General features: G+C 35.8%; 225 protein-coding genes, 1 tRNA gene and 1 pseudogene (2 of these 227 running past the window's edge). 139 read left to right on the top strand and 88 right to left on the bottom strand.

What is annotated here, in order from left to right; genetic code table 11:
• Positions 1-140 carry the start of a DUF4197 family protein gene (locus tag CHRYMOREF3P_RS05195; protein WP_077416375.1) on the bottom strand. The gene continues 532 nt to the left of window position 1, outside the view, so only the first 140 of its 672 coding nucleotides appear in the window; its start codon is at positions 138-140; its stop codon lies beyond the left edge, outside the window.
• Positions 141-506: 366 nt separating this feature from the next.
• On the opposite strand from CHRYMOREF3P_RS05195, the gene CHRYMOREF3P_RS05190 reads away from it, so the two are divergent.
• The 17 genes from CHRYMOREF3P_RS05190 to CHRYMOREF3P_RS05110 all read left to right on the top strand — a co-directional run bounded on the left by CHRYMOREF3P_RS05190 (position 507) and on the right by CHRYMOREF3P_RS05110 (position 22,225).
• Complete coding sequence (locus CHRYMOREF3P_RS05190; protein ID WP_180564020.1) at positions 507-3,335, top strand: SusC/RagA family TonB-linked outer membrane protein; 2,829 nt, start codon at positions 507-509, stop codon at positions 3,333-3,335.
• Positions 3,336-3,344: 9 nt separating this feature from the next.
• A complete protein-coding gene (locus CHRYMOREF3P_RS05185) occupies positions 3,345-4,769 on the top strand; it encodes a RagB/SusD family nutrient uptake outer membrane protein (RefSeq protein ID WP_180564019.1) in 1,425 nt (474 codons plus the stop codon).
• Between the two features lie 68 nt (positions 4,770-4,837).
• The gene (locus CHRYMOREF3P_RS05180; RefSeq protein ID WP_180564018.1) at positions 4,838-6,232 is read left to right on the top strand and encodes a glucoamylase family protein; all 1,395 of its coding nucleotides are present in this window, start codon (positions 4,838-4,840) and stop codon (positions 6,230-6,232) included.
• 76 nt (positions 6,233-6,308) lie between these two features.
• The gene (locus tag CHRYMOREF3P_RS05175) at positions 6,309-7,016 is read left to right on the top strand and encodes a prolyl oligopeptidase family serine peptidase (RefSeq protein ID WP_077416382.1); all 708 of its coding nucleotides are present in this window, start codon (positions 6,309-6,311) and stop codon (positions 7,014-7,016) included.
• 78 nt (positions 7,017-7,094) lie between these two features.
• On the top strand, positions 7,095-9,422 hold the full coding sequence (gene bglX / locus CHRYMOREF3P_RS05170) for a beta-glucosidase BglX (protein WP_180564017.1): 2,328 nt from the start codon (positions 7,095-7,097) through the stop codon (positions 9,420-9,422).
• Positions 9,423-9,514: 92 nt separating this feature from the next.
• Positions 9,515-9,913: a hypothetical protein gene (locus CHRYMOREF3P_RS05165; protein WP_047388733.1), complete on the top strand. Its 399-nt coding sequence runs from the start codon at positions 9,515-9,517 to the stop codon at positions 9,911-9,913.
• 119 nt (positions 9,914-10,032) lie between these two features.
• Positions 10,033-10,443 carry a hypothetical protein gene (locus CHRYMOREF3P_RS05160; RefSeq protein WP_077418012.1) on the top strand — a complete coding sequence of 137 codons (411 nt, stop codon included), beginning with the start codon at positions 10,033-10,035 and terminating at the stop codon, positions 10,441-10,443.
• 236 nt (positions 10,444-10,679) lie between these two features.
• Positions 10,680-11,015, top strand: a complete 336-nt coding sequence (locus CHRYMOREF3P_RS05155; RefSeq protein WP_180564016.1) for a hypothetical protein — start codon at positions 10,680-10,682, stop codon at positions 11,013-11,015.
• A 429-nt stretch (positions 11,016-11,444) separates the two neighbouring features.
• Positions 11,445-11,585, top strand: coding sequence for a bacteriocin-like protein (locus CHRYMOREF3P_RS05150; RefSeq protein WP_153816321.1), 141 nt, complete (start codon positions 11,445-11,447; stop codon positions 11,583-11,585).
• 939 nt (positions 11,586-12,524) lie between these two features.
• Positions 12,525-13,952 (top strand): adenylosuccinate lyase, encoded by a 1,428-nt coding sequence (purB, locus tag CHRYMOREF3P_RS05145; RefSeq protein WP_047377647.1) that lies wholly within the window; start codon positions 12,525-12,527, stop codon positions 13,950-13,952.
• A 51-nt stretch (positions 13,953-14,003) separates the two neighbouring features.
• Positions 14,004-14,975, top strand: coding sequence for a WG repeat-containing protein (locus CHRYMOREF3P_RS05140; protein WP_232538972.1), 972 nt, complete (start codon positions 14,004-14,006; stop codon positions 14,973-14,975).
• A 198-nt stretch (positions 14,976-15,173) separates the two neighbouring features.
• Positions 15,174-16,205, top strand: coding sequence for a YhcG family protein (locus CHRYMOREF3P_RS05135; RefSeq protein WP_077416394.1), 1,032 nt, complete (start codon positions 15,174-15,176; stop codon positions 16,203-16,205).
• A gap of 26 nt (positions 16,206-16,231) precedes the next feature.
• Positions 16,232-19,927, top strand: a complete 3,696-nt coding sequence (locus CHRYMOREF3P_RS05130) for a phosphoribosylformylglycinamidine synthase (RefSeq protein WP_180564014.1) — start codon at positions 16,232-16,234, stop codon at positions 19,925-19,927.
• The gene (locus tag CHRYMOREF3P_RS05125) at positions 19,908-20,321 is read left to right on the top strand and encodes a ribonuclease inhibitor (protein WP_180564013.1); all 414 of its coding nucleotides are present in this window, start codon (positions 19,908-19,910) and stop codon (positions 20,319-20,321) included. Before CHRYMOREF3P_RS05130 ends, CHRYMOREF3P_RS05125 begins: the two co-directional genes overlap by 20 nt.
• A 270-nt stretch (positions 20,322-20,591) precedes the next feature.
• Positions 20,592-21,221: an SGNH/GDSL hydrolase family protein gene (locus CHRYMOREF3P_RS05120; protein WP_180564012.1), complete on the top strand. Its 630-nt coding sequence runs from the start codon at positions 20,592-20,594 to the stop codon at positions 21,219-21,221.
• Positions 21,221-21,553: a gamma-glutamylcyclotransferase family protein gene (locus tag CHRYMOREF3P_RS05115; RefSeq protein ID WP_077416403.1), complete on the top strand. Its 333-nt coding sequence runs from the start codon at positions 21,221-21,223 to the stop codon at positions 21,551-21,553. Before CHRYMOREF3P_RS05120 ends, CHRYMOREF3P_RS05115 begins: the two co-directional genes overlap by 1 nt.
• 213 nt (positions 21,554-21,766) lie before the next feature.
• Positions 21,767-22,225, top strand: coding sequence for a GyrI-like domain-containing protein (locus CHRYMOREF3P_RS05110; protein WP_077416405.1), 459 nt, complete (start codon positions 21,767-21,769; stop codon positions 22,223-22,225).
• An 81-nt stretch (positions 22,226-22,306) separates the two neighbouring features.
• Here the strand turns inward: CHRYMOREF3P_RS05110 and CHRYMOREF3P_RS05105 are convergent, their stop codons facing one another.
• Together CHRYMOREF3P_RS05105 and CHRYMOREF3P_RS05100 are read right to left on the bottom strand one after the other, a co-directional pair.
• The gene (locus CHRYMOREF3P_RS05105; protein ID WP_077416407.1) at positions 22,307-22,762 is read right to left on the bottom strand and encodes a lipocalin family protein; all 456 of its coding nucleotides are present in this window, start codon (positions 22,760-22,762) and stop codon (positions 22,307-22,309) included.
• A gap of 50 nt (positions 22,763-22,812) precedes the next feature.
• Positions 22,813-23,199, bottom strand: a complete 387-nt coding sequence (locus CHRYMOREF3P_RS05100; protein WP_180564011.1) for a diacylglycerol kinase family protein — start codon at positions 23,197-23,199, stop codon at positions 22,813-22,815.
• 334 nt (positions 23,200-23,533) lie between these two features.
• Here CHRYMOREF3P_RS05100 and dnaN point away from each other — a divergent pair, with 334 nt between their 5' ends.
• The 7 genes and pseudogenes from dnaN to CHRYMOREF3P_RS05070 all read left to right on the top strand — a co-directional run bounded on the left by dnaN (position 23,534) and on the right by CHRYMOREF3P_RS05070 (position 30,726).
• Entirely contained in the window at positions 23,534-24,664 is a 1,131-nt protein-coding gene (gene dnaN / locus CHRYMOREF3P_RS05095; RefSeq protein ID WP_077416411.1) for a DNA polymerase III subunit beta, read from the top strand.
• A gap of 105 nt (positions 24,665-24,769) precedes the next feature.
• Positions 24,770-25,360, top strand: coding sequence for a M23 family peptidase (locus CHRYMOREF3P_RS05090; protein ID WP_232538971.1), 591 nt, complete (start codon positions 24,770-24,772; stop codon positions 25,358-25,360).
• A gap of 12 nt (positions 25,361-25,372) precedes the next feature.
• Positions 25,373-25,603, top strand: a pseudogene (locus CHRYMOREF3P_RS24300) (M23 family metallopeptidase); the annotation flags it as partial.
• 60 nt (positions 25,604-25,663) lie between these two features.
• Positions 25,664-26,494, top strand: coding sequence for an AraC family transcriptional regulator (locus CHRYMOREF3P_RS05085; protein ID WP_180564010.1), 831 nt, complete (start codon positions 25,664-25,666; stop codon positions 26,492-26,494).
• Between the two features lie 63 nt (positions 26,495-26,557).
• Positions 26,558-27,175, top strand: coding sequence for a DUF417 family protein (locus CHRYMOREF3P_RS05080; protein WP_077416417.1), 618 nt, complete (start codon positions 26,558-26,560; stop codon positions 27,173-27,175).
• A gap of 207 nt (positions 27,176-27,382) precedes the next feature.
• Complete coding sequence (gene pheT / locus CHRYMOREF3P_RS05075; protein ID WP_180564009.1) at positions 27,383-29,785, top strand: phenylalanine--tRNA ligase subunit beta; 2,403 nt, start codon at positions 27,383-27,385, stop codon at positions 29,783-29,785.
• A gap of 530 nt (positions 29,786-30,315) precedes the next feature.
• Positions 30,316-30,726, top strand: a complete 411-nt coding sequence (locus CHRYMOREF3P_RS05070; protein WP_180564008.1) for an META domain-containing protein — start codon at positions 30,316-30,318, stop codon at positions 30,724-30,726.
• Between the two features lie 48 nt (positions 30,727-30,774).
• On the opposite strand, the gene CHRYMOREF3P_RS05065 is transcribed toward CHRYMOREF3P_RS05070, so the two are convergent.
• From CHRYMOREF3P_RS05065 to CHRYMOREF3P_RS05040, 6 genes are all read right to left on the bottom strand, one after another.
• Positions 30,775-31,014: a hypothetical protein gene (locus tag CHRYMOREF3P_RS05065; protein WP_002977986.1), complete on the bottom strand. Its 240-nt coding sequence runs from the start codon at positions 31,012-31,014 to the stop codon at positions 30,775-30,777.
• 52 nt (positions 31,015-31,066) lie between these two features.
• On the bottom strand, positions 31,067-31,957 hold the full coding sequence (locus tag CHRYMOREF3P_RS05060) for a 3-hydroxybutyryl-CoA dehydrogenase (RefSeq protein ID WP_180565750.1): 891 nt from the start codon (positions 31,955-31,957) through the stop codon (positions 31,067-31,069).
• A gap of 10 nt (positions 31,958-31,967) precedes the next feature.
• A complete protein-coding gene (locus CHRYMOREF3P_RS05055; protein ID WP_077416421.1) occupies positions 31,968-32,378 on the bottom strand; it encodes a hypothetical protein in 411 nt (136 codons plus the stop codon).
• A gap of 33 nt (positions 32,379-32,411) precedes the next feature.
• Positions 32,412-33,290, bottom strand: coding sequence for a CGA/CIA family class A beta-lactamase (bla-A, locus tag CHRYMOREF3P_RS05050; RefSeq protein WP_180564007.1), 879 nt, complete (start codon positions 33,288-33,290; stop codon positions 32,412-32,414).
• Between the two features lie 65 nt (positions 33,291-33,355).
• Positions 33,356-35,086: a cellulase family glycosylhydrolase gene (locus tag CHRYMOREF3P_RS05045; protein WP_180564006.1), complete on the bottom strand. Its 1,731-nt coding sequence runs from the start codon at positions 35,084-35,086 to the stop codon at positions 33,356-33,358.
• Positions 35,087-35,427: 341 nt separating this feature from the next.
• Complete coding sequence (locus tag CHRYMOREF3P_RS05040) at positions 35,428-36,390, bottom strand: Gfo/Idh/MocA family protein (protein WP_180564005.1); 963 nt, start codon at positions 36,388-36,390, stop codon at positions 35,428-35,430.
• A 134-nt stretch (positions 36,391-36,524) separates the two neighbouring features.
• Between CHRYMOREF3P_RS05040 and CHRYMOREF3P_RS05035 the strand changes: the two genes are divergently transcribed.
• The 5 genes from CHRYMOREF3P_RS05035 to CHRYMOREF3P_RS05015 all read left to right on the top strand — a co-directional run bounded on the left by CHRYMOREF3P_RS05035 (position 36,525) and on the right by CHRYMOREF3P_RS05015 (position 39,808).
• Positions 36,525-37,172, top strand: a complete 648-nt coding sequence (locus CHRYMOREF3P_RS05035) for a hypothetical protein (RefSeq protein WP_180564004.1) — start codon at positions 36,525-36,527, stop codon at positions 37,170-37,172.
• Between the two features lie 102 nt (positions 37,173-37,274).
• Complete coding sequence (locus CHRYMOREF3P_RS05030) at positions 37,275-37,925, top strand: protein-L-isoaspartate(D-aspartate) O-methyltransferase (RefSeq protein WP_180564003.1); 651 nt, start codon at positions 37,275-37,277, stop codon at positions 37,923-37,925.
• Between the two features lie 215 nt (positions 37,926-38,140).
• Complete coding sequence (locus CHRYMOREF3P_RS05025; RefSeq protein WP_077418015.1) at positions 38,141-38,404, top strand: prevent-host-death protein; 264 nt, start codon at positions 38,141-38,143, stop codon at positions 38,402-38,404.
• 74 nt (positions 38,405-38,478) lie between these two features.
• Positions 38,479-39,465, top strand: a complete 987-nt coding sequence (locus CHRYMOREF3P_RS05020; RefSeq protein WP_180564002.1) for a 2-hydroxyacid dehydrogenase — start codon at positions 38,479-38,481, stop codon at positions 39,463-39,465.
• 49 nt (positions 39,466-39,514) lie between these two features.
• A complete protein-coding gene (locus CHRYMOREF3P_RS05015) occupies positions 39,515-39,808 on the top strand; it encodes a hypothetical protein (protein WP_077416437.1) in 294 nt (97 codons plus the stop codon).
• A gap of 111 nt (positions 39,809-39,919) precedes the next feature.
• Here CHRYMOREF3P_RS05015 and CHRYMOREF3P_RS05010 read toward each other — a convergent pair whose 3' ends face one another.
• On the bottom strand, positions 39,920-40,357 hold the full coding sequence (locus tag CHRYMOREF3P_RS05010) for an endonuclease domain-containing protein (protein WP_077416438.1): 438 nt from the start codon (positions 40,355-40,357) through the stop codon (positions 39,920-39,922).
• A gap of 249 nt (positions 40,358-40,606) precedes the next feature.
• Between CHRYMOREF3P_RS05010 and CHRYMOREF3P_RS05005 the strand changes: the two genes are divergently transcribed.
• Together CHRYMOREF3P_RS05005 and CHRYMOREF3P_RS05000 are read left to right on the top strand one after the other, a co-directional pair.
• Positions 40,607-42,592 (top strand): urocanate hydratase, encoded by a 1,986-nt coding sequence (locus tag CHRYMOREF3P_RS05005; protein ID WP_077416440.1) that lies wholly within the window; start codon positions 40,607-40,609, stop codon positions 42,590-42,592.
• Between the two features lie 412 nt (positions 42,593-43,004).
• On the top strand, positions 43,005-43,709 hold the full coding sequence (locus tag CHRYMOREF3P_RS05000; RefSeq protein ID WP_180564001.1) for a TonB-dependent receptor plug domain-containing protein: 705 nt from the start codon (positions 43,005-43,007) through the stop codon (positions 43,707-43,709).
• A gap of 55 nt (positions 43,710-43,764) precedes the next feature.
• Here CHRYMOREF3P_RS05000 and tpx (CHRYMOREF3P_RS04995) read toward each other — a convergent pair whose 3' ends face one another.
• Positions 43,765-44,334: a thiol peroxidase gene (gene tpx, locus CHRYMOREF3P_RS04995; protein WP_180564000.1), complete on the bottom strand. Its 570-nt coding sequence runs from the start codon at positions 44,332-44,334 to the stop codon at positions 43,765-43,767.
• 174 nt (positions 44,335-44,508) lie between these two features.
• Here tpx (CHRYMOREF3P_RS04995) and CHRYMOREF3P_RS04990 point away from each other — a divergent pair, with 174 nt between their 5' ends.
• The 6 genes from CHRYMOREF3P_RS04990 (at position 44,509) to CHRYMOREF3P_RS04965 (ending at position 49,435) form a co-directional block, all read left to right on the top strand.
• A complete protein-coding gene (locus CHRYMOREF3P_RS04990; protein ID WP_180563999.1) occupies positions 44,509-46,137 on the top strand; it encodes an NADP-dependent glyceraldehyde-3-phosphate dehydrogenase in 1,629 nt (542 codons plus the stop codon).
• A gap of 147 nt (positions 46,138-46,284) precedes the next feature.
• Positions 46,285-46,794, top strand: coding sequence for an RNA polymerase sigma factor (locus CHRYMOREF3P_RS04985; RefSeq protein WP_047385529.1), 510 nt, complete (start codon positions 46,285-46,287; stop codon positions 46,792-46,794).
• A gap of 11 nt (positions 46,795-46,805) precedes the next feature.
• Positions 46,806-47,621 (top strand): hypothetical protein, encoded by an 816-nt coding sequence (locus CHRYMOREF3P_RS04980; RefSeq protein WP_180563998.1) that lies wholly within the window; start codon positions 46,806-46,808, stop codon positions 47,619-47,621.
• A gap of 61 nt (positions 47,622-47,682) precedes the next feature.
• Positions 47,683-48,042, top strand: a complete 360-nt coding sequence (locus tag CHRYMOREF3P_RS04975; protein WP_149386197.1) for a hypothetical protein — start codon at positions 47,683-47,685, stop codon at positions 48,040-48,042.
• 279 nt (positions 48,043-48,321) lie between these two features.
• Positions 48,322-48,831, top strand: coding sequence for an RNA polymerase sigma factor (locus CHRYMOREF3P_RS04970; RefSeq protein WP_077416452.1), 510 nt, complete (start codon positions 48,322-48,324; stop codon positions 48,829-48,831).
• 13 nt (positions 48,832-48,844) lie between these two features.
• On the top strand, positions 48,845-49,435 hold the full coding sequence (locus tag CHRYMOREF3P_RS04965) for a hypothetical protein (protein ID WP_047385521.1): 591 nt from the start codon (positions 48,845-48,847) through the stop codon (positions 49,433-49,435).
• Between the two features lie 42 nt (positions 49,436-49,477).
• On the opposite strand, the gene CHRYMOREF3P_RS04960 is transcribed toward CHRYMOREF3P_RS04965, so the two are convergent.
• Positions 49,478-50,872: a S41 family peptidase gene (locus CHRYMOREF3P_RS04960; RefSeq protein WP_228408792.1), complete on the bottom strand. Its 1,395-nt coding sequence runs from the start codon at positions 50,870-50,872 to the stop codon at positions 49,478-49,480.
• Between the two features lie 315 nt (positions 50,873-51,187).
• Here CHRYMOREF3P_RS04960 and CHRYMOREF3P_RS04955 point away from each other — a divergent pair, with 315 nt between their 5' ends.
• On the top strand, positions 51,188-52,285 hold the full coding sequence (locus CHRYMOREF3P_RS04955) for an MBL fold metallo-hydrolase (protein WP_180563997.1): 1,098 nt from the start codon (positions 51,188-51,190) through the stop codon (positions 52,283-52,285).
• On the opposite strand, the gene CHRYMOREF3P_RS04950 is transcribed toward CHRYMOREF3P_RS04955, so the two are convergent.
• Positions 52,286-52,573, bottom strand: a complete 288-nt coding sequence (locus CHRYMOREF3P_RS04950; RefSeq protein WP_047385514.1) for a GNAT family N-acetyltransferase — start codon at positions 52,571-52,573, stop codon at positions 52,286-52,288.
• 560 nt (positions 52,574-53,133) lie between these two features.
• Here CHRYMOREF3P_RS04950 and CHRYMOREF3P_RS04945 point away from each other — a divergent pair.
• The 4 genes from CHRYMOREF3P_RS04945 to CHRYMOREF3P_RS04930 all read left to right on the top strand — a co-directional run bounded on the left by CHRYMOREF3P_RS04945 (position 53,134) and on the right by CHRYMOREF3P_RS04930 (position 56,802).
• Complete coding sequence (locus tag CHRYMOREF3P_RS04945; protein WP_180563996.1) at positions 53,134-53,601, top strand: hypothetical protein; 468 nt, start codon at positions 53,134-53,136, stop codon at positions 53,599-53,601.
• Positions 53,602-53,718: 117 nt separating this feature from the next.
• Entirely contained in the window at positions 53,719-54,624 is a 906-nt protein-coding gene (locus CHRYMOREF3P_RS04940; protein WP_077416462.1) for a helix-turn-helix domain-containing protein, read from the top strand.
• An 86-nt stretch (positions 54,625-54,710) separates the two neighbouring features.
• Positions 54,711-55,712, top strand: a complete 1,002-nt coding sequence (locus tag CHRYMOREF3P_RS04935) for an aldo/keto reductase (RefSeq protein WP_077416464.1) — start codon at positions 54,711-54,713, stop codon at positions 55,710-55,712.
• 97 nt (positions 55,713-55,809) lie between these two features.
• Complete coding sequence (locus CHRYMOREF3P_RS04930) at positions 55,810-56,802, top strand: MBL fold metallo-hydrolase (protein ID WP_180563995.1); 993 nt, start codon at positions 55,810-55,812, stop codon at positions 56,800-56,802.
• Positions 56,803-57,132: 330 nt separating this feature from the next.
• Here the strand turns inward: CHRYMOREF3P_RS04930 and CHRYMOREF3P_RS04925 are convergent, their stop codons facing one another.
• The 7 genes from CHRYMOREF3P_RS04925 to CHRYMOREF3P_RS04895 form a co-directional block, all read right to left on the bottom strand.
• Positions 57,133-57,525 (bottom strand): DoxX family protein, encoded by a 393-nt coding sequence (locus CHRYMOREF3P_RS04925; protein ID WP_077416468.1) that lies wholly within the window; start codon positions 57,523-57,525, stop codon positions 57,133-57,135.
• Between the two features lie 45 nt (positions 57,526-57,570).
• Positions 57,571-58,344, bottom strand: a complete 774-nt coding sequence (locus CHRYMOREF3P_RS04920) for a DUF1223 domain-containing protein (protein ID WP_180563994.1) — start codon at positions 58,342-58,344, stop codon at positions 57,571-57,573.
• Positions 58,345-58,697: 353 nt separating this feature from the next.
• The gene (locus CHRYMOREF3P_RS04915; RefSeq protein WP_077416472.1) at positions 58,698-59,462 is read right to left on the bottom strand and encodes a LytR/AlgR family response regulator transcription factor; all 765 of its coding nucleotides are present in this window, start codon (positions 59,460-59,462) and stop codon (positions 58,698-58,700) included.
• On the bottom strand, positions 59,443-60,456 hold the full coding sequence (locus CHRYMOREF3P_RS04910; RefSeq protein ID WP_077416474.1) for a sensor histidine kinase: 1,014 nt from the start codon (positions 60,454-60,456) through the stop codon (positions 59,443-59,445). The genes CHRYMOREF3P_RS04915 and CHRYMOREF3P_RS04910 overlap by 20 nt, the downstream gene beginning before the upstream one ends.
• 75 nt (positions 60,457-60,531) lie before the next feature.
• Complete coding sequence (locus CHRYMOREF3P_RS04905) at positions 60,532-60,975, bottom strand: hypothetical protein (RefSeq protein ID WP_180563993.1); 444 nt, start codon at positions 60,973-60,975, stop codon at positions 60,532-60,534.
• A complete protein-coding gene (locus CHRYMOREF3P_RS04900) occupies positions 60,972-61,952 on the bottom strand; it encodes a heme-binding domain-containing protein (RefSeq protein ID WP_180563992.1) in 981 nt (326 codons plus the stop codon). Before CHRYMOREF3P_RS04900 ends, CHRYMOREF3P_RS04905 begins: the two co-directional genes overlap by 4 nt.
• Positions 61,953-62,123: 171 nt before the next feature.
• The gene (locus CHRYMOREF3P_RS04895) at positions 62,124-62,870 is read right to left on the bottom strand and encodes an SDR family oxidoreductase (protein ID WP_180563991.1); all 747 of its coding nucleotides are present in this window, start codon (positions 62,868-62,870) and stop codon (positions 62,124-62,126) included.
• Between the two features lie 100 nt (positions 62,871-62,970).
• Between CHRYMOREF3P_RS04895 and CHRYMOREF3P_RS04890 the strand changes: the two genes are divergently transcribed.
• Complete coding sequence (locus CHRYMOREF3P_RS04890) at positions 62,971-63,306, top strand: winged helix-turn-helix transcriptional regulator (RefSeq protein ID WP_180563990.1); 336 nt, start codon at positions 62,971-62,973, stop codon at positions 63,304-63,306.
• A 235-nt stretch (positions 63,307-63,541) separates the two neighbouring features.
• Here the strand turns inward: CHRYMOREF3P_RS04890 and CHRYMOREF3P_RS04885 are convergent, their stop codons facing one another.
• A complete protein-coding gene (locus CHRYMOREF3P_RS04885) occupies positions 63,542-65,761 on the bottom strand; it encodes an NADP-dependent isocitrate dehydrogenase (protein WP_180563989.1) in 2,220 nt (739 codons plus the stop codon).
• A gap of 357 nt (positions 65,762-66,118) precedes the next feature.
• Between CHRYMOREF3P_RS04885 and tpx (CHRYMOREF3P_RS04880) the strand changes: the two genes are divergently transcribed.
• The 28 genes from tpx (CHRYMOREF3P_RS04880) (at position 66,119) to CHRYMOREF3P_RS04745 (ending at position 86,742) form a co-directional block, all read left to right on the top strand.
• Positions 66,119-66,619 carry a thiol peroxidase gene (gene tpx / locus CHRYMOREF3P_RS04880; RefSeq protein WP_077416481.1) on the top strand — a complete coding sequence of 167 codons (501 nt, stop codon included), beginning with the start codon at positions 66,119-66,121 and terminating at the stop codon, positions 66,617-66,619.
• A gap of 84 nt (positions 66,620-66,703) precedes the next feature.
• On the top strand, positions 66,704-67,279 hold the full coding sequence (locus CHRYMOREF3P_RS04875; RefSeq protein WP_077416483.1) for a Crp/Fnr family transcriptional regulator: 576 nt from the start codon (positions 66,704-66,706) through the stop codon (positions 67,277-67,279).
• A 67-nt stretch (positions 67,280-67,346) separates the two neighbouring features.
• Complete coding sequence (locus CHRYMOREF3P_RS04870; protein ID WP_077416484.1) at positions 67,347-68,036, top strand: alpha/beta hydrolase; 690 nt, start codon at positions 67,347-67,349, stop codon at positions 68,034-68,036.
• Positions 68,037-68,122: 86 nt separating this feature from the next.
• The gene (locus CHRYMOREF3P_RS04865) at positions 68,123-68,470 is read left to right on the top strand and encodes a VOC family protein (protein ID WP_180563988.1); all 348 of its coding nucleotides are present in this window, start codon (positions 68,123-68,125) and stop codon (positions 68,468-68,470) included.
• 9 nt (positions 68,471-68,479) lie between these two features.
• Positions 68,480-68,884: a glyoxalase superfamily protein gene (locus CHRYMOREF3P_RS04860; RefSeq protein ID WP_180563987.1), complete on the top strand. Its 405-nt coding sequence runs from the start codon at positions 68,480-68,482 to the stop codon at positions 68,882-68,884.
• A 7-nt stretch (positions 68,885-68,891) separates the two neighbouring features.
• Positions 68,892-69,725 carry a helix-turn-helix domain-containing protein gene (locus CHRYMOREF3P_RS04855; protein ID WP_180563986.1) on the top strand — a complete coding sequence of 278 codons (834 nt, stop codon included), beginning with the start codon at positions 68,892-68,894 and terminating at the stop codon, positions 69,723-69,725.
• A gap of 48 nt (positions 69,726-69,773) precedes the next feature.
• Positions 69,774-70,904, top strand: a complete 1,131-nt coding sequence (locus CHRYMOREF3P_RS04850; RefSeq protein WP_180563985.1) for an FAD-dependent oxidoreductase — start codon at positions 69,774-69,776, stop codon at positions 70,902-70,904.
• Positions 70,905-70,982: 78 nt separating this feature from the next.
• Positions 70,983-72,194, top strand: a complete 1,212-nt coding sequence (locus tag CHRYMOREF3P_RS04845) for a DUF763 domain-containing protein (RefSeq protein ID WP_180563984.1) — start codon at positions 70,983-70,985, stop codon at positions 72,192-72,194.
• 270 nt (positions 72,195-72,464) lie between these two features.
• The gene (locus tag CHRYMOREF3P_RS04840; RefSeq protein WP_077416495.1) at positions 72,465-73,055 is read left to right on the top strand and encodes a Crp/Fnr family transcriptional regulator; all 591 of its coding nucleotides are present in this window, start codon (positions 72,465-72,467) and stop codon (positions 73,053-73,055) included.
• A 77-nt stretch (positions 73,056-73,132) separates the two neighbouring features.
• A complete protein-coding gene (locus CHRYMOREF3P_RS04835; RefSeq protein ID WP_077416497.1) occupies positions 73,133-73,540 on the top strand; it encodes a VOC family protein in 408 nt (135 codons plus the stop codon).
• Positions 73,541-73,636: 96 nt separating this feature from the next.
• A complete protein-coding gene (locus CHRYMOREF3P_RS04830) occupies positions 73,637-74,047 on the top strand; it encodes a VOC family protein (protein WP_077416499.1) in 411 nt (136 codons plus the stop codon).
• 35 nt (positions 74,048-74,082) lie between these two features.
• Entirely contained in the window at positions 74,083-74,544 is a 462-nt protein-coding gene (locus tag CHRYMOREF3P_RS04825; protein ID WP_180563983.1) for a hypothetical protein, read from the top strand.
• A 209-nt stretch (positions 74,545-74,753) separates the two neighbouring features.
• On the top strand, positions 74,754-75,254 hold the full coding sequence (locus tag CHRYMOREF3P_RS04820; protein ID WP_232538969.1) for a DinB family protein: 501 nt from the start codon (positions 74,754-74,756) through the stop codon (positions 75,252-75,254).
• Positions 75,255-75,256: 2 nt separating this feature from the next.
• Positions 75,257-76,033: an alpha/beta fold hydrolase gene (locus CHRYMOREF3P_RS04815; protein WP_180563981.1), complete on the top strand. Its 777-nt coding sequence runs from the start codon at positions 75,257-75,259 to the stop codon at positions 76,031-76,033.
• 148 nt (positions 76,034-76,181) lie between these two features.
• Positions 76,182-76,613, top strand: a complete 432-nt coding sequence (locus CHRYMOREF3P_RS04810; protein WP_077416506.1) for a VOC family protein — start codon at positions 76,182-76,184, stop codon at positions 76,611-76,613.
• Between the two features lie 195 nt (positions 76,614-76,808).
• Entirely contained in the window at positions 76,809-77,222 is a 414-nt protein-coding gene (locus CHRYMOREF3P_RS04805) for an SRPBCC family protein (RefSeq protein WP_047421660.1), read from the top strand.
• Positions 77,223-77,257: 35 nt separating this feature from the next.
• Complete coding sequence (locus CHRYMOREF3P_RS04800; protein ID WP_228408796.1) at positions 77,258-77,497, top strand: hypothetical protein; 240 nt, start codon at positions 77,258-77,260, stop codon at positions 77,495-77,497.
• A gap of 163 nt (positions 77,498-77,660) precedes the next feature.
• The gene (locus CHRYMOREF3P_RS04795) at positions 77,661-78,527 is read left to right on the top strand and encodes a VOC family protein (protein WP_180563980.1); all 867 of its coding nucleotides are present in this window, start codon (positions 77,661-77,663) and stop codon (positions 78,525-78,527) included.
• Between the two features lie 47 nt (positions 78,528-78,574).
• Positions 78,575-79,408: an SDR family oxidoreductase gene (locus CHRYMOREF3P_RS04790; RefSeq protein ID WP_180563979.1), complete on the top strand. Its 834-nt coding sequence runs from the start codon at positions 78,575-78,577 to the stop codon at positions 79,406-79,408.
• Positions 79,409-79,521: 113 nt separating this feature from the next.
• Positions 79,522-79,950: an ATPase gene (locus tag CHRYMOREF3P_RS04785; RefSeq protein ID WP_077416511.1), complete on the top strand. Its 429-nt coding sequence runs from the start codon at positions 79,522-79,524 to the stop codon at positions 79,948-79,950.
• A 69-nt stretch (positions 79,951-80,019) separates the two neighbouring features.
• Positions 80,020-80,478 carry an SRPBCC family protein gene (locus CHRYMOREF3P_RS04780; protein ID WP_077416513.1) on the top strand — a complete coding sequence of 153 codons (459 nt, stop codon included), beginning with the start codon at positions 80,020-80,022 and terminating at the stop codon, positions 80,476-80,478.
• Between the two features lie 140 nt (positions 80,479-80,618).
• Positions 80,619-81,077 carry a DoxX family protein gene (locus tag CHRYMOREF3P_RS04775; RefSeq protein ID WP_077416514.1) on the top strand — a complete coding sequence of 153 codons (459 nt, stop codon included), beginning with the start codon at positions 80,619-80,621 and terminating at the stop codon, positions 81,075-81,077.
• Between the two features lie 176 nt (positions 81,078-81,253).
• Positions 81,254-83,257, top strand: a complete 2,004-nt coding sequence (locus CHRYMOREF3P_RS04770; protein WP_077416516.1) for a S9 family peptidase — start codon at positions 81,254-81,256, stop codon at positions 83,255-83,257.
• A 433-nt stretch (positions 83,258-83,690) separates the two neighbouring features.
• On the top strand, positions 83,691-84,245 hold the full coding sequence (locus CHRYMOREF3P_RS04765) for an RNA polymerase sigma factor (RefSeq protein WP_174774444.1): 555 nt from the start codon (positions 83,691-83,693) through the stop codon (positions 84,243-84,245).
• 11 nt (positions 84,246-84,256) lie between these two features.
• A complete protein-coding gene (locus tag CHRYMOREF3P_RS04760; protein WP_047385469.1) occupies positions 84,257-84,589 on the top strand; it encodes a hypothetical protein in 333 nt (110 codons plus the stop codon).
• A gap of 92 nt (positions 84,590-84,681) precedes the next feature.
• Positions 84,682-84,939 (top strand): hypothetical protein, encoded by a 258-nt coding sequence (locus tag CHRYMOREF3P_RS04755; protein WP_047385468.1) that lies wholly within the window; start codon positions 84,682-84,684, stop codon positions 84,937-84,939.
• Positions 84,940-85,187: 248 nt separating this feature from the next.
• Complete coding sequence (locus CHRYMOREF3P_RS04750; RefSeq protein WP_180563978.1) at positions 85,188-85,730, top strand: alpha/beta hydrolase; 543 nt, start codon at positions 85,188-85,190, stop codon at positions 85,728-85,730.
• Between the two features lie 364 nt (positions 85,731-86,094).
• A complete protein-coding gene (locus CHRYMOREF3P_RS04745) occupies positions 86,095-86,742 on the top strand; it encodes a J domain-containing protein (RefSeq protein WP_077416519.1) in 648 nt (215 codons plus the stop codon).
• Between the two features lies 1 nt (position 86,743).
• On the opposite strand, the gene CHRYMOREF3P_RS04740 is transcribed toward CHRYMOREF3P_RS04745, so the two are convergent.
• Complete coding sequence (locus tag CHRYMOREF3P_RS04740; RefSeq protein ID WP_164723264.1) at positions 86,744-86,893, bottom strand: hypothetical protein; 150 nt, start codon at positions 86,891-86,893, stop codon at positions 86,744-86,746.
• 486 nt (positions 86,894-87,379) lie between these two features.
• Here CHRYMOREF3P_RS04740 and gcvP point away from each other — a divergent pair, with 486 nt between their 5' ends.
• On the top strand, positions 87,380-90,238 hold the full coding sequence (gene gcvP / locus CHRYMOREF3P_RS04735) for an aminomethyl-transferring glycine dehydrogenase (RefSeq protein WP_180563977.1): 2,859 nt from the start codon (positions 87,380-87,382) through the stop codon (positions 90,236-90,238).
• Positions 90,239-91,291: 1,053 nt separating this feature from the next.
• Here gcvP and CHRYMOREF3P_RS04730 read toward each other — a convergent pair.
• From CHRYMOREF3P_RS04730 to CHRYMOREF3P_RS04720, 3 genes are all read right to left on the bottom strand, one after another.
• Entirely contained in the window at positions 91,292-92,032 is a 741-nt protein-coding gene (locus CHRYMOREF3P_RS04730) for a YggS family pyridoxal phosphate-dependent enzyme (RefSeq protein WP_180563976.1), read from the bottom strand.
• A 158-nt stretch (positions 92,033-92,190) separates the two neighbouring features.
• Entirely contained in the window at positions 92,191-92,598 is a 408-nt protein-coding gene (locus CHRYMOREF3P_RS04725; protein ID WP_077416528.1) for a hypothetical protein, read from the bottom strand.
• 151 nt (positions 92,599-92,749) lie between these two features.
• The gene (locus tag CHRYMOREF3P_RS04720) at positions 92,750-93,466 is read right to left on the bottom strand and encodes an AAA family ATPase (RefSeq protein ID WP_077416530.1); all 717 of its coding nucleotides are present in this window, start codon (positions 93,464-93,466) and stop codon (positions 92,750-92,752) included.
• Between the two features lie 1,208 nt (positions 93,467-94,674).
• Here CHRYMOREF3P_RS04720 and CHRYMOREF3P_RS04715 point away from each other — a divergent pair.
• Entirely contained in the window at positions 94,675-95,010 is a 336-nt protein-coding gene (locus CHRYMOREF3P_RS04715; protein ID WP_077416531.1) for a DMT family transporter, read from the top strand.
• Here the strand turns inward: CHRYMOREF3P_RS04715 and CHRYMOREF3P_RS04710 are convergent.
• From CHRYMOREF3P_RS04710 to CHRYMOREF3P_RS04700, 3 genes are all read right to left on the bottom strand, one after another.
• Positions 95,007-95,663, bottom strand: a complete 657-nt coding sequence (locus CHRYMOREF3P_RS04710) for a glycosyltransferase family 32 protein (RefSeq protein ID WP_180563975.1) — start codon at positions 95,661-95,663, stop codon at positions 95,007-95,009. The two genes, CHRYMOREF3P_RS04715 and CHRYMOREF3P_RS04710, sit on opposite strands and share 4 nt — an antisense overlap.
• A 250-nt stretch (positions 95,664-95,913) precedes the next feature.
• Positions 95,914-96,885: a hypothetical protein gene (locus CHRYMOREF3P_RS04705; protein ID WP_180563974.1), complete on the bottom strand. Its 972-nt coding sequence runs from the start codon at positions 96,883-96,885 to the stop codon at positions 95,914-95,916.
• Positions 96,886-96,892: 7 nt separating this feature from the next.
• A complete protein-coding gene (locus tag CHRYMOREF3P_RS04700) occupies positions 96,893-97,321 on the bottom strand; it encodes a hypothetical protein (RefSeq protein ID WP_077416538.1) in 429 nt (142 codons plus the stop codon).
• Positions 97,322-97,513: 192 nt separating this feature from the next.
• Between CHRYMOREF3P_RS04700 and CHRYMOREF3P_RS04695 the strand changes: the two genes are divergently transcribed.
• Both CHRYMOREF3P_RS04695 and CHRYMOREF3P_RS04690 read left to right on the top strand, forming a co-directional pair.
• Positions 97,514-98,590 carry a sensor histidine kinase gene (locus tag CHRYMOREF3P_RS04695; protein ID WP_077416540.1) on the top strand — a complete coding sequence of 359 codons (1,077 nt, stop codon included), beginning with the start codon at positions 97,514-97,516 and terminating at the stop codon, positions 98,588-98,590.
• Positions 98,590-99,312 (top strand): LytR/AlgR family response regulator transcription factor, encoded by a 723-nt coding sequence (locus CHRYMOREF3P_RS04690; RefSeq protein ID WP_180563973.1) that lies wholly within the window; start codon positions 98,590-98,592, stop codon positions 99,310-99,312. The genes CHRYMOREF3P_RS04695 and CHRYMOREF3P_RS04690 overlap by 1 nt, the downstream gene beginning before the upstream one ends.
• Positions 99,313-99,542: 230 nt before the next feature.
• Here CHRYMOREF3P_RS04690 and CHRYMOREF3P_RS04685 read toward each other — a convergent pair whose 3' ends face one another.
• Positions 99,543-100,277, bottom strand: coding sequence for a DNA-formamidopyrimidine glycosylase family protein (locus CHRYMOREF3P_RS04685; protein ID WP_180563972.1), 735 nt, complete (start codon positions 100,275-100,277; stop codon positions 99,543-99,545).
• A 90-nt stretch (positions 100,278-100,367) separates the two neighbouring features.
• Positions 100,368-100,997 carry a class I SAM-dependent methyltransferase gene (locus tag CHRYMOREF3P_RS04680; RefSeq protein WP_077416545.1) on the bottom strand — a complete coding sequence of 210 codons (630 nt, stop codon included), beginning with the start codon at positions 100,995-100,997 and terminating at the stop codon, positions 100,368-100,370.
• Positions 100,998-101,202: 205 nt separating this feature from the next.
• Between CHRYMOREF3P_RS04680 and CHRYMOREF3P_RS04675 the strand changes: the two genes are divergently transcribed.
• Entirely contained in the window at positions 101,203-102,558 is a 1,356-nt protein-coding gene (locus CHRYMOREF3P_RS04675) for a deoxyguanosinetriphosphate triphosphohydrolase (protein ID WP_077418023.1), read from the top strand.
• Positions 102,559-102,561: 3 nt separating this feature from the next.
• Here CHRYMOREF3P_RS04675 and CHRYMOREF3P_RS04670 read toward each other — a convergent pair whose 3' ends face one another.
• The 6 genes from CHRYMOREF3P_RS04670 to CHRYMOREF3P_RS04645 all read right to left on the bottom strand — a co-directional run bounded on the left by CHRYMOREF3P_RS04670 (position 102,562) and on the right by CHRYMOREF3P_RS04645 (position 106,333).
• Positions 102,562-103,638 (bottom strand): NAD(P)H-dependent flavin oxidoreductase, encoded by a 1,077-nt coding sequence (locus tag CHRYMOREF3P_RS04670; protein ID WP_180563971.1) that lies wholly within the window; start codon positions 103,636-103,638, stop codon positions 102,562-102,564.
• A 32-nt stretch (positions 103,639-103,670) separates the two neighbouring features.
• Complete coding sequence (locus CHRYMOREF3P_RS04665; RefSeq protein ID WP_077416549.1) at positions 103,671-104,123, bottom strand: nuclear transport factor 2 family protein; 453 nt, start codon at positions 104,121-104,123, stop codon at positions 103,671-103,673.
• Positions 104,120-104,854 (bottom strand): SDR family NAD(P)-dependent oxidoreductase, encoded by a 735-nt coding sequence (locus CHRYMOREF3P_RS04660; RefSeq protein WP_180563970.1) that lies wholly within the window; start codon positions 104,852-104,854, stop codon positions 104,120-104,122. Before CHRYMOREF3P_RS04660 ends, CHRYMOREF3P_RS04665 begins: the two co-directional genes overlap by 4 nt.
• A 7-nt stretch (positions 104,855-104,861) precedes the next feature.
• On the bottom strand, positions 104,862-105,080 hold the full coding sequence (locus CHRYMOREF3P_RS04655; protein ID WP_047377560.1) for a tautomerase family protein: 219 nt from the start codon (positions 105,078-105,080) through the stop codon (positions 104,862-104,864).
• Positions 105,081-105,119: 39 nt separating this feature from the next.
• The gene (locus CHRYMOREF3P_RS04650) at positions 105,120-105,653 is read right to left on the bottom strand and encodes a YceI family protein (protein ID WP_180563969.1); all 534 of its coding nucleotides are present in this window, start codon (positions 105,651-105,653) and stop codon (positions 105,120-105,122) included.
• A 107-nt stretch (positions 105,654-105,760) separates the two neighbouring features.
• The gene (locus tag CHRYMOREF3P_RS04645; RefSeq protein ID WP_047385450.1) at positions 105,761-106,333 is read right to left on the bottom strand and encodes a Crp/Fnr family transcriptional regulator; all 573 of its coding nucleotides are present in this window, start codon (positions 106,331-106,333) and stop codon (positions 105,761-105,763) included.
• 195 nt (positions 106,334-106,528) lie between these two features.
• Here CHRYMOREF3P_RS04645 and CHRYMOREF3P_RS04640 point away from each other — a divergent pair, with 195 nt between their 5' ends.
• Entirely contained in the window at positions 106,529-107,467 is a 939-nt protein-coding gene (locus tag CHRYMOREF3P_RS04640) for an SPFH domain-containing protein (protein WP_077416554.1), read from the top strand.
• Between the two features lie 132 nt (positions 107,468-107,599).
• Here the strand turns inward: CHRYMOREF3P_RS04640 and CHRYMOREF3P_RS24130 are convergent, their stop codons facing one another.
• Positions 107,600-108,214, bottom strand: a complete 615-nt coding sequence (locus CHRYMOREF3P_RS24130; RefSeq protein ID WP_077416556.1) for a DUF4377 domain-containing protein — start codon at positions 108,212-108,214, stop codon at positions 107,600-107,602.
• Positions 108,215-108,363: 149 nt separating this feature from the next.
• Here CHRYMOREF3P_RS24130 and CHRYMOREF3P_RS04625 point away from each other — a divergent pair, with 149 nt between their 5' ends.
• From CHRYMOREF3P_RS04625 to CHRYMOREF3P_RS04615, 3 genes are all read left to right on the top strand, one after another.
• Entirely contained in the window at positions 108,364-110,385 is a 2,022-nt protein-coding gene (locus CHRYMOREF3P_RS04625) for a hypothetical protein (RefSeq protein WP_180563968.1), read from the top strand.
• A 133-nt stretch (positions 110,386-110,518) separates the two neighbouring features.
• Positions 110,519-110,974: a lipocalin family protein gene (locus CHRYMOREF3P_RS04620; RefSeq protein ID WP_077416560.1), complete on the top strand. Its 456-nt coding sequence runs from the start codon at positions 110,519-110,521 to the stop codon at positions 110,972-110,974.
• A gap of 25 nt (positions 110,975-110,999) precedes the next feature.
• Positions 111,000-111,464: a hypothetical protein gene (locus tag CHRYMOREF3P_RS04615; RefSeq protein WP_180563967.1), complete on the top strand. Its 465-nt coding sequence runs from the start codon at positions 111,000-111,002 to the stop codon at positions 111,462-111,464.
• 360 nt (positions 111,465-111,824) lie between these two features.
• Here CHRYMOREF3P_RS04615 and CHRYMOREF3P_RS04610 read toward each other — a convergent pair whose 3' ends face one another.
• From CHRYMOREF3P_RS04610 to CHRYMOREF3P_RS04600, 3 genes are all read right to left on the bottom strand, one after another.
• Entirely contained in the window at positions 111,825-112,169 is a 345-nt protein-coding gene (locus tag CHRYMOREF3P_RS04610; protein WP_077416564.1) for a DUF962 domain-containing protein, read from the bottom strand.
• Between the two features lie 154 nt (positions 112,170-112,323).
• Positions 112,324-114,006: an APC family permease gene (locus CHRYMOREF3P_RS04605; RefSeq protein WP_077416566.1), complete on the bottom strand. Its 1,683-nt coding sequence runs from the start codon at positions 114,004-114,006 to the stop codon at positions 112,324-112,326.
• A gap of 104 nt (positions 114,007-114,110) precedes the next feature.
• Positions 114,111-116,351, bottom strand: a complete 2,241-nt coding sequence (locus CHRYMOREF3P_RS04600) for a CocE/NonD family hydrolase (RefSeq protein WP_180563966.1) — start codon at positions 116,349-116,351, stop codon at positions 114,111-114,113.
• A gap of 257 nt (positions 116,352-116,608) precedes the next feature.
• Between CHRYMOREF3P_RS04600 and CHRYMOREF3P_RS04595 the strand changes: the two genes are divergently transcribed.
• The 3 genes from CHRYMOREF3P_RS04595 to CHRYMOREF3P_RS04585 are packed head-to-tail and all read left to right on the top strand — an operon-like array spanning position 116,609 to position 121,862.
• Positions 116,609-119,572, top strand: coding sequence for a tetratricopeptide repeat protein (locus CHRYMOREF3P_RS04595; RefSeq protein ID WP_180563965.1), 2,964 nt, complete (start codon positions 116,609-116,611; stop codon positions 119,570-119,572).
• 3 nt (positions 119,573-119,575) lie between these two features.
• Positions 119,576-120,067, top strand: a complete 492-nt coding sequence (locus CHRYMOREF3P_RS04590) for a hypothetical protein (protein ID WP_077416572.1) — start codon at positions 119,576-119,578, stop codon at positions 120,065-120,067.
• A gap of 34 nt (positions 120,068-120,101) precedes the next feature.
• Positions 120,102-121,862 (top strand): TonB-dependent receptor, encoded by a 1,761-nt coding sequence (locus CHRYMOREF3P_RS04585; RefSeq protein WP_077418026.1) that lies wholly within the window; start codon positions 120,102-120,104, stop codon positions 121,860-121,862.
• A 58-nt stretch (positions 121,863-121,920) separates the two neighbouring features.
• Here the strand turns inward: CHRYMOREF3P_RS04585 and CHRYMOREF3P_RS04580 are convergent, their stop codons facing one another.
• Positions 121,921-123,015 carry an alpha/beta hydrolase gene (locus CHRYMOREF3P_RS04580; protein ID WP_077416574.1) on the bottom strand — a complete coding sequence of 365 codons (1,095 nt, stop codon included), beginning with the start codon at positions 123,013-123,015 and terminating at the stop codon, positions 121,921-121,923.
• Between the two features lie 283 nt (positions 123,016-123,298).
• Between CHRYMOREF3P_RS04580 and CHRYMOREF3P_RS04575 the strand changes: the two genes are divergently transcribed.
• A tRNA-Arg gene (locus CHRYMOREF3P_RS04575) sits at positions 123,299-123,370 on the top strand.
• Positions 123,371-123,613: 243 nt separating this feature from the next.
• On the opposite strand, the gene CHRYMOREF3P_RS04570 is transcribed toward CHRYMOREF3P_RS04575, so the two are convergent.
• The 8 genes from CHRYMOREF3P_RS04570 to CHRYMOREF3P_RS04535 all read right to left on the bottom strand — a co-directional run bounded on the left by CHRYMOREF3P_RS04570 (position 123,614) and on the right by CHRYMOREF3P_RS04535 (position 131,279).
• A complete protein-coding gene (locus tag CHRYMOREF3P_RS04570) occupies positions 123,614-123,775 on the bottom strand; it encodes a hypothetical protein (protein WP_156118919.1) in 162 nt (53 codons plus the stop codon).
• 119 nt (positions 123,776-123,894) lie between these two features.
• A complete protein-coding gene (locus tag CHRYMOREF3P_RS04565) occupies positions 123,895-126,693 on the bottom strand; it encodes a hypothetical protein (RefSeq protein WP_180563964.1) in 2,799 nt (932 codons plus the stop codon).
• 6 nt (positions 126,694-126,699) lie between these two features.
• Positions 126,700-127,725, bottom strand: a complete 1,026-nt coding sequence (locus tag CHRYMOREF3P_RS04560) for a hypothetical protein (protein ID WP_180563963.1) — start codon at positions 127,723-127,725, stop codon at positions 126,700-126,702.
• The gene (locus CHRYMOREF3P_RS04555; RefSeq protein WP_180563962.1) at positions 127,718-128,521 is read right to left on the bottom strand and encodes a molecular chaperone; all 804 of its coding nucleotides are present in this window, start codon (positions 128,519-128,521) and stop codon (positions 127,718-127,720) included. Before CHRYMOREF3P_RS04555 ends, CHRYMOREF3P_RS04560 begins: the two co-directional genes overlap by 8 nt.
• Positions 128,522-128,605: 84 nt before the next feature.
• The gene (locus CHRYMOREF3P_RS04550) at positions 128,606-129,130 is read right to left on the bottom strand and encodes a hypothetical protein (RefSeq protein WP_180563961.1); all 525 of its coding nucleotides are present in this window, start codon (positions 129,128-129,130) and stop codon (positions 128,606-128,608) included.
• A gap of 299 nt (positions 129,131-129,429) precedes the next feature.
• Entirely contained in the window at positions 129,430-129,795 is a 366-nt protein-coding gene (locus tag CHRYMOREF3P_RS04545; protein ID WP_180563960.1) for a hypothetical protein, read from the bottom strand.
• A gap of 55 nt (positions 129,796-129,850) precedes the next feature.
• Positions 129,851-130,681, bottom strand: coding sequence for a helix-turn-helix domain-containing protein (locus CHRYMOREF3P_RS04540; RefSeq protein WP_077416586.1), 831 nt, complete (start codon positions 130,679-130,681; stop codon positions 129,851-129,853).
• A 421-nt stretch (positions 130,682-131,102) separates the two neighbouring features.
• A complete protein-coding gene (locus CHRYMOREF3P_RS04535) occupies positions 131,103-131,279 on the bottom strand; it encodes a bacteriocin-like protein (protein WP_175627242.1) in 177 nt (58 codons plus the stop codon).
• Positions 131,280-131,777: 498 nt separating this feature from the next.
• On the opposite strand from CHRYMOREF3P_RS04535, the gene CHRYMOREF3P_RS04530 reads away from it, so the two are divergent.
• The 7 genes from CHRYMOREF3P_RS04530 (at position 131,778) to CHRYMOREF3P_RS04500 (ending at position 139,121) form a co-directional block, all read left to right on the top strand.
• Positions 131,778-132,254 (top strand): DUF5675 family protein, encoded by a 477-nt coding sequence (locus tag CHRYMOREF3P_RS04530; protein ID WP_180563959.1) that lies wholly within the window; start codon positions 131,778-131,780, stop codon positions 132,252-132,254.
• 7 nt (positions 132,255-132,261) lie between these two features.
• On the top strand, positions 132,262-133,971 hold the full coding sequence (locus tag CHRYMOREF3P_RS04525) for a hypothetical protein (protein WP_077416592.1): 1,710 nt from the start codon (positions 132,262-132,264) through the stop codon (positions 133,969-133,971).
• Between the two features lie 495 nt (positions 133,972-134,466).
• Positions 134,467-135,480, top strand: a complete 1,014-nt coding sequence (locus CHRYMOREF3P_RS04520) for a terpene synthase family protein (protein ID WP_149386117.1) — start codon at positions 134,467-134,469, stop codon at positions 135,478-135,480.
• 100 nt (positions 135,481-135,580) lie between these two features.
• On the top strand, positions 135,581-136,597 hold the full coding sequence (locus CHRYMOREF3P_RS04515) for a terpene synthase family protein (RefSeq protein ID WP_077416596.1): 1,017 nt from the start codon (positions 135,581-135,583) through the stop codon (positions 136,595-136,597).
• A gap of 38 nt (positions 136,598-136,635) precedes the next feature.
• Positions 136,636-136,869: a hypothetical protein gene (locus CHRYMOREF3P_RS04510; protein ID WP_139348523.1), complete on the top strand. Its 234-nt coding sequence runs from the start codon at positions 136,636-136,638 to the stop codon at positions 136,867-136,869.
• A gap of 229 nt (positions 136,870-137,098) precedes the next feature.
• Positions 137,099-138,103 (top strand): terpene synthase family protein, encoded by a 1,005-nt coding sequence (locus tag CHRYMOREF3P_RS04505; RefSeq protein WP_077416600.1) that lies wholly within the window; start codon positions 137,099-137,101, stop codon positions 138,101-138,103.
• A 34-nt stretch (positions 138,104-138,137) separates the two neighbouring features.
• The gene (locus CHRYMOREF3P_RS04500; RefSeq protein ID WP_180563958.1) at positions 138,138-139,121 is read left to right on the top strand and encodes a terpene synthase family protein; all 984 of its coding nucleotides are present in this window, start codon (positions 138,138-138,140) and stop codon (positions 139,119-139,121) included.
• 255 nt (positions 139,122-139,376) lie between these two features.
• Here CHRYMOREF3P_RS04500 and CHRYMOREF3P_RS04495 read toward each other — a convergent pair whose 3' ends face one another.
• On the bottom strand, positions 139,377-139,862 hold the full coding sequence (locus CHRYMOREF3P_RS04495; RefSeq protein WP_077416604.1) for a hypothetical protein: 486 nt from the start codon (positions 139,860-139,862) through the stop codon (positions 139,377-139,379).
• A 796-nt stretch (positions 139,863-140,658) separates the two neighbouring features.
• On the opposite strand from CHRYMOREF3P_RS04495, the gene CHRYMOREF3P_RS04490 reads away from it, so the two are divergent.
• The gene (locus tag CHRYMOREF3P_RS04490; RefSeq protein WP_180563957.1) at positions 140,659-142,458 is read left to right on the top strand and encodes a hypothetical protein; all 1,800 of its coding nucleotides are present in this window, start codon (positions 140,659-140,661) and stop codon (positions 142,456-142,458) included.
• Between the two features lie 12 nt (positions 142,459-142,470).
• On the opposite strand, the gene CHRYMOREF3P_RS04485 is transcribed toward CHRYMOREF3P_RS04490, so the two are convergent.
• Positions 142,471-143,292 carry an anti-sigma factor domain-containing protein gene (locus tag CHRYMOREF3P_RS04485; RefSeq protein WP_180563956.1) on the bottom strand — a complete coding sequence of 274 codons (822 nt, stop codon included), beginning with the start codon at positions 143,290-143,292 and terminating at the stop codon, positions 142,471-142,473.
• 1 nt (position 143,293) lies between these two features.
• Positions 143,294-143,863, bottom strand: coding sequence for an RNA polymerase sigma factor (locus tag CHRYMOREF3P_RS04480; protein ID WP_228408798.1), 570 nt, complete (start codon positions 143,861-143,863; stop codon positions 143,294-143,296).
• Positions 143,864-144,119: 256 nt separating this feature from the next.
• Here CHRYMOREF3P_RS04480 and CHRYMOREF3P_RS04475 point away from each other — a divergent pair, with 256 nt between their 5' ends.
• The 3 genes from CHRYMOREF3P_RS04475 (at position 144,120) to CHRYMOREF3P_RS04465 (ending at position 146,318) form a co-directional block, all read left to right on the top strand.
• On the top strand, positions 144,120-144,689 hold the full coding sequence (locus tag CHRYMOREF3P_RS04475) for a fasciclin domain-containing protein (protein ID WP_180563955.1): 570 nt from the start codon (positions 144,120-144,122) through the stop codon (positions 144,687-144,689).
• 78 nt (positions 144,690-144,767) lie between these two features.
• A complete protein-coding gene (locus CHRYMOREF3P_RS04470; protein WP_180563954.1) occupies positions 144,768-145,478 on the top strand; it encodes a ferritin-like domain-containing protein in 711 nt (236 codons plus the stop codon).
• Positions 145,479-145,502: 24 nt separating this feature from the next.
• Positions 145,503-146,318 (top strand): ferritin-like domain-containing protein, encoded by an 816-nt coding sequence (locus tag CHRYMOREF3P_RS04465; protein WP_077416617.1) that lies wholly within the window; start codon positions 145,503-145,505, stop codon positions 146,316-146,318.
• 493 nt (positions 146,319-146,811) lie between these two features.
• Here CHRYMOREF3P_RS04465 and CHRYMOREF3P_RS04460 read toward each other — a convergent pair whose 3' ends face one another.
• Positions 146,812-147,333 (bottom strand): TlpA family protein disulfide reductase, encoded by a 522-nt coding sequence (locus CHRYMOREF3P_RS04460; protein ID WP_077416619.1) that lies wholly within the window; start codon positions 147,331-147,333, stop codon positions 146,812-146,814.
• A gap of 262 nt (positions 147,334-147,595) precedes the next feature.
• Between CHRYMOREF3P_RS04460 and CHRYMOREF3P_RS04455 the strand changes: the two genes are divergently transcribed.
• Both CHRYMOREF3P_RS04455 and CHRYMOREF3P_RS04450 read left to right on the top strand, forming a co-directional pair.
• A complete protein-coding gene (locus tag CHRYMOREF3P_RS04455) occupies positions 147,596-149,119 on the top strand; it encodes a catalase (protein WP_175627243.1) in 1,524 nt (507 codons plus the stop codon).
• Between the two features lie 5 nt (positions 149,120-149,124).
• Positions 149,125-149,646 (top strand): ankyrin repeat domain-containing protein, encoded by a 522-nt coding sequence (locus CHRYMOREF3P_RS04450; RefSeq protein WP_180563953.1) that lies wholly within the window; start codon positions 149,125-149,127, stop codon positions 149,644-149,646.
• A gap of 98 nt (positions 149,647-149,744) precedes the next feature.
• Here the strand turns inward: CHRYMOREF3P_RS04450 and CHRYMOREF3P_RS04445 are convergent, their stop codons facing one another.
• Positions 149,745-150,383, bottom strand: coding sequence for a response regulator transcription factor (locus CHRYMOREF3P_RS04445; protein ID WP_077416623.1), 639 nt, complete (start codon positions 150,381-150,383; stop codon positions 149,745-149,747).
• Positions 150,376-153,366: a two-component regulator propeller domain-containing protein gene (locus CHRYMOREF3P_RS04440; RefSeq protein ID WP_180563952.1), complete on the bottom strand. Its 2,991-nt coding sequence runs from the start codon at positions 153,364-153,366 to the stop codon at positions 150,376-150,378. Before CHRYMOREF3P_RS04440 ends, CHRYMOREF3P_RS04445 begins: the two co-directional genes overlap by 8 nt.
• 360 nt (positions 153,367-153,726) lie before the next feature.
• Between CHRYMOREF3P_RS04440 and CHRYMOREF3P_RS04435 the strand changes: the two genes are divergently transcribed.
• The 4 genes from CHRYMOREF3P_RS04435 (at position 153,727) to CHRYMOREF3P_RS04420 (ending at position 155,959) form a co-directional block, all read left to right on the top strand.
• On the top strand, positions 153,727-154,614 hold the full coding sequence (locus CHRYMOREF3P_RS04435; protein ID WP_139348525.1) for a hypothetical protein: 888 nt from the start codon (positions 153,727-153,729) through the stop codon (positions 154,612-154,614).
• Between the two features lie 115 nt (positions 154,615-154,729).
• Positions 154,730-155,221: a hypothetical protein gene (locus CHRYMOREF3P_RS04430; RefSeq protein ID WP_077416629.1), complete on the top strand. Its 492-nt coding sequence runs from the start codon at positions 154,730-154,732 to the stop codon at positions 155,219-155,221.
• Positions 155,222-155,231: 10 nt separating this feature from the next.
• Positions 155,232-155,651: a transposase gene (locus CHRYMOREF3P_RS04425; RefSeq protein ID WP_077416631.1), complete on the top strand. Its 420-nt coding sequence runs from the start codon at positions 155,232-155,234 to the stop codon at positions 155,649-155,651.
• Positions 155,627-155,959, top strand: coding sequence for a transposase (locus CHRYMOREF3P_RS04420; RefSeq protein WP_077416633.1), 333 nt, complete (start codon positions 155,627-155,629; stop codon positions 155,957-155,959). The genes CHRYMOREF3P_RS04425 and CHRYMOREF3P_RS04420 overlap by 25 nt, the downstream gene beginning before the upstream one ends.
• A gap of 423 nt (positions 155,960-156,382) precedes the next feature.
• Here CHRYMOREF3P_RS04420 and CHRYMOREF3P_RS04415 read toward each other — a convergent pair whose 3' ends face one another.
• Both CHRYMOREF3P_RS04415 and CHRYMOREF3P_RS04410 read right to left on the bottom strand, forming a co-directional pair.
• Positions 156,383-156,841, bottom strand: a complete 459-nt coding sequence (locus CHRYMOREF3P_RS04415; protein ID WP_180563951.1) for an organic hydroperoxide resistance protein — start codon at positions 156,839-156,841, stop codon at positions 156,383-156,385.
• Positions 156,842-156,885: 44 nt separating this feature from the next.
• The gene (locus tag CHRYMOREF3P_RS04410; protein WP_180563950.1) at positions 156,886-158,184 is read right to left on the bottom strand and encodes an epoxide hydrolase family protein; all 1,299 of its coding nucleotides are present in this window, start codon (positions 158,182-158,184) and stop codon (positions 156,886-156,888) included.
• Between the two features lie 263 nt (positions 158,185-158,447).
• On the opposite strand from CHRYMOREF3P_RS04410, the gene CHRYMOREF3P_RS04405 reads away from it, so the two are divergent.
• Positions 158,448-159,305 carry a DUF4240 domain-containing protein gene (locus CHRYMOREF3P_RS04405; protein WP_180563949.1) on the top strand — a complete coding sequence of 286 codons (858 nt, stop codon included), beginning with the start codon at positions 158,448-158,450 and terminating at the stop codon, positions 159,303-159,305.
• Between the two features lie 83 nt (positions 159,306-159,388).
• Here the strand turns inward: CHRYMOREF3P_RS04405 and CHRYMOREF3P_RS04400 are convergent, their stop codons facing one another.
• Both CHRYMOREF3P_RS04400 and CHRYMOREF3P_RS04395 read right to left on the bottom strand, forming a co-directional pair.
• A complete protein-coding gene (locus tag CHRYMOREF3P_RS04400) occupies positions 159,389-160,195 on the bottom strand; it encodes an SDR family NAD(P)-dependent oxidoreductase (RefSeq protein WP_180563948.1) in 807 nt (268 codons plus the stop codon).
• A gap of 93 nt (positions 160,196-160,288) precedes the next feature.
• Entirely contained in the window at positions 160,289-160,876 is a 588-nt protein-coding gene (locus CHRYMOREF3P_RS04395; protein WP_077416643.1) for a TetR/AcrR family transcriptional regulator, read from the bottom strand.
• Positions 160,877-161,185: 309 nt separating this feature from the next.
• Between CHRYMOREF3P_RS04395 and CHRYMOREF3P_RS04390 the strand changes: the two genes are divergently transcribed.
• The 4 genes from CHRYMOREF3P_RS04390 (at position 161,186) to CHRYMOREF3P_RS04375 (ending at position 164,251) form a co-directional block, all read left to right on the top strand.
• Positions 161,186-162,118, top strand: a complete 933-nt coding sequence (locus tag CHRYMOREF3P_RS04390) for a helix-turn-helix domain-containing protein (protein WP_077416645.1) — start codon at positions 161,186-161,188, stop codon at positions 162,116-162,118.
• Between the two features lie 96 nt (positions 162,119-162,214).
• Entirely contained in the window at positions 162,215-162,955 is a 741-nt protein-coding gene (locus CHRYMOREF3P_RS04385; protein ID WP_077416647.1) for an SDR family oxidoreductase, read from the top strand.
• Between the two features lie 9 nt (positions 162,956-162,964).
• Positions 162,965-163,450 (top strand): DUF1097 domain-containing protein, encoded by a 486-nt coding sequence (locus CHRYMOREF3P_RS04380; RefSeq protein ID WP_077416649.1) that lies wholly within the window; start codon positions 162,965-162,967, stop codon positions 163,448-163,450.
• 48 nt (positions 163,451-163,498) lie between these two features.
• Positions 163,499-164,251 (top strand): SDR family oxidoreductase, encoded by a 753-nt coding sequence (locus CHRYMOREF3P_RS04375; protein WP_077416651.1) that lies wholly within the window; start codon positions 163,499-163,501, stop codon positions 164,249-164,251.
• Between the two features lie 517 nt (positions 164,252-164,768).
• On the opposite strand, the gene CHRYMOREF3P_RS04370 is transcribed toward CHRYMOREF3P_RS04375, so the two are convergent.
• Both CHRYMOREF3P_RS04370 and CHRYMOREF3P_RS04365 read right to left on the bottom strand, forming a co-directional pair.
• Positions 164,769-165,191, bottom strand: coding sequence for a transposase (locus tag CHRYMOREF3P_RS04370; RefSeq protein ID WP_077416653.1), 423 nt, complete (start codon positions 165,189-165,191; stop codon positions 164,769-164,771).
• A 92-nt stretch (positions 165,192-165,283) separates the two neighbouring features.
• A complete protein-coding gene (locus tag CHRYMOREF3P_RS04365) occupies positions 165,284-165,982 on the bottom strand; it encodes a hypothetical protein (RefSeq protein ID WP_077416655.1) in 699 nt (232 codons plus the stop codon).
• A gap of 664 nt (positions 165,983-166,646) precedes the next feature.
• On the opposite strand from CHRYMOREF3P_RS04365, the gene CHRYMOREF3P_RS04360 reads away from it, so the two are divergent.
• Entirely contained in the window at positions 166,647-168,074 is a 1,428-nt protein-coding gene (locus tag CHRYMOREF3P_RS04360; protein ID WP_180563947.1) for a helix-turn-helix transcriptional regulator, read from the top strand.
• A 262-nt stretch (positions 168,075-168,336) separates the two neighbouring features.
• Positions 168,337-168,666, top strand: a complete 330-nt coding sequence (locus tag CHRYMOREF3P_RS04355; RefSeq protein ID WP_077418031.1) for a transposase — start codon at positions 168,337-168,339, stop codon at positions 168,664-168,666.
• A gap of 237 nt (positions 168,667-168,903) precedes the next feature.
• Here the strand turns inward: CHRYMOREF3P_RS04355 and CHRYMOREF3P_RS04350 are convergent, their stop codons facing one another.
• Genes CHRYMOREF3P_RS04350 through CHRYMOREF3P_RS24235 form a run of 6 tightly spaced genes read right to left on the bottom strand, consistent with a single transcriptional unit; the run spans position 168,904 to position 173,521 of the window.
• Positions 168,904-169,341 (bottom strand): hypothetical protein, encoded by a 438-nt coding sequence (locus CHRYMOREF3P_RS04350; protein WP_077416660.1) that lies wholly within the window; start codon positions 169,339-169,341, stop codon positions 168,904-168,906.
• Positions 169,342-169,388: 47 nt separating this feature from the next.
• Positions 169,389-172,211, bottom strand: coding sequence for a T9SS type B sorting domain-containing protein (locus tag CHRYMOREF3P_RS04345; protein ID WP_180563946.1), 2,823 nt, complete (start codon positions 172,209-172,211; stop codon positions 169,389-169,391).
• 51 nt (positions 172,212-172,262) lie between these two features.
• Positions 172,263-172,880: a GEVED domain-containing protein gene (locus CHRYMOREF3P_RS04340; protein WP_180563945.1), complete on the bottom strand. Its 618-nt coding sequence runs from the start codon at positions 172,878-172,880 to the stop codon at positions 172,263-172,265.
• Between the two features lie 10 nt (positions 172,881-172,890).
• A complete protein-coding gene (locus tag CHRYMOREF3P_RS04335) occupies positions 172,891-173,148 on the bottom strand; it encodes a fibronectin type III domain-containing protein (RefSeq protein WP_077416666.1) in 258 nt (85 codons plus the stop codon).
• Entirely contained in the window at positions 173,145-173,342 is a 198-nt protein-coding gene (locus CHRYMOREF3P_RS04330; protein WP_077416668.1) for a hypothetical protein, read from the bottom strand. Before CHRYMOREF3P_RS04330 ends, CHRYMOREF3P_RS04335 begins: the two co-directional genes overlap by 4 nt.
• A 44-nt stretch (positions 173,343-173,386) precedes the next feature.
• Entirely contained in the window at positions 173,387-173,521 is a 135-nt protein-coding gene (locus CHRYMOREF3P_RS24235) for a hypothetical protein (RefSeq protein WP_257468943.1), read from the bottom strand.
• A 40-nt stretch (positions 173,522-173,561) separates the two neighbouring features.
• On the opposite strand from CHRYMOREF3P_RS24235, the gene CHRYMOREF3P_RS04325 reads away from it, so the two are divergent.
• Positions 173,562-173,936 carry a response regulator transcription factor gene (locus CHRYMOREF3P_RS04325; RefSeq protein ID WP_180563944.1) on the top strand — a complete coding sequence of 125 codons (375 nt, stop codon included), beginning with the start codon at positions 173,562-173,564 and terminating at the stop codon, positions 173,934-173,936.
• Between the two features lie 162 nt (positions 173,937-174,098).
• Here the strand turns inward: CHRYMOREF3P_RS04325 and CHRYMOREF3P_RS04320 are convergent, their stop codons facing one another.
• Positions 174,099-174,458 carry a prevent-host-death protein gene (locus CHRYMOREF3P_RS04320; protein WP_077416671.1) on the bottom strand — a complete coding sequence of 120 codons (360 nt, stop codon included), beginning with the start codon at positions 174,456-174,458 and terminating at the stop codon, positions 174,099-174,101.
• Positions 174,459-174,707: 249 nt separating this feature from the next.
• Here CHRYMOREF3P_RS04320 and gndA point away from each other — a divergent pair, with 249 nt between their 5' ends.
• The 5 genes from gndA (at position 174,708) to CHRYMOREF3P_RS04295 (ending at position 181,023) form a co-directional block, all read left to right on the top strand.
• Positions 174,708-176,126, top strand: coding sequence for an NADP-dependent phosphogluconate dehydrogenase (gene gndA / locus CHRYMOREF3P_RS04315; protein ID WP_180563943.1), 1,419 nt, complete (start codon positions 174,708-174,710; stop codon positions 176,124-176,126).
• Positions 176,127-176,139: 13 nt separating this feature from the next.
• On the top strand, positions 176,140-177,621 hold the full coding sequence (gene zwf / locus CHRYMOREF3P_RS04310; RefSeq protein WP_180563942.1) for a glucose-6-phosphate dehydrogenase: 1,482 nt from the start codon (positions 176,140-176,142) through the stop codon (positions 177,619-177,621).
• A gap of 27 nt (positions 177,622-177,648) precedes the next feature.
• Entirely contained in the window at positions 177,649-178,359 is a 711-nt protein-coding gene (gene pgl / locus CHRYMOREF3P_RS04305; protein WP_180563941.1) for a 6-phosphogluconolactonase, read from the top strand.
• 664 nt (positions 178,360-179,023) lie between these two features.
• Complete coding sequence (locus tag CHRYMOREF3P_RS04300; RefSeq protein ID WP_077418037.1) at positions 179,024-179,662, top strand: TetR/AcrR family transcriptional regulator; 639 nt, start codon at positions 179,024-179,026, stop codon at positions 179,660-179,662.
• Between the two features lie 722 nt (positions 179,663-180,384).
• Positions 180,385-181,023, top strand: a complete 639-nt coding sequence (locus CHRYMOREF3P_RS04295; protein ID WP_077416677.1) for a TetR/AcrR family transcriptional regulator — start codon at positions 180,385-180,387, stop codon at positions 181,021-181,023.
• 67 nt (positions 181,024-181,090) lie between these two features.
• Here CHRYMOREF3P_RS04295 and CHRYMOREF3P_RS04290 read toward each other — a convergent pair whose 3' ends face one another.
• The 4 genes from CHRYMOREF3P_RS04290 to CHRYMOREF3P_RS04275 are packed head-to-tail and all read right to left on the bottom strand — an operon-like array spanning position 181,091 to position 186,613.
• Positions 181,091-182,617, bottom strand: a complete 1,527-nt coding sequence (locus tag CHRYMOREF3P_RS04290) for a peroxidase, FMP-type (protein ID WP_180563940.1) — start codon at positions 182,615-182,617, stop codon at positions 181,091-181,093.
• An 18-nt stretch (positions 182,618-182,635) separates the two neighbouring features.
• A complete protein-coding gene (locus CHRYMOREF3P_RS04285; protein WP_180563939.1) occupies positions 182,636-184,087 on the bottom strand; it encodes a ferritin-like domain-containing protein in 1,452 nt (483 codons plus the stop codon).
• 4 nt (positions 184,088-184,091) lie between these two features.
• The gene (locus CHRYMOREF3P_RS04280) at positions 184,092-186,170 is read right to left on the bottom strand and encodes a GMC oxidoreductase (RefSeq protein ID WP_077416683.1); all 2,079 of its coding nucleotides are present in this window, start codon (positions 186,168-186,170) and stop codon (positions 184,092-184,094) included.
• Positions 186,167-186,613 (bottom strand): hypothetical protein, encoded by a 447-nt coding sequence (locus tag CHRYMOREF3P_RS04275; protein WP_180563938.1) that lies wholly within the window; start codon positions 186,611-186,613, stop codon positions 186,167-186,169. Before CHRYMOREF3P_RS04275 ends, CHRYMOREF3P_RS04280 begins: the two co-directional genes overlap by 4 nt.
• A 516-nt stretch (positions 186,614-187,129) precedes the next feature.
• On the opposite strand from CHRYMOREF3P_RS04275, the gene CHRYMOREF3P_RS04270 reads away from it, so the two are divergent.
• Positions 187,130-188,434 (top strand): M20 family metallopeptidase, encoded by a 1,305-nt coding sequence (locus CHRYMOREF3P_RS04270; protein WP_180563937.1) that lies wholly within the window; start codon positions 187,130-187,132, stop codon positions 188,432-188,434.
• On the opposite strand, the gene CHRYMOREF3P_RS04265 is transcribed toward CHRYMOREF3P_RS04270, so the two are convergent.
• Positions 188,431-188,847, bottom strand: a complete 417-nt coding sequence (locus CHRYMOREF3P_RS04265; protein WP_180563936.1) for a RidA family protein — start codon at positions 188,845-188,847, stop codon at positions 188,431-188,433. The genes CHRYMOREF3P_RS04270 and CHRYMOREF3P_RS04265 overlap by 4 nt on opposite strands.
• 263 nt (positions 188,848-189,110) lie before the next feature.
• The gene (locus tag CHRYMOREF3P_RS04260) at positions 189,111-189,713 is read right to left on the bottom strand and encodes an FMN-dependent NADH-azoreductase (RefSeq protein ID WP_180563935.1); all 603 of its coding nucleotides are present in this window, start codon (positions 189,711-189,713) and stop codon (positions 189,111-189,113) included.
• A 117-nt stretch (positions 189,714-189,830) separates the two neighbouring features.
• Here CHRYMOREF3P_RS04260 and CHRYMOREF3P_RS04255 point away from each other — a divergent pair, with 117 nt between their 5' ends.
• On the top strand, positions 189,831-190,187 hold the full coding sequence (locus tag CHRYMOREF3P_RS04255; protein ID WP_077416692.1) for a winged helix-turn-helix transcriptional regulator: 357 nt from the start codon (positions 189,831-189,833) through the stop codon (positions 190,185-190,187).
• Positions 190,188-190,293: 106 nt separating this feature from the next.
• Positions 190,294-190,890: a Crp/Fnr family transcriptional regulator gene (locus CHRYMOREF3P_RS04250; RefSeq protein WP_077416694.1), complete on the top strand. Its 597-nt coding sequence runs from the start codon at positions 190,294-190,296 to the stop codon at positions 190,888-190,890.
• A gap of 29 nt (positions 190,891-190,919) precedes the next feature.
• Here CHRYMOREF3P_RS04250 and CHRYMOREF3P_RS04245 read toward each other — a convergent pair whose 3' ends face one another.
• Both CHRYMOREF3P_RS04245 and CHRYMOREF3P_RS04240 read right to left on the bottom strand, forming a co-directional pair.
• Entirely contained in the window at positions 190,920-191,762 is an 843-nt protein-coding gene (locus tag CHRYMOREF3P_RS04245; protein ID WP_077416696.1) for a universal stress protein, read from the bottom strand.
• Complete coding sequence (locus tag CHRYMOREF3P_RS04240; RefSeq protein WP_228408871.1) at positions 191,759-192,286, bottom strand: MarR family winged helix-turn-helix transcriptional regulator; 528 nt, start codon at positions 192,284-192,286, stop codon at positions 191,759-191,761. Before CHRYMOREF3P_RS04240 ends, CHRYMOREF3P_RS04245 begins: the two co-directional genes overlap by 4 nt.
• Positions 192,287-192,440: 154 nt before the next feature.
• On the opposite strand from CHRYMOREF3P_RS04240, the gene CHRYMOREF3P_RS04235 reads away from it, so the two are divergent.
• Entirely contained in the window at positions 192,441-192,794 is a 354-nt protein-coding gene (locus CHRYMOREF3P_RS04235; protein WP_180563934.1) for a DUF488 domain-containing protein, read from the top strand.
• Between the two features lie 17 nt (positions 192,795-192,811).
• Here the strand turns inward: CHRYMOREF3P_RS04235 and CHRYMOREF3P_RS04230 are convergent, their stop codons facing one another.
• The 3 genes from CHRYMOREF3P_RS04230 to CHRYMOREF3P_RS04220 all read right to left on the bottom strand — a co-directional run bounded on the left by CHRYMOREF3P_RS04230 (position 192,812) and on the right by CHRYMOREF3P_RS04220 (position 195,731).
• Positions 192,812-194,017: an MFS transporter gene (locus tag CHRYMOREF3P_RS04230; RefSeq protein ID WP_077416700.1), complete on the bottom strand. Its 1,206-nt coding sequence runs from the start codon at positions 194,015-194,017 to the stop codon at positions 192,812-192,814.
• 88 nt (positions 194,018-194,105) lie between these two features.
• Positions 194,106-195,020, bottom strand: coding sequence for a helix-turn-helix domain-containing protein (locus CHRYMOREF3P_RS04225; protein ID WP_180565749.1), 915 nt, complete (start codon positions 195,018-195,020; stop codon positions 194,106-194,108).
• A gap of 195 nt (positions 195,021-195,215) precedes the next feature.
• Positions 195,216-195,731: a hypothetical protein gene (locus CHRYMOREF3P_RS04220; RefSeq protein ID WP_180563933.1), complete on the bottom strand. Its 516-nt coding sequence runs from the start codon at positions 195,729-195,731 to the stop codon at positions 195,216-195,218.
• Positions 195,732-195,848: 117 nt separating this feature from the next.
• On the opposite strand from CHRYMOREF3P_RS04220, the gene CHRYMOREF3P_RS04215 reads away from it, so the two are divergent.
• From CHRYMOREF3P_RS04215 to CHRYMOREF3P_RS04205, 3 genes are all read left to right on the top strand, one after another.
• Positions 195,849-197,270: a PLP-dependent aminotransferase family protein gene (locus tag CHRYMOREF3P_RS04215; RefSeq protein ID WP_180563932.1), complete on the top strand. Its 1,422-nt coding sequence runs from the start codon at positions 195,849-195,851 to the stop codon at positions 197,268-197,270.
• A gap of 265 nt (positions 197,271-197,535) precedes the next feature.
• The gene (locus CHRYMOREF3P_RS04210) at positions 197,536-197,712 is read left to right on the top strand and encodes a histone H1 (protein ID WP_047377485.1); all 177 of its coding nucleotides are present in this window, start codon (positions 197,536-197,538) and stop codon (positions 197,710-197,712) included.
• A gap of 374 nt (positions 197,713-198,086) precedes the next feature.
• Positions 198,087-199,658 (top strand): M20/M25/M40 family metallo-hydrolase, encoded by a 1,572-nt coding sequence (locus CHRYMOREF3P_RS04205; RefSeq protein WP_180563931.1) that lies wholly within the window; start codon positions 198,087-198,089, stop codon positions 199,656-199,658.
• A gap of 68 nt (positions 199,659-199,726) precedes the next feature.
• Here CHRYMOREF3P_RS04205 and CHRYMOREF3P_RS04200 read toward each other — a convergent pair whose 3' ends face one another.
• Positions 199,727-200,377, bottom strand: coding sequence for an HAD family hydrolase (locus CHRYMOREF3P_RS04200; protein ID WP_180563930.1), 651 nt, complete (start codon positions 200,375-200,377; stop codon positions 199,727-199,729).
• A 42-nt stretch (positions 200,378-200,419) separates the two neighbouring features.
• Positions 200,420-202,543: a Tex family protein gene (locus tag CHRYMOREF3P_RS04195; RefSeq protein WP_180563929.1), complete on the bottom strand. Its 2,124-nt coding sequence runs from the start codon at positions 202,541-202,543 to the stop codon at positions 200,420-200,422.
• 439 nt (positions 202,544-202,982) lie between these two features.
• On the opposite strand from CHRYMOREF3P_RS04195, the gene CHRYMOREF3P_RS04190 reads away from it, so the two are divergent.
• Both CHRYMOREF3P_RS04190 and CHRYMOREF3P_RS04185 read left to right on the top strand, forming a co-directional pair.
• The gene (locus tag CHRYMOREF3P_RS04190) at positions 202,983-203,294 is read left to right on the top strand and encodes a hypothetical protein (protein ID WP_180563928.1); all 312 of its coding nucleotides are present in this window, start codon (positions 202,983-202,985) and stop codon (positions 203,292-203,294) included.
• A gap of 110 nt (positions 203,295-203,404) precedes the next feature.
• Complete coding sequence (locus CHRYMOREF3P_RS04185) at positions 203,405-204,082, top strand: YceI family protein (protein ID WP_180563927.1); 678 nt, start codon at positions 203,405-203,407, stop codon at positions 204,080-204,082.
• A 90-nt stretch (positions 204,083-204,172) separates the two neighbouring features.
• Here the strand turns inward: CHRYMOREF3P_RS04185 and CHRYMOREF3P_RS04180 are convergent, their stop codons facing one another.
• Complete coding sequence (locus tag CHRYMOREF3P_RS04180) at positions 204,173-204,529, bottom strand: hypothetical protein (RefSeq protein ID WP_180563926.1); 357 nt, start codon at positions 204,527-204,529, stop codon at positions 204,173-204,175.
• A gap of 118 nt (positions 204,530-204,647) precedes the next feature.
• On the opposite strand from CHRYMOREF3P_RS04180, the gene CHRYMOREF3P_RS04175 reads away from it, so the two are divergent.
• From CHRYMOREF3P_RS04175 to CHRYMOREF3P_RS04150, 6 genes are all read left to right on the top strand, one after another.
• A complete protein-coding gene (locus tag CHRYMOREF3P_RS04175) occupies positions 204,648-204,899 on the top strand; it encodes a DUF1294 domain-containing protein (RefSeq protein ID WP_077416719.1) in 252 nt (83 codons plus the stop codon).
• A 453-nt stretch (positions 204,900-205,352) separates the two neighbouring features.
• Positions 205,353-207,158, top strand: a complete 1,806-nt coding sequence (typA, locus tag CHRYMOREF3P_RS04170; RefSeq protein WP_077416721.1) for a translational GTPase TypA — start codon at positions 205,353-205,355, stop codon at positions 207,156-207,158.
• Between the two features lie 129 nt (positions 207,159-207,287).
• A complete protein-coding gene (locus CHRYMOREF3P_RS04165; RefSeq protein WP_180563925.1) occupies positions 207,288-208,901 on the top strand; it encodes a glycoside hydrolase family 10 protein in 1,614 nt (537 codons plus the stop codon).
• Between the two features lie 270 nt (positions 208,902-209,171).
• A complete protein-coding gene (locus tag CHRYMOREF3P_RS04160; RefSeq protein WP_077416724.1) occupies positions 209,172-209,723 on the top strand; it encodes a ferritin in 552 nt (183 codons plus the stop codon).
• A gap of 178 nt (positions 209,724-209,901) precedes the next feature.
• Positions 209,902-210,993, top strand: coding sequence for a redox-regulated ATPase YchF (gene ychF / locus CHRYMOREF3P_RS04155; RefSeq protein ID WP_077416726.1), 1,092 nt, complete (start codon positions 209,902-209,904; stop codon positions 210,991-210,993).
• A gap of 83 nt (positions 210,994-211,076) precedes the next feature.
• A complete protein-coding gene (locus CHRYMOREF3P_RS04150) occupies positions 211,077-212,156 on the top strand; it encodes a hypothetical protein (RefSeq protein WP_077416728.1) in 1,080 nt (359 codons plus the stop codon).
• 96 nt (positions 212,157-212,252) lie between these two features.
• On the opposite strand, the gene CHRYMOREF3P_RS04145 is transcribed toward CHRYMOREF3P_RS04150, so the two are convergent.
• Complete coding sequence (locus tag CHRYMOREF3P_RS04145; protein ID WP_175627246.1) at positions 212,253-212,411, bottom strand: hypothetical protein; 159 nt, start codon at positions 212,409-212,411, stop codon at positions 212,253-212,255.
• 248 nt (positions 212,412-212,659) lie between these two features.
• Here CHRYMOREF3P_RS04145 and CHRYMOREF3P_RS04140 point away from each other — a divergent pair, with 248 nt between their 5' ends.
• Together CHRYMOREF3P_RS04140 and CHRYMOREF3P_RS04135 are read left to right on the top strand one after the other, a co-directional pair.
• Positions 212,660-213,598: a helix-turn-helix domain-containing protein gene (locus tag CHRYMOREF3P_RS04140; RefSeq protein WP_180563924.1), complete on the top strand. Its 939-nt coding sequence runs from the start codon at positions 212,660-212,662 to the stop codon at positions 213,596-213,598.
• An 89-nt stretch (positions 213,599-213,687) separates the two neighbouring features.
• On the top strand, positions 213,688-214,452 hold the full coding sequence (locus CHRYMOREF3P_RS04135) for an SDR family NAD(P)-dependent oxidoreductase (protein ID WP_180563923.1): 765 nt from the start codon (positions 213,688-213,690) through the stop codon (positions 214,450-214,452).
• An 83-nt stretch (positions 214,453-214,535) separates the two neighbouring features.
• Here CHRYMOREF3P_RS04135 and CHRYMOREF3P_RS04130 read toward each other — a convergent pair whose 3' ends face one another.
• Positions 214,536-214,712 carry a bacteriocin gene (locus tag CHRYMOREF3P_RS04130; protein ID WP_077416734.1) on the bottom strand — a complete coding sequence of 59 codons (177 nt, stop codon included), beginning with the start codon at positions 214,710-214,712 and terminating at the stop codon, positions 214,536-214,538.
• 304 nt (positions 214,713-215,016) lie between these two features.
• Positions 215,017-216,171 carry a methionine aminotransferase gene (locus CHRYMOREF3P_RS04125; RefSeq protein WP_077416736.1) on the bottom strand — a complete coding sequence of 385 codons (1,155 nt, stop codon included), beginning with the start codon at positions 216,169-216,171 and terminating at the stop codon, positions 215,017-215,019.
• Between the two features lie 228 nt (positions 216,172-216,399).
• Between CHRYMOREF3P_RS04125 and CHRYMOREF3P_RS04120 the strand changes: the two genes are divergently transcribed.
• Complete coding sequence (locus tag CHRYMOREF3P_RS04120) at positions 216,400-216,933, top strand: DUF2867 domain-containing protein (protein WP_180563922.1); 534 nt, start codon at positions 216,400-216,402, stop codon at positions 216,931-216,933.
• A 103-nt stretch (positions 216,934-217,036) separates the two neighbouring features.
• Here the strand turns inward: CHRYMOREF3P_RS04120 and CHRYMOREF3P_RS04115 are convergent, their stop codons facing one another.
• The 3 genes from CHRYMOREF3P_RS04115 to CHRYMOREF3P_RS04105 all read right to left on the bottom strand — a co-directional run bounded on the left by CHRYMOREF3P_RS04115 (position 217,037) and on the right by CHRYMOREF3P_RS04105 (position 222,099).
• The gene (locus CHRYMOREF3P_RS04115; protein WP_180563921.1) at positions 217,037-218,260 is read right to left on the bottom strand and encodes a T9SS type A sorting domain-containing protein; all 1,224 of its coding nucleotides are present in this window, start codon (positions 218,258-218,260) and stop codon (positions 217,037-217,039) included.
• A gap of 208 nt (positions 218,261-218,468) precedes the next feature.
• Complete coding sequence (locus CHRYMOREF3P_RS04110) at positions 218,469-219,194, bottom strand: LytR/AlgR family response regulator transcription factor (RefSeq protein WP_077416742.1); 726 nt, start codon at positions 219,192-219,194, stop codon at positions 218,469-218,471.
• Positions 219,163-222,099: a histidine kinase gene (locus CHRYMOREF3P_RS04105; RefSeq protein WP_180563920.1), complete on the bottom strand. Its 2,937-nt coding sequence runs from the start codon at positions 222,097-222,099 to the stop codon at positions 219,163-219,165. The genes CHRYMOREF3P_RS04110 and CHRYMOREF3P_RS04105 overlap by 32 nt, the downstream gene beginning before the upstream one ends.
• Before the next feature lie 140 nt (positions 222,100-222,239).
• On the opposite strand from CHRYMOREF3P_RS04105, the gene CHRYMOREF3P_RS04100 reads away from it, so the two are divergent.
• The 7 genes from CHRYMOREF3P_RS04100 to CHRYMOREF3P_RS04070 form a co-directional block, all read left to right on the top strand.
• Positions 222,240-224,135, top strand: a complete 1,896-nt coding sequence (locus CHRYMOREF3P_RS04100; protein ID WP_077418042.1) for a DNA topoisomerase IV subunit B — start codon at positions 222,240-222,242, stop codon at positions 224,133-224,135.
• 91 nt (positions 224,136-224,226) lie between these two features.
• A complete protein-coding gene (locus CHRYMOREF3P_RS04095) occupies positions 224,227-224,736 on the top strand; it encodes a hypothetical protein (RefSeq protein WP_077416746.1) in 510 nt (169 codons plus the stop codon).
• Positions 224,711-227,302 carry a DNA gyrase/topoisomerase IV subunit A gene (locus CHRYMOREF3P_RS04090; RefSeq protein ID WP_180563919.1) on the top strand — a complete coding sequence of 864 codons (2,592 nt, stop codon included), beginning with the start codon at positions 224,711-224,713 and terminating at the stop codon, positions 227,300-227,302. The genes CHRYMOREF3P_RS04095 and CHRYMOREF3P_RS04090 overlap by 26 nt, the downstream gene beginning before the upstream one ends.
• Before the next feature lie 41 nt (positions 227,303-227,343).
• Entirely contained in the window at positions 227,344-227,985 is a 642-nt protein-coding gene (locus tag CHRYMOREF3P_RS04085; protein WP_180563918.1) for a rhomboid family intramembrane serine protease, read from the top strand.
• A 31-nt stretch (positions 227,986-228,016) separates the two neighbouring features.
• Positions 228,017-229,105, top strand: coding sequence for a helix-turn-helix domain-containing protein (locus CHRYMOREF3P_RS04080; RefSeq protein WP_180563917.1), 1,089 nt, complete (start codon positions 228,017-228,019; stop codon positions 229,103-229,105).
• Positions 229,106-229,264: 159 nt separating this feature from the next.
• A complete protein-coding gene (locus CHRYMOREF3P_RS04075) occupies positions 229,265-230,050 on the top strand; it encodes an SDR family NAD(P)-dependent oxidoreductase (RefSeq protein ID WP_180563916.1) in 786 nt (261 codons plus the stop codon).
• Positions 229,996-230,686, top strand: partial view of an NAD-dependent epimerase/dehydratase family protein gene (locus tag CHRYMOREF3P_RS04070; protein WP_232538967.1) — the 5' portion only. 338 nt of this gene lie beyond the right edge of the window; only the first 691 of its 1,029 coding nucleotides appear in the window; it begins with the start codon at positions 229,996-229,998; its stop codon lies off the right edge, out of view. Before CHRYMOREF3P_RS04075 ends, CHRYMOREF3P_RS04070 begins: the two co-directional genes overlap by 55 nt.

Raw genomic sequence — 230,686 nt, 5'->3', positions numbered from 1 at the left:
TCAATACCATTAAGCAGAATTCTTTTAATAATAGAAAGCCCCATGTCTGATGTGGCCAATGTTGTACATGATTGTACACTGGTGGTAATAACAGCACCGGTTCCTATGATAAGAGCGGCTGCAATGATATATTTTTTCATTGATCTTTTTATTATTGATTTCTAAATGCTTTTTTCTCAAAAACTGCACCAAAGGTAATTACTATTCTCTATTTAACAAAATATTAAGCTCGCAACAGGATTTGGTGATTTTTTGTATTGAAAATGTTAATTTATAATTAATAAAATGATTGATAATTAATAATTATTTTAAATATAAAATTATAAAATTTAGAACTTTGTCAATTTTAATACAGTAAAACTTTATAATTTTTAAATATTTAAGATAGTTTAACATTGTTCAATATTTTTTCTATTTTTGGCTAATGTCTTTTTTTGAGATTTTAAATAACTCCACTATTTAGAGACAGGTACAAAATTGAATTTATTGAATAAAATTGAAACTATATGAAACAAAGTAATTTAAAGTATTCATGTCTCATTGCTGCTTTATACTTCGGTATGAACGTCAATGCTCAGACTACTCCAAAAGATACTACTGCCAAAGAGCAGAAGATCGAGGAGGTAGTTTTGATCGGATATGGATCTCAGAAAAAAGAAAACGTTACCGGAAGTATCGGAATGGTTTCTGCAAAGGACCTTGCTGATAAACCGAACGCTAACCCGATAAGTTCAATACAAGGTAGGCTTGCTGGTGTAAATATTACGAATACAGGGACTCCGGGAGCATCTCCACGAGTAGACATCAGAGGAGTTGGTTCCTTAACGGGAAATACTGTTTTTATTGTAGATGGTATGATAACAACAGATATTTCTTATCTGAATTCGCAGGATATTGAATCAATGAGTGTTCTGAAAGATCCATCGAGTTTAGCGATTTTTGGAGCTCAGGCTGCAAATGGTGCTATTATTATAAAAACGAAAACAGGAAAAGGGAAGCCTGTTTTTAACGTAAATTCATATATAGGGATTAAAAAGGTAACTAACATTCCTAAAATGGTCAATTCTGATCAGTACATTCAGTTGTATAATGAAAAGCTATTGAATGATAACAACGGAGATCCTACAGGATCAATCTCCAGAGCTAATTTTCCTGCGGATACAAACTGGTATAATGAGATTTTCCGTACCAGTATCATTAATGCCAATGACTTTTCAGCAACAGGAAGTTTAGGAAAATTAAACTATTATGGTAGTATAGGATATCTGCAGGATGAAGGTAACTTGGCTGCAGGTCAGGGAATTAATTCCGGTAGTGGTTTTAACAGATTTAATACAAAATTAAATCTTAGTTATAAAATTACAGACAATATTACCATTGGAGATAATTTCAGTTTTTCCAAAATGCGTACCGATGTGGCTCAGAACCCTCTTTTAGATGCGTATAATGCACCTCCCATATTTTCGGTGATGAATGGCAGTACAGGCAATTACCAATTTTTTAATGGATATTCTATACCAAATCCGAGAGCTAAACTGGATTTGTATCGTTCTCAGGTAAGACAGGAGAGACTGCTTAATAATATATGGGGAGAATTGAAGTTTCTAAAAGATTTCACGTTTAGAATCAGCTATTCTAGTGATAATTATAATCCTAGTCAATATGAATATACACCAACACTTACTTATTTTCCCGTTGATAGCCAGGTGAAATCTACATTGATTACAAGGAATTTTAGAAATAGTAATTATGTCTGGGATAACACAATCAATTGGAAAAAGAAATTTGGTAATCATAATTTTGATGTACTTGCAGGTTTTTCAAGAACGAGAACTACTTTATCACAAGATTATTGGTCTGCCAGAAGTGTTAACTATGACGGAACTAATGGTTCTTTAAATATAGCAAACGGAACAGATATCGTTCATGTGGAAGGTATTGATAGGGATGATGCCGTTGTTTCGGGTGTTTTCCAGGACCAGCAAAGAATTGAATCTTTCTTTGGAAGATTAAATTATGATTACAAAGGAAAGTACTTATTAAATGCCTCTTTACGTAGAGATGCCAGTTCACAAATTAGTGTTGATAGAGCCAGAACTTTTCCTGCAGTTAGTGTTGGGTGGGTAATATCTAAGGAAGACTTTATGAGTGAGCAGAATGTATTCAACTTACTAAAACTGAGAGCAAGTTATGGGGAATTAGGAAATCCGAATGTACAAAGGAAATTTAATGCAAATACGACTATTATTGGTGGTGGTGCTTATTTTGGTAATTCAGGTTATCCGGCTCAGACTATTGACAAGTTTGTAAATCCAAATATCGGTTGGGAAACAACAGTAGGAAAAGATGTTGGTTTGGAGATGGCATTATTTAATAATAAACTTAAAATAGATGCTGCTTATTATGATAAGGACTCCAAAGATGTGGTTTATGCCATAACGCAAGGAACAGTTTCTGGTGCAAGTAACTGGAAAGATTTTTATACTAATGCTTACTCTTTTAACAATAGAGGTTTTGAAGTTTCTGTTAATTATAATACTAAACTTAGTGATAATGTTACTTTTGGAATATATGGAAACTTTACTTCTCTTAAAAATGAAATTACATCAGTTTATGGTGGATCTTATTTAGAAACTGGAGCTAGTTTATTCGGAAATTCTATTGTAAGATTACAGACTGGTCAGGCAGTAGGTTCTTATTATGGTTATCAGGTTGCGGGTGTTTTCCAGACAGATGCAGAAGCTGCGGCTTCAGGACAACCTGGAGCAAAAGCAGGATGGTTCAAATTTGCAGATCAGGATGGTAACGGTACCATTGATACCAGAGATAAAACATTCTTAGGAAGTCCAATTCCTAAAGGAACTTATGGTTTTGGAGTTAATTTTAATATCTATGATTTTGATATTGCTGTTGATTTCCAAGGTGTATTTGGAAACAAAATATACAACTATAACCGTGAACAGCGTTTTGGAAACGAAACATGGGATTTGGATATGTATAATAACAGATGGCATGGAGCGGGTACTTCTAATACGAATGCAATGATTACCTCCAACCAGTCTATCATTTTACCAAATAGTTTTTATGTAGAAGATGGTAGCTATATCAGATTAAGAAATGTTCAGATTGGATATAATTTACCAAAAGCATTTGCAAAAGCACTTTCAATCACAAAATTAAGACTATATGTAAGCGCACAGAATCCATGGACTAGTTTTAAATATCACGGTTTCTCACCAGAGATTACAAATACAGATAGAGTACAGATGGGAATTGATAATAATATTTACCCAATCTCTGCTATTTATACAATGGGTATGAATTTAACATTTTAATTAAAGATCATGAAAAAAATATTTTTAACACTCTCCATACTTTCTTTAATCATAAGTTGTAATAATGATTTTGTGGATATTAAAGATGAAGGACAAACGGATGCAAGTAATTTCTTCACAACTCAAGATGATGCCATGCAGGCTACCAGTGCTATTTATAGCTTTTTAAGAAGTTGGGAGAACTCAGGCTTTCCTGCACAATTTGTATTTGGAGTTACTGGTGATGATGTAGAAAAAGGATCTAATCCTGGGGATGCATCTTTTATCAATGCATATGACAACTTTACCTTCACTGTGAGTGATGATGGAGTAAGAGGCTATTGGATTGGACAATGGCAGGCTGTAAATAGAACAAACCAGGTTATTACAAACGTTCCGAAAATAAATATGGATGCCACGCTTAAAAATAGATTGGTAGCTGAAGCCAGAATGCTGAGAGCTTATTTCTATTTTAATTTGGTAAGAATCTATGGTGGTGTTCCGATTTATGATGGATTACCTGCAGATGGTAACTATCTGAAAACTAGAAATTCTACAGCAGAAGTTTATAATTTTATTGTATCAGATCTTCTTGCAGCTTCTGAAGTTTTACCTCAGACTTATTCTGCCGCAGATCGTGGAAGAGTAACAAAAGGAGCAGCTTTAGGGTTACTTTCTAAAGTATATCTTTATATGAAAGATTATCAAAAAGCTTATGATACTTCTAATCAGGTTATTGGTATGGGATATTCATTAGATCCGGATTTTAATCATTTGTTCAGACCGGCTGGAGAATTTGGATCAGAATCTGTTTTTGAGGTTAACTGTGAATGTTCTGCAGCATTTGGCGGTAGTCAGTATGCAGAAGTTCAAGGGGTAAGAAATCAGTTCGGATGGGGCTTCTTTACACCTACTCAGGCGTTAGAAAATGCATTTGAACCAGGAGATATCAGAAAAGAATTGAGCATCTTAAGAGAAGGTGAAACCACTCTTGAAGGAGATTTGATTAAGAAAGGTGACCCTCAGGCAGGTAATATGTGGAACCAAAAAGTATATGTACCAACATCTTTAAATAATAATGCATGTGGTTACGGTTCTATTCAGAATATAAGAATTCTAAGATTTGCTGATATTCTTTTAATCAATGCAGAAGCTGCAAATGAATTAGGTAATACGGCTGCTGCAACTACTAATATTAATAAAGTAAGAAACAGAGCTCAGCTTGGTAATACGACAGCTTCCAGTCAAGGAGCACTTAGAACTGCAATTTGGCAGGAGAGAAGAGTAGAACTCGCTATGGAAATGGATAGATTCCCGGACTTGGTAAGAACGGGTCAGGCGGCTACTTATTTAGGCGCTAAAGGATTTAAAACAGGGAAAAATGAAGTTTTCCCAATTCCATTAGATGCAATGAATCAGAGTAACGGACTTTTCGTTCAAAACCCTGGATATTAAATAAATCATAAACATTAGAGGAGAATGAAAGTTCTCCTCTTCTTTTAGAACCTATAACAAGAGATCTCATGAAAAGGAACGTATTATCAATTGCTGTCACCTCTTTATTTTTTGTGTATTCCTGTAAAAATGCTCCTGCAGCAAAACAGGAAGTTGGAAAAATTGAAGCTGTAAAAAGTAATATTACTGATGAACAGCTTATGGATAGAGTACAAAAAGATGCTCTGAAATATTTCTGGGATTATGCAGAACCTAATTCAATGTTAGGAAGAGAGCGTTATCACGAAGATAATATCTATCCGGATAATGATAAACATGTTATCACTACAGGAGGTTCAGGCTTTGGGCTGGCAACTATTCTTGTGGGAACAGAAAGAGGATTTGTTCCGAGAAAAGAAGCGGTAAAAAGGCTTACTCATATCATGGATTTCCTGGCCAAGGCAGACCGTCACAAAGGAGCCTGGCCACACTGGATCAATGGGGAAACCGGAAAGACGGTTCCTTTTGGCAAAAAAGATAATGGCGGAGATCTTGTGGAAACCGCATTCCTTACTTCGGGAATACTGATGGTCCGTGAATACTTTAAAAACGGAAATGCAGAAGAAAAAGCACTGGCTGCAAAATGTGATGAACTATGGAAAGGAATTCAGTGGAACTGGTATACCAAAGGAGGCGAAAAAGTTCTTTACTGGCACTGGTCACCGGAATACCAATGGGAAATGAATTTTCCTCTGGAAGGATATAATGAATGTCTTATTACCTATATTCTGGCCGCATCTTCACCTACATATTCCATTGATGCAGAAACGTATTATAAAGGCTGGACGAGAAACGGAACCTACCTTACAGACAAAACAAAATACGGATTACCTTTGTATGTAAAACACAACTACGCTGAAGAATATGGTGGACCTCTTTTCTGGGCTCAATATTCATATATCGGACTAGATCCTACAGGCTTATCTGATAAGCTTGTAAAAAACTACTTTGACATCAATAAAAATCAAACCCTTATCGACTACAAATACTGTGTTGAAAACCCAAAACAATGGAAAGGTTATGGACCTAACTACTGGGGACTTACAGCCGGTTATACCAGAAATGAGGATGGAAGCACTGGTTATACAGCTCATATGCCGGGTAATAATGACAACGGTGTGATAACACCTACAGCCGCATTGAGTAGTTTTCCCTACACTCCGAAAGAATCAATGGCTTTCCTGAGATTCATTTATACCCAAAAACCTGAATTCATAGGATCTGCGGGACCTTATGATGCTACTTCAGTCAATTACGACAACTGGTTTACACCAAGATATCTGGCGATAGATCAGGGAACAATAGCTCCAATGATCGAAAACTACAGATCAGGATTCCTTTGGAAGCTGTTTATGAATGCTCCTGAAATTCAGCAGGGATTGAAAAAATTAAGTTTCCAGTCAGCTAAATATGGAATTAAGTAAATTCAATAGAAACGGGCTTTAGCCCGTTTAAAAATAAAAAGATTCAAATCCATGGCTTTAGCCAAAACTTAATAATATGAAACTAAAACTGAAATATATTCCTCTTTTACTGCTGCCGTTCTCATTACAGCTGAGCGGACAGGAAATAAAAGCAGAACTGAATCAAGAAATTAAAAGGCAGGAAAAAATATCCTACATTCTGGACTATCCTCAGAATGCGAAAGGGAATGTGCCTTTGATTGTTTTTCTTCACGGTTCAGGAGAGCGCGGAAATAATCTTGATCTGGTAAAGGCACACAGCCCGTTTACCTATAAAAACCTGATCAAAGAACCCGTTGCTATTCTGGCACCTCAATGTCCGGAGGGATCATGGTGGGATACCGTTACCGTTTATAATCTGATCAAGGAAATTCAGAAAAAATATAAAATTGATGCTTCCCGTATTTACCTTACAGGACTTTCTATGGGAGGATGGGGAACTTTGAAGCTGGCCATGGAGCATCCTGAAATGTTTGCAGCGGTAGCTTCAGTCTGCGCTCCTACAGATCAGGTAATGACGGCCAATATTAATCAGTTTAAGGATTTGAATATGAAAATATTTCATGGCGGAATGGATGATATTGTTCTGCCTGCCAATGCTTTTAATTTTTATCAAAAACTGCATCCCGTAAATCCATCTGCGGAATTGGTTATTTTCCCGAATGATAATCATAACTCGTGGGATTCTGCCTATTCAAATCCGCTGCTTTATGAATGGATGCTGTCTAAAAAGAAGCAAAAATGACCTGACACACAATGATCGAAAGATAAACCCATCGAATTAAAACTAAAAATATAAACAATAATTTAAGAAGATAGATTTATGAAAAAGTTAATTGTAATCGCCACTTTAGCATTGGCACCTGTGTTTTCCGCACAGGAAATGGTAACGAAGCCCGTTCAGTCCTATCAGACGGCTCAGTATCAGGCTAAAAAGAAAGCATTTGTAGACAATCTTTTGTCAAAAATGACATTAGATGAAAAGATCGGCCAGCTTAACTTACCAAGTTCAGGTGATTTTACGACAGGTCTTGCTAAAAGCTCAGACATCGGTAAAAAAGTTGAACAAGGTTTAGTGGGTGGACTATTCAATATAAAAGGAGCAGAAAAAATCAGAGCAGTTCAGAAAGTAGCCGTGGAAAACAGCCGTCTGAAAATTCCTTTGATCTTCGGGATGGATGTTATTCATGGTTATGAAACAACATTCCCGATTCCATTAGGTTTAGCTGCTTCATGGGATATGAATCTGATTCAGCAGTCAGCAAGAGTAGCGGCAAAAGAAGCCTCTTCTGATGGTATCAACTGGACGTTTTCTCCGATGGTAGATATTTCCCGCGAACCAAGATGGGGGAGAGTATCGGAAGGTTCTGGTGAAGATCCTTATTTAGGAAGTGAAATTGCAAAAAACATGGTGTATGGTTATCAGGGTAAAGATTTGTCTGTTGGAAATACCATTCTGGCTTGTGTAAAGCACTTTGCATTATACGGAGCAGGTGAATCAGGAAGAGATTACAATACGGTTGATATGAGCCATGTGAGAATGTTCAACGAATATTTCCCACCTTACAAAGCAGCGGTAGATGCTGGTGTAGCTTCTGTGATGGCCTCATTCAATGAAGTGGACGGAGTTCCTGCAACCGGAAACAGATGGCTTCAAACTGAGGTTTTAAGAAATCAGTGGAAGTTTAAAGGTTTTGTGGTAACGGATTACACCGGGATCAATGAAATGGTTGACCATGGTATGGGAGATCTCCAGCAGGTTTCTGCACTAGCTCTGAAAGCAGGTGTTGATATGGATATGGTAGGGGAAGGCTTTTTAACAACATTAAAAAAATCTTTATCTGAAGGGAAAGTAACACAAGCTGAAATTGATTTGGCAGCAAAAAGAGTTCTTGAATCAAAATATGACTTAGGATTATTTACAGATCCGTATAAATATGGTGATGCAAAACTGGCGGCAAAAGAAGTTTACAGCATGGAAAACAGAAATATTGCAAGAAGTGCTGCAGCTCAGTCTATGGTTTTGATGAAAAACGAAAACCAGGTGCTTCCTTTGAAAAATTCAGGAACTGTTGCAGTAATAGGACCATTGGTGAACAATTCATTAAACATGGCTGGAACATGGAGTGTTGCTGCAAAACATGATAAAGCAGTAAACCTTATGCAGGGGCTTCAGGCTAACTACGGTAAAGAGGTGAAATTCCTTTCTGCTAAAGGTGCTAATATTGATTATGATGCTAAGCTGGAGGACATCTATGCAGCTCATGGTAAAAAAACAGATAGGGATAACCGTTCAAAAGAAGAATTGTTAAAAGAAGCGGTAGATATTGCAAACAAAGCCGACGTGATTGTTCTGGCAATCGGAGAATCTGCGGAAATGAGCGGTGAATCTTCTTCAAGAACAGAAATTACCATTCCTCAGTCTCAGGTTGATCTTTTAAATGAGTTAAAGAAAACCGGGAAGCCTATTGCAATGGTACTTTTCACAGGCCGTCCATTGGCTTTAACCAATGTAAAAGATGCTCCTGATGCCATCCTTAATGCATGGTTTGCAGGATCTGAAGCTGGAAATGCGATTGCTGATGTTTTATTCGGAAAAGTAAACCCATCAGGAAAGCTGCCGATGACTTTCCCAAGAAGTCTGGGACAGGTTCCTATTTACTATAATGCTAAAAATACAGGACGTCCGCTAAGCCAGGAATTAACTGATAAATGTGAATATCAAAGATTCCGTTCCAACTATATGGATGAGTGTAATACACCATTGTATCCGTTTGGATTTGGTTTAAGTTATACAAAATTCGGGTATTCTGATATTGCAGTATCCAGTACCAATCCGAAAGGAAATCAGACTGTTCAGGCATCCATTACCATAACTAATAATGGAAACTTTGATGGTGCTGAGGTAGTTCAGTTGTATATCAGAGATATGGTGGGAAGCATTACAAGACCGGTAAAAGAATTGAAAGGGTTCCAGAAGGTATTTCTGAAAAAAGGTGAAACTAAAAAAGTAACCTTCGACATTACTCCTGAAAATCTGAAGTTCTACAACGGAGATTTGAAATACGACTGGGAATCAGGTGAGTTTGATATCATGATTGGAACCAGTTCTGATAATGTTCAACACTCAAAAATTAACTGGACTAAATAATTTAAAAAAGTTACTCACAGAAATGTGTATTATGTCTTTTTTGGCATGATTTTTAATAATACCTCGGTAATTACTATTATATGCAAATCGACATGAAAAAAACAATTTTATTGAGTACTATGTTCCTGGGTTCTTTAGCATTCGCTCAAAAAACACCTGTAGTAGGTGGAGACAGGGATGCACACGGATGTATTGGTTCTGCAGGATATACCTATTCTCAAATCAAGAAAGACTGTGTAAGAACTTTTGAACAGAAAATTAAGTTGACGGAAGTAGCTCCAAAAGAAAGTTATACTTCAATAGCTGCAGTTATTTTCAGCAAAGACATGAAAAAAGCTGAGGTTTTTGTGAAAGATAGCGGTGCAGAAAGCATCATTCTTACCAGAGCAGGAGGTAAAGCTAAGGCCTGGAAAAAAGATGGTTATGTATTGGTACCTTATAAAAAAAGCGGATACCAGCTTAAAAAGGATAATATTGTGATCTATCAGTAAGATCAGATTTCAAAATGAAAAACCACTCGGAAGAGTGGTTTTTTTTGTACCTTAGAAGAATTAACTAATACCCTATTTTGGGATATAGTTCTACCAACCAGAAAACAAAAATTTTACATATGAAAAAAACAATTTTATTCAGTGCAATGTTCCTTGCTACTTTAGTTTTTGCACAAAAACAGGCTCCTGTTCTAGGAGGTGATAGAGATGTTCACGGTTGTATCGGTTCTGCAGGATATACTTATTCACAGTTAAAAAATAATTGTATAAAAACATTTAATCAGAAAATAAAACTCAAAGAAGTAAATTCAGATAAAAGTTATACCTCAATGACAGCCATAATTTTCACGAAAGACATGAAAAAAGCTGAAGTTTTTATTCCGGATGGAGCAGCGAAAAGTATTATCCTGAATAAAGAGGGAAAAGGGAAAATATGGAAAAGTGGAGATTATATTAAAGACAGCTATGTTTTAACTCCCTATAAAAAAAGCTACCAGATCAAAAAGAATGATGAAATAATCTATCAGTAAGATCAGATTTTAAGAATAGGCAAACCACTCGGAAGAGTGGTTTTTTTGTTGTGAGCTTTGTTGATATAATTCTGTTTTATAATATAAGTTTTATTACTTTTAAGCTTTGGATACAAATCAATTTGGTTCGATCTATAATTGAGTATTGAACATGGAAATATATAAGATTGAGATATGGAAATGAGCGGGACTTGTATTCCATAAGGAGTCTTTTATAAATGATCTAAAACATCTGTATGGGATTTTTAAAAAGAAATATTAACAAAATTATTTTATTATTCTTCGGAATTGTGCTTTGTGGGAAAATTATAAAAAAAATATTTGATCCCAACCTATCTAAATATAAATATTTTAATCAGCACTGTAATGGACAAGTTATTTCAAACTCATATGATCTTATGACTCATTTTAATATTGTCAAATCATCAGATGGTAATAAAGTTTATTTGGAAGATTTAAAAATAATTTCATTAATTAAAATAGGAGATTCTATAGCGAAGAATAAGGACGTTACTTACTTTACTGTTTATAAAAAAAACAATACTAAAGTAATTTATGATATGTATGAATAGTAGAATTATTATAAGAGCAATTATATATTTAGTGATGTTTTGTGGAATAATCATAGTAATTGATATTATATATAATATTATAGTTTCTCATCAATTAAAATCAGCTAACATAATATTTGATATTATTTTTGGTTTTCTATATTGGATATTATTTATTTTTTCTGGGAGACTTCAAAAATAGTATTTTGGCTTTGATAATATTCTACGATAAAATCATTAAAATTTAAGATGCATCCGGGCATTTTTTATTGATGTTGTTGAATCTTTAAATTCAAAATAAAGTATAATATTGATAAATGATTTATTTGTAAACTATATAAAATGAGTGGTTTATATTTTTGTATCTGAAAAAAATGTATATTGGTGTTACCAAATTAAAGCGTAATCCGAAAAGCATATAGAGTAGGAAAAAATCAGAAAAATAAGACTATGAAAAATCTAAGAAAACTTTCAAAAAGAGAATTAAAAACTGTTCAGGGAGGCATCCCAATGTGTCTGCCGGGATATTTTTGGTGTTCATTTGTAAAAAAATGTATTTCTGTGGGATCACCATGCGGACTTATTGATTAATTTGATTCATGAAAATAATGTAAAACAGGCTGCTTCAGAAATGTGGCAGCCTTTTTTATGTACTTTTATCAATAGACTTAGGAATCAGGAGCGTTAAGAAAATTTGAATGGAATCCGTTAAAAAATTTCCACTGTTTGAGCATGGGTTATAAGATAAAACCGAAGCAAAACCGTATGATCTATGCGAGTTTGGGAATTTTAGGAGTACAATCAAATTTTTAGCGGATGACTCCCGTTTTGAACTTTTGTATACTTTTGCTTCAAGGTAAAAGTATGAGTGAAAAAAATGTTATTTTGTAGTCCTAATTACAGAACTTTCGTGCGATCAAGAATAAATTATATACTAGCTATTAGTATCATTATCTTAAATATACTGACACTGTCAGCCAATATATACATTATTAAAAAAGGATTTTCTCCGCTTGAAGGAGGATTTAATTTTTCAATAATGCTAATGATTTCAAATACTTTTATCATTCCTGCAGTCGCAACATTTTTTAAAAATTTAAGTTATAAATTCATAATATTATTATTGAATATATTAGGAATGTTTATAGCTGTTTTAGGAATTTTTCTGGCTTTTATGATGATAACAATTCAATGCTAGGGTTGGAATAAGGTTGAATGTGATGTGTTGTTTATTAATCGACTCAGGAATCAGGAGCGTTAGGAAAATTTGAATGTAATCCGTTAAAAAATTTCCACTGTCTGAGCATGGGTTATAAGATAGAACCGAAGCAGAACCATATGATCCATGCGAGTTTGGAAATTTTAGGAGTACAATCAAATTTTTAGCGGATGATTCCCGTCTTGAACTTTTGTATACTTTTGTTTCAAGACAAAAGTATAAGTAAAATCATGAATGAAAATCATCAAAACAGGATTTTTATCTCTCACTGAAAAACCGTATTTTTGTACATCTAAAAAGTAAAAGAACGAATGAATTCCTACAAAAATCCATTGGAAGAGCGCTACTCCAGTGAAGAAATGTTATTTAACTTCTCACACAATAACAAATTCCAGAATTGGAGAAAACTTTGGATAGCTCTTGCTGAAATCGAAAAAGACCTTGGACTTGAAATTACAGACGAGCAGATCGCTGAGTTAAAAGCTAATGCTGAAAATATCGATTATGAGAAAGCAGCAGAGTATGAAAAGAAATTCCGTCATGATGTAATGGCCCACGTTCACGCTTATGGGGATGTGGCGCCTTCGGCAAAAGGGATTATCCACCTGGGAGCAACTTCGGCTTTTGTAGGAGACAATACAGACTTAATTCAGATTCGTGACGGACTTTTAATCTTAAAGAAAAAGTTGGTTAACGTAATGAAGAATTTAGCAGACTTTGCTATTCAGTATAAAGATCTTCCTACTTTAGGATTCACACACTTTCAGCCAGCTCAGTTGACAACCGTTGGAAAAAGAGCGACACTTTGGTTACAGAGTTTGGTTCTTGATATCGAAGAATTGGATTTCTTCCTTGAAACCCTTCGTTTCAGAGGAGTAAAAGGAACTACAGGAACTGCTGCAAGTTTCCTTGAACTTTTCAACGGTGATTATTCTAAAGTAAAACACTTAGATAAAGAACTTTCAAAAAGATTCGGTTTCGATAAAGTTTTCGGAGTTTCCGGACAGACTTACGATAGAAAAATTGATGCGAAAGTAGTTGCTTTATTAGGAAATATTGCACAGTCTGCACACAAATTTACAAACGACTTACGTTTACTTCAAAACCTTAAGGAAATTGAAGAACCATTCGAGAAAAACCAGATTGGTTCCTCTGCAATGGCGTACAAACGTAATCCAATGAGAAGTGAAAGAATCGGAGCGTTGGCAAAATACGTGATGTCTCTGACAACAAGTTCTGCAATGGTAGCTTCTACACAATGGTTTGAAAGAACTTTGGATGACTCTGCGAACAAGAGATTAACAATTCCTCAGGCGTTTTTAGCGGTGGATGCAATTCTATTGATCTGGAACAACATCATGAACGGAATTGTAGTATATCCGAACAGAATCAACAAGCACATTATGGAAGAACTTCCTTTCATGGCAACAGAATATATCATCATGGAAGAAGTGAAAGCTGGGGGTGACCGCCAGGAAATCCACGAGGTGATCAGAGTTCACTCTATGGAAGCTTCCAAAAAAGTGAAAGAAGAAGGAAAAGAAAATGACCTTATCGAAAGAATCCTGAATGATGATTCTTTAAAACTAGACAAATCAAAATTAAAAGAAGTTTTAGATCCTAAGAACTTTATTGGTTTCGCGCCGATTCAGACGGAAGAATTCGTCAAGAACGAGGTACAGCCGATTATTGACCAAAACAAAGACTTAATAGGATTGGAAGCTGATCTTAAAGTATAAAACAATATGCAGTCTTTTCGGCTGCATATTTTATTTCCAACCCCAATTAATATGAAAAAACTACTGGTAACCATTTTATTGACACCAATCATATCCTTTTCTCAGGGTAAAGACGATCTGCATTATTTTAAATCCAAAGACTCTCTGGTTGGAGTAAAAAATAAAGCGGGAAAAATAATTGTTCCCGCGCAGTTCAAAGTCTTTTCATACCTTAAAGATGGAGATCCTGTAGAAGGAGAAACCATTCTTTTTGATGGGGATAAGGAAGGGGAAAAACCGGAAAAAAATGCCTGGGGAAATGTATATGATAGAAAAGGTACATTCCTTTACAAGCCTTTCCTGTATGATAATGGACCGGATTATTTCTCTGAAGGACTGAGAAGACTGGTTAAAAATGGTAAAGTAGGATTTGCAGACCGAAACGGAAAGATTGTGATTCCGGCTGAGCATGATTTTGCTTCACCTTTTAATTATGGATACGCCGCATTTTGTGATGGCTGCGATTGGGAGAAAACAAATGACGAGCACAGATCCATTGTAGGTGGAAAATGGGGAGTCATGAATACCAAAGGACAAACCGTTCAGCCTGTTGCAAAACGATCCGGTAATGAAGTTGAAATTGATGGCAAATATTATCTGAATCCATTTCAGTATAATGAAAAAGAAAAAAACATCCTTCAGTTCTTTGAAAAGCAGAAGAAAAAACTTTCAGATCTTTATTATGTAAACTTTTACAATAAGTTATCTGAAAATGAAAAGAATCTGTTTTTTGAAATTGTAGAAAGACCAAAAGAGAATTTCCCGTATTATCAGGTAAATACCTATAATCACAGAAAGAAGGACCTGGATATGCTTTACCGTTTTAAGTTCCTGGTTTCAGAAGATGGCAAAATATTTTATGCAATAGGGGATTTTAATGAAAAGAAGATTTCTTTTGAAAACTGGCTGAAAGAAGAAATAAAAAATGCGGAGGACTATCAGAAAGAACATAAGGATAATCCGAATAAATTTAGAAACAAATAAATAAAATTGGAAATTCCAGGACTCAAATTTGAAGAAGATAGACTTATTCCTTTAAATTTGTACGGAATAATGGTTGAAGGGAAAATCTCTTTCAAAATTTTCCAATAGAGACGGATTTAAAGAAAGAAACTTTAAGTTCAGAAAAGTAAAAAGAAAAATAAATTTAATATTAAAAATCTGATATTTAATTTTTAAGTGATGTTACAAAATCAGAACCATCAACAATTAATTACCGATCTGAAAGAGCTGGTTGATAAGACTAAGTATCAGGTTGCGGCTCAGGTAAACTCGGCAATGGTGGTTTTGTACTGGAAAATCGGACAAAGAATAAATGAAGATGTTTTAGGAAATAAAAGAGCGGAGTATGGTAAAGAGATTATTTTTCAAATTTCTCAACAACTTACTTTAGAGTTTGGAAATTCCTTTTCTGAAAAAAATATCCGAAAAATGATGCAGTTTGCGTCTGTTTTTGATGATTTTGAAATTGTCGCATCAGCGATGCGACAATTATCATGGACTCATTTCCTGCTCCTAATCCCCATTTCTGAAGATACTAAAAGAAAATTTTATCTTGAAGTTTGTAAGATTGAAAATTGGAGTGTGAGAACTTTAAGAGACAAAATTAATTCTCTGCTTTTTGAGCGTACTGCCATAAGCAAAAAGCCCGAAGAAGTAATAGATAAAGAACTGAAAAACTGGTCTGAAAATAATATTTTAAACCCTGATCTGGTGTTTAAAGATCCCTATTTTCTTGACTTTTTAGAATTGAAAGATACCTTTTCTGAAAAAGATTTAGAAGAAGCTATTATTGTGGAACTGCAAAAATTCATTTCTGAGTTGGGAACTGATTTTGCATTTCTTTCAAGACAAAAAAGAATCACAATAGATAACAGAGATTATTACCTGGATTTACTTTTCTATCACAGAAAACTAAAATCTTTAGTGGTTATCGAACTGAAATTAGGTGAATTTGAAGCCAGTCATAAAGGACAAATGGAGCTTTATCTCTCCTATCTTAATAAATATGAAAAAGTAGAAGGGGAAAACCCACCCATTGGTTTAATCCTTTGTTCAGGAAAAAATTCCGAACATATTGAACTTATGAATCTGGAAGGGGATAATATAAAAGTAGCAGAATATTTACTTATCTTACCTTCTGAAAAAGTTTTGCTTGAAAAATTGCATCGTTCAATAGAGATAGCAAGAAATAAATTTGACAATAAAAAATAAATCTAATATTAAAAATCTGACATCTAATGTCTAATAACAAAAGAATTTTCGTAGAAAAAAGAGGAATTTTCGATGTTGAAAGTCCAAAAATTTTTGATGAAGTAAAAGCGGTTGTTCCGGCAGTTCAAAGCGTGAAAGTATACAATGTGTATGATATTTTCAATTTGAATGACGGAGAATTTGAAAAAGTGGTAAACAATACCTTCGTAGACCCTGTTACTGATATTTTACATACAGAAAACCCATCAAAAGCTGTTCATTTCGGAATGGAGTTTTTGCCTGGCCAGTATGATCAGAGAGCAGATTCTGCGCAGCAGTGTATTGCATTGCTTACAGAAAATGAAAAATCAAAAGTAAGAAGTGGAAAATTAATCGAATTTGAAGGAGTTTCTGAAGCAGATTTGGTTAAAATCAAAGACCTTCTGATCAACAAAGTGGAATCTCAGGAAAAAGACTTATCAATTTTGGATATTCCTGCAGATGAAACCCCATCAAAAGTAATCATTCACGAAAATTTCATCAGTTTCAATGATGCGGAACTAGAGAATTTCTATAACAATCATGGTTTTGCATTAGGGTTGGATGACCTGAAATTTATTCAGGAATACTTCAAAACTGAGCAAAGAAATCCTACGGAAACAGAATTAAAAGTATTAGACACGTATTGGAGTGACCACTGTCGTCACACTACGTTTGAAACAGAATTGTCAGACATTCAGTTTGAAGGTCAGTTCAAACATACATTGGAAACGATCTTCAATGACTATATTGAAAAAAGAAAATTCTTAGGCCGTGAATTAAAGCCAATTTCCCTAATGGATCTGGCAACAGTATGCGGTAAATATTTCCATAAAACGGGGAATCTTGATAACCTTGTCATTTCTGATGAGATCAATGCATGTACTATCCAGATCGAAGCCGAATATGATGGTAAAAAAGAGCCTTGGTATTTATTATTCAAAAACGAAACCCACAATCACCCAACGGAAATTGAACCTTTTGGTGGAGCATCTACTTGTTTAGGAGGAGCGATCAGAGACCCATTATCCGGAAGATCTTTCGTTTTCCAGGCAATGAGATTAACGGGTGCTGCGGACGTTTTGGAGCCGGTTGACAAAACATTACCAGGCAAATTACCTCAGAAAACCATTACAAAACAGGCTGCCAACGGATATTCATCTTATGGTAACCAGATCGGTCTTGCGACGACAATGGTTTCCGAAATCTATGACGAAGGGTACAAAGCGAAGAGAATGGAAGTTGGTTTCGTTACCGGAGCTGTTCCTGTAGACTGGGTAAGACGTGAAAAACCTGAAAATGGTGATTCAATTATTATTTTAGGAGGCGCAACAGGTCGTGACGGAGTTGGAGGTGCAAGCGGAAGTTCAAAAGAACAGGACGAGACTTCAATCCACACCATGAGTTCTGAAGTTCAGAAAGGAAATGCAGTAGAAGAACGTAAAATTCAGAGACTATTCAGAAATCCTGAAGTGACGAAGCTGATCAAAAAATCAAACGACTTTGGAGCAGGAGGTGTTTCTGTGGCAATCGGCGAAATTGCAGATTCTTTAGAAGTAAGCCTTGATGTATTACCCTTAAAATATGAAGGATTAAACGGAACTGAACTGGCTATTTCTGAATCTCAGGAAAGAATGGCAGTGGTCGTAGATCCTCAGGATAAAGAAAAATTCATTAAATTCTGTGAAGCTGAAAACATTGTTGCTGTAGAAGTAGCAAAAGTAACAGATTCAGGAAGAATGCAGATGTTCTGGAAAGGAGACAAAATTGTAGACCTTTCAAGAGCTTTCTTAGATACCAACGGATGTTCAAAATCTCAGGAAGTGAAAATCACTCACCTTGAAGACGTAAAAGAAGAAACCAAAGCTTTCACAGCAGAAAACTTCCTGACCATTTTAAAAGATAAAAATGTAGCTTCCCAAAAAGGACTGCTTGAAATGTTCGACTCTTCAGTAGGAGGAACTACAGTAGCAATGCCTTTAGGAGGAAAATACCAGCAGACCCTGATGGAAGGAAGTGTGCAGACATTACCTGTTTTAGGAGCAAAAGATATTAAAACAGTTTCTTTGGCGAGCTGGGGATTTGATGCTGAAATTTCAAAACAAAATTCACTGTTAGGATCATCTTACGCTGTAGTAGAGAGTGTGGCGAAGATTGTAGCGATGGGAGGTGATTACAAAAACATCAGATTAAGTTTCCAGGAATACTTCGAGAAACTAGGACAAAACCCGGAAAAATGGGGTAAACCTTTAGCTTCACTTTTAGGAGCTTATGATGCACAGATCAATTTGGGTCTTGCGGCTATCGGAGGGAAAGATTCCATGAGTGGAACTTATCAGGATCTTAATGTTCCGCCAACCTTGATTTCTTTTGCATGTGCCAACGGAGATAAAGAAAATATCATCTCTCCTGAATTAAAAAATGCTGGAAATAAATTGTATTTCTTTAATCATATTGCTCAGGAAAGCGGACTTCCGAATTATAATGCTTTAAAAGAAGTTTTTGAATTCATTTTCGAAAATATTAAAGCTGGGAAAATTGTTTCTGTGAAAACAGTGAAAGAAGGAGGTCTTGCAGTAGCTTTAGCAAAAATGAGTTTCGGAAACAGATTAGGTGCTGAGATCAATGCTGATGAAAACGTTTTATTGGCTAAAAATATCGGAAGCTTAATCATTGAAGCAAAAGAAGAATTAAGCTCAGCTGCTCTTCAGCTTATTGGGGAAGTAAAAGATTCAGGGATTGTAAAAATCAATGGTCTTGAATCCAATATCGTAGACCTTGTATCTGCCAATACAAATACATTCGAGAACCTTTTCCCGACAGTAGAAAAAGAAAAGATCACGGTTGAAATTGATGAAAAATCAAACTCAATCCATCCAAGAAATATCATCATTAAAAAACACGGAATCGCACAGCCGAAAGTGTTTGCTCCGGTATTCCCGGGAACCAACTGTGAATATGACACGCTGAATGCATTCCAGAAAGAAGGAGCTGTAGTTAGCAGTCTGCCTTTGATCAATATCAACCACCAGTTATTGGAGGAAAGCATTGATACATGGGTAGAAGAGATCAGAACCTCTCAGATTCTGGCATTCTCAGGAGGTTTTTCCGCAGGTGACGAGCCGGACGGTTCTGCAAAATTCATTGTTAACGTTCTGAAAAACGAGAAGATGAAAAATGCAGTTCATGAATTATTAGACAGAGACGGTATGATCATCGGTATCTGTAACGGATTCCAGGCTCTTGTTAAATCAGGATTGCTGCCTTACGGAAGAATCAAAGATTTGGATGAAAACTCTCCGACGTTAGCTCACAATGCCATCAGAAGACACATCTCTCAGATGGTAACGGTAAGAGTGGTGAATGATGAAAGCCCTTGGTTAAAAGGAATGAAAGGTCAGACTTTCACCATTCCGATTTCTCACGGAGAAGGACGTTTCATGGCTTCAGAAGAAGAAATCAAAAAGTTATATGAAAACGGACAGATTGCGACTCAGTACATCGATTTCGATGGAAACATCGCTCACGGAATGCCGTTCAACCCGAATAACTCATTATTCGGAATCGAAGGTGTCACCAGCCCATGTGGAAAAATCTACGGAAGAATGGGACACCCGGAACGATTTGCTGAAGGCCTCATGAAAAATATACCAACCGCGAATTATCACAATATATTCAAAAACGGTGTTGAATACTTCAAATAATAATACAAGAAAAATGATCGTCATCCATGGCGGTCATTTTTCGTCTTTAGCTGGTTTCTACAAAGAAATTTCCAATGTTCTGATGAAGGATGTGGATTGGAAAGTAGGAACGCTGGATGGCTTTGATGATATTCTCTACGGTGGTTTCGGAGTATTTGAAAACAAAGAAGAAATTGAAATCATCTGGAAAGAATCACAGAAATCAAAAGAAGATCTTGGCTTTACAACCACTCGTGAATTCTACGAAAACAAAATCAGGCAGGGAAAACCATTCAATATAGAATTAATTCAGCAGAAATTAGATGATTTGACTGAAGGAAAAGGGCAGACTCTTTTTGAAATCCTGGTGGAAATTATCGAGTCACATAGGAATATTGCTCTGAAGCTGGAATGATGAATAATGAATAATGAGTAATTAGAAAAATCTTAAACCATTAAGAACAGTAAAGATTTTAAGATAAGTTAAGATTCATCAACGATGAATAAAGCAGTCTGCTTACTAATAGCTTCAGCTGTTCCCTTAACTATTCTTCACTCCTTACAAAATCTTAATGGTTCAAATAAAAATTCAGCATAGATTCCTATAAATTCAACGGTTGATGATCATTAAATAATTTTTTCTTAATATTTTTACTTAAACAAAATAGGAAACAATAAGAATTGAATGAAGAAAATTATTTACGGGCTGTTCTTCGGTGACAGCATTACCTATGGGGAATATGATGGCGTTTTTGGAGGTTGGGTAGATATTTTGAAAAGATATGCCTTACAGCAATTTCACGAAGGAAATGGAGATGAACTGATTCTATTCAATCTTGGAATAGGAGGAGAAACTACGGAAGGTTTACTGAAAAGGATTCCTCACGAACTCAGTGCAAGAAATTCTGCAGACGGAAACATTGTTTTTTTAAGCCATGGAGCCAATGATCTTGCCGTAAAAGAAGGAGTACAGATCGTAGATCCTGAAAAATTTAAAAGCAATATGAGTGCTGCCATCGCATATGCCAAAGAATATTCCAACGAAATTTATCTTGTGAGCATTCTCCCTTTCTCTGAAAAAATTGATGGAGTGGTAGTAAGTTCCGGTAAAAAAAGAATCAACGAAGATGTTGTTGTATATAATAAAATACTTAAAGATCTTGCGGCAGAACATTCACTGGGATATATTGATTTTTATGCTGCTTTTCTGGAAGATAAAGAAATTTTATTATCTGCAGACGGAGTACATCCCAACGAAAAAGGCTATGGAATGATGGCTGAGGTTGCCATCCCAATCATTGAAAAATATTTATAATGGCAAATTTATTTTCTTACGGAACTCTGCAGAAAGAACAGGTACAGCTTGAAACCTTCGGAAGACTTTTGCAAGGTGAGAAAGATGTTTTAACAGGATATAAACTGAACAGTCTAGAAATTACAGACCCTGAAGTACTGCGGAAAAGCGGTCAGAAATACCATCCTGTCCTAGAGTTTTCAGGAAACGATGACGATCAGATAGAAGGAGTGCTTTTTGAGGTAACAGAAGCGGAAATCCTACAGGCAGATGAATATGAAGTGGATGACTATAAAAGAATTGAAACTGTTTTTAAATCCGGGAAGAAAGGATTTATTTACGTCGGAAAATAGTCATTGCGAGCAAAGCGAAGCAATCTCAATAAAAAGTTAGTAATTAAATATTCAATAGGAGTGGGTTATTATCCTGAGCGTAGCCGAAGGGAGCCCACCCTTTCCATAAAACACAAATCCACGGCTTTAGCCAAAACTTAAAATACACCCATACTCCTGACATACCCTTGTCACAACCTGTCCTTATATTTGTCCTACAACAAAAATCAAGAAATGAATAACGTGAAAGTGGAACCTTTTAAGGTCATCGGAATCTCAGTAAGAACAACCAATGAAAATGAGCAGGCAGCAAAGGATATCCCTGTATTATGGGAAAAAATGATCAATGAGGATATTCTCAATTCAATTCCGAATAGGATAGATAAGACCATTTATTCCATTTATACGGATTACGAAAAAGACCATACAAAGCCTTATACAACAGTTTTGGGATGTAAAGTGGAAAACCTTGACAATATCCCTGAAGGAATGGTTGGGTATTCTTTTGACGGTGGAGATTACGTAAAATTTACCACAAAAGGAGACCTTTCAAAAGGGTTGGTAATCAATGAATGGTTGAAAATATGGGAAATGGACCTGGGAAGAATATTTACAGCTGATTTTGAAATCTATGGAGAAAAAGCACAGAATCCGTCAGATGCGGAAGTTGATATCTTAATCGCGGTGAAATAAAATCAGAAAGAAAATATAGACTGGTCAATAATAAAAGCCTGCCACATTCATATGGGCAGGCTTTTATTATTTCACTATTGATTACTTATATAAAATATATTTTGTATAATCATTAATTCCATCGTTGTTATGATCTTCATTATCAGTCACAAGGAAAATGAATTTGTTAGCAGAAAGTTCAAGTACTTTTGCCGTATTATTTCCTATTGTAATGTCCATATTCGCAGAAGAATAGGTATAACTAAGAGTAGCTTCAGCCTTTTGACATTCGGAATTCACACTGTTATAGTCTGTCATATAATATTTCCCATCATTTTTGAATTCATAAGTGCTCTTCTTCTTGCAGTCATCGGGAGCATATTCTTTTATAACCGTTGTTTTATCAGTGCCGGAAACGGTATATTCAGTTTGTATTTTCCATGTTCCGATAACATTACTTGTAGTATTTCCATTGTTGTCAACAGGTAAAGTATCGCTGTCGTTACTACATGATGAAAGAAGTACCAAGCCCAGAACTCCTGTCAAAATCTTTTTCATAAGTTAATTTTTCGCGAACATAATAAAAAATATTCAGAAGTATCTTGAATTTATAAAAACAGGTGTTTTATTGTTCTTATCAATCTTAAAATATATTTTCCATACACCAGAATCCCAACAATCACTGAGGCAGTGGCTGTTAGCACAACGGCTCCTGCAGCAATATCTTTAATAAAGCCAATTCTTTTGTCGTAATCAGGCTGGATGATATCACAGATCTTTTCAATAGCCGTATTGAAAATTTCAGCACTTAAAACAGCAAAAGAAGCAATAAGAACCAATGCAGCATCTGTACTGCTTAATTTGAAATAAAAAATAAAGAAGAGATTGACGAAGAATGCCAGCAGCTCAATCTGGAAATTTCTTTCCGTTTTTATCATCATGAAAACACCCCGGAAAGCATTGAGAAAACTTTTATGAATGGGAGGTTTTTGCATGATTCTGAAACTTTTCAGACAAAGATAGGATTTGTATTTTGATTGGTATGAATTATCTTTTATATTCGAAACAGGATATTATCAAAGAAAATAATCAATATTTACCCTCTTTTGCCTCCAATACCGATGTTTTAAATACGTTTTGAAGAAAAAAAGTACAAATAGAAATTCGGATAAGGTGAATATTTTAATGAATATTACAAGATCAAAAGAATTTTAAGCATAATATCAAGGCTCAAAACAGATTAAGGATATTTGTGAAAAACTCCTCCATATTATTCTTTTCTTTATTGTATCTATTTATTATATTTGTAGAAACTTATTTTATAAATCTATGAAATTTATTATTTCAAGTGGTGAACTGCAGAAGGCGTTGCAAACTGTAAGTGGCGTAATATCAAGCTCTCAATCGAGACCGATTTTAGAAAACTATCTTTTTGAATTAGACGGAAATAATGTTACCATTACAGCATCTGACGGCGAGACAACTCTTGTTACTTCTCTGGAAGTAAAGTCTGATGATACAGGTAAATTTGCTGTTCCTGCTAAAATTTTTCAGGATTTTATCAAGACATATGGCGAACAGCCTCTGACATTTGTTGTAAAAGACAATGCCGAAGGTACGGGAAGCCAGCTTGAGATTTTAGATGAAAAAGATAATTTCGCAGTAGCATTAGACAATGCTGATGATTATCCTGAATTGCCGGAATTTGACGCTTCACAAAGTGTTACAATGCCAGCTGGAGTTTTGTCTGAAGCTTTGACGAATACCCTATTTGCTACAAGTAATGATTCTCTTCGTCCGGTAATGACAGGAGTTCTTTTCCAGTTTGGAGAAAACGAAACCAATTTCGTATCTACAGACTCCCACAGATTGGTGGTATACAAAAGAGCTGATCTGATGAATGCTGAGCCGATGGAGTTTATCATGCCTAAAAAGCCTCTTAACATTTTCAAAAATATCCTGGCAAGTTCCAACGAAGACGTTACGATTGACTTCAATGAGAATATGGCCAAGTTTACTTTTGATAAACATATCTGGATCTGTAGACTGATCGATGGTAAATATCCAAACTATACAGCGGTAATTCCAAAGGAAAATCCAAATGTATTGACGATCAACAGAAACCTTTTATTAGGAGCGATCAAAAGAGCATCTATCATGTCCAACAAATCTACCAATCAGGTAAGATTCAAGCTTTCCGGAAATATTCTTCACCTTCATGCAGAAGATACTGAATATGCAAACAAAGCAGACATGCAGATTCCTTGTGACTACAACGGAGAAGATATCAATATCGGATTCAGCTCTAAATTTTTAACTGAAATGCTGACGATTTTAGGATCTGACGATATCACTATGAAAATGTCTCAACCTAACAGACCAGGGATCATTGAACCACTTGACGGTCTTGAAGAAAATGAAAATATCCTAATGTTATCAATGCCGGTTATCGGGTTGTAATAGTAAGATAACAAATAATAGAAAGCCGGATTTTTCCGGCTTTTTTTGTAATCCCGTATTCCTTTCCTACACATAGTTGTAGTAAGAAAAAACATTTTAATAAACATGAAAAAAATAACAATTCTTATTGTACTACTACCATCTATTGCTTTATTTTCACAAAATACTATTAAGGTTTATCATGAAAAAAAAGGGGATACTTTAAGCCTTTATGCGGATAATCAGGCAATTTATCCAATGTCCTTAGTGTTTGCAGGAGTTCCGGAAGTAGAGAATATGAAAATTCCTAAACCTTTTAAAACAACTCAGGTGATTCCTGCAAAATCGGTGAAAAATAAGATAGGCTTTTTTGTTGTTGCAGACAAAATGAAAAGCTGGAAGGTGAAAAATATCCCAGGTTATATGATGTATATCGGAGATGTTACATTAAAAAATTACGATAAAGATTATCACTATGATTTACCTTTTAAAAAGGGCAGATCATTTAATATTTATCAAGGATATAATGGAACTTTCTCGCATCAGAATGAAAATTCTTTAGATTTTACAATGCCCGAGGGAACCGAAGTCGTTGCTGCGAGAGACGGACTTGTAACAGATCTGGTAAGTACCAGTAATATTGGATGTCCAACAAGAAGTTGTGTAGATAAAGCAAATTATATCACTATTTTACATCCGGACGGAACCTTTGCATAATATTACCATTTAAAGCAAAACGGAGTCAAAATACACATTGGGGATCAGGTGAAAAAAGGAGATGTTATTGGGCTAAGCGGAAATACAGGTTGGAGTAAAGGCCCTCATTTACATTTTGTATGCTATCTTCCAAGAGTAGAAAATGAAAAATATAGGGAAACTCTCAAAACTCTTTTCAGAACAGGGAATGGCAGTAAAGGCGAGTATTTGACAGAGAAGAAAACCTATTCAAAAGAATATTAGATAGTGTCAAATCATTTCATTTATAAATTATTTGATTGATTCGTGTTTAAACAGTATATCATGGAAATAAAAATACAGTCTTACCACACCTCAAATCTTCCGTCAGAATTTACCACTGAAAATTACAGTGTTGTTCTATGGAAAGGTTCCGGTGTTTTCTCCGTGGATGATATTAATTATTCTTACAGCGGATACAATATACTGTTTCTTTCCCCTTACCAGAAGGCTAAATTGGTTTCAGAATCTGATGAGACTATTCATGTCCTTTTCTTCCATGGTGATTATTACTGTATAGAATATCATAAAGAAGAAGTGGCCTGCAACGGGTTTCTTTTCAATAATATTTACCTGAACCCGGGGGTTGAACTGTCAGAAGAAAACTATAACTATATTCTCGAACTTTTTAATCATATCAAAAAAGAAGAATCCGAAAAGCATCAGTTTTCAGAATCCATTATCAAAACTTATATACAGCTTATCCTTGCCATTGGAAGCAAACAGAAAAGCAGTATTGAGAATAGTATGCTTTCTCAGGATAAATTACCCAATAAAAATGCTGCTGAATTTCAGAAACTGCTGGAGGCCCATTTTAAAAATGAAAAGGAGCTGTCATTTTACAGTGATAAACTTAGCATAACCAATAATACATTAAGCAAGGCTGTAAAGAAAGAATTTTCGAAAACGCCTACTCAGCTTATCAATGAAAGAATCATCCTGGAATCCAAAAAATTGCTGCATTTAACCTATAGGTCTGTAAAGGAAATTGCTTCAGAGCTGGGATTTACCGACGAATTTTATTTCAGCAGGTATTTTAAAAAATCGGTAGGATGTTCCCCCAAAAAATATAGAGGGCAAGTAGGAATCTCTGTGGTGGCGAAAATGTCCATGTAATGTCCTCAAATATCTATGTTAGGGCTGTAAGCGCGTGAATACCTTTGTTAAAAAATAAATCACATGCAAGACAACAGACTTTACCACCGCTTATTACAATTGGATACGTACTTTTTCAATTTTCTCAGAATTTCAGTTTTTATCGTTATGGCCTGGATTGGAGGCTTGAAAGCATTTCATTATGAAGCTGAAGGAATTGTCCCTTTCGTTGCCAATAGCCCTTTGATGAGTTTTTTCTACAAAAATGCCGGGAATAAAGTTCTTAATGAAGACAAAAAGCTTGTTGCAGAATATACCCTGTACAAAAATCCGGAAGGGAAGGTTATCCGGAAAAATATTGATTGGCATAAAGAAAATAGAACATATACATTTTCTTATGGTTTGGGGGCAATGATCGTAATAATCGGACTTTTGGTGCTGCTGGGGATCTGGTTTCCTAAAATCGGAGCAGTGGGAGGTGCTTTAACGTTTTTGATGTCATTGGTTACCCTGTCATTTTTGGGAACCACTCCCGAAGTGTACGTGCCGAATCTGGGTGGAGATTATCCGACTCCTCAGTTTGGATTTCCCTATTTGTCCGGAGCAGGACGTTTGGTCTTGAAAGATATTATCATGATGGCCGGAGGGCTGGTACTATTTTCTGATAGCCTGAAGAAAGTAATGAGACCATCTGACCAATAGATTCATCAATCAGAAGCGGAACTATTAATGAAAATTAATTATCTTAAAGTCGCTTCTAAATTTCTCTATTTCTCAAAAAAACACGACATTTGTAGCTCGAAAAATCACACCGGAATTAGGGGTGGAATTTCAAATAAAAGTTTCAAAATAGAGCAGATGAAACCTTAAGGCTCATTTGACGAATTAAATAAGTAGATAGATAAACAAATGAAAATATCAAACAACTGGCTGAAGGACTTTGTAAAAACGGAATCAAAAACTGAAAGAATCGGTGAATTCCTTACAGATATAGGTCTTGAGGTTGAAGGGATAGATAAATTTGAAAGCGTAAGAGGCAGCCTTGAAGGAATTGTTGTAGGTAAAGTATTAACCTGCGAAAAGCATCCGAATGCTGACAAACTGAAGAAGACAACAGTAGACGTAGGAAACGGAAAAATATTGAATATTGTTTGCGGAGCTCCTAACGTGGAAGCAGGGCAAACCGTTCCTGTAGCCGTTGTCGGAACAAAAATCTATGACAAAACCGGAAACTTTTTTGAAATTAAAGAAGCAAAAATCAGAAGTGAGGTTTCTCAGGGAATGATCTGTGCAGAAGATGAATTAGGTCTGAGCGATGATCACGGAGGAATTATGGTGCTGGATGAAACCAAATATGAAGTAGGTAAAAACTTCGCTGACTATTTTGAGCTAACTAATGATGAGGTGTTTGAAATTGGGTTAACTCCAAACAGAACAGATGCTATGTCTCACTATGGGGTTGCAAGAGATTTACATGCCTATCTTTCTACAAACCAACTGAAGTCTCAATTCAATAAAGTAGCTTCCGAAGTTTTGAATAATGAGGGAACTCATGATTTCAAACTGGAAATTGAAGATGCTGAATTGTGTCCAAGATACATTGGAGCCGTTATTGAAGACGTAAAAGTAGCAGAATCTCCATCTTGGTTAAAAGACAGACTAAAAGCGATCGGGCTAAGCCCGATTAACAACGTTGTAGATATTACCAACTATATTCTTCATGGGTACGGACAGCCGCTTCACGCATTTGATGCAGATAAAATTGCAGACAAGAAAGTGAAAGTAGGTGTCGTAAAACCGGGAACGAAATTTACCACTTTAGACGGGGTTGAAAGAACATTGAATGGTTCTGAAATCATGATCAAAGACGGTAAAGATAATCCAATGTGTATCGCCGGAGTATTCGGTGGTGAAAATTCCGGAGTATCGGAAACTACAAAAACCATATTCCTTGAAAGTGCTTATTTCAATCCGATTGCAGTAAGAAAAGGAGCAAAAGCCCATAGCCTGAATACAGATGCTTCTTTCAGATTTGAAAGAGGAGTAGACCCGAACCTTACAAGAACGGCAATTACTCATGCTATTAAAATGATTCAGGAAATAGCTGAAGGAAAATTGGTAGGAGACCTGTTGGAAGAATATCCTAAGAAAATAGAAGATAACTATGTGATTATTAGATTCTCTAAAATTGAGCAGATTTTAGGAACAAAAATTCACAGAGAAAAAGTAAAGGAAATCTTGAAAGCACTGGAAATTCAGGTTTTAAATGAAATTCCTAACGGTTTTGAAATCTCTGTTCCTGCTTACAGAGCAGATGTGACAAGAGAAATTGATGTCATTGAAGAAATCTTAAGAATCTACGGATACAATAAAATTGATGCTCCACAGAAGTTTTCATTTACGCCAGTTAAGCTTAGTACTAACGATCAGGATGAACTGGAAAATAACTGGGCAAGATCTTTACAAAGCATTGGTTTCAATGAAGTAATGAATAACTCATTGACTTCTGTAAAAGATGAAACTGATGCCGTAAAACTGTTAAATCCTTTAAGCGGGGATTTAGCATTCATGAGAAAGTCTTTATTGGAAGGACTTCTTCAGAATACAGTATACAATATCAACAGAAAGAATCAAGATATCAAATTCTTCGAATTAGGAAAAATTTATCACAAAAAAGATAAATACGAAGAAAGAAAACAATTGGCTTTGTTGGTTTCCGGAAGAGATGTTGCAGAAAACTGGCTTCAGCCTAAGTCTGCTGTAAGTTTCTATAACCTTAAGGCTTATGTAAAAGTTTTATTGGAAAGACTTGCTGTAGATTATAAAGAAGGTGCTTTGTCTGATGAGAGATTCTCTGATGCATTGGTATATGAAGTGGATGGCAAAGCTTTGGTAAGAATCGGAAAAGTGGCACCAGCTTTGTTAAAAGACTTTGATATTGATCAGGATTGTTTCTATGCAGAAATTGAACTGGAATATGCTCAGGAACTGCGTTCTAAAAACGAATTGAAATTTAAAGACATTCCGAAATTCAACAAAATCAGAAGAGACCTAGCTTTATTGATTGATAAAAATGTAAACTATCAGGATTTATATCAGACTGCTAAAAAGAATAAATCTCCATTCATTAAGAGTGTTAATCTATTCGATGTGTATGAAGGTAAGAATCTTCCTGAAGGTAAGAAGTCTTATGCAATGAGCTTCGAGCTGTTAAACGAAGAAAAAACATTGGAAGAAAAGGAAATCACAGAAGTAATGGATTCTCTGATCAAAGCTTTCCAGAAAGAATTCAATGCCGAATTGAGATCTTAATACTTGAAAATATATATTTCACAATATAATAGAAACGGACTTTTTAAAGTCCGTTTTTTTGTTTTAAGAATGTTGTTAGGGTTTGGCTAAAGCCATTTGAATGTAAAAGGGGGCTTCCTTCGTCTACGCTCAGGATTATAACCCATTCCTATTGAATTGAATTGTATTGTATATTTTCTTATGATTCGATATTTGGTCTATCCATAATCCTTGTCACTCCGTAGAAGTCTCGGCACAGTATGTTTTCAGATACTAAGCATAATATAGATTCTTTCAAAATGACAAAGTTACCGTTGAAATTTCATCAAAGATAAAATCCTTGCGCCTTAGAAGCGTTCCTGATTAAAACCATTTGCACCATTGCGTTAAGCTTTACAATGCCGGTTTATGATAATGAATACTCCTTTTTATTGCTAAAATTAGAACAGAAAAAATTTCAAAATGTCAACTGTTAAAGAATAATAAAATTCACCGCAGCCCGTTTAAATAATATAATTTCCGTAAATTTGGATTAATTCAAAAAGAAAAAAATGAAAAATCTTTTTTTAAGTATATGTGCAGCAGCAGTACTGGCATCATGTGGATCCATGACAAGCCCGTCTGCATCTAAAGTAGGAAAGGCTCAGCCTGCTCTTGCCAATACAAAATGGACTCTGGCTGAAAGTGTAAAAGGTAAGGTTCCGACATTAAATATTGAAGGAGAGAAAATTACAGGAAATGCAGGGTGTAACAACTATTTCGGAACAGCTTCAATAGATCCGTCTACAGGTGGTTTTACAGCCGGGCAAATGGGATCTACAAAAATGATGTGCAACAACATCGGAGTTGAGCAGAACTTTATGGATATGATGGGAAAAGCAAATAAATATGTGATTTCCGGAAATACTTTAGAATTGTATAAAGACAATCTCTTGCTATTGAAATTCACTAAATCAGAATAAAAAACAAAAGGAACTCAATTGAGTTCCTTTTTTATGTTTAGAGTGTTATTAATCTTCCTCTTCTTCGTCGTACTTAGCCAACTCTTCGTCGCACCATTTAAACGCTGCTTCTACTACTTTAGTAGCTTCGTCTGCCATAGTTTCTTCATCATCACCTTCAAGATCATCTAACCACTCAACTTCTTCTTCCTCAACGTTTAAGATAAATCTTGGGTATTCTGTATGAACTACGAATAGATCTTCTGGAAACTCCGAATTATCTGCTAATAAAAACTTTGGTAATTTCATTTTTTTAATGTTTTAACTTTCTCAAAGATAAATAAAATTATTGACTTTAAAATTACTTCAAAAACATTTTTGAAACTTTTTCAGCTTTTTTGCTTTCAGAATAATCGTAGAATCCTTCCCCTGATTTTACACCAAGTTTCCCTGCTGTTACCATATTTACAAGCAATGGGTTAGGGGCATACTTTGGATTTTTGAAACCATCATACATTACATTCAGGATGGCAAGACATACATCAAGACCAATGAAGTCTGCCAGCTGAAGCGGGCCCATTGGATGTGCCATTCCCAATTTCATTACTGTATCAATTTCTTCTACACCAGCCACTCCGTTATAAAGAGTTTCGATAGATTCATTAATCATTGGCATCAAAATTCTGTTGGCCACGAAACCTGGATAGTCATTCACTTCTACAGGAACTTTACTCAAAGTTTTGCTCATTTCATAGATTGCATCAAAAGTTTCTTTAGAAGTAGAATATCCTTTGATGATTTCTACCAGTTTCATAATCGGAACCGGGTTCATGAAGTGCATCCCGATTACTTTATCAGCTCTTTTTGTAGCAGCAGCAATTTTTGTGATAGATATAGATGAAGTATTAGTTGCAAGGATACAGCCTTCAGGAGCCAGTTCATCCATTTGGCCAAAGATCTTCAGTTTAAGGTCCATGTTTTCTGTAGCAGCCTCTACAATAAGGTCTGCAGCGCCTACTGCATCATTCAATGCTGTGAAAGTAGTGATGTTTCCCAGCGTTTCAGCTTTTTGCTCTTCTGTAAGATTTCCTTTAGCAATGATTCTGTCAAGATTGGTAGTAATGGTTTTCAAACCTCTGTCCAGAGCTTCCTGAGATACATCAACAAGATTTACTTTAAAACCGCTTTGTGCGAAAGTATGTGCAATACCATTTCCCATGGTTCCCGCTCCGATAACTACAATGTTTTTGATCATTTTTCCTTTATTTTTTATAGATAGTTAAATTTTTTACGTCAATAAGATCTGTTTGAGAAACAACAGTTGCCGAATCAAAGAAAACGTTTCCTGTGTTTTGGGTTTTCTTACTGTTGTTCTGATTAGAAACAGTAGCCGTTAATCCTCTTATAAGACGGCTTTTTTGATTTTTTGTAAGATAGTCAGTACCAACATATAATGTAAATTCACCTTCTCTGCCTCTGCCTTTCTGTAAAAGAATTTCCAGGCTTTTTACCCTGCTTTTGTTCTTGAATTCCTTCAGATAGCTGATGACAGGTTTATCAGATGGCGGGCCGCAGCATACACTTCCATAGCTGATCTCTAAATAATTCTGATTCTTCTGTGAGTAAAAGAATGTGAAAGCCAGCAGAGCCGTTGTTACTATTATTTTTTTCATGTTAAAAATCGCTTTAAAAATAAGCTTAAAATTTTATTTATTAAAATATTCCCAAACCTCCTTAGAAATATCAGAAATCATCCTGCAGTTTACCGCATCCGTTTCCATTGAGTTACTGACAAATACAGCTAATGCATAATGTGTCCCATTTGGTAAAGTAACGATGCCAATTTCATTTTCCGCCCCTGTTAAACCAGCCTTATTTTTTCCGGAAGCTCCCGTTTTTCTGGCCACAGGAGTGTTTTTTGGAAGTTGTTCTACCATTTTGTTTAATCCTGTTGAAGTAGACAGCATTACCTGCATCAGATAATCTGTTGATTTTTTTGATAATAATTTTCCATCATAAAACTTTTTCAGGACATGAACTGCAGATTTTGTAGTGCTGTAATTTTCATACTGAGCCTTCCAGTCTTTATGCATTCCCTCTTCATTATATTTGATCTGAAAACCCTTCACCCCTTTGGAATCCATGAATTTTTGTACGGGCTGGGTTCCTCCCAATAACTTAAGAAGAATATCGCAGCCATTATTATCACTTTTGGCAACAGTATATTCAATCACTTCACTTAACGGAACTTCAACATTGCCTCCCGGATACTTATCACGAAGCGGCGACCATGTATTTTCAAGTAAATTTGATTTGTTCAGTACAATTTTCTGATCTAACGAAAGCTTTCTCTGATCTACAGCATTCAGAACTGCAGCTGCAATGTGGAATTTGAAGACACTTTGCATCGGAAGATTCTTATCTGCATTTTTATCATAGGTAAAACCATTTTCAAAACCCAGAACAGAAACTCCCACTGTTGCTTTTTTGTTCTTAAGAATTGAATGTATTTTTTGTTCCAATAGCGATGTCTGAGCAAATGTAAATGCAGAAATCAGAAGAAAAAGAAATGCTGTTTTTTTCATAATACCGAAATTAAAAAGCTCTCCTTTGAAGACCAAAAGAGAGCTGCAATTTAAGATATTTATTACTATTTTACTTCAAAATAATTCAGATTGACCCCATCATTTTCAAAGAATATTCTGATCTTGTTTTCCCCCTTCTGAAGGCTGATGTTTTTAACAGAAGCCGTTTTCCAGTTCTCATTTCCTCCACTGGAAGCTAATAATATGGTAGCTAAAACTTTTCCGGAAGCTGTCTCAATCCTTATTTTTGAATCACTGGCTGCCGCATAGCGGATGTCAAATGTATAATTTTTGTCTCCTTTTGACTGAACCGTATACTGGAGCCATTCCCCGGATTCTGTTTTCCCCACATAATACTGATTGGTGATTTGATCATTACACTTATAAATGTCTACACCGTCATTTCTCATCTGCTGTCCGGAGTTCCATTCTGATCTTTTGGCAGGGTCACTTACCCATAGATTAATGAAATCTTTATCCAGATAGGCAGAACCCATTTTACCCAGATCATATTCTGAAGCAAATATCCTTCCCGGAACCTGATGATTTTTAAATGGCTTTGTTGAAGCATCAGTTGTCTGCCTGAACATCGCATCAATAACATCTTTTTTGACTTCTGTATTGCTCAGTTTATAGTTGTCAGCAATCTGTAGTAAAGCTTTTTTTGCATACTCTTTAGACGGTTTTTCACCACCGTTTTTCCAGTAATCCAGTAGTTTTTCATATTCAGGTGTGATCTTGACATTGGTGATCCCTGCAATATTATCAATCTTTTTCATCGGCCAGAATGCATACCCGATATTATGTTTATCCAAAAGTTGGATTAGCTCAGTAAACCAAACATTGGAATTTTCACCTGTTTCACCCAGCCAGATAGGCATATTATGCTTTTCTCTGAGATCCAGTGCAAATTTCAGTGTTTGATCATCATTGTAGTTCCAGTATTTATGGAAGCTGAAAGCCATATTATTGTCCCAGATAGCCGGCAGCCCGTTATAATTATTCCCCCAGCCGTTTCCTTCAATGAAAATTATATGCTTTTTATCAACCTCTCTGATTGCTGCTGTAATATCCTTCTGAAGTTTCCAAAGCGGGGCATTAGACATTTCATCTGTACCATTAGGGTTTTTACCTGTGAAATTAATATTAGGCTCATTAATCAGGTCGTAGCCGCCAATCCATGGGCTGTCTTTATATCGTTCAGCCAGTTTTTTCCAGAATGCTATGGTTTTTCTCTGATTTTCTTCATTGGCCCAAAGTGAAGGTTTAGACTTATCATTATCAGAAATATTGACATCATTTCCCTGTCCGCCCGGAGCAGCATGAAGATCCAGGATGAGGTAGATTTTATTAACGGCACACCATTGAAGCAGGTCATCGGTCATTTTAAAACCCTCTTCCAGCCATGTATCTTTTCCTTTTACAGGTTCTTTTTCAATCGGAAGTGTGTAAAGATTATAATGCATGGGAAGGCGTATTGAATTGAATCCGGATTTTGCCAGAAAATCAATATCCTGTTTGGTGATTCCGTTTTTCAGATAAGCTTTGTAGAATTCATTCATTCCGTCTTCACCAACTAAATCCGCAATTTTTTCCTTAATCTTATACTGAGGGCCGGCAAAGTCAGCTGTTTTCAGCATGTATCCTTCCTGAAGCATCCAGCCGCCCGGGCCCAGGCCTCTCAATTGGATATTTTCACCTTTATCATTAACGATTTTCTGTCCTGAAATCTTTAATAATTGCGATGTCCCAAATTGAGACAATAAAAGTACGGATATTACAATAGCTCTTTTCATAATGGTTTCAATGGTTTAAAATAATAGGATAATTAGAGGTTATAATGAATGACGACATTACAAAATGAATCTGTATTCAGATCATTTATGGGGTCATATATCCATATATGTAAAACAAAATCTTTCAATATTGTATTGAATTGTTCTTCAAATATATTGTTTTTTTGTTTTGAAAAGGATTTTTTATTGATAAATCAGTAATTTTTAACGAAAAAAATATTAAAGTTTAAAGATCCTGATAAATGTAATGGCCTATTTGAAAACTAAAAATGCTACCTCATAATCATTTTTCGAATATAAGATAGCACTATATGTATGGCTGTGATAAAAACAGCATATTTTTAGCTGATCAGCTTCATGATTTGCAAAGCAATTTTCAATGCTTCAGTTCCGTCTTCAAGAGAAACCTCTACATTTTTACCACTGGTGATGGCATCTGCGAAAGAATTTAACTCATCCAAAATAGCATTGTTGGACTGAATATTTGGGTATTCAAACAAGATCTGATTCTTTTCTCCATCTGCATTTTCAATGATCATATCAAATGGAGTAGGGTTTTCAGGAGCATCTTTCATTCTGATCACTTCGGCCTTTTTCTCAAGGAAGTCTACAGAGATATAAGCATCTTTCTGGAAGAATCTGCTTTTTCTCATCGCCTTCATAGAAATTCTGGAAGTCGTAAGATTGGCAACACATCCGTTTTCAAACTCTATCCTTGCATTGGCGATATCCGGAGTCTTGCTTACCACACAAACACCGCTTGCATGAATGTTTTTAACCTTAGATTTAGCCATGCTCAATAGAATATCCAGATCATGGATCATAAGGTCCAGTACTACAGAAACGTCTGTCCCGCGGGGATTGAATTCTGCCAGTCTGTGGATTTCAATAAACATCGGATTGCTGATATATTCCTTAGTGGCAATAAAAGCAGGATTGTATCTCTCAACGTGTCCTACCTGTGCTTTAATTCCTTTTTCCTGGCATAAACGTAAAATTTCTTCTGCCTGCTCAAGAGTCTGGGTTACCGGTTTTTCAATAAAGAAATGCAGCCCTTTTTCAATGGCTTTTAAAGCATAATCATAATGATAAACTGTGGGAGTGACAATATCAAGCACGTCAATCTGCTCAAGCAATTCATCAAAATTTTCAAAATATTTATATCCGAATTCGGCTTCTAATTTCTTTCCGTTTTCAACATCTTTATCATGGAAACCTACAAATTCATATCTATCTGATTGATTAAGAAGTTTTAAATGTATTTTCCCCAAGTGTCCGGCACCTACCAAACCTGCTTTTAACATAGCTGTATTAAATTTTTGTAAAGATAGTGAATGTACATTTATAAAATACATGACTTTTCACTTGGAAATATTCAAGGTTGAGCACATTTATTCATTAAAGAAATTACAGTAAATTCACGGTCAGAAAAATAACGATGAAAAGAATAATTTCGATATTACTTATCTTAGGATTATGTACTGCCGGATGTATAGGAGATAGTCCATATGACCCGCAGGCTAAATGTGGAACTCCAGAAAATTTGATATTTGAAAAAGGAAGTAACCAGCTTTCCTGGAATATGATTAGCCAGGGCGAAGGATATTATGAAATACAGTATGGAGAGCAAGGTTTTACTTTAGGAAATGGAACCACAGTTGTAACCTATAAGAATTCCTATAGTCTTCCATTGTATAAGAATAATAAATATGACCTTTACGTAAGAAAAAACTGCGGAATAGACAATGGCCGGAGCAACTGGGCGGGACCTATTACTGTTTTGGCAAGTAGTACGACAACTTGTGTACAGCCAGCGTATGCAACGTATACCAAAACGACTTCCTCCACGCTTTCTTCTACTTTTGATGCTACAGTATCCTGGGATAATGATGGTGTTTCTGCATATGAAACTGTTTTAACGATAAGTTCGGCACCTCCTGCGAGTGGACAGTTAACAATTGCAGGTCAAAAAGCCATCTATACAGGACTAAGTAAAACCCAGAACTATAACTTTTTCGTCAGAAAAAGATGTGCTGATAATACCTTTAGCGCGTTTTACGGACCTTATCCTATAAAATGGAATTAAGAAACAAAAATAAAGCAGTCATTTTTTTGATTGCTTCTTTTTTGTGGATAATTCTTTTCTCCAATTTGTAAAATCTAATTTCTAATTTCTTACTTTTGTCAAATGCAGGATTCGTTTGTACATAAAGGAAAAAGAAAGATTTTAGTTGAATATCTTCGACAGAGAATTGGAATTTCGGATGAAAATGTACTTCGGGCGATGAGTGAAGTTCCGAGACACCTTTTTATCGAAAGTATTTTTGAAGACTTTGCCTATGAAGACAGGGCATTTCCCATTCTCGCACATCAGACCATTTCCCATCCTTCAACGGTTGCAGAACAATCTGAGCTGCTGCAGGTAAAACCAGGAGAAAAAGTACTGGAGATTGGTACCGGATGCGGATATCAGACGGCTGTTTTAATAGCAATGAAAGCTCATGTATATACGGTTGAAAGACAGAAAGACCTGTTTGACTTTTCTAAAAAGAAACTCAGAGAACTTCATCTGTTTCCAAAATTTCAGAGCTTTGGAGATGGCTTTGCCGGGCTTCCTACTTTTGCTCCATTTGATAAAATTATTGTAACCTGCGGTGCTTCTACCTTACCAACAGAACTTTTAAAACAATTGAACATCGGAGGAATAATGGTAATTCCATTGGGACCTACGGATGAACAGGTTTTATACAGATTTACCAAAATAGGTCCTACAGAATTTGAAAAAGAAGAATTCGGGGCTTATAAATTTGTGCCGATGCTTGGAAATACCAACCAATAATAACGGAATTAGCAGAAGAACTGGTGTTTGAGACCAGTTCCATCGAATACCAATCTTATCAATAGGAACGGACTATCATCCTGAGCGGAGACGAAGGGAGTCCGTTTTTTTATCAACATACATTCTATCGGCTTAGCCAAAATTTAAAATATTTTAACTCATTTCGGAATGAAAATTGGACTCATATGAGAACCCAATCACTAAAATCTATTATTATGGATACGAACAGATTCAAAGCGTCACATGATTTTAGTAATCTTCAGAAAAACCTGAATAATAATCCGGGATATAACGCAGAAAGTTATTCCCAGCAGGTAAAAGATTACATTCATGACATGAAAAGCAGGAATCAGGAAGCGACCAAACAGGGATTTATGACACAAGCTCAGAAATCTGCGAAAGAAGTTTGGACAGAAATTCAGGAAATTGCTTCTGAAGCCTGGGAGAAGAACAATGACCGTTCATATGAAAAGAAATAATTTTTAATATTAAAGTTCAGGAACCTTACTTTTTGCGAGTGAGGTTTTTTATTTAGAATCATTAATCCATAACGATGAAAGTCTTTATCAATAAAAAAATTCCCGAAACAGGAATTAAAATGCTGGAAGAAGCAGGACTGGAAATTACAGTTGCTGAAAAAGAAAACCTTTCTTATAAAGAATGGCTGAATTACTGTAAAAATACCGATACTATTTTAAGTATTGGCGCAGAATTTAAATATGACAAGAATTTCTTTGAAGCCTGCCCCAATGTGAAAGCCATTGCTTTATATTCTGTTGGGTTCGATCATGTAGATATCAAAGAAGCTACCCAAAGGAATATTCCGGTGGGCAATACTCCTGATGTTTTGAGCAGGGCAACTTCAGACGTTGCTTTTTTACTCATGCAGTCCGTAGCGAGAAGAGCAAGCTTCAATTTCCGGAAAGTAAAAGATGGAAGCTGGGGTACATTTGATCCTTTGCATGCTTTAGGACAGGAGCTTTATGGGAAAACCCTGGGGATTTTTGGACTTGGTCGTATCGGTTATGAAATGGCTGAGAAATCTAAGAAAGCTTTTGGAATGAATATCATTTATCACAACCGTCATCATAATGAAGAAGCGGAACTGGAATTGGGAGCAGCTTATGTTTCTTTTGAAGAGCTGATCAAAAACTCGGATGTATTGAGTGTTCATGCCAATTTTACTCCTGAACATAAAGAATTATTCAATGAGTCTATATTTGAACAGATGAAGCCGGATGCTATTTTCATCAATACCGCCAGAGGTGGTTTCCACAATCAGAAAGATTTGTACCAGGCGTTGGTTGATCAGAAAATCTGGGGAGCGGGTCTTGATGTTACCAACCCGGAACCTATGTCAACAGACGATCCTATTCTTGAACTTTCAACTGTTTGTATCTTGCCACACATTGGTTCTGCCACTATTGAAGCCCGAAACGGGATGGCAAGACTGGCTGCAGGAAATATCATTGCTTTTTCGAAAAATGAAAAAATGCAGTATTGTGCAAATCCTGACGTTTATTCTGCCCATTCATTATAACTTGGAATTATTTTTGTTCTGATTATATAAACCTAAAATCTTAAACATCATGGCACCAGAGAAAAATATTAATCAACAGAACAAGAGGTTAGAACAGATGGATTATAACCCTAATGAAGATATATTTAAGAGAGAAAAGCATATTTCGCTTGATGGAGACGGCAATCCTATTTTAGATGAAGATTTTGATGAGGATAAAATAGATAAAGGCTTAGATATTCCAGGAGCCGATGACGATGATGAAATGGAAGAAATAGGGGAAGAAGATGAAGAGAACAACTACTGGAGTCTCAGCGATAATGAAGATGACCATGAAGAAGAAAATGATGATGTTTTAACCTAAAATTTGATGATAACAGACTAGCCTTGCTGAATTTCAGTGAGGTTTTTTATGTTGAATAACGACTTCTTTTAGTAAGACAATTCCCCTCTCTTGGAGGGGTGGATTCAAAATTCAAAGAATTTTTGAAGACGGGGTGGTTCCATAGTACAGCACAATAAAATCCTCCAGCTCCTTCATCACCACACTCAGATGATTCCTCACATCAAAATCTGTAATTCTGAAAATAAGCAGTCCTAATGACTCAAGATATTCCTCCCTTATCCCATCATAAACTTCTTTCTTATCATGGCTTGAACCGTCAATCTCAATGATAAGACCCAAATTTTTTACATAGAAATCAACAATATAATTTCCAATAATTCTTTGTCTGTCAAAATCAATTGTATGAAAATTTTTAGCACGGACTTTTCTCCAAAAGATCACTTCACCCAAGATCCGGGCTTTACGTTTTTCTTTTAATAATATTTTTAAATAGGGGTTGTAGGGCAGGTTCTCAACGAAATTCCTGCGGATCGGAATTCCGTTGATGATGGTGAGGATTTCTTTCATTGTTGTGTTTTAAACCACCCCGTCTTTCAAAGCTCGCACTTTGAAATCCACCCCTCCGGAGGAGGGGAATTGAAGTTCGTTTATTCAAATATAGTATTTAAGAGGAGATTGTGATTAATATCCGGATTCGATAATTTTGTATAAACCATAAGCTGAAGCCATTTTCATCCTTTCACTTGCCTATATTTTCTAATTTGAATATCTTTAAAACTTCAAACATTGTTTCAACATAGACCTTTAAATAGCAATATGACATTTCAAGAACAGATACAGCAGGGGATTCCTAATCAGCTGCCACAACCAAAACCATACGAGACCAATATCAACCATGCTCCAAAGCGTAAAGAAATCCTGGGGGAGGAAGAGAAAAAACTGGCATTGAAGAATGCACTACGTTATTTTGATCCTCAGTTTCATGCAGAACTGATTCCTGAATTTAAGCAGGAACTGGAAGATTACGGAAGAATTTATATGTACCGCTTCCGTCCGGACTATGAAATGAAGGCGAGACCTATCACAGATTATCCGGGACAATCTGAGCAGGCAAAAGCGATCATGCTGATGATTCAGAATAACCTGGATTATGCAGTAGCACAGCATCCTCATGAATTGATCACTTACGGTGGAAACGGAGCTGTATTCTCCAACTGGGCTCAGTATCTGCTAACCATGAAATATCTTTCGGAAATGAGCAACGAGCAGACATTGGTGATGTATTCAGGACACCCAATGGGGCTGTTCCCGTCTCATAAAGATGCACCAAGAGTGGTTGTAACCAATGGAATGATGATCCCGAACTATTCAAAACCGGATGATTGGGAGAAGTTCAATGCATTGGGTGTTACTCAATACGGACAGATGACGGCAGGAAGTTATATGTATATTGGCCCGCAGGGAATTGTTCACGGGACAACGATTACAGCATTAAATGCTTTCAGAAAAATAAAAAAAGACCCTAAAGGAGGACTTTTCGTGACTTCAGGATTAGGAGGAATGAGTGGAGCTCAGCCAAAAGCTGGTAATATTGCTGGTTGCATTACTGTATGTGCAGAAGTAAACCCGAAAATCACCAAAATCCGTCATGATCAGAAATGGGTGAATGAGATCTATGAAGATCTTGATTCATTGGTGAAAAGAGTAAGGGAAGCACAGGCTGACAAAGAAACCGTTTCTTTGGCTTACCTTGGAAATATTGTTGATGTCTGGGAGAAATTCGATCAGGAAGATTTAAGAATTGACATCGGTTCAGATCAGACTTCACTTCACAATCCTTGGGCTGGTGGTTACTATCCGGTAGGCCAAACATTCGAAGAATCTAATATTATGATGGCTGAAAACCCTGAGTTATTCAAAGAAAAAGTTCAGGAAACATTAAGAAGACATGCTGCAGCCATCAACAAACATACAGCAAAAGGAACCTACTTTTTCGATTATGGAAATGCCTTTTTATTGGAAGCTTCCAGAGCGGGAGCAGATGTAATGGCAGAAAATCCAACATTGGGAAGAGAATTCAAATATCCAAGTTATGTACAGGATATCATGGGACCTATGTGCTTTGATTATGGTTTCGGACCGTTCCGCTGGGTATGTTCCAGTGGAAATCCGGAAGATCTTCAGAAAACGGATGATATTGCATGTGCAGTATTAGAAGAAATGGTGAAAAACTCTCCTGAAGAGATCCAGCAGCAGATGAAAGACAATATCCAGTGGATCAAGGGAGCACAGGAAAATAAACTGGTAGTAGGTTCACAGGCGAGAATCCTTTATGCAGATGCTGAAGGAAGAATGAAAATTGCAGAAGCCTTCAATAAAGCCATTAAAAACGGAGAAATAGGACCTGTGGTTTTAGGAAGAGACCATCATGATGTTTCGGGTACAGATTCTCCTTACAGAGAAACTTCCAATATCTATGACGGATCAAGATTTACTGCGGATATGGCCATTCACAATGTGATTGGTGACAGTTTCCGTGGGGCAACCTGGGTTTCCATTCACAATGGTGGTGGAGTAGGCTGGGGAGAAGTGATCAACGGTGGTTTCGGAATGCTGTTGGACGGAAGCGATGATGCCGATAGAAGATTGAAGTCTATGCTTTTCTGGGACGTAAACAATGGAATCTCAAGAAGAAGCTGGGCAAGAAATGAAGGCGCTGTTTTCGCTATTAAAAGAGCGATGGAAGCCGAACCTAATCTGAAAGTGACTCTTCCGAATTTGGTAGATGAAAATTTATTGTAAAATATTTTAGATATAAAGAAAACCTGCTGTAAAGCAGGTTTTTTGTTTCTTGTTGCAATAAGAGTTTAGATTCCTTCGGAAAGACAAAAGAGCGCTTAGATTATCCACACAGTTTGTCATTCCGCAGGAATCTCTGCTTTATCAAGTAGTTTTAGATTCCACGCTTCACTTCGTTTCGCTCTGAATGGCAAACATGGTGTATATTTTAATGTGTTTTTAAAGGATCAATCTTACTCGCACAATTATCGGAAAACTTTTTAGCGTCCTCTTTGTCATTCCGCAGGAATCTTAATAGAGATTAAAAATTTGAAAAAGCTTTACGATTTTTCAACAAAATTAAAATATTAGAAAATTTCACAACTCTTTCCAACCTTTTCTGTCATTAGTACATCTTTAGAAGAAAAGAGATCCTATGAAAATCACAATACCCAAACCTTGTCACGAAAACTGGAATACAATGACCCCTGATGAAAAAGGAAGATTCTGTGCTGTTTGTTCCAAAACAGTGAGAGACTTCAGGAAAGCTCCGGATGATGATATTATAGATTTTTTTTCCGGGACTTCGGAAGAGATCTGCGGGAATTTTAATCCGTCACAGCTCAACAGAGATCTGAGTTATTCTTACATCAATACTCTTTTTGTGAAATTTGCGGTAGGTGCCATGCTGACAACGGGAGGAATTGTAAGTGTGCATGCACAGCAAAATAAAACCTGTGATACCCTAAAGACCGAAGAAGTACAGGAAATTGTTTTCAGTACTCAGAGAGACAGAAAATTGCTTGGCTCAGTTTCAGTAATACCGGCTAATGCTTTATTAGACAGCAAAGAAAAGGAAAGAAAAGAACTCATTACAAAATTGCCGGGATTATCTGTTGGGGAGCCTCCTAAAGATAATAACAGTATACGTATTGGTGGGGCTCCTTCAAGCGGAGTAATCTATCAGCCTATGTATATTGTAGATGGAAAAATAAGCGATTATGAAAAAGTAAAAACACTGGATCCTAATCTTATAAAAACTATGAATATACTGAAGGGGGCTTCTGCATCTGCAAAGTTTGGTGAAAAAGCCAAAGGCGGAGTAGTAGTGATTACTACTAAAAAGAAAAGAAAGAAATAAAAACTCCGGCGATCGAAGATCGCCGGAGCCTGTGTTATATCCAAATAAATATATATTATTTCACCGCTGCAATTGCCGCTTCATAATTCGGTTCATGAGAAATATCTGCCACCTGCTCTTCATAGATGATCTTTCCTGAAGTATCTATTACCACAACAGCTCGGCTCAGAAGACCTTTCATGGCAGAATCTACCAGTTCCACTCCATAGTTCCACCCAAAGTCTGAACGGAAATCTGAAAGCATCACTACATTTTTAATTCCTTCAGCACCGCAGAATCTTTTCTGTGCAAACGGAAGATCTTTGGAAATACAAAGGACTACTGTATTGGGAAGGTTCCCTGCCTCTTCATTAAAATGATGTACGGAAGCTGAACAAACACCTGTATCTACACTGGGAAAGATATTTAAGATCACATTCTTTCCTTTGTAAGATTCCAGTGTCTGATCATTCATATTCACATCTGTAAGGGTAAATTTAGGAGCTGGCTTATTCAGCGCCGGTAATTTTGTATAAGTATGTACTTCTTTTCCTCCCATTAAAACTGTATTGATTGCTTTAGATTTTTGTGCAAAGCCTATTGCAGAAAAGAATAACAGGGTACTGAAAACTAATTTTGAAAACATGAAATTTTATTTTTCAGCTAAATTATTCTTTTTTCAGGAGCTGAGATTAATTTTAATTCAAATAGATCAAATCTATTGTCAGATTGTTTTTTTCAAAACATTTTACTTCTACCTTTATATTACAAAAACCTCCTTAGAAGGAGAAGCTTATCACATAAAAAAATAGAAAGATTTATGAGTTCAGAAAATACAGCATCATTCCATCACATTTTTAAGAGTGAAAATGAAATTCCGGAAGAGTATAAAGTTCCGGTCATTCACCAGAGAACTTATTTGTTGAATGGCGAACTGGTAGAATGGAACGGAGATGTCACCGAAATCTATTCCCCGGTATGTATTCCTACAGAAAAGGGATTAGAAAGAAAACTTTTGGGAAGTATCCCGAATATAGGCCCAAAGGAAGCCATGGAAGTCCTTGAAGCCTGTGTAAAAGCCTATGATAACGGTCTTGGTGAATGGCCGACTATGTCTGTAGAGGGACGCATTAAATGCATGCAGAAATTCGTTTATCTGATGATCCAGCAAAGAGATCTGATCATTAAATTACTGATGTGGGAAATTGGAAAAACGCTTGCTGATTCTACTAAAGAATTTGACCGTACTGTAGATTATATCAATCAGACCATTGATGCTCTGAAAGATCTGGACAGAGAATCGTCCCGCTTTCAACAGGCAGAAGGTACCATTGCACAGATCAGAAGAGCTCCGCTTGGAGTGGTTTTAAGTATGGGACCATTCAATTATCCTTTGAATGAGATTTTTACCACACTGATTCCTGCTTTGATTATGGGAAATACCATTCTGTTTAAACTTCCAAAGCACGGTGTGTTGGCTCATTATCCTTTATTAAATGCTTTTAAAGAAGCATTTCCGAAAGGAACGGTGAATACATTATATGGAAAAGGATCAGAGATTATCACCCCGATCATGGAAAGCGGAAAAGTGAATGTTCTGGCCTTCATCGGTTCAAGTAAGGTAGCGAACGGTTTGAAAAAGCTGCACCCAAAAGTAAACCGTTTAAGAGCTATTCTGAGTCTGGATGCGAAAAACGCTGCAATTGTTACTAAAAATGCGAATCTGGATGTAGCGGTGAGCGAATGTATTTTAGGGGCACTTTCTTTCAACGGACAGCGATGCACAGCACTGAAGCTGATATTTGTTCAGAAAGAGATTGCTTTAGAATTTACAGAAAAACTAAGTGCTGCGGTTTCTGCTCTGAAACCAGGATTGCCATGGGAAAAAGACGTAAAAGTAACTCCACTTCCGGAAGTCAACAAACCTCCTTACCTGAAAGAATGTATTGATGATGCATTAAACAAAGGAGCTGCTGTTTTGAATAAAGACGGAGGTTATACGGATGAATCTTTTGTTTTTCCGGCAGTAGTTTATCCGGTAAACAGTGAGATGAAACTATATCATGAGGAACAGTTTGGTCCGGTGATTCCTGTTGTTCCGTTTGAAGACATAGAAGAACCTATAGAGTATCAGGTGAATGCTTCGCACGGGATGCAGGTAAGTATTTTCAGTGAAGATCCACAGGAAGTAGCAAGGCTGATTGATCCATTCGTGAACCTTGTAAGCCGTGTCAATATCAACTGCCAGGCACAAAGAGGTCCGGATGTCTTTCCGTTTACCGGAAGAAAAGACAGTGCGGAAGGAACACTTTCTGTTTTTGATGCGCTCCGTTCATTCTCAATCCGGTCTCTGGTAGCGGCAAAACTTACAGACTCCAATAAAGAATTACTCAATACTATTGTCAGAGAACATGATTCCAATTTTTTGAGCACAGATTATATTTTCTGATCCTATTGTATTTAACATAAATAAAAATCCTCAATAAATTTCTTTATTTGTTGAGGATTTTTTTAACTTAATGCCGAAAATTAGAGTTTTGTGTTATAATAAGATGATATTTTTTAGAAATATTATCTAAGGATCAGTGTGTAAATCATGTCTTCACCGGAAAAAGAATTTTTAGAGAAAATTGAAAAGCACAAAGGTGTTGTTTTCAAGATCTCTAAAATGTATATGGATAATAAGGACGATCAGAATGACCTCTATCAGGAGATCATCTACCAGGCCTGGAAATCATACGGTGATTTTCAAAAGAGGAGTGATTTCTCCACATGGCTGTACAGAACTGCGCTCAACACAGCAATTGTTTTCCTGCGAAGTGAAAAAAAACGTAGTTTTATACAGAATCAGAATGTAGATGGGCTGAGTGCCCGGCAGGAACCTTATAATGATACAGATGATGTGAATATGAAGCGGATGTATGAAGCCATTCATCAGCTGAGCCCTATTGATAAAGCGCTTATATTTTTCTTTTTGGAGGGTTTTTCGGGAAAAGAAATTGCCGTTCAGCTAGGAATTACTGAAGTCAATACAAGAGTAAAGCTGAAAAGGGCAAAAGAGAAGCTGAAAGAGATTATTACCAAACAAGGAGCAGGTTCTCATTAAAAGATAAAACGATGGAGTTAGAAAACTTTAAAGAACTTTGGAATAAAGATACAGGACAGGAATCTCCTGAAATTTCTCTTGAAAAACAGAAGGAAATACATTCCCCGTTACAGATGCTCAAAGTGAATATGGAAACAGAGTTCTGGCTGATGATTGTAACGCTGCCTTTACTGTTAACTAATTTCCCATTTGCTTCTGCTGATTCTAATATTAAAATCATATCTGCATTTGTCACAATTCTGACCCTTGTTATTATCATCTATTTTTATTCCCGCTTTCTGAAACTGTATAAGCTGCTTCAAAAGAATAGCATCAATACAAATTATGATTTGTTCAATCTTAAAACCCAGCTTCTCATATCGAAAGAAATTTATATAGCCTATTATATCTCCTATATCCCTCTTGGATTTCTTCTCTCTCTGATCAGAATTAATTTCCATTTTGAGATGGAATATAATCTGGCTATCTTCGGGATCAGCCTTCTGATCACTCTGCTCCTGATTGCTTTTATCATAAAATACTGGATCTATTATATGTACGGAAGGTATATTGATGATGTAGTACGCTTGGTAGATGAGCTTAATAAGATTGAGGTAAGTCCCGGACCTGAAAAGAAAAAAACATGGTTTGAGCGTTCACAGAAATTTTTTATGAATAAAATGGGTATCAAAGGAAATATTCTGAATACCGTTATATGGTTTGTTTCAATGTATATTTTTATCATTTTATTTTTGACAGCAGTACTTCTTATTATTATCGTAGTGGGTGCCAAATTTCATTTTCTTGATATAGGAACGCTGCAAAAAGCTTTAGATCAGTTGAATTAGAAATTGCTCTGCCTTTCTTTAAATTTCCTATCTTTAGGACGTCGAGGTAAAAAAATGTAATATGGATGAGATTAAAAATCAAGTGTTTCCTATAGAGGAATTTCTTGAGCTTGTAAAGAATAAACAGGACCGGAAGACATCTTTTGATCCGGATTATAATTATGCAGTGTACTCTTCAAAAGATGAATTTGAACAGCAAATGAAAATCTTTATTGGTGACCCTTTGGACATTGGTGAGAATGATAATGAAATATTACCCGATTTTGTTTTTCAAAATAAACTGAACTATATGTGTTCTGATGAGAATATTCAGGATGTTGTGGATCTTGCTTTTCGGCAATATGCTGGTGTCACTTCATCTCAGCTTATTGACGCCCTGAACCATTATCTTGAAAAAGACGACTTCTTAGATTTTAAATAAAAACTGAGCAATGAACCTTATATTTCCCATATCAGGTTCTTTTTTTATACACATTTTAACTGCTTTTTACCAGCTGTTTAGGTCAATAAGGAAGATCCCTTTAAGGATGATTAAAATTCAACAAGAATTATTTCAGGTACTATTCAAAAAAAATAATAAACTTATAAGGACGCACAATGAGAGCCTGACAGCATCTTTCTGTCCGGTTTTTTTATTTCTTTTGTAAAAATACTGTAACAATTTTTTTAAATGAAAACTAACTCTATAGAGTAACAAATCATGACCTCATTAGAACAAGAGTTTATAAGTCAAATTGAACAGCATAAAGGAATCCTATTTAAGATTTCTAAAATGTACATGACTGAAAAGGATGATCGGGATGATCTTTTTCAGGAGATTACCTATCAGCTCTGGAAAGCATTTCCTGGTTTCAGAGGGGAAAGCGAATTTTCAACATGGCTGTACAGGATCGCTTTGAATACGGCCATTATCTTCCTTAAATCAGAAAAAAGAAGAAGCTTTATTGCTCATGAAGATTTTTCCAATCATATCATTGTACAAGAAGATTATGATTACAGGAAAGAAGAGCGCCTGGCTGAAATGTATAAGGCTATCCATCAACTCAATCCCATTGATAAAGCTTTTATATTCTATTATCTGGAAGATTTTTCAGGAAAACAGATTGCAGAGCAGATGGGAATTTCTGAAGGAAATGTAAGAGTGAAAATGAACCGCTCAAAAAACAAACTTAAAGATATCTTAAGCCAAATAAAAACCAACAAACATTAAAATCAGTAATCCAATGAATATCGATGAATTGAAAAATACCTGGAATGAAGATATTATGGAGGAAACTCCTGAAATAAGTATAGAACAAAGAAATAAACTGAATCTTCCCCTTGAAAAAATACGTAAAAATATGCGTGTGGAATTCTGGTGGGTAATAGGGATTTTTGTTTTTGCTTTTCTGGTTTGCTCAGTCTGCAGGCCTTTTAAATTGCAATTATATATAACGGTTTTAATTGCTTCCATGCTTATTGTTACCGTTTTCTTTTTCAGTAAGTTCTTTAAACTGTATAACGAAATCAGTAATCCTGCACCTAAGACCTACGATTCTCTGAAAGATCTGGTGATGCAGCTGAATCTGAATAAACAATATTATCTTTCATACTACATCAGTTTTGCACCGTTTCTGGTATGTGAGATTCTTATTGTTCTGGAATTTATCCCGTGGCCCAAACCTTTGAGTGAACTGAAAATTGCAGTGATCTTAATAGGTTCTGTGATTGGAGGATTATTTTTACTCTACCTGGCCGGAAAATTCTGGTTTCACCGGTATTACGGAAGATATATGCAGCATATTGAAAATCTTTTGGAAGAGTTGAAAAGATAGAAAAGAGTTCGGCGGGCTGAAAGCCCGCCGAACCTTTATAAATTATTGTCCCTTATTGTCTTTTTCCTTAGCAATTTCATTTTTTATCCAATCCAGTTGTGGATCTTTTTTGTCAATAATATCCTGCATGCTTTCAGTTACTACTACATCGGGAACAACACCTTTCCGAGAGTCTGAGAATTTGATATTAGGCTGCACCAGAAGTAATCCGATTGGGAACCTGATTTTAGAATTAGGAAGTTTCTGATAAGAATAGAAACCTGCAACAGTTCCATCGTTAGCGCCACCGGTTTCTTCACCTACAAGAGTTGCCCTTTTATCATTCTTAAGCTTGGCAGTAATAATAGAAGATGCTGAGAAGCTTCCTCCGTTGATCAATACAAAAACTTTTCCGTGGAAAGCCTGTTTATTAGGTTTTGTAGGTTTATCAGCTTTCATTTTATAGAAAACTTTTCCGTCTTTTTTATACGTACTGAAAGCCTGCGCGAAGAAATAACTTGGATAGGCAATACTTTTAAGAGCATATTCTAAAGCATTGCTTTTTCTGAAATAATTTGTACGCAGTGGAGTATCCCTTGACGTTACCTGGGAAGGTTTGATCAGGGTAAAAGGTGCATCCGCTAAATAGGAGTACAGGTTATTGATCTCATAGAGAGAACCTCCATAGTTATTTCGGACATCTATGATGAGGTAGGGAGCTTTGGCCTCATTGATCTTGGCAAAGGTTTTTTTATAAAATTCATCAGAATAATCTCGGGAGAAACTCTGTACCTTTATATAAGCGATAGTGCTGTCTTTATCCAGGAATTTAAAACTTCTGTTATAAGAATTACTTGAAACTACATAATCGTTCAGTTTCTTTTCAAGCGTCTTTTTCTTCATTTCCTTATCCTTTTCAAGATCGGAATCAGATTTTATTTCTCTGCTTAAAGTATACGTTCGTTTTTCTCCCTGATAAAGTGTTTCAAGAGTTGCTTTACTCCCCAAACCGTTCTCTGCAGTATAAAAATTAAAGAAAAGGTCTTTTAAAAAATAGGGGTGGAAAGTTGTATTATCACCATCACTGCTGATCAGACTTCTATACTTCTTTATATAATCTGATACAGGAACATTATTAATTGATAAAATTTCAGTTCCGGGTTGTATATGCTCAATAGAATCTCTGTTTTGAATAATATACATCTGATCGCCTGATATATAATATTCGAGACGGCTGAACATTCCTTTCTGATGTTCCAGTCTTTTAAATTCTCTTTTGTTAAACTTTTTTCTGGGAATTCTCAATGAAAGATGCCCTTCCCGGATTCCCGCAATGACAGGCTGAAGTTTAAAATAAAACTGAAGAGGAGTAAGAGATTCGGTGAGAGTCTGTTTAAGACTATCAAATTTATGATCCAATTCCTTCTTGGGAATATACCAGTATAATTGAGGATGCATTTGCTGTAATTTTGAATAAGCAAAGTCCACATCCTCTTTGAGTTGCTCCGGTGGAATACATGAGGCCCGCTGTTCGTTGTGTTTTTTTATAGAGGCACAAGACGAAAGTATTGCGAGAAGAAATATTACCGAATAATTTTTCAATAGATCTGAGTTTTTTAGGATGCTAAAATAGAAAGTTTAAATTTAATCATGACTTAAATGAATAATAAATTTTCCAAAATACATGATAAATTTAGTTAAAAAATGTACTAAAACTGAATAAATTTTCATTTAAAGGCAAAAGTCAATACATTTGATATTTATTTTCTATAGATGATTTATTGGATTATTACGACAGTGGCTGTTCTGACAGTTACCTTTTTTATAGTGATCAATATGAAGGCGTTTGGCGGGGTGCCAAAAGGAAAGCGGCTGAAGCGTATAAAACAGTCAAAACTCTATAAAAAAAGACAGTTTCAGAATATTAGCCATACCCCATCTATTACAGAAGGCTACAAAATGTCGAAAGTGACTTACGATTTCTTTTTAGGAAAAAAAGATCCGCTCTTGAAACCTTTTAAAGAAATTCAATCCCTTCATACCGATTTAAAAAACAGAGACAAAAATCAGGATATATTTATCTGGTTGGGGCATTCATCTTATTATCTACAGACCGATGGTATTTCCTTCCTGATTGATCCTGTGTTGAGTTTATATGGTTCACCTTTTAAATATTTTAACAAAGCATTCAAAGGATCAGACATCTTTAAACCTGGAGATATTCCCAATATTGATTATCTGGTAATAACCCACGATCATTTTGACCATCTGGATTACCCGACTGTAAAATCGATCAAAGACAGAACGGAAATGGCTATTTTGCCTTTGGGAGTGGGAGCACATTTAGAAAGATGGGGTTATGCTGAAAATTCGCTTATTGAAGAAGAATGGGGAACTGAAGTGAGGTTGAAGAATAATATAAAGATTGTCTTTACTCCCGCCAGACATTTTTCAGGCAGAAGAATCAGACAGAATGATACGCTATGGAGTTCCTATGTTTTGATAACACCAACAAAGAAAATTTTCTTAGGTGGAGACAGTGGATATGATAGCCATTTTAAAACTATCGGCGAACAATACGGGCCTTTTGATTATGCTATTCTTGAGAACGGACAGTATGGAGAAGCATGGAGGTATATTCATACGCTGCCGGAAGATGTTATTCAGGCTGGTATTGATCTTAAAGCCGAGCGTATCATCCCTGTTCATGCAGCAAAATTTGCACTCGCGCTTCACCCATGGAATGAACCTTTACAAAAGATAACTGCTCTTGGAAAAGAAAAAGGATTGAATATCCTCACTCCGATGATTGGAGAGGTAGTAGATCTGAATCAGCATGAACAGCAATTTACAGCCTGGTGGGAAGATTGATCAGGCATGCCAGATATCTTTATATCTTACAGGGTGGTTTTCAAACTGTTGTCGCACAAAATCACATTCCGGGTCTACAAGCAAATCTTTTTCCTCTGCGTAGCGTACCAGCTCATCCAGTAACAGTTTGGCGTATCCTTTACCCTCACGCTCTTCATCAAGTTTCGTATAATACACAATAAGCAGTCTTCCATCAACTTCTATGGACATATAACCTGCCTTTTTTCCATCAATAAGTAGCTGCAATTCATCCTGATATGGTGATACCTGAAACTTTATATTTTCCATGATAATGTAAGATTTGGTTGATAAAAAATAATTTGGAGAATTTCCCAAAAAACATTCTCTCCACTAAAATTACGAAATTAAATAATATGAAATAATAGTTTTCAGAAATCTTAACGAAATTTATAACATAATGATTAAAAGATAAAAGATAAAAGATAAAAGATAAAAGATAAAAGATAAAAGATAAAAGATAAAAGATAAAAGATAAAAGATAAAAGATGTTGTCGCTAAAATTCAATAGAGGTGGGTTTTAACCCATTCTACAATAAATGATCCATCCATTGGCTTTAGCCCAAACTTACAATATTTATTCTTTAAAATTCAAAATTTAATTCCAATGTGCTGATTGTCATTTGTTTACTAAAATCCTTTGTTTAATAAAATTGTATTCTGATTATCATTTCAGGATGATTAATAGGTAATAATTTCATTAAAATGTATAAAATATTTCAAAGATAATCAGTTGTTTATGATTTTTCTTAACAAATATTAGTATTTACAATTGAGATTTGGCACTTTAATTGACTATGCCATTATGTTTAATTTAAAAGGGGAATGAAATGAAAAAGTTACTTATAACAGTATTTTTGGTTGGAACATTTAGCTTGAGCTATGCCCAGTCAGATTACTATAACGATTACAGAAGGAGTATTTCGGATGTTAACTGGCAAAGAGTTGTTGCCGATCTGTTACTGTCTACAACACAGGCAAACCAGATTTATGTACTCAATGACCGATATCGTGATTACAACACGTGGAACAGAGTGTATGTGGTAGAGCCGGGAAGATGGAGAAACGACCGTTATTCGGAGTTGGAAAGAATTCTGGGTAGAGAAAAATATATCATTTTTAAAAAGAAATATTACAGAGGTCAAAATCCTGTGATTGTTTATGGCAGAAATAAAAACGATTATAAAAAATATCGTAAACAACAGGAGAAATATTATAAAAATCAGGAGAAATACTATAAAAAACAGTCTAAACATCACGGCCGTGGTCATGGTCATGACGACGACGATTGGGATTAAAATTATTATCAACTATATATTCACTTTCAAATGGCTGGCATCTTTGTCAGTCATTTTATTTTTTCAAACAGAATTGTTTTTATTGATTAATTTGTTTGAATTTTATAATTTTGATTAATGGAATCACACGAATCAATCAAAGGTTTTTATGAAAGGAATGCTCCCAATCTGGCATCACAGTGTATTGGAGTCAGCAGAATGGGGCACTTCAATGTATTTTCACGGGAATACTGTTCTCCGTTGACTCCCTACAGCAGGAGAGATTATTATAAGATTTCACTGATCATAGGAAAAGGAAAACTCCATTATGCAGATAAATGGATTAAAGTAGACCGGCCTGCTTTATTGTTTTCAAATCCTATTATTCCTTATTCCTGGGAAGCAGATGATGAAGATCAGAAAGGCTGGTTTTGTCTGTTTACCGATCAGTTTTTGCATAACGGAAGCCGTATGGGAAACCTGCAGGATTCTCCGCTTTTCAAGATTGGAGGAACTCCGGTTTTCTTTGTGGATGAAGAACAGCAGAGGATACTTTCTGATATTTATACGAAAATGATGACGGAGATTCAGTCGGATTATATTCACAAATATGATATGCTGAGAGCTTACCTTCATCTGATGATTCATGAAACCATGAGAATGCAGCCGGCAGAAAGTTTTGAACCCTATCAGAATGCCTCACAGCGGGTTGCTTCCTTATTTATGGAACTTCTGGAGAGACAATTTCCGATCGACAGTCCTGAAGCCTTTTTAAAATTAAAAACCCCCAACGATTATGCTCAGAGTCTTTCTATACATGTGAATTCCTTAAACCGTTCTGTAAAAGAAATCACAGGGAAAACAACCAGTCAGCAGATTACCGGAAGGATTATTCAGGAAGCCAATGCTTTACTGAAACATACAGACTGGAATGTAGCTGAAATCGCCTACGGATTAGGTTTTGAAGAACCCGCTTATTTTACCAATTACTTTAAAAAACAAACCGGAATTACTCCTAATGCCCTAAGAATGGACATTGTTTGAATTTTATAATTCTTAGTTTGAATTCTATATCGGGATTGGCCTTTTCATGTTCTAATTTTGTCTTATAAAATTAAATCATACCTATCATGAAATTTAAAAAATTAGGAAACACAGACGAACAGTTATCAGCAATTGGTTTAGGATGTATGGGAATGAGCTTTGCCTATGGTCCTACGGATGAACAGGAAAGTATCAATACCTTACACAAAGCTTTGGATTTGGGTGTAAACTTCTGGGATACAGCAGATATGTATGCCAATGGGGAAAACGAAAAACTGATCTCTAAGGTATTGGTTCCGAACAGAGATAAGATCTTTATTGCAACCAAATTCGGATTCAGGTTTAAAGACGGTAAAGCCAGCCACAGCGGAGCTCCGGGAACTTATTTTGACGGTTCTCCGGAATGGATTAGAAAAGCAGTAGATCTAAGCCTTCAAAGATTAAAAATAGACACTATTGATTTGTATTACGCTCACAGAGTGGATCCTAATGTTCCGGTAGAGGAAACAGTAGGGGCAATGGCAGAGCTGGTAAAAGCAGGAAAAGTGAAATACATCGGATTATCTGAAGCTTCAGCAGAATCTATCAGAAAAGCAAATAAAATTCACCCGATTGCAGCATTACAGTCAGAATATTCCATCCTTACAAAAGATGTTGAAAAAGAAATTTTACCAACCATCAGAGAACTGGGAATTTCTTTAGTGCCTTATTCGCCTTTGGCAAGAGGTCTTTTTACCAATATTTATGACGTACAGAACCTGGGTGATGATGACTTTAGAAAATCTTTACCACGCTATCAGCAGGAGTATCTTGAAAATAATACCAAACTGGCCAATGAGATTAATGATTTTGCCGCTTCCAAAGGGGTAAAAGGAACCCAGCTCGCCCTGGCCTGGGTATTGAATCAGGGAGACGACATCATCCCGATTCCGGGTACCAAACGAATTAAATACCTGGAAGAAAATATTGCAGCCGTCAATATAGACCTTTCCCAATCAGATCTGGATACTATTGAAGCCATTCTGAAAAAATACCCGAATGTAGGGGAAAGATACACTGAAGGTTCAATGAAACTGGTGAACAACTAAAAACTATTATAAAAACTGAGTTCCTGCTGATGATGGGAGCTCAGTTTTTTGTTATTATTCTCAATGAGAATGTATAAATAATGAAAAAAACTAAGTTATGAACAGAAGAGAACTATTAAAGAATGGATTATTGGCGGGAACATTCAGCATGATTCCTTTTTCCAGTGTACTGGCAGAAACTCCGAAAATCCCTGAAAAAACAGGTGATGATCTTTCCGGCTTTAAAAAACTGAAGCTTGGAGAACTGGAACTTTTTGTTCTTACAGACGGATATATTCATGAAGAAAATCTCAATGCATTTGCTCCCAGAGGAACTGTTGCTGAGCTGAAATCAATCCTTAAAAATAATTTCAGACCGGACAATTATATTGATATGGCCATGAATATTCTATTGGTTAAAACAAAGAATAAACTTATCCTCTTAGATACCGGAATGGGTATTTTTGCTGATGAAAGAACCGGATTCTTATTAAAAAGTCTCCAAAAAGCCGGCTTTTCACCAAAAGATATTACCGATGTTTTTATCTCTCATGCCCACCCTGATCATATTGGTGGCGTAGTTGACAAAAAGCAGAACCTCGTTTTTCCGAACGCCAATATTTTTATTTCAAAAATTGAACATGATTTTTGGATGAAAGCCACTATCAAAGATTTTAATAATAGTGCTTTGAAAGAGCAGCCTGAATTACTTAATCAGATTATTCCTGCTGTTCAAAATATTCTGAAAACGATTCAGCCGAAACTGAAGTTTTATGACCTTAATAATCCGCTTTATGACTATTTCAGTTTTCAGCTCGCTCCCGGTCATACTCCGGGTTTAACAGTGACAACCATTTCTTCAGGGAATGAAAAGCTGATCTACATTGCAGATTTGATTCATTCCGATGTAATCCTTTTTCCACATCCTGAGTGGGGCTACTTTGGAGATACTGATCTGGATATTGCTAGCGCTTCAAGAAAAAAGCTTCTTCAACAGCTGGCAGATACCAAAGTAAGAGCGTTTGCTTATCATTTGCCATGGCCGGGTCTGGGCTTTACAAAAACAAAATCCGGTGCATTTGAATGGTTTCCGGAAAGTTTTATGAATTAGGTTGCAGGTAATAGATAATAGGTTGCGGGGACTAGGGGAGGTAAATAGAAACGGGTTATCTTAATCAATAGTAATGAGGTGCTTAGCATTCCTCTCCTCCGGAGGGGTGGCAAAAATTCAAAGAATTTTTGAAGGGGTGGTTAGCTAAACGGAATGATTAATCATGCGCATAATTCAATCAATAACAGCGGACTTTAGTCCGCTTTTTCAATAAATATTTATGCATTTGGCTTTAGCCAAAACATATTAATCATCGACTTGATATAACAGATCCTCCCGGCAACGAGAGGATCTGTTTCAACATAAGAAAAAATTAGAGTTTTATTGTAATTACGCCTCTCCAAATACCAGCTCTGGAGAATACATCTTTCTGAACATCAGGTAAGTCATCGTAAGGACAGAGAAAGCGACTATTGCGTCTATTGTAGCTGGAAAACCAAGTACCGCAATTTTTGAGAAGAAAGCAAAAATAATATCAAAAAACATTCCTGCAAATACCCATTCTTTCAACCTCAGTAATCTGTTGGGAAGGAGAAGAACAAGAACCCCCGAAATTTTGAAAACCCCCAGTATATAAATAAAATGAGATGGATAGCCAAGCTGTTGGGTGATATCCCAAACGACAGGATTTTTTGTAAGTTCAAAGAAACCGCTGGCTCCGAACCATAATGACATAAAAATAGCGCCCGCCCAATAGATGATTTTTGTTGTTTTTGTTTTCATTGTAGTATTATTTTTAGTTGTTATTATTACTGTGTTGTGTAAAAGTTATTTGAAAGGTGTTTTTGCAGACCCTGATATTTCTCCTGTTTTTTGGTTTTGAATAAAAGCTATGACTTCCCAGTTTTCAGCAGAAAAACCATTCGGAAGCTGAAATGTTGTTGTTCCTTCCATTTGTTTATTCAATGAGATTTGATTTTGCTTGTGAACAATCTGCCAATGGTGCAGATGGCGGCCCTCATTTTCACCTTTTCCTACCTGAGTAGAAGAATGTTTTTCAACCAGATTAATGAGAAGTGTATTTTTAGGATCGGTGCCCGATGTTTTATATTCTACATTGATGCCCTTTTGAGAAACGTTTGCCGTTAATGCTATATTTGTTTTTTTAGAATTAAATAGAGCTTCCCGGATTGCGTTTTTAATATTGTTTTCATCAGATCCTACAAATTCTGTTTTTCCATTGACAACCAACTGAGGCGTATAAACCTGTGAATTTAAGATACGGCTGTATTGCTGTTGTCGTTGGGAGTTATCTGCAGTACTGAATCGGTCTTTCCATCCAAGACGGTTCCAGTAATCCACATGGTAGGAGAGTAGATAAACGGGCTCATCTTTATATTCCTTCCCGATTTTGCCCATTAGTTCATCTGCCGGAGGACAGCTGGAGCAGCCTTCTGACGTGAAGAGTTCCAAAACAGCAAAACCATTTTCTGTGGTTGGATGTTGTGCTGTCTTTTCTGGTTTATCCTGATAAATAAATGCTGAAGTAGCAAATAATAACGCAGTGAAAGCACTTACTGTGATTAAGTTTTTTAGTATCATGTCTTTTAATTTGATTCAAAAGTAGATACTCTGGGAAGGCAGAAGAATACAAAAAAGGTTTAACCGGACAAATTAAAAGGTGAATCAGGAAATTGTGAGGGGAAGGATTTTAAGGCTGGAAGCTGGAAGTGGGAGGCTGGAAGTTTTTGGGGTGTGAAAAGGAATAGCGTTTTATTTTTTTTAGATATAAGCAGGAAGAAGCTTAAGAAATTGATACAACCAAATAAAGAATAAAAAAGAAAACCCTGATCATATCAATCAGGGTTATAATGTATTTCAAAAGAGTTCTATTTCTTAGAATGACTGCAAGTACTTCCAGCTTCCAGCCTTTCACTTTCAGCCTTTCAACTCCTCTATCTATCTTCCAGCCAGGTAAAGAAACTATGAGTCTTTTCTTTATTAATAAGAAGTTTTTCAGGTGTTTCAACAGTAAGTTTCACCAGTATTTTACGTTGAAAATAATGTTCCATCTCTTTAATAGCTTTGAAATTAACCAAATATTGTCTGTTAACCCTGAAGAATTGTTTATCAGAGACCTGTTCCGCAACTTGTCCCAAAGGCTGACTAAGGGAAAACTGCTCTTTGCCGAAGGTTACCAGATGGGTTATTTCATTATGGATATAAAAATAGGCAATGTCTTCCGTAGGAATCGTTGTATATTTTTGATTTTTAAATACCAGAAAATTACTCTTCCCGGCAGAAGCAGGCTGGTTGATTTTTTGTATCAACAGTTCCAGGTCAGGAAGGTCATTCTTCTGAAAGAATTTTTTTAATTCGTCAACCTTTCTCAGAGCTTCAGCAATATCTTCTTTAGAAAATGGTTTTAAAACATAATCAACGCCTTTACTCTTAAAAGCATCCAGCATATACTGATCAAAGGCTGTACAGAAAACCACCGGGCATGTAATGTCCACTGATTTGAAAATCTCAAATGAAAGTCCGTCCGAAAGCTGGATGTCCATAAAAATGAGATCGGGTTTCACGTCTTTCAAGCCTTCAATACTTGTTTCGATACTGTCGTAAATCCCCAGTATCTTAGAATCCGGTTTTAAATCTGAAATTAAATTCTGAAGGGATTTTGCAGCCCTGAATTCGTCTTCAATAATGATGATATTCATGAATTAATGGTAGTTTTATCTGAAAGTTTTTTTCGTCTGAGTTAATCGTAATTTCCTTTTCCAGTAAGTGTTTGTAACGCATTTTAATATTATCAAGTCCCACTCCCAGAGAATCTTCAGTATTCATCTTTCGCTGTATAGGATTCTCAATCACAATTTGATCATCAGCGGTATATATTTTAATGTGCAGAGGTTTACTTTGCGAAACAATATTGTGCTTGATGCAGTTCTCTACCAAAAGCTGAAGCGTAAAAGGAGGAATAAGGGTTGGGTCAGTTTCTTTTACGAGATCGTTGGTAAACTTAATTCCTTCACCAAAACGTGCTTTTTGAAGAAAAAGATAAGCGTCTACTATTTTCATTTCTTCCTGAACACTGATCAGGTCCAGTTTTCTGCTTTCAAGTGTAAATCGGTAAAAATCAGAAAGTTTTACAATGAAGTCAACCGTTTCTTCGTCATGTGTTTCTGCCATTAATTTTAATGTATTCAAACTGTTGAAAAGAAAATGCGGGTTGATCTGTTGTTTTAATAATTCATACTGAGCTCCTAAATTGTCACTTTTTACCTTCTCCAGTTCAAGCTGTATCTGCTGGCCTGTATAGTTATTCTGAAGCAGTGTCAAAAACATATAACATACCAGATTGATTAAAATTCCTCTTACTTCAACCATTAGCATTACCGGGCCGAAATTGATATGAGATAAAATAAGCTGCTGAATCCAGGCAAGTCCAAACATAATTATCATCCCGAAAGCCAGTACGACCATCAATCTTGAGTAGGAAATCTGCTGTCTCCGTTTTGCGGTACGATTTAACATATAAATGTTGGCATACCACATGATGATGGAAAATGCTGCGGTAATAGCTGAGTTGACTATCGCTTCTTTCCAGTTGAATTCATGAGAAGCAAGCTGAGGAACAGAAGATAAAATACCCAGAAAAATAGAACTTATCCAGATAATGGCTTGTGAAATTTTTATTTTTTGCTGTTGCATGAAATCTGCTGATTTGAAAAGGTTAAATTAATGCTTTTTATTGAAAATATTATGATAAATAGTGAGGGACATCTGTTATGGTCTGCTAACAGGACGGTAGCTCATGAAGTACTTTATTCTTTCTTCTTTATCAGGAGAACTGCTTTCTGTAAGATCATCTTTAACGGCATAAGAAATATTTCCCGACTGATCGGTCTGAACTGTTTCGATACTTACCAATTCACCTGTGATGGTACCGCCAATATATTGAGGGTTGTCGTGATATTTCCAGGTCACCAGTTTCATAACAGCACCAACTTCCGGTGTCTGGCTTTCTTTCGATAAAGATTCCAAAGCTTTTTCATTGCCGTATAAAGCGGACATCGTTTCTTTCTTAGGATTCAAAGAATTGGAGATAAATTTTAAATTTCCCGGGTCAAAAACAATTCTCGAAAGCCCATTATCTTTATCGTTATTTTCTTTGCTGCAAGAGGTAAGAGCAACAAGGCTCACCAGTAAAATCAGGATGGTATTTTTCATTTTTTTTGTAAATTTTGGATTAATCTTTGTGTATTTACTTTCATCGGAACATCAAAAAGATAGCCTGTTTTTTCTGCGAGCTGTCTGTGGCAGGCGAGGCATGATTCTTTAGCAAAAGATGCAGTTTTTCCTGTAGGATGAAGATCATCTCCGGAGAATTTTGCAAACCCCCAGCCTTCAGTATCTTTATATTGATGGGAATCTTTTACCATAAACTGAGCATTGATAAATTTTCCAGGTCTGATTTCCCCGTTAGAAAGTTCTTCCTGTTTCCATACGGATTTTACGACAATACTTCCGTCTGGCCATGGATGAAAGTTTTCTGTTTCTACAGCTTTTACAGCAATATCATTTCCGTAGATGACACGGATGGATTTGTCAAACAGCGTACTCATACTGATCACTTTCCAGTTTTTAAAATCAGGAGTGTACTGAACTCCATTGGGTGAAACCGGAAAATTTGTGGGAGCTGAAACAAAGGTAGTGGAAGAGGGTTGAGGTTTATTCTTATGTTGTGCTGCCGGATTTACTGAAGATAATGAAAGTGTATATTTTTTAATGATTTCAATATCTTTTGGGGTAATCTTAGCAGATGGATGCAGAAGAGTGTATTCATGAAGAGGCATTTTTCCGCTTTGCATCATATTAAGAATTGCATACATATTTCCCTGATGTTCAGCAGGAGATAGTTTTTCCCATTCTGAAAAATTCAGGACTTCCCGGGCTCTCCTGATGTCTTTATTCACAGCCCAGGAAACAGGGGCAATTTTATCATACCAGCTGAGGTTTTGCTGATTGGAATGACAACTAAAGCATGAGTTTTCAAGAATACTGATCACTTCCCTTGGTGCTTCAATTTTTCCTGTAACAGGTTTTCCTTCCAGGGGGTTGCTGAATAGCTGCAACCCTCCGAAGATTCCTAGTATAGCCAGAAATACGATAGCAATGGGATTTCTTTTTTTCTTTACGGTATCCATAATGAGTATTGTTTTTATTTCTGGATCAAAAGTAAATGGATGGTATATGCCGCGAAACGGAAAACAGGCTTAACCGGACAAATCAAAAGGTGAATACAGAATTTTAAGTCCCGAAAATATACAAGAAAAATCCCGGTAATTATGTTACCAGGATTTGATTAAATCTATTATTTATAAAGTAATACCGCCGTCTATCACAATTTCGGTTCCGGTGACGTAACTTGAAATCTGATCATCTGACAAATAGGTAACCAGTTTGGCAACTTCTTCAGCGGCTCCCATTTTCTTCAATGGAATCTGGTCTATGAGATGATTTTGAATATTTTTTAAAGTTTCTTCATCAAGACCGGCTTTGCTCATAATCTCGGTTTTTATAGGACCGGGGCTTATCATATTCACCCTGATTTTTCTTGGAGCTAATTCTGCCGCTGCCGTTTTTGCAATCGAGTTCAATGCGGCTTTACTTGCCTGATACGCTGAACTGTTGGGTTTATAAGTAGAAGCCACAATAGATGATAAAAATATGACAGAAGCGCCGTCATTCAATAAAGGAATGAATTTGCTTAATGTAAAATATGCACCCCTGAAATTGATGTTCATCACCTGATCAAAATTTTCGACATCCATATTCTCAATTGGAGTCAGGCTTCCTGTAATTCCTGCGTTAATAAACAGGATATCTATTTTCCCGAACTGTTTCTCTACTTCTTCCTTTAAAAGATCAATATCATTAAGGTTTGCCTGATCTGCGATGAAAGGGATGGCTCCAAGTTCCTGAGCGGCTTTTTCTACAGCTTCCTTTCGTCTTCCTGTGATAATAACCGTTGCTCCTTCTGAAATAAGTTCTTTTGCGGCAGCGAATCCTATTCCGCTGTTTCCTCCTGTTACGATAGCCAGTTTATTGCTTAATTTTTTCATTGTAAAATTTTTGACAAAGTTATTTCAAAATGGTATACTTTTGTAATCAGTATCACAGAGTATACCAGTATCATTCATGATATCACTTAACTTTGCAGCTATGGAAAGAGATCAGACAGAAGAACTTAGAGCTTTACAGGATACCCTTTATTTTATCGGAGGGAAATGGCGAATTCCTGTGATCAATTCACTTTGTAACGGGAACAGACGTTTCAGGGAAATTGAAAGGAGTATTCCCGGAATTACCACCAGAATGCTTTCAAAAGAACTGAAAGATATGGAAATGAATAAACTGTTAAAACGTACCGTTTACCCGGAAACTCCCGTTTTAATAGAATATGAACCCACAGCATACTGCAGAACCTTTGGAAATATCATCCAGGAAATGATCAATTGGGGCAGAGAGCATAGGAGAGTGATTGTGGAGGATAGGTAGGTGAGATGGCAGATATTAGGTTGCAGGTGATAGGTTGTAGGGATTAGGGATTAAGGAGTTGCCGATGTTTACCTTGATGAGTAAGTACGTGTTTATTATTCCCCTCCTTCGGAGGGGTGGCGAAAATTCAAAGAATTTTTGACGGGGTGGTTTTAAATTGCGAATAGTAATAATCCTTCCACAAAAAAAAGCCCCTTTAAAAAAAGGAGCTTTTTATCTATATCAAAACGAAAAATTAGATTCCGTCAATAATTTCATTTAAAACTGTACTAGGTCTCATTGCTGCATATGTTTTATACGTATCAGTTTTGTAGTATCCTTCAATGTTCTGAGGTTTACCCTGAGCACCTATTAATTCTGCATTGATTACCTCTTCGTTTTCCTGCATTACCTGTGCAACAGGAGCAAACTTAGCTGCCAATTCAGCATCAGCAGTCTGGTTAGCCAACGCTTCAGCCCAGTACATTGCTAAATAGAAGTGAGAACCTCTGTTGTCGATCTGACCTACTTTTCTTGCAGGAGATTTATCTGTAGCTAAGAACTTAGCATTAGCTTCATCCAATGCATCAGCTAAAACCTGAGATTTTGTATTTCCCTGAGTTTGTGCCAGGTGCTCTAAAGAAGCCTGAAGTGCTAAGAATTCACCTAGAGAATCCCATCTTAAGTATCCTTCTTCTAAGAATTGCTCAACGTGTTTCGGAGCAGAACCTCCGGCGCCTGTTTCAAATAAACCACCACCGTTCATCAATGGAACGATAGAAAGCATTTTTGCAGAAGTACCAAGCTCAAGGATAGGGAAAAGGTCAGTTAAATAATCTCTTAATACGTTTCCGGAAACAGAAATAGTGTCTTTACCTTCTCTTGCTCTCTTCAGCGTTTCAGTCATGGCATCTTTTACATCAAGAATTCTGATGTCAAGACCTGTTGTATCATGATCAGCAAGATATTTCTCTACTTTTTTGATGATTTCTCTATCGTGAGCTCTTCCTTTGTCTAACCAGAAGATAGCCGGAGTATCAGATAATCTTGATCTGTTTACCGCTAATTTTACCCAGTCCTGGATAGGAGCATCTTTTGTCTGACACATTCTGAAGATATCATCTTTTTCTACTTTTTGAGAAAGAAGAACGTTTCCAGCTTCATCCTGAACTTCTACAGTTCCGTCAGCAGTTAATTGGAAAGTTTTATCGTGAGAACCATATTCTTCAGCTTTTTGAGCCATTAAACCTACGTTTGGAACAGATCCCATTGTTGTAGGGTCTAATTTTCCGTGCGCTTTCATATCGTCAATTACAGACTGATAGAAACCAGCGTAAGAACGGTCCGGAATGATACACACTGTATCTTCTTCGTTTCCTTCTTTGTTCCACATTTTACCTCCGCCTCTTACAAGAGCAGCCATAGAGGCATCAACAATGATATCAGAAGGTACGTGGAAATTCGTAATTCCTTTGTCAGAATTTACCATTGCCACTCTAGGTCCTGCAGCAAGAGCTTTTTCAATATCAGCTTTGATATCAGCTTCCTGAGCATTTCCTTTGATTTTATCAAAAAGATCAGCAAGACCGTTATTTGGATTGATGTCTAAAGACTTGAAAGTCTCAGCATATTTAATAAATACTTCTTTGAAGAACGTCTCAACGATAGCCCCGAAAATGATAGGATCAGAGATTTTCATCATCGTAGCTTTAAGGTGGGCAGAAAGAAGTACATTTTTTTTCTTAGCTTCCTCAATCGCTTCCTGAACAAATGCCTTTAATGCATTTAAGTTCATTACAGAAGAATCAATTACTTCACCAGCCTGAAGACCTGCAAAATCTTTTAATACAGACTCAGAACCGTCGTTTCCTTTGAATACGATTTTGTATTTTGTAGCGTTTTCTAATGTTGTAGAAGTTTCTGTACCGTAGAAATCACCATTGTTCATGTGAGCTACGTCAGTTTTGCTGTCAGATGCCCAGTCACCCATTCTGTGAGGGTTTGCTTTTGCATAGTTTTTAACAGCTTTTGGAGCACGTCTGTCAGAGTTTCCTTCTCTTAATACGGGGTTTACAGCACTTCCTAATACTTTAGCATATTTAGCTTTGATTGCTTTTTCATCATCATTTTTAGGTTCTGCAGGATAGTTTGGAACGGCGAAACCTTTACCTTGTAGTTCAGCGATTGCTGCATCCAGTTGAGGTACAGAAGCAGAAATGTTAGGTAGCTTAATGATATTAGCGTCAGGTTGAGTTGCCAGTTGGCCTAGTTCAGCCAAAGCATCACCTATTTTCTGGTCGTCTTTTAAAAACTCAGGGAAGTTGGCAAGAATTCTTCCTGACAAAGAAATATCCGGAACCGAGATTTCGATATCTGCTGATTTTGTGAAAGCTTTTACAATGGGTAAAAACGAGTGAGTAGCAAGCATTGGAGCTTCATCAGTAAGTGTGTAATAGATTTTTGATTTTTCTGACATTATACTGTTATTTTTTATTTGAAATTTTAAGTCCCACAAATTTAGTAAATATCATTGTTTTATTTAGGATATTTCCATAAAAAAGTGGCTTTTATATCTTTAATTTTATATCTGTGCAATTGTATTGCTTCCGGATGTGCTGCCATTAATTCTAAAAATAATTCTATTATTTCAGGTATTGAACTTTTGCAGTCTGAAGCTTAATTTTTTTAGGAGCGCAGGTGTGTAAGTAATTTTGTTTGAAAACCGATGAGCAGGTGAAAAAGTTTTATTTTCACTTTAAGATTAATTTAACCATAATAAGTCGGGAAAAATTTTCTTTTTTGATTAAATTTGAAAAACTAAAAAAATAAAATTATGTCCACGACAATCACTTTAAAAGGAAACGAAGTACACACAATAGGAGCATTACCATCTGTAGGAACCACAGTAAAAGATTTTGCATTGGTAGATTCAGGGTTAGCGGTAAAAACGCTTGAAACTTTTGCAGGAAAGAAAAAAGTATTCAATATTTTCCCAAGTATTGATACGCCTACTTGTGCTGCTTCTTCAAGAAAATTCAATGAAGAGGCTTCAAAACTTGACAATACAGTAATCATCAATGTTTCAAAAGACCTTCCATTCGCTTTAGGAAGATTCTGTGCCGCTGAAGGGTTGAATAATGTTGAAACACTTTCAGATTTCAGAAGCAGCTTTGGAGATGATTATGAAGTGACAATCGCAGATTCTCCTTTGAAAGGGTTATTGAGTCGTGCCGTGATCGTTACAGACGAAAACAACAAAGTAGTATATACGGAACAGGTTCCGGAAATTGCTGACGAACCTAATTACGATGCAGCTCTTGCAGCATTGAAATAATAGAAATAATTTTTGTAGAAAAGCCTTGTGAATGTAATTTTTGCAAGGCTTTTTTTGAATGTAAAATCTAATCAACAACACCAAATGATGCAAGACCATTACAAGAAATACGGAGAACTTTTTCAGGTAGATTCAGATCATTTTAAAGAATTCTACGCTTTACTTCATGATACAGTACTTTTAAAATCTGACTTTTTTCTGAAGCAGGGAGAAAAATGCAAATATCTGGGCTTTATCAAAAAAGGAACCATCAGGTCTTTCTATATCAATGATCAGGGACGTGAAATCAATTTTGGATTCTATTTTGAAAATGAATTTTTTACCGATTATGAAAGCATACTTTGTGATACAGTCTCCAATATGAATATTCAGGCGCTGGAAAACTGTGAAATATTATTGTTGAGTAAAGATCATCTGCAGAATCTATATAAAAAAGAAGCCTATTGGCAGCAGTTTGGGAGAATGATGAGTGAAAAGATTTATCTGGATGCCAAGAAACGGATCGACGACCTGCTGTGTTTTTCCCCTGAAAACAGATACCTTAATCTTGTAAAAAAACAACCTGCTCTTTTTCAGAAAATCGCTCAGAAATATATTGCCAGTTACCTTGGTATAACAGAACAGTCACTCAGCCGTATAAGAAGCCGTATTGTAAATTAACTTAAGTTAACTTCCACCGACATTTTATACCGTAGCTTTACCATTATCAAATTTTAACACAATCATTATGGAACAAAAAGATTTAACCATTATTTTGGTACACGGAGCATGGGGAGACGGATCACACTGGCAATACGTGATTCCTTCGTTGACAAAAGCAGGATATAAAGTAAGAAGTGTTCAGAACCCATTAACGTCGCTGCAGGATGATATTAATAAGACAAAAGACCTTATTGATGCCCAGGAAGGGAAAGTGCTTTTAGTTGGACATTCTTATGGAGGAGCCGTTATTTCAGGAGCCGGGCACCATGATAAAGTAGCCGGATTGGTTTATATTGCTGCTTTTGCACCTGATGCCGGAGATAGTTTGGGATCTCTGTTAGGAAGAAGAGAATCACCGGGTGGAGCAAGCATTTATCCTGATAACAAAGGTTTTTTATGGATTAAATACAATGAATTTAAATCTGCTTTCTGCCAGGATTTAGATGATGAAAAAGCACTGGTTATGTCATTATCGCAAAAACCTATTCATGGTCAGTGTTTTGGTGATGTTGCGGGCGAACCGGCATGGAAAACACGCCCAAGTTGGTATCAGATCTCATTGCAGGACCGTATGATCCCTGCAGAAACTGAAAAAGAAATGGCAGAGCGTCTTGAACCTAAAAAAATAATCTCTCTGGATGCAGGACATGCTTCATTGGCATCACATCCTGAAGAAGTTACCCAGTTGATTTTAGAAGCGGCAGCTTCCATTTAATACAAGATACAATACAATAATTTATTAAGCCTTGTGAAATTTTATGTAATTTCACAAGGCTTTTTTTAATGAAAAACTAGTGCAAAATGGTAAAAAGAATTGTAGCCAATATCAAAACGGATGATCTTTCCAAAGCCAATCAGTTTTATCAGGATATTCTGGAACTGGATGTTCTGATGGATCATGGCTGGATTAAAACATTGGGAAACGATGAAGAAGCAAAAATTCAGATCAGTTTTGCCGAACAGGGAGGAAACAATACAGAAGTTCCCGATCTTTCCATTGAAGTAGATAATGTAGATGAAATCTATGACAAAATGAAAAATGCCGGTTTTGAAATTACTTATCATCTAACCGATGAAGACTGGGGAGTCCGCAGATTTTTCGTTAAAGATCCATTTCAGAAAATGATCAATATCTTGTCTCACCAATAAAAACATACAATGAAAGCAGAACGTATTATTCCTATACTAAGAATCTTTGACTATCAGAAAACAAAAGAATTTTATGTAGACTGGCTGGGATTCGTGATCGTCTGGGAACATTATTTTGATGAAAATACTCCCGTTTATATGGAAGTGAAAAGAGAAAATATCATTTTCCATTTAAGTGAACATCACGGAGATGGAACGCCCGGAACAAGGATTGCGGTCTGGGGTGAAGGCGTTCCGGAATATCATAAAGAACTTATTGACAAAAAATATAAATATAACCGTCCCGGACTTGAAAAAACGTTTTACGGATCCGTATCGTTTACTGTAATTGACCCTTTTGGAAATAAAATTACCTTTGAAGAAGAATATGATGAAGCAAAACATAAAGATCTGAAACTGTATTCTCACGATTAATAAAGCAATGTTTTCAAATATACATCAGGAGTTTGCAGTTCCGGAAGAACTTAGGGATACCATTAAATGTTTTTGGTATAACAGAAGAGACTATGGTGAACAACAGTCTGGATTTACGGTGATGCCGGATGGTTATGCCGAGATCATCTTTCATTTTGGAAGTGGATGCAGTATTACCCATCAGGGAATTTTACAGGATTTACCTTCTCCGTTCATTATGGGACTGCTCAATCAGCCTGCTCTTTTTCATGCTCAAAACCAACTGGAAATTATCGGGATCAGGTGTTTTCCATGGGCTGTTTTTGATTTGTTGGGACTGTCATCAGAAAAAACTGAAAACGGAGTCCATACATTTGAACATCCCGTTGTACAGCTTCAAACTATATTGAATGATCTCATCAATCAGAGGAAAATAGAGGAAGCTGTCTCTCAGGTAGAACAATATTTTCTGAAATTACATTCACAGATTACAATAGACAGTCTGCTCTTCAAAGCAGGTGCTGCCATGAGAAAAAATAATGGAGCGATCCCTGTCAATCAGGTGGCAAATTCAGCCCATACAACAGTCCGTACGCTGGAAAGAAAATTTAAGCAGTCTTCCGGTCATACCGTAAAGGATATATCCGGAATTATGCGTTTTGAACAGATAAGAAACCGTTTGTGGCACGCTCCGGAAGCTTCAATTGCTGCACTCGCACAGGAATTTGGATATACAGACCAATCACATTTAAGCAGAGAATTTAAACGGTACAGTGGTATAACACCTGCTGCTTTGGCACGGGAAGCCAGAAAAAGAAAACAAATCTTAAGCAATGATTTTGTCGCATTTGTACAAGCGTGATACCATTGCATTCCGGAATTTTGTACTATAATAAATACATTAAAAATTATGGTACTGAATCATAAAAAAGCAGCAATTATTGGCGCTGGGCCTGTAGGTTTAACCATGGCCGTTTTATTACAGCAAAAAGGTGTTGAAGTAAAAGTCTATGAAAGAGATGTCAATGCACAGACAAGAGTTTGGGGCGGCACATTGGATCTTCATAAAGAATCAGGACAGAAAGCTATGAAAAAGGCTGGATTGTTGGATAAATATTATGAGATGGCGCTGCCTATGGGAATCAAAGTTTCTGATGAACACTGCAATATACTTTTTACGAAAGAAATCACCCCTGAAAATCAATATGACAACCCGGAAATCAACAGAAATCATTTAAGAGAAATATTATTGGATAGTCTGGCAGATGATACGGTAATCTGGGATATGAACTTTACAGGAATGGAAGAAAATAACGGCAAATGGTTGCTTCACTTTAAAGACAAACCCGATGTAACTGCCAATCTTGTCATCGGTGCCAACGGTGGAATGTCCAGAGTAAGAAAATATGTGACAGATACGGAAGTGGAAGAAACCGGAACTTTTATTATCCAGGGAGATGTCCCTCAGCCTGAAAAAACTTGTCCTGAATTTTTCGAATGGTGTGACGGAAAAAGACCAATGGCTGCTTTTGAAGGCAATTTATTGGTAGCTAATCCTTTTAATAATGGAGCTTTGACTTATGGAGTCATATTCAAAAAGCCCGAAGAATGGAAAGATGGCTGTACCCTGGACTTTCAGAATACAGAACAGGTTCGTCAGTTTCTCGCCAAAAGATTCTCTGCATGGAATGAACTGTACCAGCAGTTATTCCTATCAACCTCCTTTTTTGTAGGGCTGCCAACAAGGAAGATCCCATTAGACCAACCCTGGAAAGACAACCGCTCTTTGCCTGTAACACTTATTGGTGATGCTGCTCATCTGATGCCGCCTTTTGCAGGACAGGGAGTAAATAGCGGGCTGATGGATGCTTTAATTTTATCAGAATATCTAATAGAAGGAAACTATCAAAGCATAGAGGAAGCTATTGATGCTTACGAACAAAAAATGTTTATCTACGCTAAAGAAGCACAGGAGGAATCCAGTAAAAATGAACTGGAAATGCGTGATCCCGGTTTTTCTTTTACAAGCCTTATCCAATAATTGTAATAGTAGAATTAATGATCCGGATCATTAAATAATAAGGGGAATAAAACTTAACTTTACATTTTTAAAAATATAATGAAACGTTCCGGAACAGCAGATTTACCTCTTCACTATGGCAAAGTACCGTCATGGCTGTATGAACGTATGTCTGTGCTGGGACTTTCCATTATTGAAGTCATTCTCATGGATTACGGTAAAGATGAGGTATTGCGTCGATTGGCAGATCCTTTCTGGTTTCAGAGTTTTGGAGCGGTAATGGGAATGGACTGGCATTCTTCAGGCATTACCACTTCTGTCATGGGAGCGCTGAAACGTTCCATTAATCCCAATTCGCAATCGCTGGGACTTTATATCTGTGGTGGAAAAGGAAAGCTTTCCAGAGAAACGCCTTCAGAGTTAATCAGAATTGCAGATAAAACCGGACTTAACGGAACAGATTTGGTAAGAGCCAGCAAACTTTCTGCGAAAGTAGATAATACGGCCATTCAGGATGGGTATCAGTTGTATTTGCACAATTTCATTCTTTCAGATAACGGAAACTGGAGTGTTATTCAGCAGGGAATGCATGAATCGGATGGAACAGCAAGACGATATCACTGGCATTCCGAAAACATCACTTCATTTGTAGAGCAGCCTCACACAGGAATCAACGGAATTTCAAGAGGAAAGATTCTTAACCTTACCGATACTGAAGCTGCAGAGAATAGAAAAGGAATTTTAGATATTTCCCATACCGATTCCGCAGAAGTGATGAAAGATTTTGCAAGATTGATTCTTCCTGCCCATCATGACGTTCAGGCTTCCGATGTGGATCTGAAACGCCTGGGAGCTCTTTTATATGTTACCCGGGAACAGCAGCCACAGAATTTTGAAGATTTGCTGCTGCTGGAAGGAGTAGGACCAAGAACCATGCAGTCATTGGCTTTGGTAAGTGAAGTAATTCATGGGGCACCGTCAAGATTTGCCGATCCGGCAAGGTTTTCCTTTGCTCATGGGGGTAAAGACGGACATCCTTTCCCTGTGCCTGTCAATACCTATGATGAAAGTATCAGCATTCTCAGAAGAGGAATAGAAAAGTCCAAACTGGGAAATTCTGATAAGCTAAACTCTTTAAATAAACTTCACCAGATCGTTGCCGAAGCAGAAAAGGACTTCACTCCGGATTTTGATATCCAGCAGGTCATTGAAGAAGAAAGACAAAACTCCTGGCGCTTTGGCGGAAAAACCGTATTTGGAGATGCTCAGAAACCCAGCACTCCAAAATCCATACAACTTTCTCTATTTTAAAAAATATCTCCTGTAAAAAATCTACAATTACTATCATCGGCAAATAGTTATTCCCATCCTTTGGAGGGGTGGCAAAAATTCAAAGAATTTTTGCCGGGGTGGTAAAATAGTATTTTTTAAATAGTTGTTTAAAAAATATCAGTCTGTAAATCTCTTTCATTTCAGTGTAGTATGTGTCATTTTATAAAAGTGCTGAGTTCTTTGTTTAATGTTTTTTGCTCTTAATTCAATTAAAAATTTTACTTTTAAAGACTTAAAAAATTGACACCAATGACCAATAAGGCTTTAGAAACCTGCTATGATTTTCCCTTCTTCTTCCCTGAAGAGCTTGCTGAAATATTTCAGGCTCATGAAAAAACATCTTTCCAGAAAGGTGATTTCATTCTTGAAGAAGGAAAAACAGCCAATGAATATTATATTCTTGAAAACGGATTGGCGCGTTCCTATGTTAATGATTTCAACGGAAATGAAGTAACCACTCATTTTTTCGTAGAGAATGAAGTGATTATTGAAGTTTTGTCAATGTTTCAGCGAGTTCCGTCTCAGGAAAATATCGTTTGTATTACAGATTGTGAATGCTGGAGGCTGGATTATGATACGTTTCAGGAATTGTTCCATAAAATCCCAAATCTCAGGGAATGGGGAAGATCATGGATGTCTCAGGAGCTTTTTGCCTACAAACAGCGGTCCGTAGAAATGTTCACGCTCTCAGCAACCAGAAGATACCTTAATCTGCTGGAACAAAAATCTAAAGTCATACAATTTGCGCCATTGAAGCAGATTGCTTCCTATCTGGGAGTTACAGACACCTCCTTAAGCCGTATTCGTAAAGAAATAGTTTCCCATCCTAAGAAAAATTAAATCTTGCCTTATGACAAGTTGATTTTCATTGCACCTTGGTAATTTTGGATTACAAATTAACACTAAAATTACAAAAAATGAAAGTCAATCAAATTTATGTGAACCTTCCTGTAAAAGATGTACAGAAAACAAAAGAATTCTGGACCAAGGTAGGTTTTTCGATTAATGAACAATTCTCTGATGATAAAGCAACCTGTGTTGTGTTGAATGATACCATCTATGTGATGTTTCTGCAGGAGGATTATTTCATGACCTTCACCAATAAACCTGTTGCCAAAGAGAATACCAGTCAGGTTCTTGTAGCAGTAGGGCTGAACAGCCGTGAAGAAGTAGATAAAGTAGTGAATACCGCTGTAGACAATGGAGCGTGGCAGCATGAAGAACCTCAGGATTACGGATGGATGTATCAGAATTCTTTCTGGGATCTGGACGGGCACGGCTGGAATATCACTTTTGCCGATCTATCTCAAATGCCAACAGAATAATTAAATCCAAATAAAAATTAAATCTTGTCCTATGACAAGCACATTCTTACCGTATCCTGGTAATTTTGAACTACAATCACCACTAAAATTTACAAAATGAATATTAATGATATTTACGTCAATTTACCCGTAAAAGACGTACAAAAAACCAGAGAATTCTGGACAGATCTTGGCTTTTCTATCAATGAACAGTTTTCAAACGATAAGGCAATATGTGTAGTAATGAAGAAAGATCATATTTACACGATGTTTCTGAAAGAGGAATTTTTCCAAACCTTTACCAACAGGCCTTTTGCTAAAGGAGATACCACACAGGTACTTCTTGCCATTGGGGTGAACAGCCGGGAAGAAGTAGATCAAATGGTAAAAACAGCCATTGGAAACGGAGGCTCAAAATATGGTGAGCCTGTAGATTACGGATGGATGTATCAAAGCAGTTTTGCTGATATCAATGGCCATCAGTGGGAAGTAATGCATGGAGATGTATCTCAGATGCCTGCAGAATAACATTATCATTCACTTATTAATTAAATACATATCTAATGGAAGCAATATCAAACGATATAGAATTAATAAAGAATCAGGTTGTAAGCAACTATCAGGTGATTTCTTTGAATATTGACAGCATTACCCATGAAGAATCTATGATTTTTCCTAATGGTGAAGCCAATTGTATGAATTGGATTCTGGGGCATTTAATCCATATCAGAAATCCATTTCTAAATATTCTAGGCGAAGAATCCGTTTGGGACAGTGAAAAGTTTTCCTGCTATAACAGAGGGGAAATTCCTTTGGAACGGAAAGATGAATTGGTCCGCTTTGAAGATTTAAAATCCTATTTGAAACAATCTCAGGAAAGGCTGGAAACAAAACTCGGTACTCTTACGAGCTTTAAACCTGAAATGGTTAATGATATTTCAACGCTAAGCCTTCATGAGATTTACCACAGCGGACAACTGGGTTATCTCCGCAGAATTTTAGGAAAACCGGGCGCTATAAAATAAATTCCTTGCTTTGCTCGGAATGACAAATGAACTGTCAAATTTTTCCATGCTATTTTTAGAAGTGTACAACTTTATCGAAGATAAAATCTTCGCGCCTTAAAAACACACAGCTTATAGAAACCTTGTGCCTTTGCGTTTATCCGACCCTTTACCCTTTAATTTCTAACTTCTAATCTCTAATTAAAATGGACACACCAAAATCAAAAAAAATGGAACTCGTTATTCCGGCTTACAGAATGCATTCCCAAAGCTTTATGAATGTTTTGGACGGCATTTCGGAAGAAGACGCGTTGAAAAGAATTGAAAATAAAACCAACCATATTGTATGGATGGCAGGAAATTTTGTTAACATGCGCTATGGCTTAGGCTGGGTGCTTGGAATACAGGAAGAAGACCCTTACAGTGGCTTGTTTTTCCAGGGAAAAGCACTGGATGAAAGCTTTAAATATCCAACTTTAACTGAATTAAAAGAAAACTTTCATAAAATTTCTGCTAAAGTATACCAAGGACTTTATGAAGTAACTGATGAAGAACTGGATGAGATATTTGAAATAGGAATGAATATTCCGTTTATTAAAGAGACAAAACTCAATTTTGTCGGAATGTGTATCGGCCGTGAAGATTATCTCTGCGGGCAGATAGGCCTGATGCGCAGAATTCTGGGTTATCCCGGAATGAAGTATGATGTGGACGAAAATCTTAAATATTAATCATGAATCCGGTAGAAAAAGGCTATAAAAAAGTCAATGGAATCCAATTATATTACGAAATCTATGGATCCGGAAAACCCCTGGTTTTAATCCATGGCGGAGGTTCTTCTATTCTGTATGATTTTAAAGAAGTCATTGCCAGACTGGAAGACAAGTTCCAGCTCATAGGGATCGATCTGCAAAACCACGGACGCAGTGAACACCGCGATATTCCTGAAACATTTGAACAGGATGCTGACGATGTTGCCGGACTTTTAGCAGAATTAAACATTGGAAAAGCTTCCTTCTGGGGATTCAGCAATGGTGGAAGTACGGTAATGCAGATTGGTCACCGCCATCCCGGAATTGTAGAAAAACTGGTCGTTGCCTCAGCATTTTATAAAAGAAACGGAATGATAGACGGCTTTTTTGAAGGAATGCAGGAAGCAACTTTTGAATCGATGCCGGAACCTTTTAAAATTAATTTTTTAAATCTCAATCCTGATTTTTCAAAACTGGAAAACCTTTTTGAGAAAGACTGCAAAAGGATGCAGACGTTTAAAGACTGGGATGATGAGGTGCTGGCTTCCATACAATCACCTACATTATTCATCAGCGGTGATCAGGATGTGATGAAACCGGAGCATGCTGCAGCGATGTGGCGTCTGGTGAAAGGCTCCCGGTTAATGATACTTCCCGCAACTCATGGTGTTTATATGATGCCTGACTTTGACGGAAGTATTGATGTAAACTTAATAAACTTTACCGTAAGAGAAGTAGAAAAATTTATAAACCATTAAGAATTTTGAAAAATAGGAAATGGAGCTCAGTGAATTGTAATGATTTAACAATCAAGCTGTATTTACTATTCATACTCAATTAATTATTCCTTAATGGATCAACAATAGAACCTTATATTTTATAATAATAACTTTAAAATTAAAAATCATGGCTAAATTAAATCCGTATCTGAATTTTGATGGAACAGCTGAAGAAGCGTTCAATTTTTACAAAACTGTTTTCGGGGGTGAATTCGTCGGAGGAATTCATAAAATGGGAAATGCTCCCGGTACAGAAAACCTTTCAGAAGAAGAAAAAAACAGGGTAATGCACATTGCTTTGCCTATTGGAGGTGACCTCTTAATGGCATCAGATATTGTTCCGGGTTTTGGGCAGACTCTGACCGTAGGAAACAATAATTATGTTTCTGTTTTCCCGGATTCCAGAAATGAAGCCGACAGAATCTTTAAAGAACTTTCTGATGGCGGAAATGTAGAAATGCCGATTGAAGATCAGTTTTGGGGAGACTATTTCGGATGCTTTCAGGATAAATATGGTGTTCATTGGATGGTGAACTATAATGATGAATACGCAAAATAATCTTATATTTAACTAATGATAAAAAGGGGTGTGGCTGTCTCGTAAGTGTCATTCTGAATGAAATGGAATGTAATGAAGAATCTCAAGTACTTGTTTATCAGCAAGATTCTTCCTTTGTCAGAATGACGAAAAACAAATTATTTGACTTTTGAGACAGCTATAACTCTTTACTTAAACTATAAAAAAATTAGAACTATGGATCCAATTAAAATAGACATTACAATTTTAGCACCCGTTGAAAAAGTCTGGAATTATTTCAATGAGCCAAAGCATATTACAAAATGGAATTTTGCCCATGAAAGCTGGCAGTGTCCTAGTTCTGAAAATGACCTGAAGGTAGGAGGCAGATTCAAAAACAGAATGGAAGCTAAAGACAAAAGTTTCGGATTTGATTTTGAAGGCGTTTATGACGAAATTATCCCCCATGAGGTGATCAAATATCATATGGAGGACGGACGGAAAGTAGAAGTTGTTTTCGATAAAATAGATGAAAATACAACGAAAGTTATTGAAATTTTCGATCCGGAAAAACAAAATTCTGTGGAAATGCAACGAGATGGCTGGTATGCTATTCTTAATAATTTCCACAAGTATGTTGAGAATCATTAACAATATTTTTTGTAGCCATGATCAATTTAGTTATCATGTCCAAGAGTTTAAATTCCATTTATGCTTTTAATTATGACCCTAAAGAAGAATTTCTTCATGGGGTTATTGCAATACCTGCAAGAAGAGCCTTAGAAAAAGAAAAAATAAATTCTTTGGAAAAACTTTCAGATTATTCCGAGAAAGAAATTATGCAGCTTCATGGTTTCGGGAAAAATACGATGGTAAAGCTGAAGAATTTTATGAAAGAAAATCAGGTATGCTTTAAAGAAGCATAGAAAGTATAACCAGACATATCTAAGATGTCTTGCAGATAAAGTGAAGCAGCTTCCTTTAAATGTAAAGACATAAGATTTCTTTTGCTGTAAAATTTCAGCAGGTAAAAACTATCCCTAAGAAAAAAGTAAAACAATATAAATCAATCCATTTAAATATAAAATTATGAATAACGATATTTTCCCATGTCTCTGGTATGACGGAGATGCCAAACAGTCTGCCGAATTTTATTGTAAAGTTTTTGGGGGTGAGATTACAGCAGATACACCTGTAGTGATGAATATTGATTTGTTCGGACAAAGATTGATGCTTCTGAATGGCGGTCCGCAATTCAAAAAAAATCCTTCCATATCTTTCATGGTAATTTGTGAAACAGAAGATGAGGTACAAAAATACTGGGATCAACTGCTGGATGGCGGAATGGCTTTGATGGAGCTGGGATCTTACTCATGGAGTCCAAAATACGGTTGGGTTCAGGATAAATATGGAGTAACATGGCAGTTGTTTTTGGGTGAAAAAGCAAGTGAGCAGAAAATAATTCCTACCTTAATGTTTATTCATCAAAACAATGGAAAAGCAAAAGAGGCAATGGAACTTTATACCAAAACGTTTCCCAACTCAAGCATAGGAAACATATTGACCTATGGAGCAGGAAGTGAAGGGCACGACATCCCGGAACCAGCAGAAAATGTTCAGCATGCTCATTTTATAATAGACAATTACAACGTATTCTGCATGGATAATTCTTACGATCACCAGTTTGATTTCAATGAAGGAATATCATTGGTGGTAATGACGGACAACCAGCAGCAGACCGATAACTACTGGAACACTCTGACAGCAGATGGTGGCAGAGAAAGTATGTGTGGCTGGCTGAAAGATAAATATGGGTTGAGCTGGCAGATAGTGCCTAAAAGACTTATTCAGCTAATGAATGATTCTGATCAGGAAAAAGCTTATAAAGTAGTTCAGGCTATGATGAAAATGCAGAAAATTATCATCCAGGATTTGGAGGATGCTTATCATTCTTAATCTATTTCGGCGTATTGTTTGATGTGATTTAGAGAAAAGATTTGCATATGAAAACACAGAACAAATCAGAATCTAAGTCAAAAGTCCCTAAAGAAGGGCTGTTTCCGGAAATTATCCGGAACGATTATCAGGGAAGTCGGAAACTGCTTGGAAAAAAAGCGGTAATCTCAGGAGGAGACAGTGGCATAGGACAGGCTGTAGCCGTTCATTTTGCCAGAGAAGGAGCGGATGTTGCTATCATCTATAAAGAAAGTGACTATGATGCCAGAGAAACCAAAAAACTGGTTGAAAAAGAAGGACAGAAATGCCTTCTTATAAAAGGCGATCTTACCCGGAAAACATTCAGGACCAAGTGTGCAGACAAGATTAAAAAAGAGTGGAAGAAACTTGATATTCTTGTGAATAATGCAGGAATTCATACTTCCAAAAGCAGCCTGGAAAAAATCTCTGATGAGCAGATTCAGGAAACATTTGATACCAATATCATTTCTATGATTTCTTTCACCAGAAATTTTCTTCCACTGATTGGAAAAGGAGGAAGAATCATCTGCACAACCTCTGTCACAGCATACCGTGGAAGCGATCATTTATTGGATTATGCTGCTACAAAAGGAGCAGTGTTGTCTTTTATCCGTTCACTGGCGGATAATCTTGCCGAAAAAGGAATTCTGGTGAATGGAATTGCACCCGGACCTATATGGACTCCGCTGGTGAAAGAAGCTTTTGATGATCTTTCCAGATTTGGAAAAGATACTCCGCTGAAGCGTGCGGGGCAGCCGTCGGAAGTAGCTCCTGCTTATGTTTTTTTAGCTTCTAAAGATGCAAGCTATATCACAGGAGAAATCATTCACATCAATGGAGGTGATTTTGTCGGAGGATAGAATGAGAAGTTAGGAAGTTAGAAATTGTAGTTTAATACACTCTTACTTTAAAACCTTCAATTCCAACCCAATCACTTGCCACCCATTATCTACAACCAAATACCTAAAATAAAATGGAACGATTATCATATGAAATAGAAATCAATGCCGAACCTGAAAAAGTATGGAGCGTCCTGTGGGCAGATATTACATACAGGCAATGGACAACGGCATTTACAGAAGGTTCTTTCTATGAAGGAACACTTGAAGAGAACAATATTGTTAAATTTCTTGACCCAAAAAACAATGGAATGTACAGCAGGGTAGAAAAAGTTATTCCCAACGAAGAAATAAAATTTCTGCACCTGGGAGAAATTTATGACGGTATTGAAGTTCCTCAGGACTGGGGAGAAGCAACGGAAGCTTATTTTCTTGAAGAAAACGAAGAAGGAACTCTGCTGAAAGCAGAAATACAGACTCCTCCCGAATTTAAAGACTTTTTTGAAGAGAAATTTCCAAAAGCGATGAACATCGTTAAACACCTTTCAGAAAATCAGCTTTAAACACATCAGGTTGAAACAGACCTGATATTGAAAGTAATTCATAACCAAATCACTGTAAAAATATAAAAAATGGAAACTTTATCATATGAAACAGTAATTGATGCTCCTCTACAGAAAGTATGGGACATTCTTTGGAATCCTGAAACGTATAGTGAATGGACCCGGTTTTTCGGTGCAGGATCTGTCATGAAATCCGATTGGAAGGTAGGCGGAAAGACCTATTTTCTTAATGCTGAAGGAGAAGGAATGGTTTCAACCATAGACAGCCTGGAGGAACCCAATCAGATTGTTTTTAAACATCTGGGAATGGTAGATAAAAATGGAGTAGAGGACACCCAAAGCAAAGAAGTAATGGAATGGAACGGAAGCTTTGAAAAATATTTTTTAATAGACTTTGGTGGGAAAACAAAACTTCATGCTGAAGTTCAGGTTGAAAAACAATGGGAGGATCACATGAACACTGGCTTTACAAAAGGTCTGATGGTCGTGAAAAGCCTTGCAGAAGGAGTAAGTCTTGATTCAGTGTAATGAAGTTCAAAGTTTAAAGTTCAAGGTTTAGAATTTAAAGTTTGAAATTGTTGATTATCTAATCATAGTCTCAAATCTTTTACCTTCATGCCTAATCCCTAATCCCTAATCCCTAATTACTGCTACCTATCCCCTAAAAAATGAAACTACTCGTAATACTTTTTACAACATTTATTCTGGCTTTGCTGGGAACTTTTTTATTTCAGGGAAAACCGGATTTTATATTTTCAGGAAACCTGGGAATGGCTGTTTTCATTCTGTTTACAGGCTTTTCACATTTTAAATTTCAGAAAGGGATGGCCATGATGATTCCGGAGTTTATTCCTGCCAGAATGTTTTGGGTATATTGTACAGGAGTCCTTGAAATTGCAGCGGGAATCGGGCTTATGATTCCGGCAATTCGTGAAATTACCGCAATTTTACTGATCATTTTTTATGTATTGGTTTTTGTTGCCAATATCAATTCTTCCAGGAAAAGGATTAATATTTTTAAAGCAGATTACACCGGCCCGGGAATGAAGTACCTTTATACTCAAAGAATTCCCATGCAGATTATTTTAATTGTCTGGACATGGTATTTCGGAATTTATTTACACTAGATAAAAAAGACAGTCACTAAGGCTGTTTTTTTCATATAATTGATATTTTTTTTAATTAATTGATAAAAGAGTGTAACGTTTTGTGGGTATCATATGTCTTATTATATAATGCATTTGTTTTCTATTGTTTTAAAAATGAGTGCTTTCTGATAACTTGAACCTTAAAAACAGAAGTTATGAACCTAAATCACAACATTTTCGGTACAGCCCTTGTTGTACTATCTACCATTATGATCAACGCACAGAGCTCTACTGCCAAACTGCCGGGAGATCCTACCTTACCGTCTTCCAAAGGCAATCTTGAGAAACTTATTTCTTATGACAAAGGAAACTTTAAATACAAAGTGGAAGACTATTTTGCAAGACCAAAAGCTTCAGCATTTAAAATTTCTCCTGACGGAAAATACCTTTCCTATAAAGAAAAAGATCAGGATAAAAAGAACCACGTTTATGTAAAAGACCTGAGTACAGGAAAAATTACTAAAGCCATCGTAGAAAAAGATGACCTGATCAGAGGGTACGGCTGGCTGAACAAAAAACGACTTTACTACACACAGGATAGAGGAGGAAATGAGAATATTCATTTGTATGCTACAGATGCAGATGGTGGAAATCAGAAGGATTTAACACCCTTTGACGGAGTAAAAGTACAGTCGATCATTCCTATCAAAGATACAGACTTTGTTGTGGTTACCATGAACAAAAACAATAAGCAGATTTTTGAACCTTTTAAAATCAATTACGTTACTGGAGAAATGACCCAGTTATATGAAAATAAAGATGTCAACAGTCCTATTGACGACTATATTTTTGATAAAGACGGGACTTTGAGAGGCTACAGCATTCTTGAAAACGGATTGACAACAAAGACTTATTACAAAGATCTGCAGACAGGAAAATTCAATCTGATCAAATCCGCAGACTGGTCTGATACCTTCAGTATTATAGAGTTTAATGAAAATTCTAAAAATAAAGATGAAGCGTATGTAGTGACGAATCTGGATAGTGATAAAGCCAGAATTGTACTGTATGATCTAAAGAAAAATGCAGTGATTAAAGAAATTTATTCTAATCCTGTATACGATGTAAGTTCTATAAGTACAGCCGGTAAAAACAGAAACTATGAACTGGATTTTATCAGCTATGAGGGAATCAAGGGAGAAACAGTTCCTGTAAGTAAATTTTATAAGGAAATAGATGACAAATTGAAGTCTCAGTTTGGAGACAAGGAATTCGGCATTGTTTCTTCCGATGACAATAATGATAAACTTCTGGTTGTTGTAGGAAGTGATAAGCTGTATGGAACCTATTACGAATATGATACAAAAACCAAACAGACCAAGCTTCTTTACAACCTGATGCCTCAGCTGAAGGAAGAAGATATGGCTGAAATGAGACCTATCGAATTTAAAAGCAGAGATGGATTGACTATCCATGGATATATCACACTGCCTAAAGCCGCGTTGGAAGGGAAAAAAGTTCCTTTGATTGTAAATCCTCATGGTGGTCCGCAGGGAATCAGAGACAGCTGGGGATTCAATCCTGAAACACAGCTTTTTGCAAGCAGAGGATATGCCACACTTCAGGTCAACTTCAGAATTTCCGGAGGATATGGGAAATCATTCCAGAAAGCTGGTTACAAACAGATTGGAAGAAAAGCGATGGATGATGTGGAAGATGGAGTAAAATATGCCATTGAACAAGGGTGGGTAGATAAAGATAAAGTAGCCATTTATGGAGGAAGCCATGGTGGATATGCCACTCTGATGGGGCTGATCAAAACTCCTGATCTCTATGCTTGTGGTGTAGATTACGTAGGGGTATCCAACATTTTTACCTTCTTTGCTTCCTTCCCGGAATATTGGAAACCCTATAAAGAAATGGTAAAACAAATCTGGTATGACCTTGACAATCCTGAAGAAGAGAAAATTGCTAAAGAAGTTTCACCTGTTTTCCAGATTGACAAGATCAAGAAACCTTTATTTGTAGTACAGGGAGCTAATGATCCAAGGGTAAATATCAATGAATCTGATCAGATTGTAAAAGCAATGCGTGCCAAAGGATTTGAAGTTCCTTATCTGGTAAAATATGATGAAGGACACGGATTTGGAAAAGAACCGAACAGAATAGAACTTTACAAATCAATGTTAGGATTCTTTGCGGAGAACTTTAATAAATAAACGATTAATGTAATAATAATGGAAACGGAAGGCTTGGGTCTTCCGTTTTTTTGTCATTACGAGCCAGACAAAAGAGTTTTATGGTAAAATTTGTTCTTGTACAGTTAGAATGAATTGCCAACTACTTTTGCTATTCAGAGCGAAATAGAGTGGAGCGTGGAATCCCAACTCACCATCCTAGCCCTGATAGCAGCGGTTACCCCACAGCATATGCGGGCATAAGCATGGAGCGAGGAGTATGAGCGGATAGCGGGAAACAGCTTCAGGAAAAAATATGAATAATAAGCAATGAATTTCCGAGACATCAACAGATGAAATAAAAGTCCGATGGATAAAAGAAAAACTGAAAATCCGGAAAAATATTTTAAATTTATTAAAGTAAAACCAAAAGGCTGGCCGTCATAGCAATATGGAGGTTGTCGAAAAAATAACAATGCCACAGAAGGAGAAAGAAAGCATCATCTCACAGACCGTTTCCAACTACGGAGGGAAGCTGATGTCCTATATTCGTCCGAAAGTGAAAAATACGGAGGATGCGGAAGATATCCTGCAGGAAGTGTGGTATCAGTTCAGTAGCCTTACGAATATTTCGGAGATCGTAAATGTTGGTGGGTGGCTATATAGGGTAACGGCAAATAAAATCACAGACCGTTACCGTAAAAAGAAAACAGAAAATCTTGAAGATTTCGTATATGAGGATGAAGACGGCAGTTTTTCTATCAAGGATATCTTGTTGTTGGATGAAAGCGCAGGTCCTGAGGTGAAAATGTTTCAGGATGAGATCTGGAAAAAACTGTTTGAAGCACTGGACGAACTCCCTGAAAAACAAAGGCTGGTCTACGTAGAAAATGAACTGAACGACAAAACCCTCCAGGAGATTGCCGATGAACAGGGAGAAAACATCAAAACCATCATCAGTAGAAAAAACTATGCTGTGAAGCATTTGAGAAACAGATTGAGAAAATTGTACGAAGATTTAAAAAGTTAGAAAAAGAAATTATGAATTATAAACACAAAAAGGGTTGGATTTTTTTATTGTTATGCCCGCCATTAATTTTAGCCGCTGTTACATGGATTGTAATGCTGCTTTGGAATTGCCTTCTCCCGGAGATTTTAGGAGTAAAAGCCATCACATTCTGGCAGGCAATGGGAATACTGATCCTAAGTAAAATTCTTTTCGGAGGTTTCCATTTCGGTAAAGGAATGAAAGATTTTAAGGAAAGAAAAATGAGAGAAAAAATGGAAAGCTGGTCACCTGAAGAAAGAGAAAAATTCAAAGAAGTATGGAGGAATAAATGTTCAGGTGGATTCTTCAACAGAAACAACGAATAATTTGAGAATTTTAAAGAAGTAGTAAAGTAAAATGCAAATTCATTCGTCTCTATAAAAAACAAGAAGTAGTAAAATTTAAAATTTTGAAAAAAATGAAAAATTCAGCATTAAAAGGAGCTCTGGGAGCATTAGCTGTTGTGGGCGTAGCCTTGATCGCTAAAAAAGCAATACAAAGGAAAAGATTTATCAAAGGTATTTTTGATGAGTATGGAATCAAGGAAAAATCACCTTTCGGACTGGCAGATAAGATCAGAGAAATGAATGATGAAGACTATCAGGAACTGAAAGGGAAATTCAAAAAAGAATTCCATTCAAGATGCTGCAAAAAGGATAATACCTGCGAAGCATAATATGTAAAGACTAAATTGAAATTGTTTAATTCCGGCGCGGGAAGCAGAGCTTCCCGCGCCGGAATTTTTTATATAAAACGGTTTCCACAAAGGCTTTTTAACACTATATTTGTTATTACTAAATGCTATTTTACGTTATGATGAGGGTCAAAAATATTTTCATTACAGTATTTTTCTTTTTATCAATGATTGTGTTGGGTCAAAAGTCACAACAAAAACAATACATTTTCTTTTTACATAATAAATTTTTGGAAGATCATTCTTTTTGGGAAAAACATCCCAAATATGGTGTTGTAGAATATGAAACAATACTCAACAAACTAAGGGCTCAAAATACAGTTGTTATTTCTGAGAAAAGAAAAGCAGGCACAGATCCATCGGGGTATGCTGAGAAGGTAAAGAAACAGATTGATAGTCTCCTGAAAAAAGGAATTCCAGCTGGAAGAATAACAGTGGTAGGAACTTCTCAGGGAGGTTATACTGCACAATATGTGTCTTATTATGAGAAGAATCCGCAATTGAAGTTTGTATTTATTGGAGCTAGTTTCAAAGATGATTCTTTGGAAAAGGATAAAAACTTCAGGTTGTACGGAAGAATTCTTTCCATTACAGAGAAATCAGATGACGGACATGTACGGTTATCACAGGAACAAAGGTTTATCAGATCCGGTATTAAGGATTTTAAAGAAATAGAGCTTAATACAGGAATGAATCATGGTTTTCTTTTCAAAGCTCTCAACGATTGCGTATCCCTACCAAGGATTGGATTTCCCGTAAATAGATATTGGTAAGTCTATTACCTTTTAGTGGTTATCATTAAAGTTGTTGCGAAATGATCTTCGTAATCTGCGGGAAATACCTCTAATCGAAGTTGAGATTCCTCGCTATGCTCGGAATGACAAAAGTGCCGTTGAAATATCCATTTCACTTTTAGAGAAGTACAATTTTATCGGAGATAAAATCTTTGCGTCTTAAAAATATTCAGGCAGCTTAAAAAAACTTGGCGCCCTTGCGTTTTTCAACCAATAGATTACGAACTGTATTGAGATTGCTTCACCTTCGGTTCGCAATGACTTTTTGATCTATACTTTCAACAAAATTTTACCGTAAACATCAAACACAAAGAAAAATAAATCCTTATTTTTGTATTTCTCAATGAAAGATTACTACTATTTTCTCGGTATATCCCAGGATGCTTCGGAAGAAGACGTCAAAAAAGCGTATCGAAAACTGTCTTTAAAATATCATCCTGATAAAAATGACAATGACGACTTTTTTGCTGACCGTTTTCGCGAAATCCAGGAAGCTTATGAAACGTTGAGTGATCCTGTCAGAAGACGTGCATATGATCAGAATTTAGAAAATCATCAGAGAAGTTTCAGATATAATATCCCACCTGCGATCAAAACTTTTACAGCGAATAAAATTCATGCGAAAAAAGGGGAGGAGATTATCATCAACTGGCAGACGAGTAATGCCGATGTGGTGAAAGTACTGCCTTTCGGATTAGAAAAGCCGTATGGAGAAAGGATCTTTAAGATCACAGAATTTAAAGATGGAAAATTCCAGCTTTTGCTTCATGCAACGAATTCTCTTTTGCACAAAACCGTTGTTCAGGGAATTACCATCACAGAAGTTTTTGAGAACGATTCTGAGAAGTTCAAAAACACGGTGGAAGAAATGTTTAAACCACAACCTAGAACACGGATTAATAAATCCGGTCAGCCTAAGATTATGATGCTGATCTGGGGAATTGTTATTATAGCGATTGCTATCTATGTGCTGATAAAAAATTTCAGCTAGTTTATGCCATTTTCTTTCTTCCCGGACATTTTTTGCATCTTTTCCCTTTCTTGAATTTCTTACAACACGATTTCTTTTCACAGAACATCTCTTCGTTATTGAATGAGTAAGGTGCCAAAGGCGGAACTTTAAATGGGACAATCATATTCATGTTGCAAATATATTAATTTAGAATAAATATAATTAATAAAATTTCATAAAATTCTTTAAACCTGATGTATAGCAGATATTGCTTGCTTTTTAATAGAGTCTCAGGCTTAAATTCTATACCCGAATAGTTCTTACATTATCCTTTAATTGGGTTTAAGTTTACATTTTGAATAAAACTAATGATTGGAGAATATTCTAAAGATAACTTTAATCAGTAAGACATAACTCGTAAATAATTCACATTGTTTTAAATATGATGTCAGTATTTTATTGAAAGTGAATTGATTGTTTTGTTGCATATTATGTATAGAATAAGGAGTGTGTTTGTTGGGATTTACATAAACATTGTTAAAAGGTTAATTAAAATAGAGTGTGATAAAAATCACAAATATTTTTGTGAATTATCACCCCGGAAATGCTCTTGTACAATCATTCAAAAAATTGTAATTTTACACATCTTTTTACAAACAAAATCTAATAAATAAAAATGAATACAGAACAGTTTGTGAGCCGTCACATTTCCCTTAATGAAGCCGATAAACAGGCGATGTTGGAGAAACTTGGCGTTTCTAGTATTGAAGAGTTAATTTCTCAGACCATTCCATCTTCTATCCGTTTAGAGAAAGATCTTGAGATCTCGGAACCGCTTTCTGAATACGAAATGTTGAACCACTCAAAAGAATTGGCATCTAAAAATACAGATTATACGAGTTATATCGGATTTGGATACCACAATACACTTTTGCCTTCAGCAATCCAGAGAAATATTTTTGAAAACCCTAGCTGGTATACAGCCTATACTCCTTATCAGGCAGAAATTGCACAGGGAAGACTTGAAGCTCTTCTTAATTTCCAGACTGTAGTATGTGATCTTACAGGTTTTGCATTGGCTAATGCATCTTTGCTGGATGAATCTACTGCTGCAGCTGAAGCAATGCATATGTTCTTCAACAACAGAACGAAAGATCAGAAAAAAGCAGGAGCTAATAAATTCTTTATTTCTGACCTTGTTCTTCCTCAAACAGTTTCTGTATTAAAAACAAAAGCTGAAGGATTAGAAATCGAAATCGTAGTAGGAGATCATAAAGCACACCAGTTTGATGGTTCTTATTATGGAGTTTTATTACAGTATCCTGGTAAAAACGGAATCGTTTTAGATTATACAGAAGATATCGTAGAATACAAAAAGCTTGACCTTCAGGTAGCTGTTGCTTGTGATCCGATGGCTTTGGTGAAACTAAAGTCTCCGTCAGAAATGGGAGCTGACTGTGCGGTAGGAACTACACAGAGATTTGGTATTCCATTAGGATATGGAGGCCCTCACGCAGCTTTCTTTGCTTGTAAAGAAGACTATAAAAGAGATATTCCGGGAAGAATCATCGGAGTTTCTCAGGATATGTACGGAAGACGTGCATTAAGAATGGCGTTACAGACAAGAGAGCAGCATATCAAAAGAGAAAAAGCTACTTCAAACATCTGTACAGCTCAGGTTCTTTTAGCAGTAATGGCAGGAATGTATGCTGTATATCACGGTCCAAAAGGATTAAACTATATCGCTGATCAGATCCACTTTAAAGCAAATGCTTTGAAAGGAGGTCTTAAAGCATTAGGTTATCAGGTAGTAGAAGAGCCAATCTTTGATACTGTGAAAATGACGATGCCTGAAGATGAGAAAGGAAGATTAATCAGATTGATGCAGGATCACAGACTTAACCTTAACTACTTCACAGAAGGTGTGGTAAGCATTGCGATCAACGAAAGCACAACATTAGAGAAATTAAATGTTCTGATGGCTTCTTTCGCTCAGTTTAAAGATAAGCAGACTTTCAAATTAGAAATAAAAGAAGGATACAGCATTCCGGACGAAAACTTAAGAAAAGACGAAATTCTTATGGAATCAGTATTCAACAAATATCATACGGAAACAGAATTGATGCGTTACATCAAGCGTCTTGAGAGAAAAGACTTATCATTGACCCATTCAATGATTTCTTTAGGATCTTGTACAATGAAACTGAACGCAGCAACTCAGATGTTACCGCTTTCATGGGAAAACTGGGGTGCCGTTCACCCATTTGTACCTGTAAATCAGGCTGAAGGTTACCAGGAAATGATCCGCGAATTAGAAAAAGACTTAGCAGAAATCACAGGTTTTGCAGGAACTTCTCTTCAGCCAAACTCTGGAGCTCAGGGAGAATATGCAGGATTAATGGTAATCAGAGAATACCATATCTCAAGAGGAGACCACCACAGAAATGTAGTATTGATCCCTCAGTCTGCACATGGAACCAACCCGGCTTCTGCAGCTATGGCAGGAATGAAAATCGTAGTTGTGAAAAACCTTGAAAACGGTGAAATCGACTTCGAAGACCTTAAAGCTAAAACAGAACTTCATTCAGCAAACTTATCTGCTGTAATGATCACTTATCCTTCAACTTACGGATTCTTTGATGCTAACATTAAAGAAATTACCAACCTTATCCACGAACACGGAGGACAAGTATATATGGATGGTGCCAACATGAACGCTCAGGTAGGATTTACAAGTCCTGGAAACATCGGAGCTGACGTTTGCCACCTTAATCTTCACAAAACTTTCGCAATTCCTCACGGAGGTGGAGGTCCTGGAGTAGGTCCAATCTGCGTTGCTAAACACTTGGTTCCTTTCCTTCCTTCTAATGCGAATATCAGAATCGGGTCTAAAGAAGCTATTGAGGGTATTTCTGCTGCACCTTACGGTTCAGGATTGATCCTTAATATTTCTTATTCTTACATCAAGATGCTGGGAACTGAAGGTCTTAAAAAGGCTACAGGTCACGCAATCATGAATGCTAACTACCTGAAAGAAATTTTAGCAGAACACTTCCCAATCTTATATTCTAACGAAAACGGAAGAGTAGCTCACGAATGTATCGTAGATTTCCGTCAGTTCAAATCTTTAGGAATTGAAGTGGCTGATGTGGCGAAGAGATTGATGGATTATGGTTTCCATGCTCCTACTGTTTCTTTCCCTGTTGCAGGAACGTTGATGATTGAGCCTACAGAATCTGAAAGCAAATCTGAAATTGACCGTTTCGCTGAAGCATTGATTTCTATCAAAAAAGAAATTGATGAAATTGCTAACGGTGAAGCAGATGCTGCAAACAACGTATTGAAAAACGCTCCTCACACAGAGCAATTGGTGATCTCAGATTCTTGGGATAAACCATACAGCAGAGAAAAAGCAGCTTATCCATTAGAGTGGGTAAGAGACCATAAATTCTTCGCTTCTGTATCAAGAGTAGATGAAGCTTACGGAGACAGAAACTTAGTATGTACTTGTGAGCCGATTGAAGCCTATATGTAATCTTAGTTTTTTAACTATAAAAAATCCCTTTCAGTAATGAGAGGGATTTTTGTTTTCTGTCATTGCGAGCAAAGCGTAGCAATCTCAAGTAATTAAGGTTTGGGTTCTCTTTTTTTGCCTGTTGAGTATTTTCTTTTTGTGAGTACAGTTCAAAATGAGCAAAGGTAAAAGTACTGCCAGAGGTGTTTTTTTCATAGGTTTATTAGTTGCGGAAGGGAATTTTTTGAAATTTATTATATTTTAATGAAATGTCAATCATTTAATTACTATTTTAAAATAAATCACCTCTCAAAACTGAGAGGTGTTCTATTATTTCTGTCATATTTCTTTACCTTCTTTTAATGCTATAGGCAAGCAAAATCGCTACGCCCATAGTAACGCAGGTTATAATTGAAATAGTTTCAATTGAAATTCCACTTTTCATCTGTGTGTTTTCTTTTTCACATGAATAAAAGAATAATACTGCTATAAATAGGCAGCCCGAGAGTAATTTTTTTGTCATACATGTATTTGTTTGGTTACGAAAGTTTTACATCAAAAAGTATACCGAATTTGTAGACTGTAAAAAGCCTTTTGTTGTAAGGTTTTTGGCTATATACTAATGTTGGTAATAAATGATAAACAATTAGGACAAATAGTTAATTTTATGAACGATTTTTTTTATCAATCCCCGGTTTCCAAAATAGCAAAGTAAATGATTGATCAAAAGTGCTGAAAAAGGAAACAGATTACCGAAGATATCTTTAAAATTAGCCATGGTAATAATGAGAAAAATAAGCGAAAAAAGGTTTAGTTTCCATAGCTTTACTTCGTAAGTCAGTGTTTTGTTGTTTTCATTATAAATGAATTTCCCATTGTCAATTAAAGATAGATAATGCCAATTGGATCTTTCTTTGAAAAGACCTTCATCGAAAGAAACAAAATTCGGCCCGTAAAGAATGTTTTGAACCTTTTTTTCTGCAATATATCACGGGTTGTATAAATAACCTGATCAGATGTTTTGTCTTTGATAATTTCTCTCTCAAAAGTATAAGTAAATGGAAACATATAATTTTATGCTTTTTTATTATCTTCATTCCAATAGTAACTGTCCGGATAGATTCTCGGCCCAAAAACTGCAGTTCCCACCCGTACAATGGTGGCTCCTTCTTCAATGGCGATTTCCAGATCTCCGCTCATTCCCATAGAAAGTTCTTTCATCTCCACATTCAGAATGTTTTCACGGATGATATCCTGTTGAAGATTTTTCAGGATTTTAAAACATTCTCTTATTTTCTCGGTTTCAGCACTGAAGAGACCAATGGTCATCAAGCCCTTTATTTTCAAAGTAGAGTAGTGAGAAATTTTCCGGGTAAGCTCAATCGCTCCACTGGGATCAATTCCGAATTTACTCTCTTCATTGGAAGTATTTACTTGAATTAAGACATTCATCGTCCTGTTTTCAGTCAAAAGTCTTTGATGAAGCTTTTCAGCAAGTTCCAGACGATCCAGAGACTGAACGCAGGTAACACCATATTTCAGGATATCTTTGATTTTATTGGTCTGAAGATGGCCTATAAAGTGATTTTCATGGGGTGTGTTTTTTAAGCCCTCATACTTCTCCTTCAATTCCTGTACTTTGTTTTCTGCAATTAAGGCTTGTCCGTTTTCCAAAGCAATTTTGATATGATCTGCAGAAACTGTTTTAGTGGCCAATAATAACTTCACTTCATCAATATTCCTTCCGGATTTTTCACAGGCATTTTTTATTCGGTTATTGATCAATGCTAGATTGTGCAGGATATCTTCTTTCATGATGAGATGGATTCTTTTGCTTCCAGTTTTTTCATTAAAGCCACTTTAACGGCAGTTAAGGCATAGTCTTCAGCAATAGAAATAGAATACTTTCTTTCAACTGTTTTTACGCTTAAATTAATACAACATTTATATTCATAAATCCTTTATGTCTTAATCTAAATATTTTCGTCTTCCCAAATAACTGAATTTATTTTCCAACCTTTTGCAGTCTTAACATACTGAAAAAATTTAGTCCCGCTTCCTTCAAAATAATTACCATTAAGGTATCCACGCTTTTGGTATTTAGAAAAGCGTTGGGCAATATTGTTAACTATTTTTGTTTCCTCATTTACTTCATATTCCTCAAATTCGATAAGGGTTCCGTCTGTTAAAATTTTTATTCTTGGAGTAATAAAACTGTCAAGGGTATAAACTTCTTCGTTATCTTTATCCTTTTTGATTATTATTGTTTCATTTAAACAAATATTATCAATACTTTCAATGTCCGGCTTTTTTCCATTAGTATTGGTAAACAAATTAAAAAATGATTTGGTTAGCTGATTGAGTAAAAATTTATCGTCCATTTGTGTTGATTCTAGTGTTTTAAAATTAATAAATTTTCAAATTCAAAATGGGTTTTAATCAGTACTTACTAAATTGACATTTTTTAATAAAGAAAAAAAATAGTTTCTAGTAAAACGGAATCATATAATTTTGGCAGTTAATTTAGTGATCTCAATTCTCAACTATTTTTGCTTCCAACTTTCTTATCAAAGCACCTTTAACCACGGTAAACGCATAATCTTTGGCTTCCGCAAAAGAAATTCCATACTTACGCTCAATATTCCTCATATTTTCCGGAAATTTAGACAATAAACTATCGTAAAACTGATCCAGAAATTCCTGAGACGGCATTTCATAATTGATCTTTAGCTGGAAACGTCTTAGCAGTGCCGTATCAATAATTTCAGGATGGTTGGTAGCACAAATTAACAGCGCGTTTTCAGGATAATAGTCAATGAGTTGGATTAAAGTATTAACCAGTCTTCTCATTTCCCCTACATCTTTATCATCACTGCCTCTTGCTTTTCCGATCTGATCCAGTTCGTCAAGAAAAAGTACTGTTCTTTCCCTTGCAGCTTTATCAAATATCATTTTGATATTCTGAGAAGTTTCGCCGATTCGTGAGGAGACAATATTGCTCAGGTTAAGGATTATAATGTTTTTTCCTAAGGCATTGGCAACAGCTTTTGCTGTCATTGTTTTTCCGCATCCTGAACTTCCCTGAAGCAGAATCTTATTATTAACCGGAAGTCCATATTCCTGCAGTTCTTTTATATAGTTGTGTTCCTTGATAAGCTGAACGAGATGCTCCTTGTTGTTTTTATCAAGAAATACTTCGTTAAGGTTGACTTGTTCTTTATCCTGGATAATAAGATTGTACAGATTCATGATGACGATAAAATAATTATTGGACAAACAAAGATAAAGCTTTATTGAATGTTAAAAAGAATCCTGAATAATAATAAACGTCTGGTCCAGTGTAAAATGAATGATGAATAATAAATGATGAATGGAAATCTATAGTAGGAAACAATTTTACCGCAACACGAAAAAATGTCCCCAAACAATCTGTGAAGGTTTGTGAAAGCTGTGGGCAATAAACAATTTACACTTTTGCGGAATTCCTTAATAAAAAAGAAAAGCCAGACTTGCGACTGGCTTTTCTCATTTGGATATTAAAATTTGTTATGAAACTAAGATCTTTTTGTTTATGTTTTTGGGCCCTTTTACCCGATGGTAAAAGAGCAATCCGATCTCTCAGACTAAAAACATAAAACAATATAATTAGTATAGATTTTCTATAGGCTTGTTTTATTTAAGATTAGTTTCTTTCTCTTCTTACTGTCATGAAATATGAAGTGATTACCACTAAACCTGTTACGATACCGATATAAGTTACCATTTTGTATTATTTTTAATTATTTGACTTTTTTTTATCAATCTTTCAATTGCAATATTACTACTTTCAAATCACGTGCCAAAGTAAATATTTATGATGTATATCAGTGTATTACGATGGTTGGTGTTTATTTATTAGTGAATTTTTGTTTACATTAAATTAATGCATTATTGAGAATTTATTAATACTTTTATTATTATCTCTGTAAAATTATGTGAAAACGTTAACCGTTTCTTGACTTCTATATTGGAGTTGATAAAACAAATAATAAATAATGCTTGGCATAATATTGTTTTAAACCGCTTTTTTTGAATGTGAATTTTTCACGTGAAAATGATTTTCATGTTAAGAAAATTTATTTTTAGCCTCATTTTTTGATTCGGAATTTTTGTCATCTGTCACATTTCATAACATGGAGAAATATTTTTTTGTGCCATATCGGAAAAATAAGTTTGTACAATGGCATACTTTTTCAAAATCTTTACAATATTGGATGGAGCTAAAAATAAAGCACTTAAGATGAATTAAGTGCCTGAAAGAAGATAATTGCAGGATTGATGGTTAAAAAAACTAAGAGTTTTCAAAGCGTTAAAGAAAGAGAAACATTTGCTGTCTCTTGATCAACAGCGAATTTTCCCATTATTCCTTTTTGGAATTACCGGAGTGCTTTTGTTACTTTTGTACAAAGAATAAAGTTATGGGACGCAGTTATATTTTTCTTGCCTTAGCGATTGTATTTGAGATCATCGCCACGAGTTTTCTGAAAAAATCTGAGGAATTTTCCAAACTATGGCCATCCGTAATAACAGTCATAGGATATGCCTGTGCTTTTTATTTTCTAAGTCTCACGCTTCGTCAGATTCCGGTAGGGATTACCTATGCCATCTGGTCCGGCGTGGGAATTGTCTTTATAACAATGATTGGAGTTATTGCTTTCAAGCAGATTCCTGATCTTCCGGCGATTATCGGGATTGCTCTGATTGTAATTGGGGTGATTGTTATTAATGTATTTTCAAAAATGGGAACGCATTAAAAAATAATCTCCTGACGCTTTTGCATCTGTTTCCAATGTTGAGACCTTGATTTGTATAAAAAGAACTTTCCCAGTTTATATTTAAACTTTAAATATCCACGGAACTCAATGCCGCGAAATAGTCTAAAGGGAATAGCCGGATTTTCCTCTAATGATTCTCTGATTGCTTTACTGAATACAGTAGGACCTGTAGTAGCATGTACATCATGCGGAAAGCGGTGGTTTTTTATATTATCAATCATCAATTCCAATGTTCTCTTTAGAAAAGGATGATTTTTATTGAAAATAAGTGCCCATTGAACATATAGATTTTCGTGTCTTTCTACACTGATTACAGCTTCATCATCTTCCTGGATGAGTTGTTTAAAAGGTTTTATAATACCGCTGTCTATATCAAGGTATATTCCGCCTTTTTTATATAAAACAGCATATCTGAAGAAATCTGCTTTTGAAGCTCCTATAGCCAGTTTACGATAATTTTCAATATATTCAGGAGGAAATTCTTCGGTGATAAATTTCTCTATATCCTGGTCATCATAAAAAAAATAGCGGTATTCCTGGTTTTTCCTTTTCATATTCCAGATGTGATATCGCGTAATTAAAGGAAGTTTTTTAGTTTTAAAAGTCTGAAATATCTGTTTGGGTACTGCCATTTTCTATTTTTTAAATTCTATTCTTATAAAATCCTTAAATCATTTGCATAAGAGGTAATAAGATTTTTCATAAAAGAGAATCTCTGAACTTGTGTTTTTCTGTAGTTTTGATTGCAATTTGTAATAATGGTTAAATGCTGAAAGGAGAAAATTTTAATTTTTTTTTAATATCCTTGATTAGAGAACTCTGGAGATCTATTCGGATATTGTAAAAATCAAAATCAAATATTTACGGGAATTGTTTTCAACATCATTTTGTTCTTTTTCTTTCAAATGGATTATAAGAAATTCCAACATTGAAATAGAATGAAGGTTTATAATTCCCTTTCCATATATAATCATTAAAGGAATCCTGTTTATTAAAAGCTCTTGAGTTGATATTTGTTCTGAGTCCTGTTTTAAAAGTTCCTATAAAGTTTCCTCCAAGATTATGCTCATAAATTGCCCCTGAATTAAGAACAGCCTGCCGGAATTCATAGGTGTTGTTATTGCCGTAGGTATAAAACGATGTATTATCCATTTCCGTTCCCAGAGAAATCCTGCCATCGGAAGAAATATCTTTTCGGATCAATACTTTTTTCGGAAGCAAAACATCCAATACCCATCCGTTGTTGAATTTGTTTTCATAAGTGAAGATAGGGAGTACAGGAATCTGGGTGCTTGGGTCAATAATTCCAGCCAATCCAAGCGTCATTTTTGTTTTTGGAGTTACTTTTAAAATCAATGAAGCAGTTACCAATCCTCTGATCCGTTCAAAATGCTGATCACTACCATCAGCAGAAATGCTGGCTGAATATATCGCTGTCTTTTTGAATAACCTTGAAAAATAGCTCAGATTAATCGCTTCCGAATGATAGTGAAAGTTTTCTTCAGATCCAATTCCCGGAATTACAGGATTTTCGATACTGATTGAAGTGTAGCGGTAGTTCAGTGTAGTACTCAAAAGCCAGCTTCTGTTTTTGATGAAATAAATATTGGCATCTGCCTTCATCTGTTGAAAGCTTTTTACTTTATTGTCCGGCAGATCCTGACCTTGGAGCTGTGATGAGAAGGAGGATGGCGTGACAAAGGTGTATTCGACGTTGAAGTTCCGGGCCTGCGGAATTTTATCAGCAAAAAAAGCACGTACCTTCAAAGGAATGCTGTCCTTTTTCTGGGCATACGTAATGTTCTTTAAAGGGAGTATTGCCAGTGGCACAAGTACTCTTCTCAATGTTTTCATGGGCAGTTTATTTTAAAGGGTGAATAATAGATTGAAAGAAATTAAAGCTGAAAATCTTGTCATAGAAGATGTCCAGACTGTTTTCAATAATCGCATCAGCATAGGCGGATGTATCCGGTACAAATGTTTCCTCTACAAAAACAAACCAGAGTTCCGAAAGCCCGTATCTCCTTCTAAACTCTTCAGAAGCATTGCTGTCAGGCACTGCAGAATGTTTCAGGTCACAAAACAGGATTCCTTTTTTATCTCCATTATGTTCCACCATGTTAATAGGATGATGGAGGTAGCTGAGAATTTTCATTTTCGGTTCAAAACACTCAATAAAATGGTGCAAATCAATAAGCTGTATTACTTTTTCTTCCTGTTGAGATTCTGTCATAAAGAAACATTCCAATGATATTTCCTGAGTCAATTCGTGAAAAGCTGTTAATTCCATATGTGTTCATTTTACAGCACAAAGGAATAGAGAAAAGAGCAGCGTAAATTTGTTTTTATACAAAGTGGCCGGTATTTTATACCAAATCCCGGAACATCATAATTGGTATAATAAAAGAGAGGTTTCGTATAATAAAATAGTTGTAAATTCCGTTATTGTCTATTTTTGTTAATGATAAAATAAGCCTATCGTATGAAATACAGTCCGCAGAAATTTGAAGAAACCTTTGCAATGGATTTTTTGGTGGAAGCGAAGTATGGATTCCGAAGACATCTCCTGTTTCTGATTTTCTTTTTCTTTTTGCTGTACAGCGCGAGATTCTGGCATTGGTATTCGGGAATATATCAATACTATGTTTTATTCTTTGTGTATACGATCCTCATTGCAATGGTCTATATAAATATATATGTATTGGTTCCGCGGTTTTTCTTTAAAACAAAATATGTTACCTATCTTGTATTGCTTGTTCTGATGGGAGTAGCGGGGCTTAATTTTATTGGTTACGGTTTCAGACTGTTTTTCGAAGAATTCAGAGTGAAAAATATTCTTAAGGAAAGTGAAAGGGGAGGAATTTATGAAGGAGTTCTAATGTGTATTCCGATCATTATGACGACCACAACGATAAAACTTTTGCAGAAATGGATTAATGATAATAAAAGGATCAATGAGCTAAGCAGCCTTACTATGAGTATGGAACTGAATGAACTGAGAAATCAGATCAATCCCCATTTTCTGTTTAATATGCTGAATAATGTAAAAGCACTGATCAGAACAGATCCTGCAAAAGCTTCAGTAGTGATTGTAAAACTTTCTGAATTTCTCAGATATCAGCTGTATGAAAACAGTGAAGAAAAAACGTTACTGGCTTCAGAAATTGATTTTTTGTCCAATTTTTTAAACCTTGAAAAAATAAGACGTGATCATTTTTCTTTTGATATTCAAACCGATGTTGATAAAAGAATAATCAGCAGCACATTTATTCCACCGAATTTGTTTACCACTTTTGTTGAAAATGCTGTAAAGCACAGTGTGGATCTCAATGGAGGAGAGTCTTATGTGAAAATAGAAATTAGTATTGAGAATAAACAGCTCCATTTTATATGTGTGAATTCAAGAAGTGCTGGTTATACCGTTTCGGACAAAAAAAGCAGTGGACTTGGGCTTGCCAATATCACCAGAAGGCTGGAACTTCTTTATAACGACACTTTTGACCTGCAGATAGAATCCGGTGAAAAAGAATATATTGTAAATTTAAAAATTCCCGTTTGATGAATTGTATTATAGTTGATGATGAACCTTTGGCAAGATCAGAAATGAGATCTCTGATCACTGAAACTTCCAATGTTGATATCCTTGGCGAATTTTCCAATGCTCCGTCTGCACTCGATTTTCTTAAAGATATTGATGTAGATCTTATTTTTCTTGATATAGAAATGCCCATGGTGACAGGTCTTGAGTTCGCAGAAATGCTTCCCAAAAAATCGCTGATCATCTTTACAACAGCCTATTCTCAGTACGCACTGAGGAGCTATGAATTGGAAGCTGTAGATTATCTTCTGAAACCTGTTGATCCCAAAAGGCTGGAAAAAGCAATTGATAAAGCCATACTTTATACTGAACTTTTATCCAAAGACACTGTAAAAAATACGGTAGAATCCAATACTGCAGATTTTTTATTCATCAAAGCAGAACGAAGGTTCTATAAAATCAGTTTTGCAGATATTAAATTTATAGAAGGGCTTAAGGATTATGTAGTCATTCATACAAAGCAGCAAAAGCTTATCACTGCAATGAATTTAAAAACAATTCATCAGAAAATATCCGGAGAAACCTTCATCAGAGTAAGCAAATCTTACATTGTCAATATGAATTATATTGATTCATTTGACAATCATAATATATATATTGAAGACTCCGAGATTCCTCTTGGAGAAGTATACAGATCCGAGTTTTTTACAAAATTTGCCGGAGGGCTTCTGAACTCAGACTAATGTAAAATGAGTAGTGAATGATAAGGAATGGGTAATATAAATCTCAGATACTACATCATTAGTGAAAATCTGTAGGGCAGGAGGTGTCATTCTGAACGTAATAAAATGTAGTGAAGAATCTTATGTTTTGAACAATAATAAGATTCTTCCTTCGTCGGAATGACAAAAGCTAAATGGTACAAAAGACCTCTTTAAATAAATAAACCCTTCAACAGCTTTAGCTAATTAATCTAATAAAGTTTCTGATCTTTTTCACAATAGAAGCTTCTTCTTTTTCCAACACCCGTTTGTTTTTTGATCAATTTCTGTCCACATACCGGACATATAGATTTAGTATGAACGAGCCAGTGTTTTTTCAAAACAAATTCTCTTTTCCATTTCAGGAAATCAAAACTGTAATTTCTGGCTTCAGCTATAAGTTCTTTCCTTTTTTTGGCTGGAAGATTCCCCAACAGGCTTTCCGGCTGTACTCCAATTCTGAAAAGCACTTCGTTTTTAATGATATTGCCGACACCCGAAAAAATATCCTGATTCATCAATGCATCACAAACCATCATTTTCGGATTGGATTTTAATTTTTCTTCAGCTTTCTTAGGATTCCACTGATCGCTCATTACATCTGCTTCCCAATCAATTGCAGAAAGAAATTCCAGAGAAACAGATTTTACAGAACAGGTGTAAAAATAGATGCTTCCCGTAGAGAAAAACAATGCTAAACGCAAACTTTTATCAGGTTTGGTCTGTTCATTAACACTGTAAGAGCCAAACATCAGTAAGTGAATCCGAATAGCTGCTTTTTCAAAAACGAGATAAGTTTGTTTTCCAAAAGTGCGGATTTCCAGAAGGGATTGGCCAATGAAAATTTCTTTCTCGAATTTGGCATTTCCTGAAACTTCTGTTACTTGCTGACCTGCAAATGGCTGCAGGCTTTCTTTCATTAATATGATGGATGGACCTTCAGGCATACGTTTATTTTGAGATAAAGATTCAAATAGTATTCCATAACCATTTAAAATTTAAAGCTTTATCCCAAAACAAACCTGTCTAAAATATCCTTAGACCAGTTTTTGTCCTACAAAACGAATCACAGAGCCCGTCCCATTATGAAACAATCCCTCGTTGAGCTCAATTTCTGTTTCTTCTAATTCAATAATGTTATAATCCGGAAAATCAGCTTTAATCTCTTCAATAGAAAATAAGGATTCAATGTCCTTTGGCCCGCCTACCTTTTCGTTCTTTGCAATATATTTAAGATGGCTTTTACTGAAAGCTTCAAAAATAATAAAACCGCCTTTACGCAGATACTGATTCAGCATTTGGTGAATGGAAGATTTAATATCTCCCGGAAAATGGGCATAGATCAGAGCAATAGCGTCAAACTGTTGTTCCTGATAATTCAGAGTTGAAAGTTCTCCAACCTGATAATCAATTGTAGTTCCTTGTTGCTCAGCAAGCTGTAACGCTTTGTTTCTGCCATTGGCACTGATATCGAAAGCTGAAACCTGCCATCCCTGAGTTGACGAAAAAACAGCATTTCGGCCTTCACCTTCTGCGGGGAAAAGTATTTTACCTGGTTTTAATAGAGTAAGTTGTTCTCTCAGATAATTGTTGGGTTTTGTTCCATACGCAAACTCTTCGCTGCTATACCTTTCGTCCCATCTTTTGAGCCATGTGTTGTCCGTCATTGTAAAAGAATTTTAAAATTTGGATAAAGAAAAACTGTAAGTATTCTTCGGTTGTATTAGTTGCATCAAATGTAGAATATTTCTTCAAGCTTTCCGATCCCTAAAAAACGTTTACTATTATAGATTTTTTGAATGACAGATCTGTTTAATAAAAAATCTAAATACTATTCCATACAATTAAAATTTGGAGTAATTTTGAAAAATGATGAATTTAAACCAGATTTTCACCAATCAACGTACAGGAAACAATCCACAGACCAAAGCTTCACGAACTGATTTTCAAAGGGATTTCGACAGAATTATTTTCTCTTCTGCTTTCAGAAGACTACAGAATAAAACGCAGGTTTTTCCTCTTCCCGGAAGTGTTTTTGTACACAACAGACTTACCCATTCTCTGGAAGTATCATCTGTAGGAAGAAGTTTAGGAAGTATTATCGGTGAATTTATTGCGGAAGATTTTAAAAATGAACTGACTGAAGATTCAAAGAATTTTTATCTCTATAATCTGGGAAACGTAATTGCAGCTGCATGTTTATGTCATGATGTCGGAAACCCTGCTTTCGGACATTCAGGAGAAGATGCCATTGCAAGCTATTTTGAAAGGAATGAAAAAGACCTGAAGTCAAAATTCAATGAAAAAGAGTGGGCGGATCTGGTTAACTTTGAAGGAAATGCCAATGCGATCAGAGTACTGGCACAGCAGCAGCAAGGGAAAGATGCGGGAGGTGTTCAGCTTACTTTCTCCACACTGGCAAGTATTGCAAAATATCCTTGTGAGGCTGTAGCCAAGAAAAAAGGAATCATTCACAGGAAGAAATTCGGGTTTTTCCAGAATGAAAAAGACATATTCCTTGAAATTGCCAAAGGAACCCAGCTTATTTCTGAAAGTGAAGAACCTTATATTTTCAAAAGACATCCTTTTGTATGGCTGGTAGAAGCTGCTGATGATATCTGCTACAACATCATTGATATGGAAGATGCCCACAGATTGGGAATTGTTTCAACAGCAGACTGTAAAAATTTATTTTTTGAACTGGTAAAATCTGAAACAAATGATGTTCAGAGAATTGAAACAAAGCTAAGTTCTATCTCCAACGAAAACGAACAGATTTCTTACTTAAGAGCAAAAGTAATCAATGCTCTGATCAATAAGTCGATTGAGATGTACAAACATAACTTTGAAACGATTCTTGAAGGCAATCTTGGCAACGGCTTACTTGATATCTATAAAAAAGAAAATAAAGCACTGCAGGATATTGCAAGTTTCTCCGTAGAAAAAATCTATAATCATAAAGCGGTTGTAGAAATTGAAAATGCAGGATATAATGTAATGTATGAATTGCTGGATCATTTTATTCCTTCCATTCTGAAACCGGAAGACCATAGAAAATCTTATGATGAAAAAGCTTTGAAATTAATTCCAAAGCAATTCATTTACAATGATGGTACCGATTATCAGAAAGTTCTCGGAGTAATTGATTTCGTTTCAGGAATGACTGATAACTATGCTACCGATTTATATAGAAAAATTAAAGGAATAGACATCGGAATGACCGTGTAAATTCTATTTATTCAATAACTCAGAAGCCTCTTCAATTAATGACTGCATTAAAGTGGAGGCTTTTTTATGCTTTAAAAGCGGGGCAATCTGACCTGCCCAGAAAAATACCAGCTCATGCTTTTGCTTTTCCAAAGCAGCCTTTCTCAGTGCGCCCATAAAATGGGTCTGTAAAGGAAATGGTAATGTTTTGTCAGTGGCAGCCAATACATCCCGGAATATTTTTGTGGTAATTCCGCGTCCTAATCTTCCGGTATACGCTCTGGTGAGAGCGGTAGATCTTGCTGCATCGGAAAACAAAAACTCTTTATGTATCGGTAAAGCTCCGGATTCTTCAGTGACCAGAAATGCCGTTCCGATCTGTACCGCTTCTGCGCCCAGTTGGAAAGCTCCGGCAATTCCACGCCCGTTGACAATACCTCCCGCTGCAACTACAGGAATTTTTACCCGATCCTTTATCAGTTGAATCAAAGCGAAAGTTCCCGTTGTAGAAAGTTCCGCCTGATCCAGAAACGAAGGTCTGTGGCCGCCACTTTCAAAACCGGAAGCCACAATAACGTCCACTCCGGTTTTTTCCAGAGCAACAGCTTCATCCAAGGTTGTTGCAGTTCCCAAAATAGCAGTTCCCTGCTGATGAAGATCTTCGATGATATTTTCATCCATCAATCCAAACATAAAGCTGAAAACTTTAGGTTTGATATCAAAAATAACACTCAGCTGATTCTGAAATCTTGATTCAAAAGAGAGTGGAGGTAAAGGAATATCCGTGTCTAAAAGATCAAAATAAGGTTTGAAAATTTCAATGGCCTTTTGATACTGGTCTTTTGTATGCTGTTCATCAATAATATCGTGATCTTTTATCCAAAGATTAAGGTTATAGGGTTTATCCGTTTTCGTTAGTATTTCTTTGTGAATATCATAAATTTCCTGCGGTGACAAAGTATAAGCTCCGAATCCGCCTAGTCCGCCAAGATTGCTCACTGCTGTTGTCAGCTCAACTGTAGAAAGCCCTCCGCCAAAAGGACCTTGCAGAATAGGATATTCAATACCCAGTAATTCCGTAATTCTATTTTTATTCCACATGATTTTGTTGATTTTTAATTAAAAAACTTGAATTAAGGGTGTACATTGGTCAATGTCTTATTAACGATGAGCCATTTTCCGTCTATCTTATTGAAAGTTATGAAATTATAATAATTAAAATCATACATTCTTACATTTAATTTCACTGTAGCAATCGAATTAATGATGTCAGTAGAAAGGATTTCAGCTTTAAAATCTTTTCCGGATTTTTCCGGACTTACACGGTTTCCGACTCCCTCAATATATTGATCCGCAGTTTTGAAATAGGGAACTCCATCTACATCTCCGAAAAGCAAAGCTCCTTTATAGAAGGCTTTTCTAAGAAGGTCTGTATTCCCTTCATAAATTCCTTTGAAATAATAATTTTCAATGACGTTTCTTATTTCAGTTTCTGGTGTTGGGTTGGTTTTCATATTCTTTACATTTTGTGCATGGCCGCTCAATGGAAAACTGAGCAGCCATGCTATAATTAATGATAGTTTCATAATAAATGATGTCCGGCACCCATTCCCCCGTCAACATTGATGATGGCTCCGGAAATTAATTTGTTTTTAGCAATCGCATGAATCATCTGAGCTAATTCTTCCGGCTCCCCGATACGGTTGATGAGGTGCATTCCGGCATTGTTATCAAGACCTGCACCATGCATCGGTGTTCTGATCAAGCCCGGAGCGACCGTATTTACCCTGATATTTTCTTTTCCAAACTCTGCAGCCAGCTGCAAAGTCAGTGCATGAATAGCTCCTTTGCTTGAAATAGGCGCTGTAGAAGGAGACGGTGCAATCGCATGATATACTAATGGAGTTCCTACATTGATCACAACACCGTCTTTTTGTTTGATCATTTGAGGAATGACAGCCTGTGTTGTAAAGAATGTTCCTTTTAGATTGGTTGTTAAAAAACGGTCCAGATAGTCTTCAGTGACTTCCAGAAAAGGTTTGTTCTCGTAAATTCCCGCATTGTTGATCAGAACGTCAATTGATCCAAATCTTTCAAGTGCTGTTTTTACCAAGGCTTCTCCTGTTGTTTTCTCGGATACATTTCCGGCAACCATCGCCAGATTTTCTCCGGCTCCCAGTTCATGGTAAACTTCCTCTAATTTAGATGCTGTTTGTGAATTGATGATTACATTATCACCTCTGTCTAAGAAATAACGGGCTGTTTCCAATCCTATCCCTGAAGAGGCTCCTGTTACAATTATCGTTTGCTTTTTCATTTTATGTTTATTTTTTTTCTGTTGAAAATCCTTGTTCTTTTAATACTGAAACCTGTTCTCCGGCATATCCCCAGTTATCATCTTCGATTTCGTTGATCACAATATGGGTCAAATGAGGATCCTTATTCAAAACTGAAGTTACAGCTTCACTTATTTTTCTGATTAATTGTTGTTTCGTTTCGCGGTTAAGATCTTCGCGAAGCACATCTACTTTTATGAATGGCATGATGGTAAATTTTTAAGGTTAAATAATCTTTAAGTTCTGTTAGTAAGCTTCTGCAACAAGATGAATATGTAAATCAAAATTGTTGTAGATCAGCGTATCACCAAGATTGGTAAAGAAATTGGAGGATCTGAATTTGATATTGAATTTCGTTCTGTCGACTACAATTTTAGCATCTAAAACAGCCGTATTATCCGTTGTTACAATCTGCAGACTTGTGTTGATAGAATGAGTAATCCCTTTTATGGTAAGATCTCCGGTTACGTTATACAGATTCTGATCACCAGGTTCAGCATGAGTGATTTCAAAAAGAGCTTCAGGAAACTGATCAGAATTAAAGAAATCGTCAGAGGTAAGGTGGCCTGCAAACTGAGCATTGGTTTCAGCATCCTCGATATCAAGGATTTTGATAGCACGGGTATCAATGACAAATTTTCCAGATACAGGTTTTCCATCTTCAAATCTGAAGTTTCCATCTTTTACACCGATTGTTCCGTTGTGAGCTCCGGTTACTTTTCTTCCGATCCAGTCGATCGTACTGTTTTCATTATTGACTTTGAAATTTTTTGTGTCCATTTTTATTTGGGTTTAATTAATGACACAAAGTTCAGCCGGTTGAAAGAAAAAGTTACGTGATGTACCTCACAAAATAGAAGAGAGGATAGACGAGGTAAGGGTGTTGTTTATTGATGAAGTCTGCTCAGGGTTTCCCTGGTTACTCCAAGATAAGATGCAATCAGGTGTTTAGGGACCAGATTGTACAGTTGGGGATACATGGCCAAAAGTTCCTCATACCGGAATTTAGCATCATTATTCATGAAAGAAAGCAGACGTTTTTGTGCTGCTACATATCCTTTGTTGGTTCTCCATCTGAAAAAATGTTCAACTTCATGAATTTCATTGCAGATTTTTTCCCTGTCTTCGTTGGAAATAGAAAGAATAGTAGCGTTCGTAATGCAGTCTACGTTAATAGTAGCCCTGGTTTTACTGTAAAGTGCATCAAAATCTGTCACCCACCAGGTCGGCATAGCAAACTGGAGAATAAACATTTTCATGCTGTCATTAAGATAAAAAGCTTTCAGACAGCCTTCCAGAACGAAATATTCATGATTTACGAAATCACCTTCCGAGATAAGGCTTTGCCCTTTTTTTAAAGTAATCAGATTAAAATGTTCAAAAACATAGTCAAGTTGTTCTTCAGTAAGAGAAGTGAATTTAGAGATGTGATCCTTTAATATTTCTTTAGAATTGACCATGATATGCAATGAATATTCAAAAGTAAGTTTTTTTCAGGATAATTTTAGTTTAAAAATAATCAATCATTCTTGGGCTTGATTATTAGGAGATATTGTATTAAACCTTAGATTTATTTTTCATATATTTAAGCAAACACCAATAAAAATGTTTTAACAAAACAGGATTTATTACGACCTATTAAAAAATTAAAAGCTATGGGAATATATTTAGCGCCCGTTATTTTCTTCGGGCTAATCATTTTATTCGCTTCGTTCTTTGTAGTTAAGCAGGAGACCGCAGCGATTATTGAACGTTTTGGAAAGTTCCGGGCAGTAAAACATTCCGGTCTCCATCTTAAGCTGCCAATCATAGATCAGATTGCGAAAAGACTGAACCTGAGAATTCAGCAGCTGGATGTAATGATTGATACTAAAACATTAGACAACGTTTTCATCAAAATGAAAATTTCTGTTCAGTATCAGGTGATCAGAAATCAGGTTGGAGATGCTTATTATCGTTTGGAAAATCCTGAAAATCAAATTACTTCATTTGTTTTTGATGTGGTAAGAGCAGAAGTTCCGAAATTGAAACTGGATGATGTTTTTGTAAGAAAAGATGATGTGGCGATTGCAGTAAAAAGTGAGCTTCAGGAGGCTATGAACAGCTATGGATATGATATTATCAAAGCTTTGGTTACTGATATTGATCCGGATGAACAGGTAAAACATGCGATGAATAGAATCAATGCGGCGGAAAGAGAAAAAACTGCTGCAGAATATGAATCCGAAGCACAAAGAATCCGAATTGTAGCCGTTGCAAAAGCAGAAGCAGAATCTAAAAAACTTCAGGGACAAGGGATTGCAGACCAAAGAAGAGAAATTGCAAAGGGTCTTGAAGAGTCTGTAAGGATGCTGAATAATGTAGAAATCAATTCACACGAAGCATCAGCACTTATCGTAGTGACACAGCATTATGATACATTGCATTCCATAGGAGCAAGTAACAGAAGCAACCTGGTTCTTCTTCCCAATTCACCTACAGCAGCCAGCAGCATGTTGAATGATCTTGTAGTAGCTATGACTACTGCAAATACGGTAGGTGAGGCAGCTAAAGGTAAATACCCGGATCCACCTCAAAAAGAGAGTGGATTTTAAAATAGGGAAAAAGAGTATGAATACTTAAAAGATGAATCCTTGGAGAATTTTCCTTTATTGTCAAAAATAACTTCAGACTTCATTTCCTTCATAAAACAAAAAGGCTTCTGAAATTTTCAGAAGCTTTTTTTATTATTTTTTCGTTTTAGAAACCTGTTCTATCAATGTGTATTTTATGGAAGAAGCGTCAGCCGGTGGATTTGCTATTTTTTCAGTTTTTACTTTTAAAACATATTCGTAACCTGGTTCATAGGTAAATCCTTCAATATTGCTGTAGAAATTGGTCCAGCTTTCAGAAGCATTTTCTTTTACCTGCATACACTTCATACGGCCTGCTCCTGCAGAACAGTCTACGGTTTGTGGGCCTACGATAAGTGTTTTTTCATTGGATGCCATTTCTTTCTTTTTCGTTTTAGAAACCTGCTTTACCAAGGTGTATTTTATGGATGATCCGTCAGCTGGAGGATTGGCAATTTTTTCAGTTTTTACTTTTAAAACATATTCATATCCCGGTTCATAGGTAAATCCTTCAATATTGCTGTAGAAATTGGTCCAGTTTCCGGAAGCATTTTCTTTTACCTGCAGACATTTCATAGGAGCTACGCCGGTACAGTCTGCTGTTTGTGGTCCTACGATGAAGGTGGCTTCATCGCCTGTGGATGCATTGGCTGTGGTTGTACATTGCGTCATTGCAAATAATGCTAATGCGGGTGCTGCCCCTTTTAGAATTGTTGCGATACTTTTCATAAACTTGATTTTTCCCCATACTTCGCAATTACCATGCCGAACTTGGCTTTCCTGAATTTGTAGTACTTCTGCTATTGCTTTTTATTTTTTTAATCATTTAATTTGAAGTTCTTAAACACTAACCGCAAAACATAATTCTTACAATAAATATGGAAAATCAAATGCAAGTTGAAAATTACAGGATTCAAAAACCTGAAATGTGGGCAGGAAATATTGGAGATGAGGAAATAAAAAACAGAATCAAAGACTCCGAATTTGCTAAAAAACAAATTGATGAAGGCCGTGATTACTGCTACTTTTTAGACAAAAAATATTACACGAGCAATACGGAAAACAGTGAATATGTCTGCATGGCTTATACTCTGAACGAGCCGGGAAATCTGGAACGAGCTTCTGTGTCTGATGTCATTGTGGAGGAAAATGAAGTCTATCAGATTCACAGGATCAGTGTTTTGAGAGATGGAGTACTGATAGATAAAATTCCGGATACGAATATTAAAGTTCTTGACAGCGAAAACCAGAGCAGCGGCGGAGTTTTGAGCAGTAATAAAAAGATCAATATTACGATTAAAGATCTCAGGCTGTATGATGTATTAATTTTAGAAGATTCAAGGATTAAAGCATTTACAGACCGGGATTTCCTAAGAAAGGAATTCTCAAAATATGTATGGGTAAGTCCGGATAATTACTGGGCCTATGGCAATTTTAAATTTACTTTTATCAATGAACGTGAGCAGACGATTGCCTATAAAAAGACATTTTTCAGAGATGAGCAGGGAGATGTTCTGGAACCGGAAACGAAGCATCTGAAAAAAGGGGAGAGGTTTGTGATAGAAGAACAGAATTATATTAATCCTGTAGATTCCGGAAGAGAAATTTTTCCTTATGTGGACTTTGCTACCGAAAGCAGCTGGAAAGACCTTTCCAATTATATTGTGCCTCTTTATGAGGAGATTTTCAATAGCTCTTCCTTGAAGGATTTTGCGCCGAACCTGATTGAAAAGCTGGATGCTATTGCCGATCATGGTGAAAAGCTTCAGTTTGCTATAGAATATGTTCAGAACCATATCTATTATATCTTCAATGCGGATGAAATGAATGGACATAAGCCGCAAGCACCGTCTGTAACCTATGAAAATAAGCAGGGAGACTGTAAAGCGAAATCAGTTTTATTAAAAGTGATCCTTGATTATATTGGAGTGGATGCTTCTGTTGTACTGGTGAATTTCAATACAGATTATTATATCAAATATTACCTTCCATCACTGTTAAACTTCAATCATGTTGTCGTAAAAGTGAATTATAAAGATCAGGAATACTTTATTGATGCTACGATTCGTGATGAATTCGGACTGATTGAAAACAGAGGATTCATGTATTTTATGCATTATCTGGAAGTGAAAAAAGATCAGGAGCTCCAGATAAGAAAACCTTATCAATTTCCTTATTTCTGTATTGACGAAAAAGTAGATTTTAATGTACAGGGGACTGTCGGAAAATTTACTCTGTCAACAACTTACAAAGGAAGCAGGGCCAATGCCATGAGAAGGTATTTTAAAAGCACCAACAAAAGGGAAATTATAGACAGCTGGAACAGTTTCCTTTTCTATGGCTTAAATTATTCGAGTGACAGAAATGGTACAGATGTACGGAATGTATTCAAAGATGCAGCCATTGATGTGATAAGTGATGATAAAAGACTGAATGAAGTGAAGATTCAATATACCGCTATCATTGAGAATCCTTACTATGTAGATCCACAGAACAACCGTTTCCTTATGTATTTTGACAGAAATGTTGTGAAGGCAAGTGCAAGAGATTTTATGCATAAAGATTTATCGTTCTGGCATAATTTCGATACCGAAAAGTATGAAATTAATCTCTATACAGATCAGAAGATTGATACCGAAGAAAAATATACGGTTCAGGAATGCACCATTGCCAATCCGTATTTTGACTATAAAAGCCGTAAAAAAGTAAGCAAGAACGGGGCAAGTGTATACATCGAATACAACCCTCTGATCAATCTTGAAATTCCGCAAAGTGAGTTTGAAAAGTTCAGAACAGACCATCATACCATTGCAGACAGCAATTTTGGAATTGGAATTGACATCATAGAACCAGGGCTGATGAATAGACTTAAATTCAGTTTTAAGAAGAAATTTAAATAGAGCCTGGATTCTAAAATTCAAAGTTTAGAGTTTAGGGTTTAAGTTTCGGCGGGCGGCGGAGCCGCCCGCCGAAACTCTTTATTCCAATTATTGTATATTCATTTAAAATCATATAAAACACACAAATTTATCTATGCAGAAGATATTTTCTCTTGCTTTTCTTATGGCAGTATCTTGTATGAATGCCCAGAAATTAAAGAAAGAAAACGTTACAGGATTCTGGAAACTGAAAGAATCCGGGTTTTATGAAAATAAAAAGAAAGTGGTAAAAGAATTTGATAATTGCCGTCTGATGAGAAATTATGCCATCAGGGAAGACGGATATGCCATTTATAATTATGTAGAAGGGAAAACAGGTGACTGCAGCCCATCTGAACCAAGACTTTCTTTTTGGAGAATCGTAGAAAACAGAATTCAGTTTTATGTAGATGAGCAAAATATACTTGAAGAAGTGGAAGTGACCCTTAATCAGGATAACACAATGACTTTTTCAAGTTACATTCCCAATCCTATTAAAGTAAAAGGAGATGCTCTTGCTGAAAAAGTGGTAAACACCATCCACTACGATATCCTTGAGAAAAAATACTAACAGCCAACAGTAAACTTTTGATGTAATGAATTATGTAACGATAATCTATCTCCTTAATATTGTTCTGTATGCAATGTATTTCTTTACAAAAACTGGCGGAGAAACAGATTTTTCTGGTGTAGATTTTTTTATTTCAGGAATTTTATCTCTTTTTTTGATCTTTGCGGGATATCTGAATGCAAAAAAAGGAATGATCTACAGAACCGTTCTGTGTATGTTTTTTTTGAATGTTTTCTTATTCGCTTGTTCCGGTTTATTCGATCAGTTTGGAAGTCATTTTAATATTCTTTCTACAAATAATAGTGACAGTTTTATTTTTACATTGGCGCTCATTGTTTATAATGGATATCTTTTTCCTCTAACGATTAGTCTTGAGGGTTCTGGCCTTTCATTGATATTCCCGGTGGTATTATCTTTTATTCTGCCCTCATTGGGATATCTGATAGGGAAGAAGCTTCATCCAAATAAACAAAATTCCACTGAATTATAGTCATTGCGAACCGAAGGTGAAGCAAACCCAAAATTAAAAAATTATAAGTAGAAGTTTTTTTGAACACACAAAGGCGCTAAGATTTTTACAAACCATGTGTATGTAAGACGCAAGGATTTTATCTTTGATAAAATTGTAAACTACATATTCTTAACCTCTCACAGTTTTTACAAATTAGGCAGATTCTGATGAGAAAAAATGTTAAATCTCCGGAATGATCTCTGGGAAATTGATAATATTTCTTTGCTGAAAATCTTAGATTTTCTTGCGCCTTAAAATTGGCGAAATGTATAAACTTTTGCGCCTTTGCGTTTCCCAACACTCAATATTTTTCGTATAAAAAAAGAACTGGAAAAAGCTTTAAGGCTGTTCCTGCTTCTGTGGTTGATTATTGGATGTAAAGAATTTCTGCTTACCAATCAACAGTTCAAAAAAAAGTCTGAAATCTGAAATTAAAGACCATAATGGATATTTAAAAGTAGCCGGTCTGTTTCTCTCAATCACTGCATGACTGAACCAGGCAAATCCATATCCGAAAATTGGAATATACCAGAGAAATCTTTCCTTTCCGGAACTGATCACATATCCTATGACGAAAAATATGAGCAGTGTTCCTATAAAATGAAAAATCCGGGTTCCTGTTTTACTGTGTTCAGTAAGGTAAAACAGATAAAATTCTCTGTAGGTTTTAATTCTTTCAGCCATGGTGGGTTAGTTTGTTGATTCTATTGAAGTTATAGCAATAATTCGGCCGATTTTTTTAGAGTGTAAAAAATAAAAAAGGCAAAATCGCAAATCAGTCTGTTCAAATGTTCGACTTTTTTGCCATTTTGCCTTTTCAAAGTTTTGCTGCTATTTTTTAGCTATTCTTTAATTCTTTTCCAAGTTTACTGTTTTTATATCCGTAGCAGAAATAAATAACCATACCGATCAGGAACCACATTCCGAACCAGAACCAGTTTTCATGGCTCATTCCTGTAAGTAGATACAGACATGAACTTAATCCAACCAATGGAATCAATGATAAGTTCTTGACAAAAGCTACTACACATAAGATCAGGTTGATGATAATAAAGAAGAAAATAGAGGCTCTGAATTCTCCTTCATTAGGATCTGACCAGTTCATCAGGTTGTCAAAAAACTCCGGTTGCCACTTATAGAAAGCCAGCAAACTACCAATGAAAACAACAGGGAAAATAATTTTACCATTCACATACGGAAGGTGAAATCTGCCTTTGATTTTCTCTTTGGCCGGAAGCATAAGTACCCCTGCACATACCAATACGAAAGCGAAAATAGTTCCGATACTCGTAAAATCCAGGATAAATGTTTTATCTGTGAATAGGATAGGAATACCAACTACAATTCCGGTAACAACAGTTGCGTAAGAAGGAGTTTTATATTTTGAATGTACCTTCTGGAATCTCTGAGGCATCAGTCCGTCACGGCTCATCGCATACCAGATTCTCGGCTGCCCCATCTGGAAAACCAATAATACAGTAGTAATGGCAACAATAGCAACGAAAGAAACGGTAAGTTCCATCCAGGCTACATTAGCATTTGTTTTTTCAAAGATGAATGAAAGCGGATCTCCTACGCCATCAAACTTTTTATAATCTACCATCCCTGTTAGTACAAGCGTTAGGGCAATATAAATTACCGTACACAGTACAAGAGAGATAATCATTCCTTTTGGTAAGGTCTTTTGTGGATCTTTGGTCTCTTCAGAAAGTACACTTAAGGCATCAAATCCGATATAAGCAAAGAATACTCCGGATACTGCACTCATTACTCCGGCAAAGCCGTTTGGCATAAAGGATGGTGTTCCGGTAGTAGGGCTTATTGGTGTCCAGTTTTCAGTATTGATATAAGAAAAACCAACCAGGATAACCAATATGATTACACCTAGCTTTAAGATAACCAGAGAGTTATTGAAGTTTTTACTTTCTTTTACTCCTACATAGCAAAGCCATGTAATCAAACCGTTGATAACCAATGCCGGAATGTCTACAATGAATTTCAAACTTCCAATCAATGGAGCTGTTTTCCAGGCATTTAACAGTTCTTTGTTTTCTGAACCATATTGAACTGCTTTTCTTGCTTCAGTATAGCTGCAGGTCAGATAATCAGGGATATGCATTCCGAGACGCCCTAAGAAACTGGTGAAATAGTCCGACCAGGAAAAGGCTACGTAAATATTTCCGAAAGAATATTCCATAATCAGGGCCCAGCCGATTATCCAGGCAATCAGCTCACCAAAACTCGCATAGGCATAGGTGTATGCAGAACCTGCGGTAGGAATTCTGCTGGCAAATTCAGCATAACATAAGGCAGTAAATCCACAGGCAAAACCGCAAATCAAATATAGAAGAATAACACCGGGACCACCTCTGAAAACGGCTTCTCCCAAACTGCTGAAACTCCCAGCTCCTATAATAGCCGCAATACCAAAAAATACAATGTCCCATACACCCAGGACTCTTAAAAGTCCCGTTGAAGTATCTGTATCTGAATAGATTTTTCTTCTAAAAAGTTGACTCATTCAATAACTATATTTGATTTGAAAAAAAGCAAATGTAATGATTTTTTATTTTGATGTTAACAGTTGTTAAGAACATTTAGGTAAAAATGCTCAAACAAAAGGTTTTAATCCTTATAAACAGGTATTTCCACATAGCTGTCATTATACCATTTTACCTCCAGAGGTTCCCCAGAATCTTTTATCGTTTCGTCACTTACATCCTTGCCTGTCCCATAATTGATCTGCCAGTTAGGGTTTTTATTCACCCCCACCAATAATAGGAGTTTACTTCCTCTTTCTATTTTTCTACTCATGAAATACGAGTTATTAATGGGAACCTGCTCCATTTTATTGGGTTCAAGAAGCTGTCTTATTTCATTGTTCTTTGCATAGCTGGCTCTCACAATATGAGTTGATAATAAAGATGATTTTCCGTCCGGCTGAATCTGGTACAGATAGGTGTCAGTATCAAAGTCTTTTTTATTGATGGAAACATTGAAGAATCCTGAAAGGTTTCCGCTGATGATCATATCCTTATCCAATATTTCACTTTCAAAAGCAATTGAAGTAGTCATTTTTATACTGTCTTTTTTACTGACTTTGTAGTAAATGTCTTTCTGATCCCTGTTTTTAAAATCAACAATTTGTTTTGTGAAATTTTGGGTATCCGGTTTATTAAACACAGATGAGGTGTTTTTCTTGTCCTGAAGATAGAATTTAACAGTGGAAGTATGCATTTTGTCAAGATCAGAAACATGTTTCCACGTATTGGTATTCATCACCTGAAAGTTAATTCTGTCTTTTAAAATTTCCGGTTTTTTGCCTCCTTTAAGAATATAATCAAACCATGAAAATGCAAGGTCATCGATACTTATTCTGGCTGCCGGATCAATAGGACTGCCATTCACATAAGTAAAGCCGAAACTCTGTGCTCCTCCATGATTATAGGGACCTATTACCAGATAATGGTCTGCATTTTTATTGTATTGATGATGCTTTTTAAAATAATACAGCGCGCCTATCTGATCATCATCATAATATCCGGTTGTTGTCAGAATTGGAATGTTGATTTTAGAGAAATCCTCTTTGTAAGGAACCATTTTCTGCCAGTACTGGTCATACCCCGGATGATCCAGCCACCGTTGAAAGATTTTGCTGGGTTTCCCGCTTATCGTGTCCAAAGACCTGAATGATTTTCCACTTTTATACCATTCTGTATTGATTAAATTCCATTTTGCGAAATTGCTAAAGTCTACTTCATCAGTAAGTTTATTGTTGGTAACATACTGTATCCACTGCAGCATATAGCTCATAAATATATTATTTTGTGCCGGATAGTCTATCCCGATTCCTACTGCAACCTGCGGTACAATCGTCTTTAATGCAGGATGCAGTTTTTTAACAGCTGCCCACTGGCTGAAACCTAAATAGCTTCCACCAATCATTCCTACTTTTCCGTTGCACCATGGCTGTCTGCTTATCCAGTCTATTACCTCATAGACATCTTCCGACTCATGCTCAAAAGGATCATTTATATCCTTACTGTTTCTCTTGCCGCGGGTATTGACAACAACTCCTACGTAATTATAAGTAGCCGCTCTCTTTCCAAAAAATTCATCAAACGGACCCGCATAAATATTATTGGTAAGTATAACAGGAAGTGGGGAAGTGTTTTCCTTTTTTCTGACAATGGTAATCGTTAAGGTATTCCCGGTTTTTATCTTAAGATCTCTGGTTTCAATAATGAATCTTTCCTTATCCTTTGAAGCCAGCAATTTCATCACCTGAGGTTTGATACTTGAATATGTTTTATAGTTGAGATAACTTTTGCATAGTGAGAGAGCAGTTTTGTAATCAATACTATCTTTGTTCTTTTGCGCGTCCAGTATTTGATTCATTTGTTTTCTGGATTCTTTCACATTGCCGTCAACCGCAAGAGGTAATCTGGGAATCAGTTTTTCCGGAATGCTTTCGTATTTTTGATTAAATACCTTCTGAAGCGCATCAGAAAAAGAGAGGCTGCTTTCTTTTTGTGCCAGTTTAGCCATGCTGTACAATTCAAAGCCCATCAATCTATAGTCTCCCATATGATGATCGGCAAAGAGATTACGGTTTTCTGACAGAGAAGCCAACGAATTTTTATAATCCTGAGCTACCATTTGTAAACGGAAAAGATTGTCCAGAAGGTCGATTTTGTTTTCCGGTTTGTACTTTGCAGACTGAAGTTGGGGGATCACTTGCAGAGCAAGTCCTGGCATCTGTTTTTCCAATATAAGAGAGTCTGTTACAGCTGTCTTTGGAAACTGAAATTTTTGTGCCTGCAGCAGGTTTACAAAAATTAATGCTAAAAGTATCTTAAATTTCATGTGATAGTGTGTTTATGGTATGTTTTTAGCTGCTGTTGAAAAAGTATCAACTTAAAATATGTTTTTGATAACTTATTATTAAAATTGTTTACATTTTATCAGACGAAAGTAGTAAATTTTATCATTGAATGGTGAGAAATTTTTCATCATTGCTAAATTGCTATTTAAACCTAATAAATCTGTTAAAACTTGCTTAAACAATAAGTTTTTAATATTTTCGTTAACTTATTTAGACTAATTTTCTTATATCAAGAAGAATGAAATCAAAAAAAATACTTTTAGCGGCTGCAGTAGCTTATTTCGGAATCTCCGATGCTCAGCAGTCCCAATATTTTACCCAGAAAGAAAATTACAGGTTTAATCTAGCCGAAAATCTTTATCAGACCAAAATATACAACGCTTCTCAATACGAATATGCAAGACAATATTTCTACAATCAGAACTTGTCTCGTTCGAAAAAAGAAGCTGCGCAGTTTTTTGATAATGTGATTGGCGTGATTCTTCAGAAAAATCATGCTGAAGAAGGATTAACCGCTTTCATGAAAGAATATCCGAATTCTGCTTATTTTGCACAGGCTAATCTTCCATTGGCAGATTACTACTTGGCAAAAAAAGATTTTGATAAAGCTTTGGAGACTTTGAAAAAAGTAAACCAGTATCAGCTTTCAAAAGAAGAGAATACACAGTATATTCTGAAGCTTGGGTATGCGAAATTTATGACAGGTGATTCTAAAGGAGCTATCGATGCCCTGGAGGAAGCTTATAAAACAGCTGATCAGTCTCAAAAAGGAGAAATCGCTTATATGTTGGGGCATTTATATTACAGCAACAGACAAAATGATAAAGCTTTCCAGTATTTTGATTCTATAAAAGATCAGGATAAGTTCTCAAAGCTGGTACGTCCTTATTATGTACAGATGTATTACAATGATAAGAACTACGATCAGGCAATTACGGAAGGAAATGCTTTGTTGAACGAAAATATTTCTGATTCTTATAAAGCAGAAGTTCATAAGATTATCGGGGAGAGTTATTTCATGAAGAATGATTATACGTCTGCTTATCCACATTTGAAAGATTATCTGAGTGTACAGCAGAATCCGTCTGAAAACGATTTGTATGAGATGGGATTTGTAGCTGCACAGCTAAAAAAATATGATGAGGCAGTTTCTTATTACAACCAGCTTCTGAACAGCAATTCAGCCCTGGCACAGAATGCTTACTACCAGTTGGGAAATGCTTATCTGGCAGTAGACAAAAAACAGGAAGCTCTTTCTGCATTCCGTTCTTCTTATCAGATGGATTATGATGCAAAAGTGAAAAAGCTGGCTCATGAGCAATATGCTAAATTAAGTTACGATATCGGAAACCCGTTTGAAAGTCCTTCTGCGGTAATCCAAAGTTATATCAATGACAATCAGAATGGAGCTAATGATTCAGAAATGAGATCATTATTGGTAAAATCATATCTGTATTCCGGAAACTATAAAGAAACTCTGAACGCTATTGACAGATTACAGAGTTCAACTCCTGAGATCAATAAAGTAGACCAGGAGGTTTCTTATTTATTGGGGACTGAAGAATTCAACAAAGGAAACTATGACGAGGCTGAAAAGTATTTCTTAAGAAGCCTTGGTTTCAATCTTAATAAAGAATTTAACAGCAGAGCTTTATATTGGCTGGCACAGGTGTATTACCAGAAAGGAAATTATCCGTCTGCCATTGTTCGTTATGAAAAGCTTCTGAACGAAAACTTCCCTGAAAAACAACAGCTTCCTTATGATTTAGGATATGCTTATTTTAAATCCAAGAAATTTGATCAGGCCGCTGCTTATTTCAAACAATATCTTACCAATCCGAAGCCGGAATTCAAAAATGATGCAGAACTTCGTCTGGCAGATATTCATTATGCCAATAATGATCTGAATGAAGCGATTGCCATCTATGATAAAAATGAAGATGCAACGGATTATACTTTGTACCAAAAAGCAATGGCTTTAGGATTCAAAGGAGATACTCAGGCGAAAATTACCAACCTTAAAAACCTTTTATCAAAATATCCGGATTCTGAATATTACGATGATGCTCAATACGAAATAGGAACAGCCTATGCTGCTCAGGATGATTTTACAAACTCCAATGATTATTTCGGAAAAGTGATTAAAGGATCTGCTGATAAAGATTTAATTGCTAATGCTTCAATCTACAGAGCACAGAATTATATTGATCAGAACCAGAATGATAAAGCACTTTCTGAGCTGAAATCTTTGGGTGAGCAGTATAAAAATACAGCATATGCCCAGAAAGTTGTTCAGGCGGCGAAACCTGTCTTCACGAAAAACGGAGATGTTTCAGGTTATGAAGCCTTCGCAAGAAATATTGGTGTCAATGTAGATGCTGCAGAAATTGATGAGATCAATCTGTCAACAGGTAAACAATTGTTTGCGAAGAAAGATTATAAGAATGCAATTTCTTATTACGAAAAGTATCTGACTCAGAACCCAACAGGGGAAGGATTGTACCAGGCGAAGTATGAATTGGGGGAAAGTTATTACCAAACTAATAATTCAACTAAAGCTTTACTTGTGCTTCAGGAAGTTGCTGGAATTCAGAATGATTACCAGGATGATGCACAAACTCGTTTAGCTCAAATCTTTATTGCACAAGGGAATACTGCAGAAGCGAAAAAGTACCTTGAGGGAATTAAAAACTCTTCCAATATCAGCATTAAAAATTATGCAAATGTTGAGCTGATGAAGCTGTATGCAGAAGAAAATAATTTCTCTGAAGCTGAAAAATTAGCCAATGCCGTAATTGCTAATTCTAAAAACTCGGCAGCTGTTATTGAAACTGCGAAAGTGATTAAAGCAAGAAGTCTGATGAACTCAGGAAAAGATAAAGATGCACAGTCTGCGTATGTTTCTCTTGAAAAATCATCCAACACTTCAGTAGCTGCAGAAGCTTTATATGCAAAAGCCTATTATCAGAACAAAGGGAAAGCGTTCAAATCTTCTAATGAGACGATCTTTAAGCTTGCCAATAACTATGCATCAGAAGAATTCTGGGGAGCAAAAGCTTTGGTATTGATGGCGAAAAACTATATCGGCCTGAAGGATAACTACCAGGCAAGTTATACATGTGATCAGATCATTGCGAACTATAAGGATTTCCCTGAAATTGTTGCAGAAGCAAAAGAAGTTAAAAAACAGATTAAGAAATAGGACATGAAGGTTTTTAAAATTGCTATTTATTCTTTCTTAGTTTCGGCTTCACTCTGGAGCTGCATTCCATCGTACAGTGCATATCCTAAAGAGTATAATCGCGCAAAAACTGACTTTCCGAAGCAAAAGGCTTTTGTAGTGAACAAAGAGCTTAAGAATGAATTTGAGATTTTAAAACATTCAGATATTTATGAAATTGTAGAAGACAGTACCCATACAGCTAAAATAACACTGCATCCGATGCTTACCCGTACTCCTCCATGTGGAAATCCTATGATTGGGAGTATGCTTACAGTCGGGTTATTGCCTTCAGGATTTCCGTATGATATTTCTTACAGTTATGATGTAGCTGAGAACAGTACAACGAAAAATTATCAATACAAATTACAAGTTTATCAAAGCCTTTGGCTGTTTAATATATTCAGACTAGGGAGAACTTTTTCAAAACAGTCAGGGAAAGCTTTATTAGGCAATTATATTGCTTCCAATAAGTAAAACCCGTTATATATTTTTTTCAAATAAAGAAAATATGAACAAGAAGATTCAAATATTATCCATATTATTTTTAGGAATTTCGTCAGTGGCGTTTTCCCAGATCAAGGAGGAAAAACTGGTTCTTAACAAAAAAAGAGAGCCGGAAGTGAAGAAGATCGAGAAGAAGAAGACTTCTGTGGAAACCATTAAAAACTATCCGCCGGAAGAGAAATCGCAGACTCCTGTGAAATATACCATCACGGATGTTCCTGCTGTTTCTGATTTCAAAACTTCAACGATTCAGGGTGAGGATGTTGCTCCGAAATTTGACGGAACGGCTCAAAATAATTATTTCCAGTTCGGAATGGGTAATTACGGTAAAATCTTAGTAGATGGAAACATCTCCAAGACCCTTGAAAATAAATTTGAAGTGGGAGCGGATGTTCACGTTCTTTCTACTAATGGTCTTAAAAAAGAGTATGACTGGAAATCCGGACAGACTTCTGCTAATATTGGTGCTTTCCTGAACTCTTACGGAGAAAAAGGAAAATTCAATATCAATGCTGAATATGGTTTAGACAACTATAATTATTACGGGATCTATGCGATGCAGCCGACTGGTGAGCTTGATCTGAAGCAAAAAGTAAATCAGTTTAAAGTAAACGGATATTATGACTTTTATTCCAATGAAATCTTAAATGATGTAAGGGTAAAATCATCATTCCTTAAAGATCATTTTGATACTCAGGAAAACCAGGTTTCCATTCTTGCCAACTTTTCCAAGCATGCGGTAGAATTAGGAAAATCAGGAATCAATCTGAATGCTGATCTTGGAGTAGGATTGGATGCGGTGAAGACTGATTTTGCCATCAGAGATAAAAACTCTTCCAATTTCTTCAATACCAGCCTGACTCCGAAAGTGACGTTCAGAAAAGGTGATTCCTATTTAATGTTAGGTTCATCATTCTCTTTCCTGAATGCTAAAAACTCTAATGATCAGCTGGAACAGCAAAAAAATAATAAGACCTATTGGTTCCCGCAGGCAGAGTTTCAGTTTGCTGCAGCCAAAGAATTTAAATTCTATGGTGGGGTAGACGGAGGCCTGAAACTGAATACTTACGGAGATATGTTACAGACGAATCCATTCATCCTTTCTGATCAGTTTTTAAAGCCTACAGAGACCAAATATCACTTTTATGTAGGATTGAGAGGAGACATTGACGAAACGCTGAAATACGACTTCTCTGCAGGGTATGGAAAGATGAGAGATATTATGTTCTTTAAGGGCAATGGTCTTTTTGATAATACCTCTGTTGAACGTTCTGCCTATAACTTTGCCAATACATTCTCTGCGGTCTATGATGATGGAAATGTAAGCGATATCAAAGGGAGCGTGCAGTATTTCCCATTAGCAAACCTGATTTTAGATGGAGAATTAAGATTTACAAAGTATGATCTTAAGAATTACGACAATATTTATAACGTTCCATTGTTCAATGCGAGCATCGGGGCAAAATATACGATGCTTGACAAAAAACTATTGTTAGGATTTAAAGGAATCTTTGCAAGTGACAGAACGACAAACTCTTTTGCCATTGAAGGAGTGGGATCTCCGGTAATCTACCAGTCTACGGAGAATACAAACGATAAAGTGGGTGGTTATGCTGATTTAAATCTTTCTGCAGAGTATAAAATTCACAAAAACTTCAGCGTTTTCGCACTCGGAAATAACCTTCTGAGCTCAAAATACCAGACGTACAAAGGCTATAAAGTCCTGGGTGCACAGATTTTAGGAGGAGTGAAAATTACATTCTAAACTTTAAGATATTTCAATAAAACAAAAACCTTACATTTCAGGATGTAAGGTTTTTTTATTACTTGTCTTTAGCAGTTGGTAAGACGTCATTCAATAAGGTAACCAGCATTTTTCCGGGTTCTTCCCAAGGAATTAAATGTGCTGAATTTTCAAACCAGATTCCTTTTTTTACAGGAGCTTTTACATTTTGTAACCATGCATTGGTGGGTTCAGAAGGGGTTGTATAATCGTGGCGTCCCATGAACATGAAAACGGGAATAGGGAAATTTTTTACGGTTTTGAAATCAACATTCAAAAACTCTGGTAAAAGTTTTTTCAATGTAAAAAGACTTCCGCCGCCAAGGGCATCAAGATCTTTTTCAGAATATTCTGAGAAGAGCAGAGGGGCCTGGAAATAATACCTTGAATTATTCCTGAAAGCCGTTAAACCACCATAATATTGCGGCCATTTCCTTGCAATAATAATTCTCTCCCGTGTAATCGCCTGATTTCCGGGATAGGGTGCAATGGATTTCAATTCTTTTATGGCAGTTTCATTTTTTAAACGGGTTGCTTCTTTTAAAGCAAACTCTACGCTTAAACGCTCATTATCTTTGGTATTGATAATCTGACCTATTCCAACATAGGAATAGAAGAGATCAGGTCTTTTTAAGGCAGCATTCATGGAAACAATCGTTCCCCAGCTGTGGCCCATCAATATCACTTTTTTCTTATTGTATTTTTTCTGAATATATTCCGTTAGCTGAATCACATCTTTTACATATTGGTCAATATGTATGGTTTTTCCCAAATTAACGGTATCATTAATAGCATAGGTTTTTCCTGCAGCTCTCTGATCATAATTAACGACTGTAAAATACTCTTCAATGGGTCTTTGAAACATCCACATAACCGGAGCTACAGGAGAGGCGGGCCCTCCGTGAACAAACAGTATAATTGGATTTTCTTTATTCTGTCCTCTTACATATACCTGCTGTTTTATACTTCCTATGGTAACAGGATAACTTTCCTGAATCCCATTGGGGGAAACAATGGAGTCGAGATCTTTAATGATTTCTTTAGCTTTGGTATACTCATCATTGGATGGGGTATTCTGTGCAAAAAATACAGCTGTCCAGAAAAACAGAAAGGCTGATAATATTTTAATTCTCATAATTTTTGATCTTTGAAATGTGCTTTATATTTATGATATGAGTCTGAAGTTTATTTTGAATGTTACATATTTTATTTTTTAAACATCTGAACTTTAAATGTTTGCTCTTTTTCTTCATAATATTCCCCATTGATCCTGCTGCAAAAAGATAATCTACCTTATCAATGATTTTGTAATTAAACTTTTGCAGACTTTATAAATTGTAAAAAAATCAGTATTTTCGCAGTCGAAATCATGACAATGGTATTTTGAGATTACTCATTACGTATTGTTTTATGAACACGGCTGCATAGTTTAATGGATAGAACTTCGGATTTCGGCTCCGACAGTGAGGGTTCGAATCCTTCTGCGGTCACTAAGCTCCTTTTTTAGGAGCTTTTTTGTTTACACACACAAATATAGATTTTTAGCAAAAATATAGCCCCGATATCCGGAGCTTTTATGATTAGTTAATGGGGGAATAAAAATATGAGAACATATGTATACCAAACCCTCTCTTTGAGAAGATTTTTGTAATATCTGATAAATGTTAAATTAAAATATGAAATCCGTACACTGCGGGAAATTAAAATGGCTTCCCTAATGATTTGGTCTTATCTTATTCCTCGTTTTTAGGTTTAAAATTTCTTCCTACGCCTTGTCGCAGAAATGTAATTTTTCCCTGTGTTTTCTTTGCTTTTTCAAGGATTTCTAAGGCTTTAGTTCTCTCATTAACCTTACCTGCGTGTGTTATATTGTCCTGAAGATCATTTTTTTTCATATATCAATATAGTGATTTTTTTTATAAAAACAAATAATTTAATGGAGATTATGAAACACTTATTTTTTTATGTTAAGTTTCTAATCAATATATTTTACAATTAAAAGGCCTTTCTTCGTCTAATTTCCAAATTTCTTGACGTGTATCCTTTTCTCTGATACTTTGATGATAAAGGGTTCAAGGTTTATTATTTTCCCTGCTTGAACTGTAAAGTGGCGGTTTATTTTCTCACAATAGGTGTTTGCGGGTAACGAACTTTCCACAAGTTCTATTCTGTAATTTCCAGACCCCAGGAAAGAGCCGATTTCGCCATTGTCATCTGTAACCACACGCTGTATAAACTTATCTTTATCATAGATGCTGAAAATAATTCCTGCAGTTTTAGGTTCAAATTCCAATGCTTTTTTAGGGTCAAATTCATAAGTGATTTTTCCCAGCATTGTTCCATTTTGATGGAGCGGAACTTGAAGAGAATAGCTGCTTTTTTTTACTTCAAATTCCAGTTCATTATAATACCATCCTTGCTGGATCACCTGTTTCAGCATATACTGACCATATGGAATAGCTTTGTACGCAATTTTACCATCATGATTTGTTTTGAAAGAGATATTATTGATCATAATAATATAATTTTCAGCACTTTGGTCACCTTCATCATAGACACTGTTATTATTATTATCATAAAATACAAATGCAGCTATTTCTCCTTTTTTGCTGGCGATAAGTCTGTTAGGTTGAAGGTTCAGGGTGACACCTGCTTCAATAGTAAAAAAATTATTGCTGAAATTGTTGGAAGAATAATTAAACCAGGAAGAATTCAGGAATACTCCATATTTTTCTTTTGTATATTTCAGGTTAACAAATCCCGAAGGAGACTTACCATATAAAATATCATCAGTATAGGATAATCCTGAAGTAATATTTAGCTTTTTGCTAAACAGGTTTTTATTGACAAAAGCGGATACTGAAAATTTCTTATACATGATGTCCTCATTGAAATTTCTGGATGAAGCAAATTCGGAAAGGTAATAGCTGCCATGCTGATATATTCCGTTTATATTGAACCATTTATAACTGTAATTACCAGTGATTTTCATCTGATATTCTGCATTGTGGCCATCGGGATACTGGACTGACCCTGCTTCCAGTGCAAGTAATGAAGAGTGTTGTCTATTATTGCTTATCCATGTTGTATTCTGAATGATTCTAAGTGCTTTCAGTGTTTGCAGTTCCTGATTTCCTGAAGTATCAAAAAAATTATTGTAGCTGTTAGAGCTTTCCTCCTGATATTGCATGCCCACAGCAAATCCGGAATTTTTCCTTTTCGCGAAATTGATTCCAATATCTCCTCTTATGGTATTTGATTTAAAATCATTGTTGTAAGAGTGAAATTTTGGTGAAAAGTTAGAGATCATCGCATTCGCATACAAATAGTGGTTTTCAAAAATGGGGGTTGAAAAATTCTGCTGTATTTGCAGCATTCCTCTTCTGTTTCCAGGATAATAGTCACTGCTGTAGAAATAGTTTCCATTCAGATTAACTTTTTTGATACTTCCTGAATACTGTGTTTCCAAAGCCAGAGAAGGCTGGGTAAGATGCGTATTTTCATAATAACTTAAACCACTGTATATTTTGGAATTCATTTTCCATTCTTTATTGAAAGAATACTGAATATCTGTACCTAAGACATGATGATTCGCTTTTTCATGAGGGTCATTTTTAAAAATATAGGTTGCTGAGAAATTTTTCGATGCATTTTGAGCGCCCATTATTCCTCTGGCATAAAAACCGTATCCGTATTTCAGAAAAGAATTTCTTTCAATAAGACTGAAACTCTGATCTACAAAACCTACTTCTATTTTCTTGTCTTTATCTGAAGAAGTATAAGCATATTCTGCACCTCTTCCAAATAAGGAGACTTCCATAATTTTACTGATATTCCCTAAAGTGAATTCACTTTGCTCTTTATGATAAGATATATAGGTATTGCTTACAACAGGATCTCTTTGATTGTTCAGCGTATAAATATTACCGCGGATAAACATATAACCTGAAGGAAGATTAAAGCCGCCTGACCCCATCAGCTGATACATATCTGTAGTGTTGCCAACACGTCTATAACTCGCAGTGATGGTGTTTTTGCTGTAATTTGAAAATATATCGAACTCCATATCCTGATAACGCTGGGTAGAAGAAACGTTTTGTACCGATATAGAAGTGTTACCAAAAATTTCCTTGTCCGGTTCTCTGAAACCTGCAATATTAATGGTAAACTGAGGGCTCTTAAGCAGATTTCCGGAAGGCAGAAACCGAAAAACAAATACAGAATCTTTTTGCACGTCGATAGTTCCTTTTTTTTCAATAAAAAGGTTCTTCTGGGCAGCTTCAGGAATTTTAAATACAAGGGTAACATGTTGTCTTTTGTTTCCTAAATTGGAAACCCTTGCCCGGACTTCCAGAGAATCTTTATAAGTTCCCATGTAGACAACAGGATTTTCAGCTGTTATCTTCATGTTGTTATTCTCCATCACCACATAGGAAAGGCTCTTTTTTACAACCTCTTGATTTTTTTCATCAGTAATGGTGAATGTGAGATCTGCTTTACCGGAGATGATAGTGTTGCTGGTCAGTATTTTGATGGGAATAAACAGATTCTGGCCAGGATTCAGTTCTATCTCTGAATTGCTGTCAGATATTGTTCTGAAACCTTTGGGAGTCCTGACTTCAACCTTGCCTTTGAAATGTTTGCTTTCATTGTTTTTCAAAACGAGCAGGATTTCTATAATGTTAGGATTAGCCTGATTGGGCTCATTACGGATCTCCATGCTTATAGCTGTACCAGTTTGAGCCGAAATCCAAATGGAAAACGGGATCACAATAAAAAGTATTATTTTCCTGAACAGCCTGTTATGAAGCATTATAAATTATTGAGGAGTAATCTCGAATTGTAGGGTTGTCGTATAATCTTCTGCTTTGGCATTGATAAATCTTTGATCATTAGGTTTAGTAGAATACTTCATGTCATAATAAACCTCAGTATTCTGTGTAGAACTACCAGCTGCGATAATTTGGGGCGCCGTACTCAGCAAAACAGTATATACAGTTCCCATGTTGCCTGAAATAGGAATCAGATTAAGCTGTACTGCATCAAGAGGCAGGAAGTTACCGGCAGATGAACTGAACTGAGTCTGAAGGGATTTTAATTTGATCTGATACTTCGTATTGCTTTTTACAATAAGTGCATTAGAATACGTTACATTAGCCCCATTTACGTAATCCTGTATATTTTTAAATTCAAGAGTGCCGTTCATGGCGGCAGCTCCAAACTTCATAGACATCTCCGGAATATCCGTAGGAGTTCCTGAAAGCGTGCCAATCTGAAATTGAAAATTATGATCCATAGTACCAATAATATTGTTGTATTGATCATAAGCAGTAAACTGTAATGGCGCTGTAAAAGTAATCCAGGCAGGATATGCTCCCAGATAGGTTCCTCCTGCCAGATTCATGCTGTATTTAATCTGAAGGCTATAATAACCATTCGGTTGTGCGGGCTGATTAAATAATGCTGCATTTGACTGGGGAATTAAGAAAACTTCTTGCCCTTCTTTCAAAATCACATTAAGCGGCATGCCAATTTGCGGGATAGACGGAACAGGGTTAGGGTAGGCCTTTCCTGAGAATGAAACCGGCTGAAAAGAAATTTTATTCGCAGGTAAAATATAATTTCCATTATTGGACGTGATAGGCTGTTTCAACCTTACCGAAACCCTCCAATAAGGGATGTTGATATTTCCATTACCCGATAAGGTAAGCGTGTACGCATCCGGATTTGTATTGCCGTTATAAGAATTAATCTGCAGATAACTGTTTACCCACGAGCTGTATGAAATTTGTGAAAAGCAGCTCATGGAGATCAATAACAGGATAAGAAACAGTTTTTTATTCATGCGTAAAATTCAGCTCTGCCAGCTCCAGATTATTGTTGTCTCCATAATCAATCATTACCGATGCAGTATATTTTCCTTTTAAAAGGGTTGAAGGAAGAGGTATATTCACTTCTCTTTTATTTCCGGGCATAGTATAGAAAATAATCTGATCAAGTGAAACTTTATTGCCGTTTTCTGTATTGACAAGTTCTGTTTGTATTTTTCCATCTGTCCATATATTACCCTGATTTTCGAACAAGATGGTGAGGTCTTTTTTTGACTGAGCTAGGGTAAGATTATGGATTTCAATTTTTTTACTGGCTTTGGCAGTTAACTTATGAAAGAGTTTAATTCCTGAACGGATACTTACTTTTATATTGGCTCCTTTATTATCTACATCATTCACGGGATTCATCTGGCTCACATACAGAACAGCAGTATGGGCTAACATCTGATCTGACAACGTGCCGGGAGGAGTTATGGTTACATCAATATCTTTTCTTTCCCCGGGAGCTAGGGTAAAATAGGTGTCTTCATTTTTTATAGATATCCAGCTGGCGCAAGATGTTGGCAGCGTATTGGCCGGAGACATTTTGTTTTCTCCTGTTTCATTATATTCCCAGTCACCTAAACTGACAGCCATATCCAAAGAATTTTTTGCACTTACATTGGTTACGGTTACTTTCTGGGTAGTGCTTTTTCCTGCATCAGATTCAAAATAAAGTCTGGGAGGAGACACAGATACACCTGTCTGAGCTTTGAGTTGAGAACAGAAAAGGAGTAAAGAGAATACAATGAAGATATAAGATCGGTTCATTATTATACTTTGCTATTAAAGTACAGATAAAGTGCTACAATTTGTAACACTTTATCTATAGTAGTTTATATAATATTTAAATACTTATTGAGAAATAATAGTATATGTCAACTCTGTTGTATAAACGGTAGGATCCTGACCTGCAATATAATTGTCAAGATAAGCATTGGCTCCAGCACCTTTATATTCAATGTTAATCTTTTTGTCTACACCACCATTAGCGGATGTTACTAATATTGCGTCATTAGCTGAAAGCTGTACATTCTGTGCATACTGAGCTCCGTTAAGAACTTCAGTTCCGGCACTGGCCTTAATCTGGATTGTATTGGCCTGGATATTCTTTGCCCCACTTTGCAATGCTGCATTGGCACCTTTTACTTTAACCTGGAAACCTCCTGTACTATAAATACTTAAATGGTCAGCATTTACAGAAGATACTCCGTTTGCATAGTCATCTTTGTTTTTATAGTCTAAGTTAACAACTTTTTGAGAAGGATTAACGATAAGCGTTTGGATAGGTTTTAATCTAACATTTAAAGTTACATTTTGCTGAGCCTTGAATGCAACAAAACCAAATAGCGACATGGAGGCTACAATATATTTCTTCATAAAATAACGGGAGTTTTAATAGTATATTAATTCTTGTTTTTTTCAGGTGCAAATGTAGAAAGAGGTATAGGTACTTATTTTGTGAAAAAGTACTAAAGATTTGTAAATTTGGTTTTGGAAATAATCTTGCTGAAAAAAAGTATTTTATAAAGAAATATGCGGATTTAAGTTAATTAAAAATTAAAAATATTGTTAATGTTATTAAATAAATATTACATTATTGTCAATTTACTAAAAACGGATGGTTGAAAATTAAAAAAAATAATATTTATTGCATGATAAATAAGCTATAGAACGGCCTATTGAGAGATTAAAGTTAACATCATAGAAGTAGACTTATCTTTAAACAGTTTTATAATTTTATCTATTTTTTGATTTATCATGAATTTTTTTTCTATAACTCCATCCTGACTTTTGATGAGGTTATACTCGTCCTTATCATCCTGTTGAATTCCCAGCTGAAAGCCTGACGGACTTGAAATGATTACAGAACTTATTTCCGGCTGGATACTTTCATCTGTATCATCAGCCATTTCGCTGTCACCTCCAAGCGCCAGCATTTGTGTAGGATAAAGTCTTACATTCACCTGAACATTATCCGTCTGCGCATAGATGCTCATGGAAACAAAAAAGAAAATTACTGAAAAAATATATCTTTTCAACATATATTAATTTTTCACTGATCTGTTATTTATCCAAAAATACAATATTATTTTTACATTATTTCATTTCTGAGGGATTTTTTCCTGTATGTTTTTTAATAAAATTACTGAAATTTCCTTCATCACTGAATCCCAGATCATAAGCAATTTCAGAAATGTTGTAGCCTGAAAAACTAAGGGATTTTTTACACTCATTAATAAGTTTTTCAATAATAATGTGTTTGGCAGTTTTTCCCAGAACATACTCGGTCATTTCAGTTAGTTTTCTGGGAGTGATATTGAGTTCATTAGCATAGTGGGAAACCTTTTTAGCTTTTTTATAGTCTCTCTGCAAAAGCACTTTAAATCTATTGACATAGTGGAGATAATCAAATTTGATGTCTTTTTTCAGTGTTTCTGCCGGGATATGTAAAAATGCATCCAGAATTAATCTTTCAATAGCGTTATGGGCTGCAGAAACATATAGACTTTCATCTTTATGCTGAAAGTTGTGCATCCTTCCCATAAAAACAATGTTCATTTCCTTAATATTTTCAAAAGGTGCTATAAAAACATCAGAATCATAATTGAAAAAAAGCCTTGAATTGATAAACATGCTGTCTTTTGCAGATCTTTCATAAAAACTTGAGGAAAATGCAATCACATAAATCTCACCTCGTTTAGTTTCACCAAATACAATTTGTTTTTGAGGACCTACAAATGCTATATGACCGCCTTTTACGGAATGTGGAATGTTTTCTATCTCTAATGTGATATCTTCGATAATGATATAAATACAGAAATACTCGAGTGTATTAAAACTTCTTTTATTATTATTTCTCTGTATTATATTATTCAATGTGTTGATGCTAAATCCTAAATTCTTTAATTGGTCTGTAATAACGTACATAGTTAAGCTTCAATAAAATGATTAATTTGTTATGTAAAGGCACATTATAAAGCTAAAATGAGTTTAAATATCAAACGATGTGGCATAGTTAGGATATTTGGGTACTTATTTTGAAGCTTGAGTTGAACTTATATAAATGTATAAAAATATCATTAAATTCGGGCTGTTATCAGGATTTCTTTCAGATTCCTTACCCTAAAGTTCGCTTATAAATTATAATTACATTTAAGTATATTGAATACCTTATCTTAACATTATTAAAACTGATTTATTGTATTGATTATGAAATTTCTGACTTTAATATTAACAGATAAATCCTGCGAAATCATTGATTTGCAGGATTTTTTTTTATTTAGTTATTCTATTATAGTTTTCTGAAATGCACCAAAAGATTGCCGCAAAATTGGTTGAACTTTTATTTTTAAATGGGCTGGGGAATCTCAATTTGACTACAATCTATTGTTTTTGGGATGCATTTTTTTACTTTTTCACACCATTGATGAGTGTATATGCATACTGACGGAAATGGGCCGCCAATTGCTCCAGCTCCTGTTACTGTTTTTAATTCATTTCTTGAAAGTTTTTTTAGATTTTTCATAATACAAAATGTTTTTATTTTCCTACTCTTTTATATAAAGCTTTTCGGATACCGCTTATTTTATAGTTCAAAAATGAGATATAAGATATTCAATGCAAAGGAGAGGTTAATAAGTGGTGGTGTTTTTTATGTAAGTGAAGCCGTTTAAGGGTTTACTGTATGGATGGTCGTAGGATGAAAATCTGATAATCTTTATTGTAATGCAGCCTATTTTTTTCATATTGATAGAAAATACCTAAACTTTTAGATTGTAATACTCAATATCTACTTCCTTATTAGAAACCTCTGAAAAAGCTACTCAATGCTACTTGAAAAATGATTTTTATTGATTTCATTTTATGATTATAAATGGATTATCCGGCATAGTATAAAGAAATCCGGAAGCTGAAATATTACACAAAAGTGCTATAGACAGGCAGTTGATTTACATGTAATTTTACTATGAAATCAATCAATATCGTTAATACAGGTTTATCCTCAATCTTAAAATATAAAATCATGAAAACAACTTTACTTGTAATTGTATTAACCGCTGTTTTTTCAGGCAGCCTTTTTGGGCAAAGAAATTTTGAAATAGTGATTGAAAGAAAACTGTCATCGGCGGCCTGTACCTTAGGATATCTCATTGCAGATAAAAAAGTTATCTGCCATACGTTGGAACTGCCATGGGAAAATAATACAAAGAATATCAGTTGTATTCCTCCCGGATCCTATAACGGCATTTTGAGATATGATAAAAATGACGGATGGAGAATACAGCTTGAAAACGTACCAGACAGAGATGGGGTACAAATTCATATGGGAAACTATACAAAGCAGATCAAAGGATGTGTTTTGGTGGGAATGGAAACAGATATTAAAAGCTGTATTGTAGGAAATAGTAAACTCGCATACAGTAAATTGAAAGATGCTTTTTACGGAACCTCAAATCCTAACAGTACTCCTGATAAAAACATTATAGTAACCTTTAAATAAACTAATCATGAAAAATTTTTATGTAATCATGGTATTGCTTTTTGCCAATACCGGAGTTATTTGGTCGCAAGTGACACCAAATTCAAACAAATTTTCAGTCGAGAATTATGCAGCTATAGATAGTAAAGGGAAATATGCGCTTTACAACACCCACGGCTTTTATGAAAATGTTGCCAAGGGTACTGTTGCTAAGGTTTTTATATTGCCTATTCTTAAGTTTGATATCAATAATATTAAATATATAGACAATAAAGGAAATGAAACATCCAAGAGTTCTGATCAAATCCGGACGTTGATTATTCCGGTAACTCAGGAGCTGGCATTACCCAATGAAAGCCAGAAAGCATCGATTTGTGCTGCAATAAGAAGCACGACAATAGCAGCCTTTTATGCTCCAATTCTAAAAAATACAAACGGGCAGCCCGTGTTAACACCTTACCTGATTACTAATCCTGGATTGACCAATCATTTCTTTTCCTTAGCCAAGCAGTATGAAACTACCATGCTGGCTCCTCAGGAACAGTTGATTAATGATTATAATACAAATTTTCAAAGCCAGATCATTTCACCTACTGAGGTAGAATTCATTGTGGAAGCAGGAGGGGAGGTTGTTTACAGCAAGCGCATTTCAGGAACTCTGGTTGGAAATAAAAGCTTTAAAAATATAAGTATTGAAAATCCTACGGAATATGTTAAGAATCTGCTGGCCAACGGAAATGGTGATATATCGGTTAGCTATAAATTTAAGAATTCTAAAAACAGTTATATTAATGCGCATATAGATGGGAGTACAGTTGTTAACCAATTTTTAAGTGATGCTCAAAAGAGCAGTGTCAGCCAGAGATCAAGCGGATGGGCCTTTCTCGGTTTAGGAAGCAGCAGGAAATCGATGAAGTCTTCATTTAATCAGCAGGTTGACAGTCAGTATGATGCTGAAAAAATTAATAATACAAGAATCGAAATGTATGATGCGGATGATGATATGATTTATCAGTTTGAAGAAAAATTCTTTCCTGATATCTCTCGGGAAGAAGCCATTAAAAATCACTTTCAGGCAGCCGAAAAAGCAAAAGCGGAAGGAAACGAGAAATTGCAGAATTTACATTTGCAGTTTGCAGAATCATTGCAAAAAAATGATCCTAACCTAACTCCTAATATCGAAGCAGCTGTAGCCGCTCTTGGCAGAAAAGATTATATAGGATTTATAGCCAATGGAGTAAGATGGGGGAATAATGAAGCCCGTGGTAACACCACCTTTAAAAGGGTGCTGAACAGTACTGAAATGACAAAGATGGTGGAGGATTATAGTCATACGAAAACCATATCGGTCCAGCATGCGGTTACTCAACCTGTTATTGCCAAAGAGGATATGAAGTTTAGAGCTTCTGTAGGAGTTATAGATGTTATTCCATGGGATGTACAGCTGTATATTTTTAACGGATATAATACCGTTTTGCAGAATGTAAAAGGGGTACTGATAGGTCCAACAACTTTAGGCGGAGCTTTACATCTTAATAATATCCTGCCCGGTACTTTGGTTAAAAAAGTAGGTTCTTATTCCGTATATGATGCGCAAACATTTTCAGATGCTTTAAAAAATTATGAGCCTGGTGAGAGGACTAATTTGACTTTAGTAGTGCCCAATGCCATGAATCCGAATATTTATCAGGAAAAAACCGTACAATTTACTTTGGGGTCTTTTCCGGTAATTGATTAGGGTGGACGATTAGTATATATCAAAAATCATTAAATGACTCCTGTAGATTTTTCAGCAGGAGTTCTTTTTTGTGGAATACTCCCATTGGAATATTTTAAGATCTGGTATCTTTTTCCATTATTACTTTTTTTTTCAACAATCTTATAAAATCAATCATAATATAATTATATTAATTATTTGATTACAGGTAAAATATTAAATATTTATCTCTTTTTGAAGTGTTAATTTGTTGATAATCTGATGTGTAAATTTGAGTTATCATCATTGAAGATCTGTAAGTTGTTGTTATTCAGTATTATAAATATATTTAATAATATAGTGAAATTCCGTATTATTTAATAAAATTAATTTGTACATTTATTTCATTCATGAATGTATCTTATTGGTAATTAGTGTAATATGTTTTTAAAAGCATAGCTGCTGTTTTATAAAGAGCTATATATTTAAATAAAACGATTATACAATAAAAGATAAAAACCATTAAAACATATAATCATGAGTAATGAAAATTTTAACCCTCTTGAACTTCTTCGTACAAAGTTCAGGTATCCGTTCCCAACCTTAAAAAATCCCCATGCGGATCAATTGCAGGAAATCACCGAAAATCAATGGATTGATGGTGAATACATGTGGCTGTATCAAAATAATCCTGATCTGCGTAAGAAGTACAAAAAAACCAAAACGGCCCACATCGCTGCCCAATGGTTTCCTACCGCTTCTGCTGAACGTTTCCGGCCTATCTGCAGACTGATGCTCTGGACACTTTACAATGATGATCTGTATGAAGAAAGTAAGCCTGATGACATTGATGATGTACATGCTCAATCCATTGCTATATTGAATGGTGAAATGTCTGTTTCTCAGTCTACAATACCTTTAGCTTCTATGCTTGCTTCGTTAAGACAGGAATTACTTCAGTTTATTCCAAAAGAATCCATGTATCGTTTCACACAGATGATCAGTAGGTATTTTAGCGGGCTTAAGAAGGAACAGGAATACAAAAAGAATAAGATGTTTCCTACAACGGCAGAATGCATTGTCTTAAGGGAAGATTCCATCTGCCTGTATCCTTTCCTGCAGCTTACTGAAGTTGAAACAGGAATCACCCTGCCGCCGGAAATTCATGATCATCCGGTGATCCGCCGTCTTCAGGCACTTGCCTGTCATCTGGTAACTTTTTTCAATGAAGTTCAATCTGTAGTAAAAGATGAAGCGACAGACAGTATCTATTATAATATTGTGAAGGTAATCCAGAATGAACACAGCATCTCGTTAGAGGAAGCCTGCCTGGAAGACCTGCGCCTCCATAATGAAGATCTTAAGGAGTTTATAGCCCTGCAGGCTTCACTTCCAGACTTTGGTATATGGCACGAGGCTGTGGTCAATTGGGTACACTATATGAGTATGGTATTGAGCGGCTGGAAAAATATATCCACTAAGCTTGACCGTTATAATGCTATGGAGTTTCCTCAGACAAATGAATTGAAAGAAAGGCTGAGCCAATTTTAATACCAAAATCGACAAAATTTCCAATTACATATTGCAATTTGAAAAAAACGAGATTATTGAAAATGTAATTTTTATTCTATTAAAATTAAAACAACATATTATGAACAAACAATTTAATGTACCAAAGCCGGTGTATCCTTGGGAAACTCTTCGAAGTCCTTTTGCAGGAACTTTAGACCAAGAAGAAACTATCTGGTATGACCAGGATTATCAGTTTCTTTCAAAAGAATCCATGGCAAGATATAGGAAAATGCGTTTGATAGATGTAGGTCCTTTTATGGTACCCGGTGCTGCTGAAAAAGAAAGAATTCTTCATGCTACACGTTTTGCAATATATATGACAGTAACTGATGATTATGCTGAACTTTTACCCATAAAAGAAATTGCAGGTTTTAGAGACCGGATTTTTGAAGTTATGATGGGGGATGACCCCAAACCTGGCGAAATAGGAATATTCCGCCAGATGCAAGCCAATAGAAAAGAGTGGATAGCACTTGGAATGCCAGATTTCTGGCTTGAACGAATGGCTAAAAAATATAAGTATAATTTTGTTACTGATGGAATTATGGAAGAATCTCCTTATAAAATCAGTAAGGAAATTCCTCCCATTCCTTTATTTCATTTAATTCGTGCCAATTCAATAGGTATGATTCCATTTGTTGATTTGATTTGCCCAACAACGGGATTTGCTTTGCCTGATTTTATTTATAATCATACTGTTATCCAGCGCATAATTATGCTGCAGTCAATTATTGTTGCTTTACAGAACGATTTTGCAACTATCGGAAAAGAACTTGCGATAGAATCAGAAATGTTCAATATTATCAAATTACTGATGTATCATAATAAAATGTCTTTTGATGAAGCCTGTAGGGAAGGAATGAGAATCCATGACGAGCTTGTAGATGAATTTGTAACGCTATCCAACCATTTACCGGATTTCAGCCCATATCAAAAAGAAACAGAAGAATTTATTTATTACATAAAGCAAATGATTAGTGGATTAAATAACTGGTACTATCAAAGTGGGACAAAAAGGTATGAACCGGGAGGATTTGCTGTACCACCCAACGGAAAAGGTGAAACACTGGAAAGGGTGGAAATTAAGCATTTTTAATGTGCAACTCAATAATTAATCTTCTAATTTTAAATGATATGAAACAGCAAGATGTTCCTGTTTTACAATATCCCTGGACCTATGAAATAGGCCCGTTTTTCCAATCATTCTATGAAGAACAGAATCGTTGGATTGATACGGATTATCAGTTTATGTCCGAAGCCACAAGGACTAAATATAAGAAACACGGCCTCGTAGAGGCCGCGTCTTACCTGTTTCCGGCGGCTAGTACCAAAGACAGATTACTTATAGCAAGAGCTGACTCTATTTGATGATTATTATGAGTATGGTATTGAGCGGCTGGAAAAATATATCCACTAAGCTTGACCGCTATAACAAAACAGAATTTCCAAGTGCTTCCGAATTAAAAGAAACATTAGGACATAACCAATTTCAATAAAAACTGAACAATTACCGTCGTATTAAGAACCTGCCGAAAGTTTAGAAAAGAGTGGCGGGTACACTAATATGCTTTGCAATAATTTTAAAATATAAATAAAGATGACACCAGAACAATTTAATAGTACAGATTACTTGCCACGGGGATGCTATCCATGGCCTGACCTTATAAATCCACATGCTGAACAAATGGGGAAAGATATGGATGGCTGGATTGATAATGACTATACTTTTTTGACAGAAAAACAACGGACAATTTATAAAAAGATGGAGCTTCATATGTGTACAGCACGTATGTGGCCGCACTTAACCTATGAGCAGGCTATTCCATGCAATAGGTTTATGCTCCAATATGTTGCTCTCGATGATCAGGTGGAACATTCTTCCCTTGAAGAGATCCAGGAGCTGCGGATCCGCTGTACAGATATTCTCAGGGGTGCTCAAGCCATGCCGGAGGAAAATGCGCTCTATCATCACATGGCAATGATCCGGGATGAATTTCGTGCTTTCATGCCAGACCTATGGTTTGAGCGTTTTGTATACTATTTTTATCAGTCTTTCAGATATGGAATCGAATTGGAATATCCATACAAAATAGCCCACCGCCCGCCATCACTGAATCTTTACAAAACCATTAGAGAATATTCTGTTCTAATGCGTCCTTATCTGATCTTTGGTGAGATTGAATCTGGTCTTGTCCTGCCGGAACATATCTTTGAGCATATCGTAGTGCAAAAGATGATTTCCCATATGACCCTGGTTGTTGCCTGGCAAAATGATCTTCACTCCCTGCCAAAAGAAATGGCGAAAGGAACAGAGGTTTTTAATCTGGTTTTTGTTTTGCAGCAGGAGTATAATCTTTCTTTGGAAGATGCTTGTGCAGAAGCTTTACGTATTCATAATGAAGAGCTGGCCAGTTTGAATGGCTTACATAATGAGTATCGGGAGTTTGGTGAATATCAGGAACACGTAGACAAATTCGTTTATTATGCAGGTGTTGGACTGCAGGGAGTTAATACTTTTTACCTGGAAACCAATAGGTATAAGCACGGAGGAGTTGGTTTTGCCTGGCCTGAGGATAACCTGACCCCCAAGACTGTAAAATAAGCTTAATTCAATATAACAATTTTAAATTTTAAAGATGAAACAGCAAGATGTTCCTGTTTTACAATATCCCTGGACCTATGAAATAGGCCCGTTTTCACAATCATTCTATGAAGAACAGAATAATTGGATTGATACGGATTATCAGTTTATGTCAGAAGCCACAAGAACTAAATATAAGAAACACGGCCTCGTAGAAGCCGCATCTTATATGTTTCCGGCGGCTAGCACCAAAGAGCAGATCAGACCTATAGCAAGATTTATGGTATGGCTGACTCTGTTTGATGATTATTATGAGTTGTGTCCGGTTGATCAATTTGCAGATATCAGAGACCATATAATGGATGTCATGCTGGGAGAACAGCCTAAAGCGGATGATATCGGACTTATAAAACAAGTGGCTCTAAGCAGGCAGGAATTTATTCCTTACGTTAATAATGACTGGTTGATACGTTGGACTAAAAACTTTTATAATTATACTACCTATGGAATTATGGAAGAAACATCCTATAAATTGAAAAGAGAATTTCCAACTCTTAGTAATCTTCTGCTTATCCGTGAGTATTCGGTTTTTATGTACCCCTATGGAGATCCGGTAGAACCTTCCATTAATTATATTGTTCCGGGGTATATATCTGAACATCCGATTATAAAACGGTTAAAAATGCTGATGTGCAGAATAATGGCGATTCAGAATGATTTTGCTTCAATAGAGAAGGAACTAGGAATTGATACAGAAATTCTGAACATTATATTGGTGATAAAGAATCAGTATCATGTTTCATTGGAAGAAGCTATTACTGAAGCAATGCATATCCACGATTCATATGTTCAGGAATTTGTTGCACTTCAGAATAATTTGCCTGATTTTGGTCTTGAACAAAAGAATGTTGTACGGTTTGTACATAATATGGCATTGATGATCTCAGGATTAGGAGCATGGTATCATAAAGGCAATTCCACCAGGTACAAAACTCCTGGTGAGTTTCCTAAACCAGAATATGGGATAATTACACAATAATCTTAATGAAAACACAGAGAGCAGGATCAATTCTGTTCACCCATATTCAATAACAGGCTTGAATTTTACTTCTGTAATCACTTTTAGAAGCTGTATCCTATATTTGCATCGTCAAATATAGGATACAGCCTTTTATTTGTGTTCATATAAACCTTTGTATCCTCTATTTAGTATGAAGTCTGAAGGTTTTGTAGAGCGGAAAACAAAAATTTAAACAAAACAATTATATAAAAATTTAATTGCGGGTTTCTTGATCTATTTCTTTGGAGTTAAAGAAAAATTATCCATATAAACAGCCTGATGTACCCCATTCAGTAAAACTTTCAGTCCCAGATGGGAGTCTTTTTTCAAAGAAATGGTATATGTTTTTTTCTCTCCTGTTATCTTTGAAGGCTTAGTGATTGAAACATAAGATTTTGCATCAGAAGGGCTGTTTACAGAGAAAAGTTCTAATGTTGTTTCACCTCCGTTATCCGAAAGGTCAAGAGAAAGCGTATAAGTTCCGGCTTTCATTTCCGGAGTTACCAGATACATATTTTCTCCTGGGTTGCTCATTGAATAAAAAATAATTCTTTTATCACTGGCATACAGCATAGCTTTCCCTGGTTGAGCAGTCCAGCATTTATTGATATCTTTCCAGGTATCAAAATTTTCTGCAAGAGTAGATACAGGTTTACACTGTGCATTTGCTGCTAGAAACCCTCCTATAACTGCGATTCCCGAGAGTACGATTTTTCTCATGTCTTATTTTTATTTATAATGAGTAAAAATAACAAAAAAAAATGTATTGAAATACTCTTGCTTTTATGATTTAAGTTAGCTTTTCAGTTGACATGCTGGATACAAATAAAACATCTGGGCTTTAGCCTTCTCTTAGAGAGGGCTTTTCGTTATATTTGTGTTCTGGCACCTATTAGTGATTATTTTAAAGGTATATTTCTTTTGTACGCTGTAGAAGGAACCTTTTTATAATCTAAACTATTACGATGATGTAAGAATGGAGTATACAAATAAAAATAATATCTATTTATTGTTGAAAACTATAGTTTATACAATTGGTTTTCTAAGTTTAATAGGAATATCACGATTTTGGACAGGATCAAAAGAAAATTGGGATCAGATAAGAGAAAATGAATTTATTCCAGCTCTTATCACGAGAACTGTTGTTTTTACAACAGTAGGATTAGTGTTTCTAGGATTATCATTCTGGATCAATTATATTTTTAAAAAAGAGAGCCGTTTTTCGAAAGAACTGATTATTTTACTGTTGTTTTCTTTTACTCTGAATTTGATAGTATTGTCAGGTTTCATCTAATAAAGACTGAAAATAATGTATATTCTAAAATCTCAATTATCATAACAATTTGTTTTTAGGATGTTACAAGAAGAAGCGGTCATTCTTTGACCGTTATATTATTTAAAAAATAAAAATATAAAACATGAAAACTTTAAGTGGAAAATTTTCTAATTCTTGTCCATTTTAAAGCCTGTTGGCGTATAAATTGATACTACAAACTGTATTGAATTTTGATGACTAATGACTAGAACGATTGCAATTTTAATTTTCTTTTTAGGTGGTTTTTTCTTTTTAAATGCACAGGAGAAGAAAGATTCGCTGTATTACAAAATAGAAGAATTTTCAGATAAGAGAAAAGTTACCAAATTTATTCACCGCTTTATATTTCGTAGAGAGCCGGATTCAACTTCCGTTAAGTCCAGGACTGAAAAACTGTCGCAGGAGGCTTATAACAAAAAATACATCAGAAAAATCAGGATAGAGACTATTGATCCATTTGGATATGGTTCCAGGGACACTAAAGAAAGATCCAGATGGTATGATTGGGTGGCAGATCATCTTCATGCCAATACAAAAAACTCCACCGTAAATAATTATCTGCTTTTTGAAGAAGGTGAAGAATACAACGCCCAGAAACTCTATGAATCTGAGCGTTTGCTCAGAGCAATGCCATTTGTGAACAGAGTGAATATCAGTGTTTCCGACAGTACATCCAGTAAAGATTCTATTGATGTAGTGGTAAAAGTCCTGGATTCCTGGAGTCTGAAACCCAGGATCAGCTATTCAGGAAGTAAACTCGGTCTGGGAGCTACTGAAGAAAATGTATTGGGATTAGGACACACCCTTGATTTCCTTTACAGAAATGATTCCAAAGAAAAGCAGGATTATCTTTTGGGAAGCTATACAGCCTATAACCTTTTAGGCACTTATATCAATGCCCAGCTTCTTGGCGAACGGGATTTTTTGAGAAACGAAAGAATCAATTTCAATGTAAGAAGAGACTTTTTCTCGCCTTTGACGAAATGGGCGGGTGGTTTTACATTTGAATATTTTAAGAGGAATGTTTTGCTTCCTACAGAAACCGATACGGCTTTTCCGGAAGTTCAGATCAAAGTGTACAGCCAGGATTTATGGGGTGGTTATCAGATTCCCGTTTCATCAGATCCAAACGAAAAAGTATCCAGCAATATTGCAATAATAGGACGATTTCAGAATTACCAGTATAAAGACAGTCCGGGAATAGACCAGTATAAATACTTTAGCTCATACAACAGTTTTCTGATGTCTGTTGGGTTTATCCACAGAAACTTTTCGGTTCAGAGAAATATTTTTCAATATGATTTGCCGGAAGATGTTGCGTACGGTAATTCGGTGAACATTATTGCGGGAGGCTTATCAAGAAATAAAGAAGTGAACCCTTATGTGGGAATTTCTGCTTCTTACGGTAGTTTTATAAAGGTAGGATATTTCACTGTCAAAGCTCAGTTTGGACGTTTTTTTAATGAAGACAGTCAGAATAGGGAGTCTTTCCGTGTAGACGGAACTTATTTTACGAATCTTATGGATTGGAAATTTGCCAAAGCAAGACATTTCTTTTCTCCAACGTTAGCCCTTGGAAATCCACAGCATAATTACTCATACAAGGACAGGATAAACCTTTCTTCTGCAGATGAATTTCCTGTTTACAATTCAGATTATATCGGAACTAAAAAACTGGTTTTAAGATATCAGCTCCAGTTGTTTATTAACAAAACCTGGAAGAATTTCCATTTCAGTCCTTATTTAACTACCGCGGTTGGCTGGCTGGGAATGCCTGATGATAAACTATTGAAAACCAAAGCTAATGCAAAAATCGGAATAGGTGTTTTAATTAATAATCCGTATCTGGTGTTCAACAGGATTCAGATTTCTTTCATGTATTATCCGCGGGTTCCGTTTGATAACAATTCTGTTTTTGATTTTAACAGCAATAGAAATAATCTTTTACCAATGAATAATTTTGCAACAGATGTTCCTCATTTTGTGAACTTTGGGAATTGATAAAGGAGTGTTTTAAATTTCACCCATGACAAACATATTCTCCATGGTAGGCACTTTACTTCCGCCTTCTTTTTCGAGCGTAATGGCAAAAGCCTGAGCATTGGAAATATTGGCCAGTGCAATGTTGCTGTCTTTATCTTCGGTGTACATTCCTGCACTCACAGGTTGTCCGTCTTCGATGGCCCAAAGCTGATATTGCATTCCAGTAGGAGCTTTAGGCAGTTTTTCCGCATTCAGATAGACTTCTTTTGTTTTTTTATCCCAGAAAACCATTGCTTTGGAATCCGTATGTTTTTCTACCCCTTTCAGCATGACCATCTGCATATCAGGATTGGAGAACATATCAATCTTACGGTTCATTTTTTTCATTGCCAGATCCTGAGCTTGTTTTTCTGCAGACAGCAAAGCGATTTCCTTTTTATGGGAGGATTGGCTGTTCATCCAGAATAAATTGCCGGCAACACTTATCAGGAACAATGCAGAAGCTGCTATTGCATAGGTTTTCCAGCGGGTATTTCCCTGAATATTTACTCTTTCCGGAATTTCTTTATGATCTTTTGTCTCAGGAATATCTGTTGAAAGAACAGGTGTTACTTCTTCAACAGTTTGTTCCTGCTGAATTTTATTCCAGATTTTAGATTTCAAATCACTTGGAGGTGTTACAGCCTGAGCGGTAGCAAGATGTTCCAAAGTTTTTTGGGCTTCTTCAAAAGCAGCCTTTACTTCAGCATTATTTTTCATCACACACTCCAAAATCCCTGCTTCCTCAGGAGAAGTATGGCCAAGAATATAAGATTCTATAATTCCGGATGATATGTATTCTTTTGTGTTCAATTTATTGATAATCTTTTAGCAAATCTTTTAATTTCATCAGTGCATTACGCATTTTCGTTTTCACTGTTCCCAGCGGTATCTTCAGCTTTTCGGATATTTCATGTTGAGTGTATCCCTGATAATAAGCAAGATTTATGAGTTCCTGCTTGTCTGTTTCCAGCCCTTCCAGCACATTGTTAAACCCGATATAATCAGATGAATTGTTGACCGTTGAAAGCTCTGTAGTATTATATACGAAATCCGGAAGTGGTTGGTTTTTAAGCTCATTCTGGAATCCTTTAGACTTTAAATAATCAATAGCCGTATTTCTTGCAATATTGATCATCCAGGTATAAAACCTCCCTTTGGAGGCGTCATACTGATGGATAGAGTTCCATATTTTAACAAAAACATCCTGAATTACTTCCTCAGTATATTCTTTAGATTGAACGATCCGGAGAATGATTCCGTACAGCGCACCAGAATAGTGGTCATACAGATAATGAAAACCAGTTTCGTTTTTTTCTTTTAATAAAACGATAAGTTCTTCTTCCGAATAGGTTGTTTTAATAGCTTTTATTTTTCTATTCAAATGTAATAAAATAAAACATATAGTCAATAAAATCCAATTCGTCTTTTATTTCGTACATGATTTTTTGAAAATTATTGAAAAATATTTAATGTGAGAGATTACATTTTCAAGATTGTTTCTTTTTTTTTAATAAAAAATAAATTATTGTAAATCAATGTGTTGTAATAAATTTCATTTTTTTTCAATCTGAAATGAAACCGACCTCGTAAATGACATTAAAAGCACAATTAAATATAATTAATTAAAAATCAACGCAATGAACACACAGTCAAAAATCACAGTTTTAGCAATGGTTGTTTTATCATTTGCTTTTGGCGGGAAGGTAACAGCACAAACGATGAAAGAAAAAACAGTAATGGTAGGAGGAGCCCCTATGTATCCCTCCAAAAATATTATTGAAAACGCAGTCAATTCCAAAGATCACAAAACCCTTGTTGCTGCAGTGAAAGCTGCCGGTTTGGTAGAAACATTACAGAGCGCAGGGCCTTTTACCGTACTGGCTCCCACAGATGCTGCGTTTGCAAAACTTCCGAAAGGAACGGTAGAAAGTCTTGTAAAGCCTGAAAATAAAGCAATGCTTGCAAGTATCTTAACCTATCATGTTCTTTCTGGAAAATACAGCGCAAAAGAAATCTGGGCTGCTGTGAAAGCAGGAAATGGAAAAAGTATGATGAAAACTGTACAGGGAGAAGATCTTACATTCTGGACTAAAGGAAAAGACCTTTACATAAAGGATGCAAAAGGAAACAGTGCCAAAGTGACTATCGCAGATGTGAACCAGTCTAACGGGGTGATCCATGTAATTGATACGGTTCTAATGCCTTAATAATGTAAGATACAAAACAGCATACCGGAATATGCTGTTTTTCTTTTTTATATATCCGAACACTAAAAAAATAATAGCATGAAAAAAACAATTCAGGTTTCTAATCAGGGAGTTACCCTTGATACAAGCAGAAGAAACTTTTTAAAATTAAGTGGAGTAGGATTAGCCATCGCAGGTCTTACCTTCATAGGATGTGATGACAATGATGATTTTCAGATCATAGATGAACCTAAATATGATCTGGGGACAGGAGATGTGGGCATATTAAACTATGCCTATGCACTCGAGCAGCTGGAAGCAGATTTTTATACGAAAGTGGTGAATAATTTTTATACGGGAATTTCAAGTATTGAGAAAGAAGTTTTCACAGACCTTTATCATCATGAAGTGATTCACCGGGATTTCTTTAAAGCAGCCATCAGCGGTGCTACAGACCATGTGCTACCCAAACTGGAATTCCAGTATCCGAATGTGAATTTTAATGATCGTAATTCCGTATTAGCCACAGCAAAAGCTTTGGAAGATACAGGAGTAGCAGCCTACAACGGGGCAGGGAAATATATTTCCAATCCTGCTTATCTGGTGATTGCCGGCAAAATAGTTTCGGTAGAGGCCAGGCATGCTTCCGTCATCAGAAATTTAATTAATCCGGGAACTGCTGATTTTTCGGGAGATGATGTGATAGATGCGAACGGACTTGATCTTGCAAAAGAGCCCAAAGATATCGTAATGGCTGCCGGAGCGTTTATCAAAACACCTTTTACCTGGAAAGAAAGAGGCATTAACTAATCATTCACCTTTAAAAATTACATTATGAATATTCTTAAATTACTGGATAAGCTTTCTTATGATCAATTTTTCACAAAGGAAGCTTCAAGACTGGAAACGATTACGAATATGTCTTTATTCGGAAAAAAAGCAGCTACAGCTGCAGTACCGCTTGGATTAGGAACGCTGATGGCTGCCTCCGCCAAAGCGGAAACTACAAAAACAAATTTAACAGGCTATGCTTTAAAAAGTACCCTGACGGATGCCTTACAACTGGCATTGGCTCTGGAATATCTTGAAAATGAATATTACAGTATAGGATTATCCACACCAGGATTGATTCCCACTGGAGACAGAACTGTTTTTATGCAGATTTCAAAACATGAATCAGCCCATGTCAGCTTTCTGAAAAGTACACTCACTTCTCTTGGAACGACACCGGGAAATAAACCAACCTTTGACTTTACAGCCAGCGGAAATTTTTCGCCTTTTACAGATTATAATCAGTTTCTTATTCTCGCCCAGGCTTTTGAAGATACCGGAGTAAGAGCTTATAAAGGACAGGCGGGAAACGTAATGTCCAATAAAGTTGTGCTTCAGGCTGCATTACAGATTCACTCTGTTGAAGCCAGACATGCTTCACAGGTAAGAAGAATGAGAGCTAATAAAGGATGGATTGAGCTTGCTGACGGGGGAAATATGCCGTCCGCAACCAATCCTGTGTATGCCGGAGAAGACAATGTAAACCAGGCGGGCTATAATACAGGAACTTTATTTGGAGCGGCAGCAGGTTCTGCAGCTTACGATGAAATATTAAGTGGCAGCGATGCACAGACTATTGCTTCCTTGTTCATAGTTTAGTTGTGATTTGGATGATGATAAAGTGGTGTCCATTTCCGGAATTTTCCGGAAATGGATTTTTTATATTCTGTCAAATTGTATGGGTCCATGGAATTTACTTCCCTCCTTTCTTTAATAAACTTTTGAAGTGCTGATGGAGCAGAATTGGGCAGGTATTGGTTGAAATAAAAAATCCCCAGTAATCCTGGGGATAAAAACTAATAACCATGAAACTCAAATTAATGAGATAATCAAGCCACAAATGTATTGAAAAAAGATTCAAAGTCCCATTATTTTGAATTATTTTTTCTGTTTTTTTTTAAATGTACAGAAGGTCTCAACGTTTGCTGCCCGAAATCATCTCAAAAAAATAAAATATTTTTAATTGTAGATGGATCTTAAAAAAGATAAGCTGTACGCCTATCTTATATAACCGCTGCTCAACATCCGTAACCCTCAGTTTTTCAGCGGATCAGTTAATTTGAATGTTATTCTTATGATTAAATGATAGATTCTATTGTAGTGTTTTCAAGTGAGTAGTAAACTCATTGTAATCTATACTGCCTACATTTTTATCAATTACTTTTCCATCTTTTATGATAAAAGTTAATGGGATGGAACTATATCCCAACAGACCATTTCCTCCTAAAAAGGTTTTGATGGCTTCAATGTATTCAATATTCTGAAGCGTAATATCGTTGATTGTATTATTAGCAAGAAAAGTTTTTAATTTTTCAGCATCTTCATCAATAGATAGAAAAACAAACTTTATGTTTGGGTTCTCTTTACTTATTTTTTTGAAAGTAGGAATTTCCTGAATGCAAGGTTTACACCACGGAGCCCAAACATTTACCACAACGAGTCCATCTTTATTCAGATATTCTTTTTGAAAAGGACTATCTTCAATATTTCCGGAGAATTTTGTTTTAAGCTGATTGATTATAGGAGGATCAACAGTACTTATTTTGATGAATTTTAATCCCAGAAAAATGGCTGCTGCTGGAATAATTATAATTAATATTATTTTTTTTAGCATTTGTTTTTTTGCAAAATTAAGTAATTCTTCAATCTGATAAATGTTCAAAACTGTAGATATTAAACTACAGGAATAGCAAATTAAATTGTCAGAAGCCAGATCTTATTATCATTTTATAATTCTTATTTTTTTAATAATAAAGTAGATTATATCTATTGATATGTTGTTTTGTGATAGATTTTAAAAATTATCTAAATTGAATTTATTGAGAAGGATTCAGAAGATCAACGGTCTATATTTGCTCCACAATAAATAAGAAATTATGAAAAAAAATGTGTTTTTAGCTGGGATTCTTATCACTTCTACACTGTATTCTCAACAACTGACAACTAATACAGGAAGCCCTGTAGGAGATAATCAAAATTCTAAAACGGTAGGAAATAACGGACCTGTTTTACTGGAAGATATTCATTTAATTGAGAAGTTAGCGGCTTTTGACAGAGAAAGAATTCCTGAAAGGGTAGTGCATGCGAGAGGGGCCGGAGCTATTGGCGAATTTGTTGCAGATGCCGATTTTTCAGAGGTTACCATGGCTGACTTTTTATCAAAAGCAGGAAAGAAAACGCCTGTATTGGTAAGATTTTCTACTGTAGTACATCAGCAGGGATCTCCGGAAACTTTCAGAGATCCAAGAGGATTTGCAGTTAAATTTTATACTGATCAGGGAAATTATGATTTAGTGGGAAACAACTTACCGGTGTTTTTCATCAGGGATGCCATGAAATTTCCTGATATGGTTCACGCTTTTAAACCATCTCCGGTTACCAATAACGCTTCTGATAATAACAGGGTTTTTGATTTTATGGCTAATATTCCGGAAGCTACGCATACGCTGACTTGGTTGTTTTCAGATTATGGTATTCCTGCCAGTTACAGGGAAATGCAGGGGAATGGGGTACATGCCTTCAAATGGGTCAATGCAAAAGGAGAAGTAACGTATGTAAAGTATAAATGGGTTCCTCAGCAAGGCGAAAAGAATCTTACTCAGGAAGAGGCCGATAAAATTCAATCTACACAAATAGAACATGCTACGAGAGATTTGTACAATGCTATTAGCAATAAAAACTTTCCGAAGTGGGATTTGTATATACAGATGCTGAAAAAAGATGACTTTGAAAAGCTTGATTTTAATCCGGTAGATGTGACCAAAATATGGCCGGAATCTATTGCAAAATCGGTTAAAGCAGGAACAATGACTCTTAATCAGAATCCGACGAACTATTTTCAGCAGGTAGAACAGGCCGCTTTTTCTCCGGGAACTCTTGTACCGGGAATTGAACCATCAGAAGATAAACTGTTACAAGGAAGACTATTTTCTTATTTTGACACTCAGAGACATAGGATCGGAGGAAATTTCCAGCAATTACCAATTAATGCATCAAAGAATGAAGCGATGACATACAATCAAAACGGTTACATGTCTATGAGACCTCAAAGCGGAGAAGTCAATTACCAGCCGTCAGCGGGAAAACCGGAAGTGACCGATAACAAAAAATTCAAATACTCTCAGACTATTTTTCCAATGGGTACATCATCAGTACAGGCGAAAATAGATAAGGAAAATAATTTTAAACAGGCCGGAGAACTCTACAGGTCTTTCTCTAAAAAAGATCAGGATAACCTGATTAAAAACCTTGGAAATGCTTTGAACAGTGTTACCAATAAAAAAGTAGTGGCTAAAATGATCTCTTACTTCTATCAGGCAGATTCAGAATATGGAAAACGTCTGGCGCAATATGTTAAAATGGACCGCCAGCAGCTGGAATCTTTATTGTCTTCAAAATAAGAATAATGAGATACTTTATTTCCGTCGTTATTTTGTTTCTTGCGATGAGCAGAATGAGCGCGCAAGACATCTTTTCGTATGCAAAGACAGGTAATATAGAAGCCATGTCTAAGTTAAAAAAAGATATTGATTCTAAAAACACAGGAGGCTATACTCCCTTAATCTTAACCGTATACCATAACCATTACAAAGCGGCCCGATGGATGCTTGAAAACGGAGCTCATCCCGATCTGCAGGATCAAAGTGGTAATACAGCATTAATGGGTGCCGCTTTTAAAGGATACAAAGAAATGGTTTCATTACTTATTTCCTTTAAAGCGGATATGAATGCCAAAAATTACAATGATGCAACAGCTCTGATTTATGCAGCCGTTTTTGGCAGAACAGAAATCCTGAAAATACTCTTAGAAAAAGGAGCTGATAAAAATATAAAGGATAACAGAGGAAACACAGCTTTGCAGCATGCTCTGATGCAAAATAATGAAGAAGCTGTAAAATTGCTTCAAGGAGAATCAGTAATTAAATAATATAATTGCTGGTTAAAAATAAAAAATCCCCTTTATCCATCTGATATTGGGGATTTTGTTTTGGTATTACATCTTAGTGTTTGTTAGAATGCTCGTTATTATTTGTATTTGTGTGCCTGGTTTTTATCTCCTAACCGTACAAGATCTACCGTGTTTTTAATGTTTAGTTTTTTGTAGACTCTTGCTTTGTAGGTGCTTACTGTAGAAAGATGCAGGTTCAGTTCATTCGAGATCTCAATATTGCCGTATCCTTTTATCAATAAATCAAATATTTCCTTTTCTCTTTCGGATAAGGCTTCTATCGGGTTGATAGGAGTGTCTTTTTTAGCGGAAGAAACCAGTTTTTTTACAATATCCGGGGAATAATAAGTTCCTGTTTCAAAGATGTTTTCTACGGCTTCCAGGATATTATTTTCATCACATAATTTATTAATGTATCCGTCAGCCCCTTCAATGATATACTGTACTGCAATATCATTGTCATACACCGAAAACACTAAAATCTTAAGATCCGGCTGTATTTTTTTTACTTCACCAATCATGCTCAGATACTTACTCTCCGGCATATTGATATCCAGGATCAATAAGTCGAATTTCTCAATGAGTAGTTGATCTGTTAGATCTGTATAAGATTCTGCGTAAGAAATCTTCACATCTTTGTAGTGTGATTCCAGAATAAGGGTGGTTCCCAACCTTACTACAAAATGATCATCAGCAATAATAATTTTTCTATCCATATTTTTGTTTTTTTATTTTAATCGATACTATTGTTCCATATGGGTTATTGTTTTTAAAGTCTATTTTACCGTTGATCATCATGAGTAACTGAAGAATAAGATGCAGTCCCAAGCTATATTTTTGTAAAATGAGTTTTTCATTTTCAATATTTTTCTGAAGCTTTTCATAGTACGTCATCTGTTCCTGGCTCATTCCTTTTCCTGTATCTCTTACTTCCAGAAAAAAGATGCTGTCATCTTCAATAGTAGACAGTTCTATGGTTCCATTTGTTGTATTTTTTATCGCATTATCTATTAAATTATGAATAATAACCGCTACTACATTCTGGTTGATTTGGGAGTAAGTAGGATTTTTAACATGATTAATGATCTGCGTGTTTTGTTCTTTGGCAGCTCCTTCAAAAAGAGTTTTTTTGGATTCAATAACTTCGTAAATATTATAGGTTTCCTTTTTTTCGGAAACATTATAAATTTCGGCGTATTCCTTCAGGGTTTTTACAAAGTTGTAGAACTCTATAGAAGATTTATAAAAGCTTTCAAAGTGCTTTTTTTGTATATAATGATCGTGTTCATCAGTTTCATACAATTTCTTTGCAGCAATAGACAGATATTTGATAGGAGTGATAATGTCGTGACTTATTGTCTCCAGCAATTTTTTCTGCTGAACACTTTCTTTTCGAAGCTGTTCCTTTGTATATTCCAGTTTTGAAACTGTTTTTAATAATTTCTGAGTTCTTGTTTCAATGATTTTTTCCAGTTCTCTTTTTTTTAGTTCCTGTCTTCTTATTCGTAGTTTGATTAGCTTTAATAAGATGAGTGATAGAATTAAAATGACAAAAAACTTAAAAAGTAATGTTTGGTAGAATAGATATTTTACATCAATATTCAGTGTTTTGTAAATGTATTTTCCTGTTGGAGAGGCTAGTACTCTGATGATAAGCTGATATTTTCCGGGTTCCAGATTGGTGATGTAGTATTTCCCATCACTATTTACTTTCTCCCATTTCTCATTTTTAGAGCCTTTTAGTTTGGCTTCAATTACAAGGTTTACCCGGTTGGCATAATAAGGTACATCTACCAAAATCAAGGCTTTGTAGAAATTATTTTCCAAATTGATGGTATTTTCTTGTATGTTGCTTTTCGAATCATAAAATACAACACGTTCCATGAAGAAATTTTGCGGATAATAACTTTTTATTTTTTTAGGATCAAAAAATACCAGTCCTTTTATGGAAGGGAAAACAAAACTTCCATTTTGTAGAATTGCAGAACTGGGAGAACATCCTCCGTTGAATTCATTGGTATTGAACCCATCTTCTTTGCTGTATCTGTAATAATATACAGAAGACTTCCTATCTCTGGAATAGTTCAGAAGATTGTTTTTCAGTACCTGAAATAATCCGTTATTGGTGCTGATCCAGAAAAATCCTTTTTTATCTTCCAGAATTGTATGTGAAAACAAAAGGTAGCCGTCCTTATCTTCAGGCATTTTTATTAATTCTTTGTTTTTGTAAAGAAAAAAGCCGTTTCCCTGAGTCATGATCCAGAAGCTTCCATCATTCGTTTTTACAATTTCCCTTACATTCAAAGACTTTTCAGATACTTTTTTTAATGTGAAATCGGGAGTTTCTACAGAATATAAAGCATCTCTGGTCCCCACCAACCATTTGTTCTGACCATATTCCTGCACAGAGGTTACAATATTTGGGATTGAAAGTTGTAAGAATGGATTTTTAAAACTGACATCTTTGTAAAAAGCAAGCTGGGTACTTAATGAAGCTGTATGAAATGCTATGACATAATAATTGTTCATGTTCCAGAGGCAAGATGCTGTTTTTCCAAAATAAAGTTTTTCCTTTCCTGAATAATTGACATTGTTAAGAAAACGCAGTAGAGAAAAATCATTTTGAATAATTATATTTTTTTGATCATCATATAATAAAAAATACCTGCTTGTTGTACTGAAGTGATATTGTTTTTCCAGTCCGTTTTCACTGTAAACATCTCCCGAAGATGTAATTACCTTATCCGTTCCAAAAGGCAGCAGGGAATAAAAAATATTATCATAAGATTTATCTGATTTGTTGACCACATGAAAATTATTGAATTTGATTACATTAAGCCCATCAGATAAGGTTCCCAAGTATAGCTTATTATTTGCTTCATCATGATAAATAGAGGATAAAGAATTTTTCTTAAGGTCATAAGCTGCAAGTTTTTTTAAACTGACAGCATTGTTTTCATAGACTATTTTATACAGAATGCGATCCTGAATAATAAAAGACTGATTATTAATCTGACTCCAGTATACCTTGACATCATTTTGGAAAAAAATATCAGGAGCATCTGTGTATGTAATTTTTTCGGAGGTGATTTTAACGATTTTTTTCAGTGCCTTGGATATAATAAATATATTTTCTCCCAAACAAAACGTGTCCAATATAAAATCCTTCGGCAGTCCTTTTATTGTCGCAATATTTTTATGCTTATACTGTATTGTTCCATCATTAGATAGATGATAATAACTATTCTTATTAAAATAAATAAAGAATTTCTTAAGATCAATCTCTTCTAAAACTCCATTTTTCATAAATACTGAATATGACCTGCTTTCACTCAGTACTTTTTTTATGCAGTGGTTCTTTTTCTGTAAAATACTTACATTTCTTTTGGATATTAAAGTGGTGTTTTCACTGTAAGCGGTTAAATTATAAATAGAGTCTTTTTCAGCATTTCCAAAAAAAAAGGAGAATCTGTTATTCTTAAGATTAAGATGATTAAAGGTTACGAAATTATATCCGTCATACCGCACAAGTCCGTTCTCTGTACTCATCCAGATAAATCCATATTTGTCTTTGGTAATATCCTTTACACTATTCTGCGGAAGCCCGTTGTCTGTATCATACCAAACAGAGGCTGTCTGCTGGCTACAACAGATTTGTATACAGAATAATAAAATGAAAATATAGATTTTAAGAGGCATCAGTTGTGGATTGATAATTATGTGTGTTTTTTAATAGATATAGTGAATTATTATTATAAAGTTAGGAAAAATTAACGGCCAGCAAAAGTATACAATGTCATTTTTAAACTACACACTATTAAATTTAAAATTACAATCACGACTATCTATTTTTACAATAATTATTTTACCATCCGTATGGGTTATCTGATCTTTGTCCCAACAATTTATTACCTGATTTAACAATGAATGTTAAATATGTTCCCACGTATTTTAAGTGAAATTTCAGGGTGGTTTATACAGGGGAGACGTACATCTCCTCTGTTAAAATTCAGGTGATCAATAAGCAGATGAATGTCAAAAAAAAATAAACCAAAGGTTATGAAAAATAGAAAAATTACATCCTTAGCATTGGTAATGCTTGGACTATCCATTACCGTGTCCGGACAAACCGGAAATGTAGGAATCAATACAACTTCTCCTACAAGTACATTAGATATCAACGGAAATTTACGGGTCAGAGATTTGCCGATCATTCCAGCCGGAACTCCAATGGTGTCCGATGCAAATGGAAATATAGGAATATTCAAACCCGTGGATCCGGATGATTTTATTGTCTATAATCTGGATAGTAATATCAGACAAAATGATTCAAGGAATGTAGCTTTAACTTCGATAAGAAATCCTACGCAAAACGGAGGTTCTCCTCAGATAGATGCCAATAATTGCTGGGTAGTTCCCAATTCTACGATTGGATTGAAATTTCCGGCAAGTTCTGTGCGAAGAGGTACTGTATCCTGGGGATTATGGTTTGAGATGAATTACGGTGATTTAGGTCCGTTTTCCCAAACTTCCATTGAAAGTGGAACAGGAAAGATTAAAGTTCCTGTATTGTTCAATAGCAGAGCATACGCAAGACTTTACAAAAAAACAGGACCTGGAGTAAATGATTGGACGGAACAAAATACAGTAACGGTGGTTATGCAGACCTCGCAGATTTCACCCTACTTCTTTGATGCGGCAAATTTAGACAGCTCAGGTAATCCATATGCTGTAGGAGGCGCTACCAATGCCAATTTCAGATACTTTCTGTATGCCAATTACAGTGTAGGTGACGGAACAGGGATTAGTATTGATCCGGATTCTGAATATAAAGTAGAATTATTATATGGAATAGAAAATTTATCTTCCCGTGCTGCCATTACAAATGCTGCTTTTTTACAGAACTGGGGAGTACAGTCTACAGGATATAGTTTTTACAAGAATTAGATTTTTAATTACATTTTAAAATGAGCGGAGTAGAAATATTCCGCCATTTGAATTCAAAGTACTTTTTATAAAAAGCAATTTATTAACATAACAATCTTCACAATTTGAGAGTTCAATGAAAATAAACAATAAGAAAAAAGTAATTCATCATATGATTTTTCAGCTGCTACTGATTGTATTCCTATTGGTAACAATTATTACACTTAGATTCCTTGATTATCATTTACTTCCAATGTTGTTTATTTTTATTACTCTTTTGGCATTGCTATACGGGAAACTAAAAAACAGGTTTATCTTCGAATATGAAAACTCCGGAGAGATCCTTTCCATAAAAAGTTATCAATGGCTTTCGGCAGGTAAAAAACCTCGTTTTGAAATGCCGCACAGAAAAATCGTAAATATTGAAATCAAGGAAGGCATTTTAAAAAAATACCTGGTTATTCTATTCTTGAATTCTTCGGGCAAAGTTTTAAGAATGGATATTGATATTACCTTTTGTAATGAAAATCAGGTGAATTTACTTTTTAAAGATATCACAAAAAATATGACCATGAAAGACCATGAGTTTATTTCCGAAGGAGATGATGGTGTTTTGAATAGTAAATAAATTAATATAGATGGAAAATTTAAAAGATATTCATATCGGAGATCTGCTGTATAAAAGAGTAAAGGAAGAAGAAGTAGAGATAACCAGAATCTGTAAGTTTTTGCAGAAAACAGAAAAGGAAATTACAGAAATGTATTCTCAGAAGTCTGTAGGTGCAGATGTACTTTTAAAATGGTGTAAACTGCTTGAATATGACTTTTTCCGACTGTACTCCAATCATTTGATTTTATATGCTCCGGCATCCAGCCCCAATAAAAAAGAGAAACAATCCCAGCTGCCTCAATTCAGGAAAAGCTTATATACTAAAGAGATCATAGACTTTATGCTGGAGCTCCTGGAGAATAAGCAGATGACAACTTTAGAAATCATGAATCAATACAGAATTCCAAAATCAACGCTCAATAAATGGATAAGCAAATACAGATCATAAATATCGGCCCCAATTATAAACAGATTTACCATGATTTTATCGAAGCCAAATGCCCTGATAAAAGAGAATTTGTCAAAGGGTTTTTAGCCAAGGACTGTCTGTCAGTATCTGATGTGCTGAAGATTAATACGATCATTTTTTTTGATGGATTGTCTGAAAGTCAAAAATTCAAATCCTATGATAAACAGGTTATTTTTGAAATCCTCGATTATCAGAAAAAGCACAGGTTAAATAATACCCAGCTGGCTAGCCATTTTAAGCTGAGCAGAAATACAGTGACCAAATGGAAACGTACATTTTTAATATAAAGAGAAGAACACATTTTCCACTAAAGCAATGTTGTTTATCGTTTTGTTTTTTTTCTAAGTTTTTAGAGTATATCTGATGATAGATATGCTCTTTTTTTGTTTCGATGATAGTGTTGAGTCGTATTTTATCTACAATACCTGAGATTTTTTTTTACAGAATAAGCTTAGAATGTTTACAAGATCTGTTTTGCCTTTTACCATAATTATTAGGACCTTTGGAGGACATTAATGATTAAAATTTCCTGATCGCATTTAATTAATATCGATTCTAAAGACTAAGGATGAAATATCTAGAAAGATCATTTTCTTTCTAGGTATTCATTTACGTTTTGAATATTTTCTCTTTCATTAAAAAACAAAAACCTCCCTTACCCAAAAGGCAAGGAAGATTTCAATCAAAACGCTATAAGAACATTCTGATAACTACACCACAACATCTATCTTTACATTGATATTTCCACGGGTTGCTTTTGAATAAGGACATGTCGCATGTGCCGTTTCCACAACTTTTCTGGCTTCATCTATAGGAAGACCCGGTAAAATGATCTGTAAATGAGCCTGTAGAAAAAATCCGTCATTATTGGATGTCAGATCTATTGAGGTATTGACAGACAGGTCCGTAGGAAGATTAACTCCCATCTTAACAGCACCCAAATGCATAGCTCCGATAAAACACGCGGACCATCCTGCAGCTAATAACTGTTCCGGATTCGTTCCGTTTCCTTTTGCTCCGGGTGAGGTCAGTTCAATGTCCAGTTTTCCGTCACTGCTTTTAGCTTCCCCGTTGCGTCCTCCGGTTACTACAACGTTACCTGAATACAACACTTTACTGATGTTAACTACTGTTGTATTTTCTACTTCCTGAATGGTATTTAATTCCATATTTTTATTATTTAGATTGAAAAATATTGTTGATTGATCTCTTATTAAAGTTTTTTTCTTAAATCTTTGAAAGCGGCTCTAAGTTCTTCTGTGAAGACTTGTGGCTGTTCCCAGGCGGCAAAATGTCCTCCTTTTAGAGCTTTATGATAATAATATAAAGTAGGATAGGCACGTTTTGACCAACTTTCCGGAGCCTGGTAAATCTCGTGAGGAAATACCGAAATGGCTACAGGAACTTTAATGTCTTTTGTTTTCTGTGCATCAGCGCTGAAGTTATTTTTATTGTTCTCCCAATAGAAACGCGAAGAAGATGCTCCTGTATTGGTAAGCCAGTAAAGCGTAATATCATCAAGAATCGCATCACGGCCGATTACATTTTCAGGGTGGAGGTCGCTTTCGCTCCATTCAGCGATCTTCTCGTAAAGGAATGCAGCTAAAGCACTTGGAGAATCAGAAAGTAGATACCCTGTTGTCTGTGGACGTGTTACCATCATTCCTCCATAGGCTGCATTTCTTCCAAAGAAAGTACTCATTGCATTGTAAGCCTGTGCTTCTGAAGCGGAAAGTCCGGCAGGTACAGGATCGCCTGCATTGATGGGTTTTACAAGCTCAGCAGGAATAGTGGCCGGCATGGTAAGGTGAATCCCCAAAAGACCTGAAGGAGCCTGTTTTGCCAAAGCATCAGATACTACAGAACCGTGGTCACCACCCTCAGAAACATAGTTTTTGTAACCAAGTCTTTTCATGAGAACATCCCAGGCGCGGGCAACACGATCTGGATTCCAGCCCAGTTCTGTAGGTATTTCTGAAAAACCATACCCTGGGATAGCTGGGATGATCACATCAAATGCATCACTTGCTTTTCCTCCATATTTCACGGGATCAGTCAGAGGTCCTATGGCATCAATAAATTCCAGTGGAGAACCCGGCCAGCCATGAGTAAGGATCACGGGCATTGCATTAGATTCTTTTGAACGTACATGAATGAACTGAATATCAAGTCCGTCAATCTTTGTTACAAATTGTGGAAGCGCATTCAGCTTATTTTCTACTTTTCTCCAGTCATAACCATTACCCCAATAGGTGATCAGTTCTTTTAACTGAGCGAGCTGAATTCCCTGAGAAGCATCTTTTACTGTCTCTTTATCAGGAAAACGGGTCTCCGAGATTCTTCTTTTGAGTTCATCCAGTTGAGATTGTGGAATATTGATATGAAAAGGACGGATACTGATGTCAGATTTTGACGAAGCCGTATGGGTGTTATTAGCTTGCGCTTTGAATATTGCAGGAGTACTTAAAATAAAAGTTGCTGCTAACAGGATGTTTGAAATTGTTGTTTTCATTGTTTTGTTGTATTTAGATTTAGATTTGTTTTTCTTTTTTGATGAGACAAAATTATGCTCTGAGAATCGCTAGGGAAACGGGTAATGTACTCAAGTAGTCATATTTCGTATCGAAATAGACACTACAGGTGGTAAATAGGAAATAGTATAAGGATTGATCTGGTGAAAAGACGTGTTGGAGAAGGCGCCTGGTTCTTCATTTTTTTTGTAGTTTCGCTTTTCTGAAAACACGGTTTTCGGCCTATCACATTATATAAACTTCTATGAAACGAAATTTTATCAATCAGGAAGAACTTTCTGATAAATTTTGGAATATTGACTATTCAGGAACTATACAAAAAATTGCATTCGGGAAAACCGGAACCAAAGGACGTGAAACTATTAAAGAATTTGCTGACGAACAAGAGTGCATCCGGGAATCTGAGAAACTCATCAGCCAAAAGATAAAAAAAGGATATACTGAAATTCAGGAGAACGAAGAAATACCCCAGAAAAAAGAGCTTTCAGAAAATGAAAAAGCAGATATTTATTTCTGGGAAGCTATCGAAAAATCTAATACATATAAAAAAGCCCATTGGAGTGAATATGATATTGATGAACACCTGGAAAATCTAACGGCTTATCTTGCCAAATTTGGGAAAGAAAGACTTATTCTTTTTGAAAAAACCCTTCAGGAAAAATTGAGTGAACTGTATACTGCCGAAATTGCTGAACTTTCCTTTATCCTTGAAGGTGATTTCAGATCAGAAAAAGGGACATATGTTTTTGATGGCTTCCTTTCTGATGACGGATTTATTTATTTCCGATGCTGGCTGATCCTTAAAGGAAAAGATTTTTTTGAAGATATTACGCAGGATATCCAGTCATTTGTAAGTGGAAAATATAGCTTTAATATTGGTGATTGCTGGGGAGAAGGACTTCTGTATGTATCAGATGAAGCCTATTCCGAAAATCATGACAATGAGGATGAGTCAGAAATAAGAGATGTGGTGGATGAGCAGTATCCGGATAATCATTATGACGGTATGAACCGCCAGATGAAGCGTGAGCCAAAAGGAGGCACTGATCTTCAGAAGATGTACCCTAAATTAGTAAAAGAGATCTGTGAGTTAAGAAAATAACAGATTCCTTTTTTAAAAGATAAAAAATAAGCTCCGTTTTATACAAAAACGGAGCTTATTTTATGATTGTATTTTCTGAAAAATTATCCGTGAGCTTCTACGGATACTTCATTCCATTCTTCCCAGACTTTTAATCGCTGTTCATAATTTTGTTTTACAAAAGTAAGAGCGACTTTCCCAAGCAATAAACGCAATGGAGGATTTTCAGTTTCGGCTAATTTTATCAATGCCGGTGCTGTGGCTTCTACATTTCCGAAAGAGTTCTCAGCTTCCGAAAAGGCTTTTTTAAGACCATCATAAACGGGGTTGCTTTGGGTATTAATTCCTGTATGCCAGATATTGGAAGCATAGCCGTTAGGTTCTACCAAAGTAACATGAATACCGAATTCTTTTACCTCTGTAGCTAGAGTTTCACTTAACCCTTCCAATGCAAATTTAGAAGCATTATAAAGTCCCATTGTTGGTAAAGTTGCCAATCCCAGAATAGAAGATACCTGAATGATATGGCCGCTTTTCTGATCTCTCATAATAGGAAGTACAGCCTGCGTAAGCCACAGAGTTCCAAAGAAATTGGTTTCAAACTGTGCTCTGGCTTCCTGTTCATTCGTTTCTTCAATAGCACCCGTTAATGCATACCCCGCATTATTGATCAAGATATCAATGCTGCCAAAGTGCTGTTGTACCTTTTGAGCCACAGCCAAAGATTCTTCCCGTTTGTCTACATCTAAGGTTAAAGGCAATACAGAATCTCCATATTTTTCTTTTAAATCATTAAGTGTTTCTACATTTCTGGCTGTTGCCGCTACATTGTATCCTTTTGCTAAAAAAGCTTCTGCCCATGCTTTTCCGAAACCTTTTGACGCCCCTGTAATTAAAACTGTTTTTGACATTGTTTTGTTTTTTAATTAATTGTTATGATTATACTTTTTAAAGTTTTCTTTTTAATTTAAATGACCGATCGGTCATATTTTTGATAAAAAAAATTACACTCTATTTTCTTCTATCATTTTTTTCAGGCTATTGCCAATAACCTCCATTCTGTCATTATTACCAGACATTCTTGACATCAAATGACCTCCTTCAAGCATGGCAAAAAGAACTGTTGCAAAATCAGCCGGATTCCAGTCTGCTCTGAACTCTTTATTAGCAATTCCCTTTTCAATAATACCGGAAAGTAATTCCTGTCCCTGTTTAATGGCACGGTTTACCTTTTCTTTGACTACAGGATTAGTGTCATCAGCCTCCATTCCAAAATTTAATAAAGGACAGCCTCCAACAACCGGTGGGTGATTGGGATCACTAAAAAAATCAATATATGCTAATAATTGCTCTTCGGAAGTTGTATGCCCGCTCAAAACTTTTTGGAGTTTATCACTTAATAGTTTCATGTTATGCTCAACGGCAGCACAGGCAAGAACATCCTTATTTTCAAAGTGAACATACATACTGCCTTTAGACAATTTGGTTGCCTCCATAATATCGCTCATAGAAGTAGCTGCAATCCCTTTTGTGTTAAAAATAGGAGCTGCTTTTTCTATAATGAACTGTCTGGTTTCTTCACCTTTTGCCATGATACCTTTAAATAATGATACAAATATATGACCGATTGGTCATAAAAACAAAGCTTTTCTTAATTTTTTTAATGCATGTGTTTTAAAGTACTGATAACCAGAATTTTGTTTATGGTTGTTCAGCAAGGAAGCATTGAAGGAATTTCTAATCCATTATGAATCCTTCCACAAAAGTTTTCTTTTGTGATTTGTTTCCCAGTCGTTAAGAGAAAGTATTTCTTCTTTTTATTTTAAGAAATTTTTCACAGTAAACAATATTTCATGTAGAAAGGCTCGATTAAATTTTTAAATTTACCTAAAATTAATGCAATGGCAAACGATAAACTGAATGTCCGGACACTCCGTGAGCTTTATCAGCAGCTGGATCTTCCTGTTGATTATCTGGAAGTGGAATCTGGCTTTACCATTCATCATTTAGAAGAAACATTCAAAGATTTACCCTTCCGTTCTGAGCCTTTTCGACCAAACTACTTCAGTTTTTTATTTATAAAGAGTGCATTCGGACATTATACGATAGATGACCAGCGGTTTGAAGTGACCTCAGATACCGTATACTTTACCAACCCCGGAAATTACAGGATTTTTGAATGGGAAAAACTGAAGCATACATGTCTTATCACTTTTGGAGAAGGCTTTTTGAAAGAATATGTACATGATGATGTCTATCGGGATTTTTCTTTTCTTTTGTCAGAAGTTATTGCTCCCCGGGTTTTGTCACAGCAGCAATTCGGCCAGATAGAAGAGTTATATAGATTGATACACAAAGAGTATAAAGGACATTCTTTATATAAAAATAAGATTATCGGAGCTCTAGTGATTGCATTACTGTTAAAGATCAAAGAATATTTTTTTCAGGATTATGACCCTATTTATGAAGGGAATCGCAGTTCACAGATTGTTAAAACTTTCAAACTGAATGTAGAACGGCATTTCAGAGATCTGATCAGCGGAAAAACAAATGCTCAGTTAAGAGTTCAGGACTATGCCTACCTGCAGGCCCTGCATGTCAATTATCTTTCCAGTGTTATCAGTAGTAAAACGGGAAAAACAATCAGCTCATGGATTGCCGATAAAACGACAACTGAGGCCAAAGTCATGCTTCAGAATGAAAAACTCAGTATTAAAGAGATTGCAGCAAGATTAGGCTTTCTTGAAACTCCTCATTTCAGCAATTATTTCAAAAAACACACTTCAATAAGCCCCGCAGAATACAGAAAACAGTATTTTGGAAGCCAATCTTAGATATTTGCAACATCTGCTATAATTCTTGTACGTCCTTGATGAGCGTAATGTATCAACTTTGTCCTATCAAATTAACATTGATAAAAACAAAGTAATATGAGTACATTAAACAACAAAGTGATCCTTGTGACCGGAGCGTCAAGAGGAATCGGAGCTGAAATAGCTCAACAGCTTGCGTCAGCAGGAGCAAAAGTTATCGTCAATTATGCAGGTGGAAAAGAGGCTGCAGAAGATGTTGTAGCCTTAATAGAATCCAATGGAGGTGAGGCCATTGCCATACAGGCGGATGTAAGCAGTCCTGAGGCTGTAAAACAATTGTTTGATCAGGCTGTCGGCCATTATGGAAAACTGGATGTTCTTGTAAACAATGCCGGTGTTATGATTACCAAACTGATCAAAGACACTACTGATGAGGACTTTACACGTCAGTTCGATATTAATGTAAAAGGGACATTCAATACCTTAAGAGAGGCAGCTGCCAGGCTGACCGACAATGGAAGTATCATTAATTTTTCATCTTCTACTACAAGACTGATGATGCCTTCTTATGGCACTTATGTAGCAACAAAAGCTGCTGTAGAACAATTGACCCGTGTATTTGCAAAAGAAGTTGGCAACAGAGGAATCAATGTAAATGCAATTCTTCCGGGACCTACCAATACGGAACTTTTTACTACCGGTAAATCACAGGAAGTGATAGACAGGCTAGCTTCTTTAAATGCATTTAACCGCTTGGGAGAACCTGGGGATATTGCGAAAATTGTGGTTTTTCTTGCCGGAGATGATGCGAAATGGATCAGCGGACAAACCATTGGGGTAAACGGTGCTATGGCATAATCATATAGTATGAAAACTTTACCAATTGCAGCCGCATTCGGCCTTTTCGGGGCCATTGCCGTCACTGTTTCTTTTTCACAGCAATGGCCTACGTGGGTGATGTTCATAGCCTGGGTGAGTTTCTATATTTTCGGTAAAAAGTGGCACAGTTCTCTATGGGCATTTTTACAGATTATTCTGGGAATGGGAATGGCGGTACTGATTCAGTTGACATCCGGGTTTTTGGGACAATTTATCGGGGCATTTGGGTTTCCGGTGTCTGTATTTTTTTACATAGGATCATTAGCGTATTTCGCAGGAACCCAAAAGCTGAATAACATACCCGCATGGTTTTTAGGATTGATTATTTTGTTTGGAGTTCACCCGCCATTGGAACCGCTCCCGATATTAAAATTACTGATACCCATCATTGCCGGATTTTTCTTTGCCTGGCTGAATAACAAGGTCGTTGAAACTATCCATGAAAAACAGGTGCCGGAATCATCCACTCAATAAAATTTATTTTTAAACACAATTATTATTCAAATTAAAAAATCAAAAATAATGAATTCATTACAAAATAAAGTAGCCATTATTACAGGCTCAGGAAGAGGTTTAGGAAAAGCTATCGCAGAACGTTATGCTGCTTTGGGCGCTGATATCGTATTAAACTATTCACGGGATAAAGCTTCTGCAGATGAGGTGGAAAGCACCATCAAAGCAATGGGAAGCAATGTGATTTCTGTACAGGCAGATGTAAGTAAAGTGACTGAAATTACGTATCTTTTTGAGGAAGCCAGAAAAGCATTCGGGAAAATAGACATCGTGGTTGCCAATGCCGGTATTGAAATGGTAGAAACTCCTGTAACAGCGTTTACTGAAGAGCAGTTTGACAGACTGTTTTCAATCAATACCAAAGGAGCTTATTTCACCATGCAGCAAGCCGCTCTGAATGTAGAGAACAACGGACGGATTATCTATGTGGCATCGTCTACTACAGCTTTTCCTGTGCAGGGTATGGCAGTATATGGTGGAAGTAAAACAACCCCCAGATATCTTGTGGATGTACTTTCAAAAGAAATAGGACACCGTGGGGTAACGGTGAATACCATTATTCCTTTCGCTGTAGACCATTCAGGAATTTTTGCAGAAGAAAGAAGCTATCCTGAACTGAGAAAATCATTGATTGAAAGTTGCCCGATGGGGAGATTGGCAGAAGTGGAAGATGTAGCCAATATTGCGGAATTTTTTGCAAGTGATCTTTCTTCATTTGTGAACGGACAGCATTTACTGGTGAATGGAGGAGCTAATCAATAAGATGGAATGATGAAAACTATGAAATTATCCAGTATTGTACTGGTAATGATCTGCACTCTGAATGCCTGTGGACTTCCTATTGGCTGATAAGCTGGATTAATATGAAAAGCTTGGATAAGCTCGTAAGTTTATGATCATAAAAAACCTCTGTTTCAGAGGTTTTTGTATTTAAAATAAAATTCCCCAACCAAAAATAAAATTCCCCTGAGAATTAATGAATAAATTCTTAAAAAAAGGTTGGGGATAAAAAATAGAAATGTAATACTAAACTATATTCATAGAATTCAATCATTATTACTTTGTTTTGGAGACAAACCAATCCTTATTTTTTTGACCGTTATTTTGATACATCTTCGTATCATGCTGCAGGACCGAAATCCCGCAGTGATACACTTTTCATTTGTGTTATAGAATCGTAAGTTTATAAAAAATTAAAAGGAAAGCATACATTCAATAGAGGGATATTGGAATGTATGCAGCAACTAAAAATCTTGATTTATAGGAGTTCAAAGCTCAATCAGTATTTTTTTATCCATTTGTATAAAGTGGTTTTGGGGATTCTGTAATCTTCTATTATCTGTTGTTTGGTTTTCTCATTTGTTTTTAAAAGATTTAGAATAAAATCAATTATTTCAACGGTATAAATATTTTTCCTGAACTCTGGAAGCTGTGTTTTTTTTTGTTTTAATTTTTGATAATAATCTGATGACAAAGGAGGTGAATACAGCAAAAGATGTTGAGAATAGATCCTGAAAAAATCATAAGTTAAAAGCTTGCTCCATTTAAGAAGAATCTCTGCATCCAGAGATTTGCTTTTGTACATCTCTGCAAGTTCCTTATGGCTGCATTGCATAAAGTTCAGGAGTCTGTCTGAAGAAAAGCCGGTTTCTTTCACCCGTTTTTGTATCAATTCACCGATATGGATATCTTTAAAAAGCATAATGAAGAAAAATTGAATAAAACCACTTTTGTGATAGACCAAAAGTGGTTTTTATAATTTGAAAATAGATATTTTATTATTCAGTATAGATATTAAGTACCATAATATACAATACTCAATGAAGCTGTAGTTAATCTGTGAGGTCTTGTGTAGTTACCTCTACAACTTATTATTTCACCGACATTAAAATATGTAGTTACTCCTATAGTATTTGCTTCGAAAGTAAGATTGTCAGTCAAACTACTTTGATTTACAGAAAGTTCAGTTGTAGTACTAGAAGCAGTTTTCTTTATAAAGGTTTGTACTGTTCCTCCAGTTGTAGGAAAGTTCATACCAACATTTTTTTTTGTGTAAAGCAAAATACCATAATATCCTGCTTTCAATACTGTAAAATTCCCTGAGCTGTATGATAAGTTTACAGCATTGATTTTGTCAGTAGTAAAAGTGTACTTAGCCTCTGTATTGGCAGGAAGATCACTGGTTGAGGTAATTCCTGTGGCAATTCCTACGATAGAAGGTATGCTTAGTGTTGTTCCATCTTTCAGGTTGCCATTAGCATCAGTTCCCAATAAATTGAAATTCTTGTAATTTTCCAGCCGTACAGAGCCATCATCAGATACACTAAGCAACTCCTTATTGGTGCTGTCATTAATCTCTAAGGCTTTTGTAGTGCTTGTGGTCCCTTTACTAATTACATCAAGCGTAGCGCTGGGTGTTGAAGTATTCATCCCAACCTGTGAATACACATTCAATGAAGTAAGGAGAACAGCGGGTAATAATAATTTTTTCATAGATGTAAAGATTTTTTATTTTGTTTTTTTTCACTTAGACTCACAGATATGTAAGTTGCATGTGCTGTAAATCAAGAGGGTACATTTTGTTGTTGCAATATTACATTCGTGACTTAATGTGGTGCAAAATTTTATCTATGACATAGCTATGACATGATGTTAAATTTCTGATAATCAGATGATATTTTTGATCATGTATTATTTTATGTTTTATGATCCGCTCTCTCATCGTATGTAAAATGTGTGTTTAATTTTGGTTTTAAGTAAAAGGCTCTTGAATGATTATTGAAATATGGATGGTGGGGTAAATGCTTACTTTGTACAATAATTTATTGTCTTCGTAATTATGTTTGAAATTTTAATAATGTTATGATGGTTTTTGTGACGATAAAATTATATTCCTGAAAAATAAGCTAGAAACAGTAATAATTCTTATGTCATATCTGTGTCATACCTATGTCATGTCCATATTGATTCCTTTTTTCTTTAAATATTTTATAATTGCTCCTGAAATAGCAGTAGTTCTCGTATAATGATTAATTGGATATTGTATTTTCTTATTATTATTGATTTTTTAATAATTAAATCATTTGTTTGGTTTTAATTTGATTTGATTTTACTGTTATATTTGTTATGTATATAAATTGTTACACGTGCTTACTATATGATGAAATTTATCTTTTTGTTTTTTCCATTTTTGCTTTTTGCACAGTCTAAAATTACCACAAGAACTATTGAAAAGAGACTGGAGAAATCTAATGCACTTCTTATTGAAGGGCAGACAGATGAAATGGTTACATTGAATCTTTCGATACTGGATGACGCTAAGCATATTAATTATGCAGAAGGTAAATTGTCTGCCTATTATAATTTAGCGCTTGCTTTTTCTATGCAGCACAAGTATAATAAAAGCAATTACTTCTTAAAGATGATGGAACCTGAATTTAAAAATTCGGATGCTGAAGATCAGGAAATTTCCATGAATATATTATACAGTATTAATTACAGAGGAATTAAAATGTATGATGAAGCACTAAAAAAATTAAGAAAGAATTTGTTGATGGCAAATGATTTAAAAAATGATTCTACCAGACATGCCATAAAAGGAATGATTCTGGTTCAGGTTGGGAAAAATTATCTTGAGAAAAAAAAGTATGACTCTGTTACGTACTATGGAAAGAAGATTGTTGATGAATTGAAGAAATCAAAAAAAATGGACGTCGGAATGAATACAAGCTTAAAAGCAGCATTGCTGCTTTTATCTGAAGCAAAGCTGAATGAAAATAAAATTGATTCTGCAGAGTTTTATATGAATTTAGCTCGGTCTGTGCCTGTTGATTGGGGGAATAATGATTTTGCAACATTGAAGCTTTTTGGACAAATTCATGACGTGAGAAAGCAATATGATTCCGCAATTGTAGATTATGAAAAAGCAATAAAGCTTGCCACAAAAGCAAAGAATTTAAAAAAATTATCAGAGTTATACCATTTAATAGCCAAGTCATACGAAAAAACCGGTCAGATAGATAATGGAAAGAGATATGAGCTCAAATATAATAGTCTTAATGATAGCTTAAAGAGGATAGATGAAGAGAATCTGGAAGATACAGTAGGTCTTCTTGTAGAAGAAAAAAAGAAGCCTTTGGAGCACCGAACCCACATTTTATTATACGTTATACTTATAGGATTTGTGGGTGCAATTATTATCATCTTTTTTGTACATAACAGGATGAAAAAGAAAAATAGAGTGCTAAATATAAAAGAAAAGGAAACTCAGGAACTTAATCAAAAATTGAATTTTGCATTTGAGGAAGTCTCCCAGTTGGCTAAAAATAATGACCCGGAATTTCTTGCCCGATTTCAGGAAGTATATCCTGAGTTTATATCAAAGTTATTGAAAATAGAACCAGAACTGCAAAGTACAGAATTAAAATTTTGTGCTCTGTTATTTCTTAATTTTTCTACCAAGGATATCGCTGCCTATACTTTTGTTCAGCCCCAATCTGTACAGACCAGAAAAAACCGTTTGCGTAAAAGATTAGGGATTCCATCGGATGAGGATATTTATCTGTGGATGAAAAAAAATAAATAGAAGCTTATTATATCACATCGCTATTTTACTATTTATAATTTAGTATTTCAATGTATTGTAACACCTATGTGATAGGTGTTTTTTTGGAAAAACAATGAGGATTAATCAAATTTGTATTCAAAGAAAAGATAAATTGTTGTAAGTGAACTTTTCAAAGATAAATTATTCTTTGTGGCTAAGAGTTTAGTTATTATTGGCCGGAGATCAGCCACGCTTCGGCCCCCTTTTGGGGTATTATTTGATTAAAACATATAAAGAATTTATGCAAAAAAGTGAATCACCTGATTATAAAAGAATATACGAAGATATCTTACGATTGCAGCATCCCACCAAAAAAGAACAATGTGAATCCATATTATCCAAAAGTAGATTTTCGGTAAAAGATGTTATTACCATCAATGATATTATTTTTCCTAAAGCTGATAAGAAGACCCAGTTTGATAATCAAAGACATCGTTCTTATGATCAATCGGCGATTCTTGAAATCCTTGATTATCAGAAAAACAATAAATTGAGTAACTCTGAATTGGCAAGATATTTTAAATTGAGCCGGAATACTGTTGCGAAATGGAAGAAACATTTTTTGGTGTAATGTGTTGTGTATTAAAAATAATACACCAGTTTATTTAAAAAGATATCATAATCGCTTAAAGTTTATCCTTTAGAAATATCAGAAATAAGATTCTATACTTACATATACCTGAATTTTTCTATCACAAGAAATCCAGATTTTTAAAATAAAATTAAAAGCTTCAATGAAAAAACAGAGACTATCTCATTCATGAAATAGCCTCTGTTTTTTTAATCAATATCCTGTTAATGCAGGTCATTAATTTTTTATGGTGGAAATATGGATACATTTTTGACCGTTAAAATCTGCCAGTTCAATGTTGCCAATCATTTCATTATAGACCCGGGTAGTGGTATCATTAAACTGATATCCTTCAATAAACACAGGTCTGTCCTTTGGAAGATTGCTCTGCTCATTGAGCATTTCCAGTGATAAACTATCAGGATAACCTTCATTTTTTTTAAACTTAATCTCTATTAAGCCGTTGCCAGCGAGATAATCAAATTTCTTTAAATGAGAAGGCAGAGCGGCCTTGGTTTTATAAACGTTTACTTTCTCAATACTGTTTTTGTAAAGATCAAACATGCTGGCAGTTCCAATGGCATCATTGTAAACAGCAAATTGTACGTTGCTGTTTTTCTGAGCCCAAAGTAGACCTGAAGAAATAATGAGGAATATATATAATAACTTTTTCATAATAAATAGATGTTTAAATGCCAATGATTTACTGTGGAAGGTTGGGATTAATTTCTGTTTTTTACTGTAATCCATCCGGTGTATTTTATTGGAGTCTGTTTTTTGTTGGTCTCATTCCAGCCCATATCAAACCAATAGGTTCCGGTAGATACTTTTTTGCCGTCAACGGCTCCGTCCCATTTGAATCCGTTCAGTTTACTTCCTTCATGAATCTTACTTCCGTATCTGTCATAGATACTGAATATAAAATTAGGTTTATTTGCTAAAGCAGAATAATCAAGGATATCATTTATTCCGTCACCATTCGGAGTGATGATGTTGATCAGATTAGGAACTGTGATTTCTACCTGCAGAGGAATACAATTGTATGAATCCTTTACGTAGAAAGTTTTGCTTCCGCGGGGTATATTGGTAAATATATTTTCATTCTGCCAGTTGATATTATCCATGGAATATTGATAAGGCGCTGTTCCTGCAATCACATTTAATGTAACCGAATTATTGTTAATCGTAATCTCCGAAATGACAGGGTTTTCAGAAGCATACACCTTCACCGTTTGTCTGGTGGTACATTCTCTGTTTTTCAGATCTACCCAATAGGTTCCAACTCCTACATTTTTGATGGACGGTGTTGTCGCTCCCGTACTCCATTCATAAGAAGTAAAACCTGGCCCTGCATCTAATGTGGTTGTATTTTCCATACAGATAATTTTATCCTTTAATACATCTGAGTACATAGGAGCGATAACTGTAAGGGTGACTTCTGCAATTCTATAACATCCGTTGGCATTACTTACTTTAACATAAACTACACCAGTAGGAGCAATGTAATTGGCTGGATTCAGAATTTGGTTTGTCCCATTGTGTGCATCTGTTGGAGACGGATAATAATGTTTAATAGTTCCTGGTTGTATATTAACCCCTGCTGAAGTTAAATCAAATACCCCAAGTGCGTGATTGGAAGGCTCAAAGCATGATCGTAAGGCAGCATCTTTAACGATTGGAGTTTCAGAAACCGTTAAAGTTAAAGTTACCTGCTCACAATCTGTAAAATCCGGATTGTTTCCACAAAACTTATAAACAATAGTATCCGTACCCAGATAACCGAAATTGGGAACATAATTAAGTACTCCTGATGCATCAATAGTAACTGTACCATTTGTCGGAGGTGTAATAATAGTTACTGTACTTGGGACATAAGTTTGGGTAGAATTGGTAAACTCCGGTACTATAGTCTGGTGTCCTTCACAAACCGTTACCGCTTTGGTAGATTCTTCAAGACAGGTATAGACCTTATAAACCGGAGTAGTTGCCGGATTACAATTGCCTACTGCAATTTTTACCGTATAATTTCCTGCAATCAGTGGAGTATAAGTATTGGCATTGGCTCCGGTAATAGGGTTTCCGTTCAGGAACCATTGGTAGGTGTCATAGCTGTCACTTACTTCCAGTACAATACCCGGGATGCATTCTCCTGTCTTTTTGGAAATCAATGGAATAGAAGAGAAACCTGCGAAGTATCCACCATATCCGGATGTACTGTATCCACCGTTAATACCTGCGGTTACGGCCTTATCAGAAACAACTGTTACATTTCCGGTGATAGATGGGATAGCATAGGTCACCCAGCCGCTATTCCCCGTCAATGCAAAAGGTCCTTCTGCAGCTGTAGGAGTATTTCCATTTACCATTACATTGGCTCCAACTTCTGTTAAAATATTCAGTTTTACAATAGCTCCGGTTGGGACAGTACTTGTTACTCCCGGTCCTGTTGGCATTTCATTGATCTTCCCGATTTCTTCAATTTTTCGGGGTAGAAAACAGTTTAATGGTGGTATGTAATTGAAACCACAGGTTGCACTGCTGTTGTTTACAGAAACCATCTGATATAAATAGACATTTTTTGAAGTCGTAATAAACATATTAAAATGCCCGGAATTTCCCTGCTGAACATAGTTGCTTCCTGAAATTCTGTAAAATTCCCCACTGTTGATGGTCGCAATAGGAGTGCTGGAACCATTGATGAATATTTGGGTATTGTTTTCTGTTCCTACAACGATACCTCCTTCCAGGTCAGCATTGGTAGATCTGGTTCTTACCATGGCAAAAGTACTTCCAAGTCTATCCGTAGGTACAGACTGATCAAGAATTGCATCCGAGCCCGTACTGGTGTTGCTTCCAAAATTTCCATTTACATTTCCATTGGTAAGGGTAATGGGTTTATCAGAAACAATTTTAGCTCCAATAAAAGCAGATAGGTTTTGACCATTTGCTCCCGGACCTCCGGCAAAAATAAAAGATTGTCCTTTATTAAGAGTAATTGTCTGCGAATGATTTGTTGGTGTTCCTCCAAAAAATGTTACATTTCCGTTCCATGTAGCGGTTACAACCGTATTGTTTTCTGTTGCCAATATACCTGCCGTGAAGTTATACAACGTAAGTGATGCGGTAGTAGGAGTTCCGGCTACATAAAATTCTTTGCCAATCCCGGCTTTTCCTTTACTTGTTATGATTTCAGCGTGTGTAGTACTGCTTACCATCCTTAATGAACAGTAGAATGGCTTGGTCCCTTGTACATATAAACCTTTATTGATGGTTGTGAAAGCATCTGTCGTAACATTGGCGGCTATATTACCAATGGGTACCACAAACGTCTGAGGAGCGCCTTTACTAATAGTTACATTACCAATCGGAACGTTGTTGCTGTTAATCGTAACAACAAAAGGAGTTGCAGAATCGGTAGAAAGATATAATGCCTGCGTATAATTTACAGAGGCGTAATAAGGTGCAAACCAGTGATCTGTATCTCTCTGAGCACAAATAGGAATGCCTAATATCAGGAACAATAAACTAAATATAAAGCTTTTCATGCATTGCTGAATTTTGATCTTAAAAATTACGAATTCTTTTTTAAAAATCAATTATGATTCTTTTATTAATTTTTTATGAACGTTTGTATTTCCATCTTCTATTTCTATCATATATATTCCGTTGATAAGATTGCTGAGATCAATAGTATTGTTCAGAATTATTCCGGTAGATATGAGTCTTCCAACGGCACTGTAGATTTTATATTTAGCTTTTGTACTTATGTTTTTTACATACAATACCGAACTTACCGGATTAGGATAAATGTGAATATCCGCCTGGTTAAGAGAATTAGAAACCGCCAGTTTTGAGATTCTGACAGTGTAGTCTTCCACTTCACCATCCTTGAAATTCATGCAGTTTACAGGAATTCCGTCTTTCTGTAATGCGACTCTCATGACTACATACTTATGATCAGTCAGGCTTATGAAAGCATCATGAGGAACAGAAAAGGTAGTACTTGCTGTTGGATTTCCATTAGGTCCGTCTGCGAGAATTCTTTCATTGATATCAAATTCTCCGTTCCTGTTGAAATAAATCCAGATCGCAACACCTGCATTGATACCAGAACTTAAAGTCTTATCAAGTATAATATGGTTTTCTGTGGAACCTTGAATCAAGTCAATAAACTTTAAAGGATTTCCTGTGAAATCGGAATAGGTAGATGCCATAGATTCATGATCATTTCCTTATTACATTAGGCTTTACCGTAACTTTTGAAATGAATTCCGCTGTAGAATTAGCTGCTGATATCGGACAGTAGATTACTGTAGGAGTGGTGAAATAATACAGTTTTGTGAAATTTCCCGGTATTCCGTTACAGATATTGGAAACCTGCATTTCATATTTTGTAAGCTCCAGTAAACCCGTGATTGTGTAAGTATTGGTGGATACTGTAACATCAGTCCAGCTTGGAATTTCTACTTTTCTGTATTTCAATAGATAAGTGTCACCGGTGTAATGTAGCTGATATAGTTTGTTTGAACCGAAGTATTATCCACTACCGGAAAGTTGACAGGAGTAACTTTCACATTAGAGATATAATCGTTTGTTCCTGTTCCGGTCATGTTACAATAAGTTAACGGCGGAGTGGTAAAACTTGTATTTTGGTGAGAAAGCTCCCTGGTTTCCATTACATATTGTTGCGATTTGTACCTGATGCAGTCTGTTCAGTAAGTCAGGTAATCGTGTAAAAACTTTGTCCTGCCGTAAGAGTCTGACCTGCTGCATTGGGAAGCCATGTTCCTGTAGTTCCCTGTCTCCATCGGATAACATAATGTCTTTCACCGGAAGAGAAAAAAGTACACACCATTACCTATGATTTCCATCTTAAATATACCAATAGTGTATATGTGCTTGTTAATCACAGGATTACACTTATAGAGCTTTATGGTGATGGAGAAATCTCTAAAATAGTCTGTGTCGTGTCCTATTCCCTTAATCGGACTGCAGGAAATATCCGGATTATATCCAATACCTCAGAAAGTTATTGGAAATATAATTTCTTTACGGGAAAATGGACGGAAGAATGTAAAGTTACCCTAAAAATAAAGGAAATTGAAATTATAAGACTCTATTTTCAGGGATTAAAAATAAAAGAAATTGCAGAGCAATTATTTGTGTCACCCAGTACCATAAAGTTTCACAGAAGCAAATTGTTTGAAAGAATTGGTGTAAAAAATATTATCGAAGCAATATCCTACGTAATAACAAATAATTTGATTTAAACTTTATTTTTTCTAAATGTTTTTAAGATTGAAAATGCTGAAAAACAAATATCTTTTCGGGTAGTTTACAGTTTTTAAATACTAAGAACTGTCTGTTTCTTATACATATGTTTTGAGAATTGTCCCTCTATATTTTTGTAGGGGGACAATTCCCGGAACAGCTTAATTAAGCTGATAATTTGTGATCACTAAACTCAGGATGAAATGAACATAATTCTCTTCTACCTCTTTTCTGTTGATCAACTTGTTTTTATACTCATAAGAATTCAGGTCTCTGGATAATTTTTGATATGTTTCAAAATCATCACCTTTAATCTTTACTCTTATATTACCATCTCTTCTGTTGATGAGTACATCATCCAAAGTTCTTACTTTAAATAAAACTTCACATAATGCAGGACGAGCCTTCATTGACCCGATATATCTTTCAACTATATTAATCTTGAACGAATCAAATTTGATGGTATTAAAAACAATTTTAGAATTAGGTTCCTGAGTGTTGAGTTCAAGTTTATAGTTCATTACTTTATAAATTTTGGCAAATATAAGTTTAATTATGCCAAAAAACAGACTGTTTTAATAGATCATTACCATAATAATGATTGAATTTTTTTCTATAAAAAGAAAAACCTGTGAAAATGTGAATATTAGTAGCTTATAAATGAGGGCAAAACGAAAGTCTGGCGAATTTTTTTCTTCCTTTATTTTTTTCCTTATAGGCATTTACGTAATTTTATTCTCTGTAATTAAATTCATATTAATACCAATATAATGGAAAGATATAGTTATGGAATAGTTGGCCTTGGAGTAATGGGGCGGAATCTTCTTTATAATATCGCTGACAACGGGTTTTCAATCGCAGGATTTGACCTTGATCAGGAGAAAGTAAAAGAATTAGAGAATGGTGCTGCTTCAGAAATGAAAGTAAAAGGTACAGGCTCTTTAGAAGATTTTGTATCTGCATTAGAAGTCCCAAGGAAAATTATTCTTATGGTTCCTGCAGGAAAACCTGTAGACGCAGTCCTGGAAAACATTACCCCGCTTTTGAATGAAGGTGATATCGTAATTGATGCAGGGAATTCTTATTTTGAAGATACCAACAGACGTGTTGCTGATCTGGCATCTAAAAAACTGCATTTTATGGGAATGGGAGTGTCAGGTGGAGAAAAAGGAGCCAGAAGAGGTCCTAGTATAATGCCTGGAGGTGATCTGGAGGCGTTCAAACTTCTTAAACCAATGCTTGAAGCTATTGCTGCAAAAGTAGACAACGAAGCATGTACAGCATATATGGGGAAAGGATCTGCCGGGAACTACGTGAAAATGGTGCACAACGGTATTGAATATGCCATAATGCAGCTTATCAGTGAAGCTTATGATCTGCTTAAAAGAGGTGCCGGGCTGAATAACGAACAGCTTTACGAGGTTTTCAGAGATTGGAATAACGGAGAAATGAATTCATTCCTTATTGAGATTACCAGAGATATTTTTATTCAGAAAGATTCATTCACAGAAAATTATCTTGTTGATCAGATTTTAGATAAAGCAGGAGCAAAAGGAACCGGAAAATGGACTTCTGAGCAGGCCATGGAAATTGGTGTTTCTATTCCTACCATTGATATTGCGGTAACTTCAAGAATTTTATCTGCCTATAAAGATGAGAGAGTTAAGGCTTCCAAAATATATGCTGAAAAAGAAATCACAAAGCCGGAAAATACAGAATTGTTTATCAGGGAAGTAGGGGATGCTCTTTTTCTTTCAACATTAATCAGTTATGCACAAGGCTTGTCTTTGCTGGTAAAAGCATCTGCGGAATACGGTTTTGAAATTCCATTGAAAGATGTTGTGAAAATCTGGAGAGGAGGATGTATCATTCGTTCCGTATTGCTGGAAAAATTCTATTCTGCCTATACTCAAAACCCTGATCTTTCTAATATTCTGCTTGATCATGATATTTCTGAATTGGTAAAATTGAAAATCAAAGCTCTAAGAAAAACTGCCGGATATGCTGCTGCAAACGGTATTTCAAGTTTGGGAATTCAGACAGCTTTGGGATATTTTGATGCCTATACTACAGAATCTCTGCCCGTAAATCTGATCCAGGCTCAACGTGATTATTTCGGAGCTCATACTTATCAGCGTATTGACAGAGATGGTGTTTTCCATACTTCTTGGCAAAGTGCAAACAATTAAATTCGGAAAAAAAATGAATCAAAATAAAATCTTGCAGCCAACATCTATCGTTATTTTTGGTGCAACGGGAGATCTGGCAAAAAGAAAACTTTTTCCGGCATTTTATAACTTATATATCGACGGCAGAATGCCCAAAGGCTTCAATATTGTAGCATTGGGGAGAGCCGAAAATACTGATGAGAATTTCAGAAATTATATCAAGGAAAACCTTGAAAGCTTCTCTAGAAAAAAAGTAACTTCTGAAGATTGGGCAGGCTTTCAGGCTCATATTACTTATTTTCAACATCAGCTGGATGAGGAAACTTCTTACCAGAATCTACAGCAGAAATTATTGGATTTTGATGCTGTTTACGGGATGAGAGCCAACAGGTTGTTTTACCTGTCAATAGGGCCTAATTTCATTACCACTATTTCCAATCATATCAAAACAACATCATTAGCTTCCGATCCGAAGAAAGACCGAATTATTATTGAAAAACCTTTTGGACATAATAAACAGTCGGCGATTGAGCTGAACAGTCTTCTGGCAAAAACATTTGAAGAAGAACAGATTTATCGTATTGATCATTACTTAGGGAAAGAAACAGTACAGAATATATTGGCATTCAGATTTGGGAATTCTATTTTTGAACCTTTATGGAAGCATAAATATATAGAATCCGTGCAAATTACCGTAGCGGAAGAAGTAGGAGTGGAGACAAGAGGTGCTTTCTATGAACAGACGGGAGCATTAAGGGATATGATTCAGAATCACCTGTTGCAAATCTTGTGTATGGTGGCTATGGAACCGCCGGCTTCATTGCAGTCTGGCGAGATCAGAGACCGTAAAGTAGATGTTTTAAAATGTATCCGCAGAATTTCTCCTGATCAGGTAGATCATTATGCTGTACGAGGTCAATATGGAAAAGGTACCATAAACGGGGTAGAAGTGAAAGGTTATCGTCAGGAAAACGGAATTGCTTCAGACTCCAATACAGAAACTTTTGCTGCAATAAAATTTTATCTGGATAACGAAAGATGGAAGGATGTTCCTTTTTATGTTCGTACAGGAAAGAAAATGAAAGAAAAGCATTCTTATATTACCATTCAGTTTAAGCCGCTTCCTCATTCCACATTTTCAGACAGCCCACATCTTTTATCAGCTAACAGATTGATTATTAATATTCAGCCGATGATGGATATCAGATTACAGTTTATGACGAAAAAACCGGGACTGACTTTGGATTTGAAACCAGCAGAAATGATTTTTGATAATTTTGCCTGTCAGGATGATACTCCGGAAGCTTATGAAACTTTGCTGCAGGACGCTCTTTTAGGAGATCTTACCTTATTTATGCGTTCGGATCAGGTAGAAGAGGCTTGGGATGTTGTGACAACAATACAGGAAGCATGGGAAAATAATAAAGATTTATCCTTCCCGAATTATAAAGCAGGAAGCTGGGGACCGGAAGATTGCAATGCTTTGGTGGAGAGACAGGGACATAGCTGGGTATAAAACAATATAAATTTAAACAGACAAAAAATGAATATTACAGTATTTGACGATCTGGAAAAACTGTACACAGAGGCAGCAGATGCATTTGTTGACCTTTCAAAAAAATCTATTCAAAAAAGCGGGCGTTTTGTGGTGGCACTCAGTGGCGGTTCTTCCCCAAAAGCCATTTTCAAACTATTGGCAACTCCGGAATATAAAGAACAGATTGAATGGAATAAGGTATACTTTTTCTGGGTTGATGAACGTTGGGTTCCTTTACAAGATGATAAAAGCAATTTCAGAATGACGGATGAGGCTCTTCTCAGCCAGGTTCCCGTTGATAAAAACCATATTTTTCCTATGTATGCTGAAGGAGTAACTCCTGAAGACTATGCAAAGACTTATGAAGAACAGATTAGAAGTGTGCTTGGGAACGAGGGTATTTTTGATTTTATCCTTTTAGGAATGGGAGATGACGGTCATACTGCCTCTTTATTTCCTGGCGAGGAGGTTTTAAATGAAAAAGAAAAGTGGGCTTCTGCTTATTATCTGAAGCCTCAGGAAATGTTCAGAATTACTTTGACTGCACCTGTGATCAATAATGCTGAAAATATCCTGGTTATTGCATTTGGTGAATCGAAAAAGCATGCATTGAATGAAGTGCTGAACGGTGAGTATAATCCATCGTTATATCCATTACAGCTTATTGAAAAAAAGGAAGGATATCATTTTTTTACAGACGAAAAAGCAAAAGGATAATAAACTAAACTTTGACCTTTAAAAATAAGAGACTGTCCTGGGACAGTCTCTCTTCATATCAACTACTCTATACCGAAACCGGTATATACAATTTTCTGTATTTCAAAATCAAAATCTAAATTTTAAAAACAGTATCATTAAAGAGCTAATGATACTGTTGCATTTAGTGTTTTTACCTTAGTTGCTTGTTTTCGAAACTTTTTAATTTTTCTCAACTCAATAGTGCTTCTATGTAAAATGGTTATTAGTTTGAAGCAAATATACAAAATAAGACACTTCTAAGTGTCTAAAATTTCAAAAAAATAAAATTATTTTAATTAAATTGATAAAAGCCTGTGATATAGGGTGTTTTAAGGTGAAAATAAAATTAAAAAAATCAACAGAATGAGTATTTATAACTTTTAAATGAAAGAAAATACGTCTGTTAAATAAAAACAGCACCATAAAAATGGTGCTGCGAGTAATGTTTTACCTCAGCCATGAAATGTTAAAAACATTTAAACTGAGAGAACTAACGGTACAATCTGATCTCACTCAACCTCACAACTTTGATCGTTCGTTTATATAAAATGGTTATTAGTTTATGCAAATATACACATTTAGACACTAAAAAGTGTCTAAAGTAAAAAAAAATTCATAAACTTGTATGATTGAAAAGTTTACCATGGAAAGAAAGTCAGCAGCAGGTAGTATCCGGAACAAGGAACGCAGTAAAAAAAAGTTTTTGGACGCAGTAGGAAAGATACTGAGAACAAAAGGACATACTGCTTTGAAAGTGACTGATATTGCTGCTACCGCCGGGGTAGACAAAAAGATGATCTATACTTATTTTGGCGGGGTAGATGGGCTTATAGATGAATATATCCGGTCTCAGGACTACTGGAGTAAAGTAACCATTGATGAAATAGAAAAGATAAAACCAAAATTGGATGACGGGGGAAAATCTTTCATGGAAGAAATGCTTCTGTCACAATTTGATTATGTTTACAAAAGCAAAGAAGCGCAGAAATTACTTCTATGGCGCATCTCGGAATCCAGAAAATCACTAAGAAAACTGACCGACACCCAAGAAGAAAATGGTGAATATATTTTTAAACTGCTGATGGATCCTTATTTTAAAGAAAATAGTGAAGAATTACGTTCGATAATGGCTATCCTGGTTTCCGGACTTTATTATCTGAATATGTACTCTGCCATAAATGGCAGTATCTTCTGTGGAATAGACGTGGATACTTCCAGCGGACGGGAAAAAATCAAAAAAGCAATCTCCTTTTTATTGAATCAGACTTATGAGAATCTGTAATATTCGGTGTGTTATAATCTCAGGAATTAAATTCCGGTAAAAAACAAAACCATTAGAAATTTCTAATGGTCAATTGTGTTGTTGTGTTTCTACCTTAGTGTTTCGTGTTCGAAATTGTCTTAAAGTAAGGGAACCTAAATAAAACAGTCTGAATTGTCTTATTTTTCAACCTAAAAGTGTTTTAAAATATATAGATGGTTTTAGTTTGTACAAATATATAAAATAAGACACTATAAAGTGTTTAAAATAGTGAAAATTTTCTTTATTTTATTTAATGTGCTGAATTGCAGTATTTTAATTTTATAATAATAAGAAGTTATTCTTTTGAATGATGCTGATATTCCAATTTGATCATATAAGAAAAGACAGAAAATCTTTTTAAAATAAGATTTACATTTCAGTAATTGAAGAGAATAAGTTAAAATTTCTATTGAAAAGTATTTTATTTAATATCATATCAGCTTTCTGAGAATAAAACAGCACCATTAAATAAAATGATGCTGTTGGGTTGTGTTTTACCCCAGTCGTTTATGTTCGAAACATTTTAAACTGAGGGAACTAACGATACAATCTGAATAGTTTTATTTTTCAATCTCGATAGTGTTTTTATATAATGGATGGTTTTAGTTTTTGCAAATATATATAAATAGTTGAAATTAGACACTCGAAGGTGTCTAAAATAATAAAAAATTTTCTTAAACTTGTATATTGAATGTTTAGTCATGGAAAGAAAGTCAGCATCAGGGAGTATTAGAAACAAAGAACGCAGTAAGAAAAAATTTTTAGATGCAGTTGGAAAAATTCTGAAAACGAAAGGACATGCAGGATTGAAGATCAACGATATCGCTGCAACTGCCGGGGTAGATAAGAAAATGATCTATACTTATTTTGGCGGTATGGATGGTCTGATGGACGAATATGTCCGTACACAGGACTTTTGGGTGAAAGTAACGAGTGAGGAAGTAGAAAAGATGAAACCGAACCTGGAAGATGGAGGAAGAGAATTTATCGAGCACATGCTGCTTTCACAATTTGATCACGTATACACCAACAAGGAGGCGCAAAAACTATTGTTGTGGACTATTTCTGAACCCAGAAAATCATTAAAAAAACTAATTGATACCCAGGAGGAAAACGGAGAATATATCTTCAAATTATTGATGGAATCCCGTTTCAAAGATAAAATGGATACCTATCGCTCTATCATGGCGATTATGGTTTCAGGGCTTTATTACCTCAATATGTTTGCCTCTCTGAATGGCAGTATTTTCTGTGGGATAGACACCAATACACCTGAAGGACGTGAAAAGATCAAAAAAGCAGTATCCTTCATGGTGGACCAAACCTACGAGAATCTTTAATATATCTTAGAAAACATAAAAAAAGAGGCAATAATCTGCCTCTTTTTTGTATAATATTGATGATATTCTATCCTTTATGATATGGACATCCTGAAGTTGCACTGGAATTTTCACCAGTATTGAAGAACTGTTCTTCAATCACTTTTCTCTGATCTTCAGGGATGTCTGCTAACTTACGAAGTGTATTGACCTGGATATGAGGCCAGCTTGTGGTACCTCCATCATTCCCGAAATCAAATTCGAAGAATACAATTTGCTCATATTGCAGCTGAAGAACCTCTTTCCCATCTTCAATAATGGTTTCAATCCACATATCCATATCCACTTCAACAGTAGGAACAAAACGGTTTACAAAAGGAACATTTAAAATACCTCCCTGTGCGCCGGTTTTCATTTTGGAAGACATTCTCACATGTACATAATTGCTGACCTTCTGGCCTCTTAATGTATCCCTGAGCCTTAGATCAGGTCGTACAGAATAAGGATATAAATCATCTGCGAGTATTCTCTGGGTGTAGATTTTATTTGACCCCGGATCATTATCATCATTAAGGGTTTCATGAACCCAATCCGGTGCAGGTTTGTCAAGATCAATGATGTCTTCAGGTGTTACTCCTGCATTCCCCATCGTACGTGAAATGGAAAGGTGATTCGTTTCCCAGGCTTCTTTACCATAAGGAAATTGAGGAGAACCTTCCACTAAATAGAAGGTTGTATTATCTTTATTTTGAGGAATAATATCTCCCAATAATGTAATGGTACTTCCATGAGGAATAACGCCACTTCGGGAAATAGAGTAGTCCGGGATGAAATAAGGACCATCAAGTCCTGCTCCCGGCTTGAGTTCCTGTGCCGGAATAATCTCGTAATAAGGCTGTCCCGGCTGCAGCTGGCTTTGAAGAATATATTTGGGGTTGGCTTCTCCGTCTGGTGTTATCCTTAGCAAAGGCTCATCTCTGTATTCGCCGGTATATCCATATTTTGCATCTTCTGTTGAAACAGCATGAATACCACGATCTCTTTCAATAGACTCTTTGGTTGCTGCATGATTATAAACATCACTCAGCCATAGATACATTCCGTTTTCTTCGTGGATAGGGGTGTATTTCAAAGCATCTTGTCCCTGTACAGTGTTAACGCTCTTTATGCTTTGCTCATATTTAACAGCTCCACAGAAAAGTTCACTCGCACCACCACGGTTACGAACTCCACCGGGAACGATTGAAAATGTTAGTTTCTCAATATATTCTTCACTATCAAAAGCGAATTTTCCGGGAATTGTTCCTGAATTGGTTCCTGGAGAAGGCATAATGGTAGTATGCACACCGCTTGCTAATGAGGGTTTTGTAATATCTTTATTGTAATTAACATTATAGCTTACCCACGTACCATCCAAAGCTGCAAGGATTCCATAATCTACACTATTTTCGATGGCTTGAAGGTTATCTTCTCTGAATGGTCTCACCGGATCATCAATAAGAAGTTTTGAATATCCATCCATTAGCTCAGCCAGATTAATTTCATTTTGGCCTGGCATTTTACGGAGCAACAGTTCTTCTCCCGCTTTGGGACTTTCTTTTTTTCTTTTAAGCATGATATATCGTTTTTATGGTTATAAATCAGTGTATTCGAAAGTCGGACCTGCATTATTTTGTGAATCCAATGGTTGTTTCATCAGATTGACAGCCTGTTCTTTCAAGGCATACATGTACATAATGGATTTTTCCAATTCTCTTTGGTTTCCTTCCACAGCACTTTGTATAGCATCTAATAAACGTCTGTAAGTTTTATTAAACTCAACGCCCTGTGCATGTAATTCTTTATTCTTAATATAATCTTCCACTTTTGGATTAGGCTTCATAGGATAGGCTTCATCCCATTCTACAGGTAGGGCTTTTCCGGTTGGTGGTGTAGTAACAGGCATCATTCCGTTTTCATCCATAAAAGGCTCATAGTTTCCACCGAGATAGAAATGCTCATGGAATACTTCTTTAAATCTGAAATAATGAGCCAGCTCCATCCCTTCTTCAAATTGTGACGGATCAACATCGAAAATAGAATCGTCAGCGCCTTCTCCCTGTCCTTTAATTTCCTGAAAAACAGCAATTACTCCATCTAGAGCTTCTACGAAATGTAATTTTCCGCCACTTCCATAGTATTGCTCAGGACGGATTTGTTTGGATGGCTTTCCTGTAAAAATTCCTCCCGTATTTAATTCTTCGAAATTCTTCGGAAGAGTTCCGTGTTCTTTGTAATAAGCAATGATTTGGAAAATAACAATATAGAAGAATAAAACATCATAATATTCACCAATAGTATGAACATTTTCCATGATGAAACCTTTCATGTTTTCAAGAGTCCACAAGTTGGTATTCTGTACGGAAGCTCTTTGAGAATATAATGCCGAAGAATCTGTTACATGGTCATATTTCGGAGCTTTTACCAAAGGTTTGGTTGGGCTTTCAATGGCAATAAAAGTGGCAATACTGTTACTCGAGAATGTTTCCAGACCTATATAGAAATCAACATTCATGGGTAATTTCATCGGATAAGTAGGGTAGTTCTCCTGTTTGTTTACAGAGGGTTGAATGTCAATTGCATTCAGGACATTGCAAACCATGATCAGGTGAAGCATTTCTTCTACGGCAACACTTCGGATGATTTGTGAAGCTAAAGCATTAGTTCCATCCTTGATAGAATACAAAGCTGTAAGATAAGGCGGAATGGTAGAATGCTCAATGAGAATGGCTGTCTGTAAAAGGTCCTGTAAAATGGGTTTATAATCAATTTCGTTTACTCCTTTTTTTAATTCAGACACTTCTGAACCGAACTGAGAACCTAAATAAGCATTAAAATCATCAATCTGATCATTCAGTAAAAGATGAGTTAATATTTTGCTGTGGTGTTTTAATCCTTCAGTCCAGTCTTCTTTGCTAAGTGTTGAATCAAATAATAGAGAAGGCAATGAAACGGCTTCTGTAGCGACCGCGTTTCTTGCGGCCATTCTTCCTGCTGTTAATGTTTCCTGTGGCTGTGCTGTTTTATTGATAAGTCTTTGTCTCATGTTGTTATTTTTTAAGTTGAGTTTCAAGATCAGCAAGGATAGATTCTACTGAACGGATTGTGAATGCTGATAATGTTAAAGTAGGATTTGAAGTTCCCAAAGTGGTCATGTTTCCTGCTCCTACAATATATAAATTCGGGTGGTCCCAAGCCTTACAGTAGCTGTTGGTGACAGAATCCTCTGCTGTAGAACCCATTCTGTGAGTTCCTACTATATGACCTGCTCCGTTATAGGAATATCTTACTCCATTGTAGATGACAGAGTTTTTGTCTTCGGCGGTGTATGATGTGAAATCTTTAATATGTAATCTTTTGAACATCTGATCAGAAGCGTTTTTTGCCTGTTCCATAGCTTTCATTTCATATTCTGTTAATTCATAATGAATTACAGGACGCGGAATTCCAAGTACATCCAGATACTGATCATCAATGGTTACTCTGTTATTTGGATTCGGCAGCTGTTCAATCTCGAAGTGGAATAAAACCTGTTTTGAAAGTCTGTTCGTAAGTGCTTCTCTTAATTTTGCTCCGAAAAGCTTCTCCTTGGTGATAAAATAGGCAACATCTGATCCCGGAGAAAATGCCGGCCAGCCCCAGCCCCAGTTGTCAAGAGGAGAGATCCATGCAGAAAATTCACCTCTGAAGTTTCCGTCACGGAAAGACGAGATATTGGTGGTGGAACCAGGACCTCTGTATGGATAAACCGGTTCGGGGAAAAGTCCCCAGGTAAGCATTACCATATGATCCATCAGGTTTCTTCCCACCTGGTCACTGCTGTTGGCAGCCGTTTTTACAACATTATTAACGGTATATTTGGAATTCAGCAGGATTTTTGGATTCTCAAAAGCATTGGCAGCCAGAATCACAATAGCGTCTGAGGTGTCAATAGATTCTTCAACAAAATCTGTTTTTTCCTTTGAAGTATACCTTCTCAGATGAACTTTGGAAATTTTCTCTTTATCATTCTGGTCAACACTTAATCTGTACACAACACTCTGAGCCTGAATCTGCATGTATGGATTACGCTTAAGGTTTTCATTATCATTAAGCTTATACAATGCCTTTTTCAAGGTCTTTAAAGCATTATATTTAGCCTGAACCGGACAGATGGGAACGCAGGACGCATTTCCTTCACAGCGCTCGCCCATATAAGGATTCCAGACAGAACCGAGAGCCTTATATTCTTCTTTTTCAGAGCTGTCCAAAACCAGTTTGTAACCCGATTCTTTTGGTTCGGCTTTGATGATCTTTGTTTTCCCGTATTTTGGATTCGGAATAGAATTTCTTCCCTGAGGAGATGGTACCATCATCAAAGGAATCTCTCCGGAGCTTAGCTTTACACTCGTACCTTTAAGCCCATCAATGATCTTATGATCCATATAACTTTGCGGAATTTCTTCCATCGGGAATACATAATCTCCATAATATTGTTCCCTATTCTCCAAAATTGGATATTCCTGTTTTGAAACATCTCCGGAAACCCCGATTTCAAATTCTGCCATTTCGTAATAAGGCCTTAATTCTTCATAATCTATCGGCCAATTAACCGGACTTGGCTTATCGGAATTCGGCTGGGGAATGGTAATACCATATTTCTCGGTAAGTTTGAAATCATTCGGAAGCATTCTTGGAGTCGTTCCCAGCCAGTGAAGGGTCGTTCCGCCTCCCACTCTGATGGCATCACTTGCGAACGGCATTGGTCCGAATTGTACCAGATATCCTTTTTTATCTGGAAAGGGCTGAACAATGTGCTCCATATCCAGAACATTTGGAGAAGGTGCCTGCTTCAAATTCGGATAAGGAGAGTTGGGAACTTTGGCTTCTTCTCTGTAAAAAGTACGGATATACTCATTGTAAGTGGTCATTGAGGATACGGAATCCAGTTCAATACCAGCTTCCAGACCCGCTTCATACATAAGGATTGATATTTCCCTGATATTATCCGATTTTCCTGCATCTGCACGGTGGATCATTTTACCTTTTGTTACGTCAAATACATGATCAGTCAGCAGTTTTGCGATTAATGATCCTGCGATCCCGGTTCCTACGATGATCACATCTTTTTTGTTATTTGTTGGATTCATGAGTTGCTGTTTACAGGTTTTATATTCCACGATTTGTAGCCAGGCTGTTTTGCTCCGGGCGGATGAGAATGCATCAGGTTCCAGACAAGACCTTCTTTGTAAGAAAGATCATTGATATAAGCGCCTTCCCAGGTTCCCAGATACCACATGGTGATCACTTTTCCGGAAATATCATTCATTCCGGGATTGGAGATAATTTCGGATTGAATAGCCTTATTCAATTCATCTTTACCGGAATGTTTTTCAAGAATGTTTTTAGATACAGTAAGGAATTCTACGAAAGTAGCGGCATCTAAGCTTTTGAGAATGTAGGTGTAATAGGTTTCTGCCAAACCTGTAGACTGTAACTCGTTTACAGTAAACCCGGCAAGCGCTTCCGAGATAGACATAAACACGTCGAAATAATAATCGTCGACGTTGAGGATTTTGTTAATAATATTCATTTCGTTAAAAATTTGGGTTAGATATCTTCAACTCCTTTCAACAGGAAGTTATCATACCGATTGATCTATAGCTGCCGGATTTTCAGATACCATTTCTCTTCCAGAAATGAATGCATACTTTTCAAGCTATCCATAGTTATCAGTTTTTGTTTATCCGAAATTAATCAGATCCTCTCAGATTAGATTCAGTATTTCTACGTAATTTACAATGGTGTAATTTTAATTTTTTGTAACAAATCCTTTATTCATGGTGTTTTTAAAGCGCTGTGTTTTCACCTAGTTTAGAATTATTTTAAATAATAGGGTAGGATTTATTACCCTTAAAAAGAGTATTAGAAGTCTCATTTGTGAAAATAAAATATTGAAATTGTGTGAGATGTAATTATTTTTTTTAATTAAAAATGAAATAATCTTACCTTTAGACATCAGGGAATATATTGCTGTAAAGTGTAATAATAAAAGTTATTCTGTACTTATCTGTTGAAATAAACCCTGATAAACGTATAAATTATAACCATGAAAAAACTTACTTTTAGTGTACTGTGTTTCATTTCTCTGACATTGTCTGCACAAGGATCAAACAAAAAGGAGGAGGCAGTTGCTCAATCTACCAACAATATCCATCAATCTGTTCAGATTGAAACAGACAGGATATTTGATAAATTGGTTAATATCAGAAGAGAATTTCATGAAAATCCAGAATTGGCAGGTTATGAAAAGCAAACTCAGGAAAGAATTAAACAATATTTACTTGATCTGGGGTTGGAAGTTAAGACCGGTGGATATGGTTACAGCGTTGTAGGGATTCTGAAAGGAGATCAAAAAGGCAAAAAAATAGTCTGGAGATCAGATATGGATGCACTACCCAATGATTATCCTGATCCTGAAGTTTTCAAATCGAAAATAAAAGGTATTCAGCATGGCTGCGGTCATGATATACATATGGCGGTTGGATTAGGAATTGCTGAAGTTCTTTCAAAAAATAAAAAATCCTTAAAAGGAACCGTCTATTTTATATTTCAACCTGAAGAAGAAACTTTCAAGGGAGCTAAAGAAATGTTGGATAAAGGCTTGCTTTCTATAATAAATCCTGACGAAATATATGGATTGCATGTAACGGCCATACCTGTAGGACAGATAATGGTGAAACCAAATGAAATGTTTGCCTATCAGAAGAAAATAAGGATTCAGTTAAAAAATGGATTATCCGAAGATGAAACAAAAGGGTTAACGAAAAAGATCAGTAATTTTCTCTACCGTATTCAGCCTGAAGCTAAGCCCTGGGAACTACAATCTATTATTGATTCTAAAATTGGCTTGGCAAATCCTGATACTATTTTTAAAGACTATCTGTTCATGGATGGAAAATTTACGGCCTATTCTAAGAATAATGAGTCCTTTTTTGAAACCTATCTGTATGAGACGAATTCTTCTAATTTAGATAAAATAATTCCTGGAGTTCAGAAAATTATAGAAGATAACGGATATAAAGACAAGCTTCTTTCTGTTTCATTTGTACAGGGAAATCCAACGGTTATCAATGATGAAAAGCTTACAAAATCAGCCACGGAAATTCTTCAGAATCTCTATGGAAAAAATACAATTGCTATAGATTATGGACAGGTTCCATTTTTTAATGATGATTTCTCTTATTTTCAACAGAAAATAGCAGGCGTTTACTTTTTTCTAGGAGGTTCCAATTTTGAAAAAGGAGTGATTGCCATGAATCATTCTCCTAACTTTCAGGTAGATGAAGAAAGTATCAGAACCGGAGTAAGAAGCTTTTCATCGTTACTTATTGAACGTCTTAACAGGAATTAATTTTTCACCGCAATGGCGTCTATCTCGAACAACATCCCAGGTAAAGCCAGTTGGTTCACAGGAATAAGTGTGCTTGTAGGCAAGAATGATTCTTTCCATACTTTCTTAGCTTCTTCCGCCCATATCTTAAGTTTTTCCTGGTTGTGATCAACGATAAGAAGAGTGATTTTTACAACATTATCAAACGTCATAGAATGGCTCTGTAAAACGATTTTTAAATTTTTCAAAGCATTCTGAACCTGTATTTTAAAATCATCAGCCAACAGATGATTTTCTCCTGTACCGCCGCTCTGTCCGGATATAAAACACATCTGGAAAGGAGATTTCACAGAAATACTGTGTGAAAAACCATAAGGCCCAGGATTAAACAGTTCTGCAGGATTGATCAGCTGAGGTTGTTTATTATTTTCCATAATTTTTATTTTAATCCAGTAAAAATGAGAGATAAAAACAAGGAAAGTCTTTACATATGTTGAGGAAAATATTCTTTTAATTGTATAGATTACTTTTTCAATGATAATGAAGGCTTAGTAAAAAAATGCTGTCTCAAAAACCAAATAATTTAGTTTTTGTCATTCTGACGAAAGAAGAATCTTTTTGACACTCGCTCAGATGAGATTCTTCATTATATTTTATATCATTCAGAATGACAGTTTGAGACAGCATTTTTAATTTTTTACTCTACAACAATACTTTCAATCCCTTTTTGCAGCGCCGTATCCTGAATAACCGGAACAGAAAGACCTTCTGCACGAACAACAGAAATATCAGTCATTCCCATAAATCCAAGAGTTTGCTTTAAGTAAGGAACTACAAAATCGTAGGCCTGTCTTTCTCCTTCTGAATATACTCCGCCACTTGAAAAAGCAAGGTATACTTTCTTATTCTTTACCAGACCTTCGGGACCATTTTCACTGTAGCTGAACGTCTTTCCTGCTCTCGCAATGTGATCAAGCCATGATTTAAGAGTGGATGTGATACTGAAATTGTATAGTGGAGCTTCAATGATGATGATGTCTGCTTCATGAAGTTCATCAATTACTGTATCAGAAAGCTTTACCGTTTCCAACTGCTCAGAAGTACGGTTTTCGGCCGGAGTGAAAAATGCATTGATATGGCTTTCTTCTAAATGAGGAAAAAGCGGGTTGGCCAGATCACGTTTTTTAAAAACACTGTCAGGATATTTTGCCGTGATTTTTTCTACAACAGCATTTCCCAGTTTTTTACTGATGGAAGACTCGCTTCTTGGGCTAGAGATAATATGAAGTACTCGTTTCATTTTTATTTTTTTTTAAAATTGATGTTTCAAAATTATCTATATTTACTAATAAAAATATAGTAGTTACCAAAAGGTTAGTAATAACATTTAGGTTAGTAACCAGATAAAACAGAGACAATGGAAGAAGAAAAAATAGTGTATTCAAGGCCGCAATGCAGTACGCATCTGGCTGCTACTGAGGATGCTTTATATGTTTTGGGGGGCAGGTGGACCATTAGAGTAATGATTGCTATTTTAGGCGGACATACCCGCTTCAATGAATTACAGCGAACCATCAATGGAATCTCGGCAAGAGTCTTGTCCAGCGAATTGAAAAAGCTGGAAGTGAATCATTTAGTTGAAAGAACTGTTCTTACCGATCAGAAACCGGTGTTGGTAGAATATGTTCCTACAGAATACAGTGAGTCCCTGAAAGATGTGATTGCTGCTCTGGCAGACTGGGGTACAAAACATAAAAAGAAAATTACAGCATAATAAAAAAGAGTAGTGTTGATGTCAAAAATCATTTTTTCTTTGGTATTTGATCAGTTGCAACATTGCTTATACTTTAAGTATTTTTACTCAAATTAATAATGGCAAGATGATTATATATGAAGACTTATTATTTTCCCGGGGAGCCATTCTGGAAAAATATGATGCGGCAGATATTATTTTTAAAGAAGGAACTGTAGCTAAATATTATTTCCAGATCAGGTATGGTACTGTGAAACTGAATACTTTTTTAGAAGACGGAAAAGAATTTGTTCATGGATTCCCTTTTGATGGACACTGCATTGGTGAAAGCTATTTATTTACAGATCATTATTATGCAATCAATGCTATTGCCATTACTGAGTGTGAGATTATTAAGATTTCCAAAGCAAAATTTCTGCAGATACTGTTGGAAAAACCGGATTTAATGCTGGAGATTAATAAATATATGGCTGCCAGAATGCATTTCAGATTTATGATTTCCAGCTTTCTTGCTATTTCAGATCCTATTGTGAAGCTTACAAAGCTTTTTGATCATATTAAAAATTATTTCGGATTCGAAGAAACCTATTCCTTTCTGATTCCTTATACCAGACAGCAAATAGCTACCTTAACCGGTCTTCGGGTAGAAACGGTGATCAGGTATGTCAAGAAAATGCAGGAACAGGAACTTGTTAAAATTGAAAGTACTAAAATTTATTATTAGCTTTTACGCATTCATTTTTAAAAACCTTATTATTTTAAAATAAGTACGGGCTGATGGGTGTTCTGGTAGATTCCCTCAGAAATACTTCTGCTTGCCAGATAATACAGAAAGCTATGCTGACCTGGCAAAGCTATAATAAGATCCGCTTCATTAGAGGCTGCAAAGGACAGAATTCCCTTAATAACATTTTCATCATGAGAATAATGAATACTGCTTGGAATCTCCGTTAAACGTTCACGAATATACTCTTCCAGCTCTCTTTTTTTGTCCTCATCCTCTTTCTCATTGGTATTGATATTCAAAAACATCAGACGTACATCCTGTTTGTGGATAACAGATTTGTGATGAAACAATCTTTCTAATCTTTTAATTCCCTTTATATCACAAGGAATAAATATATTTTTGATAGGAGTGTAGTGATAGCTGTTGGGAACAATTAAGGTCTTCACAGGACTCGTTCTTGCAATGCTGATAATATTCTCGGAAACAAAGCTCTCAGTAGAAGAAGTCTGGTCGTCACTTCCCAGGATAATCAGCTCTACAGAAGGCTGGTTTTTTAAAAGTTCATTGATGCTTCTGGTAAGAGCCCAGTCGCTTAATATCCTGGAAACTTTAATTTCAGGTGACTTTTCTGTAATAATACTGCTTAACTGATCAAATAGTGATTCTGTCCTTTGCAGTAAATTATTGACATTTTCTTCATTCACAAATGAATGTCCTTCTGCAATATGCAGATAATCAAACTCAGATTCTCCTGCTGTTTTGAGTAAGATAATGTTTTGATATTCGTAGGTTTTTGCCCAATCTGCGGCAACTCTTACTGCATTTTCCGTAGTTGATGTAAAATCAACGGGTACAAGGATTGTTCTCATATTGTATTATGTTTTGGTCCTGATTCTTCCAGGTTTGCTGTCATTTTTTTTACAAGAAGCAGCGCTTTGTAAATCTCTTCCGTATCAATATCTCCAGCCGCTTTTTTGTAAAGATCCAATGCCCACGGATAAACGGTTTCTATAATCTGTTGACCTTTCGGAGTCAAAAAGACCTGTTTATTTCTTCTGTCATTTTTATCAGCAATCCGCTCAACAAGATCACGTTTTACAAGGCTGTTGATGAGATAAGTAATGCTTGATTTGTCTTTGCTTACTTTATTTCCTATTTCCTGCTGGTTGATACCATTATTACGTGAAAGCAGGCCCAGAATTTCAATAAGTTCAAAAGAAAGATCCGGATCATATTCATTAATCGTGGTCTGAATCTTCTGTCGAAGCCGGCTTTTCATTTCACTCATTGCCAGGCCAAGCTCCAGAGCCAGTTCTGATATATTGTTTTGTTTTTCAGGCATGTTGTATAATAATGATATGGCAAGGTAAGAGGTGGTCTGAAAGAATTTCATCACTGCTTACCCTAACAAATATACGAAAAATTAGTTTTAATTAAAACTAATTGAAAATAAAGTATTCTACAGCAAGAGATAAGAAATAGGAAAACAGGCGCGCAGGAACAAATTTTGTAGTCTGATAACTTAGAAGTTTTTAAAAACAAGAATAATGTCTGTAATTGCGTTAAAAAGAGTATATGAAATTCCATCTCCAAACGATGACTATCGTGTATTGGTAGACCGTTTGTGGCCAAGAGGACTTTCTAAAGAAAATGCCGATCTCAATGAGTGGGAGAAAGATCTGGCACCATCAACAGAGTTAAGACTATGGTTTCATCATTCAGTTGAATTATGGACAAAATTTTCGGAAAAATATAGGAAAGAACTCCATGAAGCTGATCTTGGCAAAGACTTTCTGAAACGCCATAAAGATCAGGAAAAAATTACACTTCTGTATGCCGCAAAAGATGAAGAACATTGCCATGCAATTATATTAAAAGAATATCTGGAAAGTATAAAATAGAAGTAAAAAAGCAGAGATTAAATCCCTGCTTTTTCTTTTTTTACGGCTTTATTCATGATAATGATGATTCCGAAAAGGAAACATGCGATGATCAGATAACGCCAGGAAAGGTCTTTTTGTTCATTAACAGTTCCACTTACCGAAATGATAAAACTCGTTATTGAAGTGATTACATATACCAATCCACCCATCAATCCGCCAGCTGTTCCTGCATTTTTAGGAAAGTAAAGCATACTTGTCGTAAAAAAGGAGGTAAATAAAATTCCGGAACAGATGTGAATAAAAAAGGCAAAAGGAATCATAATGAAAAGGCTTTCTGCAAAATAGCTCGTGATAATCAGCCCTGCAATCAGGATAAGCTGAAGCAGGATAGGCTGTAGTATTCTTGGTTTGAAATCAAGGGTCAGTCTACGCTTCCCGATAAAACCTCCAATCATCCATGAGAACCCCAGGATTAATGTACAGTATCCGATAACTACGGGTGTAAAATGGAAGGTATTTTCAATAATAAACGGTCCGGTAATATTAAATAACATAACAATAGAGTAGCTCAATCCCAAAATGAAAATTCCCAGCATGAAAATCCTGTTTTTAAGCATCATTTTGTAAAGACTGATATTCTCCGAAAGATCCAGTTTCTTTTTCTGAGGAAGGCTTTCTTCACTAAAGAACCACTCAAACAAGAACAAAAATCCGGCATAGGCAGCCAGAAAATAAAAGTTAGCATGCCAGTTAAAAATTTTCTCAAGATAACCTCCGAGGAACGGAGCCAGAATAGGACCGCATGACCAGACAATCGTAAAGTAACTCAAATAATGTTTTACCCTCTCTGCATCATAAATATCTACAAAAATAGCACGCGTTGCCACAACAAGAACCGAAACTGCCGCACCCTGAAGAATACGAAGCAGACAGATCAGTAAAATACTGTTGGTCATCGTAATTAAAATACTCGTCAGGATCAATAAGAACAATGCAATCAATTTCGGACGGTAACGGCCGATACTGTCCAGAATTCCTCCTACAAACAATTGAGAAATTCCGTAGCTCAGCAGATATGAGGTCAGAGTGATCTGGATATCTTTTTCTGAAACCATCATTTCTTTGGCCATAGAAGGGAACGATGGTAAATATATATCCGTGACAAACCCCGAAAGCGGTATAGACACGAAAGCCATAATGGTAATTAATCTGATTCTTTTTTCAGATGCTTCTCTCAACATGTTCATTCATTTTTTACTATGCAAAAATAAGTCAAGAAATATGAAAGTGAATTTTAAAAGACAAAGTAAAAATTACAAAAATCAAATATTAGGATAAATTCTTAAATTTTAATGGTGAAGTCCGGGCATGTTTTTTAAAAAAGTTATTAAAATGAGCAGGCTGATCAAAACCTAATGTATAGCCAATTTGAGCGATATCCCAATTGGTATACTTCAGCAGGTTTTTAGACTCTTCAAACATCTTTTCTTTAATAATCTGTGTTGTAGTAAGATGAGTTACAGATTTCACCGAGGAATTCAGATGATTGACATGCACATTAAGATGATCAGCGAAGTCCGAAGGAGTTTTTAACGCAAGCGGATAAGCAGGGGAGTCCAAAGGAAACTGCTTGTTGAGGAGTTCATCAAATAATCTGTATAAACGCACGTTTGCAGGAAGTTCATTAGGATTGATGTCTTCCATGCGGTTTTCCAATGCCAAATGCATAACAGAAGCCAGGTTGCTTTTGATACTGCTGCAACGGAAAGGATAGGCCGAATTATTCATTTTGTAAATCTGATCAAAATAGAGGGTGGCCAGCTGGGTCTGCTCTTCGGTCAGAAAAACTACCGGCTTGCTCCATTCTTTGAACATTGAAGTCTTTTTGAACAGATTAAATTCTGAATTTCCATTAAAAAATTCTTGATTGAACAGACAGAAATACCCTTCTTGGAGATCGCTGTCACACTCCCAGGAGTAGGGAATGCTTGGAGAAGGAAAGAATAGTGCCGGACGGTCAATATACAGCTGATGGGTGCCATAATGAATGGTTCCTTTTCCAATGATAAAGCTGATTTTATAATAATCACGGCGGTTGTAAGGACTCTTAAAACTGCAGTACTTCCGCATCGAAATGTTGAAGTGGGATTTACCCATTTCAAAATCCTCAGAATCAAACATCTTGATCTGGTTCTTACGGATACGTTTGTAATAATCCTCTATGGTTTCCAGCTGATCACTCATAAGTAAAAAATTATAAAAATCAAAGATAGGCAAACTATTACTCATTTAAAATTATTTTAAGTGAGATAATAAAAATAAGAATAATAGCCTTCCTCAATATCATCAATATAAAAAAGATCTATTGATGATGAGATATACGTAAGCGCTATAAAATATACGCAAAATCTGTAAAATCAGTGGTTAAAAAAGATTGTACTAGCCTTTATTAATCTCCAGTTCCAAAATATGTGATGGAAGCTGAAATGGACCAGCTTTCGAACTGATAGTAGGTACAAACCCAGACTCTTTTAAAAATTCCGAAAGCGGATTATGATCAAGCATATTAATCCAAAGGATATCTGTGAAGCTCACAGCTGATCTGCATTTTTTCCAAAGTGACTGCCTTGTTTCAGGAAAATCAAACGCTGAAAGAATCACAAAACTGATTTCTGTTGCTCTTTTGCCATCCGGTATGCCAGGATGCAGAGAACCACTTTTTATAATGCTGTATCCGACAGGTTTTTGATCTGCATACGTCATGATCAGCTGATTGGAAAGATCATTCAGGTCGTTGATCATCTTTCTCGGATCTATTTCATTGTGAATATATTTTTTAATGTTTTCCTCACTTACAAAGTCTTTATGCAGTGTATAAACGGAAGAATCAATAATGGTTATAAGATCAGAAATTCCCTCTTCAGAACCTACTGTAAATTTTGAAATGATATCCATGGGATCTTTTTTATTCAAAATTATAAGATTAATCTGTTCAAAAAGGATACAGTTCGCTAAAATATCATCGGTACAGAAATGTATTTTTGTAAATTTGTTCAGTACAGTTGATGTGTTATGGCGAAATCTTATAAGTACGAAATTTTTACAGCAGTCATTGAGAAGCAAATCCACAGTGGGATTTTGCAGGAAAAAGACAGGCTTCCTTCTGTTCGGGAAATTAAAGAAAAATATAAGCTTAGTACAAGCTCTGTACAAAGTGGTTTTGAATACCTTATGATTAAAGGTTTAATCAGGAGCTATCCAAGGTCAGGATATTTTGTTGCAGAAATTCAGGAAGAGAATATTCCGGAAATCAGAACAAAACTGCCTGTTGTAGTAAGAGATGCAGAATTTATGAAAAGTATGATGCTGACTTCCAAAAGGACCTCGGAATCCAGTTCTTTCAACACAGCTGTTCCCGGAGATTTGCTGATTCCGCAGAAACTCATCCTCAGAACGATGCAGGAAGTGATTCGTGAAAAAGGAGCATCGTTGCTCAGGTATTACCCGTCAAATGGCCTGGAAACATTAAGGAAACAGATTGCAAAACAAATGGGAACTTACGGCAGTACTTTAAATCCTGATGAAATAATCATTACAGACGGTGCACTACAGGCACTCACAATCGCTTTGAAATCGGTCACCAAAGCTGGAGATGTGGTCGCTGTTGACAGTCCGTGTCTGTTTTCCGTACTGGAAGTAATTGCTCATCTGGAACTGAAAGTGATAGAGATTCCCATACACTACAGAAGCGGTTTTGATACGGAATATTTTAGAACAGTCTGTCAGGAAAATAACATCCGCGCTCTTGTTATAACTCCGAATTTTCATAATCCAACAGGAATGATGATGGATGACGAAACAAAAAAAGAAATTCTTGGTATTGCAAAAACTCATCAGTTGTGTATCATTGAAAATGATATGTATTCCGATCTTTATTTCGATGAACAAAGACCCCACTCTATAAAAAGCTTGGATAAAAACGGAAGCGTGATGACCTATTCATCATTTTCAAAAACATTGGCACCGGGAATACGTTTAGGCTGGCTTTATGCTGGAAATTTTTATGCAAAATCCGAAAGAGTCAGGTTTACATTAGGGCGGACGGTTTCACCCATTTATCAGGAACTGGTTTTAAAACTGCTGCAAGGAAGCAGTTATGAAAGACATTTGCGTTCATTCCGGAAAAAGCTCAACCAGCAGGCTATTCAGGTGTTGGATGCTTTAAGAAATTCCTTCCCCGAAGGTTCTTATTTTCACAGACCTCAGGGCGGATACACTATTTGGGGGCGGCTTCCGGAGAACACAGATATGGAAAAGTTCTATGAATACTGTGAAAAGCACCAGATTTTATTTACTCCCGGGAACACTTTTTCTTTTACAGATAAATATCAATTTCATTTCCGGATTGTTTTTGCAGAGCGGATTACTTCTGAAAGTATTATTTTATTACAGAAAGCAGGTGAAAAGGCTCGGGAATTGTTTCTTGCAACATAAGAACTTTATTCAAAGTAAAAGATCTAAAAATGAAGATTTAGAAACCCAAATAATGAAAAAATAAGCGAAATAAAATTCCTTTCAGAAGTCCTCAGATAAGGGTTGTAATCGTGTTCTATGATCGTTTTCAGGTGTTAAACCATCCAAAAATGCACTTTTATAGAGGTGGAAGTGAATATTTTAGCCATTTAGCTTAAACTTTTTTCACTCCAGCTAGGCTGGAATCGCCATAAAACCTATATTTGCAGCCTAAATTTTTAAATAAATGAAAGAACTAATTGAAAAAATCAACGCAGAATTTGAAGCGTTCACAACTGAGGCAAACCAACAAGCAGAAAAAGGTAACAAAGCAGCTGGTACAAGAGCTCGTAAAGCAGCTTTAGAACTAAGCAAACTGTTCAAAGACTTCAGAAAAGTTTCTGTAGAAGAAGCTAAAAAATAATTTACTTTTAGCCGGCTTTTGAAGCCGGCTTTTTTTATCCCCTCAATACAATACGTTTTGAATTTGAAATAGGGTTAAAACTCCCAGTTTATGAGGTTTTGCTGTTATTCAATATTCACCATTAAATATTTTAAGCATAACTCTTGCTTTCCTTACACTTCTGAATATATATATTTACGCGACTAACTAATTTTAATCCAAACATCATTAAAGCTGTCATATTGATAGTTTTTTATAAATTATAATTTTCAGTGGATTTTTGTTATTATTTTCATGTGAAAATATAGATAATATCATTAGAAAACCTCTTTTTTAGGCTTATTTTTTCATCATCTCCCTAATTTCCTTTATCTTTAAACCAATCAATATATATTATGAGGATAAATAGATTTTTTGCAGTGCCTGCAGTAGTGCTGGCTGCCCAGTTTTCCTGGGCTCAGGTAAAGGTGGACCCAAAAGAAAGGCTAAACCCTATCGTAAAAAGTTTTGTAGATGAAGTAAATAATAATTCCCAGCTGGAAAACCTGGCATCTGAACTGCTTGACGGGATCGGACCGCGTCTTGTAGGAACTCCCGAAATGCTGGCAGCAAATGAGTGGAGTGCCAATAAGCTTCGTTCATGGGGAGTAGATGCCAATCTTCAGCAGTTTGGAACATGGAAAGGATGGCAGAGAGGTACTACTCATGTTGATATGACATATCCGCGTGTAAAATCTCTGGCTGCTACACAGCTTGCATGGAGCCCGGCTACTAAAAAAGCAATTGAGGCAGAAGTTATTATTCTTCCAAAAGTATCTTCCAAAGCAGAATTTGAGCAATGGCTTCCTTCTGCAAAAGGAAAAATAGTACTGATGGCACAATACCAGAAAATCGGACGTTCTGATGAGCAGATCAAAGAATTTGCTACACCGGAATTGTATGAAAAACTTAAAGCAGAGAAAGAACAGGTGGCTAAAGATTTTACTGCTTATGTGAAGAATATCGGATATGACAATAACAGCCTTCCAGAAGCGTTGGAGAAAGCAGGGGCGGCAGGAATTGCTATTTCAAACTGGACAGGAATCATGGGGGCTAACAGAATTTTTGGTGCCAAAACATCCAAAATTCCAATGATTGATATTGATGTGGAAGATTACGGAATGCTTTACAGGATGGCAGAAAAGGGCACTCAGCCTAAAATAAAAATTGATGCCCAGTCTAAAATACTTCCTGAAGCCAAAAGCTTTAATACAATCGGAATGATCAAAGGAAAAGAAAAACCTGATGAATACATTATTCTTTCTGCTCACCTTGATTCGTGGGATGGAGCTCAGGGCGCTACAGATAATGGAACAGGAACAATCACCATGCTGGAAACCATGAGAATTCTGAAAAAATATTATCCTAATAACAAGAGAACTATCGTCATCGGACTTTGGGGAAGCGAAGAGCAGGGATTAAACGGTTCAAGAGGTTTTGTGGCGGATAATCCTCAGATTATTAAAGGAGTGCAGGCTGCGTTTAATCAGGATAACGGGACCGGACGTGTTGTCAATATCAGCGGTCAGGGGTTTGTAAAAGCTTATGACTATGTAGGAAGATGGCTGGATGGGGTTCCAAAAGCGGTAAGAAATCATATTAAAACGGATTTTCCTGGAATGCCTGGTGGAGGAGGTTCTGATCATGCTTCATTTGTAGCAGCAGGAGTTCCCGGTATTTCCTTGGGCTCTCTGAACTGGGGTTACTTCGGGTACACCTGGCATACAACGAAAGATACGTATGACAAAATTGTTTTCGATGAGGTGAAAAATAATGTGATTTTAACTGCAGCATTAGCTTATATGGCTTCCGAAGATCCTGAATTCAGCAACAGGGAAAAGAGGGTAATGCCTCAGGATGATAAAGGGGAAACGGTAAAATGGCCGGAAGTAAAAGAGCCTAGAAGAAGTTCTAAGGATTATAAATAAAAATTTTCTACTATATAAAAAGTAAAGGCTGCCTCAATGGGCAGCCTTTTTAATTGTATGAAATTTCATTATTTTGTACTATCGGAAATATGGGGTATTAAGTCCGAAAACGTAAGAATTGATGGTTCATAAAGTGAATCAGTCAGCTTTCCGAATCCGTATTTGCAGAAAATAAACGGTAATCCATTTGTCAGTGCGGAATCATAATCAGTTTGGGTATCACCAATATATATGGAATCTTCAAGGGTTAAATGATTTCTTTCCATGAGGAGCTGTATATTTTCAGATTTTGGTTTTTGCGTCCGTCCATGAGATTCAAAATCAACGAATAGATTATTGAACTGATAATAGTCTAAAAATGATTCAATATAGCCGTTCTGGCAGTTGCTTACGATAAACAGAGAGTGGGTGTTAGCCAGGTTTCTCAAAGTATTTTCTACGCCCTCATATAAAATTCCTCCTTGTATGTGCAGTATTTCATTTTCTTTGGCAACAATTTCAGAGAGAAGCTCCTGAGCTTGCAGATCTGAAATGCCCGGAATAATATCTTTTACAATATCATGAGCCAATAATCCCATATATTGATCCATATCTTCAGGTTTAAGTTCTCTTTGGATCAATTGATGCCTGCCTAAAACTTCATTCCATATTTTAATGATTGTCGCTCTGGAATCCCATAATGTTCCGTCAAGATCGAAAATTAAATTCTTTGTGTTCAAAATAAATATTTTGTGGTTTATACTTTAATTTACAGCCGAAAATTACAAAATCATGCTCAGCTGCACTCTTTTTCTCGCCTCATCTACTTCTGTTACCTTTACACGTACATGCTGGTGAAGTTTTACTACTTCATTGACATCCGATACAAAGCCGTCTTTCAACTGGGAAATATGAACCAATCCGCTTTCTTTTATTCCAAGATCCACAAAACATCCAAAAGCCGTAATATTATTGACAATTCCGGGGAGAATCATGCCTGTTTTTAAGTCTTTAATGCTTTTAACTGTAGGATCAAACTCAAATACTTTGGCAGCTTTTCTTGGATCCAGACCCGGCTTTTCAAGCTCTTTTAAAATATCCTTGATTCCTAAGATCCCGATTTCTCCTGTGATATAGCTTTCCGGTTTTACCAGAGCTATTTTTTCTTTATTGGCAATCAGCTCATCAGTTTTAATGCCTAAGTCTTTGGCTATTTTTTCTACAATCCCATAAGCTTCAGGATGTACAGCGGAATTATCCAGTGGGTTTTTGGCATTCGCAATTCTTACAAATGCGGCTGCTTGCTGGAAGGCTTTTTCTCCAAGTCTAGGAACTTTTTTAAGCTGTTTTCTGTCTTCAAATGCTCCGTTTTCAGCACGATAATTGACAATGTTTTCAGCCATTTTTTCTCCAATTCCGGAAACATAGCTTAAAAGCGATTTACTTGCTGTATTTAAATTAATTCCCACAGAATTTACACATTTCATCACTGTAGAATCCAGTTCATTTTTCAGTTGAGTCTGATCTACATCGTGTTGGTATTGTCCAACCCCAATAGATTTGGCATCAATCTTTACCAATTCAGCCAGCGGATCAGAAAGTCTTCTTCCGATGGAAACGGCTCCACGCACTGTTACATCATATGTTGGAAACTCTTCCCTTGCAATTTTACTGGCAGAATACACTGATGCTCCGGCTTCTGAAACTACAAAAACCTGCAACGGCTTATCGAAAGCAATCTTTTTAATGAAAAATTCTGTTTCCCGGCTTGCCGTTCCGTTACCAATGGAGATCGCTTCAATATTATAAGCATTCACCATAGAACGGATCTTTTTCATAGCCATCCCGCTTTCATTCTGTGGAGCGTGAGGGTAAAGAGTTTCATTGTGCAGTAAGTCTCCTTTTTCATCCAGGCACACTACTTTGCATCCGCTTCGGTATCCCGGATCTATTGCCAGAATTCTTTTCTCCCCCAAAGGAGGAGCCAGTAGAAGTTGGCTTAAGTTTTCAGAGAAAATCTCAATCGCTTTTTTATCTGCTTTTTCTTTGGCTTCCTGTAGAGCTTCATTGGAGATAGCAGGTTCCAGAAGTCTTTTATAGCTGTCTTTTATCGCTATAGCAATTTGTTCTGAACTTTCATTATTGGATTTGATAATAGCTTTCTCAATAAAATCGATGGCTTCTTCCTTATCTATCCCTACATTCGTTTTTACAAAACCTTCAGCTTCTGCTCTTAACATCGCCAGAAGTCTGTGAGAAGGTGTTCTGCTGAGACTTTCTTCCCATTCGAAATATTGGGAGAATTTTTGGGCGTCTTCCTCCTCTTTTTTAGCTTTTACAACTTTGGAGGTAACAACCGCCTTACGCTGAAAGAGTCTGCGGAGATTCTTGCGGACATACATATTTTCGTTGATCCATTCTGCCATGATGTCTCTTGCCCCCTGAAGCGCTTCTTCTTCAGAGGAAACTTCATCATTCAGATATTTTGAAGCCAGAAACTGAATGTCATTATTTTTCTGACTCATAATGATCCTTGCCAAAGGTTCCAATCCTTTTTCCTTGGCGGTATCAGCTTTTGTTTTTTTACGTTTTTTGAAAGGCAGATAAAGGTCTTCCAGCTCCTGAATATCAAAGCTGTCTTCAATTCTCTGTTGAAGCTCAGGGGCTAAAGCATTCTGCTCTTCTATAGATTTTAAGATAGACTCTTTTCTCTTGACAATGTCTTCAAACTGCTTACTGATCTTTGAGATCTGTTCGATCTGTATTTCATCAAGATTTCCGGTTTTGTCTTTTCGGTAACGCGAAATAAAAGGAATAGTGCAGTCTTCTGCTAATAATTGTAAAGTATTGTTGATGCTCTTCTCAGAAATATTGAGCTGTTTTTGTATAAATTCTACGGTCGTCATTGTTCTGTTTTCGGATAGCTAAAATAGCGTTTTGGAATGAGAAAAAAATAAAATACAGCTATAAAAAAGCCTGATTACAACAAAATGCAATCAGGCTGTAATAAAAAACTTAAAATTAATTAAGGCAGTACTTCATTATAATAAAGCGGAGTATCATTGTTTTTATCATATCCTATTATAATAACTTTATACTTCTTTGCATCATCATTGTTGTAAAACTGTACTTATAAACAATGAAGATTATATAAAGATTTAAGTTTAGACAAATCGTTGGTGTAAGTTTATGGTTTCCTGTATTAAATAAATTAAAAATCTATCTTCGGCCTTTATGAATGTAATCTTAAGTGATTGAAAATTAATTTTTAAATTTCTATTTACTGTGGTTTTGTATTTAAATATTTTACTTAGTTTATGTTTTTATAATATCAAAACTAATAACATGAAAAAAATATTTACATTATTCATTTGCTGTTCTTTTTTAGCGTCTTGTTATCAAAGAGAGCCTGAAGAGCCTAAAATATGCAAGTGTAAGGTACAGGAGTATGAACGGATTGTTGTATTAAAAAATGAACATGATGGCAGTTATACAGATTATTCCGATACAGGATGGATTGCTAAAGGTGATCTTCAGGAAGACAATGCTGAAGATTGCTTTAGAAATGAAACGGTAAAGAATCAGGAATTCTTTAGCAGCTATGACTCACAATACAGAAGAGAGGTGTCTCGTAAATGGGTTTACAATTGCAAATAATATATAATTTTGTATTTCTTGATGTATGATAAGGTGCCTCCGAATAGGTTTTTCTATTTTTGTACCCGAAAACAACAAAATTTCAATAAACTTTTTTAAAACAGTTCAATATGAAAAAAATTAGCGTAATTGCATTAGTAGGAGTAGGATTGCTTTTGGCATCATGTAATAAAGGAAAAACTGCAGATACTGCTGCTACAGCTCAGGAACAAACCGTAGCAGAGAGCAAAGGTGAAACACTTGCAGTAGATACAGTAGGTTCAGTAGTAAACTGGAAAGCTTTCCATAAAGGAGGTATGGCACCTCGTTGGGGAACACTTACTGTAAAATCTGGAGATATCAGTGTTGACGGAGGTCAGGTTTCTGCAGGAAACTTCGTAATCGATATGAACTCTATTAAGGTAGATCCGGCTTCAGTAACAGAAAAAGATAAAAAACCTGCAGACCTTGAAACTCACTTGAAAACTCCTGATTTCTTTGATACAGCGAAAAACCCTACCTCAGATTTCAAAATTACAAGTGTTGTAGATTTGAAAGAAGCACCGAAAGATGCAGTAGCAGGAGCTAATAAGACAGTAAGCGGAAACCTTACATTATCAGGAAAGACATTGAATGTTACTTTCCCTGCTAAAGTAGATGTAGCAGAAAATTCAGCGGCTATTCAGGCTAAATTTACTGTAAACAGAGCTGATTGGGGACTTAAGTTTGGTACTTCAGAAGCAGATCCGGCAGAATGGATGATCAGCAAAGATATCGAAATTGCTATCGATGTAAAAGCTAAAAAATAAGTTATTTAAACTTTAATAACTAATGAGCTGTCTTGATTAAGGCAGCTCTTTTTATTTTTAAAACCATTCTTTACCCTTTTTAAAAAGAAATCAGTTCAAAATTTTTGAATTCTGAATTCTCACACAATATTCACTCCCTAGATACAGAGGATTACCATGTTTTTCAGACCAGAAACCATCCAGTATATCCTTACTTAGACAGCGGTATACAGCAACTCCTTTATAGATGCTATGATCGTCTCCTTCATAATTGAAGTTGATGACTAAAATATGGTCTTTGTAAAATCCTGTACCATTTTGCAGATGATCACCAATAACCCATTGAGCAATAATACGGTTGTTTTCATCTATGGATAAGGTTAATATACCATGATAAGAAGCCTGCGAAGCCTCTTCCTGGTTACTTCCTTCAATAGCATAGCTTCCCGCCAGATCGTGTACTGTCATTAATTTGTTTTTTTAACGGAGGGCAAATTTAAATAATCTTATTCTGTATCTTGATTTAAATTCCGGGATTTTCCTATATATAAATTAAACTTTATTTTTGTTTTAAATTAATTTTAAAATGATTCCTTTTCTATTCATAGCTAATCTTATTACATTTGGTGTCTTCGGTTTTGATAAATGGCAAGCCAAAAAACAGCAATGGAGAATTTCAGAAAATATGCTTTTAGGAATATCTCTTATAGGTGTTGTAGGAGCAGCCTCTGGAATGATTATTTTCAATCATAAAGTTTCCAAAAAATCATTTCTTGTGAAATTTTTTATTGTGGTTTTAATTGACCTGGTACTTTTTTACAGATTGATAAGATATTGATATAAAGTAAGCTATGCTGTTTTTTTTAATGTTAAATATTGTAATAAATAATTGTTGTTACGTTTTTTTTAATAATTTTATCAGGCTAATAACAAATAAATAAAACAACATGAGAAATCTTAGAAAAATTTCCTGAACTGATTTCATTTCAGTTCAGGGAGGAATCATTAAAGGAATGGTGAGATGTAAAGATGCAGATACATGTGCTGTAAGATGGGGTTGGGGAACCGGATTTTCCAGCAATTGTGGTGAATTTGACATTATTTGTGGAGAACCGCCTGCAGTAGATCCATGTGAAGTACAAATCTGTATATAGATAGACTAAAGGGTGTTTTTGGAACACTCTTTTTTTATTGTCTTGTAAATAAGTATTTTAAACATAATATTAAATATTTGTATAAGTAAATATTTTTTCATTAAAAATCACTACTTTTGCACCCGTAAAAATCTTTTATGCAAAACATTAGAAATATTGCGATTATCGCACACGTTGACCACGGGAAGACGACTTTGGTTGACAAGATCATTCACGCTACCAACATTTTCAGAGAAAATCAGGAGAGTGGGGAGTTAATTATGGATAACAACGATCTTGAAAGAGAAAGAGGGATCACAATCTTATCCAAGAATATTTCTGTTACTTATAAAGACACAAAAATTAACGTAATTGATACTCCTGGTCACGCCGATTTTGGTGGAGAAGTAGAAAGAGTATTGAAAATGGCTGATGGAGTTATTTTGTTGGTAGATGCGTTCGAAGGACCAATGCCACAAACAAGATTCGTACTACAGAAAGCATTGGAACTAGGATTGAGACCATTAGTGGTAATCAATAAAGTAGATAAACCAAACTGCCGTCCTGACGAAGTTCACGATAAGGTATTTGACTTATTCTTCAATCTTGAAGCTACAGAAGAGCAATTGGATTTCCCTACATTCTATGGATCTTCAAAACAAGGTTGGTTCAACACTTCTTTAGAGCAAACTGAAGATATTATGCCATTATTAGATGGTATTTTACAATATGTTCCTGAACCGAAAGTAACGGAAGGAAGCCTTCAGATGCAGATTACTTCATTAGATTTCTCTTCTTTCTTAGGAAGAATTGCAATTGGAAAAGTAACAAGAGGTGAACTTAAAGAATCTCAATGGATCGGTCTTGCTCAGGCAGATGGAAAAATTGTAAAAGGAAAAGTAAAAGAACTATACGTTTTCGAAGGATTAGGGAAGAAAAAAGTAACTGAAGTACAAGCAGGAGATATCTGTGCTGTAGTAGGTTTTGATGCTTTCCAGATTGGAGACTCTTTCGTAGATCTTGAAAATCCTGAACCATTGGAAAGAACTGCAATTGATGAGCCTACGTTGAACATGACGTTCTCTATCAACAATTCACCTTTCTTCGGTAAAGACGGTAAATATGTTACTTCAAATCACCTTAAAGAAAGATTATACAAAGAATTAGAGAAAAACTTAGCATTAAGAGTTCAGCAGACGGATGATGCAAACACTTTCTTGGTTTTTGGTAGAGGTATTCTTCACTTGTCAGTTTTAATTGAAACAATGAGAAGAGAAGGTTACGAAATGACAATTGGTCAGCCACAGGTTATCTTGAGAGAAATCGACGGAGAAAAATGTGAGCCTTATGAATCTTTGGTTGTTGACGTTCCTGAAGAATATGCTTCAAGAGTTATCGACTTGGCGACCCAGAGAAAAGGAGACCTTCACATTATGGAAACTAAAGGTGAAATGCAGCACATGGAATTCGAAATTCCTTCAAGAGGTTTGATTGGATTGCGTTCTCAAATGTTGACAGCTACTGCAGGTGAAGCTATTATGGCACACCGTTTCACAGAATATAAGCCTTTCAAAGGAGCTATTCCTGGAAGAAGTAATGGTGTATTGATCAGCAAAACTCAAGGTCCAGCTACAGAATATTCTATCGCTAAATTACAGGATAGAGGTAAGTTCTATGTTGATCCAGGTGAGGAGATCTATGCAGGTATGGTTATCGGTGAGCAAAATAAGCCAGGTGACTTGGTAGTAAACATCGTTGAAGCAAAACAGTTGAATAACATGAGAGCTTCTGGAAAAGATAAAGATACAGGTGTTGCACCAAAAATATTATTCTCTCTTGAAGAATGTATGGAATACATCCAGGCTGATGAAGCAATTGAGGTAACTCCAAACTTTATCAGAATGAGAAAGAAATTACTTTCTGAAGAAGAAAGAAAAAGAGTAGAAAGATCTGCAAAAGCATAATAAAAATCTTATACATAAAATCAAAGCCTCGATTTTCGAGGCTTTTTCTATATAAACCCATTAAAATGCTTATTTTGGCATAATAATCTCTGACAAATAAAAAATAAATTTTAAAGTAGTGTTGTGACTATGAGAATGAATAAATTAAAACTTATCGTTTTATTGGGCGTTTTTGCATCTTACACCTCATGTTCCGTACAGAACAATGTTGTAAAAACACCTTCCACGAAGAATCCAACAAAACCCACTAACAATACAACTCCACCAAAAGCGCCTGTTGTAATAACAAAACCAACTACAGGGACAACAACTCCAACTGAAGAAAATTTCAGAACCAATCTTCCGGAAATCAAAAGAGAATTCCGTGGAGCATGGATCGCGAGTGTAGCCAATATCAACTGGCCGTCAAGAAATGATCTTACGGTGGAACAGCAAAAAGCAGAAGCAATCAGTATGCTTGATATCTTGAAAGATAACAATTTCAATGCTGCTATTTTTCAGATCAGACCTTCTGCAGATGCCCTCTATACAAGTAATATTGAACCTTGGTCTTACTTTCTGACCGGCGAAACAGGAAAGGCACCTTCTCCGAACTATGACCCACTTCAGTTTTGGATAGAAGAAGCTCATAAAAGAGGCTTGGAACTGCATGTCTGGTTAAATCCTTATCGTGCACACCATGCCAATGGTGGTGCCGTGAATAGTCTGTCAATGGCCAATAAACTGTCCGATATTGTTTTAAGATTAAAAAACGGGATGTACTGGTTTGATCCTGCTAATCCAAAAACACAAGGGCACGTATCCAATGTGGTGAAAGATATTGTAAAAAGATACGATATTGATGCCGTTCACTTTGATGATTATTTCTATCCTTATGCCACCTATAACAGAGGTGCTGATTTTCCCGATAATGCTACCTGGAACGCTTATGTAAGCAGTGGCGGTACCTTATCCAGAGCAGATTGGAGAAGAGATAATGTGAATAAATTTGTAGAACGTATTTACAAAGAAATTCATGCAGAAAAAAATAATGTAAGATTCGGGATCAGCCCGTTCGGAATATGGAAACCTGGATATCCTGCTGGAGTTGTAGGATCTTCACAGTATGACGAGCTGTATGCAGATGCTAAATTATGGTTAAATAAAGGCTGGGTAGATTATTTTTCACCACAACTTTACTGGCCCATCGATTCCAAAGGACAGAGTTTTGAAGCCCTGTTAAGCTGGTGGCAGTCTGAAAATACTATGAACCGTCACTTATGGCCGGGATTAAATACTGTTGAGATCAAAGTATCAGACCGTCCTACGGAAATCAAAAATCAGATTGCAATTTCCCGAAATATTCTGAAAAATGATGCCGGAGAAATTCACTGGAGTATTGCTGGGCTTACGAAAAATCCAAATATGCTGCCTGCTTTGAAAAGCGGACCGTACAGTGAAAAAGCATTAGTACCAAAATCGCCATGGATAAAAGCGGTTCCATTGCAAACTCCTACATTGTTTATTGCAGACAACGGAAGCTTCGCACAGACAAGCTGGAGTACGAAAAATGCTGCTGATGTTTTCCAGTGGGTTCTTTTTACACAATACAATGGAGTATGGCAAACGGAAATTTTGACGTTAGATACCCTTTCAAAAGACATTCCTAAATTTAAAGACGGTAAAAAGCTGAGTGCAGTTGCTATAAAAGCCATTGACAGATTAGGAAATGAAAGTGACTATATCGCCAGAAAAATTAAATAGTATTTTTTGATAAAAGGCAAAAAAGTTAATTTGAAAACTTCTATCTACTATTAGTCATTACGAACCGTAAGAGGAAGCAATCTCAGTTATAAATTTAAAAACCAGTTCTACTTGAAAACTGGTTTTTATTTTAGAATAACTATAAATTATTAATTTAAAATAATGATTTTCAATTAAATAAAAATTTAAATAAATAATTATGTTTAAAATATAAATTGCATCGGAATCATTTTTGCATGATTCATCCCATAATCACCAAAATATAACATTATGAATACTAAAAGACTTTCCACCAATATGGAAAAAGCACTTAGTGACCAGATGAATAAGGAGATTCATGCATCACACATTTTTTTATCCTATGGAATTTGGGCCGATGATAAAGGTTATCAGGGGATTGCCAACTTTCTTTACCGTCATGCCCAGGAAGAACGAAATCACTCAATCAAATTCATGGAATACATTTTAAACAGAGGTGGAAAACCAAAAGTAAACGCTATTCCTGCTCCTCCTGCAGATCCGAAATCTCTTACAGCTTGTTTTGATGGCGTTTTTAAACATGAAGTTGACAATACAACCGCTATTTACAGAATTGTAGATCTTTCCATGGAAGAAAAAGACTGGGCAACCTGGAATTTTATGCAGTGGTTTGTACAGGAACAGATTGAAGAAGAAACATTAGCTCAAAACTTAATTGATAAATTAAAAATCGCTGGTGGTGACAGAGCTACCGATGAATCTTTATTTACTTTAGATAAAACTTTACAGGAAGCACCGAATGATGTCCCGCTGGCTCAGAATGCTACGGGAAATAATCCATAAAACAGCCGGTGAATCCGAACCTTTAGGAAATCTGTCAGAATATTGACAGATTTTTTTATTATGAAACTCCCTCAAAAATCACTATCTTTGCACACTCGTAATTCAAGGTTCAGAGTTCAATGTTTAAAGTTGGAGAAACCTTGGGTTGCCCTAAACCTTAAACTTTGAATTTTACAATATGAAATGTGGAATCGTAGGCCTGCCGAATGTAGGTAAATCAACTCTTTTTAACTGTTTGAGTAATGCAAAAGCTCAATCAGCAAACTATCCTTTCTGTACTATTGAGCCGAACCTTGGGACGGTTTCTGTACCGGATCAGAGACTTTTTGAACTGGAGAAAATCGTAAAACCTGAAAGAGTTTTACCAGCGGTAGTTGAGATTGTTGATATTGCAGGTCTTGTAAAAGGAGCCAGCAAAGGAGAAGGATTGGGGAACCAGTTCTTGGCTAATATCCGCGAGTGTGAAGCAATCATTCACGTTTTAAGATGTTTTGATAACGGAAATATCATCCACGTTGAAGGTTCAGTAGATCCTTTAAGAGATAAAGAAATTATTGATATAGAGCTTCAGCTGAAAGACCTTGAAACAGTAGGAAAAGCAGTTGAAAAAGCTAAGAAATTCATCAAGTCAGGAAAGAAAGAGGATATTCTTACTTACGAAATCCTTCAGAACTTACAGAAATTCCTTGAGGATGGTAAAAATGCAAGAGAATTTGCGACTGATGATTTTGCAAAATCAATTATCGGAGAAGTTCAGTTGCTAACCAATAAGCCTGTACTTTACGTTTGTAACGTAGATGAAAATTCTATCAAAAACGGAAATGACTGGATTGCTAAGATTGAAGAAATGGCTAAAGGTGAAGGTGCTGAAGTAGTAGTATTGGCAGCACAGATCGAGGCTGATATCAACGAGCTTGAAACTTTTGAAGAAAGAGAAATCTTCCTTGATGAGTTGGGTCTTACTGAGCCGGGAGTTAACCGTTTGATTAGAAAAGCTTATGATCTTTTGAAACTTCAGACTTATTTTACAGCCGGAGTGAAAGAAGTAAGAGCCTGGACTATTGGACAGGGATGGACCGCTCCACAGGCTGCAGGAGTAATCCATACAGATTTTGAAAAAGGATTTATCCGTGCAGAAGTAATCAAGTATAATGATTATATCCATTACGGTTCTGAAGTAAAGATTAAAGAAGCCGGAAAACTTTCTGTAGAAGGTAAAGAATATATAGTACAGGATGGAGACATCATGCACTTTAGATTCAATGTATAAGAAAATATTAAAGTTCGTTTATAATAAAAAACGCTTCCATGTATTTGGGAGCGTTTTTTGCATTCATGATCTAAACTTTTACTATGAGAATCTTTTATTTAGCTATTCCTATCTTATTTTTCTCCTGCTCCCAATCCATAGAAAAAAAGTGCTTTGTCAATCACAGAGATCAGGTATTTGAAGATTATAAAGAGCAGAAGCCTTATACCATTCAACAGATATTGAACGAGAAACCTGATTATCTTGAAATTATAAATCTTAAAGAATACAGGAGTTTTAAGGAAGACAGTATAGTAAGTCATGCCAATATCAGTTCTGATGAGTCTGAAAATATATTTAATAGACAGGACAAAGAATTTAAAATAGTAAGGGATAAATTTTCAGATCAGTTTTTATATTATTCTCAGCAGCAGGCAGGAAATATTCTGTACGCTTTAGGACGAAATAGCATGGGATTCTGGCTGCTGAAAATTGAAAATAATATACCTAAGGCTTATTTTATAGGATTGAGCTTTAGCCATTATTATATAAATGAAATGCTGGAAATGCCCATCATCAAAGACGGGTTTCTTCAATTTGAAGGAAGTCTTGTGAAAATCATAAAGATAGCGGGACTTCCGGGTTATGATGATTATTCAGCGATGGAAGATGGAAAATTATTTAAAATAAATTTAAAAGACCTGATGAAAGACTCAGATAACGATGGTTACAATGATATTTTTGAAAAAAGTTTTGGTTTAAACCCTGATAGTAAGGATACAGATGGTGACGGAATCAACGATTTTGATGATATGAATCCTATGTTTACATCTGAAAAGAATAAATTTACCCAGCTCTATGAATTGTTGCTGCCAAATTATGGAATGACAAATATGAAAAAATTACATTATACATTCCATATTTATAAGAATGATTGCGATTACTTCCACCAGATCAATCCTGAAATCAGAGTATTATTTATACCTGAAGAAAAAAACAATCAAACCTATTATACCAGAATAACCGATGTCATTGAGGAAGATATTTCCAAAATTCAAACCAATGATCGGGATCCAAATGTATTTTATATCTATGAATCAGGCAGCAGTTTTACAAATGATTATGCAGCAGAATATGTAGAAGGTAAATGGGTTCTAAAGAATATTGGAGGTATTGTTATCTAATAAATGCGGAAATAAAATTAAAAAAGTCACTCCCTTGCTGGGAAGCGACTTTTTATAATGATAAAAGCTTTTCAGCTTTTTCGTGTTGTTGGTTTATTAAATTTCAATACCAGGCTGGCATTGTAATTCTGCACAGGCAAAAGAAAATTTCTTACAAGTCAGATCTGGAAGAAGACACATTTCTTTTCCTCCGGTAATTACTCTTAATTGTTTTTTGTTCAATTTTTTTCCGTTAGTTAAATTTTGATTTTTCATTAGTTTTGATTTTTAGTGAGTTAGTGCTAGCGAATGTAAGAAAAATAAATGAAGTATATCACTGTGTTTAGAAAAAAAGAATAATTTTTTAATGAAATATTTTAATATTGGTTATTGATTTTACATTAAATCAATAAGTCTGCAGAGTTTTTCAATATATGAATAAGATGTTTTATTTTGAAAATGTAATCAATTTGAAACAGGCTGTTTCATAAGTTCGTATATTTGAATTTTACAAATCATCTGCCATGGAAAAAGTAGCAAATACCTCACTGGAAGATTTTTATAAAGAGATGGCCGCCAAATTAGGTAAAGATCTCGAAAGTATTTTTCCAAAAGGACTTCATAAAGATATCGGACACTTTAATGTTTTTGATATTGCCCAGACACTCGAAAGAGCAAAGACTACTTCCGAAATGCCTTATAACAGAAGGAAATACTATAAAATAAGTTTTATACGAGGGCGAAACAGGGCAGAATATGCTGACAAAGTAATATCAATAAAACAGAACGCTTTATTATTCGCCACTCCAAAAGTTCCGTACCATTGGATACCTGAAGATGCTGATCAGTCGGGGAGTTTCTGTGTATTTACAGAAGACTTTTTCATTAAAGATAAATCCTATTATAATCTCGAAGATCTCCCTATTTTTCAACCTGGAGGAGTACCTGTATTTGAAATTGACAATGAGCTTGCAGAAGAGATAGAGAGCCTCTTTAAAAAAATAAAAAAAGAGATAGATTCAGATTATGTTTTTAAATATGATCTGATCAGAAACTATGTTCTGGAACTCATTCATTATGGGCAGAAACTACAGCCAGCTACCAAAATATCCGCATCAAATGATGCATCTATGAGAGTGGTTTCTCTGTTTATAGAGCTGTTAGAAAGACAATTTCCTATTGAATCCTGGGATCAGAGACTGCAGCTGAAGACCGCCAAAGATTATGCAGACCGACTGGCGGTTCATGTCAATTATTTAAACAAAAGATTAAAAGAAAGCACCGGAAAAACGACTACAGAATTTATCTCTGACCGAATCACTCAGGAAGCAAAAATACTCTTAAAACAGACCAAATGGAACGTCTCAGAGATATCCTATGCTCTGGGGTTCGAAGAAATTGCCCACTTTTCTAATTTTTTTAAAAGGAAAACTTCCTTTACCCCGTTAGAATTTCGTTCCTGATTTGAATTTTGCAAATTTCAGATTGATTCAAGCAAACACTTCAGTCTGAAAATGTCCCAACTTTGTACCATCAAAATAATCAAAATACAATGAACACAAAAGCAAATATCGCACTGGTAACCGGAGGAAGCCGTGGATTGGGCAAGAACTCAGCTCTAAAGATCGCTCAAAAAGGATTAGACGTTATTATTACCTACAGAAGTAATAAGGAAGAGGCTGAAGCTGTTGTGAATGAAATAAAATCAATGGGCCGAAATGCTGTTGCTTTCCAACTGGATACAAAAGACATTAAAAGTTTTGATGCCTTTGTAAAAGAAGTTACGGATCATCTGCAGGAAAATACAGGAAGTACTCATATTGATTACCTGATCAATAATGCAGGAACAGCTTTATATTCACCCATTACGGAAGTAACGGAAGAACAGCTGGATGATGTTGTAGACATTCATTTCAAAGGAGTGTTTTTCCTGACTCAAAAATTTTTGCCATTCATGAATGATGGGGGAGGAATTATCAATATATCTTCAGGATTGGCAAGATTTGCAACTCCGGGATCTTCTATTTATGGATCTATAAAAGCTGGGGTAGAAATGCTCACAAAATATATGGCCAAAGAATTAGGATCAAGAAAAATCAAAGCTAATGTTGTGGCTCCTGGAGCTATTGAAACAGATTTCGGAGGAGGAAGAGTAAGAGATAATGAAGAGATCAACGCTGTAGTGGCGGGTGCTACGGCCTTAGGAAGAGTAGGACTTCCTGATGATATCGGCGGTGTAGTGGCATTTCTGTGTACGGAAGATGCAAGATGGATCAATGGACAAAGAATTGAAGTTTCAGGAGGAATGTTTTTATAACATTTGAAGAATCATCTTTATAATAATTCGGCCGGCTCAAATGAGCCGGCCGAATTATTATTTGTCATTTTTTTGGAGTATTATTACTCAACAGCTTCAAGGGGTTCAGGTAGCTGGCATTTAAGCTCTCTGCATCCAGGCCCGATGTATACACAGTACCCAGAAGAATTGGTACATCTTACGTTACCTAAACCTCCATTGATTGTACTTAATTCTTTTTTGTTTAATTTTTTTCCTTGTGAGATGATTCCCTTTTTCATGATTTTGATATTTAATGGATTAGTTATTTTATAAATATATGAAAATCATGAACAATAAGTCACTTATTAAAGAAAAAAATAAACTCGTCATCTGAAATGACCTTGAAATATCTACCTCATTTTTAGAACAGTACAATTTTATCGGAGATAAAATCATTGCGCCTTAAAACGTTTACTTTTAAAGTTCCTTTGCGTCTTAGCGTTTTCAATACTAAATCCATAAATTTCAATGAGATTGCTTTGCTCGCAATGGTAATTGGAGTAAAGATCTTTGTCTCTAAGCTCCCACAAAAGCACGCAAAAACTATGATGATACTCTTGATAAATTCTCAATTGCCCTTTCCAAAGTTTCCTGCTTCTTGGCAAAACATAATCTTATCACATTTTCATTCAGTTTATTCTTATAAAATGAAGAGAAAGGAACACTGGCAACCTTATGATTAATGGTAAGCTCAGATGCAAAATCAAAATCGTTTTTATCCGAAATCTTATCATACTTTACTGCCTGAAAATAAGTTCCTTCACAATCCAGCAGTTCAAAAGATGTTCCTGCAAGACCTTTTCTCAGAAAATCTCTTTTCTCCTGGAAAAACTGATTCAGTTGGGTATAATGTTCATCATGTTTCATGTACTCACCCAGTGCAAGCTGGATAGGAGTATTCACACAGAAAACGTTGAACTGGTGTACTTTTCTGAATTCATCCGTTAAGATTTTGGGAGCAGCGCAGTAGCCTACTTTCCATCCGGTAACGTGAAAAAGTTTCCCGAAAGAAGCAACAAGAAGACTCCTTTCTTTCAATTCCGGATATTTACAAATGCTTAAATGCTGTTTTCCGTCAAAAACAATATTTTCATACACTTCATCACTTAAAATAAGAATGGAAGTCCCTTTTACCAGCTTAATAAGCTCTTGTATATCATTTTCTGTCAGGATTTTTCCGGATGGGTTGTTGGGATTATTGAGAATAATCATTCTGGTTTTGTCACTGACAAGATTTTTTACGGCAGCCCAGTCGATTTTATAATCCGGAGCTTTCATTTCAAAACGTTTTACAATACCTCCGAAAAGTTCTACAGTAGGTTCATAACAATCATAGGCCGGTTCAAAAATAATCACTTCATCATCCTTTTTGATAAAAGAAGCAATGGCTGTGAAAATAGCCTGTGTTCCGCCTGCTGTAATTGTTATTTCGGAGTCAGGATGATAAATTGCATGATGGCTGTTCTCAATTTTTCTGGCAATTTCTTCCTTCAGTCCAATCATTCCTCCCAGCGGAGCATACTGGTTAAAGCCTTTTTTAATAAAGTGATCTACATGATTCAACAATTCAGGATCAGGCATGAAATCCGGAAATCCCTGAGAAAGATTGATCGCTTCATTTTCGTTGGCAAGCTGAGTCATCTGACTGAAAATAGTAGTTCCTACATTGGAAAGTTTTGATAAAGGAAGTTGTATCATAAAAACAGTTTTGTTGATCGAATTTAATGAAATATTTAAAACAGACTCTATTTATAAAAATAAAAATTAAATAGAGAGAGGTTTAAGGCTGATGTTGAACTGTTTAATGGTTTAAATGATAAAGTTTATGAATAAATATGATTTTAAACATATGTTTGGTTTTTCTCTTTTTAATTTACAGAAAGATGCCTACATTTGTTAGACACACAGCTATTAAAAACAATGACAATGAAGATTAAGAAGACAGAGTTTCCTGAAAAATCAGTTTTATCCCAAGGGGAAAAAGATTTTGATTATAGTGATAGTTTTGAAGGAGAATTGACCCATGGGAGCCGGAATATTGATATTTCAGAAATCGGAAAAATATTCTTTACAAGCGGACCTAAATGGGGAAAGAAAATGTTTGGTTTCAGAAATAAAGCAGTAAGATTATTGGGGCTGAAGACCGGATATGAAACAGAAAGTCAGCAGAAAAGGGATTTTAAATGTGAAGTGGGAGAGCGCATGGGTATTTTTAAAGTGTTTGATAAAACAAATAATGAAATTGTTATTGGGGAAGATGATAAACATCTGGATTTCAGAGTTTCACTTTTATTTGATGAAAATAAAGAACATCTTGACGAAAAATCACTTACCATATCAACTACAGTAAAGTTTCATAACTGGCTGGGTGTATTATATTTTCTTCCTGTTCACCCTTTTCATAAGCTGATTGTACCTGCTATGCTGAAAAATATGATAGAACAATTAGAAAAAAGATAAATATTTACCCCTTACAAATGATTGAGGGATGGAAAGAGACAGTCTCAAAAGTTAAATTGTTTGACTTTTGAGACCGTATTTTGGTTATTGTTTTCTTGGCTATTTATTTGGAGATTATTAGTTTTTGTGAACCGGTTTTTCCTTCAGATGTGAGTTCAACAATATAAGTTCCCTGGATCAGCTTTTCAGTATTCAATCTGATGTTTTGGTTTCCACTATTGAGATTTTCAGACTTTTCTAATACTGTTTTTCCTGAGCTGTCAATAATTCTTACGGCTGCTTTTTCCTTCTTTGAAAGAGATGTCTGTACATCCACATAATTTTTGGCAGGATTCGGAACCAAAGAAATATCTCTTTTTCTGGCCGCCTGAAGCTCCTCTTTCGAAATGGCTTCCAGATCAGGATGTTCACTGCGGAGACCTGTGTTGTCAGTTTCTTTTAAAATTACTTTTCTTGAATAACAAAATGTAATGCAGGTGCTGCATTTTTTTAAACCTTTGCTATCAGATTGAATGACACATACCGTGTATGAACCGGGGGTATTATAAGTGTGTGAAGTCATATGATCAGTAAGCGGTGTTCCATCTCCCCAGTTTACAGAATAATTGTTAGGAGGATTATAGCTGTCTAAAAATACCTTGGCTGTTGCAGTATTGCTTGTAGAACTGAATGAGGTTTCAAGTTTGAAATTCGGGTCACAGTCAGCACATGGTTTTACACAGATGTTGTCATACCATACTATTTCAGAGGGATTTGATGTATAATCGGGAGTAATCATTACAGCAGTTGAATTATTGATGATGTTGTTGAAGTCTATACAGGTTGTACCGCTGCTGGGATCCATTGTCCAGGTTCCTTCAGAATTGGAAGGCAGAACAGAGCCGCTGCAATTGGCAATGGGAGCCCGTACCCGTACCCATCCGCTTCCTTCAGTTACGGTGATATTGGCGACAAACGTGATTATTTTGCTGCCGGACATAATGTGAATGGCTGGATGTATGGGCGGAGACCCATTAAAAGTTCCATCATTTTCAAGATAGAAATCAAAAAATAAACATTGCCCCGGAAACCGTTGCCCCAGATTTTTAAAATCTACGGTATTGACAAGTCTTGAACCTCCGGAGTCATCAATTAGTTTTAGAAACTGAGAACCATCCAGAGCATTGGGAGTGCCGCTTGAAACGGTTACATTGCCATTAGGATAAGGAGCATGAACCCAGTTTCCGGCAGGCAAGGTAGATGAATTAAAATCTGAGCAGGGTGCCTGTGCTTTGAAAAGCAGACCGCCCAGAAAAATGCAGATGGTAAAAATGTAAGCTTTTATCATAATACAGCATTGATTTTATAGATCAAAAATCAACAAAAAACTTTAGAATTAAATTTTGTGTATTGACTTCTGGTAAAGGTATTATGATATTAAGGCGTTCGGTAATACCGGTTGATAAGTGTATTTGTTATCCTAGTAAGTGTCAGTAAGTTGTATTTAATTGTAGTTGAATAGTAATTTTAGTTTTCGATGGGCCTTGAGTTATTTTTTAATCAAGATATCCTATCCGGTGAAGGAAATCATTTTTTTTGCGGACAGAAACATCCAATACAGAATGATCTGCCATCACTACCTGGCCGCCTTTTCCTTTGATGTATTCTTTAAGATGAGACAGATTGATCAGATGTTTATGATGGATCCTGAAAAAACTATATTTTGAAAGCTGTTCTTCAAACTCGTGGAGTGTTTTGGAAACAATGATCTTGCTCTTATCTGTGAAATAAAATGTGGTATAGCTGGAATCTGCCTCACAGCGAATAATTTCACTGATATCTGTGAGTTTAAATCCCTGCAGTGTTGGAAGGCTGATCTTATTATTTTGAAGACTTACTGTATTTTTACTTTTTCTGATGCTTTCCAGTACTTTATTCACGGCAATGATGAACTCCATTTTTTTGATGGGTTTCAAAAGGTAATCGGCAGCTCCGTTTTTAATGGCCTGAATCGCAAAATTTTCAAAAGCTGTAATGAAAATAATCTTTGAATCAACTTCTCTGAACTTTGAAAGAAGATCAAATGCAGTTCCGTCTTTCAGCTGAACATCCAGAAAAAGAATGTCTGGTGAGTTTTTGGAAAGATAAATATAGGCTTCCTCTACACTGGCTGCCTGGTGGGTGTTCTCTATTTCTGGAAATTCATTCTCCAGCAGCAGGGAGATATAATCTCTTCCATCCTGCTCGTCATCAATGATGTATGCCTGTATTTTGGTTTTCATAAGGTGTAATATAAAGTGTGATTTGAGTTCCCGGTCTTTTCTCTTTCTCCTGAAGATCGGTTATTTCTAATATGATATTAGTATCAAAAAGCTGTCTGAATGTTTCAATTCTCTTTTCAGATAATTTTACTCCAAAAGAATTTGCATTAGAATGAAGCTTCTTTCCAATGCCCACACCGTTGTCTTCAACAATCACACAGAGAGCTGTTCCTGTATATTGAAACAACACTTCAATGTTTCCTTTTCTGTCCTGAAGATTCGCTATACCGTGTTTTATGGCATTTTCTACAAAAGGCTGAATGAGGAGTGAAGGAACAGTCCAGCTTTCATTTACATTTTCAGAAACGGTAATTTTATAATCAAAAAGATCTTTCAGGCGCAGTTTTTCCATATTCAGGTATAAAGACAGGTATTCTGCTTCTTCTTTTATGGGCATGAAGGTTTTTTCGGAATAATGAAGCGTTTTCCGGATCATTACAGAAAAGGTATTAAGGTAGTTCTCCGCTTCATAATAATCTTTTTTATACAGTAAAAAATGAATGGAATTGAGACAGTTATAAATAAAATGCGGGTTAATCTGTGCTTTAATGGCCTGAAGTTCCAGCTCTGCAATTTTCTTTTCATAATATAAAGTCTCCAGTTTTTTATTTCTCTTTTTCTGAAAATAAAATGTGATCAGCATAGATAATGCAGCAGCTCCAATGAAGACAAGAAGCAGTTTAAACCACCACGTTTGCCAGAATGCAGGTTTGATTTCAAAATGAAGATCGGTAGAGACATACGACTTTCTCCCGTTGTAACCCAATCCGAAAACTTTAAAAGTATAATCCCCTGGTGGAATAGAGTTGAAAGTAATATTCGGGGAACTGCCGGTTTGCCAGTCTTCACTTAGTCCTTCAACTTTATACTGGTAGCTGATTTGCCCTTGTGAAGCAAAATCCGGAAAACTTACATTAAAAGTCAGGCTGTTATCCGGAGTCTTGCCTTCCAGTGGCTGGCCAGGATCATAAAAGAGATTATTCCCGATCTTTACAGAATTAATGATTACTTTTTTATGAACAGATTTCTGCTGGCTCAAAAGGTTTTTAATAGAGAGAATACCCATACCTTTTGATGTACCTGCATAAACGGTATCTCCGGAAATAATACATCCTGCAACAACATTTGAGGGAAGACCATCTGTATGGGTGAAATTATTGATTTTTAATTTTTTATCTTTAAATTCAATTCTGCTGAGACCGTAATTGGTACTTGCCCAGAAAACCTTTTCATTCTCTATTTCTATTTTTTTGATCTGTCTTGTCGGAAGACCGTCGCTTTCCATAATTTTTTTGATCACTCTGGAATTATTAAACAAAATAATTCCGTTAAGATTGGTTGCACCTGCATACAGATTATCACTGAGCTTTTTAATGTCTGTAAAATAATATCCCTCCAGAAACAGCCTTTTCTTTTTTGTAGCGGTATTCAGCTTATAGAGGTCTTTAAATGTTCCGGCAAAGATGCTGTCCTGGGTATAAGGTAGTGCAGTATAAATCCGGTTGCCCATCATCAGCTTTTCGTAGGATCCTTTATGGTGATTATAGGCAATAAGACCTTCCAGAGTACAGAAAAGTGCAGATCCCGAAGTATAGGGAACCATGTTTTTAATGACATTTTCCTTCAGGACCTGTTTTTCTCCTGTTACTGTATTATACCGTACCGGATTTCTGGAAAGTCCGAAGATGATTGTATTTCCATCAGACAAAATGGCTTTGTTCTCCATTTGAGAGTTTTCTCCCAAATGAAGGTCCGTGATGACTCCGTTATGATAAATACCGCCTTTGGCTTCATTATAACCGAGATAGATCCTGTTTCCGTTTTTTGCAATAGCCGTGATATGAGATGAATTGTTCTTCACAGGAAAATGAATATAATTTCTGAAAAACAGGTCCGAAATAAAGAAAAGGCCATTGTTTCTGGTAGAAAACCAAAGATTGTTATCTTTATCTGTCAGTACATCATGGATAATGTAGCCATCCATCAATCGGATAGGATTTGATAAGCCTTCTGTTTCCATGAAAGGATTTTTGAAATATAAAACACCACCATTTTCAAGACAGGCCCAGATCCGGGAGTTTTTATCAATGGCCAGACGGTGTATGTTTTCGGGAGCTGTATAGGAAGCAATTTTTTTGAAATGGAACTGATGATAAACTCTGTATATATCAATCTTTCTTCCGTTTTTTAAAATAAAAAAATCTCCCTTCCTTGTTACCATTGTATTTTTTTCGATAGAAATATTGCAGACTGTTTTTTTTCGGGTGAAAACATTATAGACTTCGAGATTCTTTTTTTTATATCTATCAGAAATATAAAGGTTTCCGTTTGCCATATTCAATCCGAAAGTAAAATAATTATCCGAAGCATTCTGATGGATAAAAATAGGTATTGTCGTGATTTTTTCGTTCTTGTAAACTAATATGTTTTTGGGATTGTCTCCCTCATACAGATAGACCGTATTTCCGTTGATATGGCTGAGTGTAGTATAAGTAAACTTTATTTTTTTCAACTCCGGATTGCGGTCTGAGTTGATGATTTTGCCTTTCTTCAGATATGCAAAATCATTCAGGAAAGAAATAATAAACATTTCGTTGTCCGGAATTGGAAAACAGTCCAGGATCTCAATGTTCTTGAGCCCGTTTTTACTTCCGAACTGCTTAAATTCTGCTCCGTCAAACCTGAAAAAGCCAGTGTCGCTTCCCAGGTAGATGAATCCATTTTCATCCTGATTCAATCCATAGGTATATGAGCTGTTGAGACCGTCTCCTTCATTATAATGTACCATCCCGGGAATTTGAGCATTACATAATGAAACAGCCAGTAAAATGAAGAAAAATAAACAAGAGATTATAATTTTTTTCACATTTAGTAGAATAATTGTGAAAATTATATAATTTGATTGATAATACTGCAATTTTTTTGGGGAAATCTTTAAAAAACAAACTGAAAAATTCGGATAATTTTATACAATTTTGTACTTTTGTATGTTTGCTGAAATCATATATGTCACAAGAAATAAATCCAACCTATTCAGAAGATAATATTAGAACCCTCGATTGGCAGGAACATATCCGTCTGCGTCCCGGCATGTACATTGGGAAGCTTGGTGACGGATCTTCCGCGGATGACGGTATTTATATTCTGCTTAAAGAAATCCTGGATAACTCCATTGATGAGTTCAGGATGAGATCAGGTAAAAGAATCGAAATAAAAGTGGATGACGGAAAAGTTACAATTCGTGACTTTGGACGTGGAATCCCATTGGGAAAAGTAGTAGATGCTGTTTCCAAAATGAATACCGGAGGTAAATACGACAGTAAAGCATTTAAAAAATCTGTAGGATTAAATGGGGTAGGTACTAAAGCGGTAAATGCGCTCTCTGAGTATTTCAGAGTACGTTCTTTCCGTGACGGGAAAATGAAAGCCGCAGAATTCTCCCAGGGACTTATCAAAGAGAACTTTGAAGAAAAAGAGACTTCAGACAGAAACGGTACTGAAATTTCTTTCATTCCGGATGGTGATATATTCCTGCATTTCAAATACAGAAAAGAGTATATCGAAAGAATGCTCCGAAATTATGCATACCTGAATCCAGGGCTTAAAATTCTTTTCAACGGAGAGACCTATTTCTCTGAAAATGGTCTTAAAGATCTCCTTGAAGAAGAACTGGAAAGTGAAACCCTTTATCCTATTGTTCATTTAAAAGATGATGATATTGAAGTGGCAATCACCCATACTGACAAATCTCAGATGGAAACCTATTTCTCATTCGTAAACGGACAGAATACCACGCAGGGCGGTACCCACCTTAATGCATTCCGTGAAGCTTATGTGAAGACAATCCGTGAGTTTTTTAATAAAAGTTTTGAAGCTTCTGATATCAGAAAGTCTATCATTGCCGCTATCTCCATCAATGTAGAAGAACCTGTTTTTGAATCCCAGACCAAAACAAAATTAGGATCTAATGATATGGGGCCGAACGGACCTACCGTAAGAACATTTATCATTGATTTTCTAAAAAGTAAACTGGATAATTTCTTACATAAGAACCCGGAAATTGCGGAAGCCATCCAAAGAAAAATATTGATTTCTGAGAGAGAAAGAAAAGAACTTTCCGGAATTCAGAAACTGGCTAGAGAAAGAGCTAAGAAAGTTTCTCTTCACAACAAAAAACTTCGTGACTGCAGACAGCATTATAACGATCAGAAAGCCGAAAGAAAAGGTGATACTCAGATCTTCATTACCGAGGGAGATTCTGCATCAGGATCTATCACAAAATCCAGAGATGTGGAAACACAGGCTGTATTCTCACTGAAAGGTAAACCATTGAACTGCTATGGCCTTACCAAGAAGGTGGTATACGAAAATGAAGAATTTAACCTTCTTCAGGCTGCTTTAAATATTGAAGAAAGTCTGGAAGACCTGAGATACAATCAGGTGATTATTGCAACCGATGCCGATGTTGATGGGATGCACATTCGTTTGCTGATGATTACTTTCTTCCTGCAGTTCTTCCCGGATCTGATTAAAAACGGACACCTTTATATTCTTCAGACTCCTTTATTCAGGGTAAGAAATAAGAAAGAAACAAGATATTGTTATTCAGAAGCTGAAAGAGTAAAAGCATTAAATGATCTTGGGAAAAATCCTGAAATCACACGATTTAAGGGATTAGGAGAAATTTCTCCGGATGAATTCAAGAATTTTATAGGTCAGGATATCAGATTGGAACCTGTGGTATTGGGGAAAGACCAAACCATTGAACAGCTTCTGGAGTTTTATATGGGAAAAAACACTCCGGACAGACAAGCTTTCATTCTTGAAAACCTTGTTGTGGAAGATGATACTGATATCGCTAAAAAAGAAATTCTGGATGAAGTAGAAAATCAGAAAAATTAAATATTAAAACTCTCCTTGAGAACAATGCAGAAGGGCAAAAAAAACACATTTTGAAGTAAGAGATTAGGAAACTTACAACAAAAAAAATCAAATGAGACTAAGTAACCGTAATAAAGCATCAGTTTATAACTTTTTAAGCACCCTTCTTCTTATGATAATGGTACTTGGAGTAATTGTATTTATAGCTAATAAATATAGGTTTAATGCGCTGGATGATGAAAGTTATTTACTGATTATTGTTCCTATTATGATGCTGATTATCTTTTATATTTGTGGACGGCAGATTTTTGAATATGACAGCGATGGAGAAGCTCTGAACTTTAAAAACAGGAATATTATTCCTTTTTTAAACAAGCCTCTTCATGATGAATTTCCAAAATATAAGCTGATAAAATATGATGTAGTCAGTATTTTATTTATCAAAAGATTATACATCACCGTTTCAAGTAAGAATAATGGATCTACTATACTGAAATATCAGATCTCTTATTTGAACAGAAAAGAAGTAAACGATTTAAAACTCTCTTTAAACAAAGTAGTAAAAGCTAATAAAGAGAATAAAGACAAAAAAACAGATGACGACAGAAGAATATTCGCATGAGGGTGAAAGTTTAAAGAAGGTTTCCGGTCTGTATAAAGACTGGTTTCTGGATTATGCTTCCTATGTAATTTTGGACAGAGCTATCCCTTCGGTGTATGACGGTTTAAAACCCGTTCAGCGAAGAATTATGCATTCTATGCGGGAACTGGAAGACGGCCGTTACAATAAAGTGGCGAACATCGTGGGAAATACCATGAAATACCACCCACACGGAGATGCTTCCATTACAGATGCCATGGTGCAGGTAGGGCAGAAAGAACTGCTGATAGATACTCAGGGAAACTGGGGGAATATTTATACAGGAGACTCTGCGGCTGCGGCAAGATATATTGAAGCAAGGCTGACTCCTTTTGCGCTGGAAGTAGTCTTTAATCCTAAAACTACAGAATGGACCAAATCTTACGACGGAAGAAATAATGAACCTGTAGACCTGCCGGTAAAATTTCCCTTGCTTCTTGCACAGGGAGTAGAAGGTATTGGAGTAGGGCTTTCCACAAAAATACTTCCGCATAACTTCAATGAGCTTATCAACGCATCAGTAGCTTATCTGAAAGGAAAGAGATTTGAGCTGTATCCGGACTTTTTAACAGCCGGTTATCTGGATGTTTCAGAATATAATGACGGGCACAGAGGAGGAAAAGTAAGAGCCAGAGCCAAAATTACCCAAACGGATAAACATACATTGGTGATTTCCGAACTTCCTTACTCGAAAACGACAACTGACCTTATTGATTCTATCTTAAAGGCCAATGAGAAAGGGAAAATCAAAATTAAAAAGATTGAGGATAATACTTCAGATAAAGTAGAAATCCTGATTCATATCCATAATGATGTTTCACCGGATAAAACAATTGATGCCCTGTATGCATTCACGGACTGTCAGGTGACAATCTCTCCGAACGCCTGTGTGATTGTAGGTGACAAACCTATGTTCATGAATGTTTCCGATATCCTGAAAATGAATACGGACCATACGGTGTCATTATTGAAGAAGGAACTTGAAATTGAACTTCACGAACTTCAGGAAAGCTGGCATTTCTCTTCACTGGAAAGAATTTTTATTGAAAATAGAATCTATCACGATATTGAAGAGGTGAAAACCTGGGAAGATGTGTTAAAGACGATTGATGCCGGATTAAAACCACATACCAAACATCTTTTAAGAGCGGTTACTGAAGAGGATATCTTAAAACTGACTGAAATCAGAATCAAGAGAATTTCAAGATTCGATTTAGATAAATTTAAAGAAAATATTGCATCACTGGAAGGTAAAATAGAACAGGTGAAATATCACCTGGCCAACCTGATCGCTTATGCCATCGATTATTATTTAAATATTCAGAAAAAGTACGGTAAAGAGAAACAGAGAAAGACAGAGCTTAGAATTTTTGATACCATTGATGCTACAAAAGTAGCGGTGGCTAATGAAAAGTTCTATGCCAATTTTGAAGAAGGCTTTATCGGAACATCCCTGAGGAAAGACCAGTATCTGTTCGATTGCTCTGACATTGATGATATCATTATTTTCAGAAAAGACGGAAGCATGAAAGTGGTAAAAGTAGAGGCGAAAACGTTTGTTGGAAAAGATATCCTGCACGTTGCCATCTGGAAGAAAAATGATAAAAGAACAGTGTATAATATGATCTACCGGGAGGGAAGAGAAGGACCATATTATATGAAACGTTTCTCGGTAACCGGAGTGACAAGAAATACAGATTATCCGTTAGCTTCAGATAAAAAAGGTTCCGAAACACTGTATTTTTCGGCAAATCCTAATGGTGAAGCAGAAACAGTAACAGTGCTTTTAAAGCCAAATCCAAGAATCAGAAAGAACAAAATGGAGATCAATTTCTCCGAACTTGCCATCAAAGGACGTGATTCCAAAGGAAACCTGGTGACAAAATATGCGGTAAAGAAAGTAGATATGAAGGAAGAAGGAGTTTCTACTCTGGCACCTAGAAAAATCTGGTTTGATGATACGGTAAGAAGACTGAACGCTGATGTAAGAGGAACATTACTTGGAAGTTTCAAAGGGGATGACAAAATTCTGACTATCAATACAAACGGTGAAGTAAAGCTTGTTTCTTTTGATTTGGGTAACCGTTTTGATGATGAATATCTGGTTTTGGAAAAATGGAGACCTGCACAACCTATTACCTGTATTTATTATGATGGAGAAAAAGATATTTACTTCATCAAGAGATTCTTACTGGAAAATACGGTAAACGTACAGACCTTCATGCCATCTGAACACCCGAAATCATTTATTGAAAATGTAATCGTTGCCAATGATGTAACTGCAGAAATTATTTTCGCGAAAGATAAAGGCAAAGAACGTGAAGCTGAAACAATAAACATTGATGAATTTATTGCCGTAAAAGGAATAAAAGCAATCGGAAATCAATTTACAAAGTTTAAAGTAAAAGCAATTAATATCACCATTCCTGAACCTGTGGAAGAAGAATCGGAGATTTATGAAGAGCCGGAACCTACAGGAGACACAGATGAAGACGGAGGAATTATAGGAGATCTGTTTCAGGGTGACGGGAATAGCGAAAATGAATAGACCATACAATGTCTGTTTAATTATAACATAAGAAACATACGATGAATATAGTTGTTTTAATTATCATGGCGGCCACATGTATTTTTAGTTACATGGGATTTAACAATACAGTATTATTTGAAAAATATAAATTCAATGTTGGAGCCATTGCAAACCGTAAAGAATATATAAGGCTGATCAGCTCTGCATTTTTGCATGCAGACTTTATGCACTTATTTTTTAATATGCTTTCCCTGTATTTTTTCCAGGGAGTGGTCATTAGTTTCTTTGGTGAAGTAGGATTTTTGATTCTTTATTTTGGATCAATGATTTTAGGAAATTTATTCAGTTTACAGATCTATAAAAATCAGCCTTGGTATTCTGCTATCGGAGCATCAGGAGCAGTTTCGGGAATTATTTTTGCTTCCATAGCCATGGCGCCGAATGAGATTAGTGTCAATTTCTTACCAGGATGGCTATTTGGAACACTGTATTTCGGATATTCTGTATACATGATGCTGAATCCTAAGCAATGGGATAATCTGGGGCATGCAGCCCACCTTGGAGGAGCTTTTTTCGGGCTTGTTTACTCTATTGTAATGCATCCGCAGCTGGCCATGAGCAATATCCTTTTCTTAGGAATCATGTCGCTTCCGTTAATTTATCTGGGATATGAAATTTTTGTAAGGAAACGAATAGGATAAAAGGCTATTTTTAATTAAAATATCAAAACCAATGAACACATCAGAGTTAAACAGTTTCATCGTGATACTTATCTATGGTTCATTGGTTTTGCTTTCTCTGCTAAAGCTCGCCAATCCTTTACAAGTAAACCATAAGGCCAATTTCTGGTTTGGAATATTTCTTTTTCTGTGGTCTACCTTCTGGCTGGATGAGGTTTTGTTTCTCATCACGGGTACGACAGTTGAGTTTCATTCCCTGTTTTTCGTCAGATGTATTCAGTTTTTCACACCCATTGTTTTTTACTTTAGTGTGCTGTTCTTTACCAATCCCTCTTTTACCTTCAAAATCAAGAATTTTAAATTCCTGTTATTTCCTGCAGCCTTTCTGTTATGTCTTATCTTAGTAAATCTCGGTTATGAATCACCGTTTGAATATCTGAGTGTTATTTTGATCCTGATTCAGGCACTATTCTATACCGGACTTTCTTATATTACCATCAGAAAACACCAGCGAAAGATCCAACAGTTTTCTTCCAATACTGAAGGAATCAATTTGAATTGGCTTGAGTATATCATTCTGGTACTTCTTATTGTGAATATCATCTATGTGATATATAATCTCTTCTATGACCCCAAATCACTGAATTTTTTTATCAATACTGTCTTTTTACTGGTGATCTACTGGGTGGGATATTATTCTCTGAAACAAAGGGAAATCTATCCTTTAGAAGAAAAGCAAAGAGAAGAACTGATCTCTATCAATGAAGATTCCGATTCAGAAGAGATAAAGAGAAAGCTCATCTCCGATGAAGAATTACTAAAAATTAAAACCTCACTTGAAAGACTGATGGAAATACAGAAACCTTATCTTGACAGTGAACTTAACCTGATCAGGCTGGCTGAAATGCTCTCTGTTTCTACTCATCACCTGTCTTATGTCATCAATACAGGTTTTGGAAAGAATTTCTTCCAATATGTAAATGAATTCAGAGTAGAATATGCCCAAAAACTTCTGAAGGAATCAAATAGTAAATTATCAATTCTGGGGATTGCTTATGAATCAGGATTCAATTCCAAGACTTCTTTTAATACCACGTTTAAAAAAGTGACGGGACAGACCCCTTCTGAATTCAAAAAATAAGTTCAGGTTTATAAAGTTTTACTTTTGTGTTGATTTAAAACATTGATTTTAAGTAATTTATATATTTCATCTTTCTTGATTGAAAATCAGTTCGTTCAGATAATCCGGAACATTCAAACCCTCTTTACACGATAGCTTTGTACCATAAAATGTAAACGTATGGATACCAAAGAGTCATATGCTGTAGTCACAGGAGCAAGTCAGGGACTGGGCAAATCATTTGCTGAAAATCTGGCCAGAAAAAAGATCAATGTCATTCTTGTAAGCCTTCCGGATCAGAATCTCAAGGAATTTTCCCATGAGCTGGAAGAGCTGTATGAGGTAAAAGTTCATTACTATGAAACAGATCTTTCTGTTAATAACAATGTCATGAAGCTCACAGAATGGCTTAACCGTTCTTTTGATATTCATATCCTGATCAACAATGCAGGACTTGGGGGTACTAAAAAATTCACAGAAGCCTCTCCGGATTATATCAATACCATTCTGCAGGTTAATGTAACGGCAACCTCTCTGATTACCCATCAGTTGCTCCCCAACCTTTTAAAACAGCCAAAAGCCTATATTTTGAATGTCTCCAGTATGGCGGCCTTTTCTCCTATTGGTTTTAAAACCGTATATCCTGCTTCCAAAAGTTTTATCCATTCATTTTCCAGAGGGCTGTATGAAGAGTTGAAAGACACCAATGTCTTTGTAAGCGTTGTGAATCCGGGTGCCATGAAAACCAATACGGATGTCTGTAAAAGAATAGAAAAACAAGGTTTCATAGGAAGACTGACGCTTTTGAATCCTGATAAAGTGGCATCATACTGTATTCGTCAGCTGTTTAAAAAAGATTCCGTAATTATGGTAAATCCAATCAGCTGGCTGATGATGAAAATTTTACCCATATGGATCAAACTTCCGTTGATGACCCAGGCTATAAAAAGAGAGATCGAAGCATGAAAAAAGTGTGTGTAACCGGAGCAACAGGGCTTCTGGGAACTAATGTTATTATTAAATTATTACAAAATGGTTATTCTGTTATTGCTCTGGTGCGCAAGAAAAGCGGCTGGCTGGGCGAAGAAAACGAGAATCTGAAGTTGGTGGAAGCAGATCTTTCATCTGATCTTTCATTGTTACTCAAAGAAGTTGACTGTATCATTCATATTGCAGCGGAAACACGTCAGAATCTCATCAGCTATGGTGAATATAGAAAAGTGAATTATGAAATGACCGTAAATCTGTTTACCCATGCGGAATTAGCAGGTGTAAAAAAGTTTTTATTTGTAAGCACGGCAAACACCTTAGGGTATGGAAATACAGCTTTCCGGGGAAATGAACAAGCGCCGCAGCTTTACCCTTTCACCCATTCACTGTATGCACAAAGCAAGCTGGAAGCTGAAGATTATCTTTTAAAGAACTATAAAAATACAGACGTTATTATCGTTAATCCAACTTTTATGATCGGAGCCTATGACAGCAAACCGAGTTCCGGGAAAATCATCTTTTGGACCTGGAAAAAGAAACTGGTTTTTTATCCGAAAGGAGGGAAGAACTTTGTACATGTGGAAGATGCCGCTAACGGAATTTTATATGCTA

It is taken from the genome of Chryseobacterium sp. JV274, assembly GCF_903969135.1.
Classification (GTDB): domain Bacteria; phylum Bacteroidota; class Bacteroidia; order Flavobacteriales; family Weeksellaceae; genus Chryseobacterium.
This window is presented reverse-complemented; position numbering and strand designations above follow the sequence as displayed.

Excerpts from the sequence above, each read along its gene's own strand:
- CHRYMOREF3P_RS04190 (WP_180563928.1), top strand. The coding sequence starts at position 202,983 with ATGAAAAAAATATTTACATTATTCATTTGCTGTTCTTTTTTAGCGTCT.
- gndA (WP_180563943.1), top strand. The coding sequence starts at position 174,708 with ATGGAAAGATATAGTTATGGAATAGTTGGCCTTGGAGTAATGGGGCGG.
- CHRYMOREF3P_RS04980 (WP_180563998.1), top strand. The coding sequence starts at position 46,806 with ATGGAGTTAGAAAACTTTAAAGAACTTTGGAATAAAGATACAGGACAG.
- pheT (WP_180564009.1), top strand. The coding sequence starts at position 27,383 with ATGAAAATATCAAACAACTGGCTGAAGGACTTTGTAAAAACGGAATCA.
- CHRYMOREF3P_RS04775 (WP_077416514.1), top strand. The coding sequence starts at position 80,619 with ATGAAACTACTCGTAATACTTTTTACAACATTTATTCTGGCTTTGCTG.
- CHRYMOREF3P_RS04690 (WP_180563973.1), top strand. The coding sequence starts at position 98,590 with ATGAATTGTATTATAGTTGATGATGAACCTTTGGCAAGATCAGAAATG.
- CHRYMOREF3P_RS04615 (WP_180563967.1), top strand. The coding sequence starts at position 111,000 with ATGAATTATGTAACGATAATCTATCTCCTTAATATTGTTCTGTATGCA.
- CHRYMOREF3P_RS05140 (WP_232538972.1), top strand. The coding sequence starts at position 14,004 with ATGAAAAAACTACTGGTAACCATTTTATTGACACCAATCATATCCTTT.
- CHRYMOREF3P_RS05025 (WP_077418015.1), top strand. The coding sequence starts at position 38,141 with ATGGATACGAACAGATTCAAAGCGTCACATGATTTTAGTAATCTTCAG.
- CHRYMOREF3P_RS04450 (WP_180563953.1), top strand. The coding sequence starts at position 149,125 with ATGAGATACTTTATTTCCGTCGTTATTTTGTTTCTTGCGATGAGCAGA.
- CHRYMOREF3P_RS04815 (WP_180563981.1), top strand. The coding sequence starts at position 75,257 with ATGAATCCGGTAGAAAAAGGCTATAAAAAAGTCAATGGAATCCAATTA.
- CHRYMOREF3P_RS04725 (WP_077416528.1), bottom strand. The coding sequence starts at position 92,598 with ATGGACGATAAATTTTTACTCAATCAGCTAACCAAATCATTTTTTAAT.
- CHRYMOREF3P_RS04850 (WP_180563985.1), top strand. The coding sequence starts at position 69,774 with ATGGTACTGAATCATAAAAAAGCAGCAATTATTGGCGCTGGGCCTGTA.
- CHRYMOREF3P_RS04830 (WP_077416499.1), top strand. The coding sequence starts at position 73,637 with ATGAATATTAATGATATTTACGTCAATTTACCCGTAAAAGACGTACAA.
- CHRYMOREF3P_RS04685 (WP_180563972.1), bottom strand. The coding sequence starts at position 100,277 with ATGCCTGAAGGTCCATCCATCATATTAATGAAAGAAAGCCTGCAGCCA.
- CHRYMOREF3P_RS04800 (WP_228408796.1), top strand. The coding sequence starts at position 77,258 with ATGTCCAAGAGTTTAAATTCCATTTATGCTTTTAATTATGACCCTAAA.
- CHRYMOREF3P_RS04990 (WP_180563999.1), top strand. The coding sequence starts at position 44,509 with ATGAGTTCAGAAAATACAGCATCATTCCATCACATTTTTAAGAGTGAA.
- CHRYMOREF3P_RS04525 (WP_077416592.1), top strand. The coding sequence starts at position 132,262 with ATGAAAAATTTTTATGTAATCATGGTATTGCTTTTTGCCAATACCGGA.
- CHRYMOREF3P_RS05160 (WP_077418012.1), top strand. The coding sequence starts at position 10,033 with ATGAAAAAAACAATTTTATTCAGTGCAATGTTCCTTGCTACTTTAGTT.
- CHRYMOREF3P_RS05070 (WP_180564008.1), top strand. The coding sequence starts at position 30,316 with ATGAAAAATCTTTTTTTAAGTATATGTGCAGCAGCAGTACTGGCATCA.
- CHRYMOREF3P_RS04955 (WP_180563997.1), top strand. The coding sequence starts at position 51,188 with ATGATTTATTGGATTATTACGACAGTGGCTGTTCTGACAGTTACCTTT.
- CHRYMOREF3P_RS24130 (WP_077416556.1), bottom strand. The coding sequence starts at position 108,214 with ATGAAAAGTATCGCAACAATTCTAAAAGGGGCAGCACCCGCATTAGCA.
- CHRYMOREF3P_RS05135 (WP_077416394.1), top strand. The coding sequence starts at position 15,174 with ATGTTACAAAATCAGAACCATCAACAATTAATTACCGATCTGAAAGAG.
- CHRYMOREF3P_RS04405 (WP_180563949.1), top strand. The coding sequence starts at position 158,448 with ATGAAACGAAATTTTATCAATCAGGAAGAACTTTCTGATAAATTTTGG.
- CHRYMOREF3P_RS04940 (WP_077416462.1), top strand. The coding sequence starts at position 53,719 with ATGGAATCACACGAATCAATCAAAGGTTTTTATGAAAGGAATGCTCCC.
- CHRYMOREF3P_RS04290 (WP_180563940.1), bottom strand. The coding sequence starts at position 182,617 with ATGCTTAAAAGAAAAAAAGAAAGTCCCAAAGCGGGAGAAGAACTGTTG.
- CHRYMOREF3P_RS04375 (WP_077416651.1), top strand. The coding sequence starts at position 163,499 with ATGAATTCATTACAAAATAAAGTAGCCATTATTACAGGCTCAGGAAGA.
- CHRYMOREF3P_RS04395 (WP_077416643.1), bottom strand. The coding sequence starts at position 160,876 with ATGGCAAAAGGTGAAGAAACCAGACAGTTCATTATAGAAAAAGCAGCT.
- CHRYMOREF3P_RS04695 (WP_077416540.1), top strand. The coding sequence starts at position 97,514 with ATGAAATACAGTCCGCAGAAATTTGAAGAAACCTTTGCAATGGATTTT.
- CHRYMOREF3P_RS04740 (WP_164723264.1), bottom strand. The coding sequence starts at position 86,893 with ATGAATATGATTGTCCCATTTAAAGTTCCGCCTTTGGCACCTTACTCA.
- CHRYMOREF3P_RS04125 (WP_077416736.1), bottom strand. The coding sequence starts at position 216,171 with ATGATACAACTTCCTTTATCAAAACTTTCCAATGTAGGAACTACTATT.
- CHRYMOREF3P_RS05015 (WP_077416437.1), top strand. The coding sequence starts at position 39,515 with ATGGCACCAGAGAAAAATATTAATCAACAGAACAAGAGGTTAGAACAG.
- CHRYMOREF3P_RS04885 (WP_180563989.1), bottom strand. The coding sequence starts at position 65,761 with ATGTCAGAAAAATCAAAAATCTATTACACACTTACTGATGAAGCTCCA.
- CHRYMOREF3P_RS04350 (WP_077416660.1), bottom strand. The coding sequence starts at position 169,341 with ATGAAAAAGTTATTATATATATTCCTCATTATTTCTTCAGGTCTACTT.
- CHRYMOREF3P_RS05120 (WP_180564012.1), top strand. The coding sequence starts at position 20,592 with ATGAAGAAAATTATTTACGGGCTGTTCTTCGGTGACAGCATTACCTAT.
- CHRYMOREF3P_RS05150 (WP_153816321.1), top strand. The coding sequence starts at position 11,445 with ATGAAAAATCTAAGAAAACTTTCAAAAAGAGAATTAAAAACTGTTCAG.
- CHRYMOREF3P_RS04385 (WP_077416647.1), top strand. The coding sequence starts at position 162,215 with ATGAGTACATTAAACAACAAAGTGATCCTTGTGACCGGAGCGTCAAGA.
- CHRYMOREF3P_RS04820 (WP_232538969.1), top strand. The coding sequence starts at position 74,754 with ATGGAACTCGTTATTCCGGCTTACAGAATGCATTCCCAAAGCTTTATG.
- CHRYMOREF3P_RS04245 (WP_077416696.1), bottom strand. The coding sequence starts at position 191,762 with ATGAGAACAATCCTTGTACCCGTTGATTTTACATCAACTACGGAAAAT.
- bla-A (WP_180564007.1), bottom strand. The coding sequence starts at position 33,290 with ATGAAAAAAACAGCATTTCTTTTTCTTCTGATTTCTGCATTTACATTT.
- CHRYMOREF3P_RS04505 (WP_077416600.1), top strand. The coding sequence starts at position 137,099 with ATGACACCAGAACAATTTAATAGTACAGATTACTTGCCACGGGGATGC.
- CHRYMOREF3P_RS04840 (WP_077416495.1), top strand. The coding sequence starts at position 72,465 with ATGACCAATAAGGCTTTAGAAACCTGCTATGATTTTCCCTTCTTCTTC.
- CHRYMOREF3P_RS04440 (WP_180563952.1), bottom strand. The coding sequence starts at position 153,366 with ATGCCTCTTAAAATCTATATTTTCATTTTATTATTCTGTATACAAATC.
- CHRYMOREF3P_RS04915 (WP_077416472.1), bottom strand. The coding sequence starts at position 59,462 with ATGAATATCATCATTATTGAAGACGAATTCAGGGCTGCAAAATCCCTT.
- CHRYMOREF3P_RS05065 (WP_002977986.1), bottom strand. The coding sequence starts at position 31,014 with ATGAAATTACCAAAGTTTTTATTAGCAGATAATTCGGAGTTTCCAGAA.
- CHRYMOREF3P_RS04110 (WP_077416742.1), bottom strand. The coding sequence starts at position 219,194 with ATGAAAACCAAAATACAGGCATACATCATTGATGACGAGCAGGATGGA.
- CHRYMOREF3P_RS04150 (WP_077416728.1), top strand. The coding sequence starts at position 211,077 with ATGAGAATCTTTTATTTAGCTATTCCTATCTTATTTTTCTCCTGCTCC.
- CHRYMOREF3P_RS04520 (WP_149386117.1), top strand. The coding sequence starts at position 134,467 with ATGAGTAATGAAAATTTTAACCCTCTTGAACTTCTTCGTACAAAGTTC.
- CHRYMOREF3P_RS04985 (WP_047385529.1), top strand. The coding sequence starts at position 46,285 with ATGTCTTCACCGGAAAAAGAATTTTTAGAGAAAATTGAAAAGCACAAA.
- CHRYMOREF3P_RS04140 (WP_180563924.1), top strand. The coding sequence starts at position 212,660 with ATGGAAAAAGTAGCAAATACCTCACTGGAAGATTTTTATAAAGAGATG.
- CHRYMOREF3P_RS04270 (WP_180563937.1), top strand. The coding sequence starts at position 187,130 with ATGAAAAAACTTACTTTTAGTGTACTGTGTTTCATTTCTCTGACATTG.
- CHRYMOREF3P_RS05085 (WP_180564010.1), top strand. The coding sequence starts at position 25,664 with ATGGAAATAAAAATACAGTCTTACCACACCTCAAATCTTCCGTCAGAA.
- CHRYMOREF3P_RS04665 (WP_077416549.1), bottom strand. The coding sequence starts at position 104,123 with ATGAAACTATCATTAATTATAGCATGGCTGCTCAGTTTTCCATTGAGC.
- CHRYMOREF3P_RS04175 (WP_077416719.1), top strand. The coding sequence starts at position 204,648 with ATGATTCCTTTTCTATTCATAGCTAATCTTATTACATTTGGTGTCTTC.
- CHRYMOREF3P_RS04925 (WP_077416468.1), bottom strand. The coding sequence starts at position 57,525 with ATGAAAACAAAAACAACAAAAATCATCTATTGGGCGGGCGCTATTTTT.
- CHRYMOREF3P_RS04960 (WP_228408792.1), bottom strand. The coding sequence starts at position 50,872 with ATGCATCCTCAATTATACTGGTATATTCCCAAGAAGGAATTGGATCAT.
- CHRYMOREF3P_RS04265 (WP_180563936.1), bottom strand. The coding sequence starts at position 188,847 with ATGGAAAATAATAAACAACCTCAGCTGATCAATCCTGCAGAACTGTTT.
- CHRYMOREF3P_RS04120 (WP_180563922.1), top strand. The coding sequence starts at position 216,400 with ATGAAGATTAAGAAGACAGAGTTTCCTGAAAAATCAGTTTTATCCCAA.
- CHRYMOREF3P_RS04640 (WP_077416554.1), top strand. The coding sequence starts at position 106,529 with ATGGGAATATATTTAGCGCCCGTTATTTTCTTCGGGCTAATCATTTTA.
- CHRYMOREF3P_RS05045 (WP_180564006.1), bottom strand. The coding sequence starts at position 35,086 with ATGAAAAGAGCTATTGTAATATCCGTACTTTTATTGTCTCAATTTGGG.
- CHRYMOREF3P_RS04540 (WP_077416586.1), bottom strand. The coding sequence starts at position 130,681 with ATGTACGTTATTACAGACCAATTAAAGAATTTAGGATTTAGCATCAAC.
- CHRYMOREF3P_RS04420 (WP_077416633.1), top strand. The coding sequence starts at position 155,627 with ATGGATAAGCAAATACAGATCATAAATATCGGCCCCAATTATAAACAG.
- CHRYMOREF3P_RS04765 (WP_174774444.1), top strand. The coding sequence starts at position 83,691 with ATGCCACAGAAGGAGAAAGAAAGCATCATCTCACAGACCGTTTCCAAC.
- CHRYMOREF3P_RS04130 (WP_077416734.1), bottom strand. The coding sequence starts at position 214,712 with ATGAAAAAGGGAATCATCTCACAAGGAAAAAAATTAAACAAAAAAGAA.
- CHRYMOREF3P_RS05115 (WP_077416403.1), top strand. The coding sequence starts at position 21,221 with ATGGCAAATTTATTTTCTTACGGAACTCTGCAGAAAGAACAGGTACAG.
- CHRYMOREF3P_RS04975 (WP_149386197.1), top strand. The coding sequence starts at position 47,683 with ATGGATGAGATTAAAAATCAAGTGTTTCCTATAGAGGAATTTCTTGAG.
- CHRYMOREF3P_RS04710 (WP_180563975.1), bottom strand. The coding sequence starts at position 95,663 with ATGGCAGTACCCAAACAGATATTTCAGACTTTTAAAACTAAAAAACTT.
- CHRYMOREF3P_RS04490 (WP_180563957.1), top strand. The coding sequence starts at position 140,659 with ATGACTAGAACGATTGCAATTTTAATTTTCTTTTTAGGTGGTTTTTTC.
- CHRYMOREF3P_RS05030 (WP_180564003.1), top strand. The coding sequence starts at position 37,275 with ATGCAGGATTCGTTTGTACATAAAGGAAAAAGAAAGATTTTAGTTGAA.
- CHRYMOREF3P_RS04090 (WP_180563919.1), top strand. The coding sequence starts at position 224,711 with ATGACGACAGAAGAATATTCGCATGAGGGTGAAAGTTTAAAGAAGGTT.
- CHRYMOREF3P_RS04260 (WP_180563935.1), bottom strand. The coding sequence starts at position 189,713 with ATGAAACGAGTACTTCATATTATCTCTAGCCCAAGAAGCGAGTCTTCC.
- gcvP (WP_180563977.1), top strand. The coding sequence starts at position 87,380 with ATGAATACAGAACAGTTTGTGAGCCGTCACATTTCCCTTAATGAAGCC.
- CHRYMOREF3P_RS04720 (WP_077416530.1), bottom strand. The coding sequence starts at position 93,466 with ATGAATCTGTACAATCTTATTATCCAGGATAAAGAACAAGTCAACCTT.
- CHRYMOREF3P_RS04100 (WP_077418042.1), top strand. The coding sequence starts at position 222,240 with ATGTCACAAGAAATAAATCCAACCTATTCAGAAGATAATATTAGAACC.
- tpx (WP_180564000.1), bottom strand. The coding sequence starts at position 44,334 with ATGTTTTCAAAATTAGTTTTCAGTACCCTGTTATTCTTTTCTGCAATA.
- CHRYMOREF3P_RS04295 (WP_077416677.1), top strand. The coding sequence starts at position 180,385 with ATGGAAAGAAAGTCAGCATCAGGGAGTATTAGAAACAAAGAACGCAGT.
- CHRYMOREF3P_RS04250 (WP_077416694.1), top strand. The coding sequence starts at position 190,294 with ATGATTATATATGAAGACTTATTATTTTCCCGGGGAGCCATTCTGGAA.
- CHRYMOREF3P_RS04645 (WP_047385450.1), bottom strand. The coding sequence starts at position 106,333 with ATGGTCAATTCTAAAGAAATATTAAAGGATCACATCTCTAAATTCACT.
- CHRYMOREF3P_RS04785 (WP_077416511.1), top strand. The coding sequence starts at position 79,522 with ATGGAACGATTATCATATGAAATAGAAATCAATGCCGAACCTGAAAAA.
- CHRYMOREF3P_RS04805 (WP_047421660.1), top strand. The coding sequence starts at position 76,809 with ATGGATCCAATTAAAATAGACATTACAATTTTAGCACCCGTTGAAAAA.
- CHRYMOREF3P_RS05175 (WP_077416382.1), top strand. The coding sequence starts at position 6,309 with ATGAAACTAAAACTGAAATATATTCCTCTTTTACTGCTGCCGTTCTCA.
- CHRYMOREF3P_RS04555 (WP_180563962.1), bottom strand. The coding sequence starts at position 128,521 with ATGAACCGATCTTATATCTTCATTGTATTCTCTTTACTCCTTTTCTGT.
- CHRYMOREF3P_RS04075 (WP_180563916.1), top strand. The coding sequence starts at position 229,265 with ATGGATACCAAAGAGTCATATGCTGTAGTCACAGGAGCAAGTCAGGGA.
- CHRYMOREF3P_RS04360 (WP_180563947.1), top strand. The coding sequence starts at position 166,647 with ATGATGAAATTTATCTTTTTGTTTTTTCCATTTTTGCTTTTTGCACAG.
- CHRYMOREF3P_RS05000 (WP_180564001.1), top strand. The coding sequence starts at position 43,005 with ATGAAAATCACAATACCCAAACCTTGTCACGAAAACTGGAATACAATG.
- CHRYMOREF3P_RS04180 (WP_180563926.1), bottom strand. The coding sequence starts at position 204,529 with ATGACAGTACACGATCTGGCGGGAAGCTATGCTATTGAAGGAAGTAAC.
- CHRYMOREF3P_RS04435 (WP_139348525.1), top strand. The coding sequence starts at position 153,727 with ATGAAAAATAGAAAAATTACATCCTTAGCATTGGTAATGCTTGGACTA.
- CHRYMOREF3P_RS04780 (WP_077416513.1), top strand. The coding sequence starts at position 80,020 with ATGGAAACTTTATCATATGAAACAGTAATTGATGCTCCTCTACAGAAA.
- CHRYMOREF3P_RS04570 (WP_156118919.1), bottom strand. The coding sequence starts at position 123,775 with ATGAAAAAAAATGATCTTCAGGACAATATAACACACGCAGGTAAGGTT.
- CHRYMOREF3P_RS04355 (WP_077418031.1), top strand. The coding sequence starts at position 168,337 with ATGCAAAAAAGTGAATCACCTGATTATAAAAGAATATACGAAGATATC.
- CHRYMOREF3P_RS04530 (WP_180563959.1), top strand. The coding sequence starts at position 131,778 with ATGAAAACAACTTTACTTGTAATTGTATTAACCGCTGTTTTTTCAGGC.
- CHRYMOREF3P_RS04745 (WP_077416519.1), top strand. The coding sequence starts at position 86,095 with ATGAAAGATTACTACTATTTTCTCGGTATATCCCAGGATGCTTCGGAA.
- CHRYMOREF3P_RS04215 (WP_180563932.1), top strand. The coding sequence starts at position 195,849 with ATGGCGAAATCTTATAAGTACGAAATTTTTACAGCAGTCATTGAGAAG.
- CHRYMOREF3P_RS04495 (WP_077416604.1), bottom strand. The coding sequence starts at position 139,862 with ATGAGAAAAATCGTACTCTCGGGAATCGCAGTTATAGGAGGGTTTCTA.
- ychF (WP_077416726.1), top strand. The coding sequence starts at position 209,902 with ATGAAATGTGGAATCGTAGGCCTGCCGAATGTAGGTAAATCAACTCTT.
- CHRYMOREF3P_RS04950 (WP_047385514.1), bottom strand. The coding sequence starts at position 52,573 with ATGGAAAATATAAAGTTTCAGGTATCACCATATCAGGATGAATTGCAG.
- CHRYMOREF3P_RS05130 (WP_180564014.1), top strand. The coding sequence starts at position 16,232 with ATGTCTAATAACAAAAGAATTTTCGTAGAAAAAAGAGGAATTTTCGAT.
- CHRYMOREF3P_RS04875 (WP_077416483.1), top strand. The coding sequence starts at position 66,704 with ATGATGCAAGACCATTACAAGAAATACGGAGAACTTTTTCAGGTAGAT.
- CHRYMOREF3P_RS04510 (WP_139348523.1), top strand. The coding sequence starts at position 136,636 with ATGAAACAGCAAGATGTTCCTGTTTTACAATATCCCTGGACCTATGAA.
- CHRYMOREF3P_RS04610 (WP_077416564.1), bottom strand. The coding sequence starts at position 112,169 with ATGGCTGAAAGAATTAAAACCTACAGAGAATTTTATCTGTTTTACCTT.
- CHRYMOREF3P_RS04905 (WP_180563993.1), bottom strand. The coding sequence starts at position 60,975 with ATGAAAAATACCATCCTGATTTTACTGGTGAGCCTTGTTGCTCTTACC.
- CHRYMOREF3P_RS04445 (WP_077416623.1), bottom strand. The coding sequence starts at position 150,383 with ATGGATAGAAAAATTATTATTGCTGATGATCATTTTGTAGTAAGGTTG.
- CHRYMOREF3P_RS04965 (WP_047385521.1), top strand. The coding sequence starts at position 48,845 with ATGAATATCGATGAATTGAAAAATACCTGGAATGAAGATATTATGGAG.
- CHRYMOREF3P_RS04195 (WP_180563929.1), bottom strand. The coding sequence starts at position 202,543 with ATGACGACCGTAGAATTTATACAAAAACAGCTCAATATTTCTGAGAAG.
- CHRYMOREF3P_RS04475 (WP_180563955.1), top strand. The coding sequence starts at position 144,120 with ATGAACACACAGTCAAAAATCACAGTTTTAGCAATGGTTGTTTTATCA.
- CHRYMOREF3P_RS05010 (WP_077416438.1), bottom strand. The coding sequence starts at position 40,357 with ATGAAAGAAATCCTCACCATCATCAACGGAATTCCGATCCGCAGGAAT.
- CHRYMOREF3P_RS04285 (WP_180563939.1), bottom strand. The coding sequence starts at position 184,087 with ATGAGACAAAGACTTATCAATAAAACAGCACAGCCACAGGAAACATTA.
- CHRYMOREF3P_RS04700 (WP_077416538.1), bottom strand. The coding sequence starts at position 97,321 with ATGGAATTAACAGCTTTTCACGAATTGACTCAGGAAATATCATTGGAA.
- CHRYMOREF3P_RS04675 (WP_077418023.1), top strand. The coding sequence starts at position 101,203 with ATGAATTTAAACCAGATTTTCACCAATCAACGTACAGGAAACAATCCA.
- typA (WP_077416721.1), top strand. The coding sequence starts at position 205,353 with ATGCAAAACATTAGAAATATTGCGATTATCGCACACGTTGACCACGGG.
- CHRYMOREF3P_RS05155 (WP_180564016.1), top strand. The coding sequence starts at position 10,680 with ATGGGATTTTTAAAAAGAAATATTAACAAAATTATTTTATTATTCTTC.
- CHRYMOREF3P_RS04935 (WP_077416464.1), top strand. The coding sequence starts at position 54,711 with ATGAAATTTAAAAAATTAGGAAACACAGACGAACAGTTATCAGCAATT.
- CHRYMOREF3P_RS04230 (WP_077416700.1), bottom strand. The coding sequence starts at position 194,017 with ATGTTGAGAGAAGCATCTGAAAAAAGAATCAGATTAATTACCATTATG.
- CHRYMOREF3P_RS04365 (WP_077416655.1), bottom strand. The coding sequence starts at position 165,982 with ATGAAAAAATTATTATTACCCGCTGTTCTCCTTACTTCATTGAATGTG.
- CHRYMOREF3P_RS05185 (WP_180564019.1), top strand. The coding sequence starts at position 3,345 with ATGAAAAAAATATTTTTAACACTCTCCATACTTTCTTTAATCATAAGT.
- CHRYMOREF3P_RS04605 (WP_077416566.1), bottom strand. The coding sequence starts at position 114,006 with ATGAGTCAACTTTTTAGAAGAAAAATCTATTCAGATACAGATACTTCA.
- CHRYMOREF3P_RS04465 (WP_077416617.1), top strand. The coding sequence starts at position 145,503 with ATGAATATTCTTAAATTACTGGATAAGCTTTCTTATGATCAATTTTTC.
- CHRYMOREF3P_RS04580 (WP_077416574.1), bottom strand. The coding sequence starts at position 123,015 with ATGAGAATTAAAATATTATCAGCCTTTCTGTTTTTCTGGACAGCTGTA.
- CHRYMOREF3P_RS05055 (WP_077416421.1), bottom strand. The coding sequence starts at position 32,378 with ATGAAAAAAATAATAGTAACAACGGCTCTGCTGGCTTTCACATTCTTT.
- zwf (WP_180563942.1), top strand. The coding sequence starts at position 176,140 with ATGAATCAAAATAAAATCTTGCAGCCAACATCTATCGTTATTTTTGGT.
- CHRYMOREF3P_RS05035 (WP_180564004.1), top strand. The coding sequence starts at position 36,525 with ATGAAAAGAATAATTTCGATATTACTTATCTTAGGATTATGTACTGCC.
- CHRYMOREF3P_RS05110 (WP_077416405.1), top strand. The coding sequence starts at position 21,767 with ATGAATAACGTGAAAGTGGAACCTTTTAAGGTCATCGGAATCTCAGTA.
- CHRYMOREF3P_RS04670 (WP_180563971.1), bottom strand. The coding sequence starts at position 103,638 with ATGTGGAATAAAAATAGAATTACGGAATTACTGGGTATTGAATATCCT.
- CHRYMOREF3P_RS04185 (WP_180563927.1), top strand. The coding sequence starts at position 203,405 with ATGAAAAAAATTAGCGTAATTGCATTAGTAGGAGTAGGATTGCTTTTG.
- CHRYMOREF3P_RS04330 (WP_077416668.1), bottom strand. The coding sequence starts at position 173,342 with ATGGAAACCAGGGAGCTTTCTCACCAAAATACAAGTTTTACCACTCCG.
- CHRYMOREF3P_RS04545 (WP_180563960.1), bottom strand. The coding sequence starts at position 129,795 with ATGTTGAAAAGATATATTTTTTCAGTAATTTTCTTTTTTGTTTCCATG.
- CHRYMOREF3P_RS04795 (WP_180563980.1), top strand. The coding sequence starts at position 77,661 with ATGAATAACGATATTTTCCCATGTCTCTGGTATGACGGAGATGCCAAA.
- CHRYMOREF3P_RS04865 (WP_180563988.1), top strand. The coding sequence starts at position 68,123 with ATGGTAAAAAGAATTGTAGCCAATATCAAAACGGATGATCTTTCCAAA.
- CHRYMOREF3P_RS04275 (WP_180563938.1), bottom strand. The coding sequence starts at position 186,613 with ATGAATATTATTAACAAAATCCTCAACGTCGACGATTATTATTTCGAC.
- CHRYMOREF3P_RS04870 (WP_077416484.1), top strand. The coding sequence starts at position 67,347 with ATGGAACAAAAAGATTTAACCATTATTTTGGTACACGGAGCATGGGGA.
- CHRYMOREF3P_RS04680 (WP_077416545.1), bottom strand. The coding sequence starts at position 100,997 with ATGACGGACAACACATGGCTCAAAAGATGGGACGAAAGGTATAGCAGC.
- CHRYMOREF3P_RS04565 (WP_180563964.1), bottom strand. The coding sequence starts at position 126,693 with ATGCTTCATAACAGGCTGTTCAGGAAAATAATACTTTTTATTGTGATC.
- CHRYMOREF3P_RS04425 (WP_077416631.1), top strand. The coding sequence starts at position 155,232 with ATGGAAAATTTAAAAGATATTCATATCGGAGATCTGCTGTATAAAAGA.
- CHRYMOREF3P_RS04945 (WP_180563996.1), top strand. The coding sequence starts at position 53,134 with ATGAAAAAGTTACTTATAACAGTATTTTTGGTTGGAACATTTAGCTTG.
- CHRYMOREF3P_RS05080 (WP_077416417.1), top strand. The coding sequence starts at position 26,558 with ATGCAAGACAACAGACTTTACCACCGCTTATTACAATTGGATACGTAC.
- CHRYMOREF3P_RS04515 (WP_077416596.1), top strand. The coding sequence starts at position 135,581 with ATGAACAAACAATTTAATGTACCAAAGCCGGTGTATCCTTGGGAAACT.
- CHRYMOREF3P_RS05165 (WP_047388733.1), top strand. The coding sequence starts at position 9,515 with ATGAAAAAAACAATTTTATTGAGTACTATGTTCCTGGGTTCTTTAGCA.
- CHRYMOREF3P_RS04390 (WP_077416645.1), top strand. The coding sequence starts at position 161,186 with ATGGCAAACGATAAACTGAATGTCCGGACACTCCGTGAGCTTTATCAG.
- CHRYMOREF3P_RS04715 (WP_077416531.1), top strand. The coding sequence starts at position 94,675 with ATGGGACGCAGTTATATTTTTCTTGCCTTAGCGATTGTATTTGAGATC.
- CHRYMOREF3P_RS04165 (WP_180563925.1), top strand. The coding sequence starts at position 207,288 with ATGAGAATGAATAAATTAAAACTTATCGTTTTATTGGGCGTTTTTGCA.
- CHRYMOREF3P_RS04380 (WP_077416649.1), top strand. The coding sequence starts at position 162,965 with ATGAAAACTTTACCAATTGCAGCCGCATTCGGCCTTTTCGGGGCCATT.
- CHRYMOREF3P_RS04115 (WP_180563921.1), bottom strand. The coding sequence starts at position 218,260 with ATGATAAAAGCTTACATTTTTACCATCTGCATTTTTCTGGGCGGTCTG.
- CHRYMOREF3P_RS04280 (WP_077416683.1), bottom strand. The coding sequence starts at position 186,170 with ATGAATCCAACAAATAACAAAAAAGATGTGATCATCGTAGGAACCGGG.
- CHRYMOREF3P_RS04095 (WP_077416746.1), top strand. The coding sequence starts at position 224,227 with ATGAGACTAAGTAACCGTAATAAAGCATCAGTTTATAACTTTTTAAGC.
- CHRYMOREF3P_RS05180 (WP_180564018.1), top strand. The coding sequence starts at position 4,838 with ATGAAAAGGAACGTATTATCAATTGCTGTCACCTCTTTATTTTTTGTG.
- CHRYMOREF3P_RS04890 (WP_180563990.1), top strand. The coding sequence starts at position 62,971 with ATGGAAAGAGATCAGACAGAAGAACTTAGAGCTTTACAGGATACCCTT.
- CHRYMOREF3P_RS04240 (WP_228408871.1), bottom strand. The coding sequence starts at position 192,286 with ATGAAATTCTTTCAGACCACCTCTTACCTTGCCATATCATTATTATAC.
- CHRYMOREF3P_RS04550 (WP_180563961.1), bottom strand. The coding sequence starts at position 129,130 with ATGAAGAAATATATTGTAGCCTCCATGTCGCTATTTGGTTTTGTTGCA.
- CHRYMOREF3P_RS05020 (WP_180564002.1), top strand. The coding sequence starts at position 38,479 with ATGAAAGTCTTTATCAATAAAAAAATTCCCGAAACAGGAATTAAAATG.
- CHRYMOREF3P_RS04730 (WP_180563976.1), bottom strand. The coding sequence starts at position 92,032 with ATGAAAGAAGATATCCTGCACAATCTAGCATTGATCAATAACCGAATA.
- CHRYMOREF3P_RS04845 (WP_180563984.1), top strand. The coding sequence starts at position 70,983 with ATGAAACGTTCCGGAACAGCAGATTTACCTCTTCACTATGGCAAAGTA.
- CHRYMOREF3P_RS04760 (WP_047385469.1), top strand. The coding sequence starts at position 84,257 with ATGAATTATAAACACAAAAAGGGTTGGATTTTTTTATTGTTATGCCCG.
- CHRYMOREF3P_RS05090 (WP_232538971.1), top strand. The coding sequence starts at position 24,770 with ATGAAAAAAATAACAATTCTTATTGTACTACTACCATCTATTGCTTTA.
- CHRYMOREF3P_RS05100 (WP_180564011.1), bottom strand. The coding sequence starts at position 23,199 with ATGCAAAAACCTCCCATTCATAAAAGTTTTCTCAATGCTTTCCGGGGT.
- CHRYMOREF3P_RS04455 (WP_175627243.1), top strand. The coding sequence starts at position 147,596 with ATGAAAAAAAATGTGTTTTTAGCTGGGATTCTTATCACTTCTACACTG.
- CHRYMOREF3P_RS04900 (WP_180563992.1), bottom strand. The coding sequence starts at position 61,952 with ATGGATACCGTAAAGAAAAAAAGAAATCCCATTGCTATCGTATTTCTG.
- CHRYMOREF3P_RS04560 (WP_180563963.1), bottom strand. The coding sequence starts at position 127,725 with ATGAATAAAAAACTGTTTCTTATCCTGTTATTGATCTCCATGAGCTGC.
- CHRYMOREF3P_RS04895 (WP_180563991.1), bottom strand. The coding sequence starts at position 62,870 with ATGAAAAAATTAAGCAATAAACTGGCTATCGTAACAGGAGGAAACAGC.
- purB (WP_047377647.1), top strand. The coding sequence starts at position 12,525 with ATGAATTCCTACAAAAATCCATTGGAAGAGCGCTACTCCAGTGAAGAA.
- CHRYMOREF3P_RS04590 (WP_077416572.1), top strand. The coding sequence starts at position 119,576 with ATGAAGGTTTTTAAAATTGCTATTTATTCTTTCTTAGTTTCGGCTTCA.
- CHRYMOREF3P_RS04855 (WP_180563986.1), top strand. The coding sequence starts at position 68,892 with ATGTTTTCAAATATACATCAGGAGTTTGCAGTTCCGGAAGAACTTAGG.
- CHRYMOREF3P_RS04770 (WP_077416516.1), top strand. The coding sequence starts at position 81,254 with ATGAACCTAAATCACAACATTTTCGGTACAGCCCTTGTTGTACTATCT.
- CHRYMOREF3P_RS04705 (WP_180563974.1), bottom strand. The coding sequence starts at position 96,885 with ATGAAAACATTGAGAAGAGTACTTGTGCCACTGGCAATACTCCCTTTA.
- CHRYMOREF3P_RS04860 (WP_180563987.1), top strand. The coding sequence starts at position 68,480 with ATGAAAGCAGAACGTATTATTCCTATACTAAGAATCTTTGACTATCAG.
- CHRYMOREF3P_RS04370 (WP_077416653.1), bottom strand. The coding sequence starts at position 165,191 with ATGCTTTTTAAAGATATCCATATCGGTGAATTGATACAAAAACGGGTG.
- CHRYMOREF3P_RS04080 (WP_180563917.1), top strand. The coding sequence starts at position 228,017 with ATGAACACATCAGAGTTAAACAGTTTCATCGTGATACTTATCTATGGT.
- CHRYMOREF3P_RS04930 (WP_180563995.1), top strand. The coding sequence starts at position 55,810 with ATGAACAGAAGAGAACTATTAAAGAATGGATTATTGGCGGGAACATTC.
- CHRYMOREF3P_RS04460 (WP_077416619.1), bottom strand. The coding sequence starts at position 147,333 with ATGCTAAAAAAAATAATATTAATTATAATTATTCCAGCAGCAGCCATT.
- CHRYMOREF3P_RS04220 (WP_180563933.1), bottom strand. The coding sequence starts at position 195,731 with ATGGATATCATTTCAAAATTTACAGTAGGTTCTGAAGAGGGAATTTCT.
- CHRYMOREF3P_RS04210 (WP_047377485.1), top strand. The coding sequence starts at position 197,536 with ATGAAAGAACTAATTGAAAAAATCAACGCAGAATTTGAAGCGTTCACA.
- CHRYMOREF3P_RS04225 (WP_180565749.1), bottom strand. The coding sequence starts at position 195,020 with ATGAGTGATCAGCTGGAAACCATAGAGGATTATTACAAACGTATCCGT.
- CHRYMOREF3P_RS04755 (WP_047385468.1), top strand. The coding sequence starts at position 84,682 with ATGAAAAATTCAGCATTAAAAGGAGCTCTGGGAGCATTAGCTGTTGTG.
- CHRYMOREF3P_RS05190 (WP_180564020.1), top strand. The coding sequence starts at position 507 with ATGAAACAAAGTAATTTAAAGTATTCATGTCTCATTGCTGCTTTATAC.
- CHRYMOREF3P_RS04625 (WP_180563968.1), top strand. The coding sequence starts at position 108,364 with ATGGAAAATCAAATGCAAGTTGAAAATTACAGGATTCAAAAACCTGAA.
- CHRYMOREF3P_RS04345 (WP_180563946.1), bottom strand. The coding sequence starts at position 172,211 with ATGAAAAGCTTTATATTTAGTTTATTGTTCCTGATATTAGGCATTCCT.
- CHRYMOREF3P_RS04970 (WP_077416452.1), top strand. The coding sequence starts at position 48,322 with ATGACCTCATTAGAACAAGAGTTTATAAGTCAAATTGAACAGCATAAA.
- CHRYMOREF3P_RS04430 (WP_077416629.1), top strand. The coding sequence starts at position 154,730 with ATGAAAATAAACAATAAGAAAAAAGTAATTCATCATATGATTTTTCAG.
- CHRYMOREF3P_RS04400 (WP_180563948.1), bottom strand. The coding sequence starts at position 160,195 with ATGTCAAAAACAGTTTTAATTACAGGGGCGTCAAAAGGTTTCGGAAAA.
- CHRYMOREF3P_RS04500 (WP_180563958.1), top strand. The coding sequence starts at position 138,138 with ATGAAACAGCAAGATGTTCCTGTTTTACAATATCCCTGGACCTATGAA.
- CHRYMOREF3P_RS04810 (WP_077416506.1), top strand. The coding sequence starts at position 76,182 with ATGGCTAAATTAAATCCGTATCTGAATTTTGATGGAACAGCTGAAGAA.
- CHRYMOREF3P_RS04320 (WP_077416671.1), bottom strand. The coding sequence starts at position 174,458 with ATGAACTATAAACTTGAACTCAACACTCAGGAACCTAATTCTAAAATT.
- dnaN (WP_077416411.1), top strand. The coding sequence starts at position 23,534 with ATGAAATTTATTATTTCAAGTGGTGAACTGCAGAAGGCGTTGCAAACT.
- CHRYMOREF3P_RS04340 (WP_180563945.1), bottom strand. The coding sequence starts at position 172,880 with ATGGCATCTACCTATTCCGATTTCACAGGAAATCCTTTAAAGTTTATT.
- CHRYMOREF3P_RS05040 (WP_180564005.1), bottom strand. The coding sequence starts at position 36,390 with ATGTTAAAAGCAGGTTTGGTAGGTGCCGGACACTTGGGGAAAATACAT.
- CHRYMOREF3P_RS04235 (WP_180563934.1), top strand. The coding sequence starts at position 192,441 with ATGTCTGTAATTGCGTTAAAAAGAGTATATGAAATTCCATCTCCAAAC.
- CHRYMOREF3P_RS04145 (WP_175627246.1), bottom strand. The coding sequence starts at position 212,411 with ATGAAAAATCAAAATTTAACTAACGGAAAAAAATTGAACAAAAAACAA.
- CHRYMOREF3P_RS04255 (WP_077416692.1), top strand. The coding sequence starts at position 189,831 with ATGGAAGAAGAAAAAATAGTGTATTCAAGGCCGCAATGCAGTACGCAT.
- CHRYMOREF3P_RS04660 (WP_180563970.1), bottom strand. The coding sequence starts at position 104,854 with ATGAAAAAGCAAACGATAATTGTAACAGGAGCCTCTTCAGGGATAGGA.
- CHRYMOREF3P_RS04595 (WP_180563965.1), top strand. The coding sequence starts at position 116,609 with ATGAAATCAAAAAAAATACTTTTAGCGGCTGCAGTAGCTTATTTCGGA.
- CHRYMOREF3P_RS04790 (WP_180563979.1), top strand. The coding sequence starts at position 78,575 with ATGAAAACACAGAACAAATCAGAATCTAAGTCAAAAGTCCCTAAAGAA.
- CHRYMOREF3P_RS04410 (WP_180563950.1), bottom strand. The coding sequence starts at position 158,184 with ATGAAAACAACAATTTCAAACATCCTGTTAGCAGCAACTTTTATTTTA.
- CHRYMOREF3P_RS04600 (WP_180563966.1), bottom strand. The coding sequence starts at position 116,351 with ATGAAATTTAAGATACTTTTAGCATTAATTTTTGTAAACCTGCTGCAG.
- CHRYMOREF3P_RS04835 (WP_077416497.1), top strand. The coding sequence starts at position 73,133 with ATGAAAGTCAATCAAATTTATGTGAACCTTCCTGTAAAAGATGTACAG.
- CHRYMOREF3P_RS04470 (WP_180563954.1), top strand. The coding sequence starts at position 144,768 with ATGAAAAAAACAATTCAGGTTTCTAATCAGGGAGTTACCCTTGATACA.
- CHRYMOREF3P_RS04650 (WP_180563969.1), bottom strand. The coding sequence starts at position 105,653 with ATGGACACAAAAAATTTCAAAGTCAATAATGAAAACAGTACGATCGAC.
- CHRYMOREF3P_RS04585 (WP_077418026.1), top strand. The coding sequence starts at position 120,102 with ATGAACAAGAAGATTCAAATATTATCCATATTATTTTTAGGAATTTCG.
- pgl (WP_180563941.1), top strand. The coding sequence starts at position 177,649 with ATGAATATTACAGTATTTGACGATCTGGAAAAACTGTACACAGAGGCA.
- CHRYMOREF3P_RS04920 (WP_180563994.1), bottom strand. The coding sequence starts at position 58,344 with ATGATACTAAAAAACTTAATCACAGTAAGTGCTTTCACTGCGTTATTA.
- CHRYMOREF3P_RS04205 (WP_180563931.1), top strand. The coding sequence starts at position 198,087 with ATGAGGATAAATAGATTTTTTGCAGTGCCTGCAGTAGTGCTGGCTGCC.
- CHRYMOREF3P_RS24235 (WP_257468943.1), bottom strand. The coding sequence starts at position 173,521 with ATGGTGTGTACTTTTTTCTCTTCCGGTGAAAGACATTATGTTATCCGA.
- CHRYMOREF3P_RS05105 (WP_077416407.1), bottom strand. The coding sequence starts at position 22,762 with ATGAAAAAGATTTTGACAGGAGTTCTGGGCTTGGTACTTCTTTCATCA.
- CHRYMOREF3P_RS05005 (WP_077416440.1), top strand. The coding sequence starts at position 40,607 with ATGACATTTCAAGAACAGATACAGCAGGGGATTCCTAATCAGCTGCCA.
- CHRYMOREF3P_RS04135 (WP_180563923.1), top strand. The coding sequence starts at position 213,688 with ATGAACACAAAAGCAAATATCGCACTGGTAACCGGAGGAAGCCGTGGA.
- bglX (WP_180564017.1), top strand. The coding sequence starts at position 7,095 with ATGAAAAAGTTAATTGTAATCGCCACTTTAGCATTGGCACCTGTGTTT.
- CHRYMOREF3P_RS04300 (WP_077418037.1), top strand. The coding sequence starts at position 179,024 with ATGGAAAGAAAGTCAGCAGCAGGTAGTATCCGGAACAAGGAACGCAGT.
- CHRYMOREF3P_RS04160 (WP_077416724.1), top strand. The coding sequence starts at position 209,172 with ATGAATACTAAAAGACTTTCCACCAATATGGAAAAAGCACTTAGTGAC.
- CHRYMOREF3P_RS04620 (WP_077416560.1), top strand. The coding sequence starts at position 110,519 with ATGCAGAAGATATTTTCTCTTGCTTTTCTTATGGCAGTATCTTGTATG.
- CHRYMOREF3P_RS04825 (WP_180563983.1), top strand. The coding sequence starts at position 74,083 with ATGGAAGCAATATCAAACGATATAGAATTAATAAAGAATCAGGTTGTA.
- CHRYMOREF3P_RS04535 (WP_175627242.1), bottom strand. The coding sequence starts at position 131,279 with ATGAAAAATCTAAAAAAACTTTCAAGAAATGAATTAAAAACAGTAACA.
- CHRYMOREF3P_RS04085 (WP_180563918.1), top strand. The coding sequence starts at position 227,344 with ATGAATATAGTTGTTTTAATTATCATGGCGGCCACATGTATTTTTAGT.
- CHRYMOREF3P_RS04910 (WP_077416474.1), bottom strand. The coding sequence starts at position 60,456 with ATGCAACAGCAAAAAATAAAAATTTCACAAGCCATTATCTGGATAAGT.
- CHRYMOREF3P_RS04415 (WP_180563951.1), bottom strand. The coding sequence starts at position 156,841 with ATGGAATTAAATACCATTCAGGAAGTAGAAAATACAACAGTAGTTAAC.
- CHRYMOREF3P_RS04655 (WP_047377560.1), bottom strand. The coding sequence starts at position 105,080 with ATGCCATTCATAAAAGTAGATGTGCTTCGCGAAGATCTTAACCGCGAA.
- tpx (WP_077416481.1), top strand. The coding sequence starts at position 66,119 with ATGTCCACGACAATCACTTTAAAAGGAAACGAAGTACACACAATAGGA.